This is a genomic window from Acinetobacter sp. AR_0276 (assembly GCF_003000705.1).
Taxonomy (GTDB): Bacteria; Pseudomonadota; Gammaproteobacteria; order Pseudomonadales; family Moraxellaceae; genus Acinetobacter; species Acinetobacter nosocomialis.
Genome location: NZ_PSQO01000004.1, coordinates 2,075,823 through 2,306,508 on the forward strand (window position 1 = coordinate 2,075,823; position 230,686 = coordinate 2,306,508).

A 230,686-nucleotide genomic window follows, 5' to 3' on the forward strand; every position below is an offset into this window, starting at 1 on the left:
TTTTCATTAAATTATGCTGTCACGGCGTTTGAGGGTTTAAGATCATATATAGATAAAAAAGGAAGTTTTATTTTTAGGCTTGAAGATCATGTGGTTAGGCTTTTAAAAAGTGCAGAACATTTAGGTTTTAATGTGAAAAAATATTCAAAAGAATACATACAAGAAGAGATTATAAAATGTGTTCAATTGAATATAAATAAAGAGCTTTATATTAGGCCTATTTTCTTCTACGAAAGTGGTATAATGAATCTAAAAAATCCACCGACCACTAATTTCTCTGTTTTTACTTTCGAGCATTCACGAAAGGAATTACCAGATATAATTAGTTTAGAGGTTTCAAAACATAGACGAGATATATCATCAATCGATAAAAAAATATCTAAAAACTACTATGATAGTTTTATGGCATTGAAAAATAAAAGTCTAAATTTTGACGATGTGCTTTTACTATCGTCAGATAATTATATTACTGAAACCAGTGCTCATAATATTTTCTTTGTCACTTCGGATAATAAGGTTATTACTCCATCTTTAGAGTTTTGTTTGGATGGTATTACAAGAAATACTGCAATTAGTCTGTTGAAAAAAAGAGATGTAGGCGTGGTTGAAAGACCAATAAACCTTAATGAATTAGATGGTAACATAGTAGCTGCATTTACAACTAGTACCGCTTCAGAAATCAGGGTAATTAAGAGTAGACCTCTTGCGAAAGTAAAAACCACCTCAATCTAAATTTCATGAGATATCAGAAATTAAATCGTTTTTCAGATTCTGAATTCCAGCGCTTGGTTGGTGTACCTCGACCAGTTTTTAGTGAAATGATCGAAGTTTTAAAAGAAGTAGAATCACTTAAAAAGAAATCTGGGCGTCCTCATACTTTAGCTATAGAGGATCAATTATTATTAACACTCAATTACTTACGGAATTACAGCACTCAATTGGAGTTGGCTGCAAATTACCATATCGCTGAAAGTAATGTGAATCGAACCATTAAAAAGGTTGAAGATGCATTGATGAAATCAAGACGGTTTACTCTGCCAAAACGAAGCATTACCACAGCAGACGAACAGTTTAACTGGGTCATTATTGATGCGACAGAATGTTCAATAGAACGTCCGAAAAAAAAATCAGAGTAAGTTCTACAGTGGTAAAAAGAAGAAACATACGCTAAAAGCACAAGTGATCTATCATCCGAACAGCAAACAAATCATAGGGCTAGATATATCGAATGGCAGTCAGCATGACATTAAATTGGCAAGAAGAACGGTTAAAAAATTCAAACATTGTAAATATGTTATGACCGATTTAGGGTACTACGGATTAGAGCAAGATGGCTTTAAATTATTGATGCCAATAAAGAAAAAGAAGAATTTACCCTTATTTGATGTTGAGAAAAAGTACAATAAAATGATTGGAAAAATACGAGTTGTGATCGAACATATTAATAGTCAATTGAAAACATTTAGAATATTAAGTGAACGCTATCGAAATAGACGGAAAAGATTCGGTTTACGCATTAACTTAATCGCTGCACTGGTAAATCGGATGAACTTGCAATAACGACTTTCGCAAGAGGTCTAGTATAGATAAATTATTAATGGATACGCAACATCCTATCGTTGTTAATATTTTAAGTGACTTTCAATCGTATATTGAAGGAAGTTTTATAATGGATAACTTAAATAAAGGATGGAAATATTATGTATAGCTTAGTACGTTGTAAAGATAAAATAATTGGAAAATTCAATCAAGATCCAATTTTAATTATAGAGAAGCCTCAATTAGATCTAGTTGAAATCCAAGCATCTTTTATGTTTGTTCCTTATGATCAATATTTTTCAAAAGGTTCAAGGTATAGAACAACATCTAGAGTTGAAATAGGTTCTGATGGTAAATATAAATTACTAGATAAGATTCCTTTATATCAACCTAATTATGTAAATAATATTGAATCTTACGGAGGCATTCAAAGAGACTATGATGATGTGCCTCTAAGTTTTATTAATAGTCATTCATTTGATATTATGATCAAAGAATGGATAAAAAACATTCCATTTAAGGTTAAAACATTCTCAATTCATCAAATTAGAACCACTGATGAGGGAAATCCCACTCCCGAAGGTGCTCATAAAGATGGAACAGATTGGACAGGTGTTTTTATAGTTAATAGACATAATATTAAAGATGACTCTGGTTCCTCTGTATATTGGGATAATGATAAAAATTTATTATTAAATGAAACTTTAGAGGTAGGCTCTTTAATCACTCATAATGATCAGTTCTTTATTCACTGTGCTTCACCCATTAAAAAGCTAATGAAAAATGAACCAAGTTATCGCGATGTGATTGTTCTCACAGTTCCTGAACACGGGGTTAATTATCAAGAGAAAGACGTTCGCAAAGAAAAACTATATGCTAATGTGAGTAAATAAATATGTATTATCTTTTATTATATAGTTTCATTGATAATTTTGAATCCTTAAGAAAACCCTATAGAGAAGCACATTTAAAACTTGTTGATGAATATTTTAAATCAGGTTTTATTGTTGGAGCTGGTGCAATTGGAGTTGATTTAGATGCAGGAATGATTGTATTTAAAGTTAATAATGAACATGTCATTAATAAATTTTTAGAATCTGATCCTTACTATAAAAATAAAATGGTAATCGACTTTAAAATAAAAAAATGGCACGTTGTTAAAATAGGGGTGTAATGTAGTGGAATATATGCTTAGTCTTTTTCTATTTTCTTTTGCTATTCTGGTTACTCCGGGTCCTAATAACATAGTCCTCTTAACCACTAGTATTAATTATGGAATTAAAGAAACTATCCCTAATCTTTTAGGAATATGGTTTGGTTTTGGTTTGCTAATTATTATTGGTACATCAAGTTTAGGTTTTTTTATTAATGAAACACCATTTCTTCTTATAGGACTAAAGATTTTTGGCTTTGTTTATATTCTTTATTTAGCTTATAAAATATTTAAAAACAATAGTTTTGATGCAGAAAATAAGAAGCCTATTAATTTTTTTGAATCCACGTTGCTACAAATATCAAACCCTAAGGGTTTGATATTGATTTTTGCCATTGTCACTAACTTTTGGATGGTAAATGAAAGTTATTTGTATAATTTGTTATATCTGATATTTTTTCTAATATCTGTATCAGTTGTATCTAACTTAATCTGGGTTGCTTTAGGCGTAATAATGAAAAGAAAGTTATCAAATAATTTTCTTAGTATTTTTAATAAATTTATGGCTTTAGTATTGGTTTTGACAACATTCTACTCTTATGCTGTTACGATATGAAAATTCAAGATATTATCTTTAAAAAATATGATAACTTTACAGAGCAATCTAACTTTTCTATAAAATTTAAAAGTTTTAACTCTCTTTTAGTTCATGTGCTTACGGCTAATAACCCATATTTCTTTCACCAAAAATCTCACTGGGAAACTATAATAGAAAATGCTTTAGAAGCAGATATTCAGATTGGAGAATACATTGCACTTGATATATCTGCGATTCTAATTAGAGACCCTGCATGCCAAAATATCTATGAGGCTATTTTTTTTTATAAAGGTTTTCATGCTTTGGCATGGTACAGAGTTAGCAATTATTATTGGAAATTAAATAATAAATTACTAGCAAGGAAAATAAATCACTTTATTAATTCTAGTTTAGGAATTGATATACATCCCGCAGCTAGCATTGGCCACAGCATATTCATAGATCATGGAACAGGAGTAGTGATTGGTGAAACAACTATTATGGAAAATTACATATCAATGTTTCATGGTGTAACACTGGGAGGGACAGGAAAAGAAAGCCTAGGTTGTAGGCATCCCCATATAGCCAGTCATGTTTTATTAAGCTCGCATTGCTCTATTATTGGAAATATTAAAATCAATGTTGGTACAAGAGTCGCTGCATCCTCTGTTGTGTTAGATACAATTCCTGAATTTGTTACTGTAGCAGGCATTCCTGCCAAAATTGTCAGACACAATTCACCACATAACACTGAATATAAATGGAATTTTAAATGGTATGAAGAATAAATTAATTATTTTTATTAGTTGTTTGATTGTATTATTTGATGGATACGATCTTGCCATTTTTGGGTTTATTTTACCTAATCTTTTTGTTGAATTTGATCTTAACTATTTTCAAGCAAGTTTACTTGGATCTTCTTCTTTACTTGGTATGATGATTGGTGCTCTAACTTTAGGACAAATGGGGGGAATAGGCCTAAAAAAAATATTAATAATTTCAGTTTCTATTTTTAGTCTTTTCATGGTATTAACTGGATTTAGTCGCAACTATATTGATTTTATTATATTAAGGTTTTGTACTGGGATTGGGTTAGGGGCAGCTATTCCATGCTTGGTTGTGTATCTTAACAATACTTTAGAAACAACTAACAAAAATCTTATGATAAATACTGTTTTATCTTTTTATGGGATTGGAGCATTGCTCTCAGGGTTAATGAGTTATTTTTTTATAGATATATTGGGGTGGCGAACTTTATTTTTTATTTCAGCATTTTCTCTATTTTTACCTCTTTTAATATTTGTATTTTTTGAAGAAAGAATTATTAATAACAAGATTCAGGCGGGAAGAAAACAAACAAGATTAAGCATAAACTTAACTCAATTTACATATCTTGCTTTAATATTTATGTGTACTACAATGGCAGTTTATAATGTATATTCATGGTTGCCGAAAACAATTGAAATGGAAACAAATGATAAGCTCTTGGGGATTTTATTTTTATCAATTTTGAATATTGGAACATTCTTTGGCACTATATTAATTGGTAAAATTGCTGATATAAGTGGTCAATATAAAACACTTATATTTAGTTATTTAATTGCTTCACTAGCTATTGTATCTTTAGGCTCTTTATCCTCATCCAATACTGTTTTGTATAGCCTTTTGATCTTAATTGGTGGTACAACAGTTGGTTGCATGGCTACAATTCATGTATTTGCTACTGATATTTTTAAGAATTATAATACACCTACTATAGTTAGTATTTTGGCAGCATTTGGCAGAGTTGGTGCAATACTTGGACCTTTGGTTGGAGGTTTGATCTTATCATCTAATTTTAATTTTTCTCAGCAATTTATATTTTTTGCATTACCAACATTTCTAGCTTTTGTGTTAATGATCCTGATCCGGATCTCAAGCACTAAGTTGACTTTATAAGAAATTTTAGGCCTATTAAGCTAACGTATTGCTTAATAGGCCATAACAAATAGTTTAGTACTAATAATATCTCGAATTTACTTTAATTAAAGAAGCTCTATAGAATGATATTTTGAATCTAAAGAATACTTCTCAATCCTTACGTTATGGCTAACTCATAATTAAGAAATATATGCTCTTGTCTTAATTATAATAACTAAGAAATATTAATATCTTGCAATATACTCTCGATACTAAATTTCATTCATTTTAGTCCAGAAATTATACCAATTATCACAATAATCTATTGCTTTAGCCTTAACATCACTTAGTTGTTTGAAGTGTATGATCTGATTTAGTAAAATCCATAAGTCATCTTCATGTTCATCATCTGCTGCGTTTAGATCTACATCCAACGTAGTACCATGAACATCATAATAACCCTGCTTAGTATTAATATTTAAATAATTAATAGATTTTTTCAAAGGTGCGGAAAATTTTATCACTTGCATTTCTGCTATAGCCAATAATAGGATTACATCGCAATAGGAATTATACGAATTTTCTAAACTTTCTCTTAGTATTGATGATTCTTCTGAAAGTTTATAGTTTTTAGACAATTCTTCTGAAATATTAAGTTGGGATAAGACTTGCTTATAAAGGCAAAAATGAGAATTCAAAGGCGACATACTATATTTTTGATTTTGTACTAATCCAAATTCATCAGATATATTGAATGATAGTAAAAATCTGGCGTACATTTTTACTGTAGGTTTAAATAATTGATCTAATTCTTTCGCTGCTAGCTGTGCAGCTAATAAAGCATCTGTAAATATTTCAACAATTGCATTTTGGTATTCTAAATGAATTTTTTGATTTTTTTCTAGATCAAAATTACCATTATTTAATGAATTAATGATGGGATGATTAAACAATTTATGCTTACTTAAAATTTTTTTTATGTCGTTGATAATAGAAGAATTTTCATGCCATGTAGCTGTGTTGACCGTATCTTTTAGTAATTGTAAGGTCATTACTCTTGCGTTGGCTTTTTCTTTTATCATACTATTCATAGAACCTTCTCCTGTAGTTATACAGACTATTCTGTATTTCTTTTAATCATTGTCAACTAATTCGAGGTAATCAATGTCGAAAAAAAAGCAAGATATTTTATTGAAAGCTATTGAACTTTTTAATGAATTTGGTTATGTCAATGTGGGGGTTGATAAAATTATTTCTGAATCAAAAGTTGCTAAAATGACTTTTTATAAATACTTTCCTAGTAAAGAAAGTTTGATCCATGAGTCACTAAAAATGCGTGATAGCTTAATAAGAGAAAGTATTAACAATTATTTAAATAATACACATGAGCAAGGTATTAATAAAATTAAAATTTTTTTTAATTGGTATGAAGACTGGTTTAATAGAGAGGATTTTTTTGGTTGCATGTTTATTAAGGTCAGTGATGAATTACCTTATGATAATGAGGCTTTTTCTATTGCCATGAATCATAAAAAATGGGCAACAGATAAAATTCTAACTATTTTGAATGATATGGATGTAAAGGATTCTGAGTCCTTAGCTTTTCAGATTAGATTTATATTGGATGGTGCTATAGTAAACGAAAATTTATTTAAGAATAAACAATCCATTAAAAGTGCTTGGAGGATTGTAGAAGAGTTAATTTCAAAGAGAATCAATTAGTGATTTGCTTTTCGATTACCAAGATTTTTTATATTTTTAAAGTTTTTCACATAGAATGATTGGTAACATCCATATAATAAACTTCTTTCATGAATCACTTTTTTACTCAGTTCCACTTTTAGATTCCAATGCTTGAATCGAATCTCAGCCTAAATCTTTAGCTCTATTTCGAGAGTGTTTCGCAATATCTTGAAAAGTTTTAGACTGACAAATACATGAAGTTTATATGTTTTTGTGCAGAATCTTATACTTGTATCTTAAGGGAAAAATTTACATTTGATTCTTATTACTTTAGGGTGGGATTACTGGATAATCAATTGAAGTTATCTTCACTGACGTTCATAGGCAAGTAAAATTGTCGCATAGTTCTTTGTAATGTCGCACAGTTCTTTGGAAATGACAGCCGCCCCCAACTAGTGCAATTGCTGATGCTGTATGGTGGGGTGCACGAAAAGGACGCTGCCCAAAAGTATGGGGCGTATTTGAAATCGAATAAATACTAGCAACTTCAAGCGTTTCTTGAGTAGAAAGTGGTGGCAAAATTGAAGGAAGACGTGAGGCGAGTAAAGTCTTACCTGTACCCGGTGGTCCTTTAAAGAGCAGGGAGTGCCCTCCAGCGGCTGCGATTTCCAGTGCACGACGTGGACGTAGCTGACCTTTTACATCAGCAAGGTCAAATTTATACGGCATGTCATTTGAGCGGGAAGATGATTGCACCTGAGATAGCTTGGTATTTCCTAAAAAGTGTTCACAAACTTCTTTTAAATGACTAACCGGATAACACTCAAGATTTGGTAAATGACTAATATCTTGACTATTATCTTGGGGTAAAACAATTTTATGCTGGGCTTGTTGGCAGGCCATTGCCAAAGTTAAAGCACCTGAAATAGATCTTACATGACCATCTAGTGCTAACTCTCCAATAAATTCAAAGTCTTCAGTGCAGTTCTCTGGAAGCTGACCTGAGGCAATTAATATCCCTAATGCAATCGGTAAATCTAAACGTGAACCATCTTTGGGCAAATCTGCGGGAGCAAGATTAATAGTCAGCCGTTTAGTCGGAAACTGAAATCCACTATTAATAATCGCTGAGCGAACCCTGTCCTTACTCTCCCTGACTGCTGCTTCAGCAAGCCCTACGATCGTTAGAGAAGGTAAGCCTTGACTCACATGTACCTCTACTTCAATGAGAGGCGCATGCAAGCCTAAAAGTCCCCGAGTATAAATTTTAGAAAAAGACATCTTCTTGTTCCATTGTGGTGCTTAATTTTTAATCGTTGTAAAGTATAAGTGCGCTACATTGGTGCTTATTTTTTATTCTTTAAAGTTTCTTCTAATAGACTTACTTGTTTTTGTAGCTCTTCTAAACGTTGGTTGGCTAAATGAAGTGCAGTTTTTTGTCTTTCGATTTCTTGTTTAGACACGAGGTCTAATTTCTCGACAGTTTCATTTAATAATGCACGTAAGTTTTTTTCTAAATCTTTTTTAGGCTCGTCAATTTGTTCCAAAATAGCCTGTAATAGAGTTTCTAGCATGAGATATCCAAACTGTTGTATTACCTTATGCTTGCCAGTTTAACACTGCTTGAACCTCGTATATAGGCTTCTTGGCTTTTCCATATTGGATAACGATAAAATGAAATAAAAACAGGACTGCAAATTCATTTTATTTTTAGTAGCTCATCTACATCTTGATAACTAAATAGGTTATAAAGAAAGCTCATGCAAAAGATTCATCTCCTCCAACCTTTGAAATATTGGCATGAAAATTGAACATAAAACCTTACTGGTGAAAAGAAGCCGAAGGAAACAAACATGAAGCTTGTAACTGCAATTGTAAAACCGTTTAAATTAGATGATGTGCGTGAAGCACTCTCTGACATTGGTGTACAAGGGATTACCGTAACTGAAGTTAAAGGTTTTGGTCGTCAAAAAGGGCATACAGAACTTTACCGCGGCGCGGAGTATGTGGTTGATTTCTTACCTAAAGTAAAAATCGAAATTGCGATTAGCGATGAAATGGTCGACGCAGTAATTGAGTCAATTACTCGTGTGGCAAGCACTGGGAAAATCGGTGACGGTAAGATTTTTGTGACTAACCTGGAACAAGTCATCCGTATCCGTACGGGTGAAACAGGACCAGATGCTGTCTAAATTGGCACAAAGCTTGCTGAGCAATAAATAGCTCGCAAATGAGGTTGGGGGACACGAATGAAAAAAATGCTTATGGCGCTGAGTCTAACAGGCGCACTTTTGGGTGGTACTGCCGCTTGGGCAGAAGAGACTGTAACAACACCGACATCTGAGGTTACAGCAACATCAACGTCTGCAGCACCTGCAACATCTGCAGCAGCACCAGCAGCCGCAACTCCGGCAGCTCCAGCACCGACACCAAAACTCGATACAGGCGATACATCTTGGATTTTAGTTTCAACAGCTTTAGTACTGTTGATGACGATTCCTGGTTTGGCATTGTTCTACGGCGGTATGGTCCGTAAGAAAAACGTATTAAGTACCATGATGTTCAGCCTTTCTGCTGCAATTTTGGTAAGTTTGCTTTGGGTGATTGCTGGTTATTCACTCGCGTTCTCTGGCACAGGTGCATACTTTGGTGACTTGTCTAAAGCTATGCTCAATGGCGTAGGTTTTAACGCACTAAGTGGAACAATTCCTGAAAGCTTATTTGTTATTTTCCAAATGACTTTTGCCATCATTACTGTCGCAATTTTGAGTGGTTCGATTGCTGACCGTATGAAATATTCAGCTTTCATGGCCTTTATTACAATTTGGGTACTTGTGGTTTATGCGCCAATTACTCACTGGGTGTGGGCAACAGATGGTTGGTTATTTAAAGCAGGCGCATTAGATTTTGCTGGTGGTACAGTTGTACATATCAACTCTGGTGTTGCTGGTTTAGTCGCAGCTTACATGCTTGGTAAACGTATTGGCCTTGGCCGTGAATCTATGGCACCGCATAACTTAACTTTAACTGTAATCGGTGCAAGCTTACTTTGGGTAGGTTGGTTCGGCTTTAATGGTGGTAGTGCGTTAGGCGCTGGTGCTCGTGCAAGTATGGCAATTTTAGTGACTCAAGTTGCTGCCGCTGCTGCTGCGTTCTCTTGGTTAGTTGTAGAACGTATGATTCGTGGTAAAGCTTCTGTATTAGGTGGTGCATCTGGTGCTGTGGCTGGTTTGGTTGTGATTACACCAGCAGCAGGTTTCGTCGGCGTAGGCGGAGCTCTAGTGATGGGCTTAATCGGTGGTGTAGTCTGCTTCTGGGGTATTACAGCACTTAAACGTTTACTCAAAGCGGATGATGCATTGGATGCCTTTGGTTTACATGCAGTAGGTGGTATTGTCGGCGCGATTTTAACTGGCGTGTTCTATAGTGATGAAATCATTAAAGCAGCTAGTGTGACTTTAGCACCAACATTTGCAGGCCAATTGTGGGTACAAGTTGAAGGTGTACTTGCAACTATGGTTTACAGCGGTATTGCAACCTTCATTATTCTTAAAGTAATTGATGTGGTGATTGGTCTGCGTGTTAATGCCGATGATGAACGTATGGGTCTGGATTTAAGCCAACATGGCGAACGTATTGAATAATTCGTAATATATTTGCTGTACTAAAAACAGTCTTGGGCTGTGATCAAAGCGATGCTTTGATCTGGCTCAGGGCTGTTTTTTTGTCTCATAGAATGCTGGTTCAGTAAGCGTAGAAATTTTGCTACACTAGGTCAAAGTAATTGACCCTATTAAGTCCGCTATGCATTGTCCATTTTGCAACGCCGCAGATAGTAAAGTCATCGATTCTCGGCTAGCCGCAGAAGGCTGTCAGATTCGTCGACGTCGTGAGTGTGTAGTTTGCGGTGAACGTTTTACCACTTTTGAAAGCTATGAAGTGGTGATGCCCCGTGTGATCAAATCGAATGGAAAGAATGAACCGTTCGATGAAGCCAAGCTACGTCGTTCACTTATGCATGCTTTACAAAAGCGTCCAGTGACACAAGAGCAGATCGAAACGGTTCTGAGCGATATTCAATTGCAGATTCGCCGTTTAGGTGAGCGTGATGTTAAGTCTAGAACTATTGGTGAAATTGTTATGCAATCTTTATTTGCACTTGATCATGTTGCCTATGTTCGTTTTGCTTCGGTTTATCAAGACTTTCAGGATGTTGAAGCGTTTCGCCGTCAAATTGAGCAAATGCAACAACGTGAACACTAATCATTTGAGATTTATATGTCTGAGTTGAAACAAGATCAGTACTGGATGCAGCAAGCCATTGAACTTGCCAAACGAGGACTCTATTCGACAAAACCAAATCCAAATGTCGGTTGTGTTATTGTCAAAGACAATCAAGTGATTGGTGAAGGTTTTCATCCGAAAGCTGGTCAACCTCATGCTGAAGTTTTTGCGCTGCGTCAGGCGGGTGAACAAGCACAAGGCGCAACTGCTTATGTGACGCTTGAGCCGTGTGCTCATTATGGACGAACCCCGCCGTGTGCTGAAGCATTGGTTAAAGCACAGGTTAAAAAAGTGGTGGTGGCATGTCCCGATCCCAATCCGCTTGTTGCAGGTAAAGGTGTTCAGATCTTAAAAAATGCCGGTATTGAAGTAGAAATCGGGATTTGTGAAGATTTGGCAGCTCAACTTAATCAAGGCTTTTTAAAAGCGATGTCTACGGGCATGCCATATGTGCGTTTAAAAGTTGCTTCTAGTTTAGATGGGCGTACTGCAATGGCATCGGGTGAGTCGAAGTGGATTACTGGTTCTGCTGCTCGTCAAGATGTCCAACATTGGCGTGCGATTTCAGGTGCCGTGATTACAGGTATTGATACTGTGATTGCTGATGACTGTCAGCTTAATGTACGGTCACTCCATAATCTTGATATCGAAACAGTTGCGCAGCCAAAACGGGTAATTCTAGATCGAAAAGGGCGTTTACCGCTCACTGCTAAAATTTTAGAAAATCCTGAAACTGTCATGGTGATGGGGCCATATCGTCAGGAACTTGCTGACTTAGGCGTGATACAATTAGAAATTCAGCCTTTAAAAACACTATTACAGGCCTTATCTAAGCAATACCAAATTTATGATGTGCTGGTTGAAGCTGGCGCAACATTGTCTACCGTCTTTTTGCAAAAAGGTTTGGTAGATGAAATGATCAGTTATGTTGCCCCGACTTTATTGGGGCAAAGTGCAAGAGCCATGTTCAACGCAGATTTTGAATATATGGCACAGCAACTTCGTTTTAAACTTCTTGATGTAATACAACTTGATCAAGATATACGCTTAAGGTTAATCCCTACGCAAGAGAAAGTATGAATTCAGAGCCTTCGGTTTACCACAAACGTCGTCATGCAGCCCGCACGACAGACGAATATCTTTTTCATCAGCTTGTACCATACTTGGGTAACAAGCGCCGATTGCTCCACTTGATTTTAGAAGCTCTGGAAATTACAGGGACGCTGAACAGCAAGAAAAAGAATCCTCCGATTTTTGCCGACTTCTTCGCAGGTAGTGGTGTGGTGTCTCGCTTGGCACGCCAAAACGGTTACCGAGTCATTGCAAATGACTGGGAACCTTATAGCCATGCTTTAAATCATGCAATTTTAGCGTGTGTCGATGCACCCGCGTTTAAAGAGCTTGGTGGCTACCAGAAAGCCATCGATTATTTAAACCGCTTACCTGAGGTTAAAGGTTGGGTAACGCATAACCTTTGCCCTCGTAATGATGATGTCTATGATCCATCTCGTGACCGTTTGTTCTTTAAGCGTCGTAATGGTATGCGCATTGATGCGATTCGCCAGCAGATTGCAACATGGCAGGCACAAGGCGCAATTAATGATGTAGAAATGAGTGCCTTGCTTGCGCCATTACTCTATTCGGCAAGTTTTGTGAGTAATACCAGTGGTGTATTTAAAAGCTTCCACCAAGGGTGGGGCGGACGTACACAAACGGCCTTAGAACGAATTGAATCATTGCTGTGGCTCACACCGAGCCGTTTTTGTGAGATTGGTGACCGTAAACGCCCTGCTGCTGAAATGTGGTGTGTAGATGCTCAGCATTTAGCAAACCAGATGAGCGGTTTTGAAGTAGATGTAGCCTATCTTGATCCACCTTATAACCAGCATGCTTATAGTAGTAACTACCATGTTCTAAATGCATTGACGTTATGGGATCAAGTCGATTTACCACCGCCAGATACGAAAGGCTATAAGAGTGGTATTGACCGTGCATGGCGTAAAGAACGTCCAAGTCCTTATAACTCTTCTAAACATGCAAAAGATGCGTATGAAAAATTACTTTCAACCATCAATGCACGTTATATTCTGACCAGTTATTCGACCGATGGTAATATTGAGCCAAAAGACTTACTGATGGCCAATCTGGAGCGTGGAAAAGTCACTTTATTGACTCAAGATGTTCCACGTTATCGCGTAAGTAAACAACGTCAGTCAGAGCGCGCACGTGTGCTTGAGTTTATTGTGATTACAGATACTCATGCCAAACCAGGGCCGCCGTTACGTCAGTTGTTAGGCCAGCTTTACCACTTTGCCGAGCTAGGTGGTGTAGATACTTCAGGTAACAGTACGCAGCTCGCACTTTGGTAAGCGCTGCAATTTAAGCAGTGTAAAAGATTTGGAGATTGAGCCATGTTTACAGGCATTATTGAAAGTTTAGGTAAAGTAGAAAGCCTGCAAAGTGTAGGTGGCGATGTGCGTTTACGTATTCAAACCGATTTGGATATGTCGGATGTACATTTAGGTGACTCAATTGCAACCAATGGGATCTGTCTCACCGTTATTGAGTGGGGAGACAACTGGTACGCAGCTGATGTTTCTCGCGAAAGTTTAAACCGTACCACTTTAAGTAACTGGAAAGTGGGTCAACGTGTCAATGTGGAAAAGGCGATGCTGCCAACAACCCGTTTTGGTGGACACATTGTAAGTGGTCATGTTGATGGTGTAGGTGAAATTACCGTAGTCCGTGAAGATGCTCGCTCAATTTATTATGAAGTGACAGCACCTGTAGAACTTGCTAAATACTTAGCAGAGAAAGGTTCTGTGACAGTAGATGGTATTAGTTTAACCATTAATCATTTACGCGGTAATATTTTAAGTTTGAACTTAATTCCGCACACAGCAGAACGTACCAATATTGGAACTTGGCAAGTCGGTAGCAAAGTTAACCTAGAAGTCGATGTATTAGCGCGTTATATTGAGCGTTTATTACTGGGTGATAAAGCTGCTGAACAAAAAACCGAGTCAAATATTAGTATGGCTTTCTTAGCTGAAAATGGCTTTTTAAAATAAAGTTTTAAATCGCTAAAATAAAAAACCGGACATATGTTCCGGTTTTTTTATTTTAAAAATTAATGTTTGGTCAGAGTAACCGAGTGTGTGCCTACCCAGGGTTTATTATGCTGGGTGCGTGTAATTGAAAACTCACCTTTTTCTGACGCTCGTGTGAGTAAAATTGAAAGTGAATTAAAGTCGTTGTGACTCATATAAAGTTCTTGTGCTGAAAATGTCCATTGCTCACCCTGATTAAGCTGCTCAAGTTGCATTGAAATCTGATGTGGAATGTCCATTTTTACCCTCATTAATTTTCATAAATACATATGCATTATTCTAATAATTATTTGAACTAAAAGAATATTATGCATGACTATTTTGTGACAATTAAATGTCATTTTTATGACAAGGAACGTTGTATAAACTTTACTTTTCTATTTTTTCATCAGAAAACTTAGAATTTTTTAAAATATATTCAATTTCTTCTTGAGCTGCCGAATTTAGCTTAGCTCGGAAAGCCGTAACAGACTGTTCAATTAAGTTCTCAGCTTCAAGCTCTAAACGAATACGTAAACTTTCAAGCTCAGATAAGATTTGGTCATCGGTAATGCTAAGCTTTACCCCAGAAGAGTAGTTCACTGCTGGTGTTTCAGGATTTTTCTGATAACGCGCAGTGTGTTCAGCAACTTCTTGTTCTAAATGACTGCGGAAAGCTTGTAGAGCTTGAGTTTGTTCACTAAATTTACGAACTTCGTCTGCTTGTAATTCAGCAGCATAGGCTGCTTCCATTGCGCGCTTATCTGCAAGAGACTTTTCTAAAGCAAGCTGACGACGAATACGTGCCTGTTCGATTAACTCTGCTTTTAAGTCAGCATAAGCTTGTTCAATGTTTTGCTGTGATTCTAACTGTGCCTTCTCATCATTGAGTACCCAAAGTTGAATAGGCGTCTGAGGCTCTAATAAATCACAAATACGTGCCAAATCCTGTTGATAGGCATGACGGACAGCTTCAGGCGCATTTAACCATCTTTTTTTAAAATCTTGCCCGACATTTAATGCCACCACAGTTCTCCTTTGCTCAACAGTATCTACATTTTAGCGCGTTATAATTTAAAGGTTCGAGGTTCTATACCTAAACGACGATACATTTTAAATTTTTCTCGGCCAATTTGCTTGGCTGCTTCATTATTTTCAACAATTTCTATAATGTGGCTAAAATGATTCACTTGTTCAAGTGCATGATTGTTAAAATTAAATACCAACCAGCCTTGTTCAGAAGGTTGTTTAGCCGAAATACATACTGCTGCATCTGCCTGATCAATCCCATGCGCAATAAAACTGGTCGGATCAAAGCTCCACAATTTTTCATCAAGTGTCTGTTGTAGCTGTACATCTGGGCAATACCACCAGATGTTTGAATGCTTCAGTAAAATCTTTCGACATAAACGGCAAGCACTATCGACTTGCCGTTCTTCACTGGTTTCAAACAGATAAAAGCTAACTTTAGCCATTCGTATTTACACGGTTAGCCAAGAATTGCATAAGTAGTGGTACTGGACGACCAGTCGCACCTTTTGCTGTACCTGATAACCACGCTGTTCCTGCTACATCTAGATGAGCCCAACGATAGTCACGAGTAAAACGCTCAAGGAAGCAGGCTGCTGTAATTGCACCACCGTGTGGTCCACCAATGTTACCGATGTCTGCAAAAGGTGAGTCTAATAGTTCTTGATAATCATCAATCACTGGCATGCGCCATACACGGTCGAATGACTGCTCACCAGCTTGTTGTAGCTCAGTTGCTAAAGCATCGTCAGGAGAGAATAAACCGCTTAGCACTTTACCTAATGCCACTACACAAGCACCGGTTAATGTCGCGATATCAATCACAACTGCCGGATTGAAACGTTTGATATACGTTAACGTATCGCAAAGAACTAAACGGCCTTCAGCGTCAGTATTTAAAATTTCAACAGTTTGGCCGCTCATGGTCGTTACGATATCGCCTGGGCGGGTCGCTTTACCCGAAGGCATATTTTCTGCTGCTGCAATCGCACCCACCACATGAATTGGAAGGCGTGCTTCACATAGTGCGCGAATCGTACCAAGTACAGAGGCTGCACCACACATATCGAACTTCATTTCATCCATGCCAAGGCCTGGTTTTAAAGAAATACCGCCTGTATCAAAAGTAACACCTTTACCGACAAGTACGACAGGGGCTTGTTCAAGCTGTGCTTGGTATTCAAGAGTGACAATACGACCCGGACGCTCAGATCCTTTACTCACAGCAAGGAAAGCATACATGCCTAAGTCAGCCATTTGCTGCTCATTTAAGACAGTCACTTTGAGTAAATCAGGGAATTCTGCTGCTAAAGCTAAAGCCTGTTCAGCCAGATATTCAGGGAAACAGATATTACCTGGACGGTTACCTAAGTCACGCGCAAAAGATTGACCAGATTGTACGGCATGTACTAAAGCAAGTTGATTTTCATCAAGGCTTGTGTGTGGACTAATTAAATCAACTTGTTGTAACACAAATTCATTTTTTTTCGATTTAAACTCATCATAACCATAAGCTGCTTGAGTTAAGCTTAATGCAAATAAATAATGGTATTCGACAGGTAATGCAGCAATATCAATTGCGATATGCTTAAATTTATTTTGTGTCGATTTGATAATGGTTTGTGCCAATTTTGCTAACTTAACTGCTTGAAGTTCAGCTGCTTTTCCTAAACCAAGTAGTTGGCTGTGAGGTTGAGTGCTAAGCTGACCAAATAATGGCAGTGTCTCATTGAAGTTAGCTTTATATTGAGTCGCTGCAAGAATACTTTCTAGGTTATTGATTTGATATGTATTGAGGTTGCTTTGTAGCTGTTCTGAATCAACTAAAACCCACAAAGATTCATTAGATGTTTGTTCAGGAAAAGTTGTATAAGTTGTAAATTTCATGGCTGCCGTGATTGCCTATAGAAAGTTATGTTGGATTAAAACATTGAAACACTTTCAAGCATAGCGTTGCAATGTGCGGTTTTATATTTTTAACATTCGGGTAAACTAGCGTTCGTCCCGTTTAGCCTTTTGGAAGTATTAATTTGATTATTCGGCGTTATCTCGTCAAGCAAGTTGTCTCTACCTCATTGGTGGTCATCGCATTATTGACCCTAATCATGATGGGTGGTCGTCTGATCAAATACTTTGGTGTGGCGGCACAGGGGCGTTTAGATGCAAGTATTTTATTTAGCATCATTGGATACCGTTTACCTGAATTTTTAACCCTCATTTTACCACTGGGATTTTTTATTGGTTTAATGTTGGTGTTTGGTCGTTTATATGTTGACCATGAAATGGCTGTCTTGAATGGTAGTGGCGTAAGCCGTCATCAATTGGCACGCTTACTCATTCCAATGACACTGGTTTATATGGTTTGTCAGTCTGTACTTATGCTGTGGATGACGCCGTGGGGACTACGTGAATTTGAAAAATTAACAACGACCCAAGCTGTACGGACAGGCTTTGACTTGGTTCGACCAAGAGAATTTATTTCTTCAGGACCTTATACGATTTATGCAGGTTCACTGTCGGAAGACCGTAAAAACCTCAAAGATATTTTCTTTTACCAGCGGGCTGCCAAAGAAGGTAAACCAGATGTCATGATTTTGGCCAAAGAGGCAACACGTGTTGAGGTTGCCAATGATACTGCCAATGTCGTCGATCTGGTTCAAGGGCGCCGTTATGAAATATATCCGGGACAACCTAAATATACGCAAGCAGAGTTTCAGTCTTATCGTTTAAGACTTGAGAATGATAAAGACGTCAAGTTTGAGAGTAGTGACGTAGAGGCACTTCCAACCTCTAAACTATTGGCTAAAACAAATGATCCAGTCATTAGAAGTGAATTAGGTTGGCGTTTATTCGGTCCGTTTACCATTATTGTTGCTCTCATGATGTCGGTTGCGTTGTCTGAGGTGAGTCCTCGACAAGGTCGTTATTATCGTCTCATTCCATCTATTTTTATTTTTGCGAGCTTGATTGTACTTATGATTGCGATTAAGACTCGTATTAGTAAAGGTGAGCTCGATATTTGGGCGTATCCAGCGGCTTTATTGGTTTATGCAATTGCAGCTGCCTTATTTTCTCGTAAACAGAAATTAGGGCCGAAAATCAAGAAACAGATCAAGCGAGTGAAATTATAATGTTAGCACGTCGAATAGTCGCCAAATATGTGACGAAAACCACTGCGCTTGCAATGTTTGGTACCACCATTGTCTTATCTGTTTTGCAAGTCTTGTTTACCTATTTAGGTGAACTGGGTGAGTTAAAGCCTGACTATAATGCATGGCAAGCTTTTATCTATGTGTTATGGGGTGCTCCTCGTTATCTATATGAAATTTTGCCTATTTCAGCCTTAATTGGTGCGGTAATTGGATTGGGCGCTTTAGCATCCAACAGTGAACTCATCGTGATGCGCTCGGTTGGGATCAGTTTATGGCGTATTGTGGGCTGGGTAATGCGTTCAGCTTTGCTACTGATTGTTTTATCTTTTGCGTTAAGTGAATGGGTTGTTCCCTATACCAATGAGAAAGCACAAAGTATCAAAAGTCATCGTTCAGTTGCTGCTCTAGGCGAAGTAAAAGGCTATTGGTCAAGAGAAGGGCAACGCTTTATTTATATTGACTATGCGAACTCGCAAGGAAACTTAAGAGATATTCAGGTTGTCGACTTTGATAAAGAATATCACTTGCAGTCTGTAATTAATGCAGAGCAAGGAAAGTTTATTAAAGACGGTCAATGGTCTTTACAAAAAGCCAGTCAGACAGACATTCTGACAGATGGTAATTCGATACTAAATAATCATGATCAGCAGTCTTTAGGATTGGCTCTCCAACCTAAATATGTACACATGGTGACTTTAGACCCTGAAGACTTATCTCCAAGTCAGCTCATTAGTTTTATGCGCTATATGGATGAATATAGCCAAGTTCCTAAAACTTACCAATTGGCTTTCTGGCAAAAAGTTGCTTCTCCATTTTCATTGATTACGCTTGTATTAGTGGCTTGTTCTTTTATTTTTGGTCCACTGCGTCAACAGTCAATGGGCTTTCGTTTGGTGATCGCACTCTTTATTGGTTTAGGCTTTTATTACTTACAAGATTTCTTGGGTTACGCAAGTTTGGTATACGCGCCTTCACCTGCGTGGTTTGTACTTGTACCTATTATTTTAATGTTTGGTGCCGGTAGTTACTTACTTTACCGTGCTCGCTAATTCGAAAGAATATAAATGGCTTTCTCAATGAGATGCATTGGTGAAAGCCATAGGAAAAAATAGAGTCTTCACCGAAAATTCGGTAAGATATGGCGATGAAATTGTAGACAAAAGAGAAATTGATTATGACGGATGCAACTGCTGGCAAGATCCCTCACGTTCTGGTCATTATGGATGGTGTTGGACACCGTGAAGCGATTGAAGATAATGCTTTTCTTGCAGCAAAAACCCCGAATTTAACTGCAATGAAAGCAAAGCATCCAAATAGTCTTATTTCTGGTTCTGGTGAAGATGTAGGTCTACCTGATGGACAAATGGGTAATTCTGAAGTTGGCCATATGAATCTTGGCGCTGGACGTGTGTTGTATCAAGATTTTACCCGTATTACTAAAGACATCCGTACTGGCGACTTTTTCAAACATGAAGTATTAATTGATGCTGTTGAAAAAGCCAAAGATGCTGGTGGTGCAGTTCATATTATGGGCTTGCTCTCAGAAGGTGGCGTTCACTCACATGAAGACCACATTGTGGCGATGTGTGAACTCGCATTAAAACGTGGTGCAAAAGTTTATCTTCATGCATTCCTTGATGGTCGTGATACTCCTCCACGTAGTGCACAATCTTCACTAGAAAAATTAGACGCTCTATTTGCTCAATATGAAGGCAAGGGCCGTATTGCAACTATGATTGGCCGCTATTTTGCAATGGATCGCGATAATCGTTGGGACCGTGTAGAACAGGCTTACCGCCTATTGACCGAAGGTGAGGCAGTTCGTACGGCAAATACTGCTGTTGAAGGTTTAGAACTTGCATATGCAGCCAATGAAAATGATGAATTTGTGAAAGCAACTCGTATTGGTGATGTGGCTAAAGTTCAAGATGGCGATAGCGTTGTTTTCATGAACTTCCGTGCTGACCGTGCTCGTGAAATTACACGTGCGTTTGTTGAAAAGGACTTCGCAGGTTTTGAGCGTAAAGTTGTACCGAACCTTTCTAAATTTGTCATGTTGACACGTTATCAGGCCAGCATTGATGCACCTGTGGCATATATGCCTGAAGAGTTGAAAAACTCACTTGGTGAATATTTATCTTCTCTTGGCAAAACGCAATTACGTATTGCTGAAACAGAAAAATATGCGCATGTGACTTTCTTCTTTAGTGGTGGTCGAGAAGATGAATACCCAGGTGAGAAGCGTATTCTAATTCCATCACCAAACGTTGCGACATATGATCTAAAGCCTGAAATGAGTGCTTATGAAGTAACTGATGAACTCGTTAAGGCAATTAACTCGGGTGAGTACGATTTACTTGTTGTGAATTATGCCAATGGTGATATGGTCGGCCATACAGGCGTATTTGATGCCGCGGTTAAGGCGGTTGAAGCAGTTGATACATGTTTAGGTCGTGTATACGAAGCTGTGATGGCCAAGAAAGGTCATATGCTTATTACTGCTGACCATGGTAATGTTGAGCAAATGCAGGACTACGAAAGTGGCCAAGTTCATACTCAACATACAACAGAGCTTGTACCATTTATTTATGTTGGTCCAACACAAGCGACTATCGCAGAAGGTGGTGTACTTGCAGATGTTGCACCGACTATCCTTCATCTAATGCAGATTCCTGTACCTGCGGAAATGCAAGGTCGTAATCTGATTACATTATCTGCATAAGCGATAGGTGACTAAATGCTGCAACACAATATATATAAAGCTTTTTTGGGTAGTGTATTGATGTGTTGCAGCCAGTTTGCTCTTGCTGCTCCTGTTGTAAAAGAAAAATTATCGCCTCAGCATGCTGATTCACCAGAATCAGAAGAAAGTTATGCAGAAGTGCCTATTGAGTCGATTCAGCAGTTTGTACAAATTTACGGGATTGTTCGCGATAACTATGTCGATGAAAAATCGGACGATGCTTTATTTTTACAAGCAATTAAAGGTCTTGTTAGTGGTCTAGACCGTTACTCACGTTATTTGTCAGCTGAAGAATACCGTCAACTCATTCAATACACCGAAGGTGATCTTGCTTCGGTTGATTTTGCATTAAGCCCAGAAGCACATGTCCATAAATGGATGATTCGTGACCTGAAGGCAGGTTCTGATTCATATAAACTAGGCTTGAGAAATGGACAGACCATTTTAAAGATAGATAATCAGGAACTTAAAAATCTAACCCAAGATCAGGTGCTTGGTTTGTTGTATGGTTCAATAGGTTCAACGCTGCAAGTACAGACAGAAGAGTCAAATACCCCAATCAGTTTAGTCCGTAATAAAAAGATTGAAACTGATATCGAACCTGTCATGTTACATAATCAGGTATTGGTACTAAAAATTAGAGTATTCCAGCAAGATACCGCCAATGAAATTAAACGTTTAATTGAAGAAAATAGTTCTTCGCGCTTAAAAGCTGTATTAATTGATTTAAGAAATAACCCAGGCGGGCTGCTCTCTGCTGCTGTTGAGTCAGCTGATTTATTTTTAAATCATGGCATTATTGTTTCTACAAAAAGTCGTTCAGAAGGTAATCAGCAATTTCAGGCCTTACCGGGAAATGATTTTCAAAATATAAAAGTTGGTATTTTAATTAATCACCGATCTGCCTCGGCAGCAGAAGTTTTTACTGCTGCAATGAAAGAGCATCAACGTGCTTGGGTCATGGGTGAAAAAAGTTATGGAAAGGGCGTTGTACAGAAACTTTTCCCTTTGCCAAGTGGGGCAGCCTTGCAAATGACGGTCTCACATTACTACACGCCAAATGGTAATATGATCGAAGGTCAAGGTATTCAGCCTAACCAGACCTATCCCTTGCCTCCAGAAATGAAAGACGAAGTTTATTTAGAGCGTGTTGCCGACCTACTTCTAAAAAGGAAGTAAGCTTTATACTTCCTGTTCAGTTTCAGTATCTAACCCAAATTTCTTCAAACGGTAGCGTAAAGAACGGAAAGTCATTCCTAATTTTTTAGCTGCTAAGGTTCGATTCCAATGGGTCATATTGAGTGCATTGAGCAGAATATCTTTTTCAATACTCTCTAAATAACGCTCTAGACCCTCACTTGGTAATTTTTTTACAATCTGTGGAGTAGCTACGGGATTCTGCAAGCTTTGAGATACCATTGCGATTGAATTAGAAATATTTGCTCTTAAAGGAGCAGGGTGCAAATGCGGTACATCAATATTGGCATCGTCACTTAAAGTAATTGCTCGCTCAATCATATTTCTTAATTCGCGAACATTGCCGGGAAAGTGTTGTTGTAGCAGATAAGTTTCAGCGCCCTCGGTTAATTGTTTAAGTGGGGTTTCCCACTCCATACAAATTTTCTGAATAAAGTGATTCGCAAGTAACAAGACATCTTCACCACGTTCGCGTAAAGGCGGTAACATGAGATCCATAACATGGATACGGAAGAATAAATCCTGACGAAATTTGCCTTGTCGAACCAATAAATCTAAGTCTTGATGACTCGCACTAATCACCCGAAAATCAACATCAATTTCCTGATCGGAACCGACAGGACGAATCTTTTTTTCTTGTACTGCGCGCAGCAATTTAACCTGCATACTGAGTGGTAATTCGGCAATTTCATCTAAAAATAAACTGCCACCATGAGCAGATAAAATGAGGCCTTGTTTGTCTTGCGTTGCCCCTGTAAAGCTACCTTTTTTATGTCCGAACAGCTCGCTTTCCATCAGTTCAGTTGGAATAGCGCCACAGTTAATCGCAATAAAAGGCCCTTCACTACGGTTACTCAGCCGATGAACTAGGTTGGCAACCACTTCTTTACCTGTTCCAGACTCGCCAGTAACAAATACAGGTGCTTGAGAACGAGCAATTTTTTTAATTGCGATGCGTAGTTGTTGAATAGGCTGAGAGCGGCCGATTAATAATTTGTTTTCTAGAGCACTCTCTGCAAAATCATGCTCTATTTTTTGCCGACTCAAGGCTTTCTGTAATAATTGATCTAGATGTACTTGGTTGACCGGTTTGCTTACAAAATCAAAAGCACCTGCTTTTAATGCTGCAATTGCAATATCCATATTGCCGTAAGCAGTTAAAACCGCAATGGGTGTGTTGGTATAATTTTGAGAGACATGTTTGACTAACTCTAACCCACTCCCATCGGGTAAGTTTAGATCGGTTAAACATGCATCGTAATGAAACTGTGTGAAGAGTTGTTTGGCCTGTTCAACCCGATAAGCAAGATGTGTTTTAATCCCCATTCGTGCAAGTGTCATTTGCATTAAAAGGCACAAATCTTCCTCATCGTCTACAAGCAAAACGAGTGGTTGCTGTTCTGCCATTTCCCCAAAAACCTAATAAAAAAATCAATATATTATTGGGCATTCTATTCTGAAGCATGCCCCTTGTTTTTGCTCTACATAGGTGAGCTTTGCATGGTTTGCCTCACAAAAACTATGAGACAAGTATAATCCTAAACCAGTTCCATTAATTTCGGTACTAAAAAATGGTTTAAATAATTGAGATATATCACGTTTTGAAACACCTTCACCGTAATCGATCACATCAATATAAATTTTATTTGTTTGTGAATGAATGTCGATCATGACATTCGGTGAGTCGGGTGCATTATGTCGTAAAGCATTTCGCACTAAATTGATCATGACTTGTCTTAGTTGTTTTTCGTCAAATAAAAATTTTAAAGAACGATCAGAAATTTTGAGTTGAATTGAGTGCTTAACGTCAGATAAATCTTCATCGAGTAGCGTATTTATAAAATTGTTTAAGTCAATCTGAATAGGGTGTGTTCTTTCGCTACGAGCAAGTCCTAAGGTGTCCTGAACAATACTATCAATGCGTTTAGTTTGCTTGCCAATCATATGGCGTAAAGTATTTTGTTGTTCGAGATCACTATCTTTAAGTAACTCATTTGCTTGAACAATTGCAGCCAGGGGATTGCGGATTTCATGTGCAATACTTGCCGAGAGTTGCCCTAAAGCGGCAAGTTTAAGTTGCTGTGCTTGCTGATTAATTTGTTGGGCATCTTGTAAAATGAGTAGTGTTAGAGCTTGTTGCGGCACTAAAAGATGCTGTACTTTAATATTAATGGAATAAGCCGATAGCCGAGACTCAAAAATAAATCGGTCATTTTCTTTTAAGTCGCCAAACTTCAATATTTCAAATAAATCGGGATGCCATTTAGCTAAAGGATATTTTTCATTGGCAAACTGGGGAGGAATACCAAGTAGTGAACAAGCAGCGGGATTGCTAACAACAATGTCGTAATTTTCGTCTAAAACTAAATAGCCTTGTTCAATTTGCTCTAAAATATAACGGTTAATATTTTGAAGCTGGTAAAGCTCGATTGACTGGTGAAAGGTGAGTGCCTCAAGTAATTTAAAGCGCTGCACTGCAATTTGTCCAATCCCGTGAACAACGAAAAATAAAAAAGCTAATAAAGCGCTATTACCGATTGTGTTTAGATTGTTGTAGTCAAATAAACTACCCACGAAGCGTTGGTAAATAACCGCAATAACCGCAAGTAAGGTAATAACTAAAGACACTCTTGCACTGAGCAAAATCGCCGAAGTAAAGATAGCAATCACATACAGCAAACTAATTTGTAAATTAGGCTCCCCAGCAGAAAATGAAAGGAGGCTTAAACAAATAATGTCGACAATAAAAAATAAAATAAGCTGCCGAGTAGTTTGGATAGCAATAAATTTAAAGCATAACAATTGCACAAGACTTACAATTGAATAGCTTAGTAAAGTGTAAAAATATAAAGAGGGTTGCTGCAAACTATTGTCGGTTTGAGCATTGGTTAAAACCAAAATAATATTCAGGCTAACCGCAATAATAAGACGGTATAAACCATACCAAGTGCCCAAACGAAAAATCGTATGGGACAGGGATGAATTTAAAGGAGAGTGCATGTAAGTCTGATTATGGTTTGATCAGACCGTAACGAATCGCAAGATGTGTGAGTTTTACATCACTATCAATTCCTAACTTTTCAAAAATACGGTAACGGTAAGTATTTACAGTTTTCACACTTACAAAAAGTTTATCGGCAATTTCTTGTGCGCTAATACAGTTAACGACCATCATCGCAACTTGCATTTCCCGTTCCGATAAAGAATCAAAAGGAGATTGTTGAGTATCAGATAAATAAGAGCTTGCCAGTTGCTCGGCAATATCGGCACTAAAATATTTACCACCCTGCATGACCTTATTAATTGCACGAACCATCTCGGCAATTGGGGCCCCTTTGGTGATATAGCCTTTTGCTCCAGCTTTTAGCAATAAAGATGGGTAGGGTTCTTCGGCAAGGCCACTTACAGCAATGACTTTCGTCTCTGGAGCTGTTTGTAATAAACGACGAGTTGTTTCTACACCACCGATGCCTGGCATGTTGACATCAAGTAGTACGACTTGCGGATGTTGCTGACGAACGATAGCAATAGCTTCTTCCCCAGATTCGGCTTGTCCAATTACCTCAACATCTGCATGATCTTCTAACATACGGCAAATACCCGTACGTACCAGTTCATGGTCATCGACAACTAAAACTGTAATCAAGAAGACCTCCTTTCTTTCAAAAAACAAGTTTTTTGTTACATAAAGCAAAATAAGCTTGCAATGGAATGACAAAATTAGCAATCCTATTCTTCTATAGTGAGCGAATAGTTGTGCACAATTGTGTCGGTAAAGCTTTATACCTTATATCTCAAATGTAAGGCATAATGATAGTAAGCGCAAATGTGTGTCACCCTGAGTCGAGTATTGTGCCGTGAAAAATTCTAAAAAGTCTTTAATGCATGTGCTAAGCATGTCTATTTTGCTTAGTTTGAGTTCAACAAGCTTTGCAGAACTCGTCAATAACCCGTCCTCAGGGAGTACTGGTACTGCAAGTTTAAATTGGTCTGCAGCGGATGCTAGTCAACTTTTAAATGATGAAGATGATGAGCCGACTCCGCAAGGTTCAACGTCTGTTACTACAACTTTACGTGGCAGTAATGCACCGAAAGTTATTAGCTCTACACCTAGAGTTGCTCCAATCCGTGATACCGTGGGCTATAATGCCCAGCCGAGTGTTAGTGCACGTGCTGCACTTGTAATGGATGCGCAAACGGGTGAGGTCCTTTATAGTAAAAACACCAACGCGTCAGTACCGATTGCGTCTATTACCAAATTAATGACAGCAGTTGTAACCGCAGATGCGCGTTTAAACATGTCAGAAGAAATTACACTTGAGCAAATCGATTTTGCCGGTGCAAATGGCAAGAACTCAAGCTCTACCTTACGTGTGGGCGACAAGATGAACCGTGCAGAAGTTCTTCTGTTTGCTTTAATGAAGTCAGAAAACCCAGCGGCAGCAGCTTTAGCGCGTACTTATCCGGGCGGACGTCCTGCATTCGTAGCAGCGATGAATGCTAAAGCACGTTCTTTGGGTATGAATGCCACTCATTATTACGAATCAACTGGTTTAGACCCACGTAATGTCTCTTCGGCGCGTGACTTGGGGATTTTGGCGAGTACAGCGTCTCAGTATGGTTTGATCCGTCAATTCTCAACAACACCAACTTACGACTTTAATTTAGGCTACCGTGTACTCAAGTCAAACAATACCAATGCTTTAGTGCGTAATGGTGGTTGGAATATCAACTTATCTAAGACCGGCTATATTAATGAAGCAGGCCGTTGTGTTGTTATGCATACTACTGTGAACTCACGTCCAGCAGTCATTGTATTGCTTGGTGAACCAAGTACACAGGCGCGTAACAACGATGCAACTAACTTGTTAGGTTGGTTGAGTAATTTGCCAAAACGTATTTAAGTTAAATATTTTAAAAACGCTTCTATTAAGAAGCGTTTTTTTATGCCATTTTAAATAGCATAAAAAACGGCTGTTTAATACAGCCGTTTTTTTATAAAAATTCAGATTTTACATATTAGATAAAATCGAATCTTTTACTTGATCCATTGTTGCATCAATTGACAACATCACTGCATCAGCACATTGTTTGATTGCAGTATCAGGATCTTTCAAGCCATTACCAGTTACTGTACATACGATAACAGAACCTTCAGCAATTTTACCCGCTTTAATGTCACGGATTGCACCGCCGATAGAAGCAGCAGACGCTGGCTCAACAAATACACCTTCATACATAGAAAGTAAGCGTTGAGCTTCTAAAATTTCGCTGTCTTGAAGTTCATCAAACCAGCCTTTAGAGTCGCGTACCACAGCTTTTGCATGGTTCCAGCTTTGTGGATTACCAATACGGATTGCAGTTGCAACTGTTTCAGGGCTTTCAACTGGAGCACCACGTAAGAATGGAGCTGCACCAGAAGCTTGGTAACCTACCATTGTTGGTAAGCCTTCTGGTTTAGGACCAGTAAATTGATCGGTCGCAGCATCATAAATCACTTGTTCGAACTGGTCAGCAGGTTGGTTTGCTACAGCTTCTGTATAACCCATCCAGTGAGCTGTAATGTTACCTGCGTTACCTACTGGCAAGCAGTGATAGTCAGGTGCACGGCCTAAAGCTTCAACAATTTCATAAGCAATCGTCTTCTGACCTTGCAAACGGTAAGGGTTGATTGAGTTTACAATTGTTACTGGAGCTTGATCAGCCACTTCTTTTACTAGACGCATACCATCATCGAAGTTACCACGGATTTGCATAGTGATCGCACCATACATCATGGCTTGAGCCATTTTACCCATCGCGATTTTGCCTTCTGGAATCAAAACAAATGCTTTGATACCAGCACGCGCAGCGTATGCGGCAGCGGCAGCAGAAGTGTTACCTGTAGATGCACAGATAATTGCTTTAGAACCTTCTTCAACCGCTTTGGTTACAGCCATGGTCATACCACGGTCTTTAAATGAACCAGTCGGGTTTAAGCCCTCATATTTCACATAAATTTCAACATCTTTGCCAATAATACGTGGAATATTCTCAAGTTTAATGAGAGGGGTGTTGCCTTCACCCAAAGAGATAGCACGAGTAGTTGCCGAAACTGGCAAACGGTCACGATAACGATCTACAAGACCAGTATAACGATTGGCATTAGACATGATGGTGTTCCAATTATGAGGTGAAGCGGGAGAGGGAATCTTTCCCTCAACCTGATTAACTATCGAGCGATTCTAAACGAATTCTTACGATTTCGCCACGAATTGCAGGTAATGCTTGAATTTGCGCAAGAGCGTCATCCATTTTTGATTCAACGATTGGATCGGTCAAAATTACGATTGGAATGAGGTCTTTTAAGCGTGATTGTTGCATGATGGCATCAATACTGATTCCAGCACGGCTTAAGATGGTTGTTACATCTGCAAGTACACCAGTCTGATCTTCAGCATTTAAGCGGATGTAATAACCTGTAGTCATTTGTTCACGGCTTAAAATTGGCATATTTGTTAATGCTTCGAAAGCCAGTTGAGGAATTGTACCTGCACCATCTTCTGTATAAGAGATGTCACGAACAATATCAATCACATCGGCAACGACTGCAGAAGCTGTTGGACCAGCACCAGCGCCAGCGCCGTAGTACAGCGTTGGGCCAACGGCATTGGCTTGAACTAAGACAGCATTTTTAACGCCGTTTACGTTGGCAATAAGCTGCTCATCTGGAATAAGCGTTGGGTGAACACGTAACTCAATACCATGTTCAGCACGACGTGCAATACCTAAATGTTTAATGCGGAAACCAAGTTCTTCGGCATACTTCACATCTTGTGCAGTAATTTTGCTGATACCTTCGGTATAGACTTTATCGAACTGCAGAGGAATACCGAACGCACAAGACGCTAAAATTGTAAGTTTATGCGCAGCATCAATACCTTCAACATCAAAAGTTGGGTCTGCTTCTGCATAACCGAGTTCTTGAGCTTCTTTTAATACATCATCAAATGCACGACCTTTCTCACGCATTTCAGTGAGAATAAAGTTACCTGTACCATTAATGATGCCTGCTAGCCATTCAATATGGTTTGCAGCAAGGCCTTCACGAATCACTTTAATAATTGGAATGCCGCCAGCAACTGCTGCTTCATAAGCAATTTGGACAGCGTTGTCTTCTGCTGCTTTAAATAGTTCATTACCATGTTCAGCGAGTAAAGCTTTGTTTGCAGTAACAACTTGTTTACCGTGCTTGATGGCTTCCATAATGACTTCGTAAGCAGGGTGAATACCACCCATCACTTCTACAACCACATCTACATCGGGTTGACGAACGATATCAAGTAAGTCTGCGCTTTGTTTAATCCCTTCCAATTCGAGATCTGGACGAGGGCGACGTGTTCCAACGTGGGTAATTTGAATTTCTCGACCGGTGCGACGTTTAATTTCAGCGGCATTTTCTTGTAGTAGTTTAAGGGCTCCTCCACCTACGGTACCTAGACCGAGTATTGCCAGGCGAACTGGTTTCACGTCACACTCCATATCATCATTGAATCATTTAATTGAAGCTAGATCATAGCTAAAAAAAACGCCAGACTCTAGCGCTTTTCGTGCCTGTTCAATCAATTAGAGTGCGATGTTCGGAAAAGCAGAGTAGATCAGTCTTTAAACACTGGCATGTAAAGAACTATTTATTGAAAAAACAAAGCGCTGCAATAAGAGCAGCGCTTTGTGTACAAGATAACTGGTGAACTATTCATCAAAATTGAGAATATTATTTATCCAGACGTTTAACTAACTCATCTGGTGTTAAGTAGCCACCGAGATATTGTCCGTCAACGTTGTAGATGGCTGGAGTACCATTTACACCCATGTTTAAACCAAGTTGATATTGTTCGCGAACAGGATTTTTACATTGAGCAGGTGGAATACTAATGCCTTGTACAGCTTGATTAAATGCAGCTTTACGGTCTGCACTACACCAAACGGCTTCCATCGTTGGCATAAATTGTTCGCCGCGTGGCCACGCAATGTAACGAACCTCAATGCCTTTCTCATTAATCTCGGCTAAATGCTCATGTAATTTGTGGCAATAAGGACAACTTGCATCGGTAAACACATAAATTACATGTTTAGCTTTACCACCTTTAGCTGGGTAAACAATCAAATCTTCATTTTTTAAAGCAGCAAGGTGCTTTTTGTTTTCTGATGCTTGAAGGTTGTCGCCAATATTATGCAGTTCTTTACCGCCTAAACGGATGACATCACCTTGAATAAGGTACTTACCATCACTTGTCGTATAAACAGAAGTCATACCTTCAAGGTTTACCCAATATAAATTAGGTACTTCAGTCGGTTTGATATCTAAAATTTTGACGTTGATGTTTGCATTCTTAAATTGTTTTTGCAAAGTTTCGATTAAACGCTGTTTAGCATTGCGTTCAATGATGGTTGAAGCTTCCCCAGTAGCAGGTGCGGTCGCTGTGAGCGCATCTTCTTTTTGTGGTTTGTTTTCTTTAGAACAAGCACTGAACAACAAGCTAGAAGCCAAAGCACAGGCAAGAAAAATTTGAGATCGGGTAAAGGACATAGATAACCCTTATTTCATCAGTATTTATAGTCAGAAGCTGCTAAGCATAACAAAAAATCTAGTGTGTATTGTTAAAACTTTCTTAACCTTTGTGAACGAAATCAAATGATTGTTCGGTGTATTTCATATAATTCGTTTAAAAATTTTTAACCTCTAGGGTGATGTTTTTCATGTAATTGTTGCATTCTTACTTGTGCTACATGAGTATAGATTTGGGTAGTAGATAAGTCACTATGGCCCAGTAACATTTGTACTACGCGTAAGTCAGCGCCGTGATTGAGCAAGTGTGTTGCAAAGGCATGGCGTAAGGTATGAGGCGACAGCTCAGCCTGAATATTGGCTTGTAGTGCATATCGTTTAATGGCATACCAAAAATTCTGACGGCTCATGATTCCGCCATGTTGAGTTAAAAATAAATAGTCAGTGGAAGTTTTATAAAGTTGTGGACGTGCATCATTTAAGTAGCGTTCTACCCAGTCACAAGCATATTGGCCTAATGGTACTAAACGTTCTTTATTGCCTTTACCAGTAATACGTAAATAGCCTTGTTTTAAATTGATTAGCTCCAAGCGCAAGTTGATTAGCTCGGAAACACGTAAACCACATGCATAAAGCACTTCAAACATTGCTCGGTCACGTAACCCCAAAGCTGTTGTAATGTCAGGCGCTTGAATCAGTGCTTCGACATCTTCTTCTGATAAATCCTTGGGTAAAGCTCGGCCAATTTTGGGCGAGTGATGTGTCGCTACCGGGTTATCGCTTCGTAATTTTTGTTCGCGTAAAAATTTGTAAAACTGGCGTAGGGCAGATAAACAACGTGCAATTGAGCGTGGACTTTTTCCTATTTTGGTAAGTTCAATGAGGACATCAGAAATGTCATCACTCGACCATTTCGGCAAGCTATTTTTTTTATGAAGCTCGCTGCATTGAATCAGGTCAGATAAATAGGCATTACGAGTATGTGGACTTACTGTTTGTGCAACTAAATAGTCGCGAAAACCTTGTAAAAAGCTCAAATGTTCAGGAATTTGAACAGGGCTTGGAATACGCGGTTTCTTATTTATCATAAACAATGTCCTCTAAACCACTGTACTTTAAAAGAAACTTTAAGATTTGTCGATTAAAGTAGGTGAGAATTGAAATTTAACCTTATTTGGTAATTATTCTCATTTATATGTATACTAGTAAAAAAGGTTTAGGATCGGATGCGGTGCGTTTATCAGCGTTGAAAGTGAAGCAAGCGGCTACCATCACCAAAGTAGATCGGATGACACAAACATCCGAGCAACAAGATTTGGTCGCAATTCGTTTGGAAAGCTTGGGCTTTGTACCAGGTACTCGAGTAGAGGTGATTACCAAAGGTATTTTTGGTGGTGATCCGATCTTAATCCAAATTGGCTTTACTCGTTTCGCTTTACGTAAGGCGGAAGCGGAAAAAATCGAGATTCAGTTAGAAGGAGTACCCGCATGAGTAATGCGCTACGTATTGCCCTTGTGGGAAACCCGAACTGCGGTAAAACTTCGCTGTTTAACCATTTAACTGGAACAAGACAAAAAGTTGCTAACTATGCGGGTGTAACTGTAGAGCGTAAAGTCGGTAACTTTCAATTACCTTCAGGCCGTGCAGTTCGTGTACTAGATTTACCGGGTACCTATAGTCTGCAGGCAACTAGCCCAGATGAAGAAATTACCCGTGATGTCTGCCAAGGCAAAATTGCCGAAGAAGGGCAGCAAGATGCTTTTTTATGTATTGTCGATGCGACGAACTTAAAACTGCATTTGGGTTTGGTGCTTGAAATTATTGAATTAGGGCGTCCAATTCTGGTTGTATTGAACATGATGGATGAAGCGCGCCGTCGCGGTATTCAAATCAATACACAGAAACTCTCTGAGCGTTTAGGTGTTCCTGTTGTTGAAACGGTTGCCGTACGTAATTCAGGTATTGAAAATTTATTGCATGCGCTCGATCAAGAAAAATATACCGTACCTCATACTGAACTGAGTGGTTTAAGTGGTGGGCATCATCAGAAAATCGAAATGATTTTTAAAGATGTGGTCAATTTTGTTGATCATGATGATAAGCGTACTGATTTTCTAGATCGAATTTTCTTACATCCTGTGTTGGGTTTACTCAGCTTGGCAGTGATGATGTTTATTGTCTTTCAGGCGGTATTTGCTTGGGCTGAACCTTTTAAAGCTGCAATTGAAGATGGCGTAATCCCATGGTTAGGTGAATGGTTAAATGGAGCTATTCATCAGCCTGTGCTACGCAGTTTAGTGGTAGATGGTGTTCTCGCGGGAGCGGGCACAGTATTGGCATTCTTGCCACAAATTTTGATTCTATTCTTCTTTATTTTGGTACTCGAAGAATCAGGTTATTTACCGCGTGCAGCGTTCTTGCTCGATAAATTAATGTTTAAAGCTGGCTTGAGTGGCCGTTCTTTTATTCCATTATTGTCGAGTTTTGCCTGTGCGATTCCCGGCATTATGGCAACCCGAAGTATTAGTGATTCACGTGACCGTTTTACCACGATCATGGTTGCACCTCTCATGACATGTTCGGCACGTTTGCCTGTCTATGCCTTGTTAATCGGTGCATTTATTCCAAGTCAAACTGTTCTAGGGATTTTCAACTTACAAGGTTTGGTGCTGTTTGGTTTATACATGGCGGGTATCTTAAGTGCGCTTTGTGTTGCCTTTGTGATGAAGTTCTTGCGTAAAGACAAATCACAACATGCCTTGTTAATGGAGTTACCAAGTTATCGTTTTCCTGACCCAAAAAGTATTGCTATTGGGTTGATGGAACGCGCAAAGATTTTCTTACGTCGTGTTGGTGGGATTATTGTTGCATTAACCATTATTCTTTGGTTCTTGTGTACTTTCCCTCAAGCACCAGAAGGTGCAACGCTACCGGCAATTGATTATAGCTTTGCGGGTATGGCAGGGCACTTTATTCAGCCTTTATTCGCACCGCTTGGCTTTAACTGGCAAATCGTGGTGGCTTTAATTCCTGCGATGGCTGCTCGTGAAGTTGTGGTCGCAGCATTAGGTACGGTATATGCGTTGTCTGGTGCTGATGATAATGCTGTTGCACAAGGGCTTGCCCATTTGATTAGTGCAAATGGCACAGGCTGGTCACTGGCTACAGGCTTGTCTTTATTGGTCTGGTTTGTTTATGCACCACATTGTTTAGCAACTTTGGCAACGGTACGCCGTGAAACAGGTTCATGGAAACATGTGGCAGTCATGACAGCTTATCTATTTGGTTTGGCTTATCTCATGTCATTTTTAACTTACCAAATTGCATCACGCATTTGGGGTTAATAGGAGGCGCTTATGTTTGATTACCTTATTGTTGCTGTATTGGTGTTGTGGAGTGCCATTGTTGTCTTTAAAAAAGTATTTCCTCAAACATCCGCTTCAGTATTTCTTGCCCTATCAACCCAGTGTCAACGGTTGGGCTGGCAGCGTTTGGCGACATGGCTGAAGCCTAAACAGGCTGCTGGTTGTGGCGGTAATTGTGGTTGTTCTGCTGATGATACTCCTGCACAAAAGTCCGCTCCGGTACAAACGGTGAAGTGGCGTTAATTTTTCTGTATAAAAAGCCATCGAATGATGGCTTTTTTACGCACTGACACAAAAAAAGTAGAATAAAAGTCAAACTGAAAAAGTATTCAAAACAGCAAAGTGCTAACATTTTTGCCATTCTGTCGATTGATAAATTGTGGGGCAAAAATGTTAATACAACGTGGTGGGTTAAAAGTTGTAGCAGGCTTGGGTATATCAGGTGTTTCTGCTGTAAATTTCCTGCATGAACAAGGCTACCAAGTTGCAGTAACGGATTCTCGCCCCACACCTCCTGGACATGATCAAATTCCTGCAGATGTGAAGACCAGTTTTGGTCAACTCGACCAAGAATTATTACTACAAGCAGAAGAAATTATTTTAAGCCCGGGCCTTGCCCCACAATTACCAGAAATTCAGGCTGCCATTGCTCAAGGGATTTCTGTGGTGGGTGATATTCAGCTACTTCGCCGTGCAACTGATGTGCCGATTGTTGCGATTACAGGCTCTAACGCGAAGAGTACTGTTACTACTTTAATGGGCTTAATGGCTAAAGATGCAGGTAAGAAAGTTGCCGTTGGTGGTAACCTTGGTCGCCCAGCTCTAGATTTACTTAAAGATCAACCAGAGTTATTGGTACTTGAGTTATCAAGCTTCCAGTTAGAAACCACATCTCACTTAAATGCTGAGGTAGCTGTGGTACTGAACATGAGTGAAGATCACTTAGATCGTCATGGCAATATGCTGGGGTATCACCAAGCAAAGCACCGTATTTTCCAAGGTGTCAAGAAAGTTGTATTTAACCGTGATGATGCTTTAAGCCGTCCTCTTGTACCTGATACAACGCCAATGCAAAGCTTTGGTCTAAATGCACCTGACTTAAACCAGTACGGCGTTTTAAGAGATGCTGACGGTACACTGTGGCTTGCTCGTGGCTTGCAGCGTTTAATTAAAAGCTCAGACTTATATATTCAAGGTATGCACAACGTAGCCAATGCTTTAGCGTGTTTAGCATTGGGTGAAGCAATTGGCTTACCTATGGAATCTATGCTTGAAACTTTAAAACACTTTAAAGGTTTAGAGCACCGCTGTGAGTATGTAAAGACCGTACATGATGTACGTTATTACAATGACTCAAAAGGAACCAATGTTGGCGCTACACTTGCAGCAATTGATGGTTTAGGTGCTGCGATTGAAGTGAAAAAAGGTAAAGTTGCCCTAATTTTAGGTGGGCAGGGTAAAGGTCAAGACTTTACTCCTTTACGTTCTTCTATCGAAAAGTATGCCAAAGTTGTGGTATTGATTGGTGAAGATGCGCCTGTCATCGAGCAGGCCATTCAAGGTGCAACTAAAATTTTACATGCGGCAACACTTAAAGAAGCTGTCGAGATATGTCAACGTGAAACACAAGCTGAAGATGTGGTATTGCTATCACCAGCATGTGCAAGTTTTGATATGTTTAAAAGTTATAATGACCGTGGTCAGCAGTTTGTTGCCTGCGTCAATTCGTTGGTTTAAAGAAAATATGATTAGGAATGTAGTATGGCAGGCTTAGCTCAGACCACAATCCAGAAAATCAATCATTGGTATGAACGGATATTGCCGAAATGGCCAGCGGAAGTGACGCCACGTAATGTCTTGATTTTCTGTGTCGTTGCATTGTTATGTATCGGTTCGGTGATGGTAGCATCTGCTTCGATGCCTTATGCAGAATATATGCATGAGAACCCGTTTCACTATGTCATCCGCCATGCGATATCTATTGCGGTTGCTGGGGTCGTGGCGTATTTGACTTACCGAATCTCACTCAATACATGGTTTAAAAATACGTTTCCGCTGTGGTTGTTAACCATGGTTCTGTTACTTGCTGCTTTGGCAGTAGGTTCGGAAGTCAATGGTTCTACACGTTGGATTAAAATCGGTGGTTTTACCTTACAGCCTACAGAGGTTGCCAAAGTCATGATGGCAATCTTTACGGCAGACTACGTGGTACGCCGTGCTAAAGAGGTTCGTACGCACTGGAAAGGTTTACTGCGTTTAAGTGGTGTGATGGCGATTACGGTCGGTTTAATTATTGCCGAGCCTGACTTGGGTGCGACGATCGTTATTGTCATGATGATGGTCGGCGTGTTCTTTTTAGCTGGTGCGCCGCCAACACAGTTCTTAATTATGCTTGGTGCGATTGTCACCGGTATCGTGTTTTTGATCTTGTTTGAGCCTTACCGTTTCCAGCGTTTGATTTCGTTTACCGACCCATGGGCAGATCCATTAGGTGTGGGTTATCAGTTATCAAATGCACTCATGGCCTTTGGCCGTGGTGAATGGTTTGGAACAGGCTTAGGGCATAGTGTTCAAAAGCTATCTTATTTACCAGAAGCGCATACTGACTTTATGTTGGCCGTGTTAGGCGAAGAGTTTGGCTTCTTTGGTATTTCGATTGTCATTGGCTTATCTTTCTTGATGTTGGCTTGTTGTATCAAAATTGGACACCGTGCCTTGAAACATCATTATCTTCGCGCGGGCTATTTGGCTTACGGTATTAGTATTATTTTCTTACTCCAGATTTTGGTAAATGCGGGTATGAACATGGGCTTAATGCCAACCAAAGGTTTAACTCTGCCATTTATTAGTTATGGTGGTACGTCTTTAATGATGTGTGCAGCTATGATTAGCTTGATCTTAAAGATTGATGCATCAACTCAAGAAGTAAACCCTGAAAGAGAAGAATCGAACTTCTAAACTATTTCAGTTGTTATGAAAAGCCCGATATCGAATCGGGCTTTTTTTATTTATAAATATATTCCGCCAAGCTCTTGTCCGTGAGGAATTAAATCTACATTCCACTGCGCTACAGCTTGCTTGAGCATCACTTCAGGGCGATCTAAATCAACCTTGGGTTGACCTAGGGCTTGTATGGCGTGTTGAAGTAATTCAGGTGCTTTAGTTAAATCGAGTGCTTGAGCAAGATTTTGTTTAGAAAGCTTTTGCCCCTGATCATTCATAGCCAGAGGAAGATGCATATAGCTTAGTTTAGGGTAACCGAGGAGCTGACCCAGCCAGATTTGGCGTTCAGTGTTATCTAAAAGGTCTGCACCACGAACAACGTGTGTAATACCTTGTAAGTAGTCATCCACGACAACAGCAAGTTGATAGTTAATAATGCCATCACGGCGTTTAAGAACAAAGTCACCAAGGTCATGTTGTAGATTAGAACAATGAAGTCCTTGCAATCGATCATCGAAACAGATCTGCTGATCCTGAACTTTAACGCGAATCGCTTGATCTTGAAAATCGAGAAGCAAATCACGGCAAGTACCTGCATAGATTGCATTTGAACCGAGCATTTTACGGGTACACTGACATGCGTAAACTAAACCTTCTTTTTTAAGTTGGTCTAATACGCTTTCATAAATATTTAGGCGGTCTTTTTGAAAGATGATCTCTGCATCAGGATCGAACTGAAAAGCTTCAATTGACGCGAGTATATGGTCTTCACTACCGGGATAGATGCGTGGAATGTCAGTATCTTCAACACGAACAAACCATCGCCCTTTGTGAGCTCTAGCATCACAGTAACTGGCAACAGCAGTAATCAGTGATCCGAAATGTAAAGGGCCGGTTGGCGAGGGCGCAAACCGACCTGAGTATGAGCAGCGATTAAGCGGAACATTGTTCCGCTGATTCGCAAGAGCCGAACTAAGCTCGGCTGGAGAATTCTTAACCGTCACAATTAACCGTTATTTTGCTTCTCTTTAATTTCTGCCAAGGTTTTGCAGTCAATACATAACGTTGCAGTTGGACGTGCTTCTAAACGACGTAAGCCGATTTCGATACCACAAGTTTCACAGAAACCGTAGTCTTCGTTTTTAATCGCTTCAAGAGATTGTTCGATTTTACGAATTAATTTACGTTCACGGTCACGTGTACGTAATTCAATTGCAAATTCTTCTTCTTGGGTAGCACGGTCATTTACGTCTGGCAATGCAGTTGATTCATCTTGCATCGTATTTAAAGTACGATCAACTTCAGACATTAATTCAGCTTTCCATGCTTGCAGAATTTGTCGGAAATGCTCGAGCTGTCCTTCAGACATGTACTCTTCATTTTTCTTAGGTTGATAAGGTGCAATACCAAATAAACTTGCAGTTGAGCCTACGTCAGAAGTTTTAGGTTTCACTTTACGTGCACGTTTTGCAGAAGCTTTATCACCTTCTACTACAACTTCTGTATGTTCATCCAAAACTTGGTTGTGGTTGTCATTCGCCATAATAGGGCATTCCTCATCATACACGTATTATCTATACGCAAAAAATATGGTGATATGCAAGTGTTTTTATAGAAAACCATCGATGGATTTTTCCATCGGGTCGTCATCATATAGATTTTTCCTGCAAGATGATAGTCATTCTATCCCGTAAATAATTTCAAAACGTGTTTGCCCTAGTCATAATTCCTCATAGAGGTATTCAATTTAGGACTAATATCCTGAAATATCAGTGTTTATATGGGTTTCGAAATTTTCAAGTCGAAACACTTTTGTTTCAAAAGTACCATCATTATTCAGACGAATGTAACGGTAACCCGGTGCATTTTGATCGAGTGCAAAATCGTTACTAAACGGTTTAAATTGTACACTTGTGGAAGGTGTCGAGAAAAATTCGATACCTTGCCAAATATTAAGAGAGTCTTGATGTACGTGTCCACAAACTAAAGCCTTTACATTTTTAAATGGGCTTAACGTATCTAGCAGTGCATTTGAGTTTTGTAGCTTATGATGATCAATCCATTTTGATTTCATGGCAAATGGGTGATGATGGCAAGCCAGCAGAACTGGATGATCTGCAAATTGCTCAAGTAAGTTTTCTAAATTTTCTAATTGTTCCAATGACAAATGACCATCTACTTTTCCCTTTACGGCACTGTTGAGCATAATGATGCGCCAATTCCCTAAACCGACCACCACAGGTTCCTGATGATTTTCGTTATGCAGTGGAAAGTAGTCCACATTGTCATGATTACCGAGCGTGTGGAAAAAAGGCAAACCTAAGGTTTGCATAAAGCTGATATAACGCTTGTAGGTAATAGGGGTTGGGGCTTGTGCGAGGTCTCCGGTATGAATAATCGCGTCCGCTTCTGGATGTTGTTTCAATATCTGCTGGATAATGGCATGGAAACTTTCTTCAGGATTCATCCCCACAAATTCTAGCTGTGGATACTCCAATAAATGTGTATCGGTAATTTGTATGATGACATGATTTTTTTGTGAAAGTGTTGAGACTTGGAAAGTCACCGTCCTACCTCTTCGGATTTATTATCGTTTTGCTGTGTTGAGCCAGCCATTGTAATGCCATAATAACAGGGGCATTTCTTAAACGTCCGCTGTCGAGTAGTGTTTGAATTTCGCTATAACTAAACAAATGCAGCTGAATATTTTCACCCTCATCATCTACTCCAAAAACACCGCCTACAGCAGGTAAATTGGTTTCGGCGACATATAGATGAAATAATTCTGAACAGGCGCCTGCTGATGGGTAAAAACTAAATAGATGCTCTAAATCCTGAACTTCACAACCTGATTCTTCAAGGCTTTCACGGCGAATACAACTTTCTGGTGACTCATTGCCATCTAACACGCCTGCAATAATTTCGAGTTGCCACGGCGATTGAGAGTCATCTAAAGCACCAACACGAAACTGTTCAATTAGGGCAAACTGTTGTTTTTGGTCATTGTAGAGTAGGACACCAGCCGCTTCAGGTCGATGCACAAGTTCGCGCTGCAATACAGGAGTATATTCAGATTGATTAAATAGACGATGTCGAAGGCTGACTTTTTCAACTTGAATAAAACCACTGAACAGAGGTTCACGTGATGTTACTTCGACATCTTTAGATGTATAACTTGGATGCTCGACAATACTCATGATTCGATCAGGACGAAATCTATTTATTTCATCCTAACCGAGAATCATGGCTAGGCAAGTGTTTTTTTTGAATATTTACACTTTATGATACAGTTTTTGTCCTTGCTCTTGGTAAACCTCTTTCATTGCTTTGAGGCCTTCTTCAACCTCTGAATCGCTATTGGTGAGATTGTTGGCATAGTCACGTACATTCTGGGTGATTTTCATTGAACAGAATTTTGGACCACACATTGAGCAAAAGTGTGCAGATTTATGCGCTTCTTTTGGTAAAGTCTCGTCATGCATGCTGCGTGCTGTATCTGGATCTAGGCTTAGGTTGAACTGATCATCCCAACGGAATTCGAAACGTGCTTTAGACAAGGCATTATCACGAACCTGTGCACCCGGATGGCCTTTGGCAAGATCGGCTGCGTGTGCTGCAATCTTGTAGGTAATAATTCCGTCTTTTACATCTTTCTTGTTTGGCAAACCTAAATGCTCTTTTGGTGTCACATAACAAAGCATTGCTGTGCCATACCAACCAATCATAGCTGCGCCAATTGCAGAAGTAATGTGATCATAACCCGGAGCGATGTCTGTAGTTAAAGGCCCAAGTGTATAGAATGGTGCTTCTTTACATACCTCTAACTGCAAGTCCATGTTCTCTTTAATCATGTGCATTGGTACATGGCCCGGACCTTCAATCATGACCTGAACATCATGTTCCCATGCACGGTGTGTAAGCTCACCCAATGTTTTAAGTTCACTGAACTGCGCTTCGTCATTTGCATCTTGAATACAACCCGGACGTAAGCCATCGCCTAAGCTAAATGACACGTCATAGGCTTTCATAATTTCACAGATTTCGTCGAAGTGTGTGTATAAGAAGTTCTCTTCATGATGAGCGAGGCACCACTGCGCCATGATTGAACCACCACGAGACACAATACCCGTTAAACGGTTTGCTGTAAGTGGCACATAGCGAAGCAATACACCTGCGTGAATGGTGAAGTAATCAACGCCTTGCTCAGCTTGTTCAATCAGTGTGTCTTTGAAGATTTCCCAAGTTAGGTCTTCTGCAACACCATCCACTTTTTCAAGCGCTTGATAAATAGGTACGGTACCGATTGGAACAGGTGAGTTACGAATAATCCATTCACGTGTTTCATGAATATTTTTACCTGTAGACAAGTCCATAATAGTGTCAGCACCCCAACGGGTTGCCCATGTCATTTTCGCAACTTCTTCATCAATTGAAGAGCCAAGCGCTGAGTTACCAATATTGGCATTAATCTTAACCAAGAAATTACGGCCAATAATCATTGGCTCAAGTTCTGGGTGGTTAATGTTGGCAGGAATAATAGCGCGGCCTTCGGCAACTTCTTGGCGAACAAACTCAGGTGTAATTTCTTTTAAGTTTTTCGCACCAAAGTTTTGACCTGGGTGCTGGCGCATATCTACAGCTTCACGTTGACGCTGATTTTCACGAATCGCAATATATTCCATTTCAGGCGTAATAATACCTTGCTTGGCATAGTGCATTTGAGTGACATTTTTGCCTGCTTTAGCGCGGCGTGGGTTTTGAATATGTGCAAAGCGAATATCAGCAGTACGAATATCTTTTAAACGCTCCTGACCAAACTTTGAAGTTAAACCCGAAAGTACGTCAGTATCGTTACGTTCTTCAATCCATTTTTGGCGAACTGAAGGTAAACCTTTGTTTAAATCAATTTGAACATTTGGGTCAGTATAAACACCTGAAGTGTCATACACCATAATAGGTGGGTTGTGCTCACCACCAAGGCCAGTTGGGGTGTCAGTTAAAGAAATTTCTCGCATTGGAACCTGAATATCAGGGCGAGAGCCTTCAATATAAACTTTTTTTGAAGCGGGTAAGATGCGGGTTAAATCTTTTGCATCTTGTTCATGTTGTGCTGAAATTTCAGCAGAAGAGAGATTCGTTAATTGGTTCATCACATGATCCTTATGAATAACATCAACGAATCAAGCACGACCAAAAACGATGGCGGATTTATCTTGAACTAGATAAATTGAGGGCTTTAAGTTTTCAGATGGCTTGATTCCTACGCAGGTCTTAACCTGATCAGGTTCAACGGTACTTGTGATCAAACTTGTGTTGCGATAACACGGAATTTACACAATCTCAGCGAGCTATTACTCGCGCTCCGTCAAGCGATTTAAAGACTAACATGTTTTAGGTTGGCTGGCATTGTCAATTTGTATCTATACAAACTGCATCCATGTGGCAGTCACGATAACTTTGGGTATTCCACGGTGACTCTAATTCTAATAATTGCTCAAGCTGTTCATGCACAATCTGGTAAGTTGATTTTTTTTGTCCATTTTCATCAATTAAATCTGTCTTGAATTGTTTATTACGCTCATCCACAGGAGTGGCAATAAACTTCAGAAATTGTTGAGCGGGTTTTGCTAAGCTGGATTGTTTTTGTGTAGATAAGAAACGAATTTGTTGTAGAGCATCTTTATCAATCCATGTGTTTGGAGCAAACTCATCGGATACAGGCGTATTATCTAGCCCAAAGAAAATAAAATATCGGTACTCATTAAATAATAATTTTGCATCACTAATAAAATAACTCTTTGGATATTTTTGAATAAATTTTTCCCAAAATAATGCACGCTCAGTAAGCTCTTTCCATGAGATAGCCAACGCACCATCGTCATAGAAAATGTCTTTATTGTCTTTTGCCATGCGAGTTAAGAACTCTTTTTGGTCAGCGGGTAGGGCTTTAGCAAAAACATCAACTAAATAGTTCGGCTGACGGCGATAAGTAAACATGCCCTCACCTTGATAGAGTAGCTCAATATAGGCTTGGCCCTCGTGTTGAATCAGATATTGATCACGAGTACCGAGTTGATCGAATAACTTTTTCTTGGTTTTCATTGTTTTTTTAGCATCTAATGGTTCTTGTTCTAAAATGGCATATCCAAAAGCTTCAAACGCTTTTGCTGTTTTTTCATTATGTTCTTGTTTTAGAAAACGCTGATACATAGCCGTCGATGCTTCAATTAGCTTAAGCTGTTCATTATTTTTTAAAGAGGGAACACAGGTTTTAAGTTTTTCATTAATTTGATTTAGGTCTTCTATTTTACTGTTTTGATTAATTTTCTGCATAGCAGCCATAATTTGTAAGCAGCTACTGTCTCGCTGTTCGGTGGACTTTTGTGCAGTTGATTTTTGCTCTTTAGATACAGCCTGATCTTGCTCTGATGTTTTACTACATCCAGCTAAAAGTAGTGCACTGCACATACTCATCATTAGAATTTTTTTCATCTTTATATTTTTATCAAAATTAATATTGCTCAAATTATAACGCTTAAAAAGATTGCATCACTGTTAGAAATCTTTATTATTAGGTAGGTCGGTCTACTTAATTTAATACCATGAATGATAAAACAGCAAGACAGAAAATTCTCGATGCAGCAGCCACACTATTTTATAACGATGGTATTACTGCAACTGGCATTAACTCGGTTACGGCTAAAGCAGATGTAGCCAAGATGTCGCTTTACAATAATTTTTCTTCAAAAGAGATCTTGTTGATGCCTACATTGCTGCACGACATCAAGAGTGGTTAGACCTTTATCAAAACCGTTTAGAAAAAACAAAAACAGCTAAAGAAGCTATTTTGGCCGTATTTGATGCCTATCAAGATCATGCCGAGTTTGCTTATGAAAAGGGTTTTAGGGGATGTGGACTTTTAAATGCTGCTGCTGAGTTTCCTGCAAATAGTGCAGGACGAAGTTCGGTAAGAAGGCATAAAGAAGAAGTTGAGGCTATTGTTGCTGAGCATTTAAAAAAATTAATACCAGACTCACAGCGTATTAGCTATATCGCCTCACAACTTTCTTTTTTATTAGAAGGGTCGATGGCAAGAGCTGGTCTAGAAGGTAGTAGCCGTCAACTTCAATTAGCGAGGCAAATGGCAGAAGATATTTTAGATCGAGAATGCCAACATGATTAGCCTTATTAAAAATAGTAGTTATGGTGGCACAATTGCAATTTTAGTTGCCTCTATTTTGTGGGGGACAACAGGAACTGCGGCAGCATTTGCCCCAACACTTGGACCACTGGCAATTGGTGCTGTAGCGATGGGCGGTGGAGGCTTTTTACAAGCTCTGGTTGCATCACGAGCTATACGAGAAAACCGGCAATTTATTGGGCGTAATATTCCTATTATTCTTTTGGGCATTGCAGCAGTTGGGATATATCCCTTAGCTTTTTATTCATCCATGCATTATGCCGGAATTACGATTGGTACTGTGGTTTCAATTGGTTCGGCTCCACTCATTGCAGCAGTTTTAGAGCGATTCTTTGACCGTAAAGTTTTATCTAAAACATGGTTCCTGAGTTTCGTGTTTGGTGTTGTGGGAGTAAGTTTATTATCTATGGGTGAAAGCCACACAGCACAAGATATTACAAATGAATGGGATAAGTTCTTCGGTATTTTTCTGGGGCTTGTTGCTGCTACAACTTATTCGCTTTATTCATGGGCTGCAAAAAGATTAATAGACCGAGGTATTGCTGCTAAAGCTGCAATGGGCATGATTATGGGTGGCGGAGCAGTTATTTTACTTCCTACTTTGTTGCTTACAGGGGGCGGTTTATTAGAGAGCTCAACAAATTTACTTGTGGCTGGCTATATGATGCTAATTCCTATGTTCCTCGGTTATTTACTTTTCGGCTTTGGGCTAAAGACTGTAAATGCGAGCAAAGCGACTACGTTAACTTTATCTGAGCCTTTAGTTGCTGCGATTTTTGCGATAGTGTTGGTCGGTGAACATGTATCATGGGTGGGCTGGCTAGGCATGCTTTTGATTTTCATTTGTATTTTGATGTTATCAAAGCCTGAAAATACATAAAAATGAAAACTTTTACTGGCTTGAGTTTAAATCAAATTTTTCTTAGTCTTAAAGCCAAGTTTTATCGTTGATTTAGACAATGAAAATAAAATTAATGCTTGTGGCGAGTTTATGGAGTTTTGCATCGCCGAGTTTTGCTTTAGATTTAGTTGAAACTTATGAGCGCGCAAAGCAAAATGATCCGACGTGGCAAGCGAATCAACAACAATTTGAAGCAGATCAGCTCAATTTAGGCTTAGCAACTGGTGCTTTATTACCTACAGTCACATTATCTGGAAAGATTAATCGTAATAGCCAAACCGTAAAGCGTTCAAACTTTCCCGGTGTTGATCAAGAGGGACTGTCCGATGCTTTGGTAAGTAATACATCAACAACCAAACAAGCAACTTTATCTGCTCGTCAGCCTCTTTTTCGTATGGATGCATGGGAAGGTTATAAACAGGTTAAAACCTCGGTTGCACTTAGTGAAATTACTTTACGCCTGCAAAAACAAGATCATGTTTTAAATGTGGCAGAAGCCTATTTTAATGTACTGCGTCAGCAGGCACTTACCGCTGCATATTTACAAGAAGAAAAGGCTTTACTTGAACAACTCAATATGATGAATGCCAAGCTTAAAGAAGGTTTGGTGGCACGTAGTGATGTAAGTGAGGCAAATGCCCAATATCAAAATGCAAGAGCCAACCGTATTGCAACTAATGTTCAGCTTCTTTTAGCTCAAGAACAGCTCTCTGAATATATTGGCCCTTATCAAGATAAGCTTGCAGTACTGCGAAGTGATTTTACTTTTCAAAAGCCTTATCCAGCTCAACTTGATGACTGGATTGGCTTAGCCCAACAACAAAATCTAAAGATTCAGCTAGCCCGTTTACAAAAGCGATATGCTGAAGACCAACGCCGTGTGGAAAAAGCTGCACTTTATCCACAAATAGATGCTGTGGCGAGTTATGGCTATACCAAACAAACACCAGAAACACTGATTTCGACTGATGGAAAGTTTGATCAGGTTGGCGTAGAGATGAACTGGAATTTATTTAATGGAGGTCAAACACGAACCTCTATTAAAAAAGCCACTATAGAGTTAAATAAAGCGCAATCCCAGCTCGATGCGGCCATTCGCCGAGCCAATGTTGATGTAAAAAGCGCTTTTATGCAGGTAGATACCGACCGTGCAAAACTTGAAGCAAGAAAGGCGGCAATGGACTCTTCTTCACTTGTCTCTCAAGCCTCAAAAGCAAGTTATAACGAGGGCTTAAAAAGTATGGTCGATGTTTTATTAGCACAGCGTAATGCTTTTTCAGCAAAACAGGATTATCTTAATGCTCAGTATGACTATTTATTAAATGTATTACGTTTAAAAGCGGCTGTAGGTCAGCTAGGAGAAAAAGATCTAGTTGAATTAAACAGCTGGTTAACGTATCAGTAATAAAAAAATGCTTTTATCTGAAATTTAATTTTGTCATAAAAATTTAATGATTGATGTGTTTTAATGCTCAATCATTTTATCCCTGCGCCATCATGTTGGAGGCTTCCCTTGAGTCCGAGTAATCCGGTGTTAAGCCATCATATTTCTTCTCAATTTAATGAAGATTTGCAAGATGTGAACACAAAGTTTATGACCATGGGTGGCTTGGTCGAACAACAGGTTGCCAATGCAATTCATTCTTTGCTTGATACAGATGCAAACTTAGCAATTGATGTTCAATTTAAAGATAATGCAGTCAATCAATATGAGCGTGATATTGATGAAGGTCTGACACTGATTTTGGCGCGTCGCCATCCAGCAGCGATTGACTTGCGTATGGTGATTGCGATGAGCAAAGCCAATACTGACCTTGAGCGTATTGGGGATGAAGCTGCAAAAATTGCTCGTATTGCACAGAACCTCTGTGAAGAGGGTGGATCACCTCGTGGTTACATGGAAACTCGTCATATTGGTAACCAAGTGCGTGTCATGATTCACGATGCTCTAGATGCTTTTGCACGTCTAGATGCAGATCAGGCATTACGTGTACTTTTAGCAGACGCTGACATTGACCGTGAATATCAATCAGCAACGCGTACTTTAATGACTTATATGATTGAAGATCCGCGTCATATTGCTCGCGTAATTAACGTGATGTGGGTTTTGCGTTCTTTAGAGCGTATTGGCGACCATGCGCGTAACATTGCTGAACAAGTGATTTATATGGCGAAAGGCTTTGATGCTCGTCATACCAAAATTGAAGAAATTGAAGCAAAAGTCCACGAAAAATAATGCTTTAATTGAGAAAATAAAAGCCTTGTTTCAAACAAGGCTTTTTTATAACTAAAAATAATACATAAAAAAATGTCCCGAACTTTGGGGGGAAGTTCAGGACAGAAAATCAAGTGCATTAAGAGAAAACACGACAGGGATCGTGTCTCACTTGCTATGGATTCATAATAAGGTTTCATTGAATTTATGTCATGTAGAGTCCTGTGCGCTCTATGTAAGGCTTTATATGTTTGTGTAAGTTTCACGTAAAAAAAGGCAGGTCTATGTATATAGACCTGCCTTTTTAATGATGATGAGCTTAGAAAAAACGAATTATTCTGGCTTCCAACCTTCTGCTTTTTCAACGCTTTCATCATTATTGAAGAACTTCTCACGTTGTTCTTCAAGGAATTTTTTCGCTTCTGGATCAAACACGTTTAAACGCTTTTCATTAATTAGCGTAGTTTGGTGTTGTAGCCATTCTTGCCATGCTTGCTTAGAAACATTTTCAAAAAATTCTTGGCCTTTAGCACCCGGAAACGGAGCAAAGTCTAATCCTTCCATTTCCTTTTGATATTTACGGCAAAATACTTGTCGACTCATTTTGTATCCTTAAGCGTATAACTGTTCTAGACGTTTATGGGCACGGGCAATCGCAGCTTCAACCTGTTTTGGTGAAGTTCCGCCAATATGATCACGTGCATTTACCGAAGCTTCTAGTGTCAAAGCTTTATCAAATACATCTGCTGTAATTAGGTCAGAGAATTGTTGTAATTGCTCAAGTGTGAGTTCAGATAAATCTTTTTCTTCAGCCACACCTAATGCAACAGCTTTACCCACAATTTCATGCGCATCACGGAACGCAACGCCTTTTTTCACTAAGTAGTCAGCAAGGTCTGTGGCAGTCGAGAACCCACGAAGTGCAGCTTCACGCATGATTTCAATATTTGGAACCAATGCAGGAATCATGTCTGCAAATGCCATGAGTGAACCACGAACCGTATCGATTGCATCAAATAAAGGTTCTTTATCTTCTTGGTTGTCTTTGTTGTACGCCAATGGCTGACCCTTCATGAGCGTAAGTAAGCTAATTAAATCACCAAACACACGGCCAGATTTACCACGGATGAGTTCTGGAACATCAGGGTTTTTCTTCTGTGGCATGATTGAAGAACCAGTACAGAAGCGATCAGGAATATTCACAAATTTAAACTGTGCAGAAGTCCAAAGAATAAGTTCTTCAGACATACGTGATAAGTGCATCATGATTAAAGATGCTGCTGCATTAAATTCGATGGCAAAATCACGGTCAGATACAGCATCGAGTGAGTTTTCAGATACAGCTTCGAAACCGAGTAATTCTGCTGTGTAAGCACGGTCAATCGGGTAAGTTGTACCAGCAAGCGCCGCAGAACCAAGTGGCATACGGTTTACACGTTTACGGCAGTCTTGAAGACGCTCAGTGTCACGAACCAACATTTCAAACCATGCCAATAAGTGATGGCCGAAAGTTACTGGTTGAGCTGTTTGCAAATGAGTGAAGCCAGGCATAATGGTGTTTACATTTTTGGCAGCCAAGCCCAACAAACCTTTTTGTAAACGCTCTAATAAGCCTAAAATATCATCAATTTCGTCGCGAAGATAAAGACGGATATCCGTTGCAACTTGGTCATTACGACTACGACCAGTGTGTAATTTTTTACCTGTAATGCCGATACGTTGAGTCAAACGTGATTCAATGTTCATGTGAACATCTTCAAGATCGATACGCCATTCAAAGTTTCCAGCTTCAATTTCTGCGCGAATGGTGCTTAAACCTTCAATAATGTCGTCTCGTTCTGCTTCTGTCAGTACGCCAACTTTCGCAAGCATGGTAGCATGCGCAATAGAACCAGCGATGTCTTGCTTATAAAAACGTTGGTCAAACTGAACAGAGGCAGTAAATTCTGCTACAAAAGCGTCTGTCGCTTCAGAAAAACGACCACCCCACATACCTGAGGTTTGGTTTGGGGCTGCTGAATTAGGGGGATTTGAAGATGTGGTCATGGTGGCTCAGTAAAATAAAAAAGAGTATATCACTTGCCGAAGCTCAACAAACAAAGTTGTTTTCTACAGCATATCGAAATCAAAATTCCTCCTATTTTTTTACGAAAATTGATCGTTGGCAACACTTATTAGAATTAATTATTGCAAGTAATGTTTTGGCATTGGTTCTGGCCTTGGCGGAAGCGCAGTCTTGGCACGCATTAAGTGGGTCACGCTTTTTACAATATATGATTTTTATTAACTGGGTGATTTTGTCTTTTTTTGCTTTAGTTGAATATTTTCAAAATTTTTTTAGTCAGCTTCAGCAAAAATATGCTTTGGCCATTGGTTTTGTCTTGTTGCAAGCGATTGTGGTGGCGACCACCATCATAACTAATTTTTTTCAATTCGGAATTTTGAAAAGGATGTCTGCTACAGGACAGGACTGGAGTATTTATTTTACTCATGTCCCATTATATTTAAGTTATGGAATATTACTTGGCGCATTTTGTTTGCGCTATTTATATGTTCGGGAACAATGGTTGCATCAACAATATGCAGAATTAAATGCTCGTATTCAGGCTATGCAAGCACGTATTCATCCTCATTTTTTATTTAATAGTTTAAATAATGTGGTGAGTTTAATTACGATAGACCCAGATAAAGCAGAAAGTATGCTGATTAGTCTGTCACGTTTATTTAGAGCGAGTTTTCAAGAATTAAAATTGGTAAGCTTGTATGAAGAAATTGAGCTTAGTAAACAATATTTAATAATTGAACAAATACGTTTAGGTGAGCGTTTACAAGTTGACTGGAAAATGGAAATTGAACCTTTGCAATTAAAGCAGGTCACGATTCCTTTATTGACATTACAACCTTTGTTAGAGAATAGTATTTTTCATGGGGTCGAACCAATGATAGGTAAAGCAACCATTGGGGTATTGGTTGAAATATTGCAAAATCAGGTCAGTATAGTCATTACCAACCCTTATACAGACGATACAATAAAATCACGGAAAGGGCATGGAATCGCTCTTGAAAATGTTAAGCAGCGCTTGAAAGCGTATTATGGGAACTCTGTTAGGTTCCAGGTGTATAAGGGTGAAACTTTATATACCACTATTATGAGCTATCACTACCAATCAAAATAATAAGTCAGTCAGAGTTAACCATAAAAAAATGGACCAAGTTAACGGTGACAAGGAGGATGAATGAAGGTGCTAATTTGTGATGACGAGCCACTTGCAGTGGAACGATTATCACGTTTAGTTTCAAAGATGGGACATGATGTTGTCGCAACAGCTCATCATGGCCAAGATGCCTTGGAACAGGCACGGCTTCATCAACCGGATGTGATTTTACTTGATATCCAAATGCCGGGTATGAATGGTCTCGTCTGTGCGGAGCAATTAAGTCAGCTTAATCCTCGACCTGCTATCGTATTTTGCACAGCCTATGATCAACATGCTCTAGAAGCATTTAAATCACAGGCGCAAGCTTATCTTCTTAAACCGATTGACCCTCAAGAACTTGAGCAGGTTTTTAAGCAATTAACTCAACTTACTCAAGCGCAGCTCAGTGCCTTACCTAATCCTACGCTTTTGCAGGATTTAAAAACGCAAAGACATCAAATTGCTGCTAAAACTTATCGCGGTGTTGAGCTGATTCCTGTTGAAAATATCTATTATTTTTTGGCAGATCAGAAATATGTCACGGTACGACATAAAAATGGCAGTGTCTTGATTGATGAAACGCTAAAAGAACTTGAAACTGAATTTGCAGATCAGTTTATTCGTATTCATCGAAATGCTTTGGTCTCAATTGCTTATTTAGATGGTTTAGAGCTTGTGAGTTCAGGTCAGTATCAGGTTCGATTACGTGGCTTGGATGAAAGACTTTCTGTAAGCCGCCGTCATTTATCTACCCTTAGAGAGCGAATACACCAACTTTAACGAGTCAGCATCCTATTTTGTCAGTGAGATTTTACTTGCAATTTTAAGGGATCAAGTTAAGTTTAGGGTGTATTGTTTGACCAGCCCATGCTTGAATTTATGAAAACCTTGAAAATTGCTACACGACAAAGCCCACTTGCTCTTTGGCAGGCAGAACATATTCGTGCCCGTTTACAGGAGCTTCACCCAGATTTAACGGTGGAGTTGGTTAAGTTTGTCACGCAGGGCGATAAAATTTTAGATACACCTTTAGCAAAAATTGGTGGTAAAGGGTTGTTCGTTAAAGAGTTGGAAGCAGCACTTTTAGATGGTCGTGCCGACCTTGCTGTACATTCAATGAAAGATGTTCCGATGGCATTACCGGAAGGTTTAACTTTAGCGGTCATTTGCGAACGTGAAGATCCTTTAGATGCTTTTGTTTCGAATCAATTTGAAAAATTTGCTGATTTGCCGCAAGGAGCAAAAGTTGGCACCTCAAGTTTACGTCGTAAATCACAAATTTTAAAACAACGTCCAGATCTACAAATTATTGATTTACGTGGAAATGTTGGAACTCGCCTAAGTAAGTTAGATGATGGTCAATACGATGCGATTATTTTGGCGAGTGCTGGTTTAAAACGTTTAGGATTAGAAGAACGCATTCGTCACTGTATCGAGCCAAGTGTAAGTTTGCCTGCGGTTGGGCAGGGCGCTCTTGGTTTAGAATGTCGTGCAGATGATCAAGACGTATTGGCTTTAATACAACCTCTTTTACATACAGAGACTGATGTTTGTGTGCGTGCTGAGCGTGCTTTTAATGCCTATCTTGAAGGTGGTTGTCAGGTACCGATTGCGGGCTATGCAACCTTACAAGATGGCAAAATTCATATTGAAGGTCGCGTCGGAAGTCCTGATGGGCAAACATTACTGCGTGCTGAACTCACAGATGAAGCACACAATGCTCAGCAATTAGGTGAAAACCTTGCTCGAAACTTACTTGAACAAGGTGCTGGCGATTTATTAAAGGCCCTTTACTAACGTTATGCTGTTTATTAATACTCGACCTGATTCACGTGCGGCTGAATTAACTCAAGCTTTGCAAAATAAGGGGTTTCAGGTCGAGTCTTTACCTCTTTTAGAGCTGGTTGCTGAACCTTTTTTAGAATCACTCGCTCAACTCTATCAGCAGTTATCTGGCGCACAAGCGATTGTAGTTGTGAGCCCCACTGCTGTTGATGTGGGGATGCAGTATTTAACACAAAGTGGTTTAAAGCTAGACGACTTAAAACATATTCAGTGGATTGCGGTCGGACAGGCAACGGCACATCGTCTTTATGAATATGGAGTTGAAGCACATGTTCCAGATGTTGAAACGTCTGAAGGAATGCTCAATCTTCCTATTCTTCATAATATGCGACAGACGGGTAGTGTGGCTTTTTGGAGAGGTGAAGGTGGCCGTCAATTTATGATGGAAACTTTGCAGCAGCAAGGCATTCAGATTTTGAATTTTGTCTTATATCATCGACAGTGCCCAGAAGTTTCATATTCAAAGTTCAAACATCTAACACAAAATTCAAATTATAATTTAGAAAAATGGCTTGTCTTAATTACCAGTGAGGCAAGCTGGAAATATTGGTTAGAGCTTTGTTTAAAAAATAATGTACAACCTGATTGTGTATATTTGGTTTTAGGGCCACGTCTTTTTCAACTTGTTAAAAAATATCGCGATCAACAACAGGCCTATTTTCACATTATTCAACTTGAAAATTTATCGCCTTCGGGGATGATTCATCACATTCAGGCATTATAAGGATTCGTATGAGAAAACTTGTTTCTATCATCATTTTGCTGAGCATCGCTTGGTTGGCTAAGCTCAGTTACGATATATGGCAAATTTCTCGTACTGTTCCTGAGCTTCAGCAGAGCTTACTGCAATCGGAGCAGCAGTATGCCAATTTAAATGATCAATTGGTGGCATTAAAAAGACAAACACAGACTCAGTCGAGTAGTGACGTTCAAATAGCACCTTTAACAAATCATGAAATCATTCATACTGGTATTACGCCAACGGTAGTCATTAAGCAAAAATTAGATTTAATTCAGTTTGCGATAGATCAACAACAGTTTATTTATGCGGTAGATCATTTAACTCAGCTACAACAATCCTTGCCTCAATATGAAATTGCCCCGGCATTACAACACAGTTTAAATCAGGCGATTGAACAGGATAAACAGGCAATACAGCAATACGTAATTGCTCAAAATCAGCGTCATCAATTGATTGATGACTTACTGCAAACTATTGATAAGAATATTCAACAAGCATTAGCTCAACCTAAACTTGAAATGGATCAATCCGAGGCAGTGTCTTGGTGGAAAAAATGGTTCCGTATCGAAAAAATAGAAACGCCGTCTATTAATTTAATGAATCGAAGTGTTGTATTTAAAGAAGTGCAATTAAGACTCTTAATTGCTGAGCAGGCATTAAATCAAGGAAAGATGGCAGAGTACCAAAATGAGCTGCAATCAGTAATGCAAAAACTAAATGAACTACCAGACGCCACCAGTCAACAATTGAAAAACCGTATTGCTAAAGTGGCTCACTTATCTATCGTGCCTGTGCCTAAATTATCAACTCTTGGTCTATTAGGCTCATAAGGAGGACATATGAAACATCTCCTATGGGTTTACCTGCTCATTAGCTTAGTACTTTTTGCGGCTTTAGCTTTATTGAGTTATGGCTACGGCATGGGTTACGTCTATATCTACTGGCGTCAATTGCAACTGCAAACAAATGTGTGGGGCTTAGTCCTTACCTTTGTTGTGATGAGTTTTATTGCTCAGTTAATATGGCTTTGGATTAAACGTTATTCCTCGCGTGAACAGAGGAAAAGAGAAAATATTTTTCAATTTAAAAATCTTCATCCTTATGAGCAATTAGGTATTGTCTGGCTATTAGAGGCGGCCGAAGACCAACGGGTATTTATCGAACGCGTTTTTACTCAGTCGGGCCTTTTAAAAAATATTATTGATGCCAAGTTTTTAGTTTTAAGTGGAGATTATCAAAAAGCATTAGATGCTTTAGATCAATCCCCACCAATGGCTTTTGAATTAGCCGAGTTGCAGCGTATTGAAATATTTCTAGCTCAAAATGAAGCTGAACGTGCATTAACTCATCTTGAGTTTCTATATCAACATCAATTATCACCTTGGCTTGAAGAGATCGAGACTGCATATCAACAACGATTAACTGCGTTATGGGGGGAGCTTGCTTTACAGCAACCATGGGTATATTTGCGTTCAATGAAGTATGGATTATTGGATGCTGAGCATCGTGATTTATGGTTGCAACAGCTTCTTCAACAATTCGATCAAGCTTCGGTAGACGATTTACATGCACTGCAACAGCGCTATTTAGATTTAGAGTCTGAAATTCAAACCAGACCTTATAGTAGTAAATTGCTATGGCTAAAACTTTTGGCACGTATGCCAGAAATGAGTATTCAGCATGAAGCATTAACCTTGCATTTACTCAAAGAGCAATTTGATCCAGACGTATTTTACTTATGGTTTCAGCAACAATTGCTTAAGCAGGTTCCTGACTATGCAGATGTTGAGGAAAAGATTAATCAATTCGAATCTCAATATATGAATTTGCCGGTTTTAACATTTGCAAAATGGCATGTTTACAAGGCAACGGAGCGTCAAGCTGAAGCAGAAATATTATTAAGTTTATACCCAGATAATATTTTAATGAGCTATTTACGTATTAAATCAACCTTAAAAGAAGATGATGAGTTAATCAAACAGTTAAACCTAATCTTTGAAAATGATGCGAATTTTTTAAAATTTAAAATATGAGGTAAAAATGAAAGAACTGTCTGTCTACCCTGTAATATACGACCAGAAAGTAGCATGGGGAGATATGGATGCTTTTGGTCATGTCAATAATGTACAATATTATAGATATATTGAAAGCTCACGTATTTTATATATGGAAAATGTAAATATATTGACCCCAAATATATATACTGTTGTTGCTTCAAGTCAGTGCAAATATTTAAAACCTGTGTTTTATCCAGATGTATTGAAAGTAGGGGTTCGTGTAGAAGAGATGCGCAATAGCGCATTCCGTATGGCTTATATATTATGGAGTGAAACGCAGCAGCAAATCGTTGCTACAGCTGAAGCAGTAATGGTTTGTGTAGATAAATCTACAGGTTTAAAATGTGAAATACCAAATGAAGTAAAAAGTAAAATTATTGAATTAGAAAAATCAGTAGGACATGACTTAATACATTTAGCTTAAATAAATATTAAGAAAATATATTTCAATTATAATTATTAATGTAATTAAAAAGTAAATTTATAGCATTATTCTGACGAACTCGTCTTTCAAACTATTGCTTATTGAATAGATTATAAATACTATTGGTTATGATTTAATGTTTTTAAATTTTGTCTGTATTATTTGAATTGTCTGTAAGACTGGAGTATTTATTAATGAAACCGGATATTAGTGAATTATCTGTTGAAGAGTTAAAACGCTTACAAGAAGAAGCAGAAGCTTTAATTGCAAGCAAAAAAGATCAAGCAATTGAAGATGCATATAATCAAATTATCGAGATTGCTGAAAATGTAGGTTTTAGTGTTGAACAACTTCTTGAGTTTGGTGCTCAAAAACGTAAGAAAACAACACGTAAATCTGTAGAGCCACGCTACCGTAACAAAAACAACTCTGAAGAGACTTGGACTGGTCGCGGTAAACAACCACGCTGGTTAGTTGCTGAAATCGAAAAGGGTGCAAAACTTGAAGATTTCTTAATCTAATTGTATTGCTTCTTAAAAAGCCAAGCGATTTAGCTTGGCTTTTTTATTTTAAAAAGAATTAAAACTTTTATTTTAAAAAGAATTAAAACTTTTATTTAAAAAATAAAGTATTCAATAAAGTGTTTAAATTCCTGAATAAATACATTGTTGAGACTAAATTTGCATTTAGTGAGATCAATCGTCAATTTTCATGATTTTGTCATACGTACAACTTATAGTCTTTAAGAAGACGCCAAGCCTGATTGCTTGGTTTTTTTATATGAAGTGAATTGGCGATGTTGAAAAAGTATGCATAATGTCAGACTAGAGAGGAACTCTCATATAAGGACGATAATTTGCATGTTGGTAAGGCTGAATGAAGAAAAAGTCTAAGCAATGGAAGTGGTGGTTTTTTGCCCTCATTGCATTTTTAATTTTTATTATTTTACAGATTCCGGCGACTTGGCTTATCTCTAAATTTTCAAAAAATAATCAAACTGTCCATAATGTAAGTGGCAACATCTGGCAGGGGCAAGCAGACTGGCATCGTGGTGCTTTACGGGGAACCATTCACTGGAAAACGAGACCTCTAGATTTACTTTTATTACGCTTTGCTGCAGATGTTGATATTCATAGCGGTAATACACAATTAGCGGGAATCATGGCATATGGTTTTGGCAAAAAAGTAATTGTACGAAATATGAATGGTCAAGTTGCTCCAGAAACACTGAAGCAGATTGTGAACTGGCAATGGCCTGTAAATAGTATTCAACTTAAAGATATCCAATTTAATTATAAAAAAGAGCAAGGCTTTGCAGCGGTTGATGGACAGTTGCATTGGGGTGGTGGAGCGCTAGTTTATAATATTGGTGATCGTCAAGATCGTATGAACATGCCTTCTTTAAGTGGGCAGTTGGCTGACCACAATGGACAGCTACAAGTTGACATCCGTGATCAGCGAAATCAAAAAATGGCGAATCTTTTACTTGATGCCAATATGATGCTTGATGTTCAACTCACGCAGCGTTTATTGCTTAACGTTCCATCTTATGACGGAAAAGCTGGTTTAGACACTTTTGTCATTAGTTCTCGCCAACCATTACTACAAGGTGGTAACTAATGAAAGCATGGCTTGATAAATTACAGCAATTACAATGGCAAAAGCTAGATCGACTTAGTGTAGTCGTCTTAGCCATTTTAATTTTATGGTTGTGTTGGAAATTGGCTTCATTTTTTTGGTTGGTGATTGCTCCTCCACAAATGATGCAGTTTGATCGGGTAGAGCTCGGTTCTCAGCAGGCACAAATACCAAACATTAGTACTTTTTCACTTTTTAATGAACCTTCTGCCAATGCGGCTCAGGAAAGTGTGAATCTAGAATTACAAGGCGTAATGGTGGGTTATCCAAACCGCTTCTCTTCGGCTGTTATTAAAGTTGATAATATTGCTGAGCGTTATCGGGTTGGTGAAACCATTGGTTCTACTTCTTATCAACTGGCAGAAGTTTATTGGGATCATGTGGTGTTACGTCAAGGAAATGGCAGTACCCGCGAACTTGAGTTTAAAGGTTTGCCAAATGGTTTATATCAACCGATGACGCCAGATGCTTCACAACAACAACCTACTACACCTTCTCAACCTGCGGCACCTGTAAATACGACTCAACAAGCCCTAGGGCAAGCGATTCAGCAGATGCAAGGTAACCGAGAGCAGTACCTCAAAGATATGGGGGTCAGTGGCAACTCAAGTGAAGGTTATGAAGTTACAGAACGTACACCGACTGCGCTTAGAAATAAGTTAGGTTTAAGACCTGGCGATCGAATTGTCTCTTTAAATGGTCAAACGGTTGGGCAAGGGCAAGCGGATGTGCAATTACTTGAACAAGCTCGTCGAGCAGGGCAAGTAAAAATAGAAATAAAACGTGGTGATCAAGTGATGACCATACAACAAAATTTTTAGTGATAACACGTCACCATAAGAGTTAGGAAATATCGCGAGTTATGGCTTTATTGAATCATCAACGTCCACTTTGGGCATTACTTGCAGCAGCCCCATTGATTGCGACAGTGAGTAGCAGTGCCTATGCCCAAACATGGAAGATCAATTTACGTGATGCTGACTTAACTGCCTTTATTAATGAAGTTGCAGACATTACAGGAAAGAACTTCGCTGTAGATCCAAGAGTACGTGGTAATGTCACGGTTATTTCTAATAAGCCATTAAATAAAGATGAAGTTTATGACCTATTTCTTGGGGTTTTAAATGTAAATGGGGTTGTTGCAATTCCTTCTGGTAATACGATTAAGCTTGTGCCGGATAGCAACGTTAAAAACTCAGGAATTCCTTATGATGCTAGAAATAGGGTTCGTGGGGATCAAATCGTTACACGAGTGATTTGGCTTGAAAATACTAATCCAAATGACTTAATTCCAGCACTTCGCCCTTTAATGCCTCAGTTTGCGCATATGGCTGCGATTGCAGGAACCAATGCACTGATTGTTTCGGACCGTGCAGCAAATATCTATCAGCTTGAAAATATTATCCGTAACTTAGACGGGACTGGGCAAAACGATATTGAAGCGATCAATCTTCAATCGAGCCAAGCAGAAGAAATCATCACACAACTTGAAGCAATGAGCGCAACAGGTGCATCTAAAGATTTTAGCGGTGCTCGTATTCGTATTATTGCAGACAACCGGACAAACCGTATTTTAGTAAAAGGTGATCCAGAAACACGTAAGCGCATTCGCCACATGATTGAAATGCTGGATGTGCCTTCTGCTGATCGTTTGGGTGGCTTAAAAGTTTTTAGATTAAAATATGCAAGTGCTAAAAATTTATCAGAAATTTTACAAGGACTAGTCACTGGTCAAGCAGTATCTTCTTCTGGCAACAATAAGAACTCATCTAATTCATCAAATTCGATTAATGGTTTGATTGGGAATAACCAAAACTCTACTTCAAACACGTCGGGTTCAAATGGTAGTTCAATATCTACCCCATCAATCAATCTAAATGGTAATTCAAACAATAGTAATCAGAACAATATCACCAGCTTTAACCAAAATGGTGTAAGTATTATTGCAGATAATGCTCAGAACTCATTAGTGGTTAAAGCTGATCCCCAATTAATGCGTGAAATTGAATCTGCAATTCAACAACTAGATGTCCGTCGTCAACAAGTGCTCATCGAAGCCGCAATTATTGAAGTCTCTGGAGATGATGCAGATCAACTTGGAATTCAATGGGCGCTCGGCGATTTATCTAGTGGAATTGGTTTACTTAGCTTTAGTAATGTAGGGGCGAGTTTATCTTCTATTGCTGCTGGTTATTTATCGGGTGGTACGGCTGGAGCTGCATCTGCTATCGCTAATGGAGCTAATAAAGGTAATGGTGCAACTTTAGGATTGGGTAATTTTGATAACTCTCGTAAGGCGTATGGTGCATTAATTCAAGCTCTCAAAACCAATACAAAATCAAACTTACTTTCAACGCCATCCATTGTAACGATGGATAATGAAGAAGCTTATATTGTTGTAGGTCAAAACGTTCCATTTGTCACAGGATCAGTCACTACCAATAGTACGGGTATTAATCCATACACTACTGTGGAACGCAAAGACGTCGGTGTAACATTAAAAGTTATTCCACATATTGGTGAAGGCGGTACAGTGCGTCTGGAAGTAGAGCAAGAGGTCTCTGCTGTTCAGGATAGTCGTGGGCAAGCTGCTGACTTGGTGACAAGTAAACGTGCTATTAAAACAGCTGTTTTGGCCGAACATGGGCAGACTGTAGTGCTGGGTGGTTTGGTATCAGATGACACATCACTTTCAAGACAAGGTATACCAGGATTGAGTAGTATCCCTTATGTTGGGCGATTATTCCGATCGGATAATAGAAGTAATGTAAAACGTAATCTACTTGTCTTTATTCATCCAACAATTGTAGGCGATGCGAATGATGTTCGCCGTTTATCTCAGCAGCGCTATAATCAGCTTTATAGCTTGCAATTGGCTATGGATAAAAATGGTAATTTTGCAAAATTACCTGAGCAGGTTGATGATGTTTACAATCAAAAAATGACACCTCCAAGTATTGGAACTCAATCCAAAAATTATCAACAGGTTCCATCAGGTGGAAAAAGCACGACCATAACCACACCTGTGGCGGTAGAGCCTGCTGTTCAGAAACAGACCTTGCAGTTACCTGATCCGGAAGTGAATCGAACTAAAAATACAGTAACAACAACGACACTGCGTCCAAGCACGGCACCGTAGTAGCATGTTATGATTGATAAAAAATGAATAGGACATAGGCATGACTTGGAAACTGCAAGCAATTACTGGTGAATTTACTGGTCAAGAAATTAGTATTGATCGTGAGATGTTGGTGGGACGTCATCAAGATGCTGATTTGCTATTACAGGCCGCTGAAATTTCGCGTCGCCATGCGGCATTGCTTTTAAAGGACCAATTGTTATGGGTGCAAGACCTTAATTCATCAAATGGTACATTTGTAAACGATATTCGTATTGAGCAAGAAAAGCAGCTGCATGATGGCGATATTGTTCAATTTGCAAGTTTTAAATTTTCAGTACTAGCGCCTGCTCAAGAAAATAATGATTTACCTGAAATTGAAGCAGAGCCAGTACAAGCTGCACCGGCACAAGATTTAAGTGATCAAGGCATGCCAAGCCTTGCAGAGCGTGCTGCAGAGGTGGAAGTTCGCCACGATGGTATGCCGCAGAATATTTCTATTCCAAAACCTGCACCGATTCCTGAAGGAGTGAATATTCATGCTCAGCCTGAGCAAACTCCGGTTGCTATTGAAGAACCTGTTTCTCGTGTAGCTGAAGAAAAAGAGCAGCAAAAGAATGCATCTATTGGTTTAATTACTATTATTATTTTAGTGATTTTGGCTGTATTGGCATGGTTATTCTTTAAATAATTTGTTGGTGCTTTTACAATCAAGGCATGCTAAACGCATGCCTTTTTAATTTTGAGTAGAAGAAAATGTCTGTTGCACAACTAAGTAAGCGCGATTTAATTTTATTTGACCTAGATGGAACCTTGGTCGACTCTGCTGCCGATTTATATCGGTCTATGAACTTAAGTCTGCAATCACTCTGTTGGCCATTAGTAACAGAAGCACAAATACGGGAATGGGTAGGCAAAGGGGCTTCAAAACTTTGTGAAAGTGTTCTGCTTCATATATTTGGAAAATTGGATGCTGAACAACATCAGGTTTTATTGCAAAAGTTTATAGACATATATGGTGCAGAGCTGTGTGTAAATACTCAAATTTACCCAGGCGTACCTGAATTTTTAAGACATTGCCAAACTTTGAATATTAAAATGGCATGTGTGACCAATAAGCCTGTCAAACTTGCTCAAGGGTTACTAGATGCATTAGAGCTTTCTCCTTATTTCCAAGTTGTACTTGGAGGAGATAGCTTACCTGAAAGAAAACCACACCCACTGCCATTATTACATTGCATGGAAAGCCTAAAAACATCTGCTTCACAATCGTTAATGATTGGTGACTCAAGTAATGATATTGAAGCTGCACGCCGTGCCGGAATTGATTGTATTGTGGTTAGCTATGGCTATAATCATGGAGAAAATATCTATGATTGCCAACCTCAGCAAGTTGTTGATAGTCTTGCTGAGTTAATTGTCTAATGAAGAAAATGGAGATAAGAATGAATAAGCGTATGGTTTTTCGATGGCGTGTCTAAATCGAATCTAGAAAAACACACTTTTAAATCGAAACCATATTAGAGATGATTCATGACAACATTAGCGCAATTTGAGCAACTTAAGGCTGCTGGCTACAACACTATTCCAGTTTATCGCCAACGCTTGGCAGATACAGAAACCCCATTATCAGTTTTTGCCCGCTTTAAAGACCAAACACAAGCTTACTTATTTGAGTCGGTTGAGGGTGGAGAGAATTGGGCGCGCTACTCTATGATCGGATTGGGGGAATCGACAGTTTTTTCCTGCAATGCTGGTGTTTTATCTATACAGCATGCTGATGGGTCAATTACACAACAAGATTGTCTAGATCCGTTCCAATACATTCGTGAATTCCAAAAACAATTTAAAGTACCTCCAGCCGAGCTCTTACCGGATTTGCCAACCTTTACTGGCGGATTAGTAGGTTATTTGGGTTATGATGCAGTCCGCTATATCGAGCCACGTTTAAAGAATGTTCCTACAGCCGATCCAATTACGCTTCCAGATTTGTGGTTGATGCTTTCAAAAACAGTTATCGTTTTTGACAATCTTAAAGATACGTTATTTTTAATTGTTCATGCGGATGCAGAGCAGAGTAATGCCTATGCTGATGCACAGCAAAAATTAGATCAATTAGAACAACTGTTGGCAACACCAGTTAGTTTGCAAGCGAAGCCGCATACACCTCCACATTTTGAATCAATCACTGGTAAAGCAAAATTTTTAGAGACAGTAGAAAAAGTTAAAGAATACATCCGTGCTGGTGATGTGATGCAAGTTGTTCCAGGGCAGCGCATGGTTTCTGATTTTGATGGTGAAGCTTTACAGGTTTACCGTGCATTACGTCATTTAAATCCTTCGCCTTATCTATTTTTAGTTCAAGGGCAAACGATTACTGATAAGAAACCATTTCATATTGTTGGTTCTTCACCAGAAATTTTATCTCGTTTAGAAAATGGCATTGCTACAGTTCGGCCTTTAGCGGGAACCAGACCACGCGGTAAAACTAAAGAAGAAGATATTGCTCTGGAAAAAGATTTGCTTTCTGACGAAAAAGAGATTGCTGAACATTTAATGTTGATTGATCTTGGTCGAAATGATGTGGGACGCGTATCAAAAATAGGTAAGGTCCAAGTAACGGATCAAATGGTGATTGAGCGCTATTCACATGTCATGCATATTGTTTCAAATGTACAAGGCGAAGTGCGTGATGATATCGATGCACTTGATGTATTTAAGGCAACCTTCCCGGCAGGAACCTTATCCGGTGCCCCAAAAATACGCGCAATGGAAATTATTGATGAAGTAGAGCCCGTAAAACGAGGTGTCTTTGGTGGAGCAGTGGGATATTTAGGTTGGCATGGTGAAATGGATATGTCGATTGCAATCCGTACTTGTGTTATCCGTGATAAAAAAGTGTATGTGCAAGCTGGAGCAGGGCTTGTTGCTGACTCAAATCCAGAATCTGAGTGGAATGAAACCCAAATAAAAGCTCGCGCAGTGATCAAAGCGGTTGAATTATCATCAAACGGATTGATTTTATGAGTTTTTAGCGGTTTTTTTTAAAAAACCGCTTGCATCGTTTGGAAGTTTTGCTAAACTGCACACCGTTCCGATACGAAACGTACGAAACACTAAGAAACGCCGGCATAGCTCAGTTGGTAGAGCAACTGACTTGTAATCAGTAGGTCCACAGTTCGAATCCGTGTGCCGGCACCATTTTAAAGTGTTAAGTTGAATGAGTAAAGAACAGCACTGTAGATAAGTGCGATATTGGTGAGATTCCCGAGCGGCCAAAGGGGGCAGACTGTAACTCTGTTGCGAAAGCTTCGAAGGTTCGAATCCTTCTCTCACCACCATCCTAAACTTCGAATGAAGTGGTTATTACCAACGTTGCGGGAGTAGCTCAGTTGGTAGAGCGGCAGCCTTCCAAGCTGCATGTCGCGAGTTCGATCCTCGTCTCCCGCTCCATCGAAGGATAGTCGCTCTTATAGCTCAGTGGTAGAGCACTCCCTTGGTAAGGGAGAGGTCTCGAGTTCAAATCTCGATAAGAGCTCCAGATATTAAAGTTTGAGTGGATTTCCACAAAGTTTTCAGAAAGCAGACTATATAGTCTGCTTTTCAAGTATTGGGTGTCTGTTTTTTAGGCGATATGTCGATAAGCTGAGTTAGTTCAGCGCCATTTGTAGTTGGTTCGACGTAAACGAGGAAGATCATCATGGCTAAAGCCAAGTTTGAACGTAATAAACCACACGTAAACGTGGGTACAATCGGTCACGTTGACCATGGTAAAACAACTTTAACTGCTGCGATTGCAACTATTTGTGCAAAAACTTACGGCGGTGAAGCGAAAGATTACTCGCAAATCGACTCAGCACCTGAAGAAAAAGCACGTGGTATTACAATTAATACTTCACACGTAGAATACGATTCTCCAATTCGTCACTACGCACACGTTGACTGCCCGGGCCACGCCGATTACGTTAAAAACATGATCACTGGTGCTGCTCAGATGGACGGCGCGATCCTTGTATGTGCTGCGACTGACGGTCCAATGCCACAAACTCGTGAACACATCCTTCTTTCTCGTCAGGTTGGTGTACCTTACATCATCGTATTCTTAAACAAATGCGACCTTGTTGACGACGAAGAATTACTTGAATTAGTAGAAATGGAAGTTCGTGAACTTCTTTCTACTTACGACTTCCCAGGTGATGACACTCCAGTAATCCGTGGTTCAGCTCTTGCTGCTCTTAACGGTGAAGCAGGTCCTTACGGTGAAGAATCAGTTCTTGCTCTTGTAGCAGCTCTTGACTCTTACATCCCAGAACCAGAACGTGCTATCGACAAAGCATTCTTAATGCCAATCGAAGACGTATTCTCAATTTCTGGTCGTGGTACAGTAGTAACAGGCCGTGTAGAATCTGGTATCGTTAAAGTTGGTGAAGAAGTAGAGATCGTTGGTATTAAAGATACAGTTAAAACAACTGTAACTGGCGTAGAAATGTTCCGTAAACTTCTTGACGAAGGCCGTGCAGGCGAGAACTGTGGTGTATTACTTCGTGGTACTAAGCGTGAAGACGTACAACGTGGTCAAGTACTTGCTAAACCAGGTACAATCAAGCCGCACACTAAATTCGACGCAGAAGTATATGTACTTTCTAAAGAAGAAGGTGGTCGTCACACTCCATTCTTAAATGGTTACCGTCCACAGTTCTACTTCCGTACAACTGACGTAACTGGTGCGATCCAGTTGAAAGAAGGCGTTGAAATGGTAATGCCAGGTGACAACGTTGAAATGTCAGTAGAATTAATCCACCCAATCGCAATGGACCCAGGTCTACGTTTTGCGATCCGTGAAGGTGGTCGTACTGTAGGTGCTGGTGTTGTTGCGAAAGTAACTGCATAAGCATAATATAGTGACGTATTACGTCTCAAGTTGAGAGCTTTGGCTCTCAACTTGCTTTATAGGTCAGTAGTTCAATTGGTAGAGCGTCGGTCTCCAAAACCGAATGTTGGGGGTTCGAGTCCCTCCTGACCTGCCATATTTTGAAATAAAAAGCTTGATGCTGGCTTAGTTGTTCATATAATAAGTCGCGAGTTCTACGACGAGTACAAAAATGTCGAATGATAAATCGCGTGACGCATTGAGCGACGCGCCAATTCCTCAAAGAAATAATTCTGCTGAAGTTGTTCGTACTGGTTCGCCTTTAGATATCGTTCTATGGGTGATAGCAATTGCATTATTGCTCTCGGCTACCATGGTGAATCAGCATTTACCAGCGTATTGGGCCCCTGCAAATAATGTATGGGTGCGCGTTGGGGTAATTTTTGCTTGTATCGTTGTGGCTTTAGGTTTATTATACGCCACCCATCAAGGTAAAGGCTTCGTTCGTTTGCTGAAAGATGCACGAGTCGAATTGCGTCGAGTAACTTGGCCAACAAAACAAGAAACAGTCACTACATCGTGGCAGGTTCTATTGGTTGTAGTTGTTGCATCGTTAGTGTTATGGTGCTTTGACTATGGTTTGGGTTGGTTAATTAAGTTGATTATCGGGTAAAAGAGCTATGAAACGTTGGTACATTATTCATGCCTACTCTGGTTATGAAAAACAAGTGATGCGTTCACTTACAGAACGAATCCAGCGTAGCGCTGTTGCCGATAGCTTTGGTGATGTCCTAGTTCCTACCGAAGAAGTGGTAGAAATGAAGGACGGTAAGAAACGTAAATCTGAGCGTAAATTCTTTCCTGGCTATGTGTTAGTTGAAATGGAAATGAATGATGATACTTGGCACATTGTTAAAGAATGTCCAAAAGTATTAGGTTTTATCGGGGGTACACCTGAAAAACCTGCGCCAATCACTCAACGTGAAGCAGATGCGATTCTTGCGCGTGTACGTAATACTGGTGAAGCTCCACGTCCTAAGACGATGTTTGAACCAGGTGAAGAATTACTCGTTATTGACGGTCCATTCACAGACTTTAAAGGTGTGGTGGAAGAGGTTCAATACGACAAGTCACGTTTAACGTTGACGATTAACGTGTTTAATCGACCAACTCAGGTTGAACTCGAATTTCGCCAAGTCGAAAAAACGATTTAATCTTAATTGGTTGAAAAGCGCCCGATTTTATCGGGCATTGTTGTTGTAACAGTATTGTTACGTAGAAATTGGGGAGCCTAACGGCGCCTGTACCCAGAGGTATTTTAAAATGGCTAAGAAGATTGACGGCTATATCAAGCTGCAAGTTCCAGCTGGTAAAGCAAATCCATCTCCACCAATTGGTCCTGCACTAGGTCAACGTGGTGTAAACATCATGGCATTCTGTAAAGAATTCAATGCTGCTACACAAAAAGTTGAACCAGGTCTTCCAATTCCTGTAGTGATTACTGTGTACAACGACAAGTCGTTCACATTCATCATGAAAACTCCTCCAGCTTCTATTCTTCTTAAGAAAGCTGCTGGTATCCAAAAGGGTTCATCTGTACCTAACAAAACTAAAGTTGGTAAGTTGACTCGTGCTCAATTAGAAGAAATCGCGACTACTAAAGAACCAGACTTAACTGGTGCTGATTTAGACGCGCGTGTTCGTACCATTGCTGGTTCTGCACGTTCTATGGGCTTGGAAGTGGAGCTATAAGACATGGCAAAGTTAACTAAACGTCAAAAAGCCATTGCTGCTGCTGTAGAAGCAAACAAAGTTTACACTTTGGAAGAAGCAGTACAGGTTCTTAACAGCTTACCTGCTGCAAAGTTCAAAGAATCTTTAGACATCTCTGTAAACCTTGGCGTAGATCCACGTAAATCTGATCAGGTTGTTCGTGGTGCTACTACATTACCTGCAGGTACTGGTAAAACTGTACGTGTAGCTGTATTTGCTCAAGGCGCTCAAGCAGAAGCTGCTAAAGAAGCTGGTGCTGATGTTGTAGGTTTTGATGACCTTGCTGAAAGCATCCAAGGTGGAAACCTTGACTTTGATGTTGTGATCGCTGCTCCAGACGCTATGCGTGTTGTTGGTAAGCTCGGTACAATTCTTGGTCCACGTGGTTTAATGCCAAACCCTAAAGTAGGTACTGTAACTCCTGATGTTGCGAATGCTGTTAAAAACGCAAAATCTGGTCAGGCTCGTTACCGTGTAGACAAAGCGGGTATTATCCACGCTGCGATTGGTCAAGTTGGCTTTGATGCTGCTGCAATCCGTCAAAACGTTGAAACTTTAGTTGCTGACTTGAAAAAGTTAAAACCTGCAACTTCTAAAGGTGTATACATCAAAAAGATCACTTTGAGCTCAACTATGGGTCCTGGTCTTACTGTTGATGTAAACAACGTTTCTAACTAAGTTTTAACTTAGTTCTGTACAGAATTTTAAAGTCCTGATCGAGTAGGTAGCAAAAATAGAAATAAGTTTCTATTTTTGCGCAGTTAAAGCAACGCTTTGACTCTTGCTTATCAGGCGGACTTTGAATTGATGAATGAGAATTTATCAGCGTCAAAGACCTCAGGCGAGAAGGCGTTATTTTCGGATAGCGGCTTTTCTTAATAATCCAGCCTGCGTAGACGCGGTGGTGTGATTTGTTCCTCCTCCGCGTGTAAGTCGAAAGGCTTACGAATTGGGAGTGTGCCCATTGGGTGCATAAATCACCTTAGGAGGTTTTACAATGGCTCTTCTTATCGAAGACAAAAAACAGATCGTTTCAGAAGTAAGTGAAGTTGCTTCTAAAGCGTTTGCAGCCGTTGTTGCTGACTATCAAGGTTTAAGCGTAGAGCAATTAACAACACTTCGTGTTGAAGCTCGTAAGTTGGGTGTAACTACACGTATCGTACGTAACACTTTGGCTAAGCGCGCATTCCAAGGTACTCAATTTGATATCTTGAACGACAACCTTGTTGGTCCAACAATTCTAGGTTTTTCAACTTCTGAAGATGACATGGGTGCAGCTGCACGCTTGTTTGAAGAATTTGCAAAAACTAACAAAGCATTTGAATTAAAAGCTGCTGCATTTGACGGCAAAGTTTATCAAGGTGCTGATGTTAGCGTAATTGCTAATCTTCCAAACCAAGAGAAAGCGCTTACTATGCTTGCCTCTGTTCTTCAAGCTCCTATTTCGAAATTGGGTCGCCTCATTACAGCGCTCAAAGAGAAAAACGAGTCAGAAGCTGCTTAATCAATTTTACACACCATTCAATATCCATTTGGAGTTATTCTCATGGCTTTAACTAACGAAGAAATCTTAAACGCAGTTGCTGAAAAAACTGTTCTTGAACTTGTTGAATTAATTTCTGCTTTCGAAGAGAAATTCAACGTTTCAGCTGCAGCTGTTGCTGTTGCTGCTCCAGCTGGTGGCGCTGCTGCAGCTGCTGAAGAACAATCTGAATTCAACGTTGAGTTGACTTCTTTCGGTGCTAACAAAGTAGCTGTTATTAAAGCAGTTCGTGAAGCAACTGGCCTTGGTCTTAAAGAAGCTAAAGACCTAGTTGAAGGTGCTCCTCAAGTTCTTAAAGAAGGCGTTTCTAAAGAAGAAGGCGAAGAACTTAAGAAGAAACTTGAAGAAGCTGGTGCTACAGTTACACTTAAGTAATTGTAAAAGGAGTCGGTTTTTAAATCGGCTCCATAAAATGGCTGATGGCTCTTGGGTCATCAGCCTTTTTGCGTTACAATAATCGGCTCGATTTTTGTTAGTTTTGTTTGATTTTTAGAAAAATCTAAATAAAACAAGAAATTTCAAATGTTTACCAATATTTTTCTTTTTTAAAAATATTGTTAAGCGTTTTTATACCACTAAAAATTGCAGCATTTGTAAACAGTGGTGGCCATATCGGCCTGCGTAATTCCTTCTGAGCCCGTTCTGCAGGCGGGCTTAGTTTACTTTCCGAGGACTCCAGATGGCATACTCATATACCGAAAAGAAACGGATCCGTAAGAATTTTGGTAAATTGCCCCAAGTAATGGATGCACCGTACTTACTATCGATTCAGGTCGATTCGTACAGAACATTCTTGCAAGATGGCAAAACTCCAAAAAACCGCGAAGATATCGGTCTCCAAGCCGCATTTCGTTCAGTTTTTCCTATCGAAAGTTATTCTGGCAATGCTGCTTTAGAATTTGTTGAGTATAGCCTTGGTAAACCTGAGTTCGATGTACGCGAATGTATTCTTCGTGGTTCGACTTATGCGGCACCAATGCGCGTTAAAATTCGTTTGATTATTAAAGATCGCGAAACTAAATCAATTAAAGACGTACGTGAACAAGAAGTCTATATGGGTGAAATTCCACTCATGACTGAAAACGGTACCTTTGTTATCAATGGTACTGAGCGTGTAATCGTATCTCAATTACACCGTTCACCAGGCGTATTCTTTGACCATGATAAAGGTAAGACTCACTCAAGTGGTAAAGTGTTGTATTCAGCACGTATCATTCCTTACCGTGGTTCATGGTTAGACTTTGAATTTGATGCAAAAGACCTTGTTTACGTACGTATTGACCGTCGTCGTAAATTACTTGCTACTGTTGTGTTGCGTGCACTAGGTTATAACAATGAACAAATCTTGAATTTGTTCTACGAAAAAGTACCTGTGTATCTTGACATGGGTAGCTATCAAATTGACCTTGTTCCTGAGCGTTTACGTGGTGAAATGGCTCAATTTGATATTGCTGACAATGAAGGTAAAGTCATTGTTGAGCAAGGCAAACGTATTAATGCGCGTCACGTACGTCAAATGGAAGCTGCAGGTTTAACTAAACTTTCAGTTCCTGATGAATACTTATATGAACGTATTACGGCTGAAGATATTACTTTACGTGATGGTGAAGTAATTGCTGCAAATACGTTGTTAAGCCATGAAGTAATGGTGAAGTTGGCAGAAGGTGGTGTTAAACAATTTAACATCCTATTCACGAACGACATCGACCGTGGTTCATTTGTTGCTGATACATTGCGTGCAGACACAACAGCGGGACGTGAAGAAGCATTAGTAGAAATCTACAAAGTGATGCGTCCAGGCGAGCCGCCAACAAAAGAAGCTGCTGAAAACCTATTCAATAACTTATTCTTCTCTTCTGAGCGTTATGACTTATCTCCAGTAGGTCGTATGAAGTTCAACCGTCGTCTAGGTCGTCCTTACGAAGTTGGTACTGATCAAAAATCTCGTGAAGTTGAAGGTATTTTATCGCACGAAGATATCATCGATGTATTACGTACGTTGGTTGAAATCCGTAACGGTAAAGGCGAAGTAGACGATATCGACCATTTAGGTAACCGTCGTGTACGTTCTGTTGGTGAAATGACAGAGAACCAATTCCGTGTTGGTTTAGTACGTGTTGAGCGTGCTGTTAAAGAGCGTTTAAGCCAAGCAGAAACTGATAACTTGTCTCCACAAGACTTGATTAATGCTAAGCCAGTTGCTGCTGCAATCAAAGAATTCTTTGGTTCAAGCCAGTTATCTCAATTCATGGACCAAAACAACCCATTATCTGAGATTACACATAAGCGTCGTGTATCTGCGCTTGGCCCAGGTGGTTTAACACGTGAACGTGCAGGCTTTGAAGTACGTGACGTACATCAAACTCACTATGGTCGTGTGTGTCCAATTGAAACGCCTGAAGGTCCAAACATTGGTTTGATTAACTCGCTTTCTGTATATGCAAAAGCGAATGACTTCGGTTTCTTGGAAACACCATACCGTAAAGTTGTAGATGGTCGTGTAACTGATGATGTTGAATATTTATCTGCAATTGAAGAAGTAGGTACTGTTATTGCACAGGCCGACTCAGCAGTAGATAAAGATGGCAACTTAACAGAAGAATTTGTTTCTGTTCGTCACCAAGGTGAATTCGTACGTATGCCACCTGAAAAAGTGACGCATATGGACGTTTCTGCACAGCAGGTTGTATCTGTTGCTGCATCACTTATTCCATTCCTTGAACACGATGACGCGAACCGTGCATTGATGGGTTCGAACATGCAACGTCAGGCTGTTCCTACTTTACGTGCTGACAAGCCTCTTGTTGGTACTGGTATGGAAGCGAACGTAGCACGTGATTCGGGTGTGTGTGTAATCGCAAACCGTGGTGGTGCAATTGAATATGTAGATGCTTCTCGTATCGTTATTCGTGTAAACGAAGATGAAATGGTTGCAGGTGAGGCAGGTGTAGATATCTATAACCTCATCAAATATACACGTTCGAACCAAAATACTTGTATTAACCAAAATGTTATCGTGAATTTGGGCGACAAAGTTGCTCGTGGTGACATCTTGGCAGATGGTCCGTCAACAGACATGGGTGAACTTGCGCTTGGTCAAAACATGCGTGTAGCGTTCATGACATGGAATGGTTACAACTATGAAGACTCGATCTTATTATCTGAGCGTGTTCTTCAAGAAGACCGTTTAACTTCTATTCATATTCAAGAATTGTCATGTGTGGCTCGTGATACTAAGTTAGGTGCAGAAGAAATTACTGCCGATATTCCTAACGTAGGTGAAGCTGCGCTTTCTAAACTTGATGAATCAGGTATCGTTTATATCGGTGCTGAAGTTACTGCTGGTGACATCTTAGTTGGTAAAGTAACGCCTAAAGGCGAAACTCAGTTAACTCCTGAAGAAAAATTGCTTCGTGCAATCTTTGGTGAAAAAGCTGCTGACGTTAAAGATTCATCTTTACGTGTTCCATCTGGTACTAAAGGTACAGTTATCGACGTTCAAGTCTTCACTCGTGATGGCTTAGAGAAAGATGACCGTGCATTAGCGATTGAAAAAGCACAGCTTGATTCTTATCGTAAAGACTTGAAAGAAGAATATAAAATCTTCGAAGAAGCGGCTCGTGAACGTGTAATCCGTTTACTTAAAGGCCAAGAGTCTAATGGCGGTGGTTCAACTAAACGTGGCGATAAACTTTCTGAAGATTTATTGTCTGGTTTAGAGCTTGTTGATTTACTTGAAATTCAACCGACAGATGAAGCAATTGCTGAGCGTTTAACTCAGATTCAAGTGTTCTTGAAAGAGAAGAGCGCAGAAATCGATGAGAAATTTGCTGAGAAGAAACGTAAGCTTGCAACAGGTGATGAGTTAACAACTGGCGTATTGAAAGTTGTTAAAGTTTACTTAGCTGTTAAACGTCGTATTCAGCCTGGTGATAAGATGGCTGGTCGTCATGGTAACAAGGGTGTTGTTTCTAACATCTTACCTGTTGAAGACATGCCACACGATGCGAACGGTGTACCTGTAGATATCGTATTGAACCCGTTGGGCGTACCATCTCGTATGAACGTGGGTCAGATTCTCGAGACTCACTTGGGTATGGCGGCTAAAGGGCTTGGTGACAAAATCGAAAAAATGTTGAAAGAACAGCGTACAGTTTTAGAACTACGTGAATTCTTAGACAAGATTTATAACAAAGTCGGTGGCGAGCAAGAAGATCTTGATAGCTTGACTGATGATGAAATCCTAGCACTTTCAGGCAACTTGCGTGCTGGTGTTCCTTTGGCTACTCCTGTATTTGATGGTGCTGAAGAAAGTCAAATTAAAGATTTACTTGAGTTGGCTGACATTTCACGTACAGGTCAAACAGTATTGTTTGATGGACGTACAGGTGAACAGTTTGACCGTCCAGTAACTGTTGGTTACATGTACATGTTGAAGTTGAACCACTTGGTTGATGACAAGATGCATGCGCGTTCAACTGGTTCGTACTCATTAGTTACACAACAACCGCTTGGTGGTAAAGCACAATTCGGTGGTCAGCGTTTCGGTGAGATGGAAGTATGGGCACTTGAAGCATACGGTGCAGCATATACACTCCAAGAAATGCTCACAGTGAAGTCGGATGACGTTGAAGGCCGTACTCGCATCTATAAGAATATTGTAGATGGTAACCATTATATGGATCCGGGTATGCCTGAATCGTTCAACGTATTGACCAAAGAGATCCGTTCTTTAGGTATCAACATTGAACTGAAAAATGGTGATTAAGTCGTAAGACTCACGATTTTTTAGGAAAAAACAATATTTGTGACCCAGTCGGGTAAGCGAGGCTTCCCGACACACGGAGAAAAAAATTGAAAGACTTGCTCGATATCATGCGTAAGAAAACGGATTCAGATGGTCATGCGCCAGTTGAGTTCGACCGTATCCGTATTGGTCTTGCGTCACCAGAAATGATTAAGTCATGGTCTCATGGTGAAGTTAAAAAACCTGAGACGATCAACTATCGTACGTTCAAGCCAGAACGTGACGGTTTATTCTGTGCCAAAATCTTTGGTCCAGTAAAAGATTACGAATGCTTGTGTGGTAAATACAAGCGTATGAAATACAAAGGCGTCATTTGTGAAAAATGTGGCGTTGAAGTAACTACAGCGAAAGTTCGTCGTGAACGTATGGGTCACATTGAACTTGCTTCTCCAGTTGCGCATATCTGGTTCTTAAAATCGTTACCTAGCCGTATCGGTTTATTACTTGATATGACACTTCGTGATATCGAACGTGTATTGTATTTCGAATCATATGTTGTTACTGATCCTGGCATGACGCCTTTCGAAAAGTATCAACTTCTTAATGACGAAGAATACTTTACAGCTTTAGAAGAGCACGGTGACGAGTTCGTTGCAAAAATGGGTGCGGAAGCAGTTCAAGACTTGTTGAAAGACATTGATCTTGAAGCTGAGATTGCTCGTTTACGTGAAGAAATTCCTCAAACAACTTCTGAAACGAAGTTGAAAAAAGCATCTAAACGCTTGAAATTGATGGAAGCATTCAAAGACTCGAACAACAAGCCAGAATGGATGGTAATGAATGTACTTCCGGTGCTTCCACCAGATTTACGTCCATTAGTTCCACTTGAAGGTGGTCGTTTCGCGACTTCTGACTTGAACGATTTATATCGTCGTGTAATTAACCGTAACAACCGTTTGAAGCGTCTTCTTGACCTTGCAGCGCCGGACATCATCGTACGTAACGAAAAACGTATGTTACAAGAGTCTGTAGATGCGTTGCTTGATAACGGTCGTCGTGGTCGCGCAATTACTGGTTCTAACAAACGCCCATTAAAATCTTTGGCAGACATGATCAAAGGTAAACAAGGTCGTTTCCGTCAGAACTTGTTAGGTAAGCGTGTTGACTACTCTGGTCGTTCGGTAATTACTGTAGGTCCTACTTTACGTCTTCACCAATGTGGTCTTCCGAAGAAAATGGCACTTGAATTATTCAAGCCATTCATTTTCGCGAAATTACAAGCTTCAGGTCAGGCAACAACCATTAAAGCTGCGAAGAAAATGGTTGAGCGTGAGACTCCGGAAGTTTGGGACGTTCTTGCATCTGTAATTCGTCAACACCCAGTAATGTTGAACCGTGCGCCAACACTTCACCGTTTAGGTCTTCAAGCATTTGAACCTATTCTTATTGAAGGTAAGGCAATCCGTCTTCACCCACTCGTTTGTGCTGCGTTTAACGCCGACTTCGATGGTGACCAAATGGCGGTACACGTTCCATTGACACTTGAAGCACAGTTAGAAGCTCGTGCATTGATGATGTCAACAAACAACATCTTGTCACCAGCAAACGGTGAGCCAATTATCGTTCCTTCTCAGGACGTTGTCTTGGGTCTTTACTACATCACACGTGATGCAGTAAATGCTAAAGGTGAAGGCATGGTGTTTGCGGATACTCACGAAGTAAACCGTGCACTTGCAACTGGTCAAGTTGCGATTCATGCTCGTGTTAAAGTACGTGTGCATCAAACTGTTATCAATGAAAATGGTGAGCGTGAACAGCAAACTATTATTGTTGATACGACACCAGGTCGTTGCTTACTTTGGGAAGTTGTTCCAGAAGGTTTAAGCTTTGACATGATCAACCTTGAGATGACTAAAAAGAACATCTCTAAGTTAATCAACTCTTGCTACCGTAAACTTGGTTTGAAAGATACAGTTATCTTTGCTGACCAGTTAATGTACTTGGGCTTCCGTCAAGCGACTCGTTCAGGTGTATCTGTAGGTATGGAAGACATGTTAATTCCACCTACGAAACACACAATTATTGATAAAGCTGAAACAGAAGTTCGTGAAATCGAACAACAGTTCGAACAAGGTTTCGTAACTGCTGGTGAGCGTTATAACAAAGTTGTCGATATTTGGGCGCGTACAAACGACCAAGTTGCGAAAGCGATGATGGATAACTTGTCTTACACACTTGTGAAAAACAAACAAGGTGAAGACGAGAAGCAAAAATCATTCAACAGCATCTATATGATGTCTGACTCTGGTGCCCGTGGTAGTGCGGCGCAGATTCGTCAGCTTGCTGGTATGCGTGGTTTGATGGCAAAACCGGATGGCTCGATTATTGAGACACCAATTAAAGCGAACTTCCGTGAAGGTTTAACAGTACTTCAGTACTTTATTTCTACACACGGTGCGCGTAAAGGTTTGGCCGATACAGCATTGAAAACAGCGAACTCTGGTTACTTGACTCGTCGACTTGTAGACGTAGCACAAGACTTGGTAATTACTGAGCCTGATTGTGGTACAAATGGCGGCCTAGTAATGACTCCATTCATTCAAGGTGGTGATGTCATCGAGCCATTACGTGACCGTGTATTAGGTCGTGTAACTGCTGAAGATGTACGTCGTGCCTCTGATGATGAAGTTGTATTACCTCGTGGTACGTTAATTGACGAGAAAATCGCAGCTCAGCTTGAAGAAGCTGGTGTCGATGAAGTTAAAGTACGTTCAGTAATCGCATGTGAATCTACATTCGGTGTATGTGCTCGTTGTTATGGTCGTGACCTTGCACGTGGTCACTTGGTGAACCCAGGTGAATCAGTAGGTGTAATGGCTGCGCAATCAATTGGTGAGCCAGGTACACAGTTAACGATGCGTACGTTCCACGTAGGTGGTGCTGCGAGCCGAACTTCTGCTGCAAACAGTGTTCAAGTACGTAACAAAGGTACTGTACGTTTCCACAACGTGAAAACTGTACAACACGCGAAAGGTCACTTGGTTTCAGTTTCACGTTCAGGTGAAATTGGTATTGCCGATGAGTTAGGTCGTGAGCGTGAGCGTTATAAACTTCCTTACGGTGCAAGCATCTTGTTGAAAGATGGTGAAGTCGTTGAGGCAGGTGGTATCGTTGCAACTTGGGATCCGCATACACATCCATTAGTAACAGAAGTTGCTGGTAAAGCACGTTTCAGTCAAATCGCTGATGGTGTAACTGCAACATCGAAAACTGATGATGCAACTGGTATGACAACTGTTGAAATCTTGCCTGTAACAGCACGTCCTGCTTCTGGTAAAGATTTACGTCCAGCAATCGTATTGGATACGGCTGATGGCGGCGAACAGTTCTACTTCTTGCCACAAAACACAATTGTTACCGTTCGTGATGGCGAAACAATTGGTGTGGGTGACGTTATTGGTCGTGTACCACAAGAATCTTCACGTACTCGTGATATTACCGGTGGTCTTCCACGTGTTGCTGACTTGTTCGAAGCACGTAAGCCGAAAGAACATGCGATCTTGGCAGAAGTGTCTGGTATCGTAAGCTTTGGTAAAGAGACTAAAGGTAAGAACCGTTTAGTAATTACTCCAGATGACGGTTCTGAAATTTACGAAGAGTTGATTCCAAAATGGCGTCAAATCAACGTGTTTGAAGGTGAACATGTGAACCGTGGTGAAACCATTTCTGATGGTCCACAAAACCCACATGACATCTTACGCTTGAAAGGCGAAGTTGCTTTAACTAACTACATCGTGAACGAAGTTCAAGACGTTTACCGTCTCCAAGGTGTAAAAATCAACGATAAGCACATTGAAGTTATCGTACGTCAAATGTTGCGTAAAGTTGATATCATCGATGGTGGTGATACAAGCTTCATTAAAGGCGAACAAGTGGATTACATCCGCGTTGTTCAAGAGAACCAAGCTGTCTTGGCTCAGAACAAGTTCCCTGCGAAGTTTGAACGTCAATTGATGGGTATTACGAAAGCATCGCTTTCTACTGACTCGTTCATCTCTGCTGCATCGTTCCAGGAAACAACTCGTGTGTTAACTGAAGCGGCTGTAACAGGTAAAGAAGATGATTTACGCGGCTTGAAAGAGAACGTTGTAGTGGGTCGCTTGATTCCAGCTGGTACTGGTCTTGCATACCATTTAGAACGTCGTCGTCAAGAAGCAGAAGCTGCAGAACATGAGCTTCATAATGACTTCAGCGAAGTAGACCAAGCATTTAGCCAAGCTTTAAACTCAGAACAATTCTAAGCTTAAAGTTTTATTAAAAAGACGCCTTAGGGCGTCTTTTTTGTGGAAAAAATAAGCTATTTTTACAAAAGTCTATTAAAGCACTCTTAATCTATTACTTAATGAGAAAAAACTCTCCATGAAAGCATACTATCCTAGGCACAACTGAGTAGAGGAGTAGCTTTCAATGAAAAAAATGATGATGATTGCAGGTGTGGGTCTGATGTCAACCACTCTATTTGTAGGTTGCCAAAATGCAAGTCCAGAAAGTAAACGTATTGGTTCTGCAGCTATTGGTGGCGGTGCAGGGGGTGCGGTAGGTAAACATGTAGGCGGTAATATTGGTGCAGGTTTAGGGGCAGCTCTTGGCGCAGGCGTTGCAGCAAATGCAAAAGGGTCTAACAGTAAAACTGTACGTAACAGTGCAATTGGTGCCGGTGTTGGTGCAATCTTAGGTGGAGCAGTGATTGGTGGTGATGCTGGTGCTGCTGCAGGTGGAGCACTTGGTGGTAGTGCGGGCGCGGCCTATGAAGAGAAAAAAGGGAAATACTAAGAGTACCTTTAAACATATTTAAACTAGAAGCTCTTTATAAAATAAGAGCTTCTATTTTCTTTGCTTATTAGATTGAAATTTAAATAATAACTAGACCTAGAATGCTTTTACAAAATATCAATCTATTGCCACAGTGCGATAACATAAACTGATCAAATTCCTCATAAAAGAAGATTATGCTTTGATTAGAGCACAATGGAGTGAGTATGGTCATGAAAAAAACAATTGGTTTAATTTCTACTTTAATGTTATCTGCATTCATGTTCACTGGTTGTCAGAATATGAGTCCATCTGATCAGCGTATTGGTGCAGCAGCATTAGGCGGTGCTGTTGGTGGTGGTGTCGGTAACCATGTTGGTGGCGGTCTAGGTGCTGGTGTAGGTGCAGCAGCTGGTGCGGGTGTAGGGGCGAATGCTAAAGGTAGTAATAAGAGTTCCACAACAAGTAGTGCTATCGGTGCCGGTATTGGATCTGTAGTAGGGAAAGCCATTTTTGGGGGTGACACAGGCGCTGCGATTGGTGGAGCACTTGGTGGTGGTGCCGGCGCTGCGATTGAAGAAAAGCGTTAGAATTTACTAAAATAAAAATAAGTGCCTTTAGGCACTTATTTTTTATGGGTATAAGGCTTTTGCCTTTTTTCTACGGATGTATAGCGTCTTTTGCACTTCAGCAATTCTCACACCTGATTCATCAAAAATATTTAAATGATATGTTCTAAGCACTGGAGCATAGTTCTCGGCAAGTTCTCGAATCTGTTCAATTTCTGCTAAGTCAACTCGAATGTCAGCATAAACAGTGCTTCGCCCAGGCGATAAAAAATTAATCTCAGCCGCTTTATCCCAAACTATATATTTTGATCCAAGGTGATGCATAAGAATCAGCATATAAAATGGATCAACCATAGAATAAAGACTTCCCCCAAAATGAGTTCCTACCAAATTTTGGTTTTTCCAGGTCAGTGGCATTTTTACCCGAACATGACAGAGCTCTAAATTCATGATTTCAATATGAATCCCTGCACCGCGGTAGGGAGGATAATAATTAAATAAGAATTTAGAAATTGAGGGAATGTTCTGAAGTTTTTTTAAAATAGCCATAATAGTCAATTTTTTTTATTGCAACACTGGTCATACTAGATAAGTATCATCTTTTTTATATTGATGGCAATGCTTTATCCGATTAACGACATGATCGATTGAAAAACAAAATAGGAAATGATTATGCAGCCAAAGATTTATACAGTAACAACAAGTGATCAACAAACTCTATGCGCTAAGGCTTGGGGTGATGAGAAAAATACTCCATTAGTTTTAGTACATGGTTATCCAGATAATCAGGAAGTATGGGAATCGGTCATTGAGCATTTGATCAATGATTTTTATATTGTTACTTATGATGTCCGTGGAGCGGGTTTGTCATCTATTCCTAAACGAATACGAGATTATCGTTTAGAACGTTTATCTTTAGACTTACAAGAAGTCGTCGATGAAGTACTCCCAAATCGACAGTTCCATATGGCTGCCCATGATTGGGGATCAATTCAGTCTTGGGAGTCTGCAACTGAACCTAAATTTAAAGGCCGTTTACTCTCTTATACAACCATTTCTGGTCCTTGTTTAGATCATGCTGCGCTGTTCTTAAGAGATAAATTTAAAACGACGCCTGCAAAAATCTTAAAAATACTAACAAAATCATGGTATATCGGTGCTTTCCATTTACCATTAATTGCTCCGACGGTCTGGTCTCTTTTTACTCCAGAAAAATGGGGCAAAATATTAAAAGACTTAGAGAGAAAAGATAATTTACCGTTAAATAGTAATATTGCTGCTGATGGTAAATACGGGATTAATTTATATCGTGCGAATTTTATTCCTCGCTTAACAACTCCTCGCCAGCGTTATGCACAGTGTCCAGTCAAAGCAATAATTTTAAAATACGATACTTTTGTGAGTCCTGAATATATTACGGAAGCAATGCCAAAATGGGTTGAAAACTTTGAGTATGTTGAGCTTGAAGCAAACCATTGGGCGATTCTGAGTCAGGCTGAAAAAGTGGCAGGACATATTCGTCAGTTCATCGAATCACAAAGTTAATAAGTGACTGTTTAATTTACAAAACTGATAATTTGGCGATATTTTCGGCTTCGTAGATGTGAATCTGATAGAATATCGCCTTTTGTTTTGTTCTGAATTTGTTCATGAATGCTGTTGTTGTGGCGATTGCTGTGATGTTTTTACTATCACTAGCACGCGTTTCTGTCGTATTGACATTAGTGGTCTCTGCCATTGTTGGTGGTCTTGTCGCGGGTTTAAGTCTTTCTCAAACAGTTGAAGCTTTTAATGCTGGTCTTGGTGATGGAGCCGAAGTTGCTCTCGCTTATGCTGTATTAGGTGCATTTGCACTCGCTCTCTCTAAATCGGGTTTACCCGACCTGCTTGCTCATAAACTTATTGGTCTGTTGGGAATGGAAGCGGGGAAAAGCCGTGAAACCAAAGTAAAATATTTACTCTTAGGTATTTTACTTATTGCTGCCATTTTCTCTCAAAACCTCATACCGGTTCATATCGCGTTTATTCCTGTACTGGTGCCGCCATTATTACGAGTCATGAATCATTTAAAACTAGACCGCCGTGCAGCAGCTTGTGTCCTGACTTTAGGTTTAGTAGGTACTTATATTTTTCTACCCGTTGGCTTTGGTGCGATTTTTCTTGAACAAATTTTGATGGGGAATATCAACAAAATTGGTGCTGCTTATGGCTTGCATGTAGAACGTGGGATGATGCCAATTGGCATGGCTATTCCAGTTTTAGGTATGGTTTTAGGTACTTTAGTTGCAGTATTTATTAGTTACCGTAAGCCAAGAATTTATGCGGACCGTGCCATTACCCCTGTAGCTACCATTGATTTAGACAAACCTCTGCGTGCAACAGCGCAAGATGAAACAGTAGATCTAAAAGCAGATGCAGAAGAACTTAAACACGAAGCAGAGCAAGGCCCAGTAATTGCGAAAAAAACAATTTTTATGGCTTTGCTCGCGATTGGTCTTACCTTAGTTGCACAGCTTTATTCCGGCTCAATGATTTTGGGTGGTTTAGTAGGATTTGCGGTTCTGTCTACAGCCGGCATTTTTAAATGGCAAGATGCAGATGATGTCTTTGTACAAGGCATGCGAATGATGGCTCTAGTAGGCTTTATTATGATCTCTGCCGCCGGTTTCGCTTCAGTCATGACGCATACAGGAGATATCAATCAACTGGTTAAAGGGGTGGTTGAAATCATTGGTGATAATCGTGCGCTCGCGGCTTTCTTAATGCTGAGTATTGGTTTATTTGTCACGATTGGTATTGGTTCATCTTTTTCAAGTGTGCCTGTTTTAGCAGTTATTTATGTACCTTTATGTGTACAGTTTGGTTTTTCGCCATTAGCGACAATTGCATTGATTGGTACAGCGGCGGCTTTAGGTGATGCTGGATCTCCAGCTTCCGATTCTACCTTAGGACCAACAGCTGGTTTAGGGGTCGATGGACAACATGACCATATTTGGGATACCGTCATTCCAACATTTATCCACTTTAATATTCCATTGTTAGTTTTTGGTTGGATTGCAGCCATGGTTTTATAAGTTTTTTATAATATATTAAATTAAAACCTTCTTAATAATTATCTTAAGATAAGCATTAAGAAGGTTTTTTTATGCTCTAAATAAAATATGTATTTAAAATAAATTATATTAAAATACTCGGAATTTAAAGTATATTAAAAAGGTTGGTTATATAAAATAATTCTGATTAATTAAGTTGGAATAAAAACCAATTAAAATGGTTGGTTAATATATATTTTTATTTAAAACAGTTATTTAAAAATAAATATAAAAATAATTATATAATGGGTGTTGCATCAATTTAAAATAAATGTTTATTATAAATATAAATAAGGTTGGAGATATTAACGTGTTCAAAAAAGCTTTGATTATTGCATTAATGGGGATGTCTTCATTTACTTTTGCTGGTAATTGGCAAGTAAAATTTGGGGGTAGTGTTATTGCTCCATCTGACGATACAACAACTGCTTTAGGTGTAGTAAAAGCTGATCATGAATATGCATTTACACCATCAGTTGAATACTTTTTCGGTGAATCACCTTTTTCGGCAGAATTATTATTAGCAGCGCCGGTTAATCATGATGTTTTATTAGATGGTAAAAATGTAGCACGTATTAAACAATTACCTCCGACAATTACCGCAAAATATCATTTTAAAAACTCAACTCGTTTCACACCGTATATTGGTATCGGGGCGACAGCATTTATTCCTTGGGATGAGCAAGGTGTTGCTGACAAAGTAAAAGAAGATTTTGGTGTAGCTGGACAAGTTGGTTTTAACTTCCAACCTGCTGATGCGAAAAATTGGGGTGTATTTGTAGATGTTCGCTATGCGGATATTAGCCCAGAAGTTACTTTAACAAATGGTGCTAAATTTGACTTGGATATTAATCCGTTCGTTTACACTTTAGGTTATAGCTATAAATTTTAAGCATAATAATAAATAGAAAAAATATAATAACAAACCTAGACTCAGGCACCTCACATAGATTTTATGTGAGGTTTTTTATTTTATTGCTCTCACTAAAAAAAGCATAAAACAGACAGTTTTATACATATTCTTTTGGTCTTTATTTTTAAACTATTTTTTATATCTTTAAAGGAATAACCTCATGAATAGAAAATTTGCCATAGGTCTAGCACTTTTTAGTGGCATTACTCTTGCTCATAATGTACAGGCTGCTAGTTTCTCCTGTAATGCTGCAAAAACTAAGACTGAGCTGAGTATTTGCAAAAATCGTTCTTTAAATGATGCTGATGTCAAAATGGCAACAACATATCAAATTGTTTTACATGCATTGCCAATGGGTGGCCGTGATAATCAAAAAGATACACAGCAGCAGTGGTTAAAAAAAAGAAATGCTTGTGCAGCTAATGTAAGTTGTATTTCTAAAGCTTATCAGCAGAGACAACAACAATTGGACTCTATCTTGCAAGATAGGGTACTAAGTCATGGTCCGTTTTAATTAAAGAAAAATTTTTTAATATTCAGGATTGAAAAATTGTAGAAGTACTCCATTCATAAAGCATTCGAGAACAAACAAACTTCAAAATTTAAGGAGTGATTTATGAGTGAACAAGCATCACAAAATTATAGTTTCCAAGCAGAAGTAGCCCAGCTTTTACATTTAGTGACGCATTCTCTCTATTCGAACCCTGAAATTTTCTTACGTGAACTTATCTCTAATGCATCTGATGCATGTGATAAGTTGCGTTTTGAAGGAATTAATCATCCTGAATATTATGAAAATGATCCGGACTTACATGTACGCATCAGCTTAAACAAAGAAGATAAAACTTTAACGATTTCTGATAACGGTATTGGATTAAGCCAACAAGAAGCAATTGATAACTTGGGTACTATTGCAAAATCAGGTACTAAAGACTTCATGTCAAAATTAACGGGCGACCAGAAAGCGGATGCTCAGTTGATTGGTCAGTTTGGTGTTGGTTTCTACTCAGGTTTTATTGTTGCCGATAAAATTACAGTTGAATCACGCCGCGCAGGTCTCGATGCTTCTGAAGGGGTGCGTTGGATCAGCGGTGGCACAGGTGAGTTTGAAGTTCAGCAAATTGATAAAGCTTCACGCGGTACTGACATTATTCTTCACTTGCGTGATGACGCGCTTGATTATTTAGAGTCTTATAAAGTTAAGCAAATCGTTAATAAATACTCTGACCACATTAGCTTGCCAATTGAAATGCAAAAAGAAGTTTGGCAGGAAGAGGAGGTTGCTGAAGGTGAAGAGCCTAAAGGCGGCCAAATGGTCAAGACTGATGAATGGGAAGCGATTAACTCTGCAAGTGCTTTATGGACACGTAACAAGAGTGAAGTGACTGAAGAGCAATATGTTGAGTTCTATAAAAACTTAACTCATGACTTCGAAGCACCACTGGCTTGGGCACACAACCGTGTTGAAGGTAGCACCGAATATACCCAATTACTTTATATTCCAAGTAAAGCGCCACATGACATTTTTACACGTGAAGCAAAAGCGGGAATTAAGCTGTATGTAAAACGTGTTTTCATTATGGATGACGCGGATAATTTAATTCCAAACTATTTACGCTTTGTTCAAGGTGTCGTGGACAGTGCCGATTTACCGCTTAATGTGAGCCGTGAGTTGTTGCAAGAAAGCCGTGATGTTAAAACAATTCGTGAAGGTAACGCACGCCGTGTACTCACTTTGCTTGATGGTTTAGCTAAATCAGAAGATGAAAAAGACCAAGAAAAATTCAAGACCTTCTACACTGAGTTTGGCTCAGTACTTAAAGAAGGCTTGGGCGAAGACTTTGGTAACCGCGAACGTATTTTAAAATTATTACGTTATGCAACTTCAACAAATGATGAAGTGGTAACTTCTTTTGCAGACTATAAAGCGCGCATGAAAGAAGGCCAAAAAGCCATTTATTATGTTACTGCTGACAGCTTAGCTGCTGCTAAAAACTCTCCACAGCTAGAGTTGTTTAAGAAAAAAGGCATTGAAGTATTGTTAATGGCAGAGCGTGTTGATGAGTGGGCAATGAACTTTGTTCATGAGTTTGACGGTACGCCATTAAAGAATGTATCTAAAGGCGCTGTTGATTTAGGTGACTTGCAAGATGCAGAAGAGAAAAAGGCACTAGAGCAAGCGGCTGAACAGTTTAAACCTGTTGTTGAGAAATTAAGTGACTCGTTGAAGGCTAAAACTAAAGAAGTACGTGTAACGACCCGTTTGGTAGACTCTCCTGCGTGTTTAGTAACAAGTGAAGGTGAGTTGTCTCCTCAACTTATTCGTATGCTCAAACAAGCAGGGCAAGCTGTACCTGAAATCAAGCCAATTTTAGAAATTAACCCTGAGCATCCTTTAGTGAAAAAGCTTGAAGGTTCAGAACAGTTTGATGACTTGGCAAACGTGATTTTTGATCAGGCTGTGATTGCAGAAGGTGGTTTACCAGAAGACCCGGCAGCTTATGTGAAGCGTATTAATAGCTTATTGTTGAAATAATATTTGATGTAAAAAAAGCCTCTGAACTGTCAGAGGCTTTTTTGTGGATAAAGAAAGAGTTATCCACAACTTGATGATTTTTGGTTAAAAATTAGCTTCTAAATTCATTTGAACACTAAGCTGATGTTTTGGGTCATCATCAATATGATTAAAAAAATTAAGATCATTTTGCATAAAAATCCAATCTCGCCATACGGGTTGGCGCCATGAAATATAAGGTCCCCAACTATTTACCCGCATGTCATTTTTGGTATATACACCGCCACTATAAATGCCGTAAGTCAGGCTATTATCTTTTACAAACTCAAATTGTTGAAAAGTCCAATTGCCCCAGTTGAATTCTTCATTTTCACTCTTATTCACATTAAATTTGTTAGCGAACAGGGTGTTGTCTTGCATCTTTTGCGTTAAGTTTAGCGTGGTTTCAGTATAGTTTCGGCTGGTTGAGCCATAGCGAAAGACTTGTTCGGTATCTATGCTAATGTTATGTCTTAAATTCCATTTTTTCTTGGCAAGAAATTGTACATAAACATCACTTTCTGAATTTGAGCCTAAATCAAGATTATTTTCGAAAGGCATCCATGTTGAAATCGTATCCCAGCTTGCAGTAATTGGGTTGCTGATCGAAATATGGGGTGTTGAAGCTTTCTTCTTTTTCTTACCCAAGGTTTTATAAGGTTGTTTGTGCTGGGTTGCACGGTTCCACAGCGTATCATTTCCAAACACGGCCATCAGGTCCTGAATGAGTGCTGCATCTGAATCATTATTATTTTCTACTTCACATGGTGAATTTGAAAAAGTTACAGAATGACTTTTGCTTTTTATGAATAGGCTCGATGGATGTAGGGAGCGTCTCGTGGAGCGTTGATGCTTTAAGGACGTAGAGAAAAGCTGTGTATGAGGGATTAAAACCAACATACCTAAACTATAAATACAAAGTAGAGCTTTAGATTTATATTCAAATGACAAAGAAGAGAATTGATTCATTGTTCTGAAAATCAGGAATCAAAAGTTAGCTCAGTATTGTAAGGGAAAAAGCTTAAATTTTTATTTAAAAGTATTTTATTATTCATCACCTTGGAGATAACCTCCAAGGTGATCTTGCTCAATTAGAAAAGTGCTTCTAAACGTAAGAATGTGCTGACAAAATGGTTACGGTCTTCACGGTGGTCATTAAAGTAGTTGACGTCACCTTGTACAAAGAACCACTCACGTAAGAGCGGCTGACGCCATGATACAAATGGTCCCCAACTGTTTAAGCGTAAATCGTTGTCGTTGTAATAGCCACCTGTGTAAATACCATAGTTAAAACGGTTATTTGCAAAGAAACTATGTTCACGGAAAACTCGGTTTTCCCATGTTAAATCATCATCTTGATCGTCAGCATAAGTTAGGCTGAACTGATTTGATAAGATGGGTTGATTTGGACGAGCATGGGTGAGTTCCAAATTAGTACGTAAATAATTTTCACTATGAATGCCATAGCGATAAATTTCTTCAGCATAAAACTTAAAGTCATTACGGAGTTGCCAATCTCTTGATGCTTTTAAGCGAACATACACGTCGTCTCCAGAACGGATACCTAAGTCGGCATCTGTTTCAAAAGGCAGTTTTTTGGAAAAATTCGACCAACGTAATGCGATTGAGCTGTTGTCATCTCGTGTTCGTTTAGTATCAAGTTTCTTATTTGAATCTTGATTTGGGTTCTGGTTAATATTGGCTGGACTATTATTAAATTCGTTATCTAAAGAGTCATCACCAAATACTACGCTTAAGCGTTTTTCTAGCGTCGGGAGTTTAATTTTACCGCGTATTCTTGGCTTAATTTCAAAGTTATCATATTCGTTCCAATAGTTATCAATCATGACTCGAATGGTAGCCGAAGCAGGCTTTTGAGGGTCGACTTCACCAAACCAGTTATCAATTTTTTCCGAAGTGTGATCGGCCCAATTTCGAATTTTCTTTTGCTTACGGTCAAACCAGGTCTGGTCTTCGGTCTGCTCGGTAGGTGGAACAATTGGTTGGTTGGACTGCTCCGGAAAAATCGTTGGAGTGGCATCAATCCACCTTGGAATTTGATCTAAAAGATTTTCATCTTTATTTTCTTCGGTTTGTACTCCAGATGACGAACCATTGACTTGTTGAGTTGAAGAAGAATTTACTTCTGCATGAGCCATGCATATAGAACCAAATCCCAATGTTACAAGTGCAAAAAGCTGCCGATACGTAATAACGTGAAATGTTTTCATATCTATCTTTATGTTTTGTTGTTATTGCCACTTTTGTTGATTTTTCTAATAAAATCAAGAGGACGACACAAAAGTTAAGTAAATTTAACTTTTCTTACATATTTGAAATAACTTAAAAAGTTTAAGCTATTAGCGAGAATTTTTAAGCAAAAAAAATCCCCCAAACTAGGGGGATTTTAGATCAAGGAAACTTCAAATTCCGATCATTAAACACATAAAAAACAGAACATTACAGCGCGAATATTCTAAGTGGCAATCATAAACGCATTTTAAGCAATTGAATAGTTCTTTTTTTAGAACGCTCTATTGCTAAAACGATGATAAAACATACGATTTGTTCACACTTTGCAATTAAGACTGTTTATTTTGTGGAATATCACATGTTTCATCATTACAAACAGCAGCATCATCTTGCTCGATTTCTTCAGCATTTGCCTTGAGCTGTGCTTGTTCTAAGACTTGTAAAAACACTTCACGAGGTTGTGCGCCTGCAAGCGCAATTCTTTGATCAAATACAAAGAATGGTACGCCTGTTACATTAAGTTGCTCATGCGCAATCTTTTCGTCATGACGAACAAAGTCAGCCAATTCATTTGTATCGAGTACATATTCAACTTCGGCATTATCTAAGCCAATACGAGAAGCGATTTCTTCTACGACTTCGCGTTTGCCAATAGCTAAACCTTCAGTCATATAAGCGTGAAAAAAGGCTTCTTTTGCTTCGTTACCTAAGCCTTTACTTTGAGCTAGGTGAATAATACGGTGAGCGTTAAAGCTATTGCCTGAGTTGGCTTTTTGCCATTGGAAGTCGATTCCTTCAGAGGCAGCCATGGCCGCAATGTTGCGCTCCATTTCTTCCATCTCTTCATAGGTACGACCATATTTTTTCGCTAAACGCTCAGTATTTGAAGTGTCATGTGTCGCTGGTGCATTCGGATCTAACTCGAAACTATGCCAATGAATATCAAGTTCAATGCCAGCTTCAGCCGCGACATGCTCAAGGCGTTTTTTGCCGATGTAACAAAAAGGACAAACTACATCAGACCAGACATCAACACGCATGGGAGAATCTCATAAATTTTAATTACCCATCATAATAGGGATGATGTACAAGGATTTAAAGCATTGAATAGCGAATAGAGTGTTGCGTATTGTGAAATAAATGACATATAAAGAAGTAAGAGCTCTATCTTATAACTATAAAGAGCAAAACTATAAGAATGGAAATAGGAGGTGTGTATGCGCCGAATTTTGATTGCGATTGCAGGTTTGGTGGTAATTGCAGGTATTGTCTTTTTTTCCTATCAACATATTAAACAGCAACAAGCTAAAGACAGTAGCCAAATGTTCGATGTGGTGATGAATGAAAAAATGAGTGAACTTTATGAACAGGCTCAAGATTGGTCTAAACCTGTACAACTCGATATTCATGATAAACGGCTCGCAGGGCACTATAAGCAAGTCTCAGAATTTCTTTTAAGTTATTGGGTTCAAAATGTAAATGCGCGTAATGAATACTTAAGAGAATTAAAGGCTGCAAAATGGGATACTTTTTTAAATGTTGACCGTTTGGATATTGATAAAAAACAAAAATATGCTGAAACAGAAAAGATGTTGGCTGACGTTCGAAAAGCTTCAGATAAATACCAATCTGAATATGAAAAAATTCATAAAATCTTTCTCGCTAAAATACAGGAATTATCTGTTGATGCAGATACCAGACAACTTCTTGAAATGAAATTGGGAACTCAGCAAAAGGCTGATCAAGACCATACGATTTTTATGATTGAGCTGCAAATTTTAGATGACGCAGAGCAAATGTTTAAACTTCTAAAAAACTATTCGTGGCAAAAGAAAGACCATATGATTCTTTTTCATGAAAATGCTCAAGTTAAAAAATTTAACGAGCTTTACCAACATGTCTTAAAGCTTAATGCAAAAATTGAAAGTATTAAGAAAAAGAACGTGGCTGCTTTAGAAAATGAGTTAGAAGAATAATTACAGCATGAGCATCAATCATGATGTATTGGTGCTCTCAGCTTTGCCTTTTATCAAGAAAGATTGTAATAAACTTTGAGAAGTTTGTAGTTTGTTTAACTGCTCCGATACATGCATCAGCTCTGTTTGTAGCTTTTCTTGAACAATAGGGCAAAGCGTAAATACCCTTTCATCTAAATCAAAACATGGTAATAACACCTGAATGTCTTTTAGTGTCATACCCGCATCATTTAATATTTTAATTTTCTTAATATTTTCAATATCTTTTTGCGTATAACTTCGATAGTTATTACTTGCTCGATGCGGTTGTATTAGCCCTAAACTTTCATAATAACGCAGCATACGCGGACTAACTTTTGTAAGCTCAGCGACTTTAGCTAGGTTCATAAAATAGGCTTGACCTTAACAGTGGTGTCATAGTTTAGCATGTTTTTATCTTTCAAAATGGTACTTGTTCAATGATCAGAAAACTCATTTTATTGGTGTTATTCGGATTGATATCATTTGCTGCAAATACCAAAACACTGGAACATCAGGAGAAGAACATGCGTCAAATATTTGTACTTCACGGTTATTCGGCTTCTATACATGATCACTGGTTCTTGGACCTAAAAAATCAAATAGAAGACGAAAATACCTCTGTTACTTTAATACCATTTCCAGATTCTGAGCATCCCAATGTAGATGCTTGGCAGAAGGTTTTAGATGAACAGATACCAGAGGTTAATGAAAATACTTATTTTGTGGCACATAGTTTGGGTGTCATTACCTTACTGCACTTTTTGCAAAGACATGATTATAAAAATATTGGAGGAATGATTTTAGTATCCGGATTCTCTGGACCAATTGCAGATTCTTCCCCTCTCACAGCTTATATAACAAAGAGCAAAGTCGACACCAATTATTTTAAGAGCATAAAGAAAAAGTTGGTGTATTTATCTGATAATGATGATTTGGTTCCACCACACTTAACGATTCAATTGGCTAAGGATATTGATGCGCCGTACATTACTGTTCCTAATGGCGGGCACTTTTTAGGTCGGGAAGGTTATACGGCATTTCCTCAATTGGTCGACTCTTTAAAAGAAATATTAGAAAATAAATAAAATCTATAAGATAAATCTCACCCTATAAATGGTTATAACTCATTTATAGGGTGGTTTTTCTATTCAGCTTTTTATTAAGAAAGTCCCTTACTATTACATTAAAAATTTTAATTATATTTACCGTTTATCTGAGCCTTACTGAATCAAAAAGCAGTTTGTTGTAGCCTATTTATAGAGACCTTTATTTGAATCTTCATCTTTTGATTGAAACAGGATGACTGATTTTTTGGAGCTAGTTATGAACTTTCTAAAACAATCAGCTTTAATCGCTGCATTTGCTTTTATGGGTTTACCAACTGTTCAGGCAGAAGAAGTAACGACTTTACCCACTATTCGCGTTATGGCTGAATCTGAGCTACGTGATGAGGTGGGCTTTGTGCCGTTTCAAGAAGATAAGAAGGTACGCCAAGCACTACAACACCATGAATATAAAATACATAACGATATACAGAATGCTTTAGTCCCAGAAGGGATGACGACCATAGATTATCAGCCCGTTATGGCGCAGCCTGATCTCTCACAACTTTCTCCATTTTTACGAGAATATATTCTAGCTGTAGCGGGTGGGATTCAGTCTTCTGACCCAACCAATGGTCTTTTTGAAATGTTAAAGCCGTTGAACATTAACCGAAGTAATGTCGATGCTTATCGTGAAGGTACGATGAAAGTAAATTTAGATGATATTTTGAAATTACAGCAACAAATCCAAGATGGTTTAAAAGGCCGATAAAATAAAAATCCCCGCATTGAGCGGGGATTTTTTTATCTTGGTGTTAATTAAACACGTTCGATAATGGTTGCAATACCTTGACCAAGGCCGATACACATAGTCGCAAGACCAATTTGAGTATCTTGTTGTTCCATCACGTTCAACAACGTAGTTGTAATACGTGCACCAGAACAGCCTAGTGGGTGACCAAGTGCGATTGCACCACCATTTAAGTTCACGATGTCTTGTTTGTCATAAAGACCTAAGCCCTTAAGAACAGACAAGCCTTGTGCAGCAAATGCTTCATTTAACTCAACAGTCTGAATATCAGCAATTGATAAGCCAGCACGCTTAAGCGCTTTTTGAGTCGCTGGAACTGGGCCGTAACCCATGATTGCTGCGTCACAGCCTGCTACTGCCATAGAGCGAATTACAGCACGTGGTTTTAAACCTAATGCTTGTGCACGTTCAGCAGACATAAGCAACATTGCAGAAGCACCGTCAGAAAGAGCAGAAGAAGTTGCTGCTGTTACTGAACCACCTTTAGGGTCAAATACAGGTTTTAATGCTTTGAATGCTTCAAGGTTTGCATCTGGACGAATCACTTCGTCGATGTCGCAAAGGATTTTGAAACCATTTGCATCGTGGCCTTCAACACCAACGATTTCATTTTTGAAACGACCTTCCTGAGTTGCAGCCCAAGCACGGCGGTGAGATTCAACACCGAACGCATCTTGTTCTTCACGAGTAATGCCGTTCATACGACCTAACATTTCAGCAGTTAAGCCCATCATGTTAGATGCTTTTGCATAGTGTTTAGATGCTTCTGGGTTAAGGTCGATGCCGTGCATCATACCTACATGGCCCATGTGCTCTACACCACCAATAATGAAGATGTCACCTTGGTTAGTCGCAATTTGTGCTGCGGCAGTGTGGATTGCCTGCATAGACGAACCACAAAGACGGTTCACTGTTTGACCAGCAACAGTTTTAGGCAAGTCAGCCAATAAACCGATGTTACGGCCAATGTTCATACCTTGTTCTAGAGTCTGGTTTACACAGCCCCAGATCAGGTCTTCAACTTCGTTTACATCAAACTGGTTACGGGCAACGAGCGCACGTACAAGTTCAGCAGATAAACTGTCGGCACGTACATTACGGAACATACCGTTTTTAGATTTGCCCATGGCAGAACGAACGCCATCAACAATCACAACGTCACGTGGATTTAAAGTAGCCATTCACGTCGCTCCTTAACCGTAGAATTTTTTATTGTTAGCAGCCATGTCGCGCAACATTTGCGGCGCTTCATAAGCCTTACCTAAGTGTGCATATTTATCGCAAAGTGCAACGTATTCAGCAACACCTGTTTGGTCGATGTAACGGCATGGACCACCACGGAATGGAGGGAAACCTACACCCATAATCATTGCCATGTCTGCTTCAGATGCAGTTGCTACAATCTTGTCTTCCAAGCAACGAACTGTTTCGTTACAGAAAGCAAGCATCATACGGTCAATGATTTCTTGGTTATCAAATTCGCGTTTTTCGCCAGTTACGAACGGAGCAATCACTTCATACGCTGTTGGATCAACAGTTTTTGCTTTCTTGCCTTTCTTGTCGAGTTCGTATTTGTAGAAACCTACGTCATTCTTTTGACCAAGACGCTTCGCTTCATACATTGCTTGGATTGCGCCTTTGTAGTCTGGCTTCATACGGTCAGGGAAACCTTCAGCCATTACTTCTGCACCATGCACACCTGTATCAATACCTACAACATCGATCAGGTAAGCAGGGCCCATTGGCCAACCAAACTTAGACATTACATTGTCGATTTGTTGGAAATCTGCGCCGTCTTTTACAAGAAGGTCAAATGCACCGAAGTAAGGGAACAATACACGGTTAACCAAGAACCCTGGGCAGTCGTTTACAACGATTGGTGTTTTACCCATTTTTTGAGCAAGAACGACTGTCGTTGCAATTGCTTCTTCAGAAGTCTTTTCACCACGAATAACTTCTACAAGCGGCATCATGTGAACTGGGTTGAAGAAGTGCATACCAACAAAGTTTTCAGGACGTTGTAATGCTTTTGCCAAACGTGTAATTGAAATTGTAGAAGTGTTAGAAGCAATGATCGTGTTTTCACGAACATTTTTCTCAGTTTCTGCAAGTACAATTTCTTTAACTTTTGGATTTTCAGTTACCGCTTCGATCACGATGTCGACTTCTTTAAACTCTTCGTAGCTTAAAGTAGGACGGATGCGAGCAAGCGTTTCACCCATTTGTGCAGGCTTCATTTTCTTGCGTTCAACTTGCTTAGTTAACAAGTTGTTAGCTTCTGACATACCTAGTGCAAGTTGTGGGTTACCAATATCCTTCATGATGATTGGAGTGCCTTTGCTTGCTGCTTGGTAAGCAATACCACCACCCATAATACCAGCGCCAAGTACAGCTGCTTGGTTTACAGGGTGAGCACCTTTTTCATGTTGTTTAGATGCTTTTTTAACAACTTGGTCATTAATGAATAGACCAATCAATGCGCCAGCTTGTGGAGTAATTGCTGCTTTAGCAAAACCTTCAGCTTCAGCTTTTAATGCTTCATCACGTGCAAGGCTTGCACCAGCTTGTAATGAATCAAGTAATAGTTTTGGAGCAGGGTATTGAGCAGGATTTGCTTTAGCAAGTACCGCACCTTTTGCTGTGTTGAACGCCATCATTTGTTCAAGCGGATTCAATTTTACAGCTTCAAGTTTCTCTTGGCGTTTTGCTTTCCAGTTTAAACGACCAGAAATTGCTTGTTTAACCAAGTCAGTTGCAGCATCAAGTAATTTGTCAGCAGCTACAACAGCATCTACAGCACCATCTTTAAGCGCAGCAGCTGGTTTTTTAGGAGCAGCCATTGCCATCCATTCAACCGCGTTATCGATACCAATAAGACGGCTTAAACGAACACTACCACCGAAACCAGGGTAAATACCGAGTTTGATTTCTGGTAAACCGACTTGTGCAGCTTCTGACATCACGCGATAGTCACAAACTAAACACATTTCAAAACCACCGCCCAAAGCCATGCCGTTAATAGCAGCAACTTTTGGAAGGTCTAAATCTTCAAAGCTATTGAAGATTTCGTGAACAGGCATAAGCCAGTCAACAATCGCTTTTTCGCCTTGTGCGAAGTTTTCACCAAACTCGGTAATATCTGCACCTACAATAAATGTAGATTTACCAGAAGTTACGACTAAGCCTTTAATATCGTTATTAGCTTTTACAGCCGCGATAGCAGCTTTGAAATCTTCAATTGTTGCACGGTTAAATTTATTGACCGACTCACCTTGTAAGTCAAAGCGGAATTCTGCAATTCCGTCCGCAAGCATTTGGACGGTAATGGCATTGCCAGCGTGGATCATGCCTGATCTCCTTAGTTTTGGAGGATTTCTAAGTTGATGTTATGAAGCGTGTGTACAGCTCCGGTACACATTTATGCTTCGCTAATCTTACGATAACTATATCTAAAAAGAACCCGACAAGTTGTATCAAGCCGTGACGCAAGGGTCATCTTATTTTTTGTTGAATTCATACCACTTAAATGCATAAAGAAAATCATAGAGATAGCTATTGGTTAGAGGTTTTTGTTTTAATTTAAGTTTTTAATTATAAAAAGTATAAATCTTTAATTCTTTATATAAAAAATGTGAATTTTATTCCTTTCACTTCTTGTCAAAAAGGTCAATTGTTCTGGTGTAATGACTGAAAAAACCGACTATAAAGTCACAATTTTCTAATGAATTAGAACCACAAAAATTTACGTACTATTTTTTATATTAAAGTACTTAATGTTCCGAAATATGCTGTTTAATTTTTTACATTCGCTTTTTATAAGTCAATTTTGCTAAAATTTGCGCCAATTAAATATTCTTCTGGCTACTATTACCTTCGAAAATTAAGGTAATGTTGCCCTAAACTTTTGAAAGAGTAGCAATATGATTAAGTGGATCGTATTAGCGATTTTTGTAATATCTGCATTGTATATCCAACATCGCGGCAAAGTGCGTCACTCGTTTTATCGTCAATTTTTTGACCATTCAACCTTGCTCGCACCGATTAACTTTTTAATGTACATCTTTTCAAAGGTACCGAATCAGCCTTATATCGACACTCAACACTTTAAAGATTTAAAAGTGTTAGATGAAAATTGGGAAATGATTCGAGACGAAGCGAAAGCTTTATATGACCAAGGTGGGATTAAAGCATCGAGTACCTACAATGACTTAGGGTTTAACTCGTTCTTTAAAACAGGATGGAAACGTTTTTACCTCAAGTGGTATGAATCAAGTCATCCTTCAGCTGCTGAGCTTTGCCCAAAAACAACGGCTTTACTCAAAACATTACCAACGATTAAAGCGGCAATGTTTACAGAGCTTGCTCCTGACAGCCGTTTGGTCAGACACCGTGATCCATATGCGGGGTCACTCCGTTATCATTTGGGCCTGATTACTCCAAATGATGACCGTTGTTTTATTGATGTAGATGGTGAAAGATACTCTTGGCGTGACGGTCAAAGTGTTGTATTTGATGAAACTTATATTCACTATGCTGAAAATAAGACTGATCAAAACCGTATTATCTTCTTCGCGGACGTTGAGCGTCCGATGAAAGTGAAATGGATGGAACGTTTCAACCATTGGTTTGGCCGTAACGTAATGACTGCGGCAAGTTCACCGAATGAAACAGGTGACCAAACAGGGGGCTTAAATAAAGCCTTTGGTTATGTTTACCAAATTCGTATTAAAGCTAAAGCATTAAAAGCTAAAAACCGTAAGTTGTATTACTTCTTGAAGTGGTTCCTCATGCTTGGGATTTTCTTCCTGATTTTTGTTCGACCATATGTATTTTAATTAAAGCGCCCGAAATAAAAATTCTGCGTGATTGAATTAAGCCACACTTTCGAGTGTGGTTTTTTTGTGGAAAGTTTCTGGGAGGCCTCTGTGCCACAACATACTTTAATTTTTTGCGCTGATTTAAAGTAATCAACCATTGTGACACAGAGATAAAGAGCTGAGCCAACGCTTAGCCCAGACTACTTTTGTCACATCGCTGTATGGTGCTCAAAAAAGTAGGGGCAAAGTCCCGTGGGAGAACAGGACTTTGCAAACTGACATGTTCTAGGCGTTGCATCATTTTCGGGGAATAAGCTTTTTCAAGTTGCTGGTAAATACAGTCACAACTGGCCTCGCTATGCCCACCTGACAAGCAAATTTTTTCAAACTCCTGCTGAGTGTGTAAATTGCAACCCGAAATACCCAAGCTACCTAGAACTAAACTAAAAGTTAAAATAGATTTATAAGTTTTCATATTATTCTCATAATGATTTATATCTATGAGTAGAATAAAAATATAATAGGTTTAAATGGTTAAAATAAATTTTAGTTAATAATTAATCCTCCTAAAAAACAGGAAAATAAAATGATTAAAATTTTTAAAATAAAAATAATTTATAGATATAAAAATAAGGCATAAAACCAAATTTTAAATAAATAAAATAATTAAATTAGAGGGAAAACAAGTTTGAATAATGGCATGGCCAACTCCTTAAAAAATGGAGTCCTACCACCAGATTACCGCGAATTAATTAGGGTGGTAGAACGAAAGGGGGTTAGCAGACTGGAATCTATGGGACCAGCACGCACAGGGCGTCCCCCTCCCGTCCTGAACTGCACCCCATAAGTTAGACTTTTTAAACTTATGAGGTGTGCCCTATGCCAATTCCGAAGCATTCAAAAGAGTTAAAATTAAAAGTCATTCAAGCTTATTTAGATGGAAGTAAAGGATATAAAATCCTTTCACAAGAATTTAATGTTGATCTCCAAACCATCCGCTTATGGATTGAAAACTATAAGGCACAAGGTGAAGATGGCCTGAATGTTAAAACTAAAAAAACCTACTACTCTTCCGAATTTAAAATCAAGGCTGTACAAATGCTTCTTGATAAGATACCGGTAAGAGAAGTTAGAAGACGGTTAAATCTGAGCGGGACGTCAATTTTAAGAAGGTGGCTCGCTCAGTATCATAAAGAAGGGATTGCCGGGTTTAATACTACGAGGATTTATACCAATATGGTTAAACAACATAAAACCAAAATAACTAAACCTATAAAAGAAGACAAAGATAAATCTCAACAGGAGCTCATTGATGAAGTGACTGCTTTACGAGCAGAGGTTGCCTTTTTAAAAAAGCTAAAAGCCTTAAAACTGAAGCAACGTACTTAAATACACTTTGTACTGCAGACACTGTTCAGGTTATTTCAGAATTAAGGCAAATTTATCCATTAAAACTCTTACTCAGTATTGCAAAGATTGCTCGTAGTACTTATTTCTATCACATGAAAGCTGTACGCTCTAATGACAAATATACTGAGTTAAAACAGCAGATTAAGTCCATATATCACAAGCATAAGGGATGCTATGGCTATCGTAGAATTACTCTTGCCCTGAAAAGTACAGGAATAATAATCAACCATAAATGTGTATATCGCCTTATGAAAACCATGGGACTTAAATCACGTATCAGAGCATTGAAATATCGCTCATATAAAAGTGGTTGTGTCGGGACGGTGGCTGATAACATTATGCAACGGCAATTTAAAGCGAACCATCCCAACCAGAAATGGGCAACTGATGTGACGGAATTTAATGTTAACGGTGAAAAACTTTATCTATCACCAATTATAGATTTGTTTAATGGGGAAATTATTACTTTCCGGATCCAACGTAAACTCAATTATGAGTTAGTGAAAGATATGCTCATTCATGCCTTAGCTAAACTTAAGCGACATGAGAAACCAATTCTCCATTCAGATCAAGGATGGCAATATCAAATGGCTCATTACCAACAGCAATTAAAGCAACATGGTTTAATTCAAAGTATGTCTCGTAAAGGAAATTGCTTAGATAATGCTGTAATAGAAAGCTTCTTTGGAATATTAAAATCGGAATGCTTTCATGGAGAAAAATTTCAATCAATTGATGAATTAGAGAAAACGATACGAGAATACATTCATTATTATAATCATGAGAGAATCAAGGTGAAGCTACAAGGTTTATCCCCGGTACAATATAGAAACCAGTTTATAAAAACTGCTTAACTAACTGTCCAACTTTATGGGGTCAGATCATCCTACCGCAAAGAAAAGGGGACGCAAGGGTCTAACGACTTATAGATTGTACTATAACCCGCCATAGATTACGGTCTGCTAAAACCGACTGGCAATGTAGGCCAGCAACGAGATAATAATAGTTAAAATGAAAAGCGTCAATTATTAAAAAGGATTTTTATTTAAAATAAATGTGATTTATTTTTATTAAATTTTTTCATTTTAAATATTATTTAGGGAAATATTTATAATATTTAAAATTTCTAATTAATCTGAAGTTTTATATAAGTGTTTGGTCGGTTGAAATGAATTTGATTGATTGTTTGTAGCTAAGTATTTTGCTTTTATAAGAGGATATCTTTGCCTCAATATTTATAGAAAGATTAAAGGGCCAGAAAGGGTATTTTTTTATAAAATAAAAACGATAAATTCATTTTGTGACTCATTTCACAGTGCTGGCAATTTGTTACAACTATTAAAAGCCAACGCATAATTTTGATTCTACAATTGCTCCGTTTTTTCGAAGACTGATTAGCGGAAGTAGGTTTCAAAATGGCTCATGCTCATCACGTAGCTCATGCACATGTTCACCATATTAAATTGAGAAAAGAAGAAAGTTCTCAGGGTGACTTAAAAACGAAAGCGATGTTAAACAAAGCTTCTGCTGAGACTAAAAAGCATGGCCGAACGACTTCTAAAAGACATAAAGTAGAAGATCAAAACATTGATCTACATAAGTTCTCAAGCAAACTTGAAAGCATGTCAGCAAAGCACAGCAAAGAGAAATGTGCCAAGAATATCCGTATTGCTCTACAAGCAGCAGGTGCAGATGTTTCCAAGCATCCAGTAGCTGCATCTGACTGGGGACATACCTTAGAAAAGAACGGCTATAAGAAAATCAAACCGGCATTTAACCGTCCTCAAGAAGGGGATATCTATATTATTGAACGCACCAGTGGTCATACCTACGGACACATTGCTGGCTATACGGGTAATGGTTGGTTCTCAGATTTTCGTCAAAAAACCTATGCGGTCTATAAAGAAAAAGACGTGAAATATAGTTACTATCGCCTCGATTCTTAAGGTAGTACGACACATATTGTCGGGCTGATTCATGATGTGTTTTCAAATTTAGGTTCTGCCACAGTAAAGCACTTGAAAAGTAAGGGTGAAAACATCACATTAGGTATTCAATATTAAGCCATGTATGCCAATAGTGAATCAAAACGCTCGTTCCCATATTGAAAAAATTTTAGCTAACCTGACCCAACTTCCAGGCGTTTATAAGATGCTAGGGAAAGAGGGAGAGTTGTTATATGTGGGTAAAGCTAAAAACCTAAAAAATCGGGTATCGAGTTATTTTGTCAAAACTATTGAGCATCCGAAAACTCAGGCTTTAGTTGCACGAATTTATGATATTGAAACGCTCGTTACGCGTTCAGAAACTGAAGCGCTGCTTTTAGAACAAAACTTAATTAAGCAACATCGTCCGCCTTATAACATTATGCTGCGTGACGATAAGTCATACGTTTATATCTTTGTATCGGCAGATAAACCTTATCCGCGAATTGCCAGTGGACGTGGCAAAGGTAAGCACCAAATCGGGAAGTTCTTTGGCCCGTATCCAAGTGCTTATAGTGCCCGAGATACCTTACTGGTTTTACAAAAGCTTTTTAATGTGCGCCAATGTGAAAATACTTACTTCTCACAGCGCAAGCGTCCATGTTTGCAATATCAAATCAAACGTTGCTCGGCCCCATGTGTAGGCTTAGTCTCACCAGAAGATTACAAAGAAGACGTCAATAACAGTATTCGCTTCTTACAAGGTGATACCAAAGAATTAAATCAAGAACTGATTGCGAAAATGGAGCAGGCAGCGGCAGATCTTGAATTTGAAAAAGCTGTTTTTTATCGAGACCGTTTGTCTTTGCTCCGTGAAGTACAGGCACAGCAAGCTGTTTTCAAAGTGAAAGGTGAGGCGGATATTTTAGCCATTGCCTATCAGGCTGGAGTGACATGTGTGCAGATTATGCATGTGCGTAATGGTCGTATGTTAGGCGGCAAAAGTTATTTCCCTGACATGTTGGGCGATGACCTTGGTCAAATGCTAAGTGACTTCATGGCAAACTTTTACTTTCAGGTTGCCGATGAAGTACCAAGCGAACTGATTGTGAATACTGCCTTACCTGACCGTAAAGAGTTGGAAGAAGCTTTAGCACAGCAGTTTGGAAAGAAAGTCCAGATTAAGAGCAATGTGCGAGAAACACGTGCCGAATGGTTAGAACTTGCCGAAATGAATGTTCAACATGCGATTAAAGGGCAGTTGAGTAATCATTTAGAACTTAATGAGCGTTTCCACCAACTTGAGCAGGTGGTTGGCCGTCCGATCGATCGTATTGAGTGTTTTGATATTAGCCATACCATGGGTGAAGCGCCTATTGCATCGTGTGTGGTGTTTGACCAAGGCGGTGCACGTAAACGGGATTATCGACAATTTGCCATTCAAGATATTACCGCAGGCGATGATTACGCTGCGATGCGACAAGCTTTAACACGTCGTTATAAAAAGGCAATGTTGCCGGATTTACTATTAATTGATGGTGGTAAAGGCCAGCTCCATATGGCTATGGAAGTTATGCAAGATCTTGGACTTGATGCTTTCATGATTGGTGTTTCAAAAGGTGAGGGACGTAAACCGGGCCTTGAAACGCTTCATTTTACTGATGGCACAAAAATCCAGTTACCTGAAGATAACAAGGCACTACATTTGATTCAACAGGTGCGTGATGAAGCTCACCGTTTTGCCATTACCAAACACCGCGCTAAACGCGACAAACGCCGTAGTACTTCAGTTTTAGAGGCCATTCCGGGCTTAGGACCTAAACGCCGTCGAGATTTATTAACACATTTTGGTGGAATTCAAGGGGTGTTAAAAGCATCTGAAAAAGAACTGACAGTCGTGCCGGGCTTGGGTGAAGTGATGGCAAGAACGATTTATAAAATTTTGCATGAGTAGTCATGTCTTACTTATGTGAGTGACAAAAGCGCTCGTAAATTAATAGCTGAATGATCATTCACATGTTGGTCAAAATGATGAAAGATATTTCTTAATCATACGCATGATTTAGGGATAGGAATGTCGTTATTACAACTATGGGAAGATGTAAAACAAAATGAATGGATTGATATACCCGCAGGATGGTTACAGGGCCGCACCGTTTTTGGGGGCCTTGTTGCTGGGTTATTAATGCAAAAGGCATGTTCCTATATTCAAGATTCAAATAAAAGGCTGTTAAGTTGTAGTGTTACTTTTGTAGGACCTGTACAACAAGGTGCTGCCCGATTGACTATTGAAGTTTTAAGAGAAGGAAAGTCAGTCACTACGCTTGAAGCACGTTTATGGCAAGATAATGCAGTTCAAACGATTTTGGTTGCAAGTTTTGGCGTGTCTCGTGTGTCGAGTATTGAGGTAAAACAAGAACCCATAGCACCTGCTTATGTACAACCAGAAAATTTAACCGTCATTCCTTTTGCGAAACATATGCCGGAATGCTTTCAGCATTTTGAAGTCTGTTGGGCTGAGGGTAATTATCCGGTAACGGCAAGTGGGCATCCTGACTTTGGTGGTTGGTCAAGGTTCTCACCAGAACAACATGAAAATCGTCAAATGACATTACCTGATTTGATTGTACTTATGGATATTTGGCCGCCGGGTGTATTGCCAATGTTTAAGCAAGTTGCGCCAGCAAGCTCTTTAACATGGCACATTACTTATGTTCATCCAGTTCAGCATCAGTTGTGCGACTGGTTTAAATATAAAGTCACGACTGAATATGCAGCTGAGGGTTATTCCACAGAATATGCATATCTTTGGGATCAAAATGATCATTTAATTGCAATCTTGCGGCAAACTGTTACGGTATTTACCTAAGCAATCTACTTTCTCGATTCACTTATTTCGTATAAAGTGGCTGTTACAGATAGATACAATATTGAAGTATGTGTCTTTGTCTGTTAAAAGATGCGTGAAGACTAAATTGGCGGTGTTTATGACCACAGGGCGAATCCTGAATATCCCAAATATCCTAACTTTGGCGCGTATCGCGCTTATTCCTGTATTTTTGGTGATTGCATATTGGCCGCCTGCAATAGGTATTGGTGAGCACGTAGGAAGTATGACTCGTCATATTATCTTGACTGCAATTTTTGTGCTGGCTGCCGTAACCGATTGGTTTGATGGTTATCTGGCACGAACGTTAAACCAGACTTCAGCATTTGGCCGATTCCTAGACCCGGTTGCAGATAAACTGATGGTCGCAGCTGCACTTATTGTTCTAGTGCAGTGGAAACCTACCATTGCGATGGCTTTTGCTGCAATTGTTATTATTTCACGGGAAATTACTGTTTCTGCTTTACGTGAGTGGATGGCAGAACTTGGTGCGCGAACCAGTGTAGCAGTGTCAACTGTAGGTAAATATAAAACTGCATTTCAAATGATTGCGATTAGTGTGTTCTTACTCAACTGGCAGCCTTTAGAAATGTTGGCTTATGCTTTGTTATATACAGCGGTCATTCTTACTTTGTGGTCAATGTTTATTTATTTAAAAGCCGCGTGGCCATATCTAAAGCAGCCATAAAACTAAATAAGATTCTAAAAAGCCTTTCCTTGAGAAAGGCTTTTTTATTGCAAAGCGCAAAAATAGCGTAACTCACGTAATTGGTATGATGAGTAAATACCATTGGCAAAACGGCACTAAACTGGCATTGTTAGCTTGGGAAATGGCTAAGCAGCAAGGGGAGATTGCATGACACTAGATTTATTTTCTCCGGAGCCTTGTTCAAACTTATTGCCTTATGAAGGTGAGGTTCAGGATTATGGATGTATTTTAAGTACGGAAGAAGCCGAACAATATTTTCATTATTTGTACCAACATTTGGCATGGCGACATGATGAAGCGAAGCTATATGGCAAGCACTTTATTACACCCCGCAAGGTTGCTTGGTATGGAGATGAGCATTATCGATATAAATATTCTGGTGTCTTTCGTGATTCTTTGCCGTGGGACAGAGCACTTGCCAAGCTAAAGCAGCAAGTCGAGCAAATTCTTTCAGAAAAATTTAACTCTTGCTTGGCAAATCTTTATGAAGACGGAACACAAGGTATGGCTTGGCATAGTGATTCGGATGTGTCTTTAGCTAGAACTACTACAATTGCTTCTTTAAGTTTTGGAGCAACACGGAAGTTCTCTTTTAGACATATTCAAACCAAGGAAAAAGTTGAGATGTGGTTACAACCGGGTCAACTTATTGTGATGCGTGGTGAGACTCAACAATATTGGCAACACCGTTTAAATCGTTCTACAAAGATTTTACAACCGCGTATTAATCTGACATTCCGTCAGTTCAAATTTTCATAAGTTTTATTCTAAAAAATGGGCAAGAAAAAAGCCCATGATGGCAGCATGAGCTTATTCCTCTGAGGGAGAGCCTTCTATTGATGAGCTGCTGATGAAAAGAATCATCAATAGGTGCTAAAATCATAATATGAGAATATTTGGATATTTTCAATGCTTCAAAGTGTAAGAAAACTTTAAATTATCAAAAAATATTATTTTAGATCTCACCTTTTTCTGAAAGTTCCATAAAGCGCTGTTCTATTAATGCAGCATTTTCTTGCAAAATTTCAATGAGTTTTTCAATATTTAAAAAATCAAAGCGATTTTTTGATGCGACTAGTGTTAAAGCTAATGGAACTTCTTTACTTGAAAAACGAACGGGTACAGCAAGTCCTGAAACATTAGGATCAATCTCACCTTGTGAGAAATAGAAGCCTTGTTTCTTTATTTTACGCATGCGTTGGATAAAGCCTGGTTCATCCAGAGCAAAACCTGATTCAGACAGTTCATGTTGAAAACGTTGATAATAGTCATGCATGCGCTGTTTACTTAAATGTGACACCATTGTTTTTGGTGATGCTCCAACATAAATTGGACGCGGACAACCTCGGCCATATGAAAGTAGCTCTGTATCTTTAAAAATCTCATGATGAATATCAATGCAGTAGTCATCATTTAAATAGGTGAGTAAACAGCAAAGTTCAGTGCGTTCAACAATGTTGCGCATAAACGGCGTACTGATTTGAACTAATGGATCGGTTGTTCTGGATACATAGTCAAGAACTGCTATTTTTGAGCCTAAAGTGTAATCGCCAGAAGTACCATTAATACGTTTTAATAAGTCGGCTGATACGAGTTCTTTCAGATAACGATAGCTGGTCGGTTTAGACAAGCCAAGTTCTTCGCAAATAATATCGACATTAATCACTGGTCGTGAAACTGAAAATAAATCCAGTACGGTTAAAATTTTGCCAAAACTTGAAATTGCCATGATGTCTTATTCGTATCCTTAATAAACGGGTCACACTTGAGTTCTTATAACAGAAAAATTGAAGCTTTGTCTCAATTCCAAGATAACTACCTGATTTAAATATTTTACGCTCAGAATCAGAAAAGTTCTCTTGATTCACACATCATATATGATTAACTAAAAACATATCAAATTATCAAATAAAGATATTTTAGTTGACTAAATCACTTTATATTGAAAAAATTGTGCAGCAAAATATCTAATCGAGAAATTGGTTTACTCTGCCGACTTTTTCGATGTCTCTCCTTTCCTAAGCTTGGTCGTATAAATAGCGGCCAAACTGAAATCATCTCGGTACATCATGCAGAGATGTAGGAAAAATCATTGTATTGAAGGATGCTCTCATTAACTCATTTGTCTATAAGGCAAATGACAAAGTCGTGTTGTCTTTTTAAAAGGCAAATGGACACTGATGAGCATGCTCATCAGTTCAAATCTGTATTTGAGATGAGTTCATGTTATTAAAGCAAATACTGGCTTTCCGCCCGAGTAAGCTGGATCTAATTTTTGCAATAAAGACATTTATTGCCGGCATGTTGGCATTATTTGTTTCGTTTGAATTAGACCTGATTAATCCAATGTGGTCGATCGGTACCGTCCTGATTATCGCCAACCCTTATTCGGGTATGGTGTCGTCTAAGTGTGTCTATCGTGTTTTAGGCACGGTGGGTGGTGCCATTGTTGCGTTAACAATAACACCTCACCTGATTAATACGCCGTGGATATTTACGGTTGTGTTGTCACTATGGGTGGGCTTTGCGCTTTATGTATCCTTACTCGACCGGACACCACGCAGTTATGCATTTATGTTGGCGGGTTATTCAACTGCAATGATTGCGTATAACGCGATTACATATATTGACCAGTACAATATTTTTGATATTGCTTTGGCGCGTGTACTCGAGATTTCAATTGGGGTGATTTCGAGTGCGGTTGTGTCCGCAACTATTTTGCCGATGCATATTGGTTCGGCTATTAAACAGCGTGTAACTAAGACACTCAAAGATACAGAGAACCTATTTGCTAATTTGTTAAATGCAGACCAACAGCAAAACAATACACAGCTTTTAGCTGCTATTACTCGTGATACCACCGATATTCATGCTCTGGCAGTTCACTTGAGCTATGAAAAAGGTGAGTTGCATGGCATGACCAAACCTTTGCAAGAAATGCTCCATCAAATGTCGATGGTAGTTGCAAACTTAGTTGCTTTGTCCGAGCGAATTAAACAGTTACAAGAACTTAATTTTATTGAAAGTCATTCAGACAAATTAAAGCAGCTTTCAGGTCATGTGATTCATTTTCTTGAACAAAAAGACCAGATGACTGATGAAAATGTTTTGCAGTTACCTGACGAGTTTGAAAATGACTTTTTGAACTTAAATGACTCGGCTTCTGAACATCAACAAGTGCTATTGGCTGCCATGAAAATGGATGTCCGCCACTTTATTAGTAATGTTCTAGCTGTAAAAGTTTTATGGCAACGCATCAAGCAAGGTAATAAAGAGATACCAGATAACATTACCCCAATGACGACTAAATATCCAAGTTTGCACCGAGATCATGGCGTAGCCGTCAGAGGCGGTATTAGTGCGGTACTCATTACATTTATTGTGACAGGTGTGTGGATTCTGTCTGGCTGGAAAGCTGGATTTATGATGGCGCAGATTGGTGCGGTAACTGCTTGTATTTTAACGGCCTTAGATAACCCTGTTCCTGTCTTGCGTATTTTTATATGGGGTAGTGTGGCATCGGCTGTTTTAGTGTTTATTTATGCTTTTGGTGTTTTTCCTCATGTCACAACATTTTGGGAACTTGGACTCGTTTTGTTGCCGATGTTCTTATTTGCGGTTTCTATGATGGCGAATCAAGCGCTCATGCCAGTGGGAATGGTGTTGGGTATTAACACCATGATGGGTCTGAACTTGCATAATGCTTACAGCATGGATGCAGTGTCTTACCTAGACAGCTCATTTGGTATGGTTATGGGCGTATTGGTGTCTCTCATTGTTATAGATGTGGTACGAGCGATGTCACCCGATACCAGTGCAAACCGTATTTTAGCTTTACATTATCGCGCGATGCGTCAAGCGATTTATATACCTTATGGCATTGAATTCAAAGTTCATTTGCGGGCGATGTTAGACCGTGTTGGTGTTTTAAATACCAAAATGGTTCAGTCAGAAGAGATTAAAAAATCGATTCATCAAGCATTGGTTGAATCAAGTGCGATTGTCGATTTAAGCCGACTTCAAGAGTTAGCAAATCAATTTCAGCCATCTTCAGAACTAGCTCATCACATTGGCCGTTTGCAACAAGATTTAGATGAGCTGTTTAGAGCCAAAGAAAATGAAAAAGATGAAAGTGATGTATTGGTACAGCACATTCATCAGACCTTGTTTGAACTTAAACAACTTGCTTCACATATTGAAGATATGACTTTGCGTCAAAGATTATTTATTTCGCTAAATAATATTGCTTATAGCATGTGTCATGTTTCATCAAACCAAATGAATGCAGATCGTACGCTTACAGGAGCCACAGCGCATGGGTGAGTTTAATGTCTATGGTATTTACCTGCCCGCTTTGCTCGTCCAAGCCTTATTTGCATATATATGTTTCCGCTTGTTAAGTCCTTTAACTAACAAATGGATTGCACAAGGCTGGATTGCACTACCCAGCATTTTCAATTTGTGTTTTTACCTTTTACTACTTTTGGTGATACACCAAATTTTTGTTGGGTTAGGTGCTTAAAGATGATTGCCAGATTAAAGATTGAGTTAGGTGAGTAAAATGAATCAATTGGAGTTGAAAAAAGTCATCCGTCCAGTGATTTTGATTGTCGCATTAATGATTGCGGTCTATACCATTGTGCATTTATGGAACTACTATAATGCAGCGCCGTGGACACGTGATGGCCGAGTTCGTGGTGACGTTATTCAAGTCTCCTCAGATGTAGCAGGACTTGTAACGGAAGTATTGGTTCAAGATAACCAGACTGTCAAAAAAGGTCAGGTGCTTTTTAAAATTGATGTCTCTCGCCGAGCTTTAGATGTAGAGCAAGCAAAGTCTGATTTGGCAAAAGCAAAAGCGGCATATGCTCAGGCACAAGCAGGTTTAGCACAAGCCAAAGCAAACTTGATTAAGTCGAGCACTAACATTAAGTTAGCCGAGAAAAACGCAAACCGTTATTCAAACTTAATGGATGGCGCGATTTCTAAACAAGAACAAGATCAGGTCTTTGCAACTCGCGATCAATCACATGCGGAACATGAGCAACTCCAAGCAGCTATTCAACAAGCTGAAGCCACTATTAAACAGCAACAAGCATTGGTTGAAGCAGCAACAAGTAACTTACATTTAGCAGAACTCAATATGCACCGTGCCGCTGTTGTTGCACCGGCAGATGGAACACTCTCTAACTTTGATTTGCGCCCTGGTAACTATGTCCAAGTTGGTCAAGCGGTGGCAGCATTGCTGGATCGTAAACAACTTTATGTGGTGGGATATTTTGAAGAAACAAAATTAGACCGCATTCATATTGGCGATCAAGCAAGTGTGCAATTAATGGGTGACAGTCAGAAAATTAAAGGCCATGTGCAAGGTATTGCATCGGGTATTGAAGATCGTGAGCGTTCAAGTAGTTCTAAATTGCTTGCAAACGTAAACCCGACGTTTAGCTGGGTTCGTTTAGCACAGCGTGTACCTGTAAAAATTGTGTTAGATGAAGCACCAAAAAACGAGCTGGCTTTTGTTTCTGGTCGTACTGCTACAGTACATATTATTGAAAAATAAAAAATTGAAGTTTTTAAACCCAATAAAAAAGCATGTGTAAAACATGCTTTTTTATTTTTTATGGTGTTAAACCAACTGGATTGCGATACCAGCTTTGAATCAGCAAAGCTGCGGCAAAACTATCTGCTGATAATTTCTTTGCACGGCCTTGTTCTTGATAAAAACCAAGTTCTTCTCTTGCTTCACGGGTGGTGAGTCGTTCATCTACCATCCATGTTTCAATATTGGTTTGATGGCGTAAACGGCGTGCAAACTTACGTGCACGTGTAGAAAGCTCTGATTCGCTATCATCCATATTTAATGGAAGACCGACAATAAACAAATCAGGTTGCCATTCTTTGACAATTTTTAAAAGTTGGTCCCAGTTGGGAATCCCATCTTTCATCACAAATAATGGCAATGGATTAGCACTTTCAATTGCAGATTGGCCGATCGCCATTCCCATTTTTTGAGTACCAAAGTCAAAAGCCATAATTGATTTTGATTGTGTTGCAGTCATTAAGCATGTCCGATTTCAGAAGCCAGCCATGTACGATCTACACCAATTTTTTTATAGGCTGCATCCCAACGGTCATCGTACGGCAAGTTAAAAATCAGATCCATGTCGGCATCACAAATGAGCCAGTCACCACGAGCAATTTCATCTTCTAGCTGGTTTTTACCCCAACTCGCATAACCGAGGGCGATTTGGTAGCGACCAACACCTTCGTTATGTGCAATTGCATCGAGAATATCTTTACTGGTGGTAATACAGACATTTTCACCGACAGCAATAGAGGAGTGCCATGTTGGTTGACCAGTATGAAGGACAAAGCCTGCTTCAGGGCGTAAAGGTCCACCTTGTAAAACCTCATGCGGATTTACATTGTCTGCATCAATGTCTAAATCATTGAGTAGTTCTTTAATTTGGATACCAGCAGGGCGATTGATAATAATACCTTGAGCACCTTCTTCGTCATGGCGGGCAAGATAAATTACAGTATTTGCAAAAAAGTCATCTGCCATTTCTGGCGGGGCAATCAGACAACGGTGAGTCATGTATTGTTTGGTCACCTAAGCGGTTCTCCCTCAAAAAATGTCGCTATAGGGTCTCTCGACCCTTTTTATGTATATAGGTTCTTTTTATCAACATACAAGAGTTAATCGGATTTCGCCAATCTTTTTCTCTCATTTTCTTTATTAATTTGAAGAAGCCTGAAATTTAAGTTGGCGTAATTGTTTAGCATGCTGCAAGGTCGTTTCATTAATTTCAACTCCACCTGACATACGTGCTAGTTCAGAAATAATCTGATTTTCATCGAGTTGTACGATGGTGCTGCTTGCCGGATCTGTTTGCTGTTTTTTAACTAACAAATGTTGATCAGATTGTGCAGCGACCTGCGCTTGGTGAGTAATACATAGCAGTTGGACATGCTGAGCCAAATCGGCAAGTAATCGTCCAACCACCTCAGCCGTACCGCCACTAATCCCGACATCAATCTCGTCAAATACCAAAACTTCTGCTTCGGTCTTTTCAGCATTCATCACTTGCATGACGAGTGCAATACGTGAAAGCTCACCACCCGATGCCACACGCGCCAATGGTTGTGGTGGTATGCCTTTGTTGGCAGTAAATAAAAGTTGAATAAAGCTTAAGCCTTCTGCACTTGGTTGCTCTAATGGCTCAAATTTAAACTCAAAGTGTGCTTCAGGTAGTGCCAAAGGCTTAACCTGCTCGGTTAATTGTTTTGCAAGTGGAGTAGCAGCTTCACGACGAATATTGTCTAAATGCTGGGCTTTTTCTAAGAACTCTTGATGTGACTTTTCTACTTGTTCTGCCAGAGTCTCTGGGTCTTCAAGTTGATGTAACTGTTCAAGCTCATTTTGCCATGTTTCGTACTCTTCTTTCAGTGTCTCTGGCTGAGTACGGTATTTACGTGCCAGACGATGGAAAACTTCCAATTTGGAATTCAGTTCTTCCATCCGTTCAGGGTCAAAGCTCTGACGGTCAATAAATTGACGTAAATTTGATGTTGCATCATCAATTTCACTTTGAGCATTAAGTAAAGAATTATAAATTTCAGAAAGCTGTTCACTACGTCCAGCATGAGATTCTAGTCGGCGAATGATCGATGACATTTCTTGAGTAATGTTTTGTTCAGCTTCATCAAGCGCATTCAAGCTATAGCTACAATCTTGCATGATATGTTCATGATGACTGAGACGGTCAAACTCTTGCTCGATTTCTTTGTAATCGGTCTGAATGACTTCCTCAAGTTCTTCGATTTGCAGCTCTAAGGTCGCAATACGTTGTAGACGAGTTGCTTGAGCATCTAAGGCTGCTTGGTGTAAACGAATCGTGCGTTGCCATGTGCTATAAGCTTCGCGGACATCATTCGCTTCAGCATAAAAATTGTTATAACGGTCTAACCAATGCTTTGGATAAGGTGGTTCAAGAAGCTGTTGCTGGCTGTGCTGGCTATATAATTGAACCAATAGGCGCCCCAATTCTTTAAGCTCAGAGAGGCTACTTGGGCGGCCATTCACCCATGCTTTACTACGACCAGTTGCGAAAATAACCCGACGTAAATGAATTTCCCCAGAATCATCATCTAGTTCATGGTCTTGTAACCATTTTGCCTCAGGGCTATTGTTCTGATAAGTAAAAACTGCGGTTACATCCGCTTTGTCCGAACCATAGCGGACATAATTTGTATCTGTACGTTCCCCTAAGCAGGCAGAGAGTGCATCCAGTAATAATGATTTTCCGGCACCTGTCTCACCTGTTAGAACATTAAATCCTTGTTCTATATCAATAGCTAAATGATCAGCTAATGCAAAATTAATTAAAGTTAAATGTGTGAGCATAAACGCATCCAACGCGCCAAATTATGGGTTAAAGATAGAGAAGTTTTGAATTTGCTACAAGTGATCTATTATTCTAAATGAAATTATAGAACAGCAAGATTGCGGAACTTTACAATGAAAAAAACATTAAGCTTACCGAAAGCACCAATAGGGATGATCAACCGCCATAAAAAAACAAATCCTGCTGAAATGAATAAAATTTTAAGTCAGCATTTTAATGCATTTAAACAGGCTGCTGCACAAGGTGATTATGCCAAAGCTTATCAGCATGTAAAAAAAGCGGTAAATCTAGTGCCACAGCATCCTGGAGCACTATCTGATTTAGCTTATACTGAGCTGCGGTTACGCCGTTATGACGATGCATATCAACATTATATGCAAGCTATTAAAGCAAGTGGTTCCAACGTTAATACAAATTTATATGATGGCTTAACCGAAGTTTGTCATCATTTAAATAAAAAAGAAGAAAAAATCAAATTTGGGCGTTTAGCCATTTCAACAAAAAAAGAACTCACAAAGAATGAGCCTGCTTTAAATATACACCCGCATAAACCTGTACCATTTAGTCCCAATCCTCAAGAAAACATTATTGCTTTTTCTTTATTTGGAGCAAATCCACGTTACTGTGAAACTTCAATTTTAAATACTAAGTTAGCGCAAGAAATTTATCCGGAATGGACGTGTCGGTTCTATATAGATGATACCGTTCCTGAACTTGTACAGAAACGTTTACAAGCAAATGGTGCCCAAGTAGTACATGTCAGCTCCACTCAAAAACAGTTATCTGGTTTATTTTGGCGCTTTTTAGTCATGGATGATCCGCTAGTTAAAAGATTTTTGATACGGGATGCTGACTCTATCGTGTCTTATCGTGAAAAAGCTGCTGTCGATGCTTGGCTCAAGAGTGATCAATGGTTTCATTTAATGAGAGATAGCTATTCTCACACTGAATTAATTTTGGCGGGAATGTGGGGTGGTTGCTCAGGTATTTTTCATAATATTGAAGCACATGTCAGAGATTATGTCGCCACTGGAAAGTATCCGGACAATCGGGTCATAGATCAGCATTATCTTCGTTATCGTGTTTGGCCGACTTTAAAACAAAGTGTGCTTGTGCATGACAGCCAGCAATTTGATGAAAATGGCATCGATTTTCCGGCTTACGAGTCAGCTTCAATGCAAAATGACCCAGACAATTTTCATGTTGGCATGGATAATGGTTCACCAGTGGTTACAACTGCTGTGACACACCCAACTGCAGAGAAAGTTTATTGGGTTGTATTCGATGAAAATCACGATGAAGTTTGCAGATATGATGCAATAGTGTCGAAGAGTCGAAATATTGAAGTAAATTTACCCCACGCTTTTGCTAAAAAAATTCAGTTACAGCAGTGGAAATTACAAGTCTATCCGTATGAAAACTGATTGATTAGTTATTTAGGCACAATTAAACTACATTCATCATAATTTATATAAATGCGGCATTATCTGGAGAGTGTGCATGAGTTCAACCCAATTTGATCATGTAACGGTCATCAAAAAATCAAATGTTTATTTTGGTGGAGCATGTATCAGCCATACCGTGCAATTTGAAGATGGAACGAAAAAAACATTAGGTGTTATTTTGCCGACTGAGCAGCCTTTAACATTTGAAACACATGTTCCTGAGCGTATGGAAATTATTTCAGGTGAATGTCGCGTTAAAATTGCAGATAGCAATGAAAGTGAATTGTTCCGCGCTGGTCAATCATTTTATGTACCAGGCAATAGCGTTTTTAAAATCGAGACTGATGAAGTACTCGATTATGTTTGCCATTTAGAAGGCTAAGAAATTCCTGTTTAAATCGGGTACACTATGCCCAAAGAAATCCTGTGAAGTTGGCTTTGCAGGATTTTTATTTTTTGCTCAAACGTTGTTAGAGGTCATGCATGGCAAAACCGGAATATTATTATGGCGTTCACTCAGTGGAGTCATTGTTAGAACTTGAGCCGGAGCGCGTACTGACCTTGTTTACATTGAAGGGGCGCGATGATCAACGTTTACAAAAGATTTTGCAATTGGCTGAGCCTTTTGGAATTAGCGTACAAAAAGCAAGCCGTGAAAGTCTTGAGAAGCTTGCAGGCTTACCATTCCACCAAGGTGTAGTTGCAGCAGTACGTCAGCATCCGATGTTAAATGAAAAAGATCTCGATCAGATTTTGGCTGAAACTCCAGATGCCTTATTGCTGGCATTAGATCAGGTGACAGACCCGCATAACTTAGGGGCTTGTATTCGTACAGCCGCTGCAATGGGTGTTCAAGCAGTCATTGTTCCTCGTGATCGCTCAGCAAGCTTAACCCCAACGGCTCGTAAAGTTGCGGCGGGCGGGGCCGAAAAAGTTAAATTCATTCAAGTGACTAATTTGGCTCGTACTTTAGCGCATCTTAAAGAGACAACTCACGTACGTGTGATTGGTACAATGCTTGATGAAAGTGCTTTGCCTATTCAAAAATGTGATTTTTCTGGTCCAGTTGTCATTGTTATGGGTGCAGAAGACACAGGTTTACGTCCAATTACTCAGGCACAGTGTGATCATAAAGTTTATATCCCGATGTCTGGGAATTTACAGAGCCTAAATGTGAGTGTGGCAACAGGTATGGCACTTTATGAGGCTTGCCGTCAGCGTTCTGAGGTATAATTTAGCTGCCTTTCTCGTTTTAAAGCAGTCTTAATATGTCTCCCCGTAAGCAAGGTTATTTTTTTGTATTGGTGACCATGTGCATTTGGGGCGGGTTTACGCTTTTTGCCCGTTTAAATGCACAATGGCACATCAGTGCTTGGGATATTGCTGCACTGCGCTTCGCTATTGCTTTTCTAATTTTGATGCCTATCTTAATTTATAAAAAAGATCTCGCTTTTTTATGGAGTAAGCATGCGGTTATTTTGGCGCTCATTGGTGGAGTCATCTATTGTCTCACTGTCTATACTGCGTTTCTTTATGCGCCAGCTGCACATGCCGCAATATTTTTAAATGGTTGTATCCCCATCTGTACAGCTATAGTTGCCTATATTCTATTTAGACAACCATTTGATAAACATACATGGGTGAGTCTGGCAATTATGATCACTGCCTTGGCCCTCATGAGTGCATTAATGCTACAAAGTAGTACCTCTGCTTTTGGAATTGGCGATTTACTTCTGTTTATCAGTGCAATTTGGTGGGGGATTTTTACTGTACTACTTAAACAGTGGAAACTCTCTGCCTGGCACTCTATGGCAAGCGTCGCGATTTGGTCTGCAATTATTTATTTGCCGATTTACCTATTATTCTTACCTAAACATTTTATGGATGTAGATCCTGTACATTTGGCTGTACAAGGCATTTTTCATGGCGTATTTGTCGTTATTATCGCAACGTTGACTTATGTTGCTGCTATTCAACGTCTTGGTGCTTTTAAAACGGGAAGTATTGTAACTTTGGCGCCGTTTATTGCAGCTATTTTAGCTGTACCTTTACTTGGTGAATCATTAAGCCCATCAATTGTTGTGGGCTTGGTTGGTATGGGGATAGGCGCTTTACAGCCTTGGCGCTGGTTTAGACAAGATAGCCTGACACAAAAGATTAAGCAGCAAAATACACAAAATTAGTTTGCACGCTTCAAATAGCTTTGATGTAAAGGCTCTAATTGCTGATATAAATGTTCGAGTAATCCGTCGTTAAACACGATGTCATTGGCAAGCTCACGTTTTCGTTCGCGTGGCATTTGTGCAGCAATGATTTTCTGGATTTGTTCTTGGTTTTGCCCATCGCGCTGGCTTGCACGCTGAATTTGAGTTTGTTCACTCGCATCAATTAGTAGCGTGTGATTGACTAGTTCATGTTGATTTGTTTCAAACAATAATGGCGAAACTAAAATTACATAAGGACTTTTAGGATTTTGTAGCTGTTGAATAATAGATTGACGGATTGCAGGGTGGGTAATTTGCTCGAGTGTATGACGCGCTTGTGGATTTTGGAAAATATATTCGCGTAAGGCACGGCGGTCTAAACTACCATCGGGTTGAAGTACCCAGTCTCCAAAAGTTTGCTGAATTTTTTGAAGGGCAGGTTGGCCCTTTTCAACTACTTCGCGAGCAACAATATCGGCATCGACGACTTGGATTCCTTGGGATTCAAACCATTGTGTTGCAGCTGATTTACCACTGCCTATACCACCTGTGATTCCCAGAATAAAAGCCATCTTAACCTCCCAAATAAATTTTCATAATCTGATCACCCCATAAAAAGGCAACCCAACCTGCAATGGCAATATATGGCCCAAACGCAAAAGGCTGATTGTCATTTCTTAACTTTAATAAGATGATGCCAATGATTGCACCCAATAAAGACGACAATAACACAATTAACGGCAGCATCAATGGCCCCATCCATGCACCTAATGCTGCAAGCAATTTAAAGTCGCCGTAGCCCATACCTTCTTTGCCAGTAATTACTTTAAATAAGTAATAGACAATCCAAAGACATAGAAAACCAATGAGGTAACCCCAAATGGCCGAGTTGGGTGAGGTGTAGATATTAAAGGTGTTAATGCCTAAACCAAGCGCAGCTAAAGGTAGGGTAAAGCGATCAGGCAATAATTGTGTATCGAAATCAATAAAGGTAAGTGCTATCAATACCCATGTGAGGACGAGTCCAAAAAGCATTTGTATGGTTGGACCAAACACCATAACCACCACCAATGAACATAGCATGGTAAGTAGTTCGATGGCTGGATAGCGAATGCTAATCGGGTGCTGGCAATGACCACATTTTCCTCTTAACACTAGCCAGCTTATGAGTGGGATATTTTGATACCAACGGATGGGTTGATGGCATGCAGGGCATGATGAAGCAGGCTTACTTAAAGTTAGCTTCTCATGATCAATAATGGGTTGCTCAGGATTGAGTAACATTTGGCATTCTTGCTGCCAATCTTGCTCCATCATTCTTGGTGTGCGGTAAATCACTACATTAAGAAAGCTACCGATACATAGGCTCACGAGTGCAACAGCAATATAAAGTGCAGTTAAGTTTTGAATAAAATACGCAATGATGTCTTGCATTATACAACTGAGCCCATTTGGAAAATTGGAAGATACATAGCAATTACCAGACCGCCTACGAGTACCCCTAAAATTGCCATAATTAAAGGTTCCATCATAGAAGTTAAACCATCAACGGCATTATCCACTTCATTTTCATAGTAAGTGGCAACTTTATCGAGCATGCTGTCTAGTGCACCCGATTCTTCACCAATTGCAACCATTTGTATAGCCATAGATGGAAAACGATTAGATACTCGCATAGCAAATTGAAGTTGTTGACCGGTTGCCACATCTTCACGAATTTTCATCACAGCTTGCTCATAAATGACATTATTTGTTGCGCCTGCAGTCGACTCTAGTGCATCAATAAGCGGAACACCTGCGGCAAATGTTGTAGCAAGCGTGCGGCTATAACGGGCAATAATTGCTTTATAAACCAGATCTCCGAAAATAGGTAACTTAAGCGCCAGTTTATCTAAGCCATCACGAAACTTTTTACTACGTTTTTTTGCTTCTAAAAACGCAGCAATAAATACACCAATCGCAATAATCATAATGAACCAGTATTCCTGCATCCATTTCGACATATTCACGACCATTTGTGTAAATGCTGGTAATTCTGCGCCGAAAGAAGCAAATAAATCTTGGAAAACGGGGACTACTTTAACCATCAAAATAATAGTCACCACAATGGCTACCACAATAACTGTTGCAGGGTATTTCATTGCTTTCTTAATTTTTTGCTTGAGCAACTCACTTTTTTCTTTATAAATTGCAACGCGATCCAACATCGTTTCGAGTGCACCTGATTGTTCACCAGATTCAACAAGTGAACAAAACAAGTTATCAAAATGTTGAGGGTACTTTTTTAAAGCTGAGGCAAAGGTACTACCACCTTCAACTTCACTTTTAATACCGAGGACAACCTCTCGCATGGCAGGGTTTTCTAAACCTTCTGCTACAATTTCAAAGCCTTGTACTAGAGGTACACCAGCTTTCATCATAGTCGCAAGTTGTCGGGTAAAAATCGTAATATCGAGTGTAGTTACTTTTTTCTTAAATAACCCTTCAAGAATATTTTTACGTTTTTCACGTATAGTTCGAACAGTCACCCCTTGTTTGCGTAAGGTTACTTTGGCTAAAGCCATATTTTTAGCCGGAAGTTCTCCTTTAATTTTTACGCCCTTACGGTCAACCCCTTCATAAGCAAAAGTCGGCATCATTTGTGCCTTTTTGACAGCCATTAGATTATCCTTATTTTAAATAGTGTCTTATTCACTGGTTACACGGTTAACTTCTTGTAAAGAGGTCACCCCTTGCATCACCTTTTTTAAACCTGAACGACGTAGATTATTAAACCCCAATTTTTCAGAAGCAGCCGCGATTTCTAAAGCGTTGCCATCTTCCATAATAATCTTGGAAATTTCAGGTGTAACTTTCATTACCTCATAAATACCGACACGGCCTTTATAGCCTTCACGACATTCAGGACAGCCCACGGGTTGAAAAACCCGAAAATCTGGATGTGCTAAATCTTGTTCGGTAAAGCCCATTTCTAATAAGCTTTGTTTAGGAATATCAGCAGGTATTTTACATTGAGAACAAAGACGACGTGCTAAACGCTGTGCAATCACTAGATTTACCGATGTTGCAATATTAAAAGAAGGAACCCCCATATTGCGTAAACGGGTCAATGTTTCCGGAGCACTATTGGTATGTAGTGTTGACATCACCATATGGCCGGTTTGAGCAGCTTTAATCGCAATTTCTGCTGTTTCCAAGTCACGAATCTCACCGACCATAATAATGTCAGGGTCTTGACGTAAAAAAGACTTAAGGGCAGCTGCAAACGTTAAACCCACTTTAGGATTGACGTTAACCTGATTAATACCTTCTAAGTTAATTTCCACTGGATCTTCGGCAGTAGAAATATTGGAACTTTCAGTATTTAAAATATTTAAGCCTGTATATAAAGATACAGTTTTACCGGAACCTGTTGGTCCAGTAATCAAAAGCATACCTTGTGGTTTATCTAAAGCTTCCATAAATAAAGCTTTTTGTTCTTCTTCGTAGCCTAATGCATCAATGCCTAGCATTGCGCTTGATGGGTCAAGAATACGTAGAACTAACTTTTCACCAAACAAGGTAGGGAGCGAGTTCACACGGAAATCAATTGCTTTGGTTTTTGACAGCTTAAGTTTAATACGTCCATCTTGTGGGACGCGTTTTTCAGAAATGTCCATTTGAGACATTACTTTTAAGCGTGATGCCAAACGGTTTGCAAGTTGTAAAGGCGGATTGGCAATTTGACGTAACACACCATCGACACGATAACGTACCCGATATGACTTTTCATAAGGCTCAAAATGTAAATCTGACGCGCCCATACGAATGGCATCAATAAGCAACTTATTAATATATTTAACAATAGGAGCTTCATCACCTTGAGGTATTTCTTCTTCATCTTCTTGAGTGGTAGGACCATCAAGGCTGACGTCAAGATCAAACTCTTCATCATTAAAGTCAAAGCTGCTTTCTTCTGCAAAATGCTGGCCTAAAACTTTTTCCAGCTTATGATGCTCGACAATAACAGGTTCAACCAGCAATTTACTGTTAAAACGGATTGCATCGATTGCTTCAATATTACTTGGATTGCTGGTGGCGACATATAGAATTTGTCCTCTTTGAATGAGCGGCAAAATTCGATGTTTTAAAATCAGTTTTTGATCGACCAGATCTTTAGGAATCTGAGATGTGTCATAAACATCTAGATCAAAATATGGTTCAGCAAACTCCGCAGAAATGGTTTCAGCCAATAAAGAAGGGGAGAGATGTACCTCTTCAATTAAATATGCGACTGTATCCTGCTTGGCTCTCTTTGCTGCATCTAATGCATTTTGCATGGTCGCTGCCGACACATGCTTTTCTTCGACTAAACGCCGAAAAAACCCCGTAAATTTTGGAGATGTATGTAATACTGACATCTGCCTGCCTATGCTAATGTGTTTATAATTGGTATATGAAAAATTATACTTTTGTTATGTAAAATTACTACCTTATAAAGTGTTGCTCTAGTCTTACTCGAGCTATTAAAGCTTGAACTAGTCGAAGTTTTTAAAGATTAATTTTTAGAATGTTTAACTTCGAATGGCTATAAAGCTTTTCTTAATTTCAAAGAGAAGAAACGATATAAGTAATCCCTTTAAAGAAAAGTATCTGAAATTTGTATAAATGCGTGTAGAATGTGCTGCATTTTTGATGAAAGGTGAGCAGTATGTCGGGTTCGACGATTACGCCTTGGGTAGTTGGCAACTGGAAAATGAATCCAATGCGTGCTAACGCCAACCAACTTATAGAAGAATTTAAACAATTATTGCAACAAAACCAAATTGCAGATGAAAGCTGCCATGTGGGCGTTGCCCCTGTTTCTATTGCACTTACAACAGTACAGGCGCAATTGCAGGATGCTGCAAGAACGGTATATACAGTTGCGCAAGATGTATCGCGTATTGCAGGTACAGGTGCTTATACTGGCGAAGTTAGTGCAGAATTATTAAAAGATAGCCAAATTAATTTCGTATTGGTCGGACACTCTGAACGCCGTGATATTTTTGGCGATAACGTTGAAATTTTGAAGGCGAAACTCCAAAATGCATTAAATGCGGGCTTGACTGTCATTTATTGTGTGGGCGAAAGTCTTGAACAGCGTGAACAAGGGCAGGCAGAGCAAGTTGTTTTACAACAAATTTGTGATATTGCACCCGTAGTGACTGCTGAACAGTGGCAAAACCAAGTCGTAATTGCTTATGAGCCGATTTGGGCAATTGGTACTGGTAAAACAGCTTCACCACAAGATGCGCAAGCAATGCACGCTAAAATTCGTGAAGGCTTATGCCAGCTTACTTCAGCGGGTTCAAGTATTGCTATTTTATATGGTGGTAGTGTAAAAGCTGAAAATGCTGTTGAATTAGCTGCATGTCCAGATATTAATGGTGCGTTGGTGGGTGGTGCTTCATTAAATGCAGCATCTTTTTATCAAATTGTACAAGCCTTCGCGCAAAGCAAATAACGAGGATAGGGTATGCACTCTTTTGTACTTGTTGTACATATTATTTTAGCTGTACTGATGATTGCATTGATTTTAGTGCAACATGGTAAAGGCGCAGATGCTGGTGCTTCTTTTGGTGGTGGCGGTGCAGCAACTGTATTTGGTGCATCTGGTTCGGGTAACTTCCTTACTCGCCTGACTGCTGTTTTAACTGCATTGTTTTTTGTAACGAGTTTGACTCTTGCTGTTTTTGCAAAAAAACAGACTACAGAGGCATATAGTTTGAAAACTGTACAAACAACAGCACCAGCTCAAACAACATCGCCTGAAACTTCACCAAATGCACCAAAAACGGGTCAATAATTCGAAATAGGGCTTTCCTTTTGCAGTTGGAAGGACTAGAATGCGTCCCACAAGCTGCGGTGGTGGTGGAATTGGTAGACACGCTACCTTGAGGTGGTAGTGCCTTCGGGCGTGGGGGTTCAAGTCCCCCCTTCCGCACCAACTTTGAACCAGAAAGTTGAGTGCAAGCAGTTTATTGATGCGGGATGGAGCAGTCTGGTAGCTCGTCGGGCTCATAACCCGAAGGTCGTTGGTTCAAATCCAGCTCCCGCTACCAATTTGATTAAGGTGCAACTTAATCAAGCGAATATTGTAAAGTTTACATTGACTTTTTTCGATATTTGTATATAATTTTTGCACGTTGATGCGGGATGGAGCAGTCTGGTAGCTCGTCGGGCTCATAACCCGAAGGTCGTTGGTTCAAATCCAGCTCCCGCTACCAAGTTTCTTAAAAGAGGCTCACAGACAGGTGGGCCTTTTTGCACAGTGGACTATTGTTTTCTGTGCTACATAGGGGCGATTAACGCCCTTTTTTATTGGTTATCGTATCGCTATCGTGTAGTGTCGACATCAATTGGTCAAATAGTCATGCTTCACTATAGTAGGTCTGTGTCGGTTAAAACAACCGATTGAATCGCACGAGAATGACGAGAGTAAATGAAATTATCAAATAAATCCCAAGCATTGTATGACATGATTGCTCCAGCAGTGCAGGCATGTGGTGTTGACCTGTGGGGAATCGAATTCCTTCCACAAGGTAAACGTTCATTATTGCGTATTTATATCGATAGACCGGTTGATGAAAACGCTGAACCAGTGATTAATGAAGATGGTGAAGTAGAACAAGGTCGTGGTATTGGCGTACAAGATTGTGTACGTGTTACACAACAAGTCGGCGCGATGTTGGATGTTCATGATCCGATTTCAGGTGAATATTCTTTAGAAGTTTCTTCACCAGGTTGGGATCGCCCATTTTTTCAACTCGAACAGTTGCAAAGCTATATTGGACAACAAGTTGCTTTGCGTTTAATTGCAGCAGTAGAAAATCGCCGTAAATTTCAAGCAAAACTCCTTGCTGTAGACCTTGAAAATGAAGAGATTAAGGTTGAAGTTGAAGGAAAGCATGTGCTTGATATCGACAGCAACAATATCGATAAAGCAAACTTGATCTATCAAGATTAAATTTATTTAAATTATATAAGAAATCGGTAGGTGACTTATGGGCCGCGAAATTCTTACCGTTGTAGAAACGGTTAGTAATGAAAAAGGTGTTAGTCGTGAAGCGATCTTCGAGGCTTTAGAACAAGCTCTAGTTGCTGCAACGAAAAAAAGATTTTACGAAGGTACGCATGCTGAAGAAGCTCAGCTTCGTGTAGAGATTGATCGTAAAACTGGTGATTACCGTACATTCCGTCAATGGACTGTAGTGGCGGATGAAGATCATGAAATGCCAGCTTGCCAAGATGCGATCTCTGATGTTGATCCATCGAAATGGTCAATTGGTGATGTGCGTGAACTTGAAGTTGAATCTATCGAGTTTGGCCGTATTGCTGCGCAAATTGCAAAACAGGTTATCGTACAAAAAATCCGTGAAGCTGAGCGTGCTTTAGTTGCTGATGCATATGAATCTAAAGTGGGTGAGTTAATCTACGGTGAAGTGAAAAAACAAACCAAAGATGGTTTCATCATTGATTTAGGCGACAACGCAGAAGCTTATCTTGCTCGCGAAGAAATGATTCCTAAAGAAATTCTTCGTCCAAAGCAACGTGTAAACGCTATCTTATATAATGTTAACCGTGAAGGCCGCGGCGCTCAGTTATTGTTATCACGCGCTAAGCCTGAAATGTTAATCGCTTTAATGAAAAAAGAAATTCCTGAAATTTCTGAAGAGATTATCGAAATTAAAGCAGCGGCACGTCAACCAGGTGTCCGTGCTAAAATTGCAGTGAAAACAAATGATCACCGTATCGACCCTGTAGGTGCATGTATTGGTATGCGTGGTACGCGTATTCAAGCTGTACAGCAGGAGTTAAACGGTGAACGTATTGATGTAGTGGTTTGGTCTGATGATCCAGCTCAATACATTGCTAGCGCATTAGAACCAGCTGATGTTTCAGGCATCGTGCTTGATGAAGATGCAAGAAGTGCCGATATTATTTTTGCAACCAGCGATCAATTAGCTCGTGCGATTGGCTCACAAGGTCAAAACGTTCGCTTAGCTTCTGATTTAACTGGCTACAAACTCGACATGATGCTTGAAGAAGAGTATCGTGCTCGTCAGCAAAATGAAGCTCAACAATATCTCGACATGTTTGTATCACGTTTAGATATTGAAGAAGATTTAGCAATGGCATTGGTAGAAATGGGCTTCACTTCTTTAGAAGAGATTGCTTATGTTCCTGCTGAAACTTTTGACGAAATTGAGCTTGATGCTGAATTGGTTGAGTTATTGCAAAGTCGTGCAAAAGAAGTAGCCCTTACTGATGCTTTGAAACAGCAAGAAAATATTCAAGAACCGAGCGCAGACCTTCTCACAATGGAAGGCATGACTTCTGAGATCGCTTACTCGCTTGCCGCTCGCGGTATTATTACCGTGGATGATTTGGCAGATCAGGCTACTGACGATATCTCTGATATTGAAGGTCTTGATCATGAAAAAGCAGGTCAATTGATCATGAAAGCTCGCGAATCATGGTTTAACTAGGAGATGAAATATGACGGACAAGTCGATTAAAGAGTTAGCTCTCAGTGTAGGACGTCCTGTTGAGAAGCTCCTAGAACAGGCTCGCGAAGCAGGTTTGCCTCAACGTACAGCAGACGACATTATTACCACTGAACAACAGGACACTTTAGTCAATCATTTGAAAAAAGTGCATGGTCAGGAAAGTGGTAACACAGGAAAAATTGCGTTGAAACGTAAAACAACCAGTACCGCTAAAGTTGCAAGTACTTCAGGTAAAGCAAAAACAATTAACGTAGAAGTACGTAAAAAACAGGTTTTTGCTAAACCAAACCCAGAACAAATTGCAGCAGAAGCTAAAGCGCGTGCAGAAGCAGAAGCTAAAGCACGTGCAGATCAACAAGCGCGTGAAACTGCAGAGCAAAAAGCGCGTCTTCAAACAGAGCAAAAAGCAAAAGCAACTTTAGATGCAATGCGTGCTGCTCATCAACAAGATAGCGCTGCACAGTCAGCTCCTAAAGCTGCCGTTGTAGTGAAAAAACGTGGTGGTGGTACAGTAAAACCTGCACCAAAACCAGCAGAAACATTAGAGCAAAAGAAAGCGCGTGAAGCTCAAACAGCTCAGTTAAAAGCAACTGAAGAAGCTGCACGTCGTAAAGCGGCTGAAGAAGCTCAGCAACGTACGCTTGAACAAATGCGCAAAATGGCATCTAAGTACTCAAATGACGATGCTACTACCACAATTCGTGTAATTGATGATTCTCCACTTGCTTCAGGTCTTGTTGGCCAAGCGTATGAAGATTCATTCAAGCAAGAAGACCGTGAAATTAAACGCGGTGGCGCAACTACTAATCCGCGTGCGGGTAAGAAAGGCGGTCGTCGTGGTCAAGAAGAGCAAAGCTTCGTTAACCATAACAAACGTGGTTTAAAATCAAGCCAAGCAAACAAGCATGGATTTGAAAAGCCAGTTAAAAAGCAAGTCTATGACGTAGAAATCGGTTCAAGTATTGTTGTTGCCGATCTTGCTCAAAAGATGGCGATTAAAGTACGTGAAGTTATCAAAACACTTATGAAAATGGGTGAGTTGGTTAATCAAGATCAAGCTATTGACCAAGATACAGCTGCACTTGTTGTAGAAGAAATGGGACACAACCCTGTTCTAGTTTCTGATACACAGGCGGAAGATAACTTGCTTGAAGCGGCTGAAGAAGCACGTGGTGAGCAAACAACTCGTCCACCAGTTGTTACGATTATGGGTCACGTTGACCATGGTAAAACATCATTGCTTGACCGTATCCGTCGTTCGAAAGTTGCGGCTGGTGAAGCAGGTGGTATTACCCAGCACATTGGTGCGTATCATGTTGAAACAGACAAAGGGATTATTACATTCCTTGATACACCGGGACATGCTGCGTTTACTTCAATGCGTGCACGTGGTGCTAAAGCAACAGATATCGTGGTATTGGTTGTTGCGGCAGATGACGGTGTAATGCCACAAACTGCAGAAGCAATTGACCATGCTCGTGCAGCAGGTACTCCAATTATTGTTGCAATCAACAAGATGGATAAAGAATCTGCTGATCCAGACCGTGTGTTAAATGAATTAACAACGAAACAAATCGTTCCAGAAGAATGGGGTGGTGATGTTCCGATTGCTAAAGTTTCAGCACATACTGGACAAGGTATTGATGAACTTCTTGATTTAATTCTTATTCAATCAGAATTGATGGAATTAAAAGCATCTGCTGAAGGTGCTGCGCAAGGTGTTGTTATTGAAGCGCGTGTTGATAAAGGCCGTGGTGCAGTAACTTCTATTCTTGTTCAAAACGGTACATTAAATATTGGTGACCTTGTTCTTGCAGGTTCATCTTATGGTCGTGTCCGTGCAATGTCTGATGAAAACGGTAAGCCAATTAAATCAGCAGGACCATCTATTCCGGTAGAAATTCTGGGTCTTCCAGATGCTCCAATGGCGGGTGACGAAGTTCTTGTTGTAAATGACGAGAAAAAAGCACGTGAAGTTGCCGATGCTCGTGCTGACCGTGAGCGTCAAAAACGTATTGAGCGTCAAAGTGCAATGCGTCTTGAAAATATCATGTCGTCAATGGGCAAAAAAGATGTTCCTACAGTGAACGTCGTTTTAAGAACTGACGTACGTGGTACTTTAGAAGCATTGAATGCAGCATTATATGAACTCTCTACTGATGAAGTAAAAGTTCGTGTAATTAGTTCTGGTGTTGGTGCGATTACTGAATCTGATGTAATTCTTGCTGAATCTTCAGAAGCAGTATTGTTAGGCTTCAACGTTCGTGCTGATACAGCTGCGCGTCAGAGAAGTGACCAAGACGGTATCGATATTCGTTACTACAGCATCATCTATGAATTGATTGATGATGTGAAAGATGCCATGAGCGGTAAACTTGCTCCTGAACACCGTGAAACAATCTTGGGTGTTGCTGAAGTACGTGAAGTATTCCACTCAAGTAAGTTTGGTGCAGCAGCAGGCTGTATGGTACTTGAAGGTACATTACACCGTAATAAACCGATTCGCGTATTACGTGATGACGTGGTTGTGTTCCAAGGTGAACTTGAATCATTACGTCGTTATAAAGATGTAGTTGATGAAGTTCGTGCTGGTATGGAATGTGGTCTTGCGGTTAAAGGTTATAAAGACATCAAAGTACAAGATAAGATCGAAGTATATGATGTTCAATTGATTAAACGGAGTCTTTAATGGCGGGTAGCCAACGCTTAAAGCGAATGGCGGATTCAGTACAGCGTGAGCTGTCTGATCTAATCCGTCAGGAGTTAAAAGATCCGCGTCTGGGTGGTCTAGTGACCATCTCAGCCGTGAAAGTCAGTGCGGATATGGGATACGCTGAAGTTTACGTTACTGTTATGGGGCGTGAGCTAGGTGATGAGCAAAGTGAATCAGCAAATAAAGAAACTTTAGATGTATTAAATAAAGCTTCTGGTTTCTTGCGTCATGAACTCAGTCGTCGTATCAAAACACGTATTACGCCTCGCTTACGTTTCCATTACGATAAGACGAATGCATATGGTAATTATATGTTTGGTCTTATTGAAAAAGCGGTACAAGATTTACCGGAACGTAAGTCAGATGACGAAGAGTAATTTATACTCAAAATAAAAAAGCCACCTTTGGGTGGCTTTTTTATTTGTTCACATTTTTATTCCTGAGGAGGCTCCATCGGAGGTTTGTTTTGTGAAAAGCGTTGTCCGATTTTATAGCGATCCCATGGTAATGGACGTTCGATTGCTTCAGGAACTTCACCACTTAATGAGCGTAAACGCAGATGTAGTGCTGCTTGTGCAATTAAATTGGCTGAAACAGGTGCCGTAATGAAAGCTAACAGAGTAATGAGAAGTTCAGCAAAGCCAAAACGACCTTGAAAAGCAAAAAAGATCATTGAAGCAATTAAAAAGCTACCTAGTCCTAATGTACTCGATTTGGTAGGCGCATGTAGTCGCATAAATAAATCGGGTAGGCGTACCATGCCGATAGAACCAACTAACATAAAGAACGAACCAAAAACTAGAAAGATCGAAACAATAATTTCCATTGTAATTTGCATTTTGACCTCCCTCTAATCGATTACATGACCGGTTGTAAAATAACGAGCCAAAGCAGCTGTCGATACAAACCCTAGCATGGCAACTAATAATGCCCCTTCAAATAAAGAGGTGGTTGTCCAATAAATACCTAATACAACAATGAGACAAGTTGCATTTAGAAAAAGGGTATCAAGTGCTAAAAGGCGATCTACAATTGATGGTCCCATCACCATGCGAAACAGACAGAGCAACATAGAGATCGTGATGGCAATCAAGCTAATGCCAAGTGCATAAGGTAGGATGGTCATGTGTTGTCCTCCGATTTGCTTTTCACATCAAAAATTTCCATGAGTGGAGCCTCATAGCGTTGTTTGATGTCTTGCACATCACTTTCAGTATTTTCTGTACTGAGCGAGTGTACCAAAATGTCACCACGCTCTTGATCAATACCAGCAGAGACCGTACCTGGTGTTGTGGTAATAATCATTGCGAGTAAAGAATTTACTTGTTCATGTTCTGTTTCTAATGGAACACGGTACCATTTGGGATGTAATTTTTTAGGTGACCCTAATACCAGTTTAGCAACGCGAAAATTGGAAACAATAATATCCCACAGTACAACAAAGCATAGTTTTACTGCTGGTTGCCAATGAATGTGCGGTGTTCTAGTAATAAAAGGTCGAACCAATCGAGGAATCACAAGCCCCAAAATTACAGCCATAAGCAGGTCACTTGCATCAAGACTATGCGAGAGCATTAACCAAAAAACGATAATTAAAAAAGAAACAAATGGATGCGGAAACCAGCGGTCAAGCAATTTAGATAGCTGCATTGTTATGGCTCCATAGGTTTCAGTTGACTTTCATCAGCAATGGTTGGGGTTTGCAATTTTTCTTGCTGCTGAATCTGGCGGTGTTTGTATTCGGAAATATGTACACCGTTGTATGTGTCTTTAGAAATAATGTCAGGTATCAGATAGGCATTATGATCTTCAACTTCTCCACCATATTTTGTTTCTGGTAAATAAGTTGAATCATAAGGCTGCACACTAATGATTTCGCCATTTTGATCAGTTTTAAGAATAGATTGCTGATATAAGGCGTGATTTTGAATTTGCTGAGCAGTGCTTGTGGTGTAGTGCAACACAGGTGAAGCAAATACGACATAAGCCACTAAACCTGCAAGCAAAATATAAATCACTGAATCATTACGTGGTGGTGCACGTTCAGGTAAAGCCCGATAAATAATATAAGCAGGATTGATCGGATCTTCTTCTGGTGCTGAGGCACGCCAGAATAAAATAAATCCGACACGTGTTAACGCAATAATGCTTAATAGACTGACCACAAGCACAATACCAATTACCCAGCCTTGATATGCTGTTTCAACAGTTGCTTGTAAAATAAACACCTTTCCAAAGAAGCCACTAAAAGGTGGTAAACCAGCGAGCATCATGGCAATTAAGAAATAAGTCAGCATGGCTGCTTTTTCTTGCTTAATTCTTGGTGCGATTTTTAAGTGATCTTTGAAATCACCGCGTTGCGAAGTCATCCAACCACAGAACAAGTAAAATGCAGCACCGATCAGTGTACTGTGGACTAAATAGAATAGTGCCCCTGACCACGCTTGCGTATTTGACATAGCAATTGCAGTCAATAATGTACCAATCGAAGACAGCACCATAAAACCAACAAAACGTCTAAGGCGATCTGCACCGATTGCTCCAACCACACCGTATAGAGACGTAATTAAGCCAATTGGAAGAAGCCAACTTTTAAAGATTTCTTGGCTAAGTACATCATTAAATACAGTTCCATTTACACGCAAAATGGCATAGATGCCCACTTTAGTCATAATGGTAAAGATCGCTGCGACAGGTGTACTTGCAACGGCATAAGTTTTTGGTAGCCAAAAACCCACTGGTAGCATGGCTGCTTTAATACCAAACACGACAAATAACAGTAGGGCACCAGCGACTGCTAATTTATGTTGATCTGCATCTAAAGTTGGTAAAAGGCGTGAAACGTCAGTCATATTTAGACTGCCTACACTGCCATAAATCATACCAAGGCCAATTAAGAATAGGGCAGAGGCTAAGAGATTGATAATGACATAGTGTACGCCAAGCTGAAAACGTGGTTTGCCTTGTCCATGCAACAGCAAAACATAGGACGCCATAAGCAAGATTTCAAAGAAAACGAACAGGTTGAATAAGTCACCTGTAAGAAATGCTCCGCATAGGCCCATTAAAAGAAAATGGAATATAGCGTGGAAATAGCGACCTCTCGTATCCCAATTCTCACTTGCATACCATAAAACCGGGACTGCTAAGGCATAGGTTAAAACCAGCATAAATGCTGAAAGTCGATCAAGTACCAGCACAATACCAAATGGTGCTGACCACTCGCTCAACTGGTAAACAGTAATTTGGCCTGTATTAGCAACAATCAGATAACTAACAGCAGTGACTAAACCTGCGATTGCTGAGAGCAAGCTAATGCCACGTCGCCAAGGTTGACGCCAGTCTTCTTTTAATGCACCAGCGCCAGGATTGCCTAGAAGCAGTAAAATAAAACCAGTAAATGCCGGGATGAGGATGCTGAAAATTGGTGTATTTGCTTGCCAAAAAGATAAAAAATCAAACATCACGGCTCATCCTCACGTGGGTCGTATGTTGGAGAAATATCTTCTTTTGCATCAACGTGGTCACTACCTGATTCATAACGGCTGCGTAAAGCCAGTTGCACAATAAACGCTGTGGTTGCGAAACCGATAACGATCGCAGTTAAAACAAGCGCTTGTGGAAGCGGATCTGTAATATTGGTAGTCTCCGTTAGGATAGCTGGCGAGCTGACTTGCAGACGGCCCATCGCAAACAAAAATAAGTTAACCGCATAACCTAGTACGGCTAAACCCAACACAACAGGAAAGGTACGCGCACGCAAAATAAGATAGATGCCTGTAGCAACAAGTAGCCCAATGGCAGAGGCCAGTAAGAATTCTAAACTGATCATGATGATTTCTCCCCATGAGGTACAGGACCAGACATACTCGAGTGGCGAGAGTCTCCTAATACAGAAATGAGTAGCATAGTGGCGCCTACCACGGTGATATACACACCCAAATCAAAGCTTGCTGCTGAAGCCAGATGTAGTTTTCCTAAAATTGGTAACTCAACATAGACATGAGCACTAGTTAAGAATGGACGTGCCCAGAACCATGCGGCAATGCCAGTAAGGCCTGCAATTGTTAATCCGGAACCAATCCAGATTTCGTAAAGACGACCGGATTGGGCTTTTAACATTTGTTCTGCTTGATCTTGACCTAAAGCAATGTATTGAATAATGAGTGCCATTGAGGTAATTAAACCTGCAATGAAGCCACCGCCAGGGTAGTTATGTCCGCGCATAAAGATATAGACACTTACCACCAGCGCTAAAGGTAACACCCAAGAGGCCGTAATACGGAACATAAGCGGAGATGGGTTAAAGCGGTAGGTGAGGCCTTGTGTCATGGTAGTACCGTGTACGCGCATGCCATCCATAAGACATAGCGCACCAATCGCAGCAATGCCTAATACGGTAATTTCACCAAAGGTATCGAAACCACGGAAGTCCACCAAAATAACATTCACGATGTTAGAACCACCGCCAAGTGGTAAAGATTGCTGAGCAAAGAACCATGAAATCGAATTATGGTCACGCGTTAAAATGAGCCACGTAATCCAGCCGATACCTAAGCCACCAATAATTGCTAAAAATGCATCTCTTAAACGTCTTGAGCGAGTAGATTCATAAGGTGTCAGCTGTGGTAGTAAAGACAAACTCATCAACAAAAGAACAGTCGTAACCACATCTACCGTAATTTGAGTAAGTGCTAAGTCAGGTGCAGACATCGTAACAAACACCATGGTCACCACGAGACCAATTGCACCGCTAATGAGTACAGCTTTGATGCGTTCATGGTGAAACCAGAGCATCATCCAGCAACCTGAGAATAAGGTTAGCCAAAGCACAACTGCAATCCATGGGGCATGAGTAAGCTCGCGTGTACCAGTGGTAAGCCCTTGATTGAGCAAAGGCATGGTCACCATGATGATGCTAAAAGCAATGATTAAAAACAGGTAGCTTTGCAAAGAACCATTTTCGGTTTTTTGTTTGATTTTTCGGCTCGTTAATAATAAATGCTTTAAGAATAAATCAAATAAAATACGGCCTTGTAAGCGACCGAGCCTTGGATCAAGATCGATCTTACGAATCATGCCATCTTTTGCTAGGGCAAAATAGAAAAGCGTACCTCCAGCCAAGGCAATAATACTCATGACTAATGGCGCATTGAATCCATGCCAAATTGCAAGATGAGTTCCTGCAAAATCAGGCTGCATAAGACTTGCGCGTGTCACACTGTTAACTAAAGGCTCGACCAGTAGGGCAGGGAAAATACCGACCAAAATACATAGTGCCGCGAGCAATATAGCTGGTGCTCTCATGCCGATAGGTGGCTCGTGGGCATTTTTATTTGGAACTTGTTTACCCAATGGGCCATCAAAAAATACGCCGTGAACTAACCGAATTGAATAACTCACTGCAAAAATACCGGCAAGGGTCGCAATAATACTGGCAAAAATAACAGCCGATCCTGAAAGGTTCGCTAACAGTTCGGTAAAGAACATTTCTTTAGAAATAAAGCCATTGGTAAGAGGAACACCTGCCATTGAGGCTGCAGTGATCATAGTGAGCGTTGCGGTAAACGGTAGTAGCTGCCAAACACCACTTAATTTTCTAAGATCACGTGTACCTGTTTCATGGTCAATAATCCCTGCAATCATAAACAGGGCAGCTTTAAAGGTTGCGTGGTTAATAATATGAAAAATTGCAGCGGCAACCGCTAAAGGTGAACCAATACCTAACAAGCAGACAATAAGACCTAAATGACTAATAGTGGAATAGGCTAATAATCCTTTTAAATCTTCTTTGAAGATAGCAAAGCATGCCGCCATACAAAGCGTGAATAGGCCGACAAACGTGACAATGTTGTGATAAAGCGCCGCACCAATAAAGATAGGTGCAAGACGTGCTAATAAGAAAATACCTGCCTTAACCATAGTGGCAGAGTGCAAATAGGCTGACACCGGGGTGGGTGCTGCCATTGCATTGGGTAACCAAAAATGAAAAGGGAACTGAGCACTTTTAGTAAAAGCACCAAGTAGGATAAGCAAAAGCATCGGAACAAAAAGATGATGACTTTGAATGAGCTCTTTCATTCCGACAATATCATTAATTTCATAAGTACCGGTGATTTGCCCTAATAAGACAAATCCACCTAGCATGGCGAGTCCACCCATTCCTGTAATGGTAAGTGCCATGCGCGAGCCACGTTGAGCAGCTTCGTAATGACTCCAGTAACCCACTAATAAGAAAGATGAAATACTGGTAAGTTCCCAAAACACTAATAAAATAATTAAATTGTTTGAAAGGGAAATACCCAGCATTGCTGCCATAAACAGCATGAGTAATAAATATAATTTACTTAATGAATTTTTAGGGCCTAAATAATAATAGGCATAAATATAAATGAGTGTACCGATACCGGTAATAAGAAGAGAAAATAATAAACCAAGGGCATCAAGTCTAAAGCTCAGATTAATTCCTAATTGCGGTAACCAATCCCAACTTTGTTGAATGCTTGCACCACCAAGCACAGTTTTAGCCTGAGTCAGTAATAAACCAAAACTGGTTAAACTGACTCCGATCGCCCCTAAAGCCGTTACTCCACGTGAAAACCGTTGAAGCAATGAAACAAGGGTGGTGCCTAATATTAACGGTAATAAGATAATTATCGGTAGCACACTCGTATCCATATATAATTTAGACCGAAGCCTAAAGGTGAAATTTTCATTTCAGAATAGATAGGAATTCAAAGAGATTTCCAAAGCTTATATTCTGAAAACCCGACCAAATTAGAAAAATAAAGCGAGAAACAAGTTGTATTGCGCAACTTGAATAATAAAAACGCAAAATGAAATTTATTGTACACTAAAAAATCATTAAAAATCTGATGTTATTACATGTGGTAACAACATCTAGTGATTTTTCAGCTCAAAAAACAGATTTCATCGTATATTTAGCGAATCCGGTTTTTATTATAAAAATTGAGCTATATGGATAATAACGTCTACAGAGATGAGGTTTCTTCCGAAGTATCTCCTGCATGAATCATACGTAATAATTCATTTTTTTGTTGTTCATTTAAGTTTTGAATTTGTTGGTACAAATTGTCGATCTGGGCTGTTGTAGGTTCAGTATCAGGTGGCAAAGTATCTATATGTGGTGCTAAAGCTTCATCTCGATGCAAGAGGGTATAAAGGTGTTCGAGCTGCTGCTGAGTCGTATTTAAATCAAGTTGACCTACTTTGCCATGTTCTAATTTAAAACATTGATAAGCAGTCGCATGCTCAAGTAATTCTTCACGGCTCCCAGTCACTATAATTTGTAAACGCGGAAATGCTTGATGAAGTCGATTTAAAATTTCTGAACAATGTTGAGCATCTAGTTGTGAATCGATCTGGTCAATTAATAAAATTCCTTCGCCTTCAAGGCAAGGATCTAAGCTGAGTGGGTTGAGCAAACAAAGTCTGCGTACAACATCCCCTACGAGTGCGATCCATGTTTTTGTGGTATTGGAAAGTTGTTGAAATGCTAAAGCTTCACCTTTGTAATGTACCATGAGTTGAAGCCGTGGATGATATTGTAGGTAAAGGTCTTCAAGTTCTGGAAATATAATCTTTAACGCTGATTTAAGCGCATATAGATTTGGTGAAGGAAGCTGTTTAGGTTGCCCTGCCAATTCGATTTGAAGCTGATGTAAAAGTTCTTCCTGATTTTGTGGATTAGATTGTTTTGAAATAATTCGTTGTACAACCTGCGCTGCTTGCGCATTTTCAATATCGCTAATTTCACGTAACCATTCAAAAAAGCGAGTAAAAGTTGTAAACGGGATTAAACTAATTTCATAAGCAGAAATAGACTGAGTAATACCTGGAAGGTTTTTATTGAGTAAATTTATATCGTTAACAAATCGTTCAGATGGGTAATAGGCAAGTAGAGGAAGTCCTTGAAGCGGGTCTTTTCTGGTGACTTGATGATAAAGCGTAACAGTTTGATCGAGCTGCTGAGTTTCAACTTGACTAATACCCACACCAGTTGCATTTAAGGTCTTAAATAGTTTCCAACTACAAACGGATGTGTCGGTTTGCTGTGCAGATGTAGTTTCAGGTAATTGCCCGAACTCTGAAGGAATATGGATACTCACTTCTATTTTAGATTGTAAACGAGAATGAGTAATGTCTTGATCGGGCATGACAACACCCGGAGTGCGGACATCTTTAAGACGCGCAGGAAACCACGTTAAAGCATGATAAATATGCTTAAGTAGCATACTTTTACCGGTTGCCTGCTCACCTAAAATTAAAGTAATCGGTTGCTTATCATATTGAAATTGGATCTTTAGGTCATGAAACAGAGCAACATGTTTAAATTGGATGGATTGAAGTCTCATAGGCTCACCTAATTATGAGCGCTTCAACCAACCGACTTACGAAGACTTAAAGGCGCCCTTACTTTTAATTGTTGTATCAGATCATAAAGATGATGGATGTTTAGACTTACTTTAGCACGAGTACAGGCCACGTAAAGTAATCTTAATTCCTCATCTGTAATCTTGTGTTCTAAACCATTAATTTTAAATTGATAATCATCTTCAATATGGACGCGGTTCCACTCTAGTCCTTTTGCTTTATGGGCAGTCGAGATGACATAGTCAGCTTGCTCAAGTGGGGTAATCTTTGCAAGTGCTTTTTTCAGTGGATCGGTACCGTGATCATCCACCAGTTTAACCAATGGTTTAATATCGCTTCCTTCATTGGTTTCGCAGTACTCATGAACATCATGCCATGAGTTAAACCATGCCAACTCAGGAACGTCAGTAACTCGTTTTCCTTGCTTCAAGAGACTTGCAGCATCTACAAAACGGTTTAGTTTTTGATGGTCAGCTTGCAAACTCACTTTATCGCCGTGAACTAAGCCTGCCAATAACAGCTCCATTGCGCGAGCATTAGTACGACATAAAATCGCATCACGCATTTTTGTATGCGGTTTATTGACTACGCTTGATTTTTGGTTCGGATTACCAAGTAAAGGAACTGTCTCATTTAAGCCACCTAATAACGCATTGGCAACATCGGCAATTGCCTCTCCAAAACGAAAAGAGGTCGTTAGGCGAGACTCTGGCAAAGGCAGTTGTTGCATGGCATTTACTGCACCACGCCACGCGTAGATTTGCTGGTGGGCATCACCTACATAAATAACCTGCGTACTTTTTTGACGTAGCAAAATACCCAACATTAAAGGGTCAGCATCTTGGGCTTCATCAAATAAGACATAATCTGCCGGAATGTTAGGTTCAGACAATGCCCAAAGCTTGAGATAAATATCATGACCAATTCCCGCTTGATGGTTTGGGTCGATGGACTCAAGCCAGCGGCGTTCAACAGCAGGGTAAAGGTGGGTCTGTAGCTCAGTAATATCGTCTGGATGTAACCAGTTTGGCGCCTGAATATGTCGAGGCGCTGGATATTGAGAACTGGTCGAACAGAAATAGCTTACTGCATTGGCGACAAGACTCGCTAATCGACTTGGCATTAAGACGTATTTTTCATAACGTCCACCCATCATGCGTCGTAAGGTAATCGGTTCTAGTCGATATTCTTTGGCAATAAAACTTGGACTTAAGCGAGGTAAGCGTAATTTATCAGTCACACCACGTGGCACACTACGAAACGCGAGTGAGTGAAAAGTACGGCAGTCTACATTGCGATGAAATTTGTTCTGAGCTTCGCCTGCAATGGCTTTGTTAAATGCCAAATACATTCCACGCCGTTCAGGCATGGCATCACTAATCATTTGTAAGGTAGTAGTTTTACCTGTACCCGCATAGGCAATCACTTTAAATGATTGCCCAAGACGTGCGTTATCTATGGCAATTGCTTGCTCATAGGTGGCTTTAGGTTTTTCGATATTCGACACTGAGTGATTTTAAACCTTATTGCGGTTAGCTTTTTCAACTAAACCAGATAAACCCTGACGACGAGCTAATTCGTCAATAATAAGCTGTGGATTAAGATCGAAATAACCCAACATGACAATGCTATGGAACCACAAATCGGCAGTTTCATAAATCAAGTCATTTAAATTGCTTTCTGTATTTTGAGCAGCGTAGTCTTTTGCAGCAATAATAGTTTCTACGCTTTCTTCGCCAACTTTTTCTAAAATTTTATTGATGCCTTTTTTGTAGAGGCTTGCCACATATGAAGTGTCTGCTTCTGCTTGCTTACGCTCTTGCATCAATTGCCCTAAGTGAGCGAGTACATCCACTTGTTCAGTCGTGTGAGCATGATCGTGACTTTCAGTTTTAGCTTTGTCACCATAAATTGCAGTAGGGTCTTTTAATTGTGCATCGACAATTTCCCAGCCCTGTGGGGTAAGTTTACGGTAGAAACAAGACTCACGACCTGTATGGCACGCGATACCGCCGTGTTGCTCAACTTGTAATACGATTACATCACCATCGCAGTCCAGACGAATTTCATAAACTGTTTGGAAATGGCCTGATTCTTCACCCTTGTGCCAAAGTTTTTGGCGAGAGCGAGAGAAATACACAGCCTGGTTTTTTTCTGCTGTGAGCGCAAGTGCTTCACGGTTCATCCACGCTACCATCAAAATACGTCCGGTTTGATGATGTTGAGCAATGGCAGGGATAAGACCTTGTTCGTTAAATTTTACTTCATCGAGCCATTGCGTGTTATTCATGAGGAATCACCAAAGAAATATGAACTATAAATTGATTTCAGTCAGATGCTAAAAATAGCTTGTATAGTGTACGGCATCAAAGCCACTTTGCGGAAAAATTCTTTGTCCTTTTTGTCTCTCCCAGCGTAATGAGGAGCTTGTGCTCGGCTACTTTTAAAAATCAGTCAGAGATTCACTTTTTAAATTAAAAGCACTACTTTCTTTAGGTAGTTGAGCTACTTGTTCATAATCAAGATGTCTAAATGGCCCTGTCTTTAAACCTGAAATTGTGATGGCCATTTCTTTTCGAAAATAAGGAATTTGATACATCCAAGGGAAAACTAGATCTCTTAAACTTCCCGCCCACCAATGGTCAGATTGATATAGTGGTGTTAGTAAGCGACTAAGAAATTGATAAAACTGGATGGATGAACGGCGAAGCTGGTGATAATGCTGCCAGAGCAAGGACCAATCAATATTCTGGTTTTTTTGAGCTTGCCGCAATGATTGAGAAAAAGCCCAAGCATCTAATAATGCCATATTCGCACCTTGTCCTAACTGAGGACTCATTGCATGAGCTGCATCTCCAATTACCCCAATTCGACCTTGACCAAATTGGGTCATGACGACATCACGATAGTTTGCAGATAACCATTTAGGCTGAGTTTGACTGTTATACAAAATTTCTTTGAGCCACTCTGCAACATTGGGCCAACGCTCAGAGACTTGCTTTAACCAGGCTTGTTTCGCCTGCTCATCTTGCAAAAAGTTTTGTAATTGTGTGGTAGGTAAGCTCCAAAATATACTCGAAAGGCGCTGTTGAGGTTCGGTTGGAATAGCTCCTGTAGGAAGAATTCCCATCATAATTTTCGAGCGATCATAAAATTGATGCAGAATTTCAGAATCGAGTACTTTACACTCAGGCACGATACTCCATGCCGCACCCCATGGATAAGCTTGATCAACTTTTACCCATGCTTTAGGGCGTAATTGACTACGAGCACCATTGGCAATGAGTAGGCCATCAAAACAAGCATCAAACTTTTGGTTTTGATGACTGCCGAATAGCCGAACCTCTTCGTTATGTTCTTCAAATTTTTCAACAGAATGGTTCATATGCCAAGTAATCTGGCTTGAATACTCGCTAAGCTTTTGAGTAAGTACATGACACAAAGTGGCACGGTGTATACCTAAACCATAAAGATTTGCTGATGCTTCGTGATAGTGACTGTTAACTAAAAGACGCTTGTCCGGAAGTTGTCCTTCTAGGCCTGTGACTCTTGCACCTAATGTTAAGGCTTTGTCGAGTACACCTAAATGTTGAAATACAGCTAAGCCCGCGGGTTGTAGTAATAACCCAGCTCCTACCGGGGATAACTCATCAACTTGTTCAAAAATAGTAACGTTGTTGCCTTCACGGGCGAGCAAAATTGCGGCGGCTAAACCTGCCGTGCCTGCACCAACAATGGCAAAATGAGGTGTTTTCATTGTTTGTTCTTTTCAAGCATTTACAGCTTCAATTTAGCAATGAACGAATAAACGATCTATATTTTTTTAAAATTAAAGTTTAGGCATAAAAAAATCCCTTGCGAGGCAAGGGATTTAGAATTTATTTCAACACACGCCAAAGCGCTATTAAACTACTCAGCACAATTAAAATAATGGAAACAAACCAAGGGCTAATAATGGCAATGGTTAGTAAAATCAGCATGGTACTGCCAAACATCCAGCTACGACGCTGTTGATGTTCCATTTGCAAACGAAGTTGCTGAATTTCACGTAACTGACGGTCCTGCCAAGCAGATTGGTTCTTTAAACCATTTAAGCTATCAATAATTAAGCTTGGGAAATCTTGAGCGCCTAAAAGCAGGTCAGGTAATTGCTGGCCAAGTTCTTTTACATTTTTGACTGGGTTCATGTTGGACTTAACCCATTCTGTCAAAATAGGTTTTGCCAATTTCCAGATGTCGAGTTGCGGATAAAGGTCCGTACCTAAGCCTTCTACATGCACTAAAGTTTTGAGCAGCAGCATGAGCTGTGGTGGAATCTCAAGATGGAAGCGACGGGCAATGTCCATCACTTGAATTAAGATACCTGCAAAATCAAGTTGATCCATAGGTTTAGAAACCATTGGCCCAACAGTACGGCGCATCTCACGTGCTAAAGCGTCTTGATCGGTACCCGGTGGAATCCAGCCAGCTTGATGCACAATTTGAATAAGCTGCATAAAGTTGCTATTCATTACGGCAAGCAACATGCGGGCAACCGTCATTTGGTCATGCTTAGAAAGCTCACCCATGATCGCACAATCCAGTGCAATAAAGCGTGGATTGCTTGGATTGATAGTTTCTACAAAGACATTGCCGGGGTGCATGTCGGCATGGAAAAAGTTATCGCGGAATACTTGCGTAAAGAAAATCGTTAAGCCTTTTTCTGCAAGTTGTGCGCGGTCCATGCCTAAACGGTCAAAGGTTGCCGTGTCTGAAATAGGCACACCAGTAATACGTTCAGCCACCATAACATCTTTGGTGTCCATGTAGACTTCTGGCACATACATCATGGTTGAGCCAGTAAAGTAATGGCGCATACGACGAGTGTTATCTGCCTCAATACTCAAGTCCAGCTCATTTAAAATGATCTGGCGGTAGTCTTGAATAATTTCAGATAAATGTAATGCACGAGCAGCTTCAAGGCGGCTTTCTAGTGTATTTCCTAGCCATGCCAAAATTTCAAAGTCTTGTAAAATCTGGCTACGAATATCTGGACGAGTGACTTTAACAACAACTTCTCGGCCATCATGTAGTGCCGCTGTATGAACTTGTGCAATTGAGGCAGCAGCAAGGGGTTGGTCATCAAAGCGAGCAAATAGTGTATTTACGTCTGCTTTTAAAGAGTCTTGAATACGTTGTTTGGCAACATTGCTATCAAAAGGTTTCACCTGATCTTGAAGTAAAACCAATTGAGCGAGTATTTCAGGTGGAATCAAATCACGTCGAGTTGACAGTAACTGCCCAAGCTTAATTGCAAGTGGTCCCATGTCTTCTAAAGCTTCTTTAAGCTTTAAAGGATTCTTGCGCTCACGACTCGACCATGCTGCCGGATGCATCTTAATAATATTTAATGCATGTTTAGCTTTAACTGGTAGTTCATCCGCAGGGAACAACGTATCGAGTCTATAGTGCGCTGCAATACGCCAAAGTTCGAGTAAACGTGAAACGTGCGGAATCATATACGGTCTTACCTAGTCTTGAGTGGGTTGTAGTTGTGCATTGAGCTGCTGTAATTTAGCTTCTAGACGGTCAATATCTTGATTAAGCTTACGCGTAGCTTGATTTAAATCGTCCATTTCCCAACGTGGGGCAAATAAACCACTGTCTTCTTTTAAAGCATCTTCAGCGAAAAATAGATGGCTTTGAAGAGAGCGTTTTAGATGCTTGGGTGCAAGTTGAATCTTACCAATTTCATGAGCGAGTTGAGGGCCAACCCATTTTGATAAATGCGCAGCTAAATCAGGTTCAGCCTGCTGCATAATTTTTTGAATATCCTGTAATAGATGATAGTCACCTTGTAGCGGGATATTACCAATCTGGTCGGGATCGCTCACCAATAGTTTGATGAGTTCAACAACATCTTTGATATGTAAAGTAGCTGTTGCTTCAGAAATTTTAAATTGCGGATCAAAAGGGCGTTGTTCAAAAATAGAAGGTTTTTCGCTGTGCCCAGTTGCAGTAGGTTCAAGACGTACTTTTTCTTGGTCAAAGAATACATCGACAGAAAGCTGCGGGCTATCGATGACAACACGCAACATTTTGCCCTGTAACTGATTGAGCTGAATGCGGGTTAATGCATCCAGATCGATCAGATGATGAATGATACGTTCGACTGCACCGAGTGCTAGAATCGACCACATATCGCTATCCCTTACAGTTTGAAACCGCGGTGAACAGCAACAATACCGCCAGTCAGGTTGTGATAGTCACAGTTCTGGAAGCCGGCATTTTCCATCATGCCTTTTAAGGTACGTTGGTCTGGATGCATACGAATTGATTCAGCCAAATATTTATAACTTTCTGAGTCATTGGCAACCAATTTACCCATAATCGGTAAAGCGGTGAATGAGTAGAGGTCATAAAGTTTTGAAAAAGGCTCAAATACTGGTTTAGAAAACTCAAGAATCAGTAAACGACCACCTGGTTTAAGTACACGGAACATAGAGGCAAGCGCAGCATCTTTATCCGTTACGTTGCGTAGACCAAAGCTAATGGTAACAAGGTCAAAGCTGTTATCTGCAAAAGGTTCTAAAGTTTCAGCATTGGCAAGTACGAAATCGACATTGGTACAGCCTGCATCAATCAGACGGTCACGGCCAACATTCAGCATAGATTCGTTAATGTCTGAAAGTACCACATGACCTTGAGGACCAACTTCACGGCTAAATACTTTTGCTAAGTCGCCTGTACCACCAGCAATGTCTAACACGTGTTGACCACGGCGAACACCAGACATGTTAATTGCAAAGCGTTTCCATAAACGGTGAATACCAAATGACATCAAGTCATTCATAAGGTCATATTTGCTTGCAACCGAGTGGAAAACTTCAGCAACTTTTTGAGCTTTATCTTCGGTTCGAACTGTTGAGTAACCAAAGTGAGTTGTTTCACCAACGTTGCCAGTGTTGCCTGCACCACGTGGTAAATTGTATTTTGGTACAGAACCGCTAACAGGTGTATCTGTTAAGGTTTGCTGTAAAGTTTGTTGTTGCCCTTGAGGGGTACCTTGCGGTAAAGGTGAGCTTAGGAATGGGCTAACTTTGTCTGAACTTTGTGCCTGCTCAGTTGGAGATGTTGGCTTTTGGTTTTCGTTAGACATATTGTCTCTCCTAGACTCAAACTCAAGTGAAACGGAATAAGTTCTGCATGATGACAGATTTTGTCTATTTTTACAGGCATCATCATGCAAATATAATGAATAAAATCTCAACTTCGCGAGGTTGAGTTTTTTCTATGTGCCGACCTTATCACACTCTAAACGGATTCGGATGTCCTGAATGTACTTTTTCAACAATCTGACGTTCTTTTTCCGTAAAAGTCTTAATAAAAGCCTCTGCTGATTTTAATGGTTTCATTGCGGTAAAACCATCTTGAATAAAATCATACATCAATTCGAAGTGATATTTTTGTGCAATACCTTTACACATTTTAAAAGCAGTGAACATCATAAATGAACGCATGTATTTATCGAGTGCTATCCCTAAGTCATCAAGAAGGGCAAGCTGCTGGTAACGGGCTTCGGCCTGATCAAGCTTGATTAAGGTTAAACGCATGATCTCATCAGTGAGTACTGTATCTGCTGGATAGTCTTCAAGAAGCTGCATGGCCACTTGTTCATCAAGTTGCGTGGCAAGTACAGCCAAACTTACCGACTTTGTTCCTGTTTTAATTGCGTTTTCAGGTAGGACTTTTTCTGCTTTATGGGCATATTTCAATAGTCGTTCAATTTGTGCAGCAAGCGCATCAAACTCTGGGCCGCCATATAAACGGTTTAAAAAATACTCTGACATGAGCTTGTGCTCTGGCAGATTAAAAAAGTCGTGATGCGTTTCTTTCATCCGCTCTTTTAACCATGTTTGTACATCTTGCAAACGCTGGGCAAGCACTGGATTATCGTGATAATTAAATGTTTTATATTGTTGTAAAAGATCATCAAAAGCAGCGAGTTTAGACATTTAAGGCTCTAATATTGGGCTATTTGCAAAAAATCATAAAAGGCATTGTAACCTTCTACTATGGCGAGTAGATGTAAAAAAAATGATTTATGCGTCAATTTTTAGACAGAATTTTGCTGCAATGACATAATTTGTATAGCAATTCATCATCTAAGCGCATAAGTTAAATAACAACGAAATTAAACAATAAAAGATTAGAGCAGTGGACTATGAGTGAACAACAACCAAAATTTGAAATTCGAGATGAAGAACAGCTTTCGGTCGATTTGATTGAAGCACAATATGCTTTAAAAGATAGTCGCGGTAAAAAAAATGCTAAAAGTACGCTCATTTTAATGAGTGGTATCGAACTGGCCGGAAAAGGTGAGGCTGTTAAACAGCTTCGAGAATGGTTAGATCCGAGATATCTAAGGGTAAAAGCAGATGCACCGCGTGTGCTGACAGATACAGAAGCTTTTTGGCAGTCATATTCAGAGTTTATTCCGACTGAAGGCCAAATTGTGGTGATGTTTGGCAATTGGTATAGCGACTTGTTGGTTACCGCGACGCATGTGTCAGAGCCTTTGGATGAGGCACGTTTTGATGCATATGTGGAAAATATGCGTTCATTTGAACAAGACCTAAAAAATAATTATGTCGATGTTATTAAAGTCTGGTTTGATCTTTCTTGGAAATCATTGCAAAAACGTTTAGATAAAATAGACCCTTCTGAACAACATTGGCATAAACTCCACGGCCTAGACTGGCGTAATAAAAAACAATATGACACTTTGCAAAAGTTACGCCGCCGCTTCACTGACGATTGGTACATTATTGATGGGGAAGATGAAAAACAGCGCGATCAATTTTTTGCTCAGTATCTTTTACAACATATGCGTCAGCTACCTGAACATGAAAGTGAAGTCAAAGGGAAATGGCAGCAGGCCAAGATTCCCGAGAGTTTATTAAAACCTGCTCAAGAACAGCTTGATAAAGCTGAGTACAAAAAAGAGCTCGATAAACTCAGCAAAAAAATTGCCGATACCATGCGTTTTGATAAACGTAATTTTGTGATTGCTTTTGAAGGAATGGATGCTTCGGGCAAAGGGGGTGCCATTAAGCGCATTGTCAAAAATCTAGACCCACGTGAATATGATATTCATTGTATTGGAGCACCTGAACGTTTCGAAGCAAGGCATCCTTATTTGTGGCGTTTTTGGAACCGCATTAATGAAGCCGAAAAAATTACGATTTTTGACCGTACTTGGTATGGCCGAGTGCTAGTAGAACGTGTTGAAGGTTTTGCGTCACCTTTGGAATGGCAAAGAGCATACGACGAAATTAATCGCTTTGAAAAAGACTTATTTGATAGCCAAACTATTGTGGTAAAAATTTGGCTAGCGATTAGTAAAGATGAGCAAGAACAACGTTTTAAAGCCAGAGAAGAGACACCGCATAAACGCTTTAAAATTACCGCAGAAGACTGGCGTAATCGTGACAAATGGGATGATTATTTAAAAGCAGCAGCAGATATGTTTGAACGAACCAGTACCGAATATGCTCCTTGGCATATTGTTGCCACTGATGATAAATATACTGCGCGTTTAGAAGTGTTAAGAGCGATTTTAAAACAGTTAAAGGCAGACTAACGTCTCCTTTAACTGTTTGAATATTATTGAACTGTTGGTTGTACAAATTGATCCTCAATTGAAGAGGATTTTGTAGCAAGAGTTTGTCGATTGCGAAATACAATAAGCGTTGCAATCAAACTGATGATTGCGGCAAACATTAACCAGAAAGCAGGCATACTTTTGCTGCCAGATTCTTGTACAAGATATGTGGCAATCATAGGTGTTAACCCACCAAATATAGAAGTGGCAAGACTATACGCTACAGAAAAACCAGCAATTCTTACAGAGCTTGGCATCATTTCAGTTAGGGAAACGACCAATGCGCCGTTATAGAAACTATAGAGCAGAGATAGCCATAGTAGTGAAAGTAACATGTGTGCCAAACTAATGTTTTGAGTTAGCCAACTTAATAAAGGATAGGCACTTACAAAAATTAAAATGGTTGTGGTGATTAATAATGGCTTTCGGCCAATTTTATCTGATAAATAACCACCTATAGGTAATAAAATAAAATTACTTGCTCCCACCATCACTGTTGCAAATAAGCTTTCTGTGCTTGTTAAGTGTAGGACTTCTTTTCCATAAGTTGGGGTGTAAACTGTAATGAAATAGAACATGGTTGTAGTTGTTGCAACCATACACATTCCAACGACTACAATTTTCCAATTCGCTGCAAGCGTTGACATAATTTGTTTAGTTGTTGGATGCTCTTTTCGAGAGGCAAAAGCTTCGGTTTCGGCTAAAGATTTACGTAACCAGAATATAAACGGAATAATTGCACAACCGACAAAAAATGGAATACGCCAAGCCCAAGCATCAACTTGTGCTTTCGTAAAGGCTAGACTGACTAAATAGCCTAATGTGGCAGCAAAAATTACAGCAACTTGTTGGCTGGCAGATTGCCAACTGGTAATAAAACCACGGTTATGTGGTTCCGCAATTTCAGATAAGTAAACCGAAACACCACCTAACTCAACGCCAGCTGAAAAACCTTGGGCTAAACGGCCAACAAATATTAAGACAGTGGCTGCAAAGCCGATAGTGGCATATCCAGGTGTTAGTGCAATTAACAATGAGCCAATTGCCATAATACTTAAGGTGACCATCAGTCCTTTCCGGCGTCCAATTCGATCGACATATGGACCTAAGACGAGTGCGCCAATTGGACGCATTAAAAAACTAACGGCAAATACCAAAAAAGTTTTCATTAGTGCGCCATAGCTGCTATCAGAATGGAAAAAAGTTTCACCTATCGCTTTTGCATACAGACCGAAGAGAAAAAAGTCATATTGTTCTAGGAAGTTGCCACTGGTCACATTAAAAATGGCACGTAAACGGGATGTTGATTGTCCATATTCCACAATGGCTCTCCGTATTTCATTTGGCATTGTAAACTGAATAATAGACTTTTAAACTTTAGTAAAACTTAAAAAAATAAGTGAAGATTAAAGTTTTTAATATATCTTTTGTTTTATTGTGTAAATTTTAAAAGTAAAAAATAAGGCACAGTCATGTGCCTTAAAATTATGATAGGACTATATTAATGCTCAAGTACTGTTGAGTTGCGTCCTTTTTGTTGGATACGTTTAGCAAGATTGTAGCTGTCATTTAAGTGAGTTTGGGCTATTTTTTTCATCATAAAATAACCTAAACTTGCTGCAACAATTTGTCCGCCTAACGGAATAAATTTCGTCACTTGTTTCGTTACGATTTTGCCAAAGAAACCGTTAAAAGTTTTTTTAACGGTTGTACGCGCGACCACAAAACCTGAAAATTGAAAGCCACGTTTACGCAATTCATCCCAATGAATGGTTTTTGTTTTTGGATCATAGACGCTGACATGTTCAGGCGCTAAACCAAAACGGGAATTAATATCGGGAATAAGCTGTGACAAAATTCCCAAATCTACTACCACGTCAAAAAAAGGAATGGGTACAATTGCTGCACCAGCAGAGACGTAAGCTCTTTTTTGAATGAGATCGTGGCACTCATCGCGAATTTGTTCCAGATTTAGGCTAGGATCAATATAGTCAGGAATGTTATCAATTTTCATAATGTTTTACCTGTAATGTGTTCCTTAAAGGTGCCTTGCCAACATAAGGTAAGTGACACCTAAAATGAGATTATGCTGTGTTTAAACCAACGTGACATAGTCAGATTCAGTTGTATAGTAATGAATGTTTATGATTTTGTGCATAAATTATGCGAGTAGGATATGAAATAAATGGGCATCCATGTTATTCAAAGTCAACGTATTGATGTGTTGTTGCAGGGCGTACTAGCATCTACGTCCCAACCTTCAACGCATCCATTACAGGTTTTGAAAGCCCAGCATTTTATTGTGCCAAGTCCTGCCATAGAGCAATGGCTGATACAAAAACTTGCAGAACAGCAAGGAATGAGCGCCAATTACCAGTTCCACCAACGTGTGCGCGGGTTTCAGTGGTATGCCTATCAACAGGTCCTCACAGCACATAAGGAACAGGTTCGTAAAGCGAATATTCCACGCTTGATTTTTAAATGGCGTGTACATCAAGCCTTACAGGAATTTATTCAGCCTGATGTCATGAGCATAGATAGCTCTCATCCACTGCATTCTATTGTTCAACGTATTTATGACAGCGCAGATCGACTCGAACAAGGGATTGAGAAGCAGCTAAAAAAACAAAAAATGTTGTATTGGGTTGCCGAGCAGGTTGCCGATTTATTTAGTAACTACATGGTCTATCGGGGACAGTGCCAGCGGGGTTGTGAAAATACCTGTACTTGTCCAAATAACTGGTTAGCAGCGTGGGGTCAAGGTCGATCACTTGATATCGAAAAGTATATTGCGAAGAAAGATAAAGAAGTTTCGGCATTTACTTTACAGCAAACACAAGAGTTAGAGCGTTGGCAGCGCTGGTTATGGCAGCAGCATTTTCATGATGATTTTATGCAAATGCAGCAAATTGATGAGTTGTTTTGGCAAGAGTTAGAGCATCCTGAGCGCCAGAAGAAGGCATTGGCTCGTTTGCCGGAGCAAATAGTCATTTTTACTTTGCTAGACTTACCGCCTAGCCAGCTTCAGTTTTTGCGCCGTTTAGGGCAATACATTGATGTGTTGATTTTGCACTATAACCCTTCGCAAGAATATTGGGCCGATAGTGTCGACCCACTCTGGAAACAGCGCTATGACTTAGGGGTAAAAGAGCGTTTTATAGCAAAGAATCCCCAAGCGACCGATGCGGAAATTGCCGATTTTTTTAATAAATTTACGCTTAACTTTAATGCTGAGGCGCGTGAGTCAAGACATCCACTATTAACCAGATTAGGGAAACAAGCCCGCGACCACTTCTCCTTACTCTCAAACTTGTCTACAGGTGAAGAGGGTAAGTGGGTGGATGCCTTTGTAGATGATTTTCCTGAAAGTTTACTTGGTAAAGTTCAGTCAGATATTTTGCACTTGGTGGAGCCCCAAGCCAAGCAATATGAGCTTGCCCCTAACGATGACTCAATTCAGATTCATGTTTGCCACTCGACATTACGGCAACTTGAAGTATTGAAAGAACAATTGATTGGCTGGTTGGCAAAACCGCACGAACAGCCGCGTCGTCCAAATGATATTTTGGTTTTGGTTCCTAATTTGGCTGAGGTAGAGCCTTTAATACGAAGTGTTTTTCCTGCTACAGCGACTGAGCAAGGCGTGCATTTGCCTGTCAAAATAGCAGGTGTTGCCTCACTTGATGCACTCAATGCATGGCGTGCCGTAATTGGCCGAATTAACCTCATGCAAGGGCGATTTGGCTTTGATGACTTTGCTGACTGGCTTGGTTTGCATGCGACACAGCAGCGTTATGCACTTGAATATGCTCAAGTAGAACGAATTTTAAACTTACTTGCCGATGCAGGGTTTAAACGTGGGCTTGATGCAGAGCATCTGAAACGTAGCTTATGTGACGGCGATGATGATTATCGATATAGCTTTAAATTTGCTTTAGAGCGGTTAGCGCTCGGTATAGCAATTCCTGAACACGCTACATTTAATCAGGTGCTGAGTTACGCTAAGGTCCAACCGAGTGATTTTGAGCTTATTGGTACGCTCATTCAGATTTATCAAGATTTAAATGAACGCCGTGACTGGCTCATTATGCATGAGCAGAAAAAGAGTTATACGGTGGAATACTGGCTACAAATACTCTCGCAAGATATTATCGAGTTTGAGCAGGCCGGTGTGGCTGCTTTAAAAACTGCGCGGGAAATTGTAAAAAAACAAGAGCGTATGTTAACGCTTGCAAGCTACTATGCCGAGACAGAAACAGGCGCCTTACGTAAAATCACCTTGCCTTTGCCTTATATTCTGGATGAGATTCAGCGAACTTTAGAAAATCAGACAGCCCAAGCTGAACCGACCGGACAGATTACCTTTGCCCAGATTGGACAAATTCGTCCTTTGCCTTATCGCTTAATTGTGATGTTGAACCTTGATGCAGGGCAGTTTCCAAACCGTGATACCCACGTGCCATTTGATTTGATGGATGCATTACGTCAACAACTAGGTGACCGTTCCCGTCTTGAGGATGATCAAGGTGCTTTCTTGGATGCCTTACTTTTAGCTCAAGAAAACTTATGGCTGTTTTATAACGGTTTTGATGTTAATGACGGTGAGGTGAGAGATCCTTCTAGTATTCTTCAAGAGTTCCGTGAGCATCTTGCGCTTATTGTAAAACCGGAGCCAAATGCACCTGACCGTGAAGTGATTGAAGGCATTGAAATTCCGTCTCAATTAAAACAGCTCTATCACTTACATTATTTACAGCCGTTTGACCCGAAGGGTTTTATGGCCGAGAAAAGTTATATTCGCTACCAAGATCACTGGTTTAATGTGGCGATGCAAATTCAGCAAGCTTCTGGTGTTCTTAAGCCTTGGGCAAATACATCTTATCCTTTAGAAATACCTGACATGCTGGTTTTAGACAGCCATCAGTGGATACAAGATGTGACTTTCCCGGCACGTCTATATTTAAAAACTTTAGGCGTAGAAAACTTGGGAAGTGTTGGGGAGCTAGATCAGAATGAACCTCTGCTTTTAGATGGTTTGGGCCGCTATACCATTCGACATTTTTTGCAACAAAATGAACAGCAGGCACAGCCAGAAGCTCTACTTGATCAGTTGCCTGTAGGCAAAGTTCAATACAGCGCATGGCAACAGGGCATTTTTGAACAGGAGTGTTTGCTTGAGCGTCTTCATCATTATGCGCCAGCCGTGACACAAACGACTCAGCGTGTGTGGCGAATTGCCAAACAGCTACATATGAATATTAAGGTGCCAAAATCTGAAACTCAGGATTGGGTCAGCATGGAAGCATCAAGTGCTCGGGCAAAAAGACGTGCAAAAGTCTGGTTAGAGTACCTGCTTTGGTTGGCCTATTTAAATGAAGGAAGTGCAGGAGCTGAAAGACGCCGTATTGTGGTTTTTAGTGATCAAACCGTCATCTGTAAAGGTATTAGTTCGGAGCAAGCTCGGCAGTATTTACAGCCTTGGTTTAAAATCTGGCGTTATGCTCAACAGCAGCCGCTCGTGTTACCAGCAGCTTTATTATTAAAACCACTTGAAAAAGCTAAGGCATATCAGTGGGAAACAACAAATCCGACAGAAAAAATAAAACTCGATGAGAAGAGCTATGCGGAGCTGTTAAAATACTGGAATGAAACGGGGACATTTACCTCTATCGATATGACACAAAATGAAGCGTGCAAGTTACATCAAGATTGGCGTTTCATTTTGCAAGAACAAGATGCACAAGCATTACTTCAACATGCTTGTGATGAGTTTGCTTATGACCTGTATCATCCGGTTTTTCAATTTCAACATTCGGAGTAAGACATGAACTCAAGAGTACAGGTGTCTTATCAACCTATTATTGATATTGAATTTAGTGGACTGCATTTAATTGAGGCTTCGGCGGGTACCGGGAAAACCTATACACTGTCGAGTTTAATGGTCCGTATTTTTCTTGAGAAATATTTACCGGGCCAAGTCATTGCAACAACATTCACCCGTGCTGCCGCTGCCGAGTTAAAAAGCCGAATTCGTGCGCGTTTGGTCGAAACCTACCGTTACTTAGATGCCAAGCGGAGCTTGACTGAAAAAGAGATCCTTTTACAGGCCGAGCAAGAATCTGACTTATTACTGCAACATGTTCTAAAGCATTTTGCGACACGTATTGCCTATGCCTGTGAGCGCTTAAAGCTTGTTATTGATCAGCTAGATGAGCTATTTGTCGGAACACTCGATAGCTTTAGCCAAAAACTATTACGTGAGTTTGCCTTTGAAAGTGGCAAAATTGAACGTGCTCAAATTACCGATGATGCCAAAACCTATAGCCGACAACTGATTCATGATGTTTTACGTGAATGGATACAGTCTCAGCCTCAAACTGTAATTGATGCATTGTATCTGGCAGGTGAGTTAAAAAGTGTCGACAGTTTTGTCAAACTGGTCGAAGACTCACTGAATTTTAGTTCGGCTCATTTTAAACTTCCCGAAAAGCCTACCATTCAGTTTGAACAGCTTGCTCAGCTCAAACAGTTGGCAGCAGAAATTGATATCAGTCTTCTAGAACCGTATTACTTGCTTGATGGCGAACACTATAAACATGTAAGCGGCACAATATTTCGTAATGGAGCATTTAATAAGTTATTTAGTGAATGTTTGCCACAGTTATTACAGGTTTTAAAGCAAAGCGACAGTATTTTAGTTTTTGATGGGTCTTTAGCGGTACAACGCGAACTCATTTTTAAGTTTTTAGGCCAGCTTGCCGATCAGAAAGTTTTCAAGAAATGTCCTGCCGAAATTTCGGATGGATTTTATCAGCATCCTTGTATTCAGCAGATTCAGCAGTTATTTGGTGTACTGAAAAACTATGCTGAACAGTTCGATCAGCTTCATATTTATTTAAAAGCCTATTTGTGTGTAGAGGTTAAAAAACGTTTACCACAGGTTTTACAAAACAAGGGCGAGACGACTTTTTCTCAGCAAATTCGCACTTTGTCAGAAGCTTTAAAGGGCGAGCAGGGGCAACGTTTCGCCGTATTTGTGCAAGCTCGATACCCCTTAATTTTGGTCGATGAGTTTCAAGACACCAACCAAGACCAAGATGACATGCTCGCCAGCATTTGGCGTCATCCAGAACGTTACCAAAAAGGTTGCATGATTATGGTGGGTGACCGTAAGCAGGCAATTTACGGTTTTCGTGGTGGGGATATGCTCACCTTTTTAAATGCCTACAAAGATATTCAGGCAAAGCATGGCCGTGAATATAAGTTAATTCATAACCACCGTTCAGTCGCTGACTTGGTTGAAGTGGTTGATGCGTTATTTCAAAGGCAAATTGACTTTGGTGAACAGGTTCAATATGACCCGATTCGGGCAGGGACTCGACCTCATCCAGTTTTAATCGATCAAAACCAGCCTAATCCGCATCCTTTACGTTGGCTTATGCTAAAAGACAAGGAAACGGAAGCACAGCAAGTCGCGTGGAAAATACGTGATTTACTCAATCAGTCACATGCAGGACAACTTTATTTTCAAAAAGATGCCCAGACTCAAATCTTAAATGAAGACGATATTGCAGTCTTGTCGCGTAATCATGATGGTCTTGATAAAGTTCAATTTGAATTAGAACGTTTAGGAATACGAGTTAACCGGCCATCAAAACGAAGCGTTTTTGATTGCACAATTGCTCAGGATGTTGGGGCCTTACTCACAGCGATACTCCATCCTTACGATGAGGCCAAAGTGAAACGAGCTTTGATTAGTCGTTTATTTGCTATGGACCTTAAACAGCTATTGCAACTCGAACAAACGGCCGAAGGTTTAAGCCAGTTTATGACTGGTTTTGATGCTATTCGTGAGCTTTGGTCAGCTCAGGGCTTTTTAGTAGCATGGCAGCAATGTTTAAACCAATTTGGCATTTGGAAAAATCTGGTTGCTGTCCAGAGTAAAGATAATGAGCGGGTTGTGGTGAACTTGCGTCATTTGACCGAAATTTTGAGCCAACATAGCGAGAAATATCAGGGTGCGCAAAATCTCTATCATTGGTATCTCAAGCAACTACAGTCACCGCTTGACCGTGAATGGGAGTTAGAACGTAGGTTGTCGAGTGAAGCTGGCGTACAGCTCATGACCATTCACCAGTCAAAAGGTCTTGAGTTTAAAATTGTCTTTTTGCTCGGGGCCGACAAGCCATTTCGGGAAAATAACAAGACACTTAACTTCTCGACCCAAGATATAACGGTTCCAGAGTCGGCTCAAACTCTAACACAACGTGTCGTTGCGATTGCCGATAAAACATATTTAAACGAAACCGAGCTGAAGCAGCATGAAGAACGGGCTTTAGCGGAACAAAATCGTCTATGGTACGTTGCTTTAACCCGGGCAAGTCATCGTGTTTATGCGCTCTTACAAGATACGGATGGCAAGTCTGTTTCAGGTTTGGCATTTTGGAAAAACAGAGCTGAACCATTCCAGCACCGTTGTTGTACCGATGAAATAATTTTGGAGCAACCACCTGCTGCAAGGCATTTAAATCAAAACATCAATATTATTGAGATACAGGCACAGCATTTTCCTGATCAGCGCTTTTATTCAAGAGGCAAAACCAGTTTTAGTTATCTGGCACAGCATTTAAGACATAAAGTAGGTACAGATTTACTTGCGAGCCAGAGCCATGAAGCTGTTTTAGCCGAGGATGAACTCGATCAGGTTATTTCTGTTGAGGCGCCCGCAGCACAGCCAATTAGCTGGATCAAAAGCAATTTTCCGAGAGGGACGCTCGCAGGTAATTTCTTACATGAAATTTTTGAACATATTGATTTTCAATGTTCAGATGAGTGGGTAAGTGAAATACGCCGTCGTTTTAAAAATGACTACAGTAGTTTGTGGCAAGATTTATTAATCAAATACCAAGAAAGCTTTCCCGAAGAACAAGAAGCGGAATATTCGCTTTATCACGCTGTGGCCGAATGGTTGCAAGAGATTCTAAGTACGCCGTTATATCAAGGTTTTCGTTTAAATCAGTTACAGCCAGAGCACTATTTATCAGAGTGTCCTTTTTATTTAGCACTGTCAGATCGTGTGCTAGCCATGAAACGTATTCATCAACTTTTTGCTGAATATGGTATGGAAATGCCAGAGTTATTAGAGGCTCGTTCTGCTCGCTATTTAAATGGTTCGATAGACTTGGTTTATTTTGATGGGCAGCGTTATCACATTGCTGACTATAAGAGTAACTACTTAGGTGAAAACCTTGCCGATTACAGTGTAGAAAGCATTGCACAAAGTATGTCTTTAGCCAGCTATTGGCTACAAGCAGGCCTGTATTTGGTTGCGTTACATCGTTATTTAAAAGTCAAAATGCAGAATTATGATATTGAACAACACTTAGGTGGGGCAACTTATCTTTACTTACGCGGTATGAATGGCGAAGCTGAGCAAGGCTATTATTATTGGCAGCCAAGTACAGAATTTGTTCTACGCCTTGATGCTATTTTAGGGTACTTTGCTGAGGATAAAATTGCATAAAAAATGCTGATAAATGATCTAATTTTAGAATTAACAAATACTTGGGGTGTGGATAAGCCTGTCTATAACCATGTGGACAAGCGTGTGGAAAACTAGGTGGATAAGTGTGTGGACAATCTAAATAGCCCTGAACAAAGCGATTTAAGCTGGTTAATGACTTGGAGTACCTTTCTAAATCAAGCCCCGTTTACTGCACAGACACAAGCTCCAGAGGCAGCTTATTTTTTGCAGCAGCTGATTGAAGCGAGCTTGCAGGGTGACAGTTGTATTGAGATTAGCCCAGAGCAAATAGAAACACTTGGCCAACTGGTGATATCTGCTGAACAAGCAAAGTCTCAAGTTGCTCCTTGTGTCCACGACGGGCAGGGGTTGGCATTATACCGATATTGGAACCTAGAGCAACGTCTAGCTGAGCAAATTCGCCGATTAAAGCAACAACCAATTCAACCTGTTTCATGTGAAGAGCATTTAGACTTATTAACTGATCCTCATCAGCAAGCTGCTTTGCAAATGGTGACTCGGCAGAGCTTAAGTATTATTACAGGTGGACCGGGTACAGGTAAGACCTATACGCTCGCTCGTATTATTGCTGTGCTTAGTCAGGCAATTCCGCATATTCGTGTGGCGATGGCTGCTCCGACGGGTAAAGCTGCACAACGTATGCAAGAAGCCTTACAAAACTCGTTTAATGATCCCAAACTGCTTGAGTCGGGATTAATAAGTGATGAGCTAAGAAACCAAAGTACCCAAACTATCCATCGGTTATTAGGTATGGGGCATAGTCAAACTCCACGGTTTAATCAAAAACAGCCGTTGCCTTATGACGTTATTGTGGTGGATGAAGCCTCTATGCTGGATTTAAATCTGGCAACGTTATTATTTGAAGCTGTTCCTGAGTCGTGTCGAATTATTTTATTAGGTGATGCCAACCAGCTTGCTTCTGTAGATGTTGGAGCAGTACTTGCAGATTTACAGCAAATAGAGGCTTTATCTGAAAACCGTGTTCACCTTCAAACCAGCCGTCGTTTTGCAGAAGGTGCTTTGATTGGTCAGGTTGCTCGATTTATTCAAATGCAAACTAGTCAAATCAACCATGAGCAAGTTTTACAACAATTTGAAATTGATATTGTTCAGGTTTCAGAATTACGCTCAATTCCTTTAGAAGCTGATATGCCCGATGTAGTTCAGCTTGAATATTTACCTGAAGGATCATTTACAGAGCTGGAAGCTTACTATCAAAAATTGATGGTGGGCTTTCAAGGCTATGTGCAAAGCCTAAAAGCTTATTTACAAGATGATCGATCACTTGAGCATATTGAAAATATCGTTAAGTCATTCGATGACTACCGTATTTTAACGGCAGTTCGTCATGGGCCATTTGGCTTGCAGCAACTTAATCAATATGCCGAACGCTGGTTACAACAACAGCTAGGTATTGTGACTTTAGGAGGATGGTATGTAGGCCGTCCGGTCATGATGACTTATAACGATTACCAGCTTGGTATTTCAAATGGTGACATTGGTTTATGTTTTGAACATAGAACCCAGCCGCAACAGTTTGAAGTCTATTTCCCAAGTTTAAATAAGTGGGTTGCTGCAAACCGATTACCTAAAAGTATTCAAAGTGCATTTGCTTTAACCATTCACAAATCGCAAGGGTCTGAATTTACACATACTGCTGTTGTTCTCGATCAGGCCGCTAAGAATTTGTTAAGCCAAGAGTTAATTTACACTGCGATTACACGAGCGAAAAAAGTGGTCAGTCTGTTGGTTCATCCAGAGGCTTTATTGCAATCTTTTACAGTTCGTACGACCAGAAAAAGCGGTTTAGTTGAAAAAGTTAATCGGTTAGTTCGTTAAGGCAAACTTAATATTTTTACCCTTGTAAGAAAAAGCTTACATGGATTCGAGATATTTGCTGCTAGAGAACATACCCTGTTTTTGAGATTATAAACGCACAACGAGCTTGGCAAGGAATGTCGGGCAAAATCGCACAATAATAACAACTTAAGTCGAGAGACTGCGAACTTACAATGAAGTAGGTGAATAAAGAGGAAACTTACAGCCGCTAAGCCTTGTAGTTTTGGGAGAGACTACAGGGCTTTTTTATATTTTGAGTTTTTATCACGTTAAATAAATTAAATAACCCCTTGTTTGCGTCGTGCTATTTCTTATTCTGATTATCAATAATTTAACTCAAGCATATTAATATATTTATTTGTAATATGATTCTTAAATGGGCATTTTTCGCGTGAATTGTTAAGTTAAATGTTATACAGAACCGTACGTTATTTAGCTGTTACAGATAAACGCTAAATATTAGACAGACCTGTACGTTTTCGCTTACATGATGATAAGAAAAATACTACTTTTCTTCATAATTGGATATGACAAAATACATCACATAAGGAAATAGAAATAAAAACAACGGAAGTGAGTAAAACGAGAAGAAGGATGTGGAAAGCATCTCACACATAACAATAAGAACAGCGATAAACACGATAAACAAGAACTACAGCGCCAAAAACCCAAGCAGAAATGCTTGGGTTTTTTATTTTAGCGCTAAGTTATTACGATTTAGACTAGATCTGTTTCATGTGAATCGCTACCAAACAATGAGCGACGCTGATCTCTAGGAATTCGTGGGCATTGGCTAGAAATTTGATAGAGCAAGCTGGCTAGAGCTGGAAGGTGAGTGCCTACTACGGACTTTCCAGTGGTTAACAGTGAAACGCTAATATCTCGCTCTGGGTCGGCCCAACATAAAATATTAGAAAAGCCGAGATGACCAAAAGCTTGTCCAGTCATTGGACCAAATAAACCTACTGGATTGCTACCGAGCATGGGACCTAGTGCATAACGCATAGGTATTAATAAGGTTCGGTCAATGTTAACTCCTGTGGTCGGTAGAGTTGCTCTAAAAATTGTTTTCTCACTTAAAATTTGTTTGCCTTGGTAACTTCCTCCACTTAAAAGCATTTCAAAGAAGCGTCCAGCGTGTTCGGCACTGGTATAAATATTGCCAGCAGGGCAGATGGTATCCATAAAGCGGCTATCATTAGTTACATCTACAGCGAGTTGTAAGCCGCCACCTAGTACATGATTTAAATAATGATCTGTTCCTAAGCGAGGATGTAAACCTGTTGCACAATTGAGTGCAACTTTGGAGCGATACTCTGGCTTCAAACCATAGTTGAAATAAGGCATGTCCATCGGCTTCTCGATGGTCTCATGCACAAATTGGCGAAGGTCTTGCCCTGTGACTCGCTCAATAATTTCACCTAAAATATAACCTGCCGTTACTGCATGATAGGCGAGGTGATTTCCTGCTGGAGAAACAGGTCTTGCTGCATATAGGCGCTTTAAAATTTCATCTTTATCAAAAAGCAGTTCAGGAGTGACTTCTCCATCAACATAAGGAATGCCTCCCCGATGTGCTAACAAATGAAAGATGGTCGCACGGCGCTTCCCATTTACACCATATTCAGGAATGTAATAACTGACGGGGTCAAGTAAGTTGATTTCACCTTTTTCATCTAAAAGATGAATCAACATAGCAGTAATCATTTTGGATGCTGAAAATAAGCAAACAGGAGTATCCGGCGTTGCGATGAGGGCATTATTTTGCAAACCTTCTGGAGAGTTCCCTTGAGCATAGCCAATGCTTCGATTTAATAAAATTTTCCCTTGTCTACGTAAACAAAAAGTAATGAGCGGATAGTTCCCGGTTTTATAGAGCGACTCAATACTCTTCCAGATCTTTTGAACCTGACGTTCACTCATTCCACCTTGTTCAGTAGGTACCTCATCTTTGTGATGAATGACCGATCCAATATCGTCTGGTACTGGACAGGTGTTGGTCGAAAATATTTTCACACGTCCCTCGCGTTTCTTTCTTTTTATTGACGGTCAAGTGTGCAGGGTTCGGATGCGTATGTCAGTGTCTAAAATGACAGGTAACTGAAAACAATTTTGCAATCCATATATAGATACCTTAAAATAGGCAACTTGCTGTAGTGATGCACGGCAGTCAGTTGCGCTCAACTGATTCATATCATTTTATTTTTTAAGCATCTCGGAGAAATCGAATGGCTTTAACTAATGCAGACCGCGCAGAGATCATTGCTAAATTTGCTCGCGCTGAAAACGACACTGGTTCACCAGAAGTACAAGTAGCTTTATTGACTGCTCAAATCAATGATTTACAAGGTCACTTTAAAGCTCACAAACACGACCACCATAGCCGTCGCGGTTTGATCCGTATGGTTAACCAACGTCGTAAATTACTTGACTACTTAAATGGTAAAGACCACGAGCGTTACACTGCTTTGATCGGTGCTTTAGGTCTACGTCGTTAATTCGATTTTGCTTTGTTTTCGGTTTATCGCATGTTGCTATGCTTTGTTTCTGGAAAGAAAGTTTCGCCTAATCAACCGTTAGGCGATTTATAGAAGGGGCGCTTGTGCGCTCCTTCTTTGCGTTTAATATTATTTAAAATTTTTGGTCTAGTGTGATGGCTTCTAAGCTTTGTCATTTATCTACCAATAGTTGTAGTCTGAATGCCAAACCTTAGGGGTCTCACTAGAATAAAATTAGGAAAATACAATACATGTCAATGTTTAACATCGTTCGTAAAGAATTCCAGTTCGGTCAACATCAAGTCGTTTTAGAAACGGGTCGCGTTGCACGTCAAGCAAATACAGTTTTAATTACAATGGGCGGCGTAACTGTTTTAGTTGCAGTTGTTGCTCAATCTAAAGCAAAAGCGGGTCAAGACTTTTTCCCGTTAACAGTTAACTATCAAGAAAAACAATATGCAGCTGGTCGTATCCCTGGTGGTTACGGTAAGCGTGAAGGTCGTGCTTCTGAAGCTGAAACTTTAATTTCACGTCTTATTGACCGTCCAATTCGTCCATTGTTCCCAGAAGGTTACTTCAACGAAATTCAAGTAACAGCAACAGTTGTTTCTTCTGACAAAACTATGGAAGCTGATATTGCTGCAATGTTAGGTACTTCTGCTGCATTAGCAATTGCAGGTACACCATTCCGTGGCCCAATCGGTGCAGCACGTGTTGGTTTAATTAACGGTGAATATGTTTTAAACCCGAATTTTGAACAAATGGCTCAGTCTGACCTTGACCTTGTGGTTGCTGGTACAGAAGCGGCTGTATTAATGGTTGAATCTGAAGCAAAAGAACTTTCAGAAGACCAAATGCTTGGTGCTGTGCTTTTCGGTCATGACGAAATGCAAATCGCGATTCAAGCAATTAAAGAATTTGCTGCTGCTGCCGGTGCAGTGGAATCAACTTGGGTTGCTCCAGCTAAAAATGAAACACTTCGTGAGCAATTAAAAGCAGCTTTCGAAGCTAAAATTTCTGAAGCGTATACGATTGCGGTTAAACAAGATCGTTATGCAGCATTAGATGCACTTTATGCAGAAGCTGTAGCTCAGTTCGTTCCTGAAAATGACGAAACTGGTCTTGCTGAAGAAGTAAACGAATTATTTGAAGACCTTAAATACCGTACAGTACGTGACAACATCTTGTCAGGTAAGCCGCGTATTGATGGTCGTGATACTAAAACTGTTCGTGCGATCGACGTTCAAGTTGGCGTATTAGACCGTGCACACGGTTCTGCATTATTTACACGTGGTGAAACTCAAGCGTTAGTAACAACAACTTTGGGTAATACTCGTGATGCGTTAATGGTTGATACGCTTTCTGGTACTAAAACTGACAACTTCATGTTGCACTACAACTTCCCTGCATACTCTGTAGGTGAAACAGGTCGTGAATCTGGCCCTAAACGTCGTGAAATTGGTCATGGTCGTTTAGCACGTCGTGGTGTTCAAGCTGTTCTTCCTGCTGCTGACCGCTTCCCATACGTTATTCGTATTGTATCTGACATTACTGAATCTAACGGTTCATCTTCAATGGCTTCTGTATGTGGTGCGTCATTATCTCTTATGGATGCAGGTGTTCCACTTAAAGCACCAGTTGCGGGTATCGCAATGGGCTTAGTGAAAGAAGGCGATCGTTTTGCTGTACTTTCTGACATCTTAGGTGACGAAGACCACCTTGGTGATATGGACTTTAAAGTAGCAGGTTCTGCAAACGGTATTACTGCACTTCAAATGGACATCAAGATCGAAGGTATTACTGAAGAAATTATGGAAGTTGCGTTAAACCAAGCATTTGCTGGTCGTATGCACATCCTTAATGAAATGAATAAAGTAATTTCACGCGCTCGTCCTGAAATTTCAATGCATGCTCCAACATTTGAAGTGATTACAATTAATCCGGACAAAATCCGTGACGTAATTGGTAAAGGTGGTGCAACTATCCGTCAAATTACTGAAGAAACTAAAGCTGCTATTGATATTGAAGATAACGGTACAGTTCGCGTATTTGGTGAAACTAAAGCTGCTGCTAAAGCTGCAATTGCAAAAATTCAAGCGATTACTGCTGAAGTTGAACCAGGTAAAATCTACGACGGTAAAGTTATCCGTATTGTAGAATTTGGTGCATTCGTAAACATTATGCCAGGTACTGATGGTCTTCTTCATATTTCGCAAATCTCTAATGAGCGTATTGCGAACGTAACTGATGTTCTTAAAGAAGGTCAGGAAGTGAAAGTACAAGTTGCTGATGTTGACAACCGTGGTCGTATCAAATTGACTATGAAAGATATTGAGCAAGCATAATTGCTTAACTCACTAAAAAAGTCCGCTTGATGCGGGCTTTTTTTATGGCATGATGCAAGTAACACACAAATAGATCGACGTGGTATGCAGATTTATTATTTTTATCGTCATCAAAAGGATGGCTATGTTTTTTTGAGCCGAGAAAAGCACACTGAACATGTTCTGGAATTTTTCTGGATTGATAGTGTGAGATCTGACGTTGTTAACCATAATGAAGAGTGGCAACAAAAAATTCAGCAGCTTTCAGATGTCGCAATTAATGAATTTCATATGCGAGATATTGCCAATATCGAGCACCCCTGTGCCTTTGATACGCTTGAAGAATATGACCTGCTCATTTTTAAAAAGCTTGTTACACCTGATGATGAAATTAAAAATGGAGAAACACACGAGAGTGTGTTTGGCTTAGCTACCACGCCAATTAGTTTTATTTTTACCCCTAAAGTTCTGATTAGTGTACGTGAGCAGGGCAACAAGTCGATTGAAAATTATATTCAGCGTCTTGAAAATATTTTATGTAAAACCTTAGAAGAACAAAATAAAACCCGTAAGTTGCCTAATTCACCTGTAGATTTGTGTTTACGTCTGCTCAATAGCATGGTGGATGGTTATCTTGATATTCGTTCGCCTTTAACCAGAAGGGTCGAGCACTGGCAACAACAACTATTACAGGGCAATCGTCGTTTTAAACAATGGCATCAACTGTTTCATGAAAACATGGCCTTTCAGCAGGTCGAAAACTTGTGTGAAGAACAAATCGAAACCCTACAAGAGTTTCGGGATGAAATTGTAGAAAATTATCATCATGTGATTGGTGAGCGTACGCATAGTTCACAAGATCTTTTATTAGTTCGTTTGAATGATTTAATGAGTCATGTAGAACGTATTCAAAAACATACTTTACGTTTACGGAGTGCGATTCAATCGGCAATAGATTTGCATTTCTCAGCGATTGCAAACCAGACCAATGAAAATATGCGTATTCTTGCCATTATTACCGCTGTATTTGCACCACTTACGCTTTTAACTGGTATTTACGGAATGAACTTTGAGTTTATTCCGGGGCTTAAGTCGCCAGTGGGTTTCTGGATTATGCTCGGTGTTATGTTGCTCAGTACGGTTTTATTGTTGTACTACTTCTATAGACAGCATTTAGTGGGGCGGGGTGAGAAAAGCGTTATTGATTTATTGGCTCAGCAGCACCGCCAAGAGCGTATGAATTTGTTCTGGTTTTTGGAATATGAACCGATTAAGCAGACTTTGAAGGAAGTGGAGAAGATTACTCGGTTGAAGTAATAGGAATTTTCAAAGATCAGTAAAGTTGATTTGTTAATACTGCCTCAAATATATGAATTAATTAGATATTTTTTGTATAGGCATATCCTTACTTTTGACTGGGCAAAAGTAACAAAACCCATTTATTGGACTGACGGTACATCCATGTTACCGCAGTCCAAAAGGCGGCATCCATGCCGCCCATCACGTTAGTTCATACCTACTTTAAAGATTATTTAGAAGAAAAAATCTTAATGGAAATGCTTCAACTGTTTTCTAAGTTGTTGCACTTCATCAATCAAATCTAACATCACCGCAACTGCTGCCAAACTTGCATCAAAGTCACGTTGCAAACGATAGGCTTTACGAGCGCGAATAACATCTTCACCCATAAACTGATGTTTTTCAGGTGGAGTATCAATCGCTAAAATATCGTACTCAATGAGCTCTAGAATCCAGTCCGGGCTTTGACCACAGGCTTGAGCAAATTGTTGCAGATCAAATGTACATTGTTCATCAACGACTTCAGCACTAAAGGTGTGGCCGTCACATACAATTTCTCGATAATGGATGGTTGTCATGATCTTGCTCCCTAATGAGATGAACGAGGTTCGAATGAAGCAAAGGCTTCTGCCAATTGCTGATAGGCTTCTTTTTCTTTTTCAGAATGCACAGGTGGGAATACAATATTTAAAATTAAATAAAGATGACCTGGCGTTTTATTTGGTATCCCTTTGTCTTTTAAACGTAGCTGTTGTCCCTGTTTTGCATTTTTTGGTAAATTGACATGTAAAGGTCCTGCAGGTGTTTTTACTTCAATACCTTGACCTAATGCGGCCTCCCATGGCGCTACATCTACAGTTAAATATACATCACTGCCTTCTACATGAACACGATTTGTATCTTTATATTGAATCTCGATATAAAGATCGCCGTTGGCACCACCATTAATGCCACTTTGTCCTTGTCCGCTTAGACGAATTTGTTGGCCTTCCTTCATCCCTTTAGGTATTTTCACCTGTAGGGTTTTGCGCTGTACCTCAGGCTCACCATAAACATTCACAGTCGGAATTTGCAAGGTAATCTGTTGTGTTGACCCATGATAGGCAATATCAAGATCGACCTCTATGCTGGCATGTTGATCTTCACCCCGGTAACTACGTTGTTGCCTTTGGTATTGTTGCTGTCCACCACCAAAGCCTGCACCAAAACGACCAAATAAGTCTTCAAAGCCGCTAAAGTCAGCTTGTTCACCGCCGCCTGAGAAGCCTTGACGATAAAAGCGTGCACCATCAAATCCACCTTGAGCTGCACCTTGGCCAAAGCCGTTGAAACCTTGTGGGTGGTCTAACATTTGGTCATATTCAGCCTTTTTTTCGGCATTACTTAAGGTGTCGTAGGCGACGTTAATAGCCTGCATCTTTTCTTCTGCATCTTTTTCTTTGCTGATATCGGGGTGATATTTACGAGCTAATTTGCGATATGCTTTTTTAATTTCATCAGCAGAGGCATCTCGTTTAACCCCTAATTCTTCATAATAATTTTTGGCCATAATGTTTTATCACGATGGTGTTGTTTATTTCATTATGAAACAATTTTTAAGGCTTTCAATGAGCTAGATTGTATAAGAGTTGTTCTCTTACAAAAATGGGAGACTAGGTGGAAGAGACATAAGTCGATTAGGACTATGCCTCTCATTCTTTATATGAAACTTTGATATAAACCGTATAGGGCAATTAATAAAAGCAATAGGCCGCATAAGCCGAGTATTTTAGGATATAAGTGGCTGTTAGAAAGGCGACGGAAGAATACATAAACCAAAGATAGGGTTAAAAAATCTAAAATAATCCATGTCAGTGTAAGAAGGGTCAAACTGAAATTTAGGTTAGGTGAAATAGAGACAAATTGAGGAAAGAAAGCTGAAAAGAAAATAATATCTTTAGGGTTTGAAATACCCACTAAAAAGCCTTTTTTAAAACCACCATTTTGGGCAGAAACGGTTTGTATTGCCTCAGGATGCGGAGCTTGGATGACTTCTTTGAGAATATTAAGTCCTAAATAGCCAATATAGAGACAGCCTAAAATGCGAATAATATTTAAATAGCTTTCATTAATACCGAGTACTCCTTTAAGTACGAGTACCGAAATAAAAATTAAAACCAGTGAGGCGAGATTTGTACCAAAAATGGTTTCCAGTGCTTTTTTATATCCGCCTTTCAGTCCGGCGCTTGCCACCAAAATCATGACTGGGCCAGGGGTCGCAATCATAATAATGACACTGAAAATAAAGAGAAAATAATCAAAATAATTCATGAAATATAAGCATCTTATTTATTGGGTTATAAAGTAAGCTCATATTAACTGATTTAAAATAACATGCTGAAAATTCTCATCAAAAATTATAGATAAATAAAAAGGCGGTTTGACCGCCTTTTTATAAAGTAAGGGATTAACTCAAGTGTTCACCAAACAGACCTAATGCTTCTTCAGCAGTGAATTCATAACGAGTATTACAGAACTGGCAATCCATTTGAATCGGGTTTTGTGCTTCCAATGTTTCATGAACAGCATCAACACCAATTTGAATGAGTGCTTTAGCACAGCGCTCTTTAGAGCAAGTACAGCCAAATTTTAAATGTTCAACTTCTGGCAAGCGTACTTCTTCTTCATTATAAAGACGATACAAAATTTCATTCGCTGAAAGCTCAGTTAGTTCTTCAGGCTTGAGCGTTTCAGTCAGCATAGTTAAACGTGGCCATAAATCTTCATCAACCAGTTTTTGCTCTTCCTCATCATGACGAGGTAATAACTGAATGAGTAGACCACCAGAGCGTTTAGCTGTACTTGCCAATACAATACGAGTTGGAATTTGAGCAGATAAATCATAATACTGCATCAAACAGCCCGCTAAGTTTGTTTGGTCAAGAGGTACGATCCCTTGATAACGCTCACCATGCTCAGGTTCGATGTTAATAAATAAAATTGGATTAACTAAAGCGCCAAGGACTGTACTGCTGTCAGTTGCTTCAACAAAACGAGGATCTGTTTCGTAGTCTGCTAAAGCACGAACTTCACCTAAGTGATTACATTCAGCCATGGCCCATTTGAAAGAGCCGCTAGCCTGGATTTGCAAGCTGATACGGCCTTTGATTTTTAAAGTACTTGCAAGTAATGCAGTCGCGCTCAACATCTCGCCTAATAGAATCTTAACCGCAGGCATGTAGTCGCGTTGAGCTAAAATAGTTTGTAATGCTTCTTCCAGATGAACTACTTCACCGCGAACAGGAAAGTCCTCTATATAAAAGCGTTGGCGTAAATCAGACATAATATTCTCCAGGGCCCTAAGCAGATTATAACAACTTCGGTTTAATCAAGCTTAGGGAATGCAGCGTGGCTGCAAGCAGGACATCGGTAACTCTTGTACCGATTGTCGCAATCATTTAGGCAATGTGAATAAGTCCTTAATATAGCCATTTTGCGAAATCTCAAGTTATTCTTCGTGATCTCGTGTAATGTCGATACGATTTGGTTGTAAATGACGCTTTAAATTCACGTCATGTCTTGATGTGGCTTGCTGTGCATCGCTTTCAAAGAGATGTTCAAGTTCAGCCAGCGCATTACGATGAGTTTCAAAAACCTTTTGTTCATCGGTATAAATGCTTTGCTGCTGAATGAGTAATTTCTCATCATAATCTCGAAAGATTTCGATATTGTTATAGGCTTGTTCATCTGAAATACCAAGTTCGCGTAAAGCGCGATAAGCCATACCTAACGATGATAAATAGGTTTCACGCCAAATATGTTCAACACCTAAGTCTCTTAATAGATGTACATGGTGTCTGTCACGTGCACGTGCTAGTAACTTTATGTGGGGATAGTTCAATCTTAGATGCCGCGCAACGTTCATAGAGTCTTCGACATCGTCTATTGCGAGAATAAATACTTGGGCTTTTTCGATGCCTGCCGAGCGAAGTAAGTCAGGTTGGGTGACATCTCCATAGTAGAGTTTACCGCCGTATCGACGCACAAAGTCCACTTGGTGAAGGTTGTTGTCGATGGCAGTAAAGCCTAAGTGCTGCAAACGGGCAATACGCGCAATAATTTGTCCAAAGCGACCAAACCCAGCAATGATAATTGGATTATCTTGTTGCGGAATTTCATCATATTCAGGTGGGCGTTCTTTATTAAGCAAAGGAATGATTTTAGTTGCCATAATCCAGTAAATGACTGGGGTAAGGACCATCGACAACGTCACAATCAGGGTAACAGGTTCTAATAAAGCATCAGTCAAAACTTTTTCACTTTTAGCAAGGCTTAAAATGACAAATGCAAATTCACCACCTTGCGCTAAACATGTTCCAAGCAGCAGGCTATTGTTCCAACTATATTTTTTATAGCGGGCAATAGCGGTCAACACGAGGGTTTTTATAACGAGTAAGCCAATCGCTCCGCCAATAATGAGCCAAGGCATTTCAATAAATAAAGACAGTTGTGTGGTCATGCCCACAGTCATAAAGAACAAACCAAGTAATAGCCCTTTAAACGGAGCAATACTTGCTTCAAGTTCATGACGAAATTCTGAGTCGGCTAAAAGTACCCCAGTGAGAAAAGCGCCTAGTGTCGTGCTAATTCCTAAAGTGTCCATAAGTAGCACAACAGCAAGAATAATAAATAACCCTACAGCCGTAATCAGTTCGGTCGCACCACTTTTTGCGACAAAACGAAAAAATGGACGCATCACATAACGACTAAATAGGAATAGTCCACTAAATGTTGCGATGATGGCAGCAAAATAAGCAATACCATGATGGGTAGATTCTGTTCCTGCCAAGAGGGGAATGACTGCTAGTAAAGGTATTGCTGCAATATCTTGGAACAGTAAAATTGAAAATGATTGTTGGCCATAAGTCGTATTGAGCTGTTGTTTTTCAGACAGAAGCTGTAATACAAAAGCCGTAGAAGATAGCGCAAGCGCAAAACCAATCACAAAGCTCGCAGCGAGGTGTTGTTGAAATAGCAGGAATATGGTGAGCATGAGAATTATGCCCGTAATCACCACTTGCAAACTTCCCATCACGAAAATAGAGTCACGCATTTCCCATAAGCGCTGTGGACGTAACTCTAAGCCAATCAGGAACATAAGTAAGATGACCCCAAACTCAGCCAATTCCATAATGGCTTCAGGGTCATGGGCAATATTTAAAACACTTGGGCCAAGAAGTATGCCCGTAAATAAATAACCTAAAACTGTTGCAATCCCCAAGCGTTTACCCAAAGGGACTAAAATCAGAGAAGCTCCAAGAAAAATAGTTGCTTGCAGTAGGAATGACATTCATTACCCCGAATGTATTGATCTTTTTAAGTGTAAAGCCAAAAAGGTTTCTTCACACCATGATATTCAAATCATCTAACTAAATTCTTGCGGGTCAACATCAATAGAGAGTCGGAGTTGATGCTGTCTTGGTGCATGAACCAACTGAGCCCACCATTGTCTTAAATAAAAATGCAGACGAGCGCGGTCAGCAGACAAAATCACCATATGTGCGCGGTAACGTCCCGCTTTACGTTCCATTGGTGCTGGAATTGGTCCCCAGATATCAACAATATCGCCTGCAATTTGGCGAAGTTGCTCGGCAGCTTCATTTAAAAAATGCAAGGTATAATCGCGATCTTTCGATTCAGCGCGTATAAGTACGGCATAGCGATAAGGCGGCAGTAATGCAACTTTACGTTCAGCCAATGTTTGCTTTGCGACTGCCCGATAATCTTTTTCAATAAGCGTGGTTAATAAAGGGTGATCTGGCCTTAAAGTCTGTAAATAAACATGGCCTTTATGTTCTCCACGACCTGCACGACCAGCCACTTGTACAATCAATTGAGCAGTACGCTCTGGCGCTCGAATATCGACACTCAATAAACCTGCATCAATATCTAAAATAGCAACCAAGGTCACATGCGGAAAATGGTGACCTTTTGCCAACATTTGCGTACCGAGCAAAATCGAAGGTTTATTTTGCTGAATGCGATCATAAATTTTTTGCCAGCTACCGACTCGGCTGGTGCTGTCACGATCGACCCGAATCACATCATGATCTGGAAATAATTCTTGTAAATGCTCTTCAACCTTGGCTGTGCCAGCACCTAAAGTTTTTAAACTCTTTTGCTGACATTCAGGGCAGTGGTCTGGCAAGCGATGAACCGTGCCGCAGTGGTGACAATGTAAATAAGAATAAGGCTGAGTGTGCAACGTAAAATGCGCATCACAATGCGGACAATTCGCTTGCCAACCACAACTTTCACAGACCAGAACAGGTGCATAACCACGTCGGTTTAAAAAAATTAAAACCTGTTCTTTTCTTGCTAGGGTATTTTTAATTTGCTCGATTAAAGGCTGGCTAATTCCATGCTGTTTTTTGACAATTTTAAGATCAATCAAATGCATTTTTGGTAAAAGCGCATGGCCTGCACGTTGGTTCAGCTGAAGTGCAGTTAACTTGCCAGTTTCGACTAAGTGATAGCTATCAATGCTTGGGGTTGCCGAACCTAAAAGAACAGGACAGCCTTGTAAATGTCCGCGGTAAAGCGCGACATCACGCGCATGGTAACGAAAGCCTTCTTGCTGTTTATAAGACAGGTCGTGTTCTTCATCTAAAATGATAAGGCCCAAACGTGGCAGTGGTGTATAAATGGCTGAACGCGTCCCTAAAATAATAGAGGCCTTTCCAGTCTGTGCCTGTTGCCATGCTTGTAAGCGTTTAGAGTCATTTAAGCCGGAATGTAATAAAGCAATGTCGCAGTTAAAACGAGACTTAAAGCGCGAAATGGTTTGAGGGGTCAAACCAATTTCAGGAACTAACACCAATACTTGCTTACCTTGCTTTAGCACTTCATGCATGATGTGCAGGTAAACTTCAGTTTTACCACTTCCCGTTAAACCATCTAACAAAAACGCTTGATATTGATGCTGTGTATTAATGACGTGCTGAGTGGCTTTCTTTTGGTCATCATTTAGCGTGAGTGGCATTTGCGCCAATTGTACGGGTGCTGGGCTAAAGTCATGAGGCTCAAGCGTACAGTCTACCAGTCCTTTCTTTTGAAGTGCTTTAAGTGTCGCAGTTTCTACACCACTCAAATTAAGAATATTTTCTGTAGTTCCAGCAGGGTGTAATTTTAAAATTTGATAAGCGTCTTGTTGTTTGATTGAGCGTTTTAGCAGAGCTTCAACATTGTCACATGGAATGATTTTCCATAGATGAAATAAAACATCCATCGGTTTACCCTGACGTAATAACGCAGGTAAAGCAGTTTGCATGACCTCACCAATCGGAAATTGGTAATATTGTGCCGACCATGTCAATAAATTTAAAACTTGTTCATCTAAAATAGGCTCATCATCTAAAAGTTCAGAAATGGCTTTAAGCTGAAAGTTACCTGTAAATGATTCTTGTGGGTCAACTTTTTCAGTAATGATACCAATCAGGTTTTGCCGTCCAAATGAAATTGCGACGCGTGAACCTACTTGAGCCCGTTCATATTGTGCTTTGGTGAGTGTATAGTCAAAAGTGTCGTACAGATGCACAGGTACGGCAACACGCACACGATAAACAACTGAATCAGGCTTTGGCGTTATGGTCATAGAGGCTCATTTCGTCAATTTTAAAAAACGGCATAGCGTCGTGAAGAGGACTTGGGTATTCTACACAGGCTATAGAATGAATATGAATGATTGCGTAGCATAGATGCAACAGCAGCGACTATTATTTTTGGAAAATTAGAACATTACCATGCCTGCATATCAATTTACTGCTATTGATGCTTCAGGGAAGCAGCAAAAGGGGGTGCTTGAAGGAGACTCAGCACGTCAGATTCGCCAACAATTACGCGATAAAGCATGGACTCCGATTAGCGTTGACCCTGTTGAACAAAAAGATAAGCATCAAAGCCACGGGTTATTCCAGAAAAAGTTTAGTGCTTATGATTTGGCTCTGATGACCAGACAACTCTCCGTTTTGGTTGCTGCTGCAATTCCTCTAGAAGAAGCTTTACGCGCCGTGAGCAGACAAAGTGAAAAAGCACATGTGCAAAATCTTTTACTCTCGGTTCGTTCAAGAGTATTAGAAGGGCATTCACTTGCGCAAGGCATGCAACAGTCAGGTCGTTTTCCTGACCTTTATATTGCAACGGTTGCAGCAGGTGAGCGTTCAGGTCATTTAGATCTCATTTTAGATCAGCTATCAGACTACACTGAGAACCGTTTTGCCATGCAAAAGAAAGTTCAAGGTGCCATGATTTACCCAATCATTTTAATGCTGATGTCATTTGGTATTGTGATGGGATTAATGACCTATGTGGTTCCAGAGATTGTAAAAACCTTCGATCAAAGCAAAGATGCCTTACCATGGATTACAGTCGCTTTAATGAAAGCGAGTGATTTTATTCGCCATGCGTGGGTTTTTATCATCCTTTTTGCTGTTATAGGCATTGTTGCATTTGTACGGTTTTTAAAAACAACGGCTGGTCATTATGCTTTTGATCGCTTAACACTCAAATTGCCATTATTCGGTAAACTGTCTCGTGGTATTAATGCTGCACGCTTTGCCAGTACTTTATCTATTTTGACTCGTTCGGGTGTGCCGTTGGTGGATGCTCTAAAAATTGGTGCTGCTGTGACCAATAACTGGGTCATCCGTGACTCTATTGCCCATGCTGCTGAGCGTGTTACCGAAGGTGGTAACTTGGGTACGCAATTGGAGCGCAGTGGTTATTTCCCACCAATGATGGTACAAATGATTCGAAGTGGTGAGGCATCAGGTGAGCTTGACCGTATGCTGGAACGTGCATCAACTATGCAAGACCGTGAGGTGACGACATTTATTTCAACCTTATTGGCATTACTTGAACCGCTTATGCTGGTATTAATGGCAAGCATTGTGTTGGTTATAGTAATTGCGGTTATGCTGCCAATCGTAAATATGAACAATATGATTTAATAACTTTGATATTAGAGATAATGATGAAGATGGTCATGAAACAAAAAGAGCACGTTAAGGATGCTCAAAAAACCTCAAGCGTAGCTTTCAGACTTGTGGCACGTTCGAGCGGTGCTCGAATGAAACGTGCCTCAGGCTTTACCCTTATTGAAGTCATGGTCGTGATTGTTATTTTAGGTGTGTTGGCGGCTTTAATTGTGCCGAACGTCATGGGTCGTAGTGAAAAAGCTAAAATCGATACCACTCAAATTACGTTGAAGGGGGTAGCGGGTGCTTTAGATCAGTACAAGCTCGATAACGGACATTTCCCAACTATGCAAGAAGGCGGACTAGATGCACTTATTAATCAACCTGCTACAGCAAAAAACTGGATGCCAGGTGGTTATGTGAAAGGTGGTTATCCTAAAGACAGTTGGAAAAATGATATTCAATATGTCATTCCAGGAAAAGACGGTCATCCTTTTGACTTATATTCATTTGGTGCAGACGGTAAAGAAGGTGGTGAAGGCAACGATGCCGATATTTACTACCAACCTTAATTAAAATGTAAGAGAGATTATCGATTCGGTTAATAAGATAAAACGATAATCCGAATTGATAATCTTTCTTAATCACAAAAATATAATAACTAATTGAAAATAAGGTAAAAAAGTTAATATCTAATTTTGAGATTTAAAATAAGAATTATTCCCATATTTAATAGTTACAAGAAAGTTAAAATATGAGAGAAAATAAGCTATATATTTAAATAAAAGCTTTGCATAATAAATAAAAACCACTTTATAAAACTATGGGAGAGATTAAATGAAAGCATTTCTCGTACTTGATGAACTGAATCAGTTTCATTGGGCGATGCTTAAGTCTGTCCTATTGATTTTAGCATTATTACCAATTTCTGAAGTTTCATTAAAACTATGGCTGAGTACAGAAGGTAGCAGCCAAATCATGATTGGTTTCTTCGCATTAAGTATTGTCAGTGCATGGTTAATGGTGAGCTTTTTCACTGCATTAAAAGCAAGCATATGGCAAGCGAAACAAATATCATCTAAATATGAGCAATTAGTTTTTAAAGCTTATCGCTATGTACCAATGGTTTTTTTATCAAGTCTAGTTGCTTATTTATCTTTGCAGTTATCTAGCGCTTTTTAATACTGATAGCTAACTTCATTTTTGAAAAAGACGTAGATATTAAATCTACGTCTTTTTTGTTTAAGCAGGCTGTACCAATAGTGTCGTGATTTTACGGACGATCGGTAAGACTAAAAGTAATGTTGGAAAAGCGATTATCCAAGAAATTGCCCATGCCGACATCCATACATATAGGGAAAATTCTTCTAATCCCAAACTTCGTAATGTACTAATCATTGAAACCACAAAAGTCATAATGATCGATAAAAGAAAGGGTAAAACGATAGAGGTATAGCGATTTGGAAGTTTTCTAAAACTAGATAAAGATTTTGAGTTTTTCATTTTAACTCCGTAAACCAACAAACGCCCGTGCCATTCAAAATATAAAAATATTTTGAATAAATAGCTCCAAGCATTGTTGGAGGTATGTTGGCACATTGATTGACGTAAACGTTTACGGCTTTTGAGTCAGCAGATTTAATTTAACATGAATTTTGAGAGCTGAAAATAAAAAGAGGGTGTTTCTTTATTTGTACATATTATATGCTTCAAATCAGATATTTAAGAATATGAGAAAAGTAAATGGAACAAATCGAGTGGAATGATTTTTTAAAAGTAGAGCTTCGTGTAGGTAAAATTATTCAAGCTGAGGTTTTTGAAAAGGCGCGTAAACCTGCTTATATTCTGCATGTAGATTTTGGTGAAGAATTGGGTGTACGTAAATCGAGTGCCCAGATTACTAAACTTTATCAACCGCAGGACTTGATTGATAAATTAGTGGTTGCTGTCGTGAATTTCCCTAAAAAACAAATTGGTCCTATTCAGTCAGAATGTTTAGTGACAGGGTTTCATAACGCAGATGGGGATGTTGCACTTTGTATCCCAGAGTTTGAAGTTCCTCTGGGTACAAAGCTATTATAACTTAGCGACGTGATTTATAAGACACATCAACTTTACGTGGACGATAGATCCAACCTAAAACCAACAGTAATACTGCAAATCCTAAAATTGGATAATCACCTAAACGGTTATAGAGAGTTTGGCCTTGCATAGCCGGTAAATCACCTCTCAAGACAAACTCTTTATCAATCGGTGCTTGTTCAGTGATATGACCATTTTGATCAATAAATGCTGTTACACCTGTGTTGGTTGCACGAATAAACCAGCGACCATTTTCTTTCGCGCGCATTTGTACCATTTGTAAATGTTGCCATGGGCCAGCAGTACCTGTAAACCAAGCATCATTAGATACAGTCACCAAGAAGTCGCTATCTTCTGCATTACGTCGTGTTAGGTTCGGGTAAGCCACTTCATAACAAATTGCAGCAGCAAGCGCATGCCCTTTAATTAAGAGTGGTTTCTGGTTGCTCTCACCACGTGTAAATCCGCTCATGCTAATATCATTTTGCATGGCTGGTAATACCCAAGAGAGTAAACCTGAAAGCGGAATATATTCACCAAACGGCACAAGACGCTGCTTTTTATAAAGGCCGCTTGAATCGCTACCAGAAGCCATAATACTGTTGTAATACAGAGGACTGCCGACTTGATGTGATTTTGCAACATCCCAATAAGGAATACCGGTTACCCAAGCAGTATGGTTCTTTTTCGCTTGTGCATCCATGGCATCCAAAAACGGTTCAATGTCGGTTTGGAAGAGTGGAATTGAAGACTCAGGCCATACAATGAGGTCACGGCCCCATTCAGATTGAGTTAAACCTGCATAAATTTCTAATGTTCTAACTTGATATTCGGTTAGCCATTTTAAATCTTGTGGGATGTTACCTTGAATAAGCGAAACACTAAGCGGTTTAGCCGCTTTAGGTTGTACAAACTGAATATATGATGCTCCCCATGCACCTAAAACTAATAGGGCAGAAGGAATAACCCAGAAAATACGCTTACGCAGAACTTCAACTAAAGCACACGCCAATACAATTGCCACGAAAGAAATTGCATAAATACCAAATAGCGGTGCATAGCCATCAAGTAAACGTTCGGTAAAAGCGTACCCTACAAATAGCCATGGGAAACCTGTAAACACCCAAGTTTTAGCCCACTCAAAAACAATCCAGAGGGGGGCGAAAGTCAGCGGTGTTTCAGGGAAGAAACGTCGATAAACCCAAGTTTGAAATGCTGTAAATAATCCCATTACAAGGGCCATAACAGCAATCATACATACGCTTAGAAACGCATTGGTATCACCGTATACATGGATAGATGTATAGAGCCAGAAAGCCCCTACAAACCATAAACCAAAACCATAACTCCAACCAATCGCAAATGCTTGTTTGGCTGAGCGTTTATGTAATGTTGCATAGAGTAGGGCAGGAGACAAAATTGCCAACCACCACCAATAATAAGGTGCCAGTGCAAAACTAAACACGGCACCTGAAAATAAAGCAATGAGCAATGGAAAAATTAAAGGAAGCTGTTTTTGTTGTTGCGAAGAAACTAACAGCTTTTCAAAGTATGCTCTCATTGACGTACAGCTCGAATCAGATGAATAGTGCGGGCATCTGCTTCAACAATCGTAAATAACCATTTTCCAAGTTCAACTGTCTGACCTTGTAAATCACTGACTAGACCAATTTCTTGAAGCAATAAACCGCCGACAGTTTCTACTTCATCGTCAGAAAAATCAGCATCTAAAACAGTGTTGAAGTGTTCAATTGGTGTAAGTGCCTGCACCATCCATGCATTCGCTACAGTATGGTCGTTATCTGGAACAATGTACTGCGCATCTTCATCAGCAGTATCATGTTCGTCTTCAATTTCACCAACGATCTCTTCAAGAATATCTTCAAGCGTAACAAGACCAGCCGTAGAGCCATATTCATCAATGACAATTGCGATATGGGTTTGGGTATGTTTGAGCATACGAAGAACTTGATCTGAACGTGCGCTTTCAGGCACAAATAATGGCTGGCGCATAAGCGAGCCAATATCTAATTTGGTATTTGGTTCAGTCAAAAATGGCAGTAAATCTTTTGCCAATAAAATACCGACGACGTTATCGGGTTGGTCAGCTGAGAAAACTGGAAAACGTGAGTGAGCAGACTCAACCAATACGTGAAGAATATCAAGTAACTGATCATCTTCTTGCATACTGATCATTGCTGTTCGTGGCGTCATAACTTCACGAATTTTTGTAGCAGGAAGGTCAAGAACACCTTCAAGCATGGCAACAGTATCAGGTTCTAAAAAACGACGTGAATTTTGGACTAGTTTTAATAATTCATCTCGGGTTTCGGGCGCTGTACCTAACCACTTTCGTAAGCCTCGCATTCCCCACGACGGACTCGGTTCCTCTTGCATGATCTTTCCTAAAGACTCAATGTATCAAATGAATACATTGATCATACCGAAGAAAAGGCCCTTATGCATCTATAAAACAAAGTAAAAGACAAAACACATATTGTTATGTAAACACCAGTTACAGTTCATAAGTCAGTGATCGGTTTATGCTAAAATGTGAAAATTCTATTTGTTCGAGTTTGTTATGTCAGAACAACCTATTTCACCTACTGTACAACTCAATACGCGTGGTTTACGTTGTCCGGAACCTGTCATGATGTTGCATCAAGCCATTCGTAAATCTAAGTCTGGAGATGTGGTTGAGGTCTTCGCAACAGACAATTCGACTTCGTGGGACATTCCTAAATTTTGTATGCATTTAGGTCATGAGTTGCTTTTGCAAGAAGAACGCTTAGATGAAAATGGTCATAAAGAATTTCATTATCTGGTGAAAAAGGGTTAAAGCAAATATCTAAAGCTTTAGCTCCATGTTCTTGAATCTAATAAAAACTAAAACAGTGAATACACTTCATTTCAGGACTTAAAGATGAAAAGTTCTCATCTATGCTTAGGGCTTGCTATTTGTGCCTTATTTAATTCAATCGCATATGCAAAAACCTGTGAAATTCCTATACAAACTATGAGTGTCGCAGGTTTAAAGGTTGGGCAAAATATTCGTGAGTTTCAAAAGCTTCACCCTTCAGTAAAGCAAGTGGTGTTAGGAGGAGATAGTTACCATTTAGAGTTTGCCGATGGGGTTGATGCCCAGATCAAAAAAACAGGCGTGACTTGGATTGATCATATTGCTTACGATCTGGATAGTGAAGTGATTACTTCATTTAGTTTAAGTTTTCTTGATGGCCCTATGGCAAGTTATGAGACGGATTTAGATCTTTTTAAAAGTAGAATTCTCAAAAATTTTAAGGTGCCCCAAAAAGGCTGGGTGCAAAAGAACAATAAATATATTTATCAATGTGATGATTACCGAATTGAGATTCATCAGGACTATGGTGCTGCACATACAGCCATTGGGCCAACAGTTATGGTATTTAGTAAAAAATCGAAGATATTCTAATAAAAAAACTCCCCTCATTTGAGGGGAGTTTTTTTAAGGAATTACATGTTCGGGTAATTCGGACCACCGCCGCCTTCAGGCGTTACCCAAGTAATGTTTTGAGATGGGTCTTTAATATCACAAGTCTTACAGTGAACACAGTTTGCTGCGTTAATCTGGAAGCGTTTAGAACCATCATCATTTTCCATGATTTCATAAACACCAGCAGGGCAGTAGCGCTGAGCAGGCTCATCCCATTTTGGTAAGTTCACATTCACTGGAATTGAAGGATCAGTAAGCTTCAAGTGAGCTGGCTGGTTTTCTTCGTGTACAGTGTTTGAGATAAACACCGAAGACAAACGGTCAAATGTAAGCTTGCCATCTGGTTTTGGATAGTTTGGCTTAAAGCTCGTTGCATCAACAGTTTTCAATGCAGCGAAGTCTTGTTTCAAATCATGCAAAGTGAATGGAACTTTAAAGACGTTCTGGTCGATAAAGTTAAATGCACCACCAATCCATTGACCAAATTTATGCATTGCTGGGCCAAAGTTACGAGAGTTATAAAGCTCTTCTTTTAACCAGCTGTTGTTAAATTTGTCAGTGTATGAAGTTAATTCTTTAACGAATAAATCTTCACCTTCAGTAACACGAGCAATCGCAAGGTCACCGCCTTTTTCTACACCAGCAGCAATCGCTTCAAATACAGCTTCACCACATAACATGCCTGATTTCATGGCAGTGTGTGAGCCTTTGATTTTTGCAAAGTTTAAGAAACCTGCGTCATCACCAATTAAGCAACCACCTGGGAAAGTTAATTTAGGCAATGAGTTGAAGCCGCCTTTCACTACAGCACGTGCGCCGTAAGAAATACGTTTACCACCTTCTAAGTATTGTTTAATGAGTGGATGAGTTTTCCAGCGCTGCATTTCCATAAATGGATACATGTGTGGATTTTCATAAGACAAGTCCACAATCATACCCAAAGTCACTTGGTTGTTTTCAGCGTGATATAACCACCAACCACCAGACGAACCAGTTTCAGATAATGGCCAACCTGCACCGTGCATCACTAAGCCCGGCTTATGTTTTGCTGGGTCAATTTCCCAAAGTTCTTTAATCCCGATACCGTAGTGCTGAGGGTCAGCATCTTTATCAAGATTATATTTTGCAATTAGGCGTTTACCTAAGTGACCACGACAACCTTCAGCAAAGAGGGTGTATTTAGCGTGAAGCTCATAACCCGGAGTAAAGTTATGCGTTGGTTCGCCATCTTTACCAATACCCATGTCGCCAGTTTGAATACCTTTTACAGTACCGTCTTCATGGTAAAGCACTTCAGATGCAGCAAAACCAGGGAAAATAGAAACTTCTAATTCTTCAGCTTTTTGACCTAACCAGCGAACAACGTTACCTAGCGAGATAACATAGTTACCGTCATTGTGCATAGTTTTTGGAACCATCCAGTGAGGTGCTTCTTTAGACGTAGTTTCTGAAAGCAAGAAGAAAGTTTTGTCTTCAGTTACAGGCACGTTAAGAGGCGCACCTTCTTCTTTCCAGTTTGGAAAAAGTTCATTAATAGCACGCGGTTCAAGTACAGCACCAGATAAGATATGCGCACCTACTTCAGAGCCTTTTTCAACTACACAAACTGAAAGATCGGGTAAGTTATTCTCAATCGCTAATTGACGGATCTTAATCGCAGCAGATAGACCTGCAGGTCCTGCACCTACGATGACAACGTCAAACTCCATCGATTCGCGTTCGATGTGTTCCATGTAGGACTCCTCAATACTTAAAGGTGGCAACCGTAATGTCAGATCATCCGGTGCTGCCGTGAGTTTTAATCCATAGGCGCAAATATGCTATTGTGCCTTTTATCGTTTTGGCTAGTATAGTTTTAAACCATGATCTAGCCAATTGGCTGAGTCGTCATATTTTCTCGTCAGCAAGGCATAAACTATGGTAAATCAAAATAATTCCCCATCGGATATGGGAAAAATACCGTTATCTGATGATAAAAACTTAATGAACATTGCACAATACTTAAAAGGTGTACAGCAAAGTCACAAAAGGTCAATCCCACCTTTAGAGCAATGGCATCCAAAGCATTGCGGTAAAATGGATTTAACGGTTAAAGCCAATGGAGAATGGTGGCACGAAGGTCAATTAATCAAGCGCCAAGCCCTATTGGATTTGTTTACCAAAGTCCTATGGAAAGAAGAGGGTAAATTCTACCTGAAAACCCCTGTAGAACAAATTGAAATCGAAGTTGAAGATGAACCTTTATTGGTCAATCAGGTCGATCAGGTTGAAATTTCAGGTGATCAGTTTTTGCAACTGACTACCACCAATCAAGATGTGATTTTAGTTGATGCAGAACACCCGATTTTTATGCGCGAATATGCAGGAGAATTACGCCCATACGTGCATGTCCGATTTGGTATTAATGCGCTTATTCAACGTCAGGCTTTCTATCATCTCGTGAACTATGGAACATTGGTCGAAAATGATAAAGGCGAAACCATTTTGCAGTTAAAAAGTGGTAATTTGCACTTGCAATTAGGCACTTGAGGTTTAAGCTTTATAGAGTGAAATTTTCTGACACTCTCTAGTACTGCCATGACAGCCATACAGCCTTTATTTACCGAATTAGAATCTATGCCTAAAGCATCGGCAGATGCCCCAATTGGTATTTTTGATTCAGGTATTGGAGGTATGTCAGTTGCAGCAGAAATTGCCAGATATTTGCCAAACGAACATATTGTGTATTATGCCGATACAGCCTATGTTCCTTATGGCCCTCGTTCTGATGAAGAAATTAGAGAGCTTACCGCTCGCGCTGTCGACTGGTTATACCGCCAAGGTTGTAAAATTGCAGTCGTGGCATGTAATACTGCCTCAGCATTTAGTCTTGACCATTTACGTGAACATTATGGCGAGCACTTTCCCATTGTTGGTTTAGTACCGGCATTAAAACCTGCCGTATTACAAACCCGTTCTAAAGTAGTTGCAGTGTTGGCAACGCCTGCTACTTTTCGTGGGCAACTCATTAAAGATGTTGTGGAAAAATTTGCTGTTCCAGCGGGTGTTAAAGTCATGACTTTAACCAATCTGGAGCTTGTTCCTTGTGTAGAAGCAGGACAGCAAATGAGTCCTGTTTGTTTAAATGCATTAAAAGAGGTTTTACAGCCTGCAGCCGATCAAGGGGCTGACTATTTAGTACTCGGTTGTACACATTATCCGTTCTTAAATGAAGCAATTCATCATCTTTTTGATAACCAATTCACACTGGTTGATTCGGGATTAGCAGTTGCCCGACAAACAGCCCGTATTTTAATAAAAAATGAGTTATTATGTGACCAAATACGTCAGAATGTTGCACGTATTGAATGTTATGTAAGTGGTAATAATGCCGAAGCATTGCAACCTGTTTTACAGAATATGATTCCACAAGAATTGACATGGACGCTACACAATCTGAGTTGAGCTCTGTTGTAGGCATTCAGAAGAAAGCGTTTTTTTATATTTATTTTTCTTATTTGGGGCGGTTCATAATCTTGGCTTATTTGGGCCATATTAAGATTATGGGGCGATAAGGGTATTGTTATGCTCGATACACGCTATCAGATTTTTATTTCAACATCAGGTCGCGAGATGCAACCTGAACGTATGGTTCTCTCTCAAACTTTAGTCAGTATGGGTTTTTTTGCTTGGGGTTTAGAGTATAGAAGTCCTTTAACTACAACACTTGCCCGTCGGCAAATTGATGAATCGGATTATGTTGTTTTGTTGCTAGGTAGCCAGTATGGTGAACAATCTATTTCTGGTGCTAGTTACTTTGCTCTAGAGTATGAATACGCTTTAAGTCGAGCTAAACCGATTGTTGTATTTATGCATGAACAGCCGGAAAGCCGCGAGATGCATTTACAAGAGGCTCATCCACAGCTTAAAGAAAAATTTCTCGCATTTAGAAAAAAACTATTACATGAAGCTCACCACATATTTTACTTTAAAAGCCCTCGTGACTTAGAGTTAGCGGTCCGTTTAAATATGCCTCTAATAGTTGAACAGCATGTGGGGCAAGGCTGGGTACCTGCACACCAAGCACATCAATTAGAAGATGAAATTAATCGATTAAAAAGTAAAATTTCACAATTAGAGCAACAGTTAGTAGAGTCATCAACTCAAACCAATGAAGTGGCTCCACATGATGTTTTTGCGTTTGAATATCAGATTCAAGCTTTTCAAGATGGCAACTTTAGAGAGCTTAAGCGTCAGAGACAAATGACTTGGTCACAGCTCTTAAGTATATTGGCTAAACATTTTGAGACAGCCATGCCAGAAGAAAACTTTGGAACTTGTCTCAATGAATATCTCAATCATGCAGGACTAGAGGATGCCCGTCAGGAGCTGCCAAGAGCACATGCGGTGGCTGGCGCACAGATTAATCACAAGGCACTATTCCGTATTAAAAATCAGATGCAATCACAGGGTTGGATTGTTCCAACCAAGATTGATCAGCAGCATAGTTTATGGAAGGTGACGACAAAAGCGCAAAAGCTCTTGCTGAGTTATAAATGGAACCATCGGGTGACTCGATTAAAAGCTTAGAGCAATTCAATTTAGATATGACCATGAAAACTGTTACATTAGTGTCATAAGATGAACTGAAAGGCATTTGCGCATGTCGTTTGAACAAAAACCGAAAGTTACTGTCATTTTAGCGAATTTAGGCACACCGGATGAGGCAACTGTCCCAGCGGTGCGCCGTTTTTTAAAGCAGTTTTTATCTGATTCACGTGTGATTGAAATACCAAAATTCATCTGGTGGATTATCTTAAATCTGTTTGTTTTGCCTTTTCGCCCAAAAAGAGTAGCGCATGCTTATGCTTCGGTATGGTCTACCGATTCGCCCATGCGTGAAATTGTATTTGAGCAAACTCAACGTGTGCAGGCTTATTTGGAGCGTGAAAATAAACAGTTTGACTTAACTGTGTTGCCCGCCATGACTTATGGTAATCCGGGTATTGATGCAGTTTTAGAAAAGTTGGCAGCTCATCCACAAGAGCATGTCATTTTATTGCCTTTATTTCCTCAGTATTCTGCCACATCGACAGCACCGTTATACGACGCATTTGCTAAGTGGATTCCTACTCAGCGAAATTTGCCGGGTTTGACTATTATTAAAGACTACTACCAGCATCCAATGTTTATTCAAGCACTGGCAGAAAGTGTTTTAGCTTATCAAGCACAGCATGGTAAGCCTGAAAAACTATTGATGTCTTTTCATGGTATTCCGCAGCCTTATGCAGATAAAGGAGATCCTTATGCAGATCGTTGTCGTATTACTGCAAAGTTAGTCGCTGAAGCTTTGCATTTAAAAGATGATGAATGGGCTATTAGTTTCCAATCACGGTTTGGAAAACAAGAATGGGTGAAACCTTATACTGACCAGCTTTTACAAGATTGGGCGAAGCAAGGCGTTAAGTCTGTTCAGGTTTTAAGTCCCGCTTTCTCTGCTGACTGTTTAGAAACACTTGAAGAGCTCGCTATACAAAACGCTGAGTTGTTTCAAGAGGCAGGTGGCGGAAGCTACGCTTACATTCCTGCTTTAAATAGTGATCAGGCTCATATTGATTTGCTTGCAGGTTTAGTTCAGGCTAATCTTGATGCCCTTACCCATACCTTAGCCCACCGTTAATTGCGTTTTAGCCAGAGGTTCTTATGCTGCAAGTCAAAATTGTTCCAGTTACTGCTTTTGCTCAAAATTGTTCTTTAGTTTGGGACAGTGAAACAAAAGAAGCAGTTTTGATTGATGCAGGCGGTGACGCTGCTGTTTTGAAGAAAGAAGTAGAAGCTTTAGGTTTAAAAGTAAAGGCACTATGGCTCACTCATGGGCATTTAGATCACGCAGGGGCGGTGGGTGAGCTCGCACAAGAATGGAGTGTTCCTGTTGTTGGTCCGCATAAAGAAGATCAGTTCTGGCTAGATATGATTCAGGAAGTTTCAGCACGTTATGGTTTTCCAATTCCACAGCCAGTAAAAGTTGATCAATGGCTTGAAGGCGGTGAAGTGCTAAAACTCGGTGAAGATGAGTTTGAAGTGCGTTTTGCACCAGGACATACACCAGGTCACGTCATGTTCTATAATAAGAATCATGGTTTACTCTGGACTGGCGATGTCCTGTTTAAAGGCTCAATAGGAAGAACAGACTTTCCACGTGGTAACCATGAGCAACTCATTGAGTCGATTCAACGTGAATGCTTTAGCTTGCCAGATCAAACCCAGTTTATTTCGGGTCATGGTCCAATGAGTACCATTGGCTATGAAAAACAATTTAACCCTTTTGTCGCGGGTAAAGCGGGTTAATCCTCATAATCATCTTCATGCTGACTACCCTTGTCTTGCTGAGGAGCATCTTGGGTAGGCAGTCTATATTCATCGTTTGCCCAAGCGCCTAAATCAATGAGTTTACAACGTTCAGAACAAAACGGACGAAATTCATTGCCTTCCCAAACACTTGGTTCACCACAACGTGGGCAGGGGAATGTACGTGGCATAAAGCGATATCCTCAAAGTGAAGAGAAATAGATTAGGCAAAAGTCAGGTGACTTGTTAGACTTGTGCCGATTTTTATTTAGTTTGATGTGATTATGCAGATTCGTCAATTTCAAGCACAACGTATGCAAGCGCCTCGTGATTTTACCCCAATTGAAAATACTCCAATTTGTGTAGAAATTGGGGCAGGTAAAGGTAAACATGCTCTGCTATTTAGTGGGCAAAATCCTCAGCACACGTTATATGCAATTGAACGAACTAGAGAAAAATTCTTAGCCATGCAAAAGCAGCATGGTTTGGAACCAAGAGACAACTTGGTACCTGTACATGCAGATGCTTTGCCGTGGGTGGTACATGCATTACACCCTGCTCAAGTTGAACATTTTTTTATTCTATATCCCAACCCAGAACCTCATAATCCAGCACAACGCTGGTTGAACATGCCATTTTTTGAGTTTTTATTATCACGCCTGAAAACAGGTGGAACCATTACTTTAGCAAGTAATATTCCTGAATATATTGAAGAAGCTGAACAACAGTTATTAAACGTGTGGAAGCTGCCTTACCAAAAAGAAAAAATTGCGCAAACCTCTGCACGCACTCATTTTGAAATTAAATATTTAGAGCGTGGCGAGCCTTGTCAACAGCTCATTATGACCAAGCCGGAAGGTTATCAAACTCGATTTGATGAGTTTACGCCAATGCAAGGGCAAACACATGGCGAATAAGCGGATTGCCATTATTGGTGCGGGTCCGGCTGGTTTAATGGCAGCTGAGGTACTGAGTCAGTATGCTTATGAAATTGATGTGTTTGAGCAAAAACCTTCGGCTGCGCGTAAGTTTTTGATGGCAGGCAAAACGGGCTTAAATATTTCGCATGCTGAACCATTAGCCCAGTTCATTGAACGTTATGACCATGCAGAATGGCTCAAACCGTGGGTTAAAAAATGGGATGCAGTCTGGATTCAGAACTGGATGAAAAGTCTGGGAATAGACTCGTATGTAGGTAGTTCCGGTCGTATTTTCCCTGTTGAAATGAAAGCGGCTCCTTTACTTCGTGCTTGGTTAAAACGTTTAGCAGAACAGCAAGTTAAATTCTTTTATCGTCATCGTTGTATTAATTTGCAAGGTACAACAGTGACTTTAGAAAACCAAAATAATCAAAGCACTGAAACTTTTACCCAACAATACGATGCAGTCGTATTAGCATGTGGGGCGGTGTCTTGGTCTCAATTGGGTAGTGATGGTGCTTGGCAAAAATGGATGGATCAATCCAGTATCGAGCCTTTTCAAGCGAGTAACGTAGGGGTATTGCACACTTGGTCAGCTTTTATGGAAAGTTGTTTTGGGGAACCTTTAAAGCGTATCAATGCGTGGGTTGAAGCTAACCAATTTACTCATGGTGATATTGTGATTACTCACTACGGTTTAGAAAGTGGTGTCATTTATAAACTTGGACGAGCTTTAAGAGAACAACAAAAACAAGGAAAAGGCTTAAATCTATTTTTAGACTTATTGCCTGATGTAGAGCTTACACGGTTAGTTAAAAAGTTACAGGCTAGCAAAAAACAATCGCTTACTAATATCTGGCGTAAAGCAGGCTTAGACACGGCCAAAATTAACTTAATTAGAGAAGTGGTTGATAAATCGCTATGGAGCCAACCAGAGGTTATGGCTCAGCAAATTAAAGCACTTCAAATTAGGTTAGATGGTTTTAGACCGATTGAAGAAGCAATTAGTTGTGCTGGTGGTGTCAAGCAAGATGTATTAACTGAAAGTCTAGAGCTTAAGCAAACTTCAGGTGTTTTTTGCTGTGGCGAAATGCTGGATTGGGATGCTCCTACAGGCGGATATTTGCTTACAGCATGTTTTGCTACTGGCCGAGCAGCTGGTGAAGGTGTGCATTCATTCTTAGAAAAATAACAGCGAATTTGGTGCTATGTTTGATATGTGAAAAGTGTTATTTTTGAGCGATCAATAATAATAGGATTTATGAGAACATGTCTCAGACATCACCAGTTTATCAAGGAAGTTGTTTATGTCAGGGTATCCGCTATGAAATTAAAGGCGGTATCGGAGATATTATTCAGTGCCACTGCCAACGCTGTCGGAAAGCCAATGGAACAGCATTTGCCACGAATGCTCCTGTCAACAGTGCAGATTTTAAAATTACACAAGGTGAAGACCTCGTCAAAAAAATTGCTGTGAACGGTGTGTACCGTTGGTTTTGTAGTGAATGTGGTTCACCGCTTATTAGCTCGCGTGATGCCCAACCTGAACTGTATCGTTTAAGAATTGGGACACTAGATACAACATTAGACCAAAAGCCGACAATGCATATTTTTGCGGCTTCAAAAGCAGAGTGGGAAAGCATTTGTGACGATTTACCGCAATACGATGAACGTCCATGATTTAAAAAGTATGTTTTAATCAACTTTTAGATGATTTAATATACTTAAAACAGGGAGATGGCATTCCTCCCTTGAAAAACCGCCGTATTGGCTAATGATGCCTACGTTACCCTCATATATTTATATCGCTGGGTACGTAGGTTATGGCGTACTCTGCTTATTTTTGGAGTACGCCATGTCATATTTTCCTTCATTATTTTTTGCTCTTTTAGCATCTCACTAAAGGGGTGGTTCTATGTATTATCCTTTACTTTCAATTGCTTTAGGCTCAGTTCTAGGGGCGTGGTTGCGTTGGTTTTTAGGTTTAAAACTCAACCCGATTTATCCGCAAATTCCGTTGGGTACTGTTACTGTTAATTTGGTCGGTGGCTTTATTATTGGTTTTGCGTTGGCTTATTTTGCTCATAGTGATTTGAGCCCGAATTATAAGCTTTTTGTGATTACCGGTTTTTGTGGTGCTTTAACCACCTTTTCAACGTTCTCGATTGAGATTGTGACTTTATTGCAAAGTGGTAAGTGGGGAATGGCGATGTTGGCGATTTCTATTCATTTAATTGGGTCGTTAATTTTTACGTGTTTGGGGATGGCGACTTATTATTGGGTAGCAGGCAACTGATATTCCGATGTTTAAGGAGCGATATATACTGCACGGCCTCTGTTTTACGATATTCTCCAAGACCATTTGTATAGGCATACCTTACTTTTGAGAGATCAAAAGTAAGCAAAAATCTTTTGTTTCGCTGATGCTACATCCATGTAGCACAGCAAAACAGCGGCATCCATGCCGCTTGTCACGATAGTAAATGATGAATTAAAAACATCTGATTTATTTTGGGATTTGATACGCGTTAAAGTCATCAACAGCCTGACTGAAATCAGCTATATATTGTTTTTGCAAAATATTGGATGAGTGCAAACGGGAAACAGGTTCTGTTGATGACAAATGCCTTTGGTTACTTTGGGCAAAACCAAAGTAACAGAATTAGCTACTTTCATTTGAGAATAAACGGTAAGACTCCGTCATGTATTCACAAATACTTAATTACTTTTCAGTTAAAGCCTGACCTTCAAACTTCACACCATCCCAACCATTTTGCATAAACTGACGAATATTTTGATGGTCAGTTCCCTCTGGGGTAGCCAACACAGATGCATAGTGCTCTGCAAATAAACTTAAAGTTTGTGCTTGATCTAAACCTTGTAACTTGGCAAAAGAGAAAACTTTCGCACTGCCTTGATTTTCAGTTGCAGCGTTATGCTGTGCGCCATTTTGAAAAGCTGTTGGAGTATGTTGGTAACGTGCTTCAATATGAGCTAAAACATCTGAAAATTTTGCTGTGCCTGCTTGTAATTGGGCAAGTAACTCTTGTGCCATAATCTTAAACTTCCTATCAAATGGGGCTTAAGCATAGCATTGAATACACGTTTTGAAAGCTTGAGAGCTATAAAAAATGATGGGTTGTTGAAAATAATAAGAAGCGTTTTTAGCCAAATTGTGGATAAGTTTTGGTTTATACACACCTTAGAAAATCATTGAAAAAATGTACATAAAAAAAGAAGCCTAAGTGGAGGAGATGAGTCTTAGGCTTCCAATGATTTTAGTGTATTGGTCAAAACTTAACGTAAGATTAACTCTTACGATTGAAGCGAGCAAAGCGTTTGTTAAAGCTTGCAACACGACCTTCATTACTTGCTTGACGTACTTCACCTGTATAGAACGGATGTGAAGCACTTGAAATATCAAGAGTCACATAAGGATAGACTTGTCCTTGATATTCCTTAGTTTGTTTAGTTTGAATGGTACTACCAATTAAAAAGTACACGTCTGCATTGGTGTCATGAAATAACACTTGTTGATAAGCAGGATGAATATCTTTACGCATGAGAGATTGTCCTAAATTATTTTTGATTAAAGAAATGTTATAACATAACAATAAATAAGTCAATGTAACCTCCGAAAGGTTACATTGATCAGTTCATTGAATTAGTTAGAAGGCGGAACAAGTTCTTCAAATAAATCATTCAGGTTGTCATGTACTTTTAAATGAATGAGGTTCCAGTAGTGTCCTGAAATGGTTCTATTAACCATTAATGTATCTGGTGAAGGTTTAAAGACATCCCAATATTTTAAAGACTTTTTCACGAGTAACATGCCATCATGATGGGATGAATTCTCTGCAAAATCATAGGTTTTGGTAAGCGGACGCAATAACACTTCAATCCAGAGTTTATAAAGATCGCTCGGGAATTTACCTTTTTCGGTCAAAGAGTGCAGAGCAAGTAATTCGGTTTCAATAAGATCAATATCTTCATGACGAGCTGCATTCACCAGTCGTTTGAAACTATAAACAATTTCATTGGAAAGTGTTTTAACACTGCCATAGTCATAAATAATGACACTGCCATCTTGGCGGAAGGCAAAGTTACCCGGATGAGGGTCACAGTGAAAACGTTTTAAAAAGAACATTTCCTGACCTAAAGCGCGGATTAGACGACGGCCAATTGTGTTTCGAATTTCGATAGGCCAAGAACTAGCAGTTTCAATACTGTCACCTTGTTCAAGGCTTAAGGTCAAAATTCGTCTTGAAGAGTAATCTTTATAAACAGTCGGGATAATAATTTTGTCGTCTAATTTACTATGAAAAGTTTTAAAGACTTCAAGATTTTGAGCTTCGATTTCATAGTTAAGCTCTGCTGATAGACTATCTTGAATCTCTGCAAAAAGCTGATCTTGCAGCTTTTTATCAATCTTAAGTACACCCATTAAGCGTAGTGCTAAACGTACTTGTTTTAAGTCACTTTCACAGGCTTCATCAACACCGGGATATTGAACCTTAACCACAACTTGTTCACCATTTGGCAAAACTGCTTTGTGAACTTGTCCAATCGAGGCAGCAGCAAAAGGCTGTTCATCAAAAGATTTAAAGGCAGCGTTGAGCGGTTTTCCAAGCTCACGTTCAACTTGTTGTTGAATTGCTGCAAAAGGCATGGCTGGAGCTTGGCGTTGTAGTTTTGATATTGCTTTAGCAACTTCTGGTGGGAAGATATCTTTATACTGCGATGCAATTTGCCCAACTTTCATGACAGCACCTTTCATTTCGCCTAAGGTGTCTGCAATCTGTAGACCGATATCTTGAAACAATTTAGTTTTTGCAGCCAGTTTCTGTTCTTCATCCGCAGTCAGGTTTCGAATCGAGTTAGAAACGGTTTTTGTTGCAATGCTCGCGGTCATTCCTGCAAGTTTCATAAATCGTTTGCCAGGTGAACTTGCATTCTTTGCCATATCTTCGATACCTCGTTGACTACAACATAATATTGTCTAGTTTTGATCATAGGTGACAAAACTTAAAAAGCCTATATGAAATTGTTTATCGCATGTAAGAAAATTTTCGAAAAACAAAACGTTATTTTTAAAGTAAAAAATGTGAAAAGCTTTTCAAAATTCATTTCATAAACAAAGCTTTAATATCTATAAAGACGCTGTTTTTTTAGTGCTAAGGTGAAGGACATGTTAAATAAGAAATAGAGACAATAAAAGTTATGACTAGTCTAAATTCGTCCTATGGGCGCTCTCAAGCGGTTCCTTTATCTGTATTCGAGCAGTCGAAAGATGCACATATTATTCGTTCTGATGAAGAAGCAATTGAGATTGCCAAACAACTTGCTCAAGAGTTTGCCCAAGAAGCATCAGATCGTGATAGAGAACGCCGTTTACCCTTAAATGAAATTCAGCAGTTCTCACAAAGCGGCCTGTGGGCCATTACAGTACCTAAGCAATTTGGTGGCGCACAAGTCAAGTATCGAACTTTAGCAGAAGTGATCAAAACAATTGCAAGTGTCGATCCTTCTCTTGCTCAGTTGCCTCAAAATCATCTGGCTTTTATTGAACATTTAAGACTAGATGCGAAACCTGAACAGCAACAGTTCTTCTTTAATTTGGTGCTAAGAGGAATTCGTTTTGGCAATGCATTTTCGGAAAAACACAGTAAGACAGTCGCGGAGCTCACGACTAAACTTGAAAAGACCGAACATGGCTATGAAATTAATGGCAAAAAATTCTTTGCAACGGGTGCTTTGCTTGCCCACTGGATTCCAATTGTTGCTGTAAATGAACAGGGGCAACCTTATGCTGCACTGGTGCCACGTGAAACATCAGGGGTCAATATTATTAATGACTGGTCTGGTTTTGGACAACGTACTACAGCTAGCGGCACGGTAGAGCTGAATCAGGTGCCAGTACGTGAAGAATATTTAGTTCCGATTTACCAAGCATTTGAGCGCCCAACACCAGCAGGTGCTATTTCTCAGTTTATTCAGGCTGCGGTCGATGCAGGTATTGCGCGTGGTGCAATTGAAGAAACGATTCAATATGTCAAAAATCATAGCCGTGCATGGATTGATTCAGGTCTGGAAAAAGCCAGTGATGACCCTTACACCATTGCAAATATTGGTGATCTAAAAATCAAACTACGTGCAGCAGAAGCGGTCCTTGACTTGGCCGCAGATGCAATTGATCAGGCGATTGCTGACACCACCGAAGAACATGTCAACCAAGCGACACTATTGGTTGCCGAGGCAAAAGTACTTACCACAGAAATTGCTATTTTGGCTGCCAATAAACTTTTTGAGTTATCGGGTACGCGTTCTACTTTATCTGAACTCAACCTTGACCGTCACTGGCGCAATGCCCGTACCCATACCTTGCATGACCCTGTGCGTTGGAAATATCACATTGTCGGTAACTACTACCTCAATGGAGTTCAACCACCTCGTCATGCATGGAGTTAAATTGAAGAAAAAACAAAATTAGGAGAATAACGATGACAACAGCTCAAATTGAATTAGAAGAACTATCGGTAGGCGCGGATTATGAAAAGGTTGCAAACAGATTTCGTCCTATTTTTGAGAAAATTGCGCAAGGTGCAATTCAACGGGAAAAAGAGCGAATCTTACCTTTTGAACCGATTCAGTGGTTAAAAGAAGCTAAGTTGGGTGCTGTACGAGTACCCCGTAAATATGGTGGAGATGGGGTTTCATTACCTCAACTGTTCCAGCTTTTAGCAGAGTTAGCGGAAGCTGATTCCAATATTGTACAAGCTTTACGTGGTCATTTTGCTTTTGTTGAAGACCGTTTGGTTGCTCATAAAGAGCACTCACAAGAGGTCTGGTTTCAGCGTTTTATACAAGGTGATTTAGTCGGGAACGCGTGGACAGAAGTTGGAAACGTCCAGATTGGTGATGTCGTTACACGTGTCACCAAAGACGCTTCGGGTAACTTGGTGGTAAATGGTGAAAAGTACTATTCAACAGGAAGTATTTTTGCAGACTGGATTGATTTATTTGCTTACGATGAAGTAAATGACCGTCATGTGATTGCTGCTATTTACCGTCATGAAACAGGTGTAAGTGTGCTTGATGATTGGGATGGCTTTGGTCAAAAGACAACCGGCAGTGGTACTTTAAAAGTACATCAAGTTCATTTACCAGCTTCAAACCTCATTCCATTTGACCAACGTTTTAAGTATCAAACCGCTTTTTATCAGGTGGTGCATCTTGCAACATTAACAGGTATTGCGCGCGCTGCAGTCGAGACGTTTAGTCAGGAAATTCGTGAACGCAAACGTATTTTTAGTCATGGTAATGGTGACTTGGTTCGTCACGACCCACAAGTTTTACAAGTGGTCGGTAAGGCCTCAGCTCAAGCTTATGCAAGTGAAGCAATCACCTTGAAAACGGCCGAGGCATTACAAAAGGCTTATGAAAGCCATTTTGCCGAGTCTGAAGTGAAAGAGCATCAGTTTAATGTAGATGCCGAGCTTGAGTCGGCACAAGGGCAGGTCGTAATTTCTAATTTAGTGCTTGATTTAACAAGTCAGTTATTTAATGCATTAGGTGCATCAGCAAGTAGCCAAGCGAAACAACTTGATCGTTTCTGGCGTAATGCGCGTACTGTGTCTTCACATAATCCGCTTATTTATAAAGAAAAAGTGATTGGAGATTGGGAAGTAAACCGTACGGATTTACCTTTTGTCTGGCAAATTGGAGCAAGCCCGCGGGCAAAGTCTGCATAAAATAAAAAAGCCGATATTTCATCGGCTTTTTTATTAGGTTTGACTTAGGCGCTTTGTATTTAGGTAGAGCCGTGAGAGCAGTAAAACACAAGCGATACTTAAACCAATAATTAAACCAAGCCATACGCCAGCTACGCCCCAATGGGTATAACGTGCCAAATAAAGCCCGATTGGGAAAGCGATCACCCAATAAGCCATTAGGGTAATCCACATCGGTGCTTGAGTGTCTTGCATACCTCTTAAACAGCCGGCAGCGCTGACTTGTAGAGCATCCATCAACTGATACCCCATTGCAAACCAGAGTAAATACATGGCAACAGGTACAACGTCTATATCTTGAGTATAAACCGAGACAATTTGTTCACGGCCTAGAGCAATAAAAGACATGGTCAATAGAGCAAAAAATACTGCTGTGCTTAGACCAATCTTTTGTACTTGGTACATGGAAGCCCAGTTCTTTTCACCATAATACGTCCCCACGCGAATGGTTAAGGCAATTGCAAGTGATAGCGGAATCATAAACAACACAGAAGTAACGGAAATAGCCACTTGATGTGCAGCAATAAACACTTCACCTAATGGGCTAAGGACTAATGCACCTGTACTAAAAATACTCACTTCAAAGAACACTGCTAAACCAATTGGCAAGCCAAGCTTTAAAATTCTTTTAACCCAAGTCAGGTTAATTTTGTCAAATCTACTAAAAATAGAAGTATTTCGATAAGCAGAAGCTTTATAGATATAGCCTGCTAAAGTGATCAGCATGAGCCATTGTAAAATGGAGGTTGCAAAGCCACAGCCTGCACTACCTAACGCTGGAATTGGTCCTAAGCCATGCATAAAAATCATGTTAAGCGGGATTAAAACCACTAAGGCCAATAAGCTAATCGCGGTTACAGGACGTGGGTGGCCTAAAGCTTCTGAATAGCCACGTAGCGCTGCGTACATAGTTACAGCAGGCATACCTAAACCAATAGCATGCAAGAATAAACTTGCTTTAGGTCTTAAGCTTTCTGGAACACCGAATACGTGTAAGAAAAAAGGCATAAGCTGCAAAATGAGCATAGCCATTACACCTAAAATGATGGCAACCCATAATGACTGACGAACAATCACAGGAATTTGTTCTGTATTTCTAGCGCCTTTTGCCTCTGCAACTAACGGTGTAGTTGCAATCATGATTCCACTAAACAGAAGCATAATGGGAACCCATAAACCTACACCTACCGCAATAGCGGCTAAGTCTGCGGCAGATAAATGCCCAGCCATAATGGTATCAATTAACCCGAACCCTGCTTGAGCAAACTGCGTAATTAAAATAGGTAACATTAAATGGAAGAGTTGTTTTAATTCAGCCCGAAACGACGTGACATTCGACACAAAAGGTACTCTTTATAAATATAAAAATGAAACTAGCGCTGCAAGGTGAGTAACACACCAACAAAGATGACCACTCCACCAAGAAACCGTTGCCATGTAACAGGTGTCTTTTCGGTGCCTAACCAGCCAAAATGATCAAGTAACATAGAAATGACCAATTGTCCAAAAACGACTAACCCTGTAAAGGTTAAAAAACCAAGCTTAGGTGCAGTATAAATGCTCATGCTAATTGCATAAACCCCAAGAAATCCTCCGGTCCAAAGAAGCCAAGGAATATTAGATATTTCACTTAAAGAGGGTTTTTCAGCACTTTGGAAGAACACCATAATGGCCAAGACAATAGTGCCTATGAAAAATGATAACAATGCCGCTTGTAATGGTGAGTGTAATTGCTCACGAAGCTGAGCATTGATTGCAGTCTGAAAAGCCATGGCAACACCGATTCCCATAGCTAAGGGTAAGATCAGGAAAAGTTGACTAGAGAATTTCATCATTTTTATCAATATTTAAGTATGTTTAAAAACAGTCTAAAGCAATTAAGGTATGTTTTCATAAGCCCATTGATGCAGTCATGTTAAAATAGAAATATTGTGTAAATTGGACCTTGTTCCTTGGCTGTATTAAACCCTGCTTCTGTTCCGTTATCTTTATATATCCACATGCCTTGGTGCGTGCGTAAATGTCCATATTGTGACTTTAACTCGCATGCGGTGCCTGATGGTGCGCTTTCGGCAGAACTCGAGCAAATCTATTTAAAAGCCTTAGTGGCCGACTTTGAAACTCAAGTCGAGATGGCACAAGGGCGTTCAATTCATAGTGTATTTATTGGTGGGGGAACGCCTTCACTTATTTCTGCTAAAGGTTATGCATGGCTATTTGAACAGCTTAAGTCATTACTTAAATTTGAAGATAACTGTGAAATTACTTTAGAAGCTAATCCGGGAACATTAGAACATGACCCGTTCGCAGGCTATTTAGAGGCGGGTATTAACCGGTTGTCGATTGGTGTACAGACTTTTAATACAGATCACTTGCAAAAGCTTGGACGTATTCATTCAGCAAACAATGCTATGGATGCAATAGAGCAAGCAAGACAAGCAGGCTTTAAGCGAGTTAATGTCGATTTAATGCATGGGCTGCCTGAGCAAACACTAGAGCAAGCACTTTATGATTTAAAGATGGCTGTAGAGCATGGTGCTACACATATCAGTTGGTATCAACTTACTATTGAGCCAAATACCGTGTTTTTCCGAACGCAGCCTGTTCTACCTCAAGATGAAGTGTTAGAAGATATTCAAGAGCAAGGCGAAGCATATCTAAAAGCAAATGGCTTTATAAATTATGAAGTCTCAGCTTGGCGTAAAGAGGAGCCTTCTGCTCATAATTTAAATTATTGGGAGTTTGGTGATTATCTTGCAATTGGTGCAGGTGCACATGGCAAAGTAACACAGCCAGATGGCGTCTATCGTTTCCAAAAGACTCGTTTGCCGAAAGACTATTTAGCTAAAGTTCCAGCAGAACATTTGCAAATGAAAAAGATTGAAGCAGATGAACTACCTTTTGAGTTTATGATGAATACTTTACGCTTAAATGATGGGGTAAAAGCCGATTTATATAAACAGCGTACAGGCTTAAGTTTAGATGATTTAAATGATGTGCTTACTTCATTACGGGCAAGGAAACTTCTGGTAGAGGACAGCACTCGTTTGGCCTGTACAGAGCAAGGGCATATTTTCTTAAATTCGGTACTCGAAGAGTTTTTATAATTAAATAGTCCTAAAGAAAAAGCCGCACGATGAGATGCGGCTTTTTTAATTTTAGCGGGTAGTATAACCGCCATTTGCGAAAATCGTCTGGCCCGTAATCCACCAACCATCAGTGACTAAAAAGCGAACGAGAGGCTCAATATCTTCAATTTTAGTAAGTCCACCTAAAGCTGAAGCTGATTTATGATAAGCGACTGCTTCAGCAGACTCTTGGCCATAAAAGAAGGGTGTGTCCATTGGACCTGGTGCAACAGCAGTTACAGAAATCTGGCGGTCACCAAATTCTTTCGATGCAGCGCGGGTGTAATGCTCAACAGGTGCTTTTAAACCTTCATAGGTTGAATAGAGTCCAGTATAGGCTGCAAGAAGAGAAGTCACGATTGAACAGATTTTTCCGCCGTTATTTAAATGTCGACCTGCCGATTGAATAAAGAAATAGGCAATTTTTGAGTTGATATCGCTCATGCTATCAAACTCTTGTTCTGTCGTTTCTAAAAATGACTTCTTCAAGACCTTTCCAACTGTATTAATCGCAATATCTATTCCACCAAAATGCTGCTTAGTGTCTAAGAATAGCTTCTCGATGTTATCGATATCTGTTAGATCTGCCTGAATTAGAATTGCATCTGCACCCAAGGCTTTTACGTCTGCGAGTGTTTGTTCGGCATCTGCTTGAGTTTCTGAACTGTTATAGTGAATTGCGAGTTTTGCTCCTTGTTCTGCAAATTTTCGGCTAATGAGTCCGCCGAGGTTTTTAGCACCGCCAGTAATCAATACAACTTTATCTTTGAGGCTATGAGTTGTCATGATGATTGTTCCTATGATGACTTGTTTTAATGTATTTTTAGTCTAGATTGGCGGTAATTATTGATCAATTGTGCTAGTTTGGTTTAACTATTCAGAAAATACGAACAATTAAATGGATCGTTTACAGCAATTTTTTATTTTTACAGAAGTCGCTAAACGACAAAGCTTTAGTGAGGTTGCACATCGACTTGATTTACCGCGCTCAACAGTAACGAGTGCTATTCAACAGCTTGAGACTCACTATGGCGTACGCTTATTTCATCGAACTACACGTAAAGTCAGTCTTACGCAAGATGGACAGCGAATATTGCCAGAATGCCAAAATCTTTTATTGGACTATGAACAATTAGAACAACTCATTCAGACCCAAAAACAGCATTACCGAGGCACATTAAAAATTTCGATGCCCAGTCGGATTGTGCATCAAGTAATTATTCCTGAACTGTCAGATTTTTATCATCGCTATCCAGATATACATTTGCAGCTTAATAGTTCTGATGACATGACTGACTTAATTGAAAAAGGAATTGATTGTGTTGTTCGGGTAGGTGAGCTAGATAGCAGTAGTTTAATTGCAAGATTTATTGGCCATTTGGTCATGGTGAATTGTGCAAGTAGAGGCTATTTAGAACAGTACGGTATGCCTGAACAATTAGAAGATCTATCTCAGCACAAACTAATTAACTATGCGGGAGCCGTAGGTGAAAAGCAGGGTGAGTTTGTATATCAAGGAGGAAGCGTCATGATGGATAGTGCTTTAAGTGTAAATAATACCGAAGCTTATAGTGCTGCGGCCTGTGCAGGTTTAGGGATTATTCAAGTTCCTTACTATGATGTTCAAGATAAAATTGAGCAGGGAATCTTGGTTGAGGTCCTGAGTGCTTATAGTGCACCGTCACTTCCACTTAATATTTTGTATCCCAACAGGACTTATATTCCGAAACGATTAGAAGTTTTTATGAATTGGGTGGGAGAGGTTTTAAATCGAAAATGTATCGTCATCTTTTAGTCATAAAAAGAAAATAAGATAACAATAAAAAAAGCCTCTCAAATTGTGAGAGGCTTTTTAGAATTTGGTGGGTCGTCCGCGACTCGAACGCGGGACCAACGGATTAAAAGTCCGCTGCTCTACCAACTGAGCTAACGACCCAAATAGGTTCAAAACAGATAAGTGGTGGGTCGTCCGCGACTCGAACGCGGGACCAACGGATTAAAAGTCCGCTGCTCTACCAACTGAGCTAACGACCCGTATCGTTTTGATGTCGCGTATTTTAGCAAGTTATTCAACTAACACAAGAGGAAATTTAAAAACATTTGCATGATTGCCTATAAAAAGCACGATTTCCTCTTGTTTAGCTAAAAAATGAACTAAAAACGGTATTTATATGCCTGAATGTTGTCAAAAATTTCAGTTGTGATGTCACAGTAACTGCTTGCACCAGGCAATAAAGCGAGTAAACGTTCAGAAGTTTTGCTCGGATTAAACGCATCTTCTTTCAGTTTATTCTTCTGATATTTAAATGTGCCTGTTGTTTCGACCTTTTTTTGTACACGTAAAAATACCGGTACAGCATAAGCAGGCAAACACTTCTTAAACACAGTGACCATTTCGGTTAAATCTGCATCATTTAACTCTTCACCATCTGCCAGCGTAATTGCTGCCATACCAGCACGGCCGTTGGTATTTGGAATTTCTACACCATACACAACAGCTTCAGCAATTTTTTCGTATTCACACACCATGTTTTCCACTTCAGTGGTCGATACGTTTTCACCTTTCCAGCGGAAAGTGTCGCCTAGACGGTCCACAAACTGAGCATGACGGAAACCGATATCTCGAACTAAATCACCAGTGTTGAAATAAGAGTCGCCTTTTTTGAACACATCTTTCCAGATCACAGACTTGTTCTTTTCAGGGTCGGTGTAGCCATCAAATGGAGAGCGGCTAGTAATTTTGCCAATTAAAAGGCCCACTTCACCTGCTTTAACTTTTTGACACCAGCCGTTTTTATCGCGGATTGGTTCATTTTTTTCTTTATCGAACTGAACAATGGCATATGGTGTAGGAGAGAAGCCAACTGTGTTGTCAAAGTTGAAAATGTTGCTAAATCCAACGTTACCTTCGCTCGATGCATAAAGCTCAAGCACTTCTTTAACACCGAAACGTTGTTTGAACTTGTCCCAGATATTTGGGCGCATGCCGTTACCGATCATTTTGGTAACACGATGGTTACGGTCAAGTTCCGTAACAGGGGCATCCATTAAGTAGCGACAAAGTTCACCGACATAACCAATTGCAGACGCATTAAATTTTTGAACGTCTTTCCAGAATGCGCTAGTCGAATATTTACGACGAATTGCAAGGGTTGCACTTCCAGCAATTACACCACACCAGCAAACCACCACACCTGTTGCATGGTAAAGCGGTAAGGTGACGTACATAACGTCATCTGGTCCCAAGTTTAAGATATGGCCATAAGTACCATACGCTAATGTCCAGCGACTGTGCTTGAAAATAACCGCCTTTGGTAAACCTGTTGTACCAGAGGTATAAATATAAAACAGGCCATCATTACCAGTCACAGAATGGGTAGTGGATGGGTTAAATTTTGGAAATTGATCAATTTGATCAGCTAGATTGATATAACCTTGAGGTGCTGTACCCGAATTTTGACGGGTTGCCTGATCTGCGAACCAGTGGAAACGATCTTTAGGAACATTTAAATCCTGACGAATTTCGTCAATAGCAGCACGAACTTCTTCACCCGCAATAACAGCAATTGGCTTTACCAGATTGATGCTATGAGCAAGAACCTTACCGACTTGTGATGTATTCACAAGCGCAATCGTGACTCCAATCTTGGCTAAACCAATAATTGTTGCGATTAGCTCAGAGCGGTTTTCAATCATTACAGCAATGACGTCACCCTTATGTGCTCCCAAGGAGAGATAGTAATGGGAAATCTGGTTTGCCCATTCATTTAAAGCTTCATAAGAATAACTTTGATCTTCAAATAATAATGCCGCGCCTTTAGGATTTCGCTTAACAGCTTTTTCAAAAGCAATACCCAAACCTGTTGGAGTATGTGATGTTCTTAAATAAGCCTGTCTAAGACCATTTAGGATATGGGGTACTTTGGGAATGAAGCTAGGAAGTCTTGTGGCAACATCACCAAGCGTAATGATATCGGTCTGTGTTGTCTGGCTCATATCAATCCTATTTATTTTTCGATCAATCCAAAAAAGGTTGTGGGGCAAAAAGTCCAATAGTTTTCATGGTTCACCATGCTTTTAAAACTTTTCTTCTAGTGCAATCAACCTAATTGGTTAAAAATAACAAAAAAAACCTAGTCATCGAAATGACTAGGTTTGTTTAAATTAGCTGCAATTGAGCAAATGGCTTACTCAGCTACAGGATTAGCTTTTTTTGGCGGACGGCCACGAGGACGGCGAGGACGACTTGGTTTATCCTTGTCGGCTTTAGCGTCTTCTGTTTCAGCATCAGCTGCCGCTTCAGTCGGAGCCGCTGTTTCTTCAGGAGCTGCTTTCGCTTTGCTTGCTGCTTTTGATGGCGCAGGTTCTTTTGCTACAGGAGCTTCAGCTACTTTTTCTGTAGTTTTTTCTTCTACAGGGGCAGCTTCAGGCTGTGCAACTTCAGTTGACTGATTAAGTTCAAGCGGTTGCTGTTCTGGTTCAGCAGTAGCTTGTGTTTCAGCTGGTGCAGTAGCAACAGTTTCTTCTGCTACAGGAGTAGGAGTTACAACTTCTTCTTGAGCAGAATGTTGTTGTTTCACTTGCTCAAATGCTTGCTCCGCAGCTAATTTTGCTAAACGGCGACGTTCACGCGGGTCATTTGCAACACGTGGAGTCGGTGCTTGCGATGGAGTAAGTGGAAGTACTGGTGCTGGTTCTGCTTCTTCAGCCGGTTTATGGCTTGGAAGTTCTGCATCACGAGTTACAGGCTTTTTCTCTTCTGTTTTAGAAGTTACTTCAACCACTAAAGTACTTGCATACTGTTCTGCAAACTTTTGCAATGCACGATTAAACGTTGGTACTAAACCAAATTGTTCAATCAATACGGTACAGTCTTCGCCATATACATGACGAATTAAGCTACCAATCGTGTGTTGTGCCAAAGTTGGTATTTGCGATGGCGCAATAGATGGCGCAGCAGCTTTGGCTTGTTTAGCCTCACGTTGCTGACGACGACGCATACGTGGGTCATTGCTAGCACGTTGGATTTGTGGCTGAGCAGCTTGTTCAGTTGGCTGAGCTTCATTTTTTGCTTCAGCAACAACTGCTTTCTCTTCTGCAACAGGAGCTGGTGTTGACTCCGGAGCAACTTCAGCAGGAGCAGACTCAACACGCTCAACTTGGCGTTCAGGTGTAAGCGCCACAATCTCGCTTTGACCTTGATCAACATTAATAATTAAAGCAGTGTTCATGACATCATGCTTAGGTGCATCAATCACATCAACTTTAACTTGTTTTTCATCAACAACAACTGGTGCCGGCGTATTTTGATTTTCATTTAATACGCTTGGATCGCGGTGGCGATTTGGACGGTTCGGACGCTGTTGATTATTGCGATCACGACGTGGAACAACATTTTCAGTTTGTTGTACATCATTATTTTGATGTTGCTGATCTTGCTGTTGTTGACGTTTTTGCTGACGTTTTAACTCACGTTGCTCTTGGCGTGACAACTGAACCACTTCTTCATGCACTTGATGTTGCTGTTCATGAGATTGGTGATGCTGCTCACGTTGCTCTTTATGTTTACGCTTTTTGTTGTTCTGACGTTGTTGCTGAGATTTATCGTCTTTTTCAACATGTTCACGAACTTCTTGTTTCACAGGTGACTGTGAAATATAAGCGTTATTTGTTTGAACTGGCGCAACTTCTGCAACAGCAGGTACGGCTACTTGACCGAACTGACCACGGCTAACAGCACCCGTATTTACCATTTGCTCAATCGCAGCAGCAGCGTTTTGTGCTGAACGAGATTGATCAACAGTTTGCGCTTGTTTTTGAACAAATAAGTTTTCTAACCATGCACAAGGACTTGCTGCTTTTTGAGCTGCAGGTTGCTGTACTACAGGTTGAGTTGTATGACTTGTCTTTTTCTGAGCAGAACCATTTTTTGAAGCAGGAGCTGTTACATGAGCATGATCTGCTTCTTCTAAATGCCATTCAGAAGACTCATAACCTAACTCTTTCTCACTAGAGCGAGTTGCTTCAGTACGTTCATAGCTAGATGGAGCAAAACCATCTGGGTTATAAGCAATTTCGTAATGTGGAGTTTCTAAGTGCGGGTGAGGTAATACTGTTACACGTACACCAGAAGTTTGCTCTAAATACACCAAACTATGGCGTTTTTCATTAAGCAAGAAGGCTGCAATTTCAACTGGAACTTCAACCTGAACTTCACCATGACGTTCACGAAGAGCAATCTCTTCAACTTTACGCATGATTGAAAGAGAAAGTGAACGTAAGTCACGAACCATGCCTGTACCATGACAGCGAGGGCATACATAACCTGTTGCTTCTTCAAGCGATGGGCGTAAGCGTTGACGGCTCATTTCCATTAAGCCAAAACGAGACAACTGACCGAACTGAATACGGGCACGATCGCTTTGGGTTGCTTCACGAAGTTTTGCTTCAACCATACGTTGATTGCGTTCTTTAGTCATATCGATGAAGTCGATCACAACTAAACCGCCAATGTCACGAAGACGAAGTTGACGAGCAATTTCTTCTGCTGCTTCAAGGTTTGTATTCAGTGCAGTTTCTTCAACATCATGTCCGCGAGTTGATTTCGCAGAGTTAATGTCGATTGAAACTAAAGCTTCAGTCTGGTCAATCACGATTGAACCGCCAGAAGGAAGTTTTACTTCACGTTCGTAAGCAGTTTGAATTTGGCTTTCAATACCAAAATGAGCGAATAATGGCTCGTTTAAAGTATAAGTTTTTAATTTGTCTAATTGACGTGGCATTACTGCTTTAACAAAGTTATATGCTTCGTTATAAGCTTGTTCGCTATCAATTAAGATTTCAGCAACGTCATCACGTAAGTAATCACGAATCGCACGTGTTACAACGCCAGCTTCCTGATGAACAAGCATCGGAGAAGGGCCTGAGCTTGCTGTACTTTGAATTTGTGCCCAAAGGTCAAGCAAGTGTTGTAAGTCGAGTTGTAATTCTTCTTGAGTACGGCCAATACCAGCGGTACGTACAATAACACTCATACCACGAGGTACATTTAAAGACGCTAAGATTTCTTTTAACTCTTCACGCACTGAACCTGAAATTTGACGGCTAATACCACCACCTTTCGGGTTGTTTGGCATAAGAACCAAATAACGGCCTGCAAGAGAAATAAAAGTAGAAAGGGCTGCACCTTTATTACCACGTTCTTCTTTTTCAACCTGAACTAAAAGCTCTGTGCCTTCAGTAATAAGTTCACGAATGTTTGAAGTTTGACGTGGGTCTGCCTGAAAATAGCTGTTCGCAATTTCACGCATAGATAAGAAGCCTTGACGACCTGCGCCGTATTCAACAAAAACAGCTTCTAATGAAGGTTCTACGCGGGTGACATGGCCTTTATAGATATTGGATTTTTTCTGTTCTCGGGTACGATTCTCTAAATCAAAATCGTAAAGACGATTACCAGTGATAAGTGCAACGCGAACTTCTTCGGCATGAGTTGCATTAATCAACATACGTTTCATGGGTGTGACACCTAATAGTGACTCACACAAACAAACCAAACAAACTTAAAGGTTCTGAACGAACATCGAACATGACGGATCATTTCCCAGATCTCAAAATACTTGTGGTCTGAGTCATCTGTTACCGGCTACATTTAGCCTTAGCTTCGATTCTCGTCTGTGATGTAGGCAATACTGCTTCAACCTTTAAATCGGAATTCCCTTTTGCTTCACTGGCGGGTGAGCGGTGCATTGGTTAATGACTTTCACTGTCATTGGGCGCGAAGTGACTTCTTTATTGGAAGTTTGATACGGAATGCTCATCGTATCGGTGCTTTCGGCAGTTCCAATGCATCAACGCTTTAGCCTGAAGGCAACATTAAGGATCGATTTGTCTGATGTGTATCAGTTTACGTTCCATAACCAACTAGAGTTGGTAACATATTTTTTTGAACAAACTGAATTAAACGCAACAGTTTGTCATTTTGCCGATATAATAAGCCTTCGGCGTCGGCATAATTCTTTAGGACCTGTCCGAGCTGGTGATGAAAGCATCATTTTGATTGAGGTTTCAATCAGGGAAATTTCCCTTTAGATGTTCACTTACGGTGGTATCCGTGCGCTGACTATATCAAACCTTGCAGCATCTGCCTATGGGCTAAGCTTAGATTTCTTGTGAAAAAACTAAGCTAATCGGTCATTTATTAATCAAATTTCGTAAAATTTCAGGTTTAAATATTAGTATGAATTCTACACAGCAATGGCAAAGTGTCACTTGGTTTGAGGTGGATGAGCATCAAGCAGGACAACGAATCGATAATTTCCTGTTTTCACGTTTGAAGGGTGTACCAAAGAGTCGAATTTATCGTTTGATTCGTGAAGGTCAGGTTCGCGTGAATAAAAAACGTATTAAAGCCGAGACCAAACTTACAATTGGGGACCAGATTCGCGTTGCGCCTATTCGCTATGAACAAAAAGATGAAACTGCTGTTCCTGTAAGCGACAGTGTAGCTCAAGGTTTATTAAGCCGTGTGGTTTACGAAGATGAAGGCCTATTAGTTGTAAATAAACCTTCAGGTATTGCCGTACATGGCGGTAGTGGCGTGGCGTATGGTTTGATTGAGGCACTACGCGCGGCAACAGGTAAAAAATATTTAGAACTGATTCATCGTATTGACCGTGACACTTCTGGTCTGGTCATGATTAGTAAAAAGCGTAGCACTTTAAAGTTGCTACAAGATATGTTGCGTGAACACAAAATTCGTAAGACCTATGCCGCTATTGTAAAAGGTCAGGTAAGTCTTGATAAACAACTCATTGATGCTCCTCTATTTCGCTATGAGTTAACAAATGGCGAGCGTCGCGTACGTGTATCTAAAGAAGGTAAGCCAAGTAAAACCGAATGGGTGGTTGCAGAGCGCTTTAAAAATGCCACACTGGTTCATGCTTCGCCTTTATCAGGTCGTACCCATCAAATTCGTGTACATGGTTTAAGTATTGGACATCCTTTGCTGGGTGACGATAAATATGGTCACAACACTGCTTATGCGGGGCCTGAAGCACGCCGTTTGTGTTTGCATGCCATGCGTTTAGATATTCCGGGTTATCCAACGATTGAAGCACCGTTACCAGAAGACATGATCCAGTTATTAGAGGCTTTGAGAGTAGCAAAATGAGTCTGAAAACCGAATTAGTGATTTTTGACTGGGATGGTACTTTATATAATTCTGTTGGTCAGATTGTGGCAAGTTTACAGCATGCGGCCGAGCAGCATGAGTTAACGCTAACGGATGAAGCCGCAAAAAGTATTATCGGTTTAGGTTTACCGGAAGTGATGCAAACTTTATTTCCGGAAACACCAGAGCTACATGAATCGATTTTAAAAGCATATGGCGATCACTATATTGCCAACTCGACAAATGATGCATGGTTCGAAGGTATTTCTGAGTTACTTCATGACTTAAAAGCTCAAGGTTTAAAACTTGCGGTAGCAACAGGTAAAAACCGCCGTGGATTAGACCGTGTGATTGCAAAAACACAAAGTACTCATCTGTTTGATGTTACTCGAGCAGCCAATGAAACCCGTTCAAAACCAGACCCGCTTATGTTACAAGAAATCTTGAATGTAACAGGGGTAAGCGTCGAGCGCGCCATAATGATTGGTGATAGTAGCTATGATCTTGAGATGGCACAGCGTTTAGGTATGCCACGTATTGGTGTTGGCTATGGTGTGCATTCGATCGAAGTTCTACAACAGTTCCAGCCTTTAACGATTGCTAAAGATGTACCTGAGCTGCACAACTTTTTAAGAGAGTATGCAAAGTTATCTAATGCAGATGTAGCGTAATTTAGAATGATATAAGAAGGGGGAATTTATTCCCTCTTATTGTATGTCCAATAACAATAAGACGAGAAAAATGAGCCGTTCTATTCGTTTATTAAATCTTTTACAGCAACTTCGTGAATCCCGTTATCCAGTGACTGCACACGTCTTAGCTGAGCGTATGGGAATTAGTGTTCGTAGTATTTATCGTGATATTGATAGTCTACGTGCCCAAGGTGTGAGAATCGATGCATCAGCGGGTTTAGGATTTCAGCTTAAAGAAGACATAGTATTGCCACCAATGACGCTCAATGAAAATGAAGTTGAAGCTATTTTTCTGGCGTTGTATTGGTTGAAGAGTGTACCCGATCAATCATTACAATCGGCTTCTACATCAATCTTAGCTAAATTAAATTCTGTTCTGCCTGAACATCGCCAATATTTATTACAGCAAACAACCTTAAGAGCGTTTAACACATGGCTGCCTGTAGATAAAAATCAGGTTGAACAAGTACGTTTAGCCATTCGGCAGCAAGTCAAAATTACAATGCATTATCATGATGAACAACAACGAAGTAGTGTTCGAACCTAGTGGCCTTTTGCCTTGGGATACTTTAATGACAAAATTGTGTTGGCCGCATGGTGTGAATTAAGACAGGACTTTCGACATTTTAGAATGGATCGTATTCAACACTTAAGTTTAACCCAAGAAGTATATCCATCATTTAAGCAGCAACTCTTCCAGCAGTGGTGGGCACAAGAATCGCAGACTACTGACAAAAACTGACAAAAGATATTTGTAGACTAGAACCACGATAAACAAGGAGCCATAAAAATGAGCCTTAAACTTTATACTAACAAAGAATCGCGTGGTGTAGTGATCGACTGGCTTTTAGTCGAGCTTGGTGTTGAATGTGAACGTATTGAAGTTGCATACCGAACCGAGATGAAGTCGCCAGAATATTTAAAAATTAATCCTTTTGGAAAAGTACCTGTATTGGTAGATGGCGATGTTGTTATTTATGAGTTAGGGGCAATTTGCGCATATCTTACGGACAAGTTTAGTGACAAAGGCTTGGCACCAGCCTTGAATGATCCGAAGCGTGGTTTGTACTATCGTTGGTTATTTATGATGGCAGGTCCTTGGGAAGCTGCTGGCGTTGATAAAGCTCTAGGAATAAAAGTATCTCCTGAGCAAAAAATGTTTGTGAGTTATGGTGATTACAACGATGCTTACCAAGCTTTGATTCAAGGGCTGAGTGAGGCTAATCCATACTTATGTGGTGAACAGTTTACGGCAGCAGATGTCAGCGTGGGCGCGATGTTGTTATGGCAGTTGAAAATGAACACGATTGAATCACACCCTACCATTACACGTTATGTTGAAACGATCAAACAACGTGAAGGGTTAAAACAAAGCAGTATGGGCGGATTATTGTAAACCTATGCTGCTTCGAGCCACCTTTTAAGGTGGCTTTTTGTTTTTTAATCAAAAGCTTTAATTGCTAATAAAACCCGCAGCGACGTTAATACAAATTGCTAAAATAGTCGTGTTAAAGCCAAATGCCAAAACGAAATGAAATAAGTTTAGCAAACGCATATGCCTAGTGGTAACCGATACATCTGCTGTTTGTGCTGAAGTACCAATAATATAACTAAAATACAAGAAATCAGGATATGTTGGATTTTTGGTCCCTGGAAAATCTAATCCACCACTTTCTTCATTTCTGGATAAAGCCATGTAAAAGTCATGTGCATAGTGCAAGGCGAAAACGGTGTGCATAAAAAGCCATGCTGAAACAATGGTAAGTAAAGCTAAAGCAACATGTCCTAATTTTGCATAATGGTCAGAAGGAAGCTGAGACAGCTGTACTAATATAGCAACTAGACACATAGAAATTGCAAGTAAAACAATCAGCATAATGACCCATTTGCTTTCATCTTGTTTTTTAGCTTGCTGCTGCATTTGAGAGTGATCAGCATTTTTCATAAGTTTGAAAACATTCAATAAATATAAGCCAATCGAACCGTTCCAGCTTACTAATAAAATAGTAGACCATTTCCATGAGGTAAACCAAGTCAATAGAATTCCGGCAATAACGCCAACGAATAAAGCAATAAAGAAGTGAGGTCGGTTTTTTACGCTACGCCCCAAATGCTTTAATAGTCCCAACATTTACTCGACTCTCCTTATGCCGTAAAAACTATTTTTTTACTATTTGGTTAATTTAACATTAAGTTTTATATATTGTTTATACTTTTGATTGTCTTTTTAAATAATATTTTTGATAAGCTAAAATATAAAAAATTATCGCAATTTAAATAATGGATCAAAAGTATAAAATAAATCTTAAGCTCATTTATTTTATACTTTAATTTAGATTTTCTAACTAATTTATTATTGCCAAATAAAGTTAACTTTAATTTGTCGTATTTAATCGAGATTCTTATCAAGATGAAACACTTTATTGAGCTGGTCAATAAATCTTTTAACACCTACAGATTCTGTATTTTTACGATAACTGACAAATAAATCTAAAGAAGGTAAATCCACATCTAAAGGGCGAACTACTGTATTTGATACACCTAGAGGTGCAACATAGGCTGGTAAAATCGTACAACCTAGACCTGACCCAATAGAATTAATATTGAGTAAAATACTATCGGCCTTTTGTACGATATTCAGATCAATACCATGAGTTTTAGTAAATTCTAAAATAGTATTGTGCAGCGTATTCGATTGTTCGGCGGCAGGAATAATAAAATCTATACCGTGTAAAGCTTTTACAGGAATGCGTTCATATTTAGCCAAAGGATGGTTTCTAGGTAATAAAAAAATTAATGGTTCTGTTAAAACAAATTGGCTTTGGATTTCATCGGTTTCGGTATTATCACGAGTGAAGGTGATGTCGAGTTCACCTCTTTTTAATGCTTTGAGTTGTTCTGTATTATTTAAGCTTGATAGTTCAATGGTCAGGTCAGGATGTTGTAATCGTAGATTTGGAAGTACGTACGGGAAAATTTTCATTTCTGCAATGGGGACAAAACCAATACGTAATAATTGTTGTTTGGCCTTTGAGACTTGACGTGCCATCGCTACAGCTTTATCTGCTTGAGCAAGTGTTAAACGGGCATGTTCTAAAAATACTTCACCTTCTTCAGTTAACTCGACTTTACGTTTTGTACGGTTTAAAAGTCGTACACCGACATCTTCTTCTAAATCTTTAATTTGTTGGCTAAGGGAGGGTTGAGCAGTATAGAGTTTTAGAGCGGCCTTACTAAAATTTAATTCTTCAGCAACAGTGATGAAATATCGAAGATGGCGTAATTCCATAAGACTAATCCAAAAAATGTCTTACTATGATTTAAGTAAAGTATAAAGCATAAAACTATATAGCGTGAAGATGCTTTAGATATTTATAAAATAAATGAAAATTTATAAATCATTATTAAATTAATATGAAATTTTTCTTAATTATTAATTTATAAAATATATTAATTGCCGATTATTAACTGTTTTTTTTAAATTTTCATAGGAAATTTTAATTTCTTTTTTAAAAATCACTTAAAGTTTTCTCATATTATGAAAAAATCTATTATTAATGCAGAGATTTAGGTGTTGATTTTTTTAGCGAAAAACTTTGGAAAGTATTTTTATAGTAAATGTATCACTCTTATATTGCTCTATTTTTTTAGTTTATCAAGCATCGATAAAAGTTGATAAAATTAAGCAATTTAAAAGATTTATTGAATAACTAAGATAAAAGTAGTTCATCCTTTAGCTATAGATTACTTATTATATACTATTGTTATGTTATACAATAGCTTTTAATAAGAACTGTAAGTAACGAATCACAAACTCAACACATCTAAACATTTTTTTGTGGCACTTTAGATTGGTGTATGTCGGCGGCGACAAAAATAAAGGGATATTTATATGATAAATAAGTGTAAGTGTCATAGCTTAATTTATTTAAATCGCTAAGATAGAAAATTGAATGAATCATCCTCCTGATGCTACAACCATAGAATAAGCCCATGAAAGACAAGCCGACATTAACTTATCAATTGCCGACTCAGTCCTGTTGGACGCATACATGGATAAAACCGCCTTTTTGTCATCCTGAATTGGGCCATGAAAACGACACCCGTTTTTATAATCAGCAGCCTAGATCGCCTGCACGAGGATCGAAAGAATTATTGCGTTGGTTAGTCACTCGTGAATCTTATACATGGAATGTTGATATTCAAGGTGAATACGAAACTCGTGTGAATACACCAATTGCCTTACCACAGAACCGTCCTCATGCGGATTTAGATGATTGGCAAGTATGGTTTGTAGGTCACGCTACTGTACTCATTCAAATTGGACCATATAACTTTATTACCGACCCGGTTTGGTGTGATTATGCGAGTCCGTTGCATGGACGTGGACCACGCCGTGTATGTCCGGCCGGTTTTGCTTTGGAGCAGTTGCCCACTATTCATGGAGTCTTACTGAGCCATAATCATTATGATCATATGGATTTGGCAACGCTTGAATGGTTGCACAAGAAATTTGCGATGCCGATTTATACAGGGCTTGGCAACGGGTTTTACTTGCCTAAAGAGTTCCATGTTATTGAAATGGATTGGTGGCAAGAAATTCCTTATCATGAGTTAAGAATTGTCTATACACCTGCTCAGCACGGTTCGGGGCGGGGCTTACGTGATCAAAATAAAGCACTTTGGGGTGGTTTTTCGGTTTTAGCAAAAACAGGTCATTGTTTTTTCGCTGGTGACACTGGCTATGCAGCACACTTCAAACAGATACATGCACGTTATGGCGCACCACGTGTTGCTTTACTTCCAATTGGAGCTTATGAACCTCGTAAACTAATGAGCTACGTTCACATGAACCCTCAAGATGCAGTTCATGCACATTTGGATTTACAAGCGCATCGTTCTGTTGCGATTCACTATCGAACTTTTCAGTTAACAGATGAAGATCGGGAAGACCCTGAACATGCTTTAGCTCAAGCTATTAAAGCTTCATCAAAACTTGCTAATCCCTTTTATTGTATTCGAGAAGGGCATAAATTGACTGTCTAAAAGCCTATGGTTTTTATATTAAAAAAGCCAGTTCAAATTGAACTGGCTTTTTATTATTTCGACTTAAATTAAGCTAAGTCAAAACGGTCAAGATTCATGACTTTTGTCCATGCTGCAACAAAGTCTTTAACAAATTTTTCTTTACCGTCGGCTTGAGCATAAACCTCTGCCAATGCACGTAAGATTGAATTAGAACCAAAGACTAAATCATTGCGTGTTGCAGTAAATTTAACTGCACCTGTTTTACGATCTTTGCCTTCAAATACTTCACTTGTTGAATCAACAGGTGCCCATACATTCGACATGTCGAGTAAGTTTGTAAAGAAATCTGTGCTAAGTACACCGACTTGCTGAGTGAATACACCATGCTGTGAACCATCCCAATTGGTGCCCAGTACACGTAAACCACCAATTAATGCAGTTAACTCTGGTGCAGTCAAAGTCAGTTGCTGAGCTTTATCAATCAATAAGATTTCAGCTGGTGTGTTGACTCCCTGTTTTTTCCAGTTTCTAAAGCCATCAGCAGCGCCGAGTAGTAATTGGAAAGTTTCGATATCAGTTTGACTTTGTAATGCATCTACACGACCAGGAGCGAATGGTACGCTAACGTTGAAACCTGCCGCCTGAGCAGCTTGTTCTACACCGATGTTCCCTGCAAGCACAATTAAGTCAGCCAATGATAATTGAGTTGATGCTTTGAGTTCTTCAATTTTAGTTAAAGTCTCAACAGCTTTTTTATTGACTTCCCAACCACGTTGAGGAGCTAAAGCAATGCGTGCACCGTTTGCTCCACCGCGTTTGTCTCCACCACGGAATGTTGATGCTGATGCCCAACCAAGAGAAACCAACTCACCGGCAGATAATCCTAATGCAACAATTTTTGCTTTTGCATCAGCAATACTTGCAGCAGATGGAATAGCGTTAGCAGCCGGTAATGGATCTTGCCAAATTAAATCTTCAGCAGGGACTTCAGGACCTAAATAACGTACTTTTGGACCCATATCACGGTGAGTTAATTTGAACCAGGCACGAGCAAAAGCATTTGCGAAAGCTTGAGGGTCGTTATGGAAGCGACGAGAGATCTTTTCAAATTCAGGGTCAAAACGTAAAGTCAAATCTGTAGTCAACATTGTTGGCTTACGTTTAATTGACGGGTCGAAAGGATCAGGAATAATTGCCTCAGCATCTGCTGCTACCCATTGGATTGCACCAGCAGGTGAACGTTCTTGTACCCACTCGTATTTGAATAGGTTTTCAAAGAAGTAATTGCTCCATTGTGTTGGTGTCTGTGACCAAATCACTTCTAAACCTGACGTGATCGCATCTTTACCCACACCTGTGCCATAGCTATTTGCCCAGCCAAAGCCCATTTGCTCAATTGGAGCGCCTTCTGGATCGGCATGAACATGGTCAGCAGAGGCTGCACCGTGAGTTTTACCTAAAGTATGACCGCCTGCAATCAAAGCAACAATTTCTTCATCGTCCATTGCCATGTTGCCGAAAGTCGCGCGAATAAAAGGCGCAGCTGATCTTGGGTCACCGCTAGCTTCTGGGCCTTCAGGGTTTACATAAATTAGTCCCATCTCGGTTGCCGCAAGATTACTGCCAGCTAAAGCTTCAGAGTTACGGTGAGCTAACCATTCTTTTTCATCGCCCCAGTTTACATCGTTGTCTGGTTCCCAAACATCTTCACGGCCTGCACCAAAACCAAAGGTACGGAAGCCAGAAGACTCAAGTGCAATATTCCCGGCAAGAATAAATAAGTCAGCCCATGATATTTTTTGACCGTATTTTTGTTTAACAGGCCATAGTAAACGGCGTGCTTTATCTAAACTTGCGTTGTCAGGCCAGCTATTTAAAGGCGCAAAACGTTGTTGACCACGACCCGCACCACCACGGCCATCACCCATACGGTAGGTGCCGGCAGCATGCCATGCTAAACGAATAAATAAGCCTGTGTAATTTCCCCAATCGGCTGGCCACCAATCTTGGGAATCGGTTAAGACATTTTTGATATCCGCTTTAAGTGCGTAGTAGTCAATTTTTTTAAATTCTTCACGGTAATTAAAATCTTTACCAAGTGGATTAGAGCGTTCTGAATGTTGATTGAGTAAGTCGACGCGCAATTGATTTGGCCACCAGTGCAAATTAGTCGTGCCACCACCGACTGTTACTTGCGGTTTTGAGTTATGACCTGAAAAAGGACATTTTGATTCGTTTGACATGATTATATTCTCTCTGGGTAATATTTATTTGAGCTCTTAATGGAACCGAAAGCTCATTTTCCTGGACTTCTGGGTTAAAAAAATGATGCTTATCGAATAAAGAAATGAGGAAACAAGTGGTGAGATAAACCGTTTTAAAAATTTTTCACTGTTATGTCAGCTCATCATTTTTATTCAACAATACATGAGTTTCCTTTGTTTATTATTCCTTCAATTTACTGCATGAAGGCTAAAAAACAAGAGGGAAAATGGTTCGACTTTTGCAAATAATGATGCATGGCATGAGCTCCTTAATCATTGAAACATCGCAATATCTTTCAATTTCGTTCTTTAAATATACTAAAATTTGATTGTTTATTTTTCAAATGGATTAAATTGTCTATATTAATAGGTAAAATCGATTTTAAGGGTTAAGCAAAATTGTTGAGTACGGTAAATGGGGATTTGAAAAAAGAAAAAACTAAAACTAGTTCAATTAAAAAGGAGAGTTAAAACTCTCCTTTTTTAAATATTTATACGGTGACAAGGCGGTTAGATTTAACCATATCCGCCAAACCATGCGTTTTAAAGTAATACTCAAGCCAGCTTTTTACAATAAGCGGGTTATTCATTTTCATGACGTCATCAAGTAACTTTTGCGCATCTGTCATTGGTACATGGCAAATTGCTTTACGCACACGCAAGATATTGCTTGAACTCATAGAAAGAGTATTAAAGCCCATTGCCATTAGTAAGATTGCTGATAATGGGTCACCCGCCATCTCACCACAAATACTTACCGGTTTTTGGTATTTGTGACATTCCTTCACCAGTCGAGTCAACGCACGCAAAATAGATGGATGGAAGTGTGAATATACGCTAGCCACATGCGGATTATTACGGTCTACCGCAAGTAAGTATTGAGTTAAGTCATTTGAACCAACCGAGAAGAAATCGACAAGTTCAGCAAACTCATCAATTTGTAGCAGTACACTTGGTACCTCTACCATAATCCCGATTTTTGGTTTAGTAATTTTAACTTGCTCTTCTTCTTGCACGGCTATCCAGTCTCGCTCAAGTAAATAAAGTACTTCTTCGACTTCACTTACTGTTGTCACCATTGGCAATAGAATATGCAAGTTATTTAAACCAATACTGGCTTTGAGCATTGCCCGGATTTGTGCTGAGAAAATCTCCGGATGATCGAGTGTAAAACGAATACCGCGCCATCCTAATGCCGAGTTTTCTTCTTCGATACTAAAGTACGGTAAATCTTTATCGGCACCAATATCGAGGGTTCGCATTACTACTGGTTTATTGGCAAAGTGACTCAACTGTTGGCGGTAGATTGCACGTTGTTCTTCTTCACCCGGGAAACGTTCCCGTAACATGAATGGAATTTCACTTCGGTATAGACCTACACCTTGCGCGCCGCGTTGTACGCCGCGAACAACATCAATCATGAGACCCGTGTTTACAAAAAGTTGAACAGAAACCCCATCAGGAGTAATCGCTTCTTTGGTCTCGTATTGTTTGAGATCTTTTGCAATTTGCTCGTCTTCTTTTTGAATTTCTTTATAGCGTTGGCGTAAACGACGTGGAGGGTTCACAAAAACACGACCCTGATAGGCATCCACAATCATTTCCGCATCATCAAGCGTATTTACAGGCAGTTCAGTAACACCAACTACAGTTGGAATACCTAATGCGCGTGCCACAATCACCATATGTGAATTAGCTGCACCTTCTGAGGTTACAATAGCAGCGATATTATCGACCGGTAACTCGACGAGCGCAGCAGTACTAATTTCTTCACCAATTAAAATACTGTCTGGACTGAGTTCACGGTGGCTAGAATCTTCTTCTTGTAAACACGCTAAAATACGTCGGCCTAAATCTTTAAGATCGGAAACGCGTTCGCGAAGATAGTCATCTTCCATTTGCGCAAATAGGGCAGTGTGCTTTTCAATTACACGACGTACAGCACCTTGTGCCCAATGACCATCACGAATCAGATCTTTAATTTCTGCAGGTAATGCATTTTCATCTAGCATTCTTAAGAAAACACTAAATAAAGCGCGTTCTTCTGCCATGAGTGAATCATGCATTTTTTCGTCTAAAGAACGAATCTCTGAACGAACTGATGAGATCGCTTGATCTAAAAGGCGAAGTTCATGGCTAATATCTTCTGCTTCACGGTCAGGGACAGCACCCAAATCGGCAGGTGGATATAAAATGATAGCGCGGCCTAAAGCAACACCGCCTGCACCTGAAGCGCCTTGGAAGGTTTTATAGGCAGGTCCATTGCTTGGTTTACGAAATACATCGATGTTACCAACCGCGTGAGCATGTGCAATTACCCCGGAAAGCTGTGCACATAGCGTAACTAAAAAGGACTCGGCTGCTTCGCTAAAATCTTGAGGAAGTCTATTTTGGACGACTAAAACACCCATAACCTTACGACGGTACATGACAGGTACGCCCAGGAATGAGTTATAAATTTCTTCGCCCGTTTCGGGTAAGTACAAGAAGCGCTCATGCTTTGGGGCATTATCAAGGTTAACGATTTCCTCACGTTGCCCAACCAGACCGACCAAGCCTTCACCTAACTGCAATGAGACATGTCCAACAGATTCTGGATTTAAGCCTTTTGAGGCCATCAAGACATAACGCTGATTGCGTTCATCGAGTAAATAAATAGAGCAAACATCCACTTTCATGGCCTCAGCAACCTGATTGACCATAATGTCTAATGATTCATGCAAACTCACGGACGCATTAATCTCTTGGACAATGCGTCTTAGAGTGTCGAGTTGCATGTTTGACATGGATGTATACTCCAGTATTTTTTAGACTATGAATGTATTTATAACAGCACTTTTAATAAAAATCATTTGCTAGATAAATGATTTTTAGGGTAATTGTTGCATAGGCAACTGTGTACACAACTCCACCATGGCTTTGCGGTAAACATCACGCTTAAAGTTCACCACTTGACCAAGAGGATACCAATAGCTAACCCACTGCCATTCATCGAATTCGGGCGGGTCAGAGAGGTTCAACTGAATATTTTTTGCAGGCGCAGTTAACTTCAGTAAAAACCATTTTTGTTTCTGTCCGATACATACGGGGTCAGAGTCTGACCGAATGTACCGATGTGGCAAACGATAACGCAGCCATCCCTTGGTTTGCGCAATAATCTGGACATGTTCGGGCAATAAGCCGATTTCTTCTCTCAGTTCTCGAAAAAGTGCCTGTTCAGGGGTTTCTCCAAACTGGATGCCTCCTTGTGGAAATTGCCAAGCATTGTGACCAATGCGCTTTGCCCATAAAACATGTCCATCATCGTTTGCCAAAATGATCCCGACATTCGGTCGGAAACCTTCTGAGTCGATCATTTGGCTACCTAAATATTTGTCTATATCGTTGACTTTGACCACGGGGACCAACAACTTTTTATGTCCAGCTCGAAAAGATCAAAGTAAAATGTTTAAATTGTTACGATCTTAACGAATTTCTATCGACTAGCGGAGATAGATTTACATTTTTTTTCTTAAATTTCAGTTTAAACGAGAATTTTCATGAAACTGGCGTTGTTTGATTTAGACCATACCTTGTTAAATACCGATTCAGACCATTCTTGGGGTGAATTTTTAGTCAATGAAGGTTTGGTTGATCCGGTTCATCATCGTCAGATGAATGATAAATTTTATGAAGATTACAAAGCAGGGCAACTTGACCCCTATGCTTATAATGAATTTGTTTTTGGCTTTTTAACTAAGCATGACAATAACTATTTAACTGAGCTTCATCAGTTGTTTATGGAAAAAGTAATTCGCCCTCAAATGCGCCCTAAAGGTTTTGAGGCGATTAAGAAACATCAAGATTTAGGCCATACCATTGTGGGTATTACGGCAACGAGTGATTTTATTACGGCGCCGATTTTCCGTGAATTTGGCATTACTGAAATTTTAGCAACCAATGCCGAAGTTGTTGATGGCAAATATACAGGTAAAGTTGCGGGCTTAGCATGTTATCAAAAAGGTAAGCTTGCGCGTCTTGACGATTGGTTGGCTGGACGCAGTGTGTCTGAGTCTTGGGCTTATTCAGATTCAATCAATGACCGTTTTTTACTTGAATATGCAACACATGCAATTGCTGTAAATCCTGATGATCGTCTAGAAAAGTTAGCTCAAGAGCATAACTGGGAAATTCAGGACTGGTCGATTTAAGATTGTAGAGTTGGAAGACCCATACGGTATTTAAGGTTTTCCAACTCTTCATTCATTAGGTTTAAATCATTCTTTTTATATCCCATGAAAATCCTAATCCAAAAATAAATATTGATAAGTTCAATAAAAATAAATTTAAAAAAAGAGGTAATAATGTCAAAAACACCACAGATTAAATTACCAGAACAACTTTGGAATAATCAAAGCATTGATTTAACACGTCATAGCTATCAAGGAAAATTACTGAGTAAAAGTGAGGGTTTTAAATTAGGTAAGACTCAACGGAAAAAAGTACCGCTTGAACAACTTTCAAAACTTTCTGAACGGCCAGAAGGAACAACTGCTTTAACGATCTATGATTGGAGTAACCAAGGACGTTTAGAAAAACTCAAACCGATTCGTGCAAAACGGATGAGCGTTTCACCATTTACATTTTATCGTGGCATGCCTTCTTTGATGCTATTTGATCAAGTGTGGGAGCCACTAAATTCAGGTTTATTTCAACAGATTTGTGGTGATTGTCATTTAAGTAACTTTGGTGGTTTTGCAAGTCCAGAACGCAACCTGTTATTTGGAATTAATGATTTTGATGAAACTTTAGTTGCCCCGTTTGAATGGGATGTAAAGCGTTTAGCAACCAGTTTTGTGATTGCAGCACGCGATATTAATCTTGCAGATAAAGTGGGTTTAAAAGCAGTTAAAATAATGCTGAATAGTTATCGTCAGCACTTATTAGAAAATGCAAAACTTTCGCCCCTACAAGTTTGGTATGAAAAAATTGATGCCGTTACCTTATTAGAAAATACTGAATGCCGAAAACTAAGAAAGAAAAGCGAAAAGGATCTTGATTCTGCGCAGAAAAAAACGGTGTACTCTGTATTGCCGAAGCTTACACAGCAAGACCAAGATACAGGCTTGCGTCATTTTGTAGATGATGCGCCGTTATTATGGCACCCAAATGCAGATGAACCATTTAGTAAAGATATTGACATATTCTTTAAACAATACCGTGACTCTTTGAAATATGATCGCCAAGTCCTTTTTGATCGTTATCAATGTACAGATGTGGCTTTTAAAGTGGTTGGTATTGGAAGTGTTGGTACACGATCAGCCATAGCATTATTTCAGGATGCAGATCGGGAACCATTAATTTTACAAATGAAAGAAGCGAATCCATCAATTCTTAGTCCGTTATTTGTAGAACAAGTAAATCACGAAGGTGAACGTGTAATACATGGCCAGCAACTGATGCAGGCCGCAAGTGATATATTTCTTGGGTTTTCCTCAATATCAACTCAATATTTTCATGTACGTCAGTTACGTGATATGAAAATCTCTTTTAATCTTAAGGATATGGATGAAGAGTATTTCTATAAGTATGCTGAAGATTGTGGCTTGGCTTTAGCGCATGCCCATGCAAAATCGGGAAATGCAGATGTACTTATAGGATATCTTGGAGAGAGCGATACGATTGTAGAAATATTACAAACCTATGCAGAAGAATATGCAGAGCGTAATCTAAACGACTATCAACAATTTATGAATGAAATTGCTGATAGTAAGATTCAACTCGCTGGAGATGATGCGCTTTAATAAATTATTTAACTTTCTCTGTGGTATACCAAATATTTGGGTCAGGGTTTTGTTGATGCCAACGCTTGAATTGCGCCCGCCATTGCTGAAAGGGCTCCGATAACGTAGGGCGTGGATCATCACTTAAACTATAAGCCATGCCTTCTACCAGCCATTTAGGTTTAGTCAGCATTGCTATATTTCCCCATTCTTCGGCTTGTCGATGATGAATAAGTTCATGAGTGATATAGAAATCTTTCCAGCCTCGCGGTGCAACCAATAACCCCAAATTACCAACCGCTTTAGCGGCTGCTTTTTCCATACCAAAGGTATTGGCACATTGTGGAGTGGAGCAAAAAACCATAGTGGGTTGTTGATGAAAAGCATCTACTTTATCTTGGGTTTCTTGTAATGCCTGATTATAAAGTGTGTTCGCAAGAGGTTGTGTCTTTGGATCATCTACACAGACTTGACCATCACAATGTAACAATGAAAGGTGATGAGCGAAAATAACACGTATCGGTTTAAACCAAATAAATGTAACTAGAACTAAGATAGCTAAAGTTATAAATATATATAAACCGACTTTAATTATATTTGAATATGGATTCTTCACGATCATGAATCTTAAGCGAAAAGTATAATGATAGTAGAGTAAAGGGTATATATTTACAGTATTATTTCTAATCAATATATAACTTTATTAATTAAAATAGCATGACTAAAAATAAGCGCACTAAAAGTAAAGGTAGCAATGGTTTCTTTCAAGAATTTATAGATCAGCTCATTACCGCTATTTTTGGTGAGTTACTTATTTATATCATTGCTTTACTGTTTATGAGTGCACTTGGTGGAATTATTTTCGCTGCCATATGCTTCAGTTGGGGCGTTCTATTTTTACTACTACCTTTCGCGGCTTTGATTTATATCCTTGTTAAAAAATATAGCCATTAATACCGTTATTCTTGCATCATTTTAATCAACTCTTGCATGGCTCTAGATTGCGTACGTGCAGGGTGCCATACCATACCTAGCTGACGGTTCATCTCGACATTTAAATCGAGCTGCTGCATATCTTGATTCAATAAAGTTTTTGGTAAAACTGACCAACCTAAACCAATAGAGACCAACATACGAATTGACTCTAGAGGGTTATTACTCATAGTAATTTTCGGTTTAAGCCCCTGTTTTTCAAACTCGGCCAAAGTAATTTGGGCTGTATAAGTCTGTGCGGCAGGTAGCAAACTTGGATATTCGATTAAATCTTGCAAAGTGAGATTCTTTTGCTGTGCCAACGGATGAAATGGAGCAGCTACAAAAACTAAAGGATCATTCCAGATGGTAATGTAGTTAAGACGTTCATCACCTGAAGGAGGAAGCGTTAAAAAAGCTAACTCTAAATCACCAGCAAGGACCTGTTCATGTGCTTGTTCTGAGTCAACAAAATGTACGTCTAAAGTGACTTGTGGAAACTGCTGAACAAAGTGTTTAAGTGGAGCAGGTAAGTGGTGCAAACCGATGTGATGACTCGTGCCAATTTTTAAACGGCCTTGTATTTGTGTTTGTTCATGACTTAGTGTGTGGTGAATATCTTTAAGTTCATTTAACCAGCTTTTGACTTTTGGTAATAATGAATGCGCAGCATGAGTGGCTTGAACCCCACGTCCTGCCGACTCAAATAGCTTTACGCCGAAATATTCTTCGAGACTATGAATACGTTTGGTAACAGCAGGTTGGGTAATAAAGAGTTGATCTGCAGCCACAGAGATAGACCCTGTTTCCATAACTTTTACAAAAGCTTCAAAGGCTGCAAGATTCATAATACAACTCTACTTGGGATAGAAAAATCGAGAGAGGCTAAAGTCGCCAAGCCAAAATCGTATCATGCTTGCAGCCAAACGTTCTATAAACTTGTGATTTGGCGTATTAATCTTAACCTAAGCAGTTGTCTCTTTTTCGTTTAAAGCTGAAATACGACGGTCTTTTGCTGCCCATACTTTTTCATGAAAGAAAAATGCAAATGCTTGTACGGTTGGTTCTAACATACTTAAGGTTAAAGCCATCCAAATGTTACCTGTTACAAAGTACGCGACTAGCATTGCTACCGTAATATGCATAATGTAGTAACTTAAGGTTTTCTTTAATGTACGTTGGTTATTTACAACGAATTTTTGAATATTAGCCATCATCGTTCTCTCTACCTATATTTGATATTTTTAGTATAGAGATGAGAGTATAAGATTAAAAATGGATTATGCAAATGATAATCATTAACAAAACCGATTTAAATATTTTTGAGCAATATAAATAAAGACGGGAATGATTCCTAAAAGTTTTCTAATTTATAAAAATGATAAATTAGATTTATGTGAAACTCTGGCTATAATCGAAGAAAGATTAGAATTACCCAGTCCAATGGAGCAAGACGACATGGCAGGCAAAACTTTATATGACAAATTGTGGGATGACCACGTAGTTACAGAGCGTGATGATGGTTCGTGCTTACTTTATATCGATCGTCATTTATTGCATGAAGTAACAAGTCCACAAGCATTTGAAGGTTTGCAACTTGCGGGTCGTCAACCGTGGCGTTTAAGCGCAAACGTAGCTACACCAGACCATAACGTTCCAACCTCTAAAAAAGAGCGTGATCAGGGCATTGCAGGTATTGAAGATGATACGTCTCGTATTCAGGTTCAAACCTTAGATGATAACTGTAAGGCATTTAATATCGTTGAATTTGGTATTAATGACATTCGCCAAGGTATTGTGCATGTTGTTGGTCCTGAACAAGGTTTAACATTACCAGGTATGACGGTAGTATGCGGTGACTCGCATACAGCAACTCACGGTGCCTTTGGTTGTTTGGCACATGGTATCGGGACATCTGAAGTTGAACACGTTTTAGCGACACAATGTTTGATTCAGAAAAAATCAAAAAATATGTTGGTTCGTGTTGATGGCGTTTTAGGTAAGGGCGTAACACCAAAAGATGTGGTGTTGGCGGTTATCGGTAAAATCGGTACTGCGGGTGGTACAGGCTACGCAATCGAGTTTGGTGGTCAAGTTTTCCGTGATATGTCGATTGAAGGGCGTATGACGGTATGTAACATGGCGATTGAAGCGGGTGCTCGTGTGGGTATGGTTGCAGTTGATGACAAAACCATTGAATACGTAAAAGGCCGTAGCTACGCACCAAAAGGCGAGCAGTGGGAACAAGCGGTTGCTTATTGGAACACTTTACATTCAGACGATGATGCTGTTTTTGATGCAGTCGTTGAGTTAAATGGCGCAGAGATTGAACCACAGGTATCTTGGGGTACTTCACCTGAGATGGTAATTCCAGTATCTAAAGCTGTACCAACTTTAGAACAAGCGAAAGATGACGTACAACGTAGTGACTGGACACGTGCGTATCAATATATGGGGTTAAACGCAGGTCAGGCATTGGCTGAAATTCAACTTGACCGTGTATTTATTGGTTCTTGCACTAACTCACGTATTGAAGATATCCGTGCTGCTGCTGAGGTGGTTAAAGGCCGTAAAGTGGCTTCTAGCATTAAGCAAGCGATGATTGTTCCAGGTTCTGGTTTAGTGAAACAGCAGGCAGAAAAAGAAGGTTTGGATAAAATTTTCTTAGAAGCTGGTTTCGAGTGGCGTGAACCGGGTTGTTCAATGTGTTTAGCCATGAATGCAGACAAGTTACAACCGGGCGAACACTGTGCATCGACATCAAACCGTAACTTTGAAGGTCGTCAAGGGAATGGTGGCCGTACTCACTTGGTAAGTCCGGCAATGGCAGCAGCGGCTGCAATCGCAGGTCATTTTGTTGACGTTCGTTCATTTTAATTCGGTCTGGAGCAAACCATGAAAGCTTATACAGTTGAACAAGGTATCGTTGCACCATTAGATCGTGCCAATGTCGATACAGATTTAATTATTCCAAAACAGTTCTTAAAATCGATTAAACGCACTGGGTTTGGCGACAACTTATTTGATGAGCTTCGTTATTTAGATGAAGGTTACCCAGGTCAAGATAACTCGGTACGTCCAAAAAATCCGGACTTTGTTTTGAATCAACCACGTTATCAGGGAGCAACAGTTTTAATTGCTCGTACGAACTTTGGTTGTGGTTCAAGTCGTGAGCATGCACCTTGGGCATTAAACGAATATGGTTTCCGTACCGTTATTGCGCCAAGCTTTGCTGATATTTTCTTTAATAACTGTTTTAAAAACGGCATGTTACCAGTTATTTTATCTGAGAATATTGTTGATCAGTTATTCAAAGAATGTGCTGCGAATGAAGAATATCAATTAACAATTGATTTGGCTGCGCAAGAAGTTCGTACACCAACAGGTGAAGCATTTAAATTCGAAGTGGATCCATTTCGTAAGCATTGCTTGTTAAATGGCTTGGATGATATTGGCTTAACTCTTCAAAATGCGGACGCAATTCGCGCTTATGAAGAAAAAACCAAACAGGTTCGTCCTTGGGTATTCCAAGAGATAAATTAACCTTTTGGTACATTTTAAACATAGTCATGGCGTCGTGTTCAAACTCTTGCTAACATGCTAAAGCATAACAACAGCTTAAAATTATGCACTAGATGAGGATTGGGCTTGAACAATGAAGAGGAACGTTACTCATAGCTTTTTGTTGGGCCTGTGCGCAATAACACTAAGTGCTTGTCAGAGCACTTACAATGTAGTGGATACTGTTCGTATTAAGCAGGCTGAACAAGAAAATTTGGGGCAGAATGCAGCAATATATTGTTCGGGCGCAAAAAGTTGCGAATTTGAACGGCTAAATGATATTACTGTTGTTGATGCACAGACACGTCGTATTAGTAATCAGGCAATTCATCAAGGAATTGTGAGATTAAATGGTTCGGTGTTAAGTCAAAGCAATAGTTTGTATTTATCTGTGCCTGCCAAACAATATGAAGTGGTGATTCGTTACTATCCGATTTCTCCAGATCGGGCAGAAACCATCCATGTTATTCACCAATTCAAAGCCAACCATCGCTATATGTTTAAAATGTACCGAGACAAATCTAATCGTTCGGGTAGTTTGCTGAATGTTTCTGTACCAGATCCATTATGTGTTGACTTAGAGCAGGATGGGCGTGTAATTCGCCGTTTTTGTCGACCATTTGATGCAACCACAGGACTCGGTGAATTTCTCGAACAGAAAAAACTAACACCACGACAGTCATAACACTGTCTTGTCTTTGAAAATGGAAAACTTCATGTCTAAACAGATTTTAATTTTGGCTGGCGATGGGATTGGTCCTGAAATTGTTGGGGCAGCAGAAAAAGTATTAAATAAAGTAAATGAAAAATTTAATTTGTCTTTGACTTGGGAACATGGCTTGTTAGGTGGAGCTGCGATTGATGCTCATGGAGAACCATATCCAGCTGTAACAAGTGAGCAAGCCAAAAAAGCTGATGCCATTTTATTAGGCGCCGTTGGTGGACCAAAATGGGACACTATTGAACGCTCTATTCGCCCTGAACGCGGTCTTTTAAAAATTCGTAGTGAACTTAACTTATTTGCTAACTTGCGCCCAGCGATCTTATATCCACAATTGGCTGATGCTTCTAGCTTAAAACCTGAAATTGTTGCAGGTTTAGATATTTTGATCGTTCGTGAATTGACTGGTGGTATCTACTTTGGTCAACCACGTGGTATTCGTGAACTCGAAAATGGTGAAAAACAGGGCTATAACACTGACGTTTATTCTGAGAGCGAAATTAAGCGTATTGCAAAAGTTGCTTTTGAACTTGCAGGATTACGTGGCGGTAAAGTGTGTTCTGTAGATAAAGCAAACGTTTTAGAAGTGACAGAGCTTTGGAAGCAAACGGTTACTGACTTACAGCAAGCGAACTATCCAAATATTCAGCTTTCACATATGTATGTGGATAATGCTGCTATGCAACTTGTACGTGCACCTAAACAGTTTGACGTAATCGTTACAGGTAACTTATTTGGCGATATCTTGTCTGACGAAGCAGCAATGCTTACAGGCTCAATTGGTATGTTGCCGTCAGCTTCTTTAGATGAAAATGGCAAAGGCATGTATGAACCTTGTCATGGTTCGGCGCCTGATATTGCGGGTCAAAATGTGGCAAACCCATTAGCAACCATTCTTTCTGTCGCAATGATGCTTCGTTATACCTTCCGTGAAGAAGCTGCTGCTAAAGCAATTGAAGATGCAGTAGGGCAAGTACTTGATCAAGGTTTCCGTACAGCCGATATTATGTCTGAAGGCATGACTAAAGTAGGTCCAGCCGAGATGGGTGAAGCAGTCGTTGCTGCTCTTGCTTAATCGCTACTTTGCTAAAAAACGCAGCTTCAAGCTGCGTTTTTTTATGGTTGTGTTTAGCAAGCTTTACCTTCGTATTGAATAGATTCAGCAATGTCATTTTTAAGCTGAAAAATAACTTTGCAATTAAAATTAACATCGTAAGAGTTGCTCCCTAATGTCCCGGATTGGATAGGAACTGGATTACCACCCATCTCTACATTACTCACCATAGGAATGGGAATACTTAATGGCCGTAAAATCGTGTAGATGAGTTGATTTGATGTTTTTTGTGGAACATGCGCAATTTGAAAGCCAAGACTGCGTAAGTTTAGTTCTTGTTGAATGGTGGTCGATGATTTGCCCAGAAAGCCTTTTAAATATTCTTGTAAGTCGACAGATTGGCGTGGTTGAGTTGCGCAACCGTTCAGATAAATAGACATCACTGAGAGCAAGGTTATTCGGCATAGGTTCGATATATTCATTTTTCTCTCTATCAAATTATATTTATTGTTAGATAACGGTAGGTTGGATTGCCTAGCTTGTAAAGAAAAAAAGGAAGTTTATGATAAATGGAGGATAAGTTTATCTAGCAATTCATACTCATATCTGAAAGGCTTTATAATTATTTTGCAAAAAACTTAAGGAAAACATGATGAAAAAAATACTTTTAGCACTTTTATGCAGCTTTGGAGTAACAGCGGTATATGCCGATAATTGCGACACTACTCGTAATACCTATGATGATATTTATTGTACAAATAAAATCTATGCGAGTGCTGATGCGGATCTAAATAAAAATTATCAGGCATTAAGAGCAAAATTGAATGCGACGCAAAGAAATACGCTTAAGAAGTCTCAGCTTGCGTGGATACGTCAACGTGATGCTGAATGTACAGATTCAAATAGAAATAGTGTAGACGTGCAGTGTCGTTTACAGACAACGCAGGAAAGAAACCATTGGCTACAAGAAAGATTGCGTGAATGCCAAACAGTTGGATGTAAGTCTAGTCGATTAAGTGAATAAATAAAGCAATAAAAAAGCCACATCATGAAGTGGCTTTTTTGCATTCACTAATTAGCGAGCACGGTACGTAATACGACCTTTAGTTAAGTCATATGGAGTCATTTCGACTTTTACACTGTCGCCAGTAAGAATACGGATATAGTGTTTACGCATTTTACCAGAAATGTGTGCAATAACTTCGTGACCGTTTTCAAGACGTACACGGAACATCGTATTAGGAAGCGTTTCGGTGACAACGCCTTCGAACTCAATGAGTTCCTCTTTATTGGCCATAGCCTACCTGATGATCAAATTGGAAAGGCGCAAATTATAGTCAATTTATTTAAAAAAAACAAGATAGACATCTTCTTGTTAAAGCATCTGGTTAAACTATGACTAGTAAAAAAAGATGTAATTTTTTTCACAAAACAACTCTAATTCTGTTGTCAGTTTGGTCAATCAACGCTAATCTAAAATCATAGTTATTAGGGACTGTTCATGCATAAAGAGTCAACAGCTCCTAAGTATCAATGAAGTATCTACATGGAAGGGCACTGCGTGGGTCAGCTAACAGATGCATCAGTTGTATTACGTTTTGGCTATCAAGCAATTCGTCGTGCAGGATTGCCAACAGAAGAAATATTAACTAAAGCGGGAGTCGCTTTAAATCAGGTCGATACAAATGCACGTACTCCGTTAAGTGCACAGTATGCCTTTTGGACTGCAGCTCAGGAAGTCAGTAAAGATCCAGACATCGGTTTGCATTTAGGTGAGCATTTGCCTTTGTACCGTGGTCAGGTGATTGAACATTTATTTATTAGTAGTGAAACCTTTGGTGAAGGCCTTAAAAGAGCTTTAGCGTATCAACGTCTAATTAGTGATGCATTTGATGCAAAGCTGGTTGTCGAAGATGGGCGTTGCTATTTAACCAATGGTGAGCAAGTAGGGGCTGATAACCTTGTGAATCGTCATTTTTCAGAATGTGCGATTTCTGGTGTCCTTCGATTCTTCAAATTTATTACCGAAGGTCAGTTTCATCCTATCTTCATCGATTTTAACTTTAGTGAAGGTGCTTCGGAAGATGAATATTTCCGAGTTTATGGCTGTCCGGTAAGTTTAGGGCAAAAAGAAACAAGGCTATATTTTGATCCTGCCATTTTAGACTTCCAGCTTTGGCAGGCGGAACCTGAACTATTGCAACTGCATGAACAGCTCGCAATTGAAAAGCTACAAGAATTGGCTCGTTATGATTTGGTCGGTGAGGTTCGTCGAGCGATTGGTTCAACACTAGAAAGTGGAGAAACCACGCTAGAAACTGTCGCAGCACAATTAAATATTACGCCACGTCGTTTACGCACTCAGTTGAGTGAAGCGAATACCAGTTTCCAACAAATACTTTCTGACTACCGTTGTCGTTTAGCTAAAAAACTTTTGGCAAATACCAGTGAGAGTGTGGAGCGTATTGTGTATTTAACGGGTTTCTCTGAACCAAGTACGTTCTATCGTGCGTTTAAACGTTGGACTAATGAAACACCAGTTGAGTACCGTAAGCGTAAACAGCATCGCTAATAAAAATGGGTTAAGCCTACTCAGGTAGGTTTAACCAGTGTGGCCCAAGTGGTGGCTGTGGTAAGTCAAACTGCTCGGGATAATAACATTGAATAAAGTAGAGACCGTCAGGTGGAGCAGTGACTCCTGCCGCTTTACGATCTTGTGCTGCAAACATCGTATCAATATGGTCTATTTCATACATACCTTGACCAATTTCGAGTAAGCATCCAACAATATTACGCACCATATGGTGTAAAAAACCATCTGCTTGAATATCTAACACTAAATAGCGGCCATGTTCAAATAGACGACAATGCGTTACATGTCGAACATGTTTATTGGACTGGCATGCTGCTGCGCGAAAGGTTTCAAAGTTATGTGTACCTTCAAATTTACTAGCAGCTTTAATCATCTTTTGCACATCTAGCTTTTGGTAAATGTGCGTGACCTGTTTATGTAAGAGGGCTGGTCGGCAAGGAGCGTTATAAATAACATAGCGGTAACGTCGAGCCGTTGCTTTAAAGCGTGCATGAAAATTTTCATCCATCAGTTTAATCCACTGAATGGAAATATCTTTAGGTAACTGGCTATTTGCTCCTCTCAACCATCCCATTTCTGGACGAATGGCGTTCGTATCGAAGTGTGCCACCATATTCGTTGCATGTACTCCCGCATCTGTTCGGCCTGCACCGTGAAGTGCAATAGGTTCATCTGCGATTTTGCTGAGTACACGCTCGATAGTTTCCTGAACGCTGGCAACGCCTGGCTGTTGTGTTTGCCATCCTCGATATTGAACTCCGCTAAACTCAATACCGACCGCATAACGTTGCATAGCTTTACCTCTATTTAATGCAAATTTTCATTCCAATGGCTGAGCCATTGTTCTGGGGTTGGGTATTTTAAATAGATTTGAAGTGCTTTTGCATAAAGATCTGCATGACTATGCGCATCATTAATGACAATTTTTGCAGTTTTGGCCCATGCACTAATTGCATAACGTTGGTCAATGCCGCCAAATGTCACTTGTGTTGCCAAGATTGGAACACAACCATGAGCATAGAGTTCATCTAAGGTTGCCAATAGTTCAGGGTTAACTGCGATATTGCCTGTACCAAAGCCTTGTAACACTAAAAAGTGCGGTGGAGCAGGAAGTAAGTGACGTAACTGTTGTACCAAGTGCTGTGTTGCAATCGGTTGCATCATCCAGTTTAAAATCTGAAATGAAGCGGCTCGTTCAATTTGAGCATCTTGTACGATCAATTCATTTTGTTGAGGCGTAAATTCAACTTCACTACTTAAACCTGAAAATGCATCGAGTTCAGTTGTATGAGTTTTTAATGCAGTTTGTGCATGGAATACTTGATGATGGAATGCAAGATAAGCACCTACAGGTAAGCTAATAACTTGTTCTAATGCAAGATATAAGTTCTCAATTGCATCAGTGAATTCACGAGTATTATCACCTTGAACATTGAGTAACGGGTATTGGCTACCAGTAATCACAATATGACAGCTTTGGCCTAAAAAGCGAGCTAGAGTCGCAGCCGCATAACTGAGCGTGTCTGTACCGTGAATAACAACGAAATGCTGATAGCCTTCAAGTTGTAGTTGTTGTATGCGTTGAATTAGACGTAACCAATCAGGTGCCGTACATGCACTGCTATCGACAATATTGGGTGCTGCAAAGCAGTCAACTGTTAAGTGTGGAGGTATCACTTTCTCAAGTTGAGGTAAGAATTGGTCATAAGGCATAGGTGCTAAAGGCTCACCGACGCAACCAAAAGTACCACCCATGTAAAATAAGGCTATTTTTTTCATATTTTTGCAGGCATAAAAAAGCAGTCATCTCTGACTGCTTATGGTAAATCGAACAGTTCTAAGAAGCTATGCGATTAAGTAGGTTTTTCGCATGTTGTTGTTGTTCTGTGTTGAATTTTTGCTCATTAGCCTGTAGTAAATTGCGCGCTGCTTGGTTCTCACCAAACTTGATATATTGCTCAGCCAGTTTTAAGTCGAGCTCACTTTCATTTACTTGTTTTAATTCTGGAAATGCGTCTAGTAGTGGATCCTCTATTTGAGTTTGAGTAGCCTCTTTAGTTACTACATCTAGATGGTTTTGAGTTTCAATTTCTGGTGCTGTAACTAGTGCAGGTTCATCTAGCGAAAACTCAAGAGGTGCGATAGAAGTCGCTTCTAATGGTGCTTGTTCTACGAGTGTAAGTTCATCTAATGATGAAACTTGTTCATCAGATTTCTTTTCTGAAATTGAAGGATTTAAGTCAAGGTTAAAATCTAATGCATTGACGCTATTTTCTTGATTTGCTTTTACTTCTACTGCTTGAGTTTTTTCTTCATTTTCATGCAGAGGTGCCAAGTCAAAAGAAAACTCTAAATCAGCTAGTTCATTTGTTTCTTGAGATGACGAAACTTCTGGTATTTGCTGAGATGTTGATTGTTCTGGTTCCTGTATGGGTTGACTGATATTTTCGGTAGCTGCAGTTTTTTCAAATGAAAAGTTAAATTCTAACGGTTCAACTTCAACTGCTGGTTCTTGTTTTACAGGTGTATAGTCTTTCTGCAAGTCATCAAAAGAAGTTTCAGAAGAACTTGTTGTTAACTGGTCAAACTGAGCAGTTGTGTCAGGTGTGTTTTTCGGTTCTTCATACGATTGAGATTGAGGAAAATCAATAGCATCGGGTTGTCTTGCAGACTCATATTCTTTTTGTCTTGCTTCTGCTTTAATCGCGATTTCATTTAATGCCAAACTGCGAATGTGGCTAATTAATTGTTGAATCGCGAATTCATCTTTTTGAGCAATATGAACTTCAAGAAGTAATAAATACAATTCGTGCTGGGTATTGTCTTTTTTTAGTGCCTGATTGACTTGAGCTTCAGCCGCTGAAAACTGTTTTTCTTGAATGAGCTGTTGAATATTTTGACGAACAGCCTCAGGAACAGGACTACTTTGTGGAAGAGCAGGAGCGACTTCTTCAACTACACTGGCTTTACTTTTTTCACGCGAGCTTTTACTCGATTTGGCACCTGCTTTTTTGCCCGATTTTTTACTTATACTCTTTGGGGAGGTGGTCTCTTGTTTTTGGCCATTCTCGCGCTTTTTTAAAACAACGGCGACCACGAGTAATATGATAAACGGAATCACATATAACATTACTTTCCCCTTAAAAAATAAAATTTTGCAATATAAAGCGAGCTAACTCTGGTTTTAACTTAGTGTTTTTGCTTGTGAGTTTGTTGCTGTGCTTTTAATTGCTGCTGTAACTCTGCCAAACGCGCATTCAGAAGTTGAATACGTTGGTCTTTTAAACTTAAAGTTTGATTTAGTTTGGTTACATTCCTTTGTAATGTAACGGTTTTTTCTCGAGTTGTCATAACTTTTACTGCTAACTCAGTATTGTTTTGACCTTGTTGTGTGCTCTTTTTTGCACTTCCATGATTAGAATTTGGGCTGTTCTCTGCCACAATGCTCATTTCAGCTTGTTGCAAACGATATTTAGCTCGGCCAGAAGTAGGTTTTGCTAAGTTAGCTTCGGTTGATTTAGGTTTTGTATGAGGCGCTTTGGCTGTATTTGCTGCTGTTAAATTTAGTGAAATTCCCTGACGTAAACGGTTTACATCGCCTTGGATAAAAGCATGTCGATTTTGAGCTTGGATATCTCGCATGACTTTAGCTACAGGTTGTTTAGTTTGTGCTGCGATACGATTAGCAATAGACCATAAAGACTCATTACGTTGAACGACATACTTACCTGTAGGTGCTGGACCTTTATAGGTGCTTATTTTTTGTTTTTTTTGAGTGTTTTTACTTAATAGATTTTTTTGTTGAGCAGGTTTAGATTGAGCTACTTTTTTGACTGTAGTGGCTTGATTGTCACTGCTCGTTTTGAGAGGAGCAACTGGTTGCTTGTCTACAGCAGATGGTTCTGTACTCATTGTTGCTATTGTTTGCTGTGGTGCTTGAGCTGAAGATTGGTCTGTAACAGAAGCCATAGGAGCAGAGCTATTTAAAGTTGGAGCAGTTCCAGTGCTAATGTTTAGATTGCGCTCATTAGCTGTAGTTTCGGCTACAGGTGTTGCTGTCTCAGCAGGTGTATACCGAGTACTT

At 39.8% G+C, this 230,686-nt stretch carries 208 protein-coding genes, 10 tRNA genes, 4 pseudogenes and 2 riboswitches (2 of these 224 only partly in view); of the genes and pseudogenes, 132 read left to right on the forward strand and 90 right to left on the reverse strand.

Annotated elements, in window-relative coordinates:
- The 7 genes from CSB87_RS10730 to CSB87_RS10760 all read left to right on the forward strand — a co-directional run.
- A protein-coding gene (locus CSB87_RS10730) for an aminotransferase class IV (RefSeq protein ID WP_031952192.1) crosses the window boundary here: on the forward strand, positions 1-732 show its 3' portion. It extends 72 nt beyond the left edge of the window; the window shows 732 of its 804 coding nt (coding positions 73-804); its start codon lies off the left edge, out of view; its stop codon occupies positions 730-732.
- 5 nt (positions 733-737) lie between these two features.
- A protein-coding gene (locus CSB87_RS10735) for an IS5-like element ISAba27 family transposase (protein ID WP_076611894.1) occupies positions 738-1,560 on the forward strand; the annotation gives its coding sequence in 2 pieces (ribosomal slippage) (positions 738-1,118 and positions 1,120-1,560; 822 coding nt in all).
- A gap of 140 nt (positions 1,561-1,700) precedes the next feature.
- Positions 1,701-2,432: a 2OG-Fe dioxygenase family protein gene (locus CSB87_RS10740; protein ID WP_050675553.1), complete on the forward strand. Its 732-nt coding sequence runs from the start codon at positions 1,701-1,703 to the stop codon at positions 2,430-2,432.
- Positions 2,433-2,434: 2 nt separating this feature from the next.
- Complete coding sequence (locus CSB87_RS10745) at positions 2,435-2,713, forward strand: YciI family protein (protein WP_031952194.1); 279 nt, start codon at positions 2,435-2,437, stop codon at positions 2,711-2,713.
- A gap of 13 nt (positions 2,714-2,726) precedes the next feature.
- A complete protein-coding gene (locus CSB87_RS10750; RefSeq protein WP_031952195.1) occupies positions 2,727-3,308 on the forward strand; it encodes a LysE family translocator in 582 nt (193 codons plus the stop codon).
- A complete protein-coding gene (gene epsC / locus CSB87_RS10755) occupies positions 3,305-4,057 on the forward strand; it encodes a serine O-acetyltransferase EpsC (RefSeq protein ID WP_050488916.1) in 753 nt (250 codons plus the stop codon). Before CSB87_RS10750 ends, epsC begins: the two co-directional genes overlap by 4 nt.
- The gene (locus CSB87_RS10760) at positions 4,047-5,207 is read left to right on the forward strand and encodes an MFS transporter (protein WP_031952197.1); all 1,161 of its coding nucleotides are present in this window, start codon (positions 4,047-4,049) and stop codon (positions 5,205-5,207) included. The genes epsC and CSB87_RS10760 overlap by 11 nt, the downstream gene beginning before the upstream one ends.
- A gap of 233 nt (positions 5,208-5,440) precedes the next feature.
- On the opposite strand, the gene CSB87_RS10765 is transcribed toward CSB87_RS10760, so the two are convergent.
- Positions 5,441-6,259, reverse strand: a complete 819-nt coding sequence (locus CSB87_RS10765; protein ID WP_050488917.1) for a hypothetical protein — start codon at positions 6,257-6,259, stop codon at positions 5,441-5,443.
- 73 nt (positions 6,260-6,332) lie between these two features.
- Between CSB87_RS10765 and CSB87_RS10770 the strand changes: the two genes are divergently transcribed.
- Complete coding sequence (locus tag CSB87_RS10770; protein ID WP_031952200.1) at positions 6,333-6,890, forward strand: TetR/AcrR family transcriptional regulator; 558 nt, start codon at positions 6,333-6,335, stop codon at positions 6,888-6,890.
- A 396-nt stretch (positions 6,891-7,286) separates the two neighbouring features.
- Here CSB87_RS10770 and CSB87_RS10775 read toward each other — a convergent pair.
- A pseudogene (locus tag CSB87_RS10775) lies at positions 7,287-8,132 on the reverse strand (YifB family Mg chelatase-like AAA ATPase); the annotation flags it as partial.
- A 65-nt stretch (positions 8,133-8,197) separates the two neighbouring features.
- Positions 8,198-8,425, reverse strand: a complete 228-nt coding sequence (locus CSB87_RS10780; RefSeq protein ID WP_002048939.1) for an accessory factor UbiK family protein — start codon at positions 8,423-8,425, stop codon at positions 8,198-8,200.
- 279 nt (positions 8,426-8,704) lie between these two features.
- On the opposite strand from CSB87_RS10780, the gene glnK reads away from it, so the two are divergent.
- The 6 genes from glnK (at position 8,705) to CSB87_RS10810 (ending at position 14,206) form a co-directional block, all read left to right on the forward strand.
- Positions 8,705-9,043 (forward strand): P-II family nitrogen regulator, encoded by a 339-nt coding sequence (gene glnK / locus CSB87_RS10785; RefSeq protein ID WP_000780326.1) that lies wholly within the window; start codon positions 8,705-8,707, stop codon positions 9,041-9,043.
- Positions 9,044-9,100: 57 nt separating this feature from the next.
- Positions 9,101-10,495: an ammonium transporter gene (locus CSB87_RS10790; protein ID WP_031959572.1), complete on the forward strand. Its 1,395-nt coding sequence runs from the start codon at positions 9,101-9,103 to the stop codon at positions 10,493-10,495.
- Between the two features lie 160 nt (positions 10,496-10,655).
- Complete coding sequence (nrdR, locus tag CSB87_RS10795) at positions 10,656-11,114, forward strand: transcriptional regulator NrdR (RefSeq protein ID WP_004710970.1); 459 nt, start codon at positions 10,656-10,658, stop codon at positions 11,112-11,114.
- A 15-nt stretch (positions 11,115-11,129) separates the two neighbouring features.
- Positions 11,130-12,215 (forward strand): bifunctional diaminohydroxyphosphoribosylaminopyrimidine deaminase/5-amino-6-(5-phosphoribosylamino)uracil reductase RibD, encoded by a 1,086-nt coding sequence (gene ribD / locus CSB87_RS10800; RefSeq protein ID WP_031952207.1) that lies wholly within the window; start codon positions 11,130-11,132, stop codon positions 12,213-12,215.
- Positions 12,212-13,504 carry a DNA adenine methylase gene (locus tag CSB87_RS10805; protein WP_001083669.1) on the forward strand — a complete coding sequence of 431 codons (1,293 nt, stop codon included), beginning with the start codon at positions 12,212-12,214 and terminating at the stop codon, positions 13,502-13,504. The genes ribD and CSB87_RS10805 overlap by 4 nt, the downstream gene beginning before the upstream one ends.
- A 42-nt stretch (positions 13,505-13,546) precedes the next feature.
- Positions 13,547-14,206 (forward strand): riboflavin synthase, encoded by a 660-nt coding sequence (locus tag CSB87_RS10810; RefSeq protein WP_002048938.1) that lies wholly within the window; start codon positions 13,547-13,549, stop codon positions 14,204-14,206.
- A 59-nt stretch (positions 14,207-14,265) separates the two neighbouring features.
- On the opposite strand, the gene CSB87_RS10815 is transcribed toward CSB87_RS10810, so the two are convergent.
- The 4 genes from CSB87_RS10815 to CSB87_RS10830 form a co-directional block, all read right to left on the reverse strand.
- Positions 14,266-14,484, reverse strand: coding sequence for a hypothetical protein (locus CSB87_RS10815; RefSeq protein ID WP_002048916.1), 219 nt, complete (start codon positions 14,482-14,484; stop codon positions 14,266-14,268).
- Positions 14,485-14,614: 130 nt separating this feature from the next.
- Positions 14,615-15,253 carry a hypothetical protein gene (locus tag CSB87_RS10820; RefSeq protein ID WP_017393526.1) on the reverse strand — a complete coding sequence of 213 codons (639 nt, stop codon included), beginning with the start codon at positions 15,251-15,253 and terminating at the stop codon, positions 14,615-14,617.
- A 38-nt stretch (positions 15,254-15,291) separates the two neighbouring features.
- Complete coding sequence (locus CSB87_RS10825; protein ID WP_006581179.1) at positions 15,292-15,699, reverse strand: DNA polymerase III subunit chi; 408 nt, start codon at positions 15,697-15,699, stop codon at positions 15,292-15,294.
- On the reverse strand, positions 15,692-17,140 hold the full coding sequence (locus CSB87_RS10830) for a leucyl aminopeptidase (RefSeq protein ID WP_031952210.1): 1,449 nt from the start codon (positions 17,138-17,140) through the stop codon (positions 15,692-15,694). The genes CSB87_RS10825 and CSB87_RS10830 overlap by 8 nt, the downstream gene beginning before the upstream one ends.
- 143 nt (positions 17,141-17,283) lie before the next feature.
- Here CSB87_RS10830 and lptF point away from each other — a divergent pair, with 143 nt between their 5' ends.
- The 4 genes from lptF to CSB87_RS10850 all read left to right on the forward strand — a co-directional run bounded on the left by lptF (position 17,284) and on the right by CSB87_RS10850 (position 22,327).
- Entirely contained in the window at positions 17,284-18,384 is a 1,101-nt protein-coding gene (gene lptF / locus CSB87_RS10835) for an LPS export ABC transporter permease LptF (protein WP_002048889.1), read from the forward strand.
- A complete protein-coding gene (gene lptG, locus CSB87_RS10840; protein WP_002048976.1) occupies positions 18,384-19,454 on the forward strand; it encodes an LPS export ABC transporter permease LptG in 1,071 nt (356 codons plus the stop codon). The genes lptF and lptG overlap by 1 nt, the downstream gene beginning before the upstream one ends.
- Positions 19,455-19,579: 125 nt before the next feature.
- Positions 19,580-21,127: a 2,3-bisphosphoglycerate-independent phosphoglycerate mutase gene (gene gpmI, locus CSB87_RS10845; RefSeq protein ID WP_006581176.1), complete on the forward strand. Its 1,548-nt coding sequence runs from the start codon at positions 19,580-19,582 to the stop codon at positions 21,125-21,127.
- Positions 21,128-21,142: 15 nt separating this feature from the next.
- On the forward strand, positions 21,143-22,327 hold the full coding sequence (locus CSB87_RS10850; RefSeq protein WP_004883636.1) for a S41 family peptidase: 1,185 nt from the start codon (positions 21,143-21,145) through the stop codon (positions 22,325-22,327).
- Between the two features lie 3 nt (positions 22,328-22,330).
- Here the strand turns inward: CSB87_RS10850 and CSB87_RS10855 are convergent, their stop codons facing one another.
- From CSB87_RS10855 to CSB87_RS10865, 3 genes are read right to left on the reverse strand one after another with little or no spacing between them, the layout of a single operon-like run.
- A complete protein-coding gene (locus CSB87_RS10855) occupies positions 22,331-23,752 on the reverse strand; it encodes a sigma-54-dependent transcriptional regulator (RefSeq protein WP_022575140.1) in 1,422 nt (473 codons plus the stop codon).
- Positions 23,753-23,776: 24 nt separating this feature from the next.
- Entirely contained in the window at positions 23,777-25,345 is a 1,569-nt protein-coding gene (locus CSB87_RS10860) for a sensor histidine kinase (protein ID WP_022575141.1), read from the reverse strand.
- Positions 25,346-25,355: 10 nt separating this feature from the next.
- A complete protein-coding gene (locus CSB87_RS10865) occupies positions 25,356-25,991 on the reverse strand; it encodes a response regulator (RefSeq protein WP_000633799.1) in 636 nt (211 codons plus the stop codon).
- Positions 25,992-26,202: 211 nt separating this feature from the next.
- Here CSB87_RS10865 and pbpG point away from each other — a divergent pair, with 211 nt between their 5' ends.
- Positions 26,203-27,249 carry a D-alanyl-D-alanine endopeptidase PBP7/8 gene (gene pbpG, locus CSB87_RS10870; RefSeq protein ID WP_004710943.1) on the forward strand — a complete coding sequence of 349 codons (1,047 nt, stop codon included), beginning with the start codon at positions 26,203-26,205 and terminating at the stop codon, positions 27,247-27,249.
- Positions 27,250-27,357: 108 nt separating this feature from the next.
- On the opposite strand, the gene thrC is transcribed toward pbpG, so the two are convergent.
- The 4 genes from thrC to xerD all read right to left on the reverse strand — a co-directional run bounded on the left by thrC (position 27,358) and on the right by xerD (position 31,981).
- On the reverse strand, positions 27,358-28,497 hold the full coding sequence (gene thrC, locus CSB87_RS10875) for a threonine synthase (RefSeq protein WP_002048893.1): 1,140 nt from the start codon (positions 28,495-28,497) through the stop codon (positions 27,358-27,360).
- A 55-nt stretch (positions 28,498-28,552) separates the two neighbouring features.
- A complete protein-coding gene (locus CSB87_RS10880) occupies positions 28,553-29,854 on the reverse strand; it encodes a homoserine dehydrogenase (protein WP_002048970.1) in 1,302 nt (433 codons plus the stop codon).
- A 244-nt stretch (positions 29,855-30,098) separates the two neighbouring features.
- Positions 30,099-30,914 carry a DsbC family protein gene (locus tag CSB87_RS10885; protein ID WP_004710941.1) on the reverse strand — a complete coding sequence of 272 codons (816 nt, stop codon included), beginning with the start codon at positions 30,912-30,914 and terminating at the stop codon, positions 30,099-30,101.
- A gap of 146 nt (positions 30,915-31,060) precedes the next feature.
- Positions 31,061-31,981, reverse strand: a complete 921-nt coding sequence (gene xerD / locus CSB87_RS10890; RefSeq protein ID WP_031952213.1) for a site-specific tyrosine recombinase XerD — start codon at positions 31,979-31,981, stop codon at positions 31,061-31,063.
- 143 nt (positions 31,982-32,124) lie between these two features.
- On the opposite strand from xerD, the gene CSB87_RS10895 reads away from it, so the two are divergent.
- The 5 genes from CSB87_RS10895 to ftsW all read left to right on the forward strand — a co-directional run bounded on the left by CSB87_RS10895 (position 32,125) and on the right by ftsW (position 37,217).
- Positions 32,125-32,385, forward strand: coding sequence for a FeoA family protein (locus tag CSB87_RS10895; RefSeq protein ID WP_002053176.1), 261 nt, complete (start codon positions 32,125-32,127; stop codon positions 32,383-32,385).
- Complete coding sequence (gene feoB / locus CSB87_RS10900) at positions 32,382-34,238, forward strand: ferrous iron transporter B (RefSeq protein WP_031952217.1); 1,857 nt, start codon at positions 32,382-32,384, stop codon at positions 34,236-34,238. Before CSB87_RS10895 ends, feoB begins: the two co-directional genes overlap by 4 nt.
- A 12-nt stretch (positions 34,239-34,250) precedes the next feature.
- Entirely contained in the window at positions 34,251-34,502 is a 252-nt protein-coding gene (locus tag CSB87_RS10905) for a DUF6587 family protein (RefSeq protein ID WP_031952219.1), read from the forward strand.
- A gap of 147 nt (positions 34,503-34,649) precedes the next feature.
- Positions 34,650-35,996: a UDP-N-acetylmuramoyl-L-alanine--D-glutamate ligase gene (murD, locus tag CSB87_RS10915; RefSeq protein WP_031952221.1), complete on the forward strand. Its 1,347-nt coding sequence runs from the start codon at positions 34,650-34,652 to the stop codon at positions 35,994-35,996.
- Positions 35,997-36,020: 24 nt separating this feature from the next.
- Positions 36,021-37,217, forward strand: a complete 1,197-nt coding sequence (ftsW, locus tag CSB87_RS10920; RefSeq protein ID WP_004710933.1) for a putative lipid II flippase FtsW — start codon at positions 36,021-36,023, stop codon at positions 37,215-37,217.
- Between the two features lie 50 nt (positions 37,218-37,267).
- Here the strand turns inward: ftsW and gluQRS are convergent, their stop codons facing one another.
- From gluQRS to CSB87_RS10950, 6 genes are all read right to left on the reverse strand, one after another.
- A complete protein-coding gene (gluQRS, locus tag CSB87_RS10925) occupies positions 37,268-38,206 on the reverse strand; it encodes a tRNA glutamyl-Q(34) synthetase GluQRS (protein ID WP_031952223.1) in 939 nt (312 codons plus the stop codon).
- Between the two features lie 2 nt (positions 38,207-38,208).
- Positions 38,209-38,745, reverse strand: a complete 537-nt coding sequence (gene dksA / locus CSB87_RS10930; RefSeq protein ID WP_001262524.1) for an RNA polymerase-binding protein DksA — start codon at positions 38,743-38,745, stop codon at positions 38,209-38,211.
- Between the two features lie 210 nt (positions 38,746-38,955).
- Positions 38,956-39,768, reverse strand: a complete 813-nt coding sequence (cpdA, locus tag CSB87_RS10935) for a 3',5'-cyclic-AMP phosphodiesterase (RefSeq protein WP_031952226.1) — start codon at positions 39,766-39,768, stop codon at positions 38,956-38,958.
- A 4-nt stretch (positions 39,769-39,772) separates the two neighbouring features.
- Positions 39,773-40,399 (reverse strand): NUDIX domain-containing protein, encoded by a 627-nt coding sequence (locus CSB87_RS10940; RefSeq protein ID WP_031952228.1) that lies wholly within the window; start codon positions 40,397-40,399, stop codon positions 39,773-39,775.
- Positions 40,400-40,474: 75 nt separating this feature from the next.
- Positions 40,475-42,352: a phosphomethylpyrimidine synthase ThiC gene (gene thiC / locus CSB87_RS10945; RefSeq protein WP_001072857.1), complete on the reverse strand. Its 1,878-nt coding sequence runs from the start codon at positions 42,350-42,352 to the stop codon at positions 40,475-40,477.
- A 90-nt stretch (positions 42,353-42,442) separates the two neighbouring features.
- Positions 42,443-42,577: riboswitch (TPP riboswitch) on the reverse strand.
- 34 nt (positions 42,578-42,611) lie between these two features.
- The gene (locus CSB87_RS10950) at positions 42,612-43,694 is read right to left on the reverse strand and encodes a hypothetical protein (protein WP_212752010.1); all 1,083 of its coding nucleotides are present in this window, start codon (positions 43,692-43,694) and stop codon (positions 42,612-42,614) included.
- 110 nt (positions 43,695-43,804) lie between these two features.
- Between CSB87_RS10950 and CSB87_RS10955 the strand changes: the two are divergent.
- The 4 genes and pseudogenes from CSB87_RS10955 (at position 43,805) to phoU (ending at position 47,540) form a co-directional block, all read left to right on the forward strand.
- A pseudogene (locus CSB87_RS10955) lies at positions 43,805-44,385 on the forward strand (TetR/AcrR family transcriptional regulator).
- A complete protein-coding gene (locus CSB87_RS10960; protein ID WP_031952232.1) occupies positions 44,378-45,283 on the forward strand; it encodes a DMT family transporter in 906 nt (301 codons plus the stop codon). Before CSB87_RS10955 ends, CSB87_RS10960 begins: the two are co-directional and overlap by 8 nt.
- A gap of 94 nt (positions 45,284-45,377) precedes the next feature.
- Complete coding sequence (locus CSB87_RS10965; protein WP_079377773.1) at positions 45,378-46,709, forward strand: TolC family outer membrane protein; 1,332 nt, start codon at positions 45,378-45,380, stop codon at positions 46,707-46,709.
- 108 nt (positions 46,710-46,817) lie between these two features.
- On the forward strand, positions 46,818-47,540 hold the full coding sequence (gene phoU / locus CSB87_RS10970; protein ID WP_000075183.1) for a phosphate signaling complex protein PhoU: 723 nt from the start codon (positions 46,818-46,820) through the stop codon (positions 47,538-47,540).
- Between the two features lie 312 nt (positions 47,541-47,852).
- On the opposite strand, the gene CSB87_RS10975 is transcribed toward phoU, so the two are convergent.
- Both CSB87_RS10975 and argH read right to left on the reverse strand, forming a co-directional pair.
- Positions 47,853-48,122 carry an oxidative damage protection protein gene (locus CSB87_RS10975; protein ID WP_002053140.1) on the reverse strand — a complete coding sequence of 90 codons (270 nt, stop codon included), beginning with the start codon at positions 48,120-48,122 and terminating at the stop codon, positions 47,853-47,855.
- 9 nt (positions 48,123-48,131) lie between these two features.
- Positions 48,132-49,565, reverse strand: a complete 1,434-nt coding sequence (argH, locus tag CSB87_RS10980; RefSeq protein ID WP_006581161.1) for an argininosuccinate lyase — start codon at positions 49,563-49,565, stop codon at positions 48,132-48,134.
- On the opposite strand from argH, the gene CSB87_RS10985 reads away from it, so the two are divergent.
- From CSB87_RS10985 to CSB87_RS11135, 30 genes are all read left to right on the forward strand, one after another.
- A complete protein-coding gene (locus tag CSB87_RS10985) occupies positions 49,556-50,695 on the forward strand; it encodes a sensor histidine kinase (RefSeq protein WP_006581160.1) in 1,140 nt (379 codons plus the stop codon). The genes argH and CSB87_RS10985 overlap by 10 nt on opposite strands.
- Positions 50,696-50,755: 60 nt before the next feature.
- The gene (locus CSB87_RS10990; protein ID WP_004710910.1) at positions 50,756-51,496 is read left to right on the forward strand and encodes a LytR/AlgR family response regulator transcription factor; all 741 of its coding nucleotides are present in this window, start codon (positions 50,756-50,758) and stop codon (positions 51,494-51,496) included.
- A gap of 99 nt (positions 51,497-51,595) precedes the next feature.
- Positions 51,596-52,513 carry a hydroxymethylbilane synthase gene (hemC, locus tag CSB87_RS10995; RefSeq protein WP_031951281.1) on the forward strand — a complete coding sequence of 306 codons (918 nt, stop codon included), beginning with the start codon at positions 51,596-51,598 and terminating at the stop codon, positions 52,511-52,513.
- A gap of 4 nt (positions 52,514-52,517) precedes the next feature.
- On the forward strand, positions 52,518-53,285 hold the full coding sequence (locus CSB87_RS11000; RefSeq protein WP_031952237.1) for a uroporphyrinogen-III synthase: 768 nt from the start codon (positions 52,518-52,520) through the stop codon (positions 53,283-53,285).
- 8 nt (positions 53,286-53,293) lie between these two features.
- Positions 53,294-54,133, forward strand: a complete 840-nt coding sequence (locus CSB87_RS11005; RefSeq protein WP_031952239.1) for a hypothetical protein — start codon at positions 53,294-53,296, stop codon at positions 54,131-54,133.
- 9 nt (positions 54,134-54,142) lie between these two features.
- Positions 54,143-55,336 carry a hypothetical protein gene (locus CSB87_RS11010; protein WP_031952241.1) on the forward strand — a complete coding sequence of 398 codons (1,194 nt, stop codon included), beginning with the start codon at positions 54,143-54,145 and terminating at the stop codon, positions 55,334-55,336.
- A 7-nt stretch (positions 55,337-55,343) separates the two neighbouring features.
- Positions 55,344-55,784 (forward strand): acyl-CoA thioesterase, encoded by a 441-nt coding sequence (locus CSB87_RS11015; protein WP_004710900.1) that lies wholly within the window; start codon positions 55,344-55,346, stop codon positions 55,782-55,784.
- Between the two features lie 194 nt (positions 55,785-55,978).
- Positions 55,979-56,305 (forward strand): H-NS family nucleoid-associated regulatory protein, encoded by a 327-nt coding sequence (locus tag CSB87_RS11020; RefSeq protein ID WP_002053185.1) that lies wholly within the window; start codon positions 55,979-55,981, stop codon positions 56,303-56,305.
- Positions 56,306-56,660: 355 nt separating this feature from the next.
- On the forward strand, positions 56,661-57,404 hold the full coding sequence (gspN, locus tag CSB87_RS11025) for a type II secretion system protein N (protein WP_004710896.1): 744 nt from the start codon (positions 56,661-56,663) through the stop codon (positions 57,402-57,404).
- A complete protein-coding gene (locus CSB87_RS11030; protein ID WP_031952243.1) occupies positions 57,404-58,243 on the forward strand; it encodes a type II secretion system protein N in 840 nt (279 codons plus the stop codon). Before gspN ends, CSB87_RS11030 begins: the two co-directional genes overlap by 1 nt.
- Positions 58,244-58,284: 41 nt before the next feature.
- Positions 58,285-60,561 (forward strand): type II secretion system secretin GspD, encoded by a 2,277-nt coding sequence (gene gspD, locus CSB87_RS11035; protein WP_031952246.1) that lies wholly within the window; start codon positions 58,285-58,287, stop codon positions 60,559-60,561.
- 40 nt (positions 60,562-60,601) lie between these two features.
- Positions 60,602-61,231 carry an FHA domain-containing protein gene (locus CSB87_RS11040; protein ID WP_031952247.1) on the forward strand — a complete coding sequence of 210 codons (630 nt, stop codon included), beginning with the start codon at positions 60,602-60,604 and terminating at the stop codon, positions 61,229-61,231.
- A gap of 65 nt (positions 61,232-61,296) precedes the next feature.
- Positions 61,297-61,965 carry a phosphoglycolate phosphatase gene (locus tag CSB87_RS11045; RefSeq protein WP_031952249.1) on the forward strand — a complete coding sequence of 223 codons (669 nt, stop codon included), beginning with the start codon at positions 61,297-61,299 and terminating at the stop codon, positions 61,963-61,965.
- 108 nt (positions 61,966-62,073) lie between these two features.
- A complete protein-coding gene (trpE, locus tag CSB87_RS11050; RefSeq protein WP_031952251.1) occupies positions 62,074-63,567 on the forward strand; it encodes an anthranilate synthase component I in 1,494 nt (497 codons plus the stop codon).
- Positions 63,568-63,665: 98 nt separating this feature from the next.
- A tRNA-Thr gene (locus tag CSB87_RS11055) sits at positions 63,666-63,741 on the forward strand.
- A 56-nt stretch (positions 63,742-63,797) separates the two neighbouring features.
- Positions 63,798-63,881 (forward strand) — tRNA-Tyr (locus tag CSB87_RS11060).
- Between the two features lie 36 nt (positions 63,882-63,917).
- Positions 63,918-63,993, forward strand: a tRNA-Gly gene (locus CSB87_RS11065).
- Between the two features lie 13 nt (positions 63,994-64,006).
- Positions 64,007-64,081: transfer RNA gene (locus CSB87_RS11070), tRNA-Thr, on the forward strand.
- A 159-nt stretch (positions 64,082-64,240) separates the two neighbouring features.
- A complete protein-coding gene (tuf, locus tag CSB87_RS11075) occupies positions 64,241-65,431 on the forward strand; it encodes an elongation factor Tu (protein ID WP_002157016.1) in 1,191 nt (396 codons plus the stop codon).
- A 60-nt stretch (positions 65,432-65,491) separates the two neighbouring features.
- A tRNA-Trp gene (locus tag CSB87_RS11080) sits at positions 65,492-65,567 on the forward strand.
- A gap of 75 nt (positions 65,568-65,642) precedes the next feature.
- Entirely contained in the window at positions 65,643-66,083 is a 441-nt protein-coding gene (gene secE / locus CSB87_RS11085; RefSeq protein ID WP_002157045.1) for a preprotein translocase subunit SecE, read from the forward strand.
- A 7-nt stretch (positions 66,084-66,090) separates the two neighbouring features.
- Positions 66,091-66,624, forward strand: coding sequence for a transcription termination/antitermination protein NusG (gene nusG / locus CSB87_RS11090; RefSeq protein WP_002115092.1), 534 nt, complete (start codon positions 66,091-66,093; stop codon positions 66,622-66,624).
- Between the two features lie 109 nt (positions 66,625-66,733).
- The gene (gene rplK, locus CSB87_RS11095) at positions 66,734-67,162 is read left to right on the forward strand and encodes a 50S ribosomal protein L11 (RefSeq protein ID WP_001074682.1); all 429 of its coding nucleotides are present in this window, start codon (positions 66,734-66,736) and stop codon (positions 67,160-67,162) included.
- Positions 67,163-67,165: 3 nt separating this feature from the next.
- Positions 67,166-67,861: a 50S ribosomal protein L1 gene (gene rplA, locus CSB87_RS11100; RefSeq protein WP_002156922.1), complete on the forward strand. Its 696-nt coding sequence runs from the start codon at positions 67,166-67,168 to the stop codon at positions 67,859-67,861.
- A gap of 319 nt (positions 67,862-68,180) precedes the next feature.
- Positions 68,181-68,687: a 50S ribosomal protein L10 gene (rplJ, locus tag CSB87_RS11105; RefSeq protein ID WP_002157004.1), complete on the forward strand. Its 507-nt coding sequence runs from the start codon at positions 68,181-68,183 to the stop codon at positions 68,685-68,687.
- A 42-nt stretch (positions 68,688-68,729) separates the two neighbouring features.
- Positions 68,730-69,101 (forward strand): 50S ribosomal protein L7/L12, encoded by a 372-nt coding sequence (gene rplL / locus CSB87_RS11110; protein ID WP_001229360.1) that lies wholly within the window; start codon positions 68,730-68,732, stop codon positions 69,099-69,101.
- Between the two features lie 304 nt (positions 69,102-69,405).
- A complete protein-coding gene (gene rpoB / locus CSB87_RS11115; RefSeq protein ID WP_002156925.1) occupies positions 69,406-73,494 on the forward strand; it encodes a DNA-directed RNA polymerase subunit beta in 4,089 nt (1,362 codons plus the stop codon).
- 86 nt (positions 73,495-73,580) lie between these two features.
- Positions 73,581-77,774, forward strand: coding sequence for a DNA-directed RNA polymerase subunit beta' (gene rpoC / locus CSB87_RS11120; RefSeq protein WP_002053534.1), 4,194 nt, complete (start codon positions 73,581-73,583; stop codon positions 77,772-77,774).
- 166 nt (positions 77,775-77,940) lie between these two features.
- Positions 77,941-78,306, forward strand: coding sequence for a hypothetical protein (locus tag CSB87_RS11125; RefSeq protein WP_002157021.1), 366 nt, complete (start codon positions 77,941-77,943; stop codon positions 78,304-78,306).
- A gap of 212 nt (positions 78,307-78,518) precedes the next feature.
- Positions 78,519-78,875: a hypothetical protein gene (locus CSB87_RS11135; protein ID WP_023187972.1), complete on the forward strand. Its 357-nt coding sequence runs from the start codon at positions 78,519-78,521 to the stop codon at positions 78,873-78,875.
- 42 nt (positions 78,876-78,917) lie between these two features.
- Here CSB87_RS11135 and CSB87_RS11140 read toward each other — a convergent pair whose 3' ends face one another.
- Positions 78,918-79,403, reverse strand: coding sequence for a DUF4442 domain-containing protein (locus tag CSB87_RS11140; protein ID WP_002156984.1), 486 nt, complete (start codon positions 79,401-79,403; stop codon positions 78,918-78,920).
- 117 nt (positions 79,404-79,520) lie between these two features.
- Between CSB87_RS11140 and CSB87_RS11145 the strand changes: the two genes are divergently transcribed.
- From CSB87_RS11145 to htpG, 5 genes are all read left to right on the forward strand, one after another.
- Entirely contained in the window at positions 79,521-80,399 is an 879-nt protein-coding gene (locus CSB87_RS11145) for an alpha/beta fold hydrolase (RefSeq protein ID WP_079377774.1), read from the forward strand.
- A gap of 104 nt (positions 80,400-80,503) precedes the next feature.
- Complete coding sequence (locus tag CSB87_RS11150) at positions 80,504-81,928, forward strand: Na+/H+ antiporter family protein (RefSeq protein WP_004883595.1); 1,425 nt, start codon at positions 80,504-80,506, stop codon at positions 81,926-81,928.
- Between the two features lie 328 nt (positions 81,929-82,256).
- A complete protein-coding gene (locus CSB87_RS11155) occupies positions 82,257-82,838 on the forward strand; it encodes an OmpW/AlkL family protein (protein ID WP_002156917.1) in 582 nt (193 codons plus the stop codon).
- 181 nt (positions 82,839-83,019) lie between these two features.
- Positions 83,020-83,373 (forward strand): lysozyme inhibitor LprI family protein, encoded by a 354-nt coding sequence (locus CSB87_RS11160; protein WP_004710875.1) that lies wholly within the window; start codon positions 83,020-83,022, stop codon positions 83,371-83,373.
- Positions 83,374-83,475: 102 nt separating this feature from the next.
- Entirely contained in the window at positions 83,476-85,395 is a 1,920-nt protein-coding gene (htpG, locus tag CSB87_RS11165; RefSeq protein ID WP_004710874.1) for a molecular chaperone HtpG, read from the forward strand.
- A gap of 84 nt (positions 85,396-85,479) precedes the next feature.
- Here htpG and CSB87_RS11170 read toward each other — a convergent pair whose 3' ends face one another.
- From CSB87_RS11170 to CSB87_RS11180, 3 genes are all read right to left on the reverse strand, one after another.
- A complete protein-coding gene (locus tag CSB87_RS11170) occupies positions 85,480-86,382 on the reverse strand; it encodes a hypothetical protein (RefSeq protein ID WP_031952257.1) in 903 nt (300 codons plus the stop codon).
- 122 nt (positions 86,383-86,504) lie between these two features.
- A complete protein-coding gene (locus CSB87_RS11175; protein WP_004710872.1) occupies positions 86,505-87,644 on the reverse strand; it encodes a hypothetical protein in 1,140 nt (379 codons plus the stop codon).
- Between the two features lie 351 nt (positions 87,645-87,995).
- Positions 87,996-88,706, reverse strand: a complete 711-nt coding sequence (locus CSB87_RS11180; protein ID WP_031952259.1) for a DsbA family oxidoreductase — start codon at positions 88,704-88,706, stop codon at positions 87,996-87,998.
- 177 nt (positions 88,707-88,883) lie between these two features.
- Here CSB87_RS11180 and CSB87_RS11185 point away from each other — a divergent pair, with 177 nt between their 5' ends.
- A complete protein-coding gene (locus CSB87_RS11185; protein ID WP_002156981.1) occupies positions 88,884-89,642 on the forward strand; it encodes a hypothetical protein in 759 nt (252 codons plus the stop codon).
- Positions 89,643-89,660: 18 nt separating this feature from the next.
- Here the strand turns inward: CSB87_RS11185 and CSB87_RS11190 are convergent, their stop codons facing one another.
- Entirely contained in the window at positions 89,661-90,029 is a 369-nt protein-coding gene (locus tag CSB87_RS11190; protein ID WP_006580936.1) for a MerR family transcriptional regulator, read from the reverse strand.
- A 71-nt stretch (positions 90,030-90,100) separates the two neighbouring features.
- On the opposite strand from CSB87_RS11190, the gene CSB87_RS11195 reads away from it, so the two are divergent.
- The gene (locus CSB87_RS11195) at positions 90,101-90,748 is read left to right on the forward strand and encodes an RBBP9/YdeN family alpha/beta hydrolase (protein WP_068791410.1); all 648 of its coding nucleotides are present in this window, start codon (positions 90,101-90,103) and stop codon (positions 90,746-90,748) included.
- 238 nt (positions 90,749-90,986) lie between these two features.
- A complete protein-coding gene (locus CSB87_RS11200; RefSeq protein WP_002156995.1) occupies positions 90,987-91,478 on the forward strand; it encodes a hypothetical protein in 492 nt (163 codons plus the stop codon).
- Positions 91,479-91,525: 47 nt separating this feature from the next.
- Here CSB87_RS11200 and fadA read toward each other — a convergent pair whose 3' ends face one another.
- Positions 91,526-92,698 (reverse strand): acetyl-CoA C-acyltransferase FadA, encoded by a 1,173-nt coding sequence (fadA, locus tag CSB87_RS11205; protein ID WP_002157046.1) that lies wholly within the window; start codon positions 92,696-92,698, stop codon positions 91,526-91,528.
- Positions 92,699-92,710: 12 nt separating this feature from the next.
- On the reverse strand, positions 92,711-94,864 hold the full coding sequence (gene fadB, locus CSB87_RS11210) for a fatty acid oxidation complex subunit alpha FadB (protein ID WP_002156941.1): 2,154 nt from the start codon (positions 94,862-94,864) through the stop codon (positions 92,711-92,713).
- 573 nt (positions 94,865-95,437) lie between these two features.
- On the opposite strand from fadB, the gene lpxO reads away from it, so the two are divergent.
- Entirely contained in the window at positions 95,438-96,352 is a 915-nt protein-coding gene (gene lpxO / locus CSB87_RS11220; protein WP_004699120.1) for a lipid A hydroxylase LpxO, read from the forward strand.
- 172 nt (positions 96,353-96,524) lie between these two features.
- Here the strand turns inward: lpxO and CSB87_RS11225 are convergent, their stop codons facing one another.
- Entirely contained in the window at positions 96,525-96,809 is a 285-nt protein-coding gene (locus CSB87_RS11225) for a hypothetical protein (protein WP_025465670.1), read from the reverse strand.
- Positions 96,810-97,213: 404 nt separating this feature from the next.
- Here CSB87_RS11225 and CSB87_RS11230 point away from each other — a divergent pair, with 404 nt between their 5' ends.
- From CSB87_RS11230 to CSB87_RS11265, 8 genes and pseudogenes are all read left to right on the forward strand, one after another.
- Positions 97,214-97,723 (forward strand): helix-turn-helix domain-containing protein, encoded by a 510-nt coding sequence (locus CSB87_RS11230; RefSeq protein ID WP_004886316.1) that lies wholly within the window; start codon positions 97,214-97,216, stop codon positions 97,721-97,723.
- Between the two features lie 32 nt (positions 97,724-97,755).
- On the forward strand, positions 97,756-98,598 hold the full coding sequence (locus CSB87_RS11235) for an IS3 family transposase (protein WP_125305425.1): 843 nt from the start codon (positions 97,756-97,758) through the stop codon (positions 98,596-98,598).
- A 561-nt stretch (positions 98,599-99,159) separates the two neighbouring features.
- Positions 99,160-99,690, forward strand: coding sequence for a CHAP domain-containing protein (locus tag CSB87_RS11240; RefSeq protein WP_002157041.1), 531 nt, complete (start codon positions 99,160-99,162; stop codon positions 99,688-99,690).
- A gap of 133 nt (positions 99,691-99,823) precedes the next feature.
- Complete coding sequence (gene uvrC, locus CSB87_RS11245; RefSeq protein WP_031952267.1) at positions 99,824-101,623, forward strand: excinuclease ABC subunit UvrC; 1,800 nt, start codon at positions 99,824-99,826, stop codon at positions 101,621-101,623.
- A 120-nt stretch (positions 101,624-101,743) separates the two neighbouring features.
- Positions 101,744-102,538 carry a thioesterase family protein gene (locus CSB87_RS11250; RefSeq protein WP_004710852.1) on the forward strand — a complete coding sequence of 265 codons (795 nt, stop codon included), beginning with the start codon at positions 101,744-101,746 and terminating at the stop codon, positions 102,536-102,538.
- Positions 102,539-102,656: 118 nt separating this feature from the next.
- Positions 102,657-103,244, forward strand: a complete 588-nt coding sequence (pgsA, locus tag CSB87_RS11255; protein WP_002156973.1) for a CDP-diacylglycerol--glycerol-3-phosphate 3-phosphatidyltransferase — start codon at positions 102,657-102,659, stop codon at positions 103,242-103,244.
- Between the two features lie 67 nt (positions 103,245-103,311).
- A pseudogene (locus tag CSB87_RS11260) lies at positions 103,312-103,416 on the forward strand (cysteine methyltransferase); the annotation flags it as partial.
- Positions 103,413-104,024: an alpha-ketoglutarate-dependent dioxygenase AlkB family protein gene (locus CSB87_RS11265; RefSeq protein ID WP_004883567.1), complete on the forward strand. Its 612-nt coding sequence runs from the start codon at positions 103,413-103,415 to the stop codon at positions 104,022-104,024. The pseudogene CSB87_RS11260 and the gene CSB87_RS11265, both read left to right, overlap by 4 nt.
- Before the next feature lie 196 nt (positions 104,025-104,220).
- Here the strand turns inward: CSB87_RS11265 and CSB87_RS11270 are convergent, their stop codons facing one another.
- On the reverse strand, positions 104,221-104,994 hold the full coding sequence (locus tag CSB87_RS11270) for an IclR family transcriptional regulator (RefSeq protein ID WP_031952269.1): 774 nt from the start codon (positions 104,992-104,994) through the stop codon (positions 104,221-104,223).
- 494 nt (positions 104,995-105,488) lie between these two features.
- Between CSB87_RS11270 and CSB87_RS11275 the strand changes: the two genes are divergently transcribed.
- From CSB87_RS11275 to CSB87_RS11285, 3 genes are read left to right on the forward strand one after another with little or no spacing between them, the layout of a single operon-like run.
- A complete protein-coding gene (locus tag CSB87_RS11275; protein WP_006580946.1) occupies positions 105,489-107,588 on the forward strand; it encodes an FUSC family protein in 2,100 nt (699 codons plus the stop codon).
- On the forward strand, positions 107,581-107,787 hold the full coding sequence (locus CSB87_RS11280; RefSeq protein ID WP_002157017.1) for a DUF1656 domain-containing protein: 207 nt from the start codon (positions 107,581-107,583) through the stop codon (positions 107,785-107,787). The genes CSB87_RS11275 and CSB87_RS11280 overlap by 8 nt, the downstream gene beginning before the upstream one ends.
- Before the next feature lie 39 nt (positions 107,788-107,826).
- On the forward strand, positions 107,827-108,828 hold the full coding sequence (locus tag CSB87_RS11285; RefSeq protein WP_002156989.1) for an HlyD family secretion protein: 1,002 nt from the start codon (positions 107,827-107,829) through the stop codon (positions 108,826-108,828).
- Between the two features lie 58 nt (positions 108,829-108,886).
- Here CSB87_RS11285 and ruvX read toward each other — a convergent pair whose 3' ends face one another.
- The 3 genes from ruvX to recN form a co-directional block, all read right to left on the reverse strand.
- On the reverse strand, positions 108,887-109,327 hold the full coding sequence (ruvX, locus tag CSB87_RS11290; protein ID WP_000127528.1) for a Holliday junction resolvase RuvX: 441 nt from the start codon (positions 109,325-109,327) through the stop codon (positions 108,887-108,889).
- Positions 109,327-109,881: a YqgE/AlgH family protein gene (locus CSB87_RS11295; RefSeq protein ID WP_001979301.1), complete on the reverse strand. Its 555-nt coding sequence runs from the start codon at positions 109,879-109,881 to the stop codon at positions 109,327-109,329. Before CSB87_RS11295 ends, ruvX begins: the two co-directional genes overlap by 1 nt.
- A gap of 126 nt (positions 109,882-110,007) precedes the next feature.
- Complete coding sequence (gene recN / locus CSB87_RS11300; RefSeq protein WP_031952272.1) at positions 110,008-111,675, reverse strand: DNA repair protein RecN; 1,668 nt, start codon at positions 111,673-111,675, stop codon at positions 110,008-110,010.
- 114 nt (positions 111,676-111,789) lie between these two features.
- Here recN and CSB87_RS11305 point away from each other — a divergent pair, with 114 nt between their 5' ends.
- The 4 genes from CSB87_RS11305 (at position 111,790) to CSB87_RS11320 (ending at position 115,304) form a co-directional block, all read left to right on the forward strand.
- The gene (locus CSB87_RS11305; protein ID WP_031952274.1) at positions 111,790-113,100 is read left to right on the forward strand and encodes a tetratricopeptide repeat protein; all 1,311 of its coding nucleotides are present in this window, start codon (positions 111,790-111,792) and stop codon (positions 113,098-113,100) included.
- A gap of 76 nt (positions 113,101-113,176) precedes the next feature.
- Positions 113,177-113,503 carry a pyrimidine/purine nucleoside phosphorylase gene (locus CSB87_RS11310; protein ID WP_000099685.1) on the forward strand — a complete coding sequence of 109 codons (327 nt, stop codon included), beginning with the start codon at positions 113,177-113,179 and terminating at the stop codon, positions 113,501-113,503.
- A gap of 101 nt (positions 113,504-113,604) precedes the next feature.
- Positions 113,605-114,354 carry a 23S rRNA (guanosine(2251)-2'-O)-methyltransferase RlmB gene (rlmB, locus tag CSB87_RS11315; protein WP_031952277.1) on the forward strand — a complete coding sequence of 250 codons (750 nt, stop codon included), beginning with the start codon at positions 113,605-113,607 and terminating at the stop codon, positions 114,352-114,354.
- A gap of 35 nt (positions 114,355-114,389) precedes the next feature.
- On the forward strand, positions 114,390-115,304 hold the full coding sequence (locus CSB87_RS11320; protein ID WP_031952278.1) for a DMT family transporter: 915 nt from the start codon (positions 114,390-114,392) through the stop codon (positions 115,302-115,304).
- Here CSB87_RS11320 and coaE read toward each other — a convergent pair.
- The 4 genes from coaE to pilB are packed head-to-tail and all read right to left on the reverse strand — an operon-like array spanning position 115,301 to position 119,725.
- Entirely contained in the window at positions 115,301-115,897 is a 597-nt protein-coding gene (gene coaE, locus CSB87_RS11325; RefSeq protein WP_000874125.1) for a dephospho-CoA kinase, read from the reverse strand. The genes CSB87_RS11320 and coaE overlap by 4 nt on opposite strands.
- Before the next feature lies 1 nt (position 115,898).
- The gene (locus CSB87_RS20160; RefSeq protein WP_022575844.1) at positions 115,899-116,759 is read right to left on the reverse strand and encodes a prepilin peptidase; all 861 of its coding nucleotides are present in this window, start codon (positions 116,757-116,759) and stop codon (positions 115,899-115,901) included.
- Positions 116,759-117,985, reverse strand: coding sequence for a type II secretion system F family protein (locus CSB87_RS11335; RefSeq protein ID WP_004710832.1), 1,227 nt, complete (start codon positions 117,983-117,985; stop codon positions 116,759-116,761). Before CSB87_RS11335 ends, CSB87_RS20160 begins: the two co-directional genes overlap by 1 nt.
- Before the next feature lie 27 nt (positions 117,986-118,012).
- Entirely contained in the window at positions 118,013-119,725 is a 1,713-nt protein-coding gene (gene pilB, locus CSB87_RS11340; RefSeq protein WP_031952279.1) for a type IV-A pilus assembly ATPase PilB, read from the reverse strand.
- Between the two features lie 290 nt (positions 119,726-120,015).
- Here pilB and tpiA point away from each other — a divergent pair, with 290 nt between their 5' ends.
- The 9 genes from tpiA (at position 120,016) to CSB87_RS11385 (ending at position 126,946) form a co-directional block, all read left to right on the forward strand.
- The gene (tpiA, locus tag CSB87_RS11345) at positions 120,016-120,810 is read left to right on the forward strand and encodes a triose-phosphate isomerase (RefSeq protein ID WP_004710827.1); all 795 of its coding nucleotides are present in this window, start codon (positions 120,016-120,018) and stop codon (positions 120,808-120,810) included.
- Positions 120,811-120,822: 12 nt separating this feature from the next.
- The gene (gene secG / locus CSB87_RS11350; protein WP_002156913.1) at positions 120,823-121,152 is read left to right on the forward strand and encodes a preprotein translocase subunit SecG; all 330 of its coding nucleotides are present in this window, start codon (positions 120,823-120,825) and stop codon (positions 121,150-121,152) included.
- A gap of 56 nt (positions 121,153-121,208) precedes the next feature.
- Positions 121,209-121,293, forward strand: a tRNA-Leu gene (locus CSB87_RS11355).
- A 38-nt stretch (positions 121,294-121,331) separates the two neighbouring features.
- Positions 121,332-121,408: transfer RNA gene (locus tag CSB87_RS11360), tRNA-Met, on the forward strand.
- 88 nt (positions 121,409-121,496) lie between these two features.
- A tRNA-Met gene (locus CSB87_RS11365) sits at positions 121,497-121,573 on the forward strand.
- A 215-nt stretch (positions 121,574-121,788) separates the two neighbouring features.
- Positions 121,789-122,313 (forward strand): ribosome maturation factor RimP, encoded by a 525-nt coding sequence (gene rimP, locus CSB87_RS11370; RefSeq protein WP_002157009.1) that lies wholly within the window; start codon positions 121,789-121,791, stop codon positions 122,311-122,313.
- Between the two features lie 37 nt (positions 122,314-122,350).
- Complete coding sequence (gene nusA, locus CSB87_RS11375; protein ID WP_031952280.1) at positions 122,351-123,835, forward strand: transcription termination factor NusA; 1,485 nt, start codon at positions 122,351-122,353, stop codon at positions 123,833-123,835.
- A 10-nt stretch (positions 123,836-123,845) separates the two neighbouring features.
- On the forward strand, positions 123,846-126,545 hold the full coding sequence (infB, locus tag CSB87_RS11380; RefSeq protein WP_002156968.1) for a translation initiation factor IF-2: 2,700 nt from the start codon (positions 123,846-123,848) through the stop codon (positions 126,543-126,545).
- On the forward strand, positions 126,545-126,946 hold the full coding sequence (locus tag CSB87_RS11385; RefSeq protein ID WP_031952281.1) for a ribosome-binding factor A: 402 nt from the start codon (positions 126,545-126,547) through the stop codon (positions 126,944-126,946). Before infB ends, CSB87_RS11385 begins: the two co-directional genes overlap by 1 nt.
- A 56-nt stretch (positions 126,947-127,002) precedes the next feature.
- Here the strand turns inward: CSB87_RS11385 and CSB87_RS11390 are convergent, their stop codons facing one another.
- The 14 genes from CSB87_RS11390 to CSB87_RS11455 all read right to left on the reverse strand — a co-directional run bounded on the left by CSB87_RS11390 (position 127,003) and on the right by CSB87_RS11455 (position 142,957).
- Positions 127,003-127,407 carry a Na+/H+ antiporter subunit G gene (locus CSB87_RS11390; protein WP_002157026.1) on the reverse strand — a complete coding sequence of 135 codons (405 nt, stop codon included), beginning with the start codon at positions 127,405-127,407 and terminating at the stop codon, positions 127,003-127,005.
- A 12-nt stretch (positions 127,408-127,419) separates the two neighbouring features.
- Positions 127,420-127,695 (reverse strand): monovalent cation/H+ antiporter subunit F, encoded by a 276-nt coding sequence (locus CSB87_RS11395; protein WP_002053531.1) that lies wholly within the window; start codon positions 127,693-127,695, stop codon positions 127,420-127,422.
- Positions 127,692-128,219, reverse strand: a complete 528-nt coding sequence (locus tag CSB87_RS11400; RefSeq protein ID WP_002156972.1) for a Na+/H+ antiporter subunit E — start codon at positions 128,217-128,219, stop codon at positions 127,692-127,694. Before CSB87_RS11400 ends, CSB87_RS11395 begins: the two co-directional genes overlap by 4 nt.
- A 2-nt stretch (positions 128,220-128,221) precedes the next feature.
- Positions 128,222-130,033: a monovalent cation/H+ antiporter subunit D gene (locus CSB87_RS11405; protein ID WP_002156993.1), complete on the reverse strand. Its 1,812-nt coding sequence runs from the start codon at positions 130,031-130,033 to the stop codon at positions 128,222-128,224.
- Positions 130,033-130,401, reverse strand: a complete 369-nt coding sequence (locus CSB87_RS11410; RefSeq protein WP_000624229.1) for a Na+/H+ antiporter subunit C — start codon at positions 130,399-130,401, stop codon at positions 130,033-130,035. The genes CSB87_RS11405 and CSB87_RS11410 overlap by 1 nt, the downstream gene beginning before the upstream one ends.
- A complete protein-coding gene (locus CSB87_RS11415; protein ID WP_031952282.1) occupies positions 130,398-133,247 on the reverse strand; it encodes a monovalent cation/H+ antiporter subunit A in 2,850 nt (949 codons plus the stop codon). The genes CSB87_RS11410 and CSB87_RS11415 overlap by 4 nt, the downstream gene beginning before the upstream one ends.
- Positions 133,248-133,561: 314 nt before the next feature.
- On the reverse strand, positions 133,562-134,944 hold the full coding sequence (locus CSB87_RS11420; protein WP_006580954.1) for an AAA family ATPase: 1,383 nt from the start codon (positions 134,942-134,944) through the stop codon (positions 133,562-133,564).
- Positions 134,945-134,967: 23 nt separating this feature from the next.
- Entirely contained in the window at positions 134,968-136,470 is a 1,503-nt protein-coding gene (locus CSB87_RS11425) for a UvrD-helicase domain-containing protein (protein ID WP_002156955.1), read from the reverse strand.
- A 9-nt stretch (positions 136,471-136,479) separates the two neighbouring features.
- Positions 136,480-137,253, reverse strand: coding sequence for a bifunctional phosphoribosyl-AMP cyclohydrolase/phosphoribosyl-ATP diphosphatase HisIE (gene hisIE / locus CSB87_RS11430; protein ID WP_004710809.1), 774 nt, complete (start codon positions 137,251-137,253; stop codon positions 136,480-136,482).
- A 153-nt stretch (positions 137,254-137,406) separates the two neighbouring features.
- The gene (locus CSB87_RS11435) at positions 137,407-138,720 is read right to left on the reverse strand and encodes an FAD-dependent oxidoreductase (protein WP_031952284.1); all 1,314 of its coding nucleotides are present in this window, start codon (positions 138,718-138,720) and stop codon (positions 137,407-137,409) included.
- 121 nt (positions 138,721-138,841) lie between these two features.
- Positions 138,842-140,461 carry an ABC1 kinase family protein gene (locus CSB87_RS11440; RefSeq protein ID WP_004710805.1) on the reverse strand — a complete coding sequence of 540 codons (1,620 nt, stop codon included), beginning with the start codon at positions 140,459-140,461 and terminating at the stop codon, positions 138,842-138,844.
- Positions 140,462-140,473: 12 nt separating this feature from the next.
- Positions 140,474-141,142, reverse strand: a complete 669-nt coding sequence (locus CSB87_RS11445; protein ID WP_031952286.1) for a ubiquinone biosynthesis accessory factor UbiJ — start codon at positions 141,140-141,142, stop codon at positions 140,474-140,476.
- A gap of 11 nt (positions 141,143-141,153) precedes the next feature.
- Entirely contained in the window at positions 141,154-142,101 is a 948-nt protein-coding gene (gene ubiE / locus CSB87_RS11450) for a bifunctional demethylmenaquinone methyltransferase/2-methoxy-6-polyprenyl-1,4-benzoquinol methylase UbiE (RefSeq protein WP_002156970.1), read from the reverse strand.
- A 148-nt stretch (positions 142,102-142,249) separates the two neighbouring features.
- Positions 142,250-142,957 (reverse strand): FFLEELY motif protein, encoded by a 708-nt coding sequence (locus CSB87_RS11455; protein ID WP_002157018.1) that lies wholly within the window; start codon positions 142,955-142,957, stop codon positions 142,250-142,252.
- A gap of 209 nt (positions 142,958-143,166) precedes the next feature.
- On the opposite strand from CSB87_RS11455, the gene CSB87_RS11460 reads away from it, so the two are divergent.
- Positions 143,167-144,585: a polyphosphate--AMP phosphotransferase gene (locus tag CSB87_RS11460; protein WP_002157012.1), complete on the forward strand. Its 1,419-nt coding sequence runs from the start codon at positions 143,167-143,169 to the stop codon at positions 144,583-144,585.
- A 23-nt stretch (positions 144,586-144,608) separates the two neighbouring features.
- Here CSB87_RS11460 and CSB87_RS11465 read toward each other — a convergent pair whose 3' ends face one another.
- Positions 144,609-145,928: an MFS transporter gene (locus CSB87_RS11465; RefSeq protein ID WP_031952288.1), complete on the reverse strand. Its 1,320-nt coding sequence runs from the start codon at positions 145,926-145,928 to the stop codon at positions 144,609-144,611.
- A 179-nt stretch (positions 145,929-146,107) separates the two neighbouring features.
- Positions 146,108-146,620, reverse strand: a complete 513-nt coding sequence (locus tag CSB87_RS11470) for a hypothetical protein (RefSeq protein WP_004710796.1) — start codon at positions 146,618-146,620, stop codon at positions 146,108-146,110.
- A gap of 171 nt (positions 146,621-146,791) precedes the next feature.
- Here CSB87_RS11470 and CSB87_RS11475 point away from each other — a divergent pair, with 171 nt between their 5' ends.
- The 3 genes from CSB87_RS11475 to recD all read left to right on the forward strand — a co-directional run bounded on the left by CSB87_RS11475 (position 146,792) and on the right by recD (position 155,989).
- Complete coding sequence (locus CSB87_RS11475; protein WP_031952290.1) at positions 146,792-150,427, forward strand: exodeoxyribonuclease V subunit gamma; 3,636 nt, start codon at positions 146,792-146,794, stop codon at positions 150,425-150,427.
- A gap of 3 nt (positions 150,428-150,430) precedes the next feature.
- On the forward strand, positions 150,431-154,129 hold the full coding sequence (locus tag CSB87_RS11480) for a UvrD-helicase domain-containing protein (RefSeq protein ID WP_006582261.1): 3,699 nt from the start codon (positions 150,431-150,433) through the stop codon (positions 154,127-154,129).
- Positions 154,130-154,237: 108 nt separating this feature from the next.
- Complete coding sequence (gene recD / locus CSB87_RS11485; RefSeq protein ID WP_006580962.1) at positions 154,238-155,989, forward strand: exodeoxyribonuclease V subunit alpha; 1,752 nt, start codon at positions 154,238-154,240, stop codon at positions 155,987-155,989.
- Between the two features lie 717 nt (positions 155,990-156,706).
- Here recD and CSB87_RS11490 read toward each other — a convergent pair.
- A complete protein-coding gene (locus CSB87_RS11490; RefSeq protein WP_006580963.1) occupies positions 156,707-158,005 on the reverse strand; it encodes an EstA family serine hydrolase in 1,299 nt (432 codons plus the stop codon).
- A 212-nt stretch (positions 158,006-158,217) separates the two neighbouring features.
- Between CSB87_RS11490 and rpsO the strand changes: the two genes are divergently transcribed.
- The 3 genes from rpsO to CSB87_RS11505 all read left to right on the forward strand — a co-directional run bounded on the left by rpsO (position 158,218) and on the right by CSB87_RS11505 (position 162,128).
- Positions 158,218-158,487 (forward strand): 30S ribosomal protein S15, encoded by a 270-nt coding sequence (rpsO, locus tag CSB87_RS11495; protein WP_001229357.1) that lies wholly within the window; start codon positions 158,218-158,220, stop codon positions 158,485-158,487.
- Positions 158,488-158,744: 257 nt separating this feature from the next.
- Positions 158,745-160,832 (forward strand): polyribonucleotide nucleotidyltransferase, encoded by a 2,088-nt coding sequence (pnp, locus tag CSB87_RS11500; protein WP_171057491.1) that lies wholly within the window; start codon positions 158,745-158,747, stop codon positions 160,830-160,832.
- An 84-nt stretch (positions 160,833-160,916) separates the two neighbouring features.
- The gene (locus CSB87_RS11505; protein WP_006580964.1) at positions 160,917-162,128 is read left to right on the forward strand and encodes a magnesium transporter CorA family protein; all 1,212 of its coding nucleotides are present in this window, start codon (positions 160,917-160,919) and stop codon (positions 162,126-162,128) included.
- Between the two features lie 230 nt (positions 162,129-162,358).
- Here the strand turns inward: CSB87_RS11505 and CSB87_RS11510 are convergent, their stop codons facing one another.
- The 6 genes from CSB87_RS11510 to CSB87_RS11535 form a co-directional block, all read right to left on the reverse strand.
- Positions 162,359-162,688 carry a chaperone modulator CbpM gene (locus CSB87_RS11510; protein WP_000207458.1) on the reverse strand — a complete coding sequence of 110 codons (330 nt, stop codon included), beginning with the start codon at positions 162,686-162,688 and terminating at the stop codon, positions 162,359-162,361.
- Between the two features lie 11 nt (positions 162,689-162,699).
- On the reverse strand, positions 162,700-163,659 hold the full coding sequence (locus CSB87_RS11515) for a DnaJ C-terminal domain-containing protein (RefSeq protein WP_006580965.1): 960 nt from the start codon (positions 163,657-163,659) through the stop codon (positions 162,700-162,702).
- A gap of 149 nt (positions 163,660-163,808) precedes the next feature.
- Positions 163,809-164,420 carry a LysE family translocator gene (locus tag CSB87_RS11520; RefSeq protein ID WP_006580966.1) on the reverse strand — a complete coding sequence of 204 codons (612 nt, stop codon included), beginning with the start codon at positions 164,418-164,420 and terminating at the stop codon, positions 163,809-163,811.
- A 136-nt stretch (positions 164,421-164,556) separates the two neighbouring features.
- Positions 164,557-165,432 (reverse strand): Hsp33 family molecular chaperone HslO, encoded by an 876-nt coding sequence (locus CSB87_RS11525; protein ID WP_004710781.1) that lies wholly within the window; start codon positions 165,430-165,432, stop codon positions 164,557-164,559.
- A gap of 165 nt (positions 165,433-165,597) precedes the next feature.
- Positions 165,598-167,439, reverse strand: coding sequence for a monovalent cation:proton antiporter-2 (CPA2) family protein (locus CSB87_RS11530; RefSeq protein WP_006580967.1), 1,842 nt, complete (start codon positions 167,437-167,439; stop codon positions 165,598-165,600).
- A gap of 75 nt (positions 167,440-167,514) precedes the next feature.
- Positions 167,515-169,743: a primosomal protein N' gene (locus CSB87_RS11535; protein WP_006580968.1), complete on the reverse strand. Its 2,229-nt coding sequence runs from the start codon at positions 169,741-169,743 to the stop codon at positions 167,515-167,517.
- A gap of 148 nt (positions 169,744-169,891) precedes the next feature.
- Between CSB87_RS11535 and gspF the strand changes: the two genes are divergently transcribed.
- The 3 genes from gspF (at position 169,892) to CSB87_RS11550 (ending at position 172,246) form a co-directional block, all read left to right on the forward strand.
- A complete protein-coding gene (gene gspF / locus CSB87_RS11540) occupies positions 169,892-171,097 on the forward strand; it encodes a type II secretion system inner membrane protein GspF (protein ID WP_006582259.1) in 1,206 nt (401 codons plus the stop codon).
- Between the two features lie 23 nt (positions 171,098-171,120).
- Complete coding sequence (gspG, locus tag CSB87_RS11545; RefSeq protein ID WP_006582258.1) at positions 171,121-171,636, forward strand: type II secretion system major pseudopilin GspG; 516 nt, start codon at positions 171,121-171,123, stop codon at positions 171,634-171,636.
- A 265-nt stretch (positions 171,637-171,901) separates the two neighbouring features.
- Positions 171,902-172,246 carry a hypothetical protein gene (locus CSB87_RS11550; protein WP_006582257.1) on the forward strand — a complete coding sequence of 115 codons (345 nt, stop codon included), beginning with the start codon at positions 171,902-171,904 and terminating at the stop codon, positions 172,244-172,246.
- Positions 172,247-172,306: 60 nt separating this feature from the next.
- Here the strand turns inward: CSB87_RS11550 and CSB87_RS11555 are convergent, their stop codons facing one another.
- Positions 172,307-172,567, reverse strand: coding sequence for a DUF2798 domain-containing protein (locus CSB87_RS11555; RefSeq protein WP_004710772.1), 261 nt, complete (start codon positions 172,565-172,567; stop codon positions 172,307-172,309).
- Positions 172,568-172,807: 240 nt separating this feature from the next.
- Between CSB87_RS11555 and CSB87_RS11560 the strand changes: the two genes are divergently transcribed.
- Positions 172,808-173,146 carry a tRNA-binding protein gene (locus tag CSB87_RS11560; RefSeq protein WP_002156976.1) on the forward strand — a complete coding sequence of 113 codons (339 nt, stop codon included), beginning with the start codon at positions 172,808-172,810 and terminating at the stop codon, positions 173,144-173,146.
- A 1-nt stretch (position 173,147) separates the two neighbouring features.
- On the opposite strand, the gene lnt is transcribed toward CSB87_RS11560, so the two are convergent.
- Complete coding sequence (gene lnt / locus CSB87_RS11565; RefSeq protein WP_006582256.1) at positions 173,148-174,707, reverse strand: apolipoprotein N-acyltransferase; 1,560 nt, start codon at positions 174,705-174,707, stop codon at positions 173,148-173,150.
- Positions 174,704-175,543 carry an HlyC/CorC family transporter gene (locus CSB87_RS11570; protein ID WP_002156911.1) on the reverse strand — a complete coding sequence of 280 codons (840 nt, stop codon included), beginning with the start codon at positions 175,541-175,543 and terminating at the stop codon, positions 174,704-174,706. Before CSB87_RS11570 ends, lnt begins: the two co-directional genes overlap by 4 nt.
- 184 nt (positions 175,544-175,727) lie before the next feature.
- Here CSB87_RS11570 and tusA point away from each other — a divergent pair, with 184 nt between their 5' ends.
- On the forward strand, positions 175,728-175,985 hold the full coding sequence (gene tusA, locus CSB87_RS11575; RefSeq protein WP_002053527.1) for a sulfurtransferase TusA: 258 nt from the start codon (positions 175,728-175,730) through the stop codon (positions 175,983-175,985).
- 84 nt (positions 175,986-176,069) lie between these two features.
- On the forward strand, positions 176,070-176,597 hold the full coding sequence (locus CSB87_RS11580; protein WP_023188510.1) for a hypothetical protein: 528 nt from the start codon (positions 176,070-176,072) through the stop codon (positions 176,595-176,597).
- A 41-nt stretch (positions 176,598-176,638) separates the two neighbouring features.
- Here CSB87_RS11580 and CSB87_RS11585 read toward each other — a convergent pair whose 3' ends face one another.
- A complete protein-coding gene (locus CSB87_RS11585; protein ID WP_002053275.1) occupies positions 176,639-178,351 on the reverse strand; it encodes an electron transfer flavoprotein-ubiquinone oxidoreductase in 1,713 nt (570 codons plus the stop codon).
- A gap of 184 nt (positions 178,352-178,535) precedes the next feature.
- Between CSB87_RS11585 and CSB87_RS11590 the strand changes: the two genes are divergently transcribed.
- The 5 genes from CSB87_RS11590 (at position 178,536) to CSB87_RS11610 (ending at position 182,945) form a co-directional block, all read left to right on the forward strand.
- Positions 178,536-179,147, forward strand: a complete 612-nt coding sequence (locus CSB87_RS11590) for a DUF1285 domain-containing protein (RefSeq protein ID WP_002053462.1) — start codon at positions 178,536-178,538, stop codon at positions 179,145-179,147.
- Positions 179,148-179,195: 48 nt separating this feature from the next.
- A complete protein-coding gene (gene murI / locus CSB87_RS11595; RefSeq protein WP_000125351.1) occupies positions 179,196-180,062 on the forward strand; it encodes a glutamate racemase in 867 nt (288 codons plus the stop codon).
- Positions 180,063-180,182: 120 nt separating this feature from the next.
- Positions 180,183-181,187 carry a DUF4062 domain-containing protein gene (locus CSB87_RS11600; RefSeq protein WP_006582254.1) on the forward strand — a complete coding sequence of 335 codons (1,005 nt, stop codon included), beginning with the start codon at positions 180,183-180,185 and terminating at the stop codon, positions 181,185-181,187.
- A gap of 73 nt (positions 181,188-181,260) precedes the next feature.
- On the forward strand, positions 181,261-182,277 hold the full coding sequence (hemH, locus tag CSB87_RS11605; RefSeq protein ID WP_004883476.1) for a ferrochelatase: 1,017 nt from the start codon (positions 181,261-181,263) through the stop codon (positions 182,275-182,277).
- A gap of 23 nt (positions 182,278-182,300) precedes the next feature.
- Positions 182,301-182,945 (forward strand): MBL fold metallo-hydrolase, encoded by a 645-nt coding sequence (locus CSB87_RS11610; protein ID WP_006580499.1) that lies wholly within the window; start codon positions 182,301-182,303, stop codon positions 182,943-182,945.
- Here the strand turns inward: CSB87_RS11610 and CSB87_RS11615 are convergent.
- Complete coding sequence (locus CSB87_RS11615) at positions 182,942-183,136, reverse strand: DNA gyrase inhibitor YacG (RefSeq protein WP_001138289.1); 195 nt, start codon at positions 183,134-183,136, stop codon at positions 182,942-182,944. The genes CSB87_RS11610 and CSB87_RS11615 overlap by 4 nt on opposite strands.
- 87 nt (positions 183,137-183,223) lie before the next feature.
- On the opposite strand from CSB87_RS11615, the gene CSB87_RS11620 reads away from it, so the two are divergent.
- From CSB87_RS11620 to CSB87_RS11640, 5 genes are all read left to right on the forward strand, one after another.
- Positions 183,224-183,862, forward strand: a complete 639-nt coding sequence (locus CSB87_RS11620) for an SAM-dependent methyltransferase (protein ID WP_079377046.1) — start codon at positions 183,224-183,226, stop codon at positions 183,860-183,862.
- Entirely contained in the window at positions 183,852-185,057 is a 1,206-nt protein-coding gene (locus CSB87_RS11625) for a TIGR03862 family flavoprotein (protein WP_006582253.1), read from the forward strand. The genes CSB87_RS11620 and CSB87_RS11625 overlap by 11 nt, the downstream gene beginning before the upstream one ends.
- Positions 185,058-185,134: 77 nt before the next feature.
- Positions 185,135-185,545, forward strand: a complete 411-nt coding sequence (locus tag CSB87_RS11630; RefSeq protein ID WP_006582252.1) for a GFA family protein — start codon at positions 185,135-185,137, stop codon at positions 185,543-185,545.
- A 44-nt stretch (positions 185,546-185,589) separates the two neighbouring features.
- Positions 185,590-185,656: riboswitch (Fluoride riboswitch) on the forward strand.
- A 124-nt stretch (positions 185,657-185,780) separates the two neighbouring features.
- The gene (gene crcB / locus CSB87_RS11635) at positions 185,781-186,161 is read left to right on the forward strand and encodes a fluoride efflux transporter CrcB (RefSeq protein WP_006582251.1); all 381 of its coding nucleotides are present in this window, start codon (positions 185,781-185,783) and stop codon (positions 186,159-186,161) included.
- A 165-nt stretch (positions 186,162-186,326) separates the two neighbouring features.
- Positions 186,327-186,455 carry a hypothetical protein gene (locus CSB87_RS11640; protein ID WP_002053279.1) on the forward strand — a complete coding sequence of 43 codons (129 nt, stop codon included), beginning with the start codon at positions 186,327-186,329 and terminating at the stop codon, positions 186,453-186,455.
- 132 nt (positions 186,456-186,587) lie between these two features.
- Here the strand turns inward: CSB87_RS11640 and CSB87_RS11645 are convergent, their stop codons facing one another.
- From CSB87_RS11645 to CSB87_RS11655, 3 genes are all read right to left on the reverse strand, one after another.
- A complete protein-coding gene (locus tag CSB87_RS11645) occupies positions 186,588-186,920 on the reverse strand; it encodes a HopJ type III effector protein (RefSeq protein WP_002114866.1) in 333 nt (110 codons plus the stop codon).
- A gap of 253 nt (positions 186,921-187,173) precedes the next feature.
- On the reverse strand, positions 187,174-187,428 hold the full coding sequence (locus CSB87_RS11650; RefSeq protein ID WP_001224256.1) for a type B 50S ribosomal protein L31: 255 nt from the start codon (positions 187,426-187,428) through the stop codon (positions 187,174-187,176).
- A gap of 101 nt (positions 187,429-187,529) precedes the next feature.
- Positions 187,530-188,828 (reverse strand): ABC1 kinase family protein, encoded by a 1,299-nt coding sequence (locus CSB87_RS11655; protein ID WP_004710757.1) that lies wholly within the window; start codon positions 188,826-188,828, stop codon positions 187,530-187,532.
- Positions 188,829-189,085: 257 nt separating this feature from the next.
- Here CSB87_RS11655 and CSB87_RS11660 point away from each other — a divergent pair, with 257 nt between their 5' ends.
- Both CSB87_RS11660 and CSB87_RS11665 read left to right on the forward strand, forming a co-directional pair.
- A complete protein-coding gene (locus CSB87_RS11660) occupies positions 189,086-190,333 on the forward strand; it encodes an SfnB family sulfur acquisition oxidoreductase (protein WP_006582249.1) in 1,248 nt (415 codons plus the stop codon).
- A gap of 32 nt (positions 190,334-190,365) precedes the next feature.
- On the forward strand, positions 190,366-191,616 hold the full coding sequence (locus tag CSB87_RS11665) for an acyl-CoA dehydrogenase family protein (protein WP_002053386.1): 1,251 nt from the start codon (positions 190,366-190,368) through the stop codon (positions 191,614-191,616).
- Positions 191,617-191,649: 33 nt separating this feature from the next.
- Here the strand turns inward: CSB87_RS11665 and abeM are convergent, their stop codons facing one another.
- Positions 191,650-192,996 (reverse strand): multidrug efflux MATE transporter AbeM, encoded by a 1,347-nt coding sequence (gene abeM, locus CSB87_RS11670; RefSeq protein WP_004710751.1) that lies wholly within the window; start codon positions 192,994-192,996, stop codon positions 191,650-191,652.
- A gap of 32 nt (positions 192,997-193,028) precedes the next feature.
- Positions 193,029-193,490: a DMT family transporter gene (locus CSB87_RS11675; protein WP_001984522.1), complete on the reverse strand. Its 462-nt coding sequence runs from the start codon at positions 193,488-193,490 to the stop codon at positions 193,029-193,031.
- Positions 193,491-193,607: 117 nt separating this feature from the next.
- Here CSB87_RS11675 and hemW point away from each other — a divergent pair, with 117 nt between their 5' ends.
- Positions 193,608-194,762, forward strand: a complete 1,155-nt coding sequence (gene hemW / locus CSB87_RS11680) for a radical SAM family heme chaperone HemW (RefSeq protein ID WP_006582248.1) — start codon at positions 193,608-193,610, stop codon at positions 194,760-194,762.
- A gap of 51 nt (positions 194,763-194,813) precedes the next feature.
- Here hemW and CSB87_RS11685 read toward each other — a convergent pair whose 3' ends face one another.
- The gene (locus CSB87_RS11685) at positions 194,814-195,569 is read right to left on the reverse strand and encodes an SDR family oxidoreductase (protein WP_002053353.1); all 756 of its coding nucleotides are present in this window, start codon (positions 195,567-195,569) and stop codon (positions 194,814-194,816) included.
- Positions 195,570-195,681: 112 nt separating this feature from the next.
- Between CSB87_RS11685 and CSB87_RS11690 the strand changes: the two genes are divergently transcribed.
- The gene (locus CSB87_RS11690) at positions 195,682-196,578 is read left to right on the forward strand and encodes a LysR family transcriptional regulator (RefSeq protein WP_002053490.1); all 897 of its coding nucleotides are present in this window, start codon (positions 195,682-195,684) and stop codon (positions 196,576-196,578) included.
- Between the two features lie 65 nt (positions 196,579-196,643).
- Here CSB87_RS11690 and CSB87_RS11695 read toward each other — a convergent pair.
- From CSB87_RS11695 to CSB87_RS11710, 4 genes are all read right to left on the reverse strand, one after another.
- A tRNA-Lys gene (locus tag CSB87_RS11695) sits at positions 196,644-196,719 on the reverse strand.
- A gap of 22 nt (positions 196,720-196,741) precedes the next feature.
- Positions 196,742-196,817 (reverse strand) — tRNA-Lys (locus CSB87_RS11700).
- 120 nt (positions 196,818-196,937) lie between these two features.
- Entirely contained in the window at positions 196,938-198,779 is a 1,842-nt protein-coding gene (locus CSB87_RS11705; protein ID WP_004710745.1) for a long-chain-acyl-CoA synthetase, read from the reverse strand.
- A 191-nt stretch (positions 198,780-198,970) separates the two neighbouring features.
- Positions 198,971-202,300, reverse strand: a complete 3,330-nt coding sequence (locus tag CSB87_RS11710; RefSeq protein ID WP_006582247.1) for an Rne/Rng family ribonuclease — start codon at positions 202,298-202,300, stop codon at positions 198,971-198,973.
- A 722-nt stretch (positions 202,301-203,022) separates the two neighbouring features.
- Between CSB87_RS11710 and CSB87_RS11720 the strand changes: the two genes are divergently transcribed.
- The 4 genes and pseudogenes from CSB87_RS11720 to CSB87_RS11735 all read left to right on the forward strand — a co-directional run bounded on the left by CSB87_RS11720 (position 203,023) and on the right by CSB87_RS11735 (position 206,043).
- Entirely contained in the window at positions 203,023-203,955 is a 933-nt protein-coding gene (locus tag CSB87_RS11720) for an RluA family pseudouridine synthase (protein WP_106105072.1), read from the forward strand.
- Positions 203,952-204,626 carry an HAD-IA family hydrolase gene (locus CSB87_RS11725; RefSeq protein WP_004710739.1) on the forward strand — a complete coding sequence of 225 codons (675 nt, stop codon included), beginning with the start codon at positions 203,952-203,954 and terminating at the stop codon, positions 204,624-204,626. Before CSB87_RS11720 ends, CSB87_RS11725 begins: the two co-directional genes overlap by 4 nt.
- A 70-nt stretch (positions 204,627-204,696) precedes the next feature.
- Positions 204,697-205,389, forward strand: a pseudogene (locus CSB87_RS11730) (helix-turn-helix transcriptional regulator).
- A 48-nt stretch (positions 205,390-205,437) separates the two neighbouring features.
- Positions 205,438-206,043 carry a glutathione S-transferase family protein gene (locus CSB87_RS11735; RefSeq protein WP_006582244.1) on the forward strand — a complete coding sequence of 202 codons (606 nt, stop codon included), beginning with the start codon at positions 205,438-205,440 and terminating at the stop codon, positions 206,041-206,043.
- Between the two features lie 57 nt (positions 206,044-206,100).
- On the opposite strand, the gene CSB87_RS11740 is transcribed toward CSB87_RS11735, so the two are convergent.
- Both CSB87_RS11740 and hcaR read right to left on the reverse strand, forming a co-directional pair.
- Positions 206,101-206,778 (reverse strand): DUF1345 domain-containing protein, encoded by a 678-nt coding sequence (locus tag CSB87_RS11740; RefSeq protein ID WP_004710735.1) that lies wholly within the window; start codon positions 206,776-206,778, stop codon positions 206,101-206,103.
- A 258-nt stretch (positions 206,779-207,036) separates the two neighbouring features.
- The gene (gene hcaR / locus CSB87_RS11745) at positions 207,037-207,936 is read right to left on the reverse strand and encodes a DNA-binding transcriptional regulator HcaR (protein ID WP_002053339.1); all 900 of its coding nucleotides are present in this window, start codon (positions 207,934-207,936) and stop codon (positions 207,037-207,039) included.
- Between the two features lie 704 nt (positions 207,937-208,640).
- Between hcaR and CSB87_RS11750 the strand changes: the two genes are divergently transcribed.
- Positions 208,641-209,693, forward strand: coding sequence for an MBL fold metallo-hydrolase (locus tag CSB87_RS11750; protein ID WP_006582243.1), 1,053 nt, complete (start codon positions 208,641-208,643; stop codon positions 209,691-209,693).
- A 68-nt stretch (positions 209,694-209,761) separates the two neighbouring features.
- Here CSB87_RS11750 and katG read toward each other — a convergent pair whose 3' ends face one another.
- The 3 genes from katG to CSB87_RS11765 all read right to left on the reverse strand — a co-directional run bounded on the left by katG (position 209,762) and on the right by CSB87_RS11765 (position 215,295).
- Complete coding sequence (gene katG, locus CSB87_RS11755; protein ID WP_006582242.1) at positions 209,762-211,918, reverse strand: catalase/peroxidase HPI; 2,157 nt, start codon at positions 211,916-211,918, stop codon at positions 209,762-209,764.
- A 512-nt stretch (positions 211,919-212,430) separates the two neighbouring features.
- Complete coding sequence (gene ptsP / locus CSB87_RS11760) at positions 212,431-214,725, reverse strand: phosphoenolpyruvate--protein phosphotransferase (RefSeq protein WP_004710729.1); 2,295 nt, start codon at positions 214,723-214,725, stop codon at positions 212,431-212,433.
- Between the two features lie 84 nt (positions 214,726-214,809).
- Positions 214,810-215,295: an RNA pyrophosphohydrolase gene (locus CSB87_RS11765; RefSeq protein ID WP_006582240.1), complete on the reverse strand. Its 486-nt coding sequence runs from the start codon at positions 215,293-215,295 to the stop codon at positions 214,810-214,812.
- A gap of 183 nt (positions 215,296-215,478) precedes the next feature.
- Here CSB87_RS11765 and CSB87_RS11770 point away from each other — a divergent pair, with 183 nt between their 5' ends.
- Both CSB87_RS11770 and CSB87_RS11775 read left to right on the forward strand, forming a co-directional pair.
- Positions 215,479-216,129, forward strand: a complete 651-nt coding sequence (locus CSB87_RS11770) for an HAD family hydrolase (RefSeq protein ID WP_002053378.1) — start codon at positions 215,479-215,481, stop codon at positions 216,127-216,129.
- A gap of 153 nt (positions 216,130-216,282) precedes the next feature.
- Positions 216,283-217,722: a DUF2252 domain-containing protein gene (locus CSB87_RS11775; protein ID WP_006582239.1), complete on the forward strand. Its 1,440-nt coding sequence runs from the start codon at positions 216,283-216,285 to the stop codon at positions 217,720-217,722.
- Positions 217,723-217,726: 4 nt separating this feature from the next.
- On the opposite strand, the gene CSB87_RS11780 is transcribed toward CSB87_RS11775, so the two are convergent.
- Positions 217,727-218,323 (reverse strand): hypothetical protein, encoded by a 597-nt coding sequence (locus tag CSB87_RS11780; RefSeq protein ID WP_006582238.1) that lies wholly within the window; start codon positions 218,321-218,323, stop codon positions 217,727-217,729.
- A 95-nt stretch (positions 218,324-218,418) separates the two neighbouring features.
- On the opposite strand from CSB87_RS11780, the gene CSB87_RS11785 reads away from it, so the two are divergent.
- Positions 218,419-218,655 (forward strand): hypothetical protein, encoded by a 237-nt coding sequence (locus CSB87_RS11785; protein WP_000164722.1) that lies wholly within the window; start codon positions 218,419-218,421, stop codon positions 218,653-218,655.
- Between the two features lie 5 nt (positions 218,656-218,660).
- Here the strand turns inward: CSB87_RS11785 and CSB87_RS11790 are convergent, their stop codons facing one another.
- Positions 218,661-219,521: a LysR family transcriptional regulator gene (locus CSB87_RS11790; protein WP_002053310.1), complete on the reverse strand. Its 861-nt coding sequence runs from the start codon at positions 219,519-219,521 to the stop codon at positions 218,661-218,663.
- Between the two features lie 117 nt (positions 219,522-219,638).
- On the reverse strand, positions 219,639-219,887 hold the full coding sequence (locus tag CSB87_RS11795; protein WP_031944325.1) for a DUF2061 domain-containing protein: 249 nt from the start codon (positions 219,885-219,887) through the stop codon (positions 219,639-219,641).
- 244 nt (positions 219,888-220,131) lie between these two features.
- Here CSB87_RS11795 and leuC point away from each other — a divergent pair, with 244 nt between their 5' ends.
- From leuC to leuB, 4 genes are all read left to right on the forward strand, one after another.
- Positions 220,132-221,550: a 3-isopropylmalate dehydratase large subunit gene (gene leuC, locus CSB87_RS11800; protein ID WP_023188507.1), complete on the forward strand. Its 1,419-nt coding sequence runs from the start codon at positions 220,132-220,134 to the stop codon at positions 221,548-221,550.
- An 18-nt stretch (positions 221,551-221,568) separates the two neighbouring features.
- Positions 221,569-222,216: a 3-isopropylmalate dehydratase small subunit gene (gene leuD, locus CSB87_RS11805; RefSeq protein ID WP_006582236.1), complete on the forward strand. Its 648-nt coding sequence runs from the start codon at positions 221,569-221,571 to the stop codon at positions 222,214-222,216.
- A 112-nt stretch (positions 222,217-222,328) separates the two neighbouring features.
- Complete coding sequence (locus CSB87_RS11810; protein ID WP_006580475.1) at positions 222,329-222,919, forward strand: hypothetical protein; 591 nt, start codon at positions 222,329-222,331, stop codon at positions 222,917-222,919.
- Between the two features lie 31 nt (positions 222,920-222,950).
- Positions 222,951-224,030 (forward strand): 3-isopropylmalate dehydrogenase, encoded by a 1,080-nt coding sequence (gene leuB / locus CSB87_RS11815; protein WP_106105073.1) that lies wholly within the window; start codon positions 222,951-222,953, stop codon positions 224,028-224,030.
- Between the two features lie 53 nt (positions 224,031-224,083).
- Here leuB and CSB87_RS11820 read toward each other — a convergent pair whose 3' ends face one another.
- Entirely contained in the window at positions 224,084-224,491 is a 408-nt protein-coding gene (locus CSB87_RS11820) for a hypothetical protein (protein WP_006582235.1), read from the reverse strand.
- A gap of 167 nt (positions 224,492-224,658) precedes the next feature.
- Here CSB87_RS11820 and CSB87_RS11825 point away from each other — a divergent pair, with 167 nt between their 5' ends.
- Positions 224,659-225,033: a lysozyme inhibitor LprI family protein gene (locus CSB87_RS11825; RefSeq protein ID WP_079377136.1), complete on the forward strand. Its 375-nt coding sequence runs from the start codon at positions 224,659-224,661 to the stop codon at positions 225,031-225,033.
- A gap of 51 nt (positions 225,034-225,084) precedes the next feature.
- Here CSB87_RS11825 and infA read toward each other — a convergent pair whose 3' ends face one another.
- On the reverse strand, positions 225,085-225,306 hold the full coding sequence (infA, locus tag CSB87_RS11830; RefSeq protein ID WP_001284370.1) for a translation initiation factor IF-1: 222 nt from the start codon (positions 225,304-225,306) through the stop codon (positions 225,085-225,087).
- 264 nt (positions 225,307-225,570) lie between these two features.
- Between infA and CSB87_RS11835 the strand changes: the two genes are divergently transcribed.
- The gene (locus CSB87_RS11835) at positions 225,571-226,581 is read left to right on the forward strand and encodes an AraC family transcriptional regulator (RefSeq protein WP_004710706.1); all 1,011 of its coding nucleotides are present in this window, start codon (positions 225,571-225,573) and stop codon (positions 226,579-226,581) included.
- 16 nt (positions 226,582-226,597) lie between these two features.
- Here CSB87_RS11835 and truA read toward each other — a convergent pair whose 3' ends face one another.
- The 4 genes in view from truA to CSB87_RS11855 are tightly spaced (at most 59 nt apart) and all read right to left on the reverse strand, a layout consistent with a single transcriptional unit that may run on beyond the window.
- A complete protein-coding gene (gene truA / locus CSB87_RS11840) occupies positions 226,598-227,395 on the reverse strand; it encodes a tRNA pseudouridine(38-40) synthase TruA (RefSeq protein ID WP_006582233.1) in 798 nt (265 codons plus the stop codon).
- 14 nt (positions 227,396-227,409) lie between these two features.
- Positions 227,410-228,381: an asparaginase gene (locus CSB87_RS11845; protein ID WP_023188504.1), complete on the reverse strand. Its 972-nt coding sequence runs from the start codon at positions 228,379-228,381 to the stop codon at positions 227,410-227,412.
- A 58-nt stretch (positions 228,382-228,439) separates the two neighbouring features.
- Positions 228,440-229,732: a hypothetical protein gene (locus CSB87_RS11850; protein WP_004710703.1), complete on the reverse strand. Its 1,293-nt coding sequence runs from the start codon at positions 229,730-229,732 to the stop codon at positions 228,440-228,442.
- A gap of 59 nt (positions 229,733-229,791) precedes the next feature.
- On the reverse strand, positions 229,792-230,686 hold the 3' portion of the coding sequence (locus CSB87_RS11855; RefSeq protein ID WP_006582232.1) for a FimV family protein. Its footprint extends 467 nt past the window's final position; the window shows 895 of its 1,362 coding nt (coding positions 468-1,362); the start codon falls outside the window, past its right edge; it ends in the stop codon at positions 229,792-229,794.

Coding starts and splice junctions, on each gene's coding strand:
- CSB87_RS11585 (WP_002053275.1), bottom strand. CDS start 178,351: ATGGAACACATCGAACGCGAATCGATGGAGTTTGACGTTGTCATCGTA.
- lptG (WP_002048976.1), top strand. CDS start 18,384: ATGTTAGCACGTCGAATAGTCGCCAAATATGTGACGAAAACCACTGCG.
- CSB87_RS11335 (WP_004710832.1), bottom strand. CDS start 117,985: ATGGCTGTCAAAAAGGCACAAATGATGCCGACTTTTGCTTATGAAGGG.
- CSB87_RS11135 (WP_023187972.1), top strand. CDS start 78,519: ATGAAAAAAACAATTGGTTTAATTTCTACTTTAATGTTATCTGCATTC.
- crcB (WP_006582251.1), top strand. CDS start 185,781: ATGTATTATCCTTTACTTTCAATTGCTTTAGGCTCAGTTCTAGGGGCG.
- CSB87_RS11560 (WP_002156976.1), top strand. CDS start 172,808: ATGGAACAAATCGAGTGGAATGATTTTTTAAAAGTAGAGCTTCGTGTA.
- tusA (WP_002053527.1), top strand. CDS start 175,728: ATGTCAGAACAACCTATTTCACCTACTGTACAACTCAATACGCGTGGT.
- CSB87_RS11195 (WP_068791410.1), top strand. CDS start 90,101: ATGATCAGAAAACTCATTTTATTGGTGTTATTCGGATTGATATCATTT.
- coaE (WP_000874125.1), bottom strand. CDS start 115,897: ATGGCTTTTATTCTGGGAATCACAGGTGGTATAGGCAGTGGTAAATCA.
- tuf (WP_002157016.1), top strand. CDS start 64,241: ATGGCTAAAGCCAAGTTTGAACGTAATAAACCACACGTAAACGTGGGT.
- CSB87_RS11600 (WP_006582254.1), top strand. CDS start 180,183: ATGCTCGATACACGCTATCAGATTTTTATTTCAACATCAGGTCGCGAG.
- CSB87_RS11515 (WP_006580965.1), bottom strand. CDS start 163,659: ATGGCCAAAAATTATTATGAAGAATTAGGGGTTAAACGAGATGCCTCT.
- CSB87_RS11570 (WP_002156911.1), bottom strand. CDS start 175,543: ATGCAAGAGGAACCGAGTCCGTCGTGGGGAATGCGAGGCTTACGAAAG.
- nrdR (WP_004710970.1), top strand. CDS start 10,656: ATGCATTGTCCATTTTGCAACGCCGCAGATAGTAAAGTCATCGATTCT.
- CSB87_RS10905 (WP_031952219.1), top strand. CDS start 34,251: ATGTTTGATTACCTTATTGTTGCTGTATTGGTGTTGTGGAGTGCCATT.
- CSB87_RS11510 (WP_000207458.1), bottom strand. CDS start 162,688: ATGACAACCATCCATTATCGAGAAATTGTATGTGACGGCCACACCTTT.
- gspN (WP_004710896.1), top strand. CDS start 56,661: ATGAAGAAAAAGTCTAAGCAATGGAAGTGGTGGTTTTTTGCCCTCATT.
- CSB87_RS11005 (WP_031952239.1), top strand. CDS start 53,294: ATGAGAAAACTTGTTTCTATCATCATTTTGCTGAGCATCGCTTGGTTG.
- CSB87_RS11010 (WP_031952241.1), top strand. CDS start 54,143: ATGAAACATCTCCTATGGGTTTACCTGCTCATTAGCTTAGTACTTTTT.
- thrC (WP_002048893.1), bottom strand. CDS start 28,497: ATGTCTAATGCCAATCGTTATACTGGTCTTGTAGATCGTTATCGTGAC.
- recN (WP_031952272.1), bottom strand. CDS start 111,675: ATGCTCACACATTTAACTTTAATTAATTTTGCATTAGCTGATCATTTA.
- CSB87_RS11265 (WP_004883567.1), top strand. CDS start 103,413: ATGACACTAGATTTATTTTCTCCGGAGCCTTGTTCAAACTTATTGCCT.
- CSB87_RS11640 (WP_002053279.1), top strand. CDS start 186,327: ATGCCGCTTGTCACGATAGTAAATGATGAATTAAAAACATCTGATTTA.
- CSB87_RS11320 (WP_031952278.1), top strand. CDS start 114,390: ATGTCTCCCCGTAAGCAAGGTTATTTTTTTGTATTGGTGACCATGTGC.
- CSB87_RS11690 (WP_002053490.1), top strand. CDS start 195,682: ATGGATCGTTTACAGCAATTTTTTATTTTTACAGAAGTCGCTAAACGA.
- CSB87_RS11145 (WP_079377774.1), top strand. CDS start 79,521: ATGATTATGCAGCCAAAGATTTATACAGTAACAACAAGTGATCAACAA.
- CSB87_RS11615 (WP_001138289.1), bottom strand. CDS start 183,136: ATGCCACGTACATTCCCCTGCCCACGTTGTGGTGAACCAAGTGTTTGG.
- CSB87_RS11765 (WP_006582240.1), bottom strand. CDS start 215,295: ATGATCGACTCAGAAGGTTTCCGACCGAATGTCGGGATCATTTTGGCA.
- CSB87_RS10805 (WP_001083669.1), top strand. CDS start 12,212: ATGAATTCAGAGCCTTCGGTTTACCACAAACGTCGTCATGCAGCCCGC.
- CSB87_RS11240 (WP_002157041.1), top strand. CDS start 99,160: ATGGCTCATGCTCATCACGTAGCTCATGCACATGTTCACCATATTAAA.
- pgsA (WP_002156973.1), top strand. CDS start 102,657: ATGACCACAGGGCGAATCCTGAATATCCCAAATATCCTAACTTTGGCG.
- CSB87_RS10850 (WP_004883636.1), top strand. CDS start 21,143: ATGCTGCAACACAATATATATAAAGCTTTTTTGGGTAGTGTATTGATG.
- secE (WP_002157045.1), top strand. CDS start 65,643: ATGTCGAATGATAAATCGCGTGACGCATTGAGCGACGCGCCAATTCCT.
- CSB87_RS10950 (WP_212752010.1), bottom strand. CDS start 43,694: ATGAAAAAAATTCTAATGATGAGTATGTGCAGTGCACTACTTTTAGCT.
- ftsW (WP_004710933.1), top strand. CDS start 36,021: ATGGCAGGCTTAGCTCAGACCACAATCCAGAAAATCAATCATTGGTAT.
- CSB87_RS11390 (WP_002157026.1), bottom strand. CDS start 127,407: ATGCAAATTACAATGGAAATTATTGTTTCGATCTTTCTAGTTTTTGGT.
- CSB87_RS10975 (WP_002053140.1), bottom strand. CDS start 48,122: ATGAGTCGACAAGTATTTTGCCGTAAATATCAAAAGGAAATGGAAGGA.
- CSB87_RS11270 (WP_031952269.1), bottom strand. CDS start 104,994: ATGGCAATTTCAAGTTTTGGCAAAATTTTAACCGTACTGGATTTATTT.
- CSB87_RS11795 (WP_031944325.1), bottom strand. CDS start 219,887: ATGGCTAATATTCAAAAATTCGTTGTAAATAACCAACGTACATTAAAG.
- rplA (WP_002156922.1), top strand. CDS start 67,166: ATGGCAAAGTTAACTAAACGTCAAAAAGCCATTGCTGCTGCTGTAGAA.
- CSB87_RS11285 (WP_002156989.1), top strand. CDS start 107,827: ATGAATCAATTGGAGTTGAAAAAAGTCATCCGTCCAGTGATTTTGATT.
- CSB87_RS11475 (WP_031952290.1), top strand. CDS start 146,792: ATGGGCATCCATGTTATTCAAAGTCAACGTATTGATGTGTTGTTGCAG.
- CSB87_RS10815 (WP_002048916.1), bottom strand. CDS start 14,484: ATGGACATTCCACATCAGATTTCAATGCAACTTGAGCAGCTTAATCAG.
- CSB87_RS11040 (WP_031952247.1), top strand. CDS start 60,602: ATGACTTGGAAACTGCAAGCAATTACTGGTGAATTTACTGGTCAAGAA.
- CSB87_RS11850 (WP_004710703.1), bottom strand. CDS start 229,732: ATGTTATATGTGATTCCGTTTATCATATTACTCGTGGTCGCCGTTGTT.
- CSB87_RS11250 (WP_004710852.1), top strand. CDS start 101,744: ATGTCGTTATTACAACTATGGGAAGATGTAAAACAAAATGAATGGATT.
- katG (WP_006582242.1), bottom strand. CDS start 211,918: ATGTCAAACGAATCAAAATGTCCTTTTTCAGGTCATAACTCAAAACCG.
- CSB87_RS11780 (WP_006582238.1), bottom strand. CDS start 218,323: ATGATCGTGAAGAATCCATATTCAAATATAATTAAAGTCGGTTTATAT.
- truA (WP_006582233.1), bottom strand. CDS start 227,395: ATGCAACGTTATGCGGTCGGTATTGAGTTTAGCGGAGTTCAATATCGA.
- CSB87_RS11445 (WP_031952286.1), bottom strand. CDS start 141,142: ATGTGGTCGATTCTAGCACTCGGTGCAGTCGAACGTATCATTCATCAT.
- CSB87_RS10790 (WP_031959572.1), top strand. CDS start 9,101: ATGAAAAAAATGCTTATGGCGCTGAGTCTAACAGGCGCACTTTTGGGT.
- ruvX (WP_000127528.1), bottom strand. CDS start 109,327: ATGACTGCAACACAATCAAAATCAATTATGGCTTTTGACTTTGGTACT.
- rlmB (WP_031952277.1), top strand. CDS start 113,605: ATGGCAAAACCGGAATATTATTATGGCGTTCACTCAGTGGAGTCATTG.
- CSB87_RS11400 (WP_002156972.1), bottom strand. CDS start 128,219: ATGCAGCTATCTAAATTGCTTGACCGCTGGTTTCCGCATCCATTTGTT.
- CSB87_RS10810 (WP_002048938.1), top strand. CDS start 13,547: ATGTTTACAGGCATTATTGAAAGTTTAGGTAAAGTAGAAAGCCTGCAA.
- CSB87_RS11435 (WP_031952284.1), bottom strand. CDS start 138,720: ATGAAAACACCTCATTTTGCCATTGTTGGTGCAGGCACGGCAGGTTTA.
- CSB87_RS11675 (WP_001984522.1), bottom strand. CDS start 193,490: ATGATGAAATTCTCTAGTCAACTTTTCCTGATCTTACCCTTAGCTATG.
- CSB87_RS10760 (WP_031952197.1), top strand. CDS start 4,047: ATGAAGAATAAATTAATTATTTTTATTAGTTGTTTGATTGTATTATTT.
- CSB87_RS11725 (WP_004710739.1), top strand. CDS start 203,952: ATGAGTCTGAAAACCGAATTAGTGATTTTTGACTGGGATGGTACTTTA.
- rplL (WP_001229360.1), top strand. CDS start 68,730: ATGGCTTTAACTAACGAAGAAATCTTAAACGCAGTTGCTGAAAAAACT.
- CSB87_RS10965 (WP_079377773.1), top strand. CDS start 45,378: ATGCTTGTGGCGAGTTTATGGAGTTTTGCATCGCCGAGTTTTGCTTTA.
- CSB87_RS11775 (WP_006582239.1), top strand. CDS start 216,283: ATGTCAAAAACACCACAGATTAAATTACCAGAACAACTTTGGAATAAT.
- CSB87_RS11655 (WP_004710757.1), bottom strand. CDS start 188,828: ATGGCAAAGAATGCAAGTTCACCTGGCAAACGATTTATGAAACTTGCA.
- CSB87_RS11770 (WP_002053378.1), top strand. CDS start 215,479: ATGAAACTGGCGTTGTTTGATTTAGACCATACCTTGTTAAATACCGAT.
- infA (WP_001284370.1), bottom strand. CDS start 225,306: ATGGCCAATAAAGAGGAACTCATTGAGTTCGAAGGCGTTGTCACCGAA.
- leuD (WP_006582236.1), top strand. CDS start 221,569: ATGAAAGCTTATACAGTTGAACAAGGTATCGTTGCACCATTAGATCGT.
- CSB87_RS11825 (WP_079377136.1), top strand. CDS start 224,659: ATGATGAAAAAAATACTTTTAGCACTTTTATGCAGCTTTGGAGTAACA.
- leuB (WP_106105073.1), top strand. CDS start 222,951: ATGTCTAAACAGATTTTAATTTTGGCTGGCGATGGGATTGGTCCTGAA.
- CSB87_RS11650 (WP_001224256.1), bottom strand. CDS start 187,428: ATGCGTAAAGATATTCATCCTGCTTATCAACAAGTGTTATTTCATGAC.
- CSB87_RS10745 (WP_031952194.1), top strand. CDS start 2,435: ATGTATTATCTTTTATTATATAGTTTCATTGATAATTTTGAATCCTTA.
- CSB87_RS11820 (WP_006582235.1), bottom strand. CDS start 224,491: ATGAATATATCGAACCTATGCCGAATAACCTTGCTCTCAGTGATGTCT.
- CSB87_RS11590 (WP_002053462.1), top strand. CDS start 178,536: ATGGTAAATCAAAATAATTCCCCATCGGATATGGGAAAAATACCGTTA.
- nusA (WP_031952280.1), top strand. CDS start 122,351: ATGGGCCGCGAAATTCTTACCGTTGTAGAAACGGTTAGTAATGAAAAA.
- CSB87_RS11305 (WP_031952274.1), top strand. CDS start 111,790: ATGAAAAAAACATTAAGCTTACCGAAAGCACCAATAGGGATGATCAAC.
- lnt (WP_006582256.1), bottom strand. CDS start 174,707: ATGAGAGCATACTTTGAAAAGCTGTTAGTTTCTTCGCAACAACAAAAA.
- ubiE (WP_002156970.1), bottom strand. CDS start 142,101: ATGTCTAACGAAAACCAAAAGCCAACATCTCCAACTGAGCAGGCACAA.
- CSB87_RS11535 (WP_006580968.1), bottom strand. CDS start 169,743: ATGACCATAACGCCAAAGCCTGATTCAGTTGTTTATCGTGTGCGTGTT.
- CSB87_RS11665 (WP_002053386.1), top strand. CDS start 190,366: ATGACAACAGCTCAAATTGAATTAGAAGAACTATCGGTAGGCGCGGAT.
- CSB87_RS11505 (WP_006580964.1), top strand. CDS start 160,917: ATGCAGATTTATTATTTTTATCGTCATCAAAAGGATGGCTATGTTTTT.
- rplJ (WP_002157004.1), top strand. CDS start 68,181: ATGGCTCTTCTTATCGAAGACAAAAAACAGATCGTTTCAGAAGTAAGT.
- CSB87_RS11015 (WP_004710900.1), top strand. CDS start 55,344: ATGAAAGAACTGTCTGTCTACCCTGTAATATACGACCAGAAAGTAGCA.
- argH (WP_006581161.1), bottom strand. CDS start 49,565: ATGACCACATCTTCAAATCCCCCTAATTCAGCAGCCCCAAACCAAACC.
- hemC (WP_031951281.1), top strand. CDS start 51,596: ATGAAAACCTTGAAAATTGCTACACGACAAAGCCCACTTGCTCTTTGG.
- CSB87_RS11030 (WP_031952243.1), top strand. CDS start 57,404: ATGAAAGCATGGCTTGATAAATTACAGCAATTACAATGGCAAAAGCTA.
- leuC (WP_023188507.1), top strand. CDS start 220,132: ATGGCAGGCAAAACTTTATATGACAAATTGTGGGATGACCACGTAGTT.
- CSB87_RS11225 (WP_025465670.1), bottom strand. CDS start 96,809: ATGAAAACTTATAAATCTATTTTAACTTTTAGTTTAGTTCTAGGTAGC.
- CSB87_RS11020 (WP_002053185.1), top strand. CDS start 55,979: ATGAAACCGGATATTAGTGAATTATCTGTTGAAGAGTTAAAACGCTTA.
- murI (WP_000125351.1), top strand. CDS start 179,196: ATGACAGCCATACAGCCTTTATTTACCGAATTAGAATCTATGCCTAAA.
- CSB87_RS11470 (WP_004710796.1), bottom strand. CDS start 146,620: ATGAAAATTGATAACATTCCTGACTATATTGATCCTAGCCTAAATCTG.
- CSB87_RS11440 (WP_004710805.1), bottom strand. CDS start 140,461: ATGATTCCGCACGTTTCACGTTTACTCGAACTTTGGCGTATTGCAGCG.
- CSB87_RS11845 (WP_023188504.1), bottom strand. CDS start 228,381: ATGAAAAAAATAGCCTTATTTTACATGGGTGGTACTTTTGGTTGCGTC.
- CSB87_RS11660 (WP_006582249.1), top strand. CDS start 189,086: ATGACTAGTCTAAATTCGTCCTATGGGCGCTCTCAAGCGGTTCCTTTA.
- infB (WP_002156968.1), top strand. CDS start 123,846: ATGACGGACAAGTCGATTAAAGAGTTAGCTCTCAGTGTAGGACGTCCT.
- pnp (WP_171057491.1), top strand. CDS start 158,745: ATGTTTAACATCGTTCGTAAAGAATTCCAGTTCGGTCAACATCAAGTC.
- CSB87_RS11705 (WP_004710745.1), bottom strand. CDS start 198,779: ATGAGCCAGACAACACAGACCGATATCATTACGCTTGGTGATGTTGCC.
- lpxO (WP_004699120.1), top strand. CDS start 95,438: ATGATTAAGTGGATCGTATTAGCGATTTTTGTAATATCTGCATTGTAT.
- CSB87_RS10780 (WP_002048939.1), bottom strand. CDS start 8,425: ATGCTAGAAACTCTATTACAGGCTATTTTGGAACAAATTGACGAGCCT.
- CSB87_RS10830 (WP_031952210.1), bottom strand. CDS start 17,140: ATGAAATTTACAACTTATACAACTTTTCCTGAACAAACATCTAATGAA.
- CSB87_RS11415 (WP_031952282.1), bottom strand. CDS start 133,247: ATGGATACGAGTGTGCTACCGATAATTATCTTATTACCGTTAATATTA.
- CSB87_RS10765 (WP_050488917.1), bottom strand. CDS start 6,259: ATGAATAGTATGATAAAAGAAAAAGCCAACGCAAGAGTAATGACCTTA.
- CSB87_RS11530 (WP_006580967.1), bottom strand. CDS start 167,439: ATGTCATTCCTACTGCAAGCAACTATTTTTCTTGGAGCTTCTCTGATT.
- CSB87_RS10855 (WP_022575140.1), bottom strand. CDS start 23,752: ATGGCAGAACAGCAACCACTCGTTTTGCTTGTAGACGATGAGGAAGAT.
- CSB87_RS11555 (WP_004710772.1), bottom strand. CDS start 172,567: ATGAAAAACTCAAAATCTTTATCTAGTTTTAGAAAACTTCCAAATCGC.
- CSB87_RS11190 (WP_006580936.1), bottom strand. CDS start 90,029: ATGAACCTAGCTAAAGTCGCTGAGCTTACAAAAGTTAGTCCGCGTATG.
- CSB87_RS11785 (WP_000164722.1), top strand. CDS start 218,419: ATGACTAAAAATAAGCGCACTAAAAGTAAAGGTAGCAATGGTTTCTTT.
- thiC (WP_001072857.1), bottom strand. CDS start 42,352: ATGAACCAATTAACGAATCTCTCTTCTGCTGAAATTTCAGCACAACAT.
- CSB87_RS11520 (WP_006580966.1), bottom strand. CDS start 164,420: ATGAATTATTTTGATTATTTTCTCTTTATTTTCAGTGTCATTATTATG.
- CSB87_RS10985 (WP_006581160.1), top strand. CDS start 49,556: ATGTGGTCATGGTGGCTCAGTAAAATAAAAAAGAGTATATCACTTGCC.
- CSB87_RS11710 (WP_006582247.1), bottom strand. CDS start 202,300: ATGAAACGTATGTTGATTAATGCAACTCATGCCGAAGAAGTTCGCGTT.
- glnK (WP_000780326.1), top strand. CDS start 8,705: ATGAAGCTTGTAACTGCAATTGTAAAACCGTTTAAATTAGATGATGTG.
- CSB87_RS10740 (WP_050675553.1), top strand. CDS start 1,701: ATGTATAGCTTAGTACGTTGTAAAGATAAAATAATTGGAAAATTCAAT.
- CSB87_RS10770 (WP_031952200.1), top strand. CDS start 6,333: ATGTCGAAAAAAAAGCAAGATATTTTATTGAAAGCTATTGAACTTTTT.
- CSB87_RS11455 (WP_002157018.1), bottom strand. CDS start 142,957: ATGTCTAAACTCGCTGCTTTTGATGATCTTTTACAACAATATAAAACA.
- CSB87_RS11160 (WP_004710875.1), top strand. CDS start 83,020: ATGAATAGAAAATTTGCCATAGGTCTAGCACTTTTTAGTGGCATTACT.
- CSB87_RS11230 (WP_004886316.1), top strand. CDS start 97,214: ATGCCAATTCCGAAGCATTCAAAAGAGTTAAAATTAAAAGTCATTCAA.
- CSB87_RS10750 (WP_031952195.1), top strand. CDS start 2,727: ATGCTTAGTCTTTTTCTATTTTCTTTTGCTATTCTGGTTACTCCGGGT.
- CSB87_RS11810 (WP_006580475.1), top strand. CDS start 222,329: ATGAAGAGGAACGTTACTCATAGCTTTTTGTTGGGCCTGTGCGCAATA.
- CSB87_RS11790 (WP_002053310.1), bottom strand. CDS start 219,521: ATGAATCTTGCAGCCTTTGAAGCTTTTGTAAAAGTTATGGAAACAGGG.
- fadA (WP_002157046.1), bottom strand. CDS start 92,698: ATGGCTACTTTAAATCCACGTGACGTTGTGATTGTTGATGGCGTTCGT.
- CSB87_RS10940 (WP_031952228.1), bottom strand. CDS start 40,399: ATGAGTATTGTCGAGCATCCAAGTTATACATCTAAAGATGTCGAAGTA.
- CSB87_RS11280 (WP_002157017.1), top strand. CDS start 107,581: ATGGGTGAGTTTAATGTCTATGGTATTTACCTGCCCGCTTTGCTCGTC.
- CSB87_RS11420 (WP_006580954.1), bottom strand. CDS start 134,944: ATGAGACTTCAATCCATCCAATTTAAACATGTTGCTCTGTTTCATGAC.
- CSB87_RS11720 (WP_106105072.1), top strand. CDS start 203,023: ATGAATTCTACACAGCAATGGCAAAGTGTCACTTGGTTTGAGGTGGAT.
- tpiA (WP_004710827.1), top strand. CDS start 120,016: ATGTCGGGTTCGACGATTACGCCTTGGGTAGTTGGCAACTGGAAAATG.
- CSB87_RS11630 (WP_006582252.1), top strand. CDS start 185,135: ATGTCTCAGACATCACCAGTTTATCAAGGAAGTTGTTTATGTCAGGGT.
- CSB87_RS10885 (WP_004710941.1), bottom strand. CDS start 30,914: ATGTCCTTTACCCGATCTCAAATTTTTCTTGCCTGTGCTTTGGCTTCT.
- CSB87_RS11685 (WP_002053353.1), bottom strand. CDS start 195,569: ATGACAACTCATAGCCTCAAAGATAAAGTTGTATTGATTACTGGCGGT.
- CSB87_RS11735 (WP_006582244.1), top strand. CDS start 205,438: ATGAGCCTTAAACTTTATACTAACAAAGAATCGCGTGGTGTAGTGATC.
- rpoB (WP_002156925.1), top strand. CDS start 69,406: ATGGCATACTCATATACCGAAAAGAAACGGATCCGTAAGAATTTTGGT.
- htpG (WP_004710874.1), top strand. CDS start 83,476: ATGAGTGAACAAGCATCACAAAATTATAGTTTCCAAGCAGAAGTAGCC.
- epsC (WP_050488916.1), top strand. CDS start 3,305: ATGAAAATTCAAGATATTATCTTTAAAAAATATGATAACTTTACAGAG.
- rpsO (WP_001229357.1), top strand. CDS start 158,218: ATGGCTTTAACTAATGCAGACCGCGCAGAGATCATTGCTAAATTTGCT.
- CSB87_RS11405 (WP_002156993.1), bottom strand. CDS start 130,033: ATGTTTGATTTTTTATCTTTTTGGCAAGCAAATACACCAATTTTCAGC.
- CSB87_RS11645 (WP_002114866.1), bottom strand. CDS start 186,920: ATGGCACAAGAGTTACTTGCCCAATTACAAGCAGGCACAGCAAAATTT.
- feoB (WP_031952217.1), top strand. CDS start 32,382: ATGAGTAATGCGCTACGTATTGCCCTTGTGGGAAACCCGAACTGCGGT.
- CSB87_RS10990 (WP_004710910.1), top strand. CDS start 50,756: ATGAAGGTGCTAATTTGTGATGACGAGCCACTTGCAGTGGAACGATTA.
- CSB87_RS11525 (WP_004710781.1), bottom strand. CDS start 165,432: ATGTCTGATTTACGCCAACGCTTTTATATAGAGGACTTTCCTGTTCGC.
- CSB87_RS11150 (WP_004883595.1), top strand. CDS start 80,504: ATGAATGCTGTTGTTGTGGCGATTGCTGTGATGTTTTTACTATCACTA.
- CSB87_RS11610 (WP_006580499.1), top strand. CDS start 182,301: ATGCTGCAAGTCAAAATTGTTCCAGTTACTGCTTTTGCTCAAAATTGT.
- secG (WP_002156913.1), top strand. CDS start 120,823: ATGCACTCTTTTGTACTTGTTGTACATATTATTTTAGCTGTACTGATG.
- hcaR (WP_002053339.1), bottom strand. CDS start 207,936: ATGGAATTACGCCATCTTCGATATTTCATCACTGTTGCTGAAGAATTA.
- fadB (WP_002156941.1), bottom strand. CDS start 94,864: ATGATCCACGCTGGCAATGCCATTACCGTCCAAATGCTTGCGGACGGA.
- rimP (WP_002157009.1), top strand. CDS start 121,789: ATGAAATTATCAAATAAATCCCAAGCATTGTATGACATGATTGCTCCA.
- CSB87_RS11125 (WP_002157021.1), top strand. CDS start 77,941: ATGAAAAAAATGATGATGATTGCAGGTGTGGGTCTGATGTCAACCACT.
- CSB87_RS11000 (WP_031952237.1), top strand. CDS start 52,518: ATGCTGTTTATTAATACTCGACCTGATTCACGTGCGGCTGAATTAACT.
- CSB87_RS11385 (WP_031952281.1), top strand. CDS start 126,545: ATGGCGGGTAGCCAACGCTTAAAGCGAATGGCGGATTCAGTACAGCGT.
- gpmI (WP_006581176.1), top strand. CDS start 19,580: ATGACGGATGCAACTGCTGGCAAGATCCCTCACGTTCTGGTCATTATG.
- CSB87_RS11395 (WP_002053531.1), bottom strand. CDS start 127,695: ATGACCATCCTACCTTATGCACTTGGCATTAGCTTGATTGCCATCACG.
- gspF (WP_006582259.1), top strand. CDS start 169,892: ATGCCTGCATATCAATTTACTGCTATTGATGCTTCAGGGAAGCAGCAA.
- murD (WP_031952221.1), top strand. CDS start 34,650: ATGTTAATACAACGTGGTGGGTTAAAAGTTGTAGCAGGCTTGGGTATA.
- trpE (WP_031952251.1), top strand. CDS start 62,074: ATGACAACATTAGCGCAATTTGAGCAACTTAAGGCTGCTGGCTACAAC.
- nusG (WP_002115092.1), top strand. CDS start 66,091: ATGAAACGTTGGTACATTATTCATGCCTACTCTGGTTATGAAAAACAA.
- CSB87_RS11625 (WP_006582253.1), top strand. CDS start 183,852: ATGGCGAATAAGCGGATTGCCATTATTGGTGCGGGTCCGGCTGGTTTA.
- CSB87_RS20160 (WP_022575844.1), bottom strand. CDS start 116,759: ATGCAAGACATCATTGCGTATTTTATTCAAAACTTAACTGCACTTTAT.
- CSB87_RS11580 (WP_023188510.1), top strand. CDS start 176,070: ATGAAAAGTTCTCATCTATGCTTAGGGCTTGCTATTTGTGCCTTATTT.
- CSB87_RS11480 (WP_006582261.1), top strand. CDS start 150,431: ATGAACTCAAGAGTACAGGTGTCTTATCAACCTATTATTGATATTGAA.
- gspG (WP_006582258.1), top strand. CDS start 171,121: ATGAAGATGGTCATGAAACAAAAAGAGCACGTTAAGGATGCTCAAAAA.
- CSB87_RS11750 (WP_006582243.1), top strand. CDS start 208,641: ATGAAAGACAAGCCGACATTAACTTATCAATTGCCGACTCAGTCCTGT.
- CSB87_RS11550 (WP_006582257.1), top strand. CDS start 171,902: ATGAAAGCATTTCTCGTACTTGATGAACTGAATCAGTTTCATTGGGCG.
- hemH (WP_004883476.1), top strand. CDS start 181,261: ATGTCGTTTGAACAAAAACCGAAAGTTACTGTCATTTTAGCGAATTTA.
- CSB87_RS10860 (WP_022575141.1), bottom strand. CDS start 25,345: ATGCACTCTCCTTTAAATTCATCCCTGTCCCATACGATTTTTCGTTTG.
- dksA (WP_001262524.1), bottom strand. CDS start 38,745: ATGGCGAATGACAACCACAACCAAGTTTTGGATGAACATACAGAAGTT.
- CSB87_RS10960 (WP_031952232.1), top strand. CDS start 44,378: ATGATTAGCCTTATTAAAAATAGTAGTTATGGTGGCACAATTGCAATT.
- CSB87_RS11200 (WP_002156995.1), top strand. CDS start 90,987: ATGAACTTTCTAAAACAATCAGCTTTAATCGCTGCATTTGCTTTTATG.
- rplK (WP_001074682.1), top strand. CDS start 66,734: ATGGCTAAGAAGATTGACGGCTATATCAAGCTGCAAGTTCCAGCTGGT.
- CSB87_RS11180 (WP_031952259.1), bottom strand. CDS start 88,706: ATGCGTGTTGATGTCTGGTCTGATGTAGTTTGTCCTTTTTGTTACATC.
- xerD (WP_031952213.1), bottom strand. CDS start 31,981: ATGATAAATAAGAAACCGCGTATTCCAAGCCCTGTTCAAATTCCTGAA.
- ribD (WP_031952207.1), top strand. CDS start 11,130: ATGTCTGAGTTGAAACAAGATCAGTACTGGATGCAGCAAGCCATTGAA.
- CSB87_RS11185 (WP_002156981.1), top strand. CDS start 88,884: ATGCGCCGAATTTTGATTGCGATTGCAGGTTTGGTGGTAATTGCAGGT.
- ptsP (WP_004710729.1), bottom strand. CDS start 214,725: ATGTCAAACATGCAACTCGACACTCTAAGACGCATTGTCCAAGAGATT.
- CSB87_RS11460 (WP_002157012.1), top strand. CDS start 143,167: ATGAGTGAACAACAACCAAAATTTGAAATTCGAGATGAAGAACAGCTT.
- CSB87_RS11175 (WP_004710872.1), bottom strand. CDS start 87,644: ATGAAAACATTTCACGTTATTACGTATCGGCAGCTTTTTGCACTTGTA.
- CSB87_RS11410 (WP_000624229.1), bottom strand. CDS start 130,401: ATGATCAGTTTAGAATTCTTACTGGCCTCTGCCATTGGGCTACTTGTT.
- CSB87_RS11140 (WP_002156984.1), bottom strand. CDS start 79,403: ATGGCTATTTTAAAAAAACTTCAGAACATTCCCTCAATTTCTAAATTC.
- CSB87_RS11045 (WP_031952249.1), top strand. CDS start 61,297: ATGTCTGTTGCACAACTAAGTAAGCGCGATTTAATTTTATTTGACCTA.
- CSB87_RS11275 (WP_006580946.1), top strand. CDS start 105,489: ATGTTATTAAAGCAAATACTGGCTTTCCGCCCGAGTAAGCTGGATCTA.
- CSB87_RS11740 (WP_004710735.1), bottom strand. CDS start 206,778: ATGTTGGGACTATTAAAGCATTTGGGGCGTAGCGTAAAAAACCGACCT.
- CSB87_RS11170 (WP_031952257.1), bottom strand. CDS start 86,382: ATGAATCAATTCTCTTCTTTGTCATTTGAATATAAATCTAAAGCTCTA.
- CSB87_RS11310 (WP_000099685.1), top strand. CDS start 113,177: ATGAGTTCAACCCAATTTGATCATGTAACGGTCATCAAAAAATCAAAT.
- gspD (WP_031952246.1), top strand. CDS start 58,285: ATGGCTTTATTGAATCATCAACGTCCACTTTGGGCATTACTTGCAGCA.
- hisIE (WP_004710809.1), bottom strand. CDS start 137,253: ATGAATAACACGCAATGGCTCGATGAAGTAAAATTTAACGAACAAGGT.
- CSB87_RS10825 (WP_006581179.1), bottom strand. CDS start 15,699: ATGGCTAAAGTTAGCTTTTATCTGTTTGAAACCAGTGAAGAACGGCAA.
- pilB (WP_031952279.1), bottom strand. CDS start 119,725: ATGTCAGTATTACATACATCTCCAAAATTTACGGGGTTTTTTCGGCGT.